The organism is Oscillatoria sp. CS-180 (assembly GCF_028330965.1).
Taxonomy (GTDB): domain Bacteria; phylum Cyanobacteriota; class Cyanobacteriia; order Phormidesmidales; family Phormidesmidaceae; genus Halomicronema.
This window is the reverse complement of sequence record NZ_JAQMUB010000101.1, coordinates 1-162,619: the sequence shown is the minus strand read 5'-3', so window position 1 is coordinate 162,619 and position 162,619 is coordinate 1. Positions and strand designations below refer to the sequence as shown.

Genomic DNA, 162,619 nt, shown 5'->3' with positions numbered 1-162,619 from the left:
GAGGTTACCTCGCCCCTACCTGCACCCAAAGGCAAGGTTACCTCGTTCCTACGGCCTCCAAAGTGCGTTTTCGCAAGGTTTATTAGCAGCAATATCGGTAACGTTGCTTAAGGTTGTCTTGGCAATATTATCCAGGGCTTCTTGAGTAAAAAAGGCTTGATGAGCAGTGACGACCACATTCGAGAAGGACTGTAGAAGCTGAAACGTGTCATCTTGAATAACGCGATCCGAATAGTCTTCAAAGAAAAGATCTTTCTCCTGTTCATAAACGTCCGCTCCAAAATAGCCGAGTTGCCCTGTTTTTAAGGCATCGATTACCGCACGAGTATCCACTAGCCCACCGCGACTAGTGTTGATCAGCATTGCTCCTGGTTTTAGGTGCTGAAGCGACGTGGCGTTAATAATGTGGTGGGTTGCAGGTATCAGCGGGCAGTGTAGCGAAACAATGTCAGAGCGGCTTAATAGGTCTGGTAAGTCCAGATACTCAGTTCCCAGCTTGAGCACCTCTGGATTCTCTTTCACGTCGTAGGCCACCAGCTGGGCTCCAAAGCCATGAATGATTTGAGCAAAACATTGCCCAATTTTACCGGTCCCAACCACGCCGACAGTTTTACCGTGAATATCAAAGCCCAATAGGCCATTCAGAGCAAAGTTGTCTTCGCGTACCCGATTGTAGGCGCGATAGAGTTTGCGATTGAGCATCAAGATGAGTCCCATCGCGTGTTCAGCAACAGCATAGGGAGAGTAAGCCGGGACCCTGACGACTTGGATTCCCAATTCTTGCGCAGTTTTCAAATCAACGTTATTGAAACCTGCACACCGCAGTGCGACCAGACGAGTCCCTGTTGCCGCGATCGCCCTCAGGGTTGTCTCATTGACATCATCGTTAATAAATACGCAGACTGCTGAAAAATTCTGGGCCAGCGTAGCTGTATCGGGAGTAAGGCGGGGTTCAAAGAAGACTAATTCGTGGTTGTAGATTTCGTTCGCAGCGCTAAATGAAGCTTTGTCGTAAGGCTTGGTGCTGAAGAACGCAATTTTCATAGCCAAAAAACCTCTGCAGATTGCATGACAATCAACGATCGCGTCGACAGATATAGCTTTAGCCATCTAGGCTAGGGCACTCAGTAGCATCCAGACGCCTAGCTCATAGCCCAGTGGCTTCTGTCTTGTTCTAACGGAACTGGCGACGGCCAATAAGCTGCCGTCAACTTTGAACTATCGCTGCAAACCGGAAGGAATATCTGTCGTTATCAGAACATGTTGTCAAAACAGACTGCTTTCTCCAAGTGCTTACCGAAAACTCGTGGGACATGTCAAGACTTTTTCCTGATTGAGAACGGTTTCTTTAGAAGACTGGATCAGTGAATTGAGTCTTCCAGGGGCTATGTAACGCCTTTGAATGAATCGTGGATCAATCTTCTCGACATAACTACCGTGCTAGCCCGCAGCACAGAGTTCCAGAGCAAGGATGATTGGGCGTTCCCTTGGCGTTGACGAGAGCCTTAATCCTCTAGTTGTGAGTGCATCCTGTGAATAATCTACTGAATCAAAGACGATGGTCTCCCTTAGCTGATTATGCTCTGCTGATTGGGTCGGGCGCGGGCGCGGTAGCGTCAATAGCCACTCAGAACGCAGCAGCAGCGACAGTCCCAATGACGGCGTTAGTAGCCATGGGGTTGCTGAATCGACGGCGTATTGATCGTTATTTGGAGCGCAGCGAGGAAAACCTGGCAATCCTTGAAGGGCAGGTCATTACTGAATTTTCGATTTTGAACGAGCAGATTTCTGCTTTACCAACCCCAGAATCGATCAACCAGATTCAGCGTTCTGCAATGGCTTACAGCGATCGCACCATCACTCAGTTTTCAGAGGTTCTCAACCAAACGCAAGTCGAGATGCGCCAGCGGCTCAGCGAACTAGAGAGTCCTGATCTTAGCAATCTGTATCAAGATGTAGCGCAGCTACAAGATCAGTACACCTATGCCTGCACCACGATCGCTAATCTCAGTAAACAGCTAGAGCGGCTGTCTCATTTACCCCGCGTAGAAGCTACTGAGGCAGATGTCTCGCAACTGAAAACAGAATTGATGCAGCTCCGGGTGAATCTAGAAAGTTTTGGCAGCGAAAGCAAAACTGCTCAAGCTACCTTGCAAGACGCAGTCCGACATTTAGATCGACGCCTGCGCCAAATTCCCAACAACACCGATCCCAACATGCTGAAGGGAGAAGTGAGAGAGTTAGTCAGAGCCGTGTCTGACCTGGTGCCTCGGCGCGAATTTGCCACGCTTTCCGAGAAGATGATCACTTTGCAAGAAGGACAGGAAAGTCTACGGCAAACCCTTGATCGTTTTCGTTCTGCTCAAGAAGCGGCTACTCACAATGGGCACGTCCCAACAGAGGAAGGTACCGACTTAGAAACGCTGCAAGCCGACCTGGTTTCCCTGTCAGAACATTTCACGCAGATGGAAGGTCGTTTGCAGGATCTCGCAGTTCCTTTCGATATCACCTCAGAAATTCGAGGAACGACCGCAACTTATTTGAGTGGTTTGCAGTGGCAGCTTTCTGCTTTGGAACAACAAACGCAAGAGCTGCAAGAGCGGCAAAAAATGCTGGTGGGTCCGCCAAACAATCCGCTTTTGAGCAATCTTTCCCCTGTTCAGGATGCTGTCAACAAAAGTGCTGACACTTCTTTGCAGTGGTTGATGGCATTGCGGGGCAGTACTGAAAGTGAAAACTGGTCGATGATTGACCGAGCGTTGTTTCAGGCGCTTGATGAAGTCTCCGAGCGGTTAGTTATTGTTTGGCCCTGGTCTTCTGCCGTGAGTCTCGATGAGCGGCTCGTTGAACGGTTTACTGAAATCCTATCAGGAGGATGTCGGCTTGAAATTGGTTGGTGCCATCCGGGCGATCGCCACGAAGGTCGTTTGCTCAAAACAATTTCCCGACAGTGGCACCTGACAACAGCCCAACGCCGGCTCTTGAAATCGACGCTCAACAAGCTCTTACCGCTGAAGCAAGAATATCCTGATCTGTTCTCCTTCAAGATATTGGGAACCGACGAACAGTTTTTGGTATGCGATCGCAAGTACGCTGTGGTTGGTCTAGAAGCCTTGCCTGCTGCTAGCAGTACTTTTCCAGAGCTAGATCTGCGCGTCAAAACGACTGAGAGTAGTGTCATTGAGCAGCTTCTGCATCGTTTTGATAACCCCGATGCGCTGCCTGAAGATGCGACGGCTTATTTCAACCGTGCCGTTACTCGTTATGATTTGCGCGACCCTGATGGAGCACTCTCTGATTTTGCTCAGGTTTTGCGCCTCAATCCCAAAGATGCTGTAGCGCTGAACAATCGCGGTCTGATCTGGGCTGAGAAGAAACAGTATCAGCACGCTTTAGATGACTTTGATCATGCTCTGAGTGTTGATGATCAGTTGTTTGCCGCTTACTGCAATCGGGGCTGGTTGTTAATGAGTCAAGGTAAAACCGATCAGGCCATTGCAGATTTTGATGCCGGCATTAACATAAACGATTCATCCGCAATTCCCCATTTTTATCGCGGGACGACTCGACAGCGGACTGGGGACATCATGGGCGCGATCGCAGACTTCACGCACGCCATTCAGAAAAATAATCAAATCGCTTTGCCCTACTGCTATCGCGGCGCTGCCTATCAGCGACAGGGAGATATCATTCGCGCCATCTCTGATCTGGAAACAGCCGCTTCTTTACTACATGCCCAAGGCGATCATCGATCCCTTACTCAAGTCACTCAGGTCCTGTCATCGCTGAAACAGGCAGACCTCCCCCATCCTTTAACCCTGCATTCTGCGTAGCCCATATTCGCTCTATTAAGGCGCTATACAAGCTCTCATCACAGCAGACCTTCATCCTTCAGACGAGGCTGGCACTGTTTCTGGGCGCGTATACCAATAAGCCCATGCAATCAGCACAAACTGAAACGGTAAGCGAATGGCTTGAAACCACCATGTGTTAGGTATGCCGGCTATTTCAATATGGTTGATTGCCATATTGAGGTTGGCTGGATAGACCGCGATGAAGAGAGCCACCAGGCCCCAGGCAGACACTTGCTGCAGAGGCGGAATCAGCAGACCAATCCCCAAGAAGACCTCAATGACCCCACTGATGTAAACCAGTGCGGCAGGCGCAGGCAGAAAGTCCGGCACAATGCGGATAAACGGCTCTGACTGGACAAAATGCAGTACTCCAGCGACAACCATGCAGACGGCTAGAATGCCACGCAGCGTATCTTTATTCTTTTCAAGGACAGACATCATGTGATTATGGGGATCAAGGTAGCGATCGCTTATAAAACAAACGCTTGTTGAGCATGGCACAGCTCGAAGGCCGTGCCTTCCCACCACCGAAAGAAACCTGAGTATTCACAGATATAGCTCTGTTCGCAGCTACCGACAGGTTCAAGGAATGTGTCTCTACTGAATGGTTTGTATGATTCTGCCTAATGCAGTAGGCTCCCTTGTCCCATCTTGGAGAGGATATTGAACGGTGTAGGTTGTTAGCGTCTCCAGTAATGATTACTGTCGTTCAACCTGGAGTTGATATGAAAGGTACACAAAGATTTGCGCTGATTGTGGGCATTCTGTATCTCGTCATCGGCATCTTAGGCTTTGTTCCAGCCTTAGTAAAGCAGCCGATTTCCGTTGATGCATTTGCAGAAAGACTAGAAGTGGTGTCGGGCTACGGCTACTTACTGGGACTCTTCCCAGTTAACACAGCCCACAACATCGTTCACATTGTGACAGGGCTGATTGGCATTTTTGCTTCGATTTCGCTGGATAGTTCTCGCTTTTTTTCGGGTCAACTTGGGATTTACTACACCCTTCTCGCAGTGCTGGGTCTCATTCCAGTAGCCAATACTTTCTTTGGACTCTTTCCTATATTTGGATTGGATGTTCCCTTGCACGGCATTACGGGACTGTTGGGAATTTACTTCGGCTTCCTAGTCACCCCTTCTCTGCTGACATTATTTAAGCGGGAGATCAAGGAAGATCCGGGAGCTGGCGGTGTTCTCTAGTTCCAAGTGAGGGTTGGGAGCTAACCATGGCTTACGTCGGTTGGCCTTAGTCAGAGCAAAACCAGATGGTTTCTATTGTTGTGTGGGTACCTATGCCTTTTGGGTGGTCAGTCCAGTGGGGTGATTGGCCACCCATCTTATGCCATTGGTTAGAGCTTCAGGAATTCCTCTTCAGTAGGCTTGAATTTTCTACCTAGGGCAGGACGGTGATGAGAAACATTCGGCGTTAGCCTGATCCCCAACCGTTGATGGGAAAGGCATCAGGATAATTTGCTCTTTCCTCTCAGTCAAACCTAGAGGAATTGCCCCCATGATTAAACTCAATTACACGATAGCGCTTGGTATTGGACTGGCGATCGCCAGCATCGGCCTACCGACCCTAGCTCAAAGTCAGCAGCCTCCTAGAGTCTTAGATCAGGAGGAGTTAGATGCGATTAGAGACGACACGTCACAGTCCAATACCGTTGATGACAACGTTACTCTTCCTGATGGCAACGAGGGGATCTTGGAAACGGATACGGCTATTAATGAACCGTCTGTTGATGATGTCATCATCCTAGTGATTGACGGCGTGGCAAACTATTATGTCCCCGTCAATATCGATGGAACTCAACTCGACGACTCGAATATTCCGACCTACACGTTAGACAGTCGATCGCCCAATGCCGAGACCGCTAGCCCCACAACGGTCAACTCCTCTGGCACACCGACCACCAACAGTCCGGCGACTGACAGCAGCGTTTCGGGTCAGGAGACCGATGAATTTGTGATCTACCCCCCTGCTGACAGCATTGAAGATCTGAGACCTGAGGATATTCTCGAATAGTTTACTCAGTCGAATTTAACCGCCTGCCCTAATCGCTCCTGTTCTATGGGATCAAAGCGTCTGCAATAATAAGCTTTAGCCCTCTAGGTTGGTGTACTAAGTAGCATTTGAGTGCCTAGTGCATCGCCAGATGGCTCGCCGTCGTGTCCTAACAAAACTGACAGCGGCTATATTGCCAGCTATTGCAGACGTGAATGCCCATGACCCCAACCAAAGCCCCCTCTATTCGTTGGTTGCGATCGCTCAAACCTAAGGGACAATCCGCTAACTTATCGGTTGTCTTTATGGTTGCAGGTCTTGTCATCACTGGACTATTCATTTTGGTGGCGCTAATGGCGCCCGCCCTGCAATCGTGGGGCATCTTGCAAGATCCAACTGCGGCACTTCAGAATCCCATTCACCAGCCCCCGTCAGCTGAGCACTGGCTAGGCACCACACGACAGGGATACGACGTGCTCGCGAGAGTCATCTTCGGGACGCGAGCGGCTTGGCAAGTGGTGCTGCTAGCCACGGTGATGAGCATTGTTGTAGGGGTTCCGCTAGGAATGCTAAGCGGCTATTTAGGGGGTCGTCTGGATCGGGTACTCCTCTTCTTCATGGACACGATTTACACGTTGCCGGGCCTACTTCTGTCCGTGACGTTAGCGTTTGTCGTGGGAAGAGGGGTGCTCAATGCTGCGATCGCTCTTAGCATCGCCTATGTGCCCCAGTACTATCGCGTTGTCCGCAACCACACCGTCAGCGTTAAAACTGAATTGTTTATCGAGGCGGCCCAAGCGATGGGTGCTTCAACCTGGACGGTGCTGAGCCGATATCTGTTTCTAAATGTCGTCCAGAGCATTCCAGTCTTGTTTACACTTAACGCCGCAGACGCCATTTTAATCTTGGGCGGGCTGGGATTTTTAGGTTTGGGCCTACCGGAACAAACCCCAGAATGGGGCGCTGATATTCGTCAGGCTTTAGACGCATTGCCGACGGGCATTTGGTGGACAGCTCTGTTTCCCGGCATGGCCCTAACGCTAATGGTCACCGGACTGTCTCTCGTGGGTGAAGGACTCAACGAGCTAGTCAATCCGCTACTGCGTCGAGAAAACTGGAAATAGACTGAAGACAAAAGGATGACATGGAATTTGCGCTTTCGGTAAACAAGTACACTCTGCTCCCTACTTCCCTATTCCCTACTCCCCTAAAACAGGACTTAAGCGACATGAGTAAAGCGACCTATCACGTCACCACACAGTTGCAGCTTCTCCTGATGCTAGGCGTTTAGAGAACCAGATATCAAAGCTCACCAAAGCCTTTCTTTTTCTTGCCTTTCTTCTTTTTCTTCTTGCCACTGCCCATGCCGGGATAGCCTCGGAAACCAGGTTGTGCGCCACCCATGCCAGGCATCCCGCCCATACCGGGGAAACCGCCACCGCCCATGCCAGGCATCCCGCCCATACCAGGAAAACCACCACCCATACCGGGAAAGCCCATTTGGCCTGATCCCATCTGCTGCATCATGCTACGCATTTTTTGGAAATCGCTGACCAACTTGCTAACGTCTTTATCCTGGTAGCCTGCACCCCTAGCAATGCGACGACGACGGCTAGGTGATCCCGAGAGGAGTTCAGGGTTCTTGCGCTCCTCTTTCGTCATCGAGTTGATCATGGCTTCAACTCGTCGAAGTTGGGTTTCACCCTGCTGAAGCTGGTCATCGGATAGCTTCCCTGCCATGCCTGGAATCATCTTCATGATGCCGCCCAGGGAGCCCATGTTCTTCATCAGGCGGGTCTGCTTCAGAAAGTCGTCGAAGTCAAACTTTGCTTCGAGTATTTTGGCTTGTAGCTTCTCGGCATCAGCAATATCAACGGATTCCTGAGCTTTTTCAACCAGTGTTAGCACGTCACCCATGCCCAAGATGCGGGAGGCCATGCGATCAGGATAAAACGGCTGCAATGCCTCAACTTTCTCGCCCACACCAATAAACTTGATCGGCTTGCCTGAAATCTGGCGTACCGAGAGAGCTGCCCCACCCCGAGCATCGCCATCCATCTTGGTGAGAATCGCTCCCGTAATCCCAATCTGTTCATGAAAGGTGCGAGTGAGGTTAGCGGCCTCTTGTCCGGTCATGGCATCGACCACCAGCAGCACTTCATCCGGGTCAATGACCTCTTTGATTTGCGCTAGCTCTGCCATCATCGTTGGGTCAATTTGTAAACGGCCCGCTGTATCGACAATGACCGTATCGACTTCCGCCTCTTTCGCTTTTTCAATACCCTGACGAGCAATCTCAACCGGATTAGCGTCAGTGCCCATGTCAAAGACTGGAACGTCAATCTGGTTGCCGAGGGTGATAAGCTGATCAACCGCAGCCGGACGGTAGACGTCAGTGGCGACCATCATAGTGGAGCGAGATTCTTTCCGCAGGTGCAGGGCTAGCTTTGCCGTTGCTGTGGTTTTACCGGTACCCTGCAAGCCTGCCATGAGAATTACAGTGGGAGCCGTCTCCGCCTTGGATAACGGGCTGTTAGTCTCTCCCATTAGCTTTGTCAACTCATCATTCACAATCTTGATGAACTGTTGACCTGGATTCACGCCTGAAATGACATCAGCACCCAGCGCTTTCTCCTGAACGTCGGCGACAAAAGTCTTAACAACCTGCAAGTTGACGTCGGCTTCTAAGAGGGCACGACGTACATCTCGCAGGGCTTCTTGGACATTAGCCTCGCTAATTTTGTCCTGACCTCGGAGTTTCTTCCAAGCTGATTCAAAGCGTTCAGAGAGGGCTTCAAACATAGATAAAGTTGGTGCGAACTGGCGGAGTTAACTAGATAAAGTTTGGCAAACTATAGGCAGCATTATTGCCGTTTTGTCAAATTTCAGAACCTTTATTGTAAAGGGTTACTGTCCATGACCGCAGGACTATTGATCGCAGGTCTCTGGAAAAAGGAAGCGATCGCGTGAAGTCCTAGAAGTTGTGAGTCTTTGGCGAAGAGGATCAAGGTGTATCAGGGTGTTCAACACAAAGAGCAAAGTGAGAAACTCTTAACGGGCGATCAGCAATTGTCAGCCTGCATCCATCAGAGGTATCTAGGGGACACCGTCATGACCTACGAGCCAGTTGACCAATCGGACTACACTAATATCAATGGGCAGTTACCTCCGTCTTCCCCTCAAAGCGATATTCCTAGCTGGTGGTCAGTCCTTGAGCGCCACAGCCGTTTATTAGTAGCGGCTGTTGATCTTCGGAGCCATCGGATTGAATGGACAAGCAAGCGTTTCCGACACTTGGTCGGCATGACGGATACGCCTCCTACCCTGGGTGATTCCGTTCTCCAGCGGTTGTCCTCAGATGATCAACTCTGGCTACGGGAACGGATTCGTCGGCATGTGTTGAACGCAATTATAGCCGAGCACTACGATCAAGAAGGACTACTGCCCTCACGCTGGCTGCACGAGCCGCTGATTATCTCAGTGAAGCCATTGGAGGGCGATCGCGCTCGATTTGTTGAATTCACGGTGAGCAGCGATCACATTCACTTGCTGTCGTTAGACCCTGCCGTAAAGTCTGCTTTTGACGACTGCTGGCAGGAGTTGCCCAACGCTAAAACCGTCATTCAGCAGCTCAATCATCCCCATGCACCGTTGCAAAGAGCGCTCCAACTGCTTAATCCACAAACCTATCAGGCTAGCGGCACCATTTTGCTAGAAGGGATGGATGTTAGCGATCGCGAAGTCACTCAGCGTCTCATCCACATTCTGCTAGATCGAGAATCTATTCTTCAACCCCAGCGGTTTCGGCAAGCTAACGAGTTGCTCAAGCGTTTGTTTCGAGCTACAGACAGCTTGATCCTAACTGCCGAAGGAGAGACGGCTGTCCTGTATACCGGACTGGGAGATGCAGAGTGGACGACCCATACCCTATCGTTTGAATCGCTGCAGGAGTCATCACTGTTTCGCTTAGCGGCTAAAGGATCCGTGGTCAATCTCAGGGATCTGAGTAATCAGTGTCCTTCGATTGTCCAAGCAGAACTGTGTCAGAAGCGAGGAGCGAAGTCGCTGTTAGTGCTACCCCTGGTGGCGACTTCCGCTCATCTCAAATCATCATCTCAATTACTGGGATTTGTAGGGCTTGTTAGCAATCAATATGATGCCTTTGGTGCCATTGATGAGCATCATGGCAAAACTCTGGCTCCGGCCTTAGCAATCGCCATGCGGCAGTCTGTCAACGAGCGGTTTACGCACATCCATGAATCCGTCCGCTGGCGTTTTGAGGAAGAAGCGGAGCGTCGCAGCTTAGGACTTCCCCCTGCGCCCATTACCTTCGGTGACGTGTACCCGCTCTATGGCATTTCGGATATTCGGGGATCCTCACAGGAGCGCAACCGAGCCATTCAACAAGACCTGCTAACCCAATTCCGCTTGGGTTTGAAGATTGGGGAGGCTGTTTGTCAATCTATCGGCACTGCCTTTGCGTGTCAGCTACGCGATGATTTACTCGAAAAGATTGAGCAGTTGCAGCAGGGGGTTACAGTCGATGCTGAGATCACCCTGTTGCGCTATCTCAGAGACAATCTAGAAAACCATTTCAGTTTTTTCAAAGCCTGTGGTGAAGCAGTGGAAGCGGCGATCGCAACCTATGAATCGGCTAAAGACCCCGATCAAGGATGCGTATATGCTGCTCGCGCCGTCTATGACCAAACCATCCAACACATCAATCTCACGCTAAAAAGCACTTGGCATCGCTGGCAACGCACGATGCAGGCAGTGTCGCCTCACTATTGCGATGTCGAGGCTACGGACGGTATCGACCATATGATTTACGCGGGTGGGGCGATCGACAAAAACTTTTCCCCCTTTCACCTGCGCAGTCTGCGGTATGAGCAACTGAGAGCCGTTTGTGATTGCGCTCGTACAGGATTCCGTCTCAAAGCCGAATACCAAACTGACATGGAGATTACTCATCTCGTGCTGGTGCAGGACTACACGGTTGATATCACCCATGACGAGAACACCGAACGTCTTTTTGAGGTGCGGGGGACTCGTGACACCCGTTACGAGATTGTGAAAAAACGCATTGACAAAGCGCTGGACGCCAAAACTCAGGATCGCATTACCCAACCCGGTTATTTGACGCTGGTTTACTCCACCCTTGAAGAATGGAAGGAGTATCAAGAATATTTGCGCTACTTACAGCGTGAGGGTTGGGTCGGTCACGACATCGAGACAGGACACGTTGAACCTCTACAAGGGGTAACCGGTCTCAAATTTGTTCGTGTTCAAGTACTAGATGCGTAGGGGTGTATTAACGCTAGATGTGACGAGCTTGAATTTCATGAGACTAAGGGCAGTTTGGTGGCGAATTTTCGCGCTAGGGCTAGCTGCGACAGCTTTTTACTGGGCTATTCTGATCGAGACAGGGATTATCGCGATCGCAGTCTTCTCCGATGGACTGTACACTCAATTTGATCTGTTTCAGCTTTCTCTCTTCAATATTCTCGTTTACAGCAGCCTTATCTTCTGCCTTAGTTTTCTGTTCATAGCCGTTTTTGCTCATAAACTCTTTGCCAAACGGCTGCTACTCCTCCTGTGCGCCCTTTATGTCTTGTCGCTAGCCACCACCATCGCCGTAGACTATAACGTCCTAGGCATAGACGATACCGAGTACATCACCAGACCCGAGCGGTAGGACTCAAAGGAACGGGAACTTACTTAAGTATTAACTTTGAGCTTTGGATTCGCTGATAACTCAATCATTCAAAACTCAAAACTGAGAACTTAAAATTCATTCATTCCAAAGTCAATTCCTGTGGCGCAGTCTGGTCAACTACGACACCGTTGTGTTGTTCATTGTGTAGCCAACAACAGACACACTATTGGCAACTTAATTAGGGTTTGCTACACAATATAGGTCAGGTTCGTCGCCATCAAGATGCGATCGCACACACCTTAGATACGATTGGCGCGAATAAGAAGATCTAGTCCGATTTAGGCCATTTGTCTTATCTTGCAAGCCTTGTTGAAATTGTTTTCATCCATAAGCCCTTTACCCAACTAATCAGGAGACTGTCGGAGTTGTTGCCTAGCCAAACCCCAAGCACCTTACCGTCCAAAACCACCCCTACGATCTCGTCTACTGCTCCTGCTACCCCGTTCAAACCATCATCGACTTCCTCGTTCAGCAGTTTTGTCTCACGACATATTGGACCTCGGCAAAACGAAGTTGAGGCCATGCTAGAGACGTTGGGCTACGCTTCGCCGGATGAGTTGATGGCCGCTACGGTGCCCGAAGATATTCGGTTAGCTCAGACCTTAGCGCTGGGCGAAGGATTGAGCGAGCAGGATGCTTTGGAACACTTGCGAGCGATCGCGGCTCAAAATCAAGTCTGGCGCTCTTTCATCGGTCTAGGGTATGCCAACACCATCACGCCACTGGTCATCCAGCGGAATGTTCTAGAAAATCCTGGCTGGTACACACAATACACGCCTTATCAACCAGAGATTGCCCAGGGACGACTGGAGGCGCTGCTGAATTTTCAGACAATGGTGACTGATCTAACGGGGTTAGAGATCGCCAATGCCTCTTTGTTAGACGAAGGGACTGCCGCTGCTGAAGCCATGACCCTCAGCTTCAATGTCCGCAAGCGTAAGGATGTCAAAACTTTTTGGGTGTCTGATGCGTGCCATCCCCAAACGATCGATGTCGTTAAGACACGCGCTCAACCATTAGGCATTCAGGTTGTTGTGGGCGATCACCGTAATTTTGATGTTGCAGTACCTATCTTTGGAGCGCTGCTACAGTACCCAGCTACCGATGGCGCAGTGTATGACTACCGCGATTTCATCGTTCAGGCCCATGAGCAGAAAGCCTTGGTCACTGTGGCGGCAGATTTATTGAGCCTGACTCTCTTAGCGCCTCCTGGTGAATTGGGTGCGGACATTGCTGTTGGCAGCACCCAGCGCTTTGGGGTTCCTCTGGGCTATGGAGGACCTCATGCCGCCTACTTTGCCACGCTAGATCGATATGCCCGTAAACTACCTGGTCGTTTGGTAGGAGTTTCCAAAGATAGCTATGAGAAACCTGCTCTAAGGCTGGCTTTGCAAACGCGCGAACAGCACATCCGTCGGGACTCTGCGACCAGCAATATTTGCACGGCTCAGGTCTTGCTGGCGATTATGGCCAGTATGTATGCGGTTTATCACGGACCAAAAGGGTTAAAGGCGATCGCCACTCGGATCCACCACCTCACCACAACTCTAGCAACTGCGCTGACGCAGGCTGGTTTCTCTGTAGGAACCACCCCCTATTTTGATACGCTGCGAGTGAACGTGGGAGATCGTCAGCCTGATATCGTATCACGGGCAGCTCAACAGCACATCAATCTTCGTATTCTTAATGCCGAGACAGTCGTAGTTGCCCTCGATGAAACGACTACCGAGCAAGATATTCAGGATCTGCTTGGGATTTTTACGGGGGCTCAATCTGAGCTGCCTCAAGCTGCGGCTTCCCCCCTGGCCCACCATTGCCCCCTGAGCCGCACGAGTGATTATTTGACCCATCCCGTTTTCAATACCTATCACTCTGAAACGGAGATGCTGCGGTATCTACAACGCTTGCAGTCAAAGGACCTGTCGTTGACGACAGCGATGATTCCGCTGGGGTCCTGCACTATGAAGCTCAACGCCACAGCTGAGATGGTCCCCATTACCTGGCCAGAGTTTGGACAGATTCACCCCTTTGTCCCCTCAGATCAAGTCCGTGGCTACCACAAACTTTTTCAGGAACTGGAAGAGTGGCTGTCAGAAATTACAGGTTTTGCAGGAGTTTCCTTGCAGCCTAATGCGGGAGCACAAGGGGAATACACAGGGCTACTTGTAATTCGTGAATATCACCGCCAGCGAGGAGAGACCCATCGGACAGTCTGCCTGATCCCGGAATCAGCTCATGGCACCAATCCAGCCAGTGCGGTCATGGCGGGAATGAAGGTAGTTGCTGTTGCTTGCGATGACAATGGCGACATCGATCTTCAAGACTTAACTGCAAAAGCCGACAAGCATGGGGATCAACTAGCGGCCCTCATGGTGACTTATCCTTCCACCCACGGCGTGTTTGAAACGGGCATCCGTCAAATCTGCGATGTCGTTCATGCTCATGGCGGACAAGTCTACATGGATGGGGCTAATATGAACGCCCAAGTCGGACTCTGCCGGCCAGCCGATTTTGGAGCCGATGTCTGTCACTTAAACTTGCACAAAACCTTCTGCATTCCCCACGGTGGTGGCGGCCCTGGCGTAGGTCCTATTGGAGTGCAAGACCATCTGAAACCGTTCTTGCCAGGTCATGGCTTAGTCTCCCATGTCGGTGGAGAAAAAGCCATTGGCGCTGTGACCTCTGCCCCCTGGGGTAGCGCCAGTATTTTGCCCATTTCTTGGATGTACATTGCCATGATGGGAGCGGCTGGATTGAAGCAGGCAACCGAAATCGCGATTCTCAACGCTAACTACATCGCCCACCAATTGAGAGGTCATTATGACATTCTCTACACCGGGAAGCATGGCCTCATTGCCCACGAATGCATTATCGATCTGCGTCCGTTTCGTAAGTCTGCGGGCATCACTGTGGAGGATGTGGCAAAACGCTTGATCGACTATGGTTTTCATCCACCAACGATGTCTTGGCCCGTAGCGGGTACGTTGATGATCGAGCCAACAGAGAGTGAATCCAAGGCCGAGCTAGATCGCTTTTGTGAAGCCATGATTGCGATTCGAGGCGAGATTGAAGCGATCGCCACCCATCAAATAGACGCCGACAATAATCCGCTTAAGCAGTCTCCTCACACGACTGAGGATTTGGTTTCTGATTGGGATCGTCCTTACGATCGCCAGCAAGCTGTTTTTCCTACTAACTGGACGCGGGACAACAAATTCTGGCCTGCTGTCAACCGAATTGATCAGGCCTTTGGCGATCGCAACTTAGCGTGTTCATGCCCACCCCTAACGGCTTATAAAAGTGAATCTTAGGCAGCAAGAAGCATCATCATTGTCTACCAAATGTTCACAGCGGTTTCATGCAAGATTCGAAAAAACACCGAGTAGTTTCTCTTTCAAGCTTTTTAGAGTAAGGGAAGAAGAAATCAAGATTCATAGCTGTAGCTATAGAGCTTAGGTCAATCAGAAACGCCATAAATCATTGTTCAAGAAAATGGTTTCTGACTTTTGCTATTTGCTGGACGCTACAGTTCTTCTGGTGCTTCTCATTTTTATTGAGGATATAGCTGCATGGACCATCCTCCTGCTAACCCTAATCAATCTTTGACGACTCAATCGGCTGAAATTCGAGTTCTCGGCCAGACAGGCCAAACAGTGGTGTATTTATTTCCAGATGGACGAGCGCTGGCTGATCGCGAAGAACCTGATTTTGATTCCGTCCAAAGTAGCTCATCTGAGTCGAAGATATCCGAAGAGCAAACACCTGCCAAGCCCATATCTGAAGAACAAATATTGAACGAGCTAGTCGCAGAAGGCAAAATCACGGACGCTCAAAAGTCAGTTGTTATTCACGACTACGAACGAACGAACATGACTATTTTGGAAATCATCACTGCTAGAGGCTGGCATCAACCATGAGCTAATTTTTAATTCCTGCACTATCGTCCTTAAATTACAAGAGATCAGCAAATCAAAAGACCAGAAAAAAGAGTCTAATGTCTGATAACTAGTGTTCCTGTAGAATCGATTCTGCCCTTCAACACAACTTTTAAGCACTATATATCTTTTCTTTTAATAGTTTTTGAGAAGAGCTTTATTAAGCAATTGATCTTAATTACTGTCTGATTCCTTGCATCTTTTGTTATGTCAGTAGGCAGATGTCGTAGTCAGCGTCCTATGAGAAATTAGGAAAGCTAAGACTAAGCTCAAGCAAGTCTTAGGAAGTAAAAAGCATAGCTCCTGGTTTGCCCGAACTTAACTGTGATGCTGCAACCACTGAGGCTATGTTATGGACGCTTAGAGGTATGGCATGACAATGCAATTTCATATTCCTACATTAGAGGATCAGCAGGCTGCACAAGATTTGAAAGAGCTAATCTTGACATCTGAATCGGGTGCTGACATTGAAATCGATACTCAATCCAAAGTCATCACTATCGAATCCAAGGCATCAGAAGAAACCTTTAGAGAATTGATTGTGGCAGCAGGCCATTCAATCAAGGAAGATTAGCGTCAGGCCGAGCGCAAATGCACGACCTCAAACGGATGCTGTGTAGTTGTTACCAGCATCCGTTTGAGTATTCAGCCTTTGTTCTAATAAAACTGTCGCTAGCCCCAACAGGACAAGAGGGCAGGCCGTCTCGCTACTCCTCTATTTTTGCGACTGGCAATGTTTAACAGAGTCCCATGAGTTAAACCGTATCAATGATCGGAGAAAGATCTATGATGGTTCAGGCTTGTGGACTAGATTTTTAGTTGCCCATTGCTTAGATTGCTAGCCTTGATTCTCTGGTTAGCCGATAGTCATCCGTTTCACCAGCAGATTTCACCAACAGAGAGGAATCCCCTGTGCAGCTTCAATATATGTACACCCGTCTCAACGTTGAGAACTTTAAGGCTTGCAAAGACTTTTATCAAAATGTGTTGGGGCTAACGACAAAATTCGAAGATGATATGGATGAATACGTCGAATTTGACACGGGTTCAGTCCTCATCACTTTGTTCAATCGAGAGAAGCTGACGGATTTTGTGACGCGCGACGATAACCTCAGCTACAACCCTCATAGTGCTCGGGTAGTACTCTCCTTTAAGGTGACTGATATGGAAGCTGCAACCCGGCATCTTCGTACTCATAACATCGAGATTTTGAATCCACCGACCAATTACCCAGATAGAGGTATTGTTTCAACCTGTTTTCGCGATCCAGACGGCAATCTCATTGAGTTTGAAGAGATAGTTGACGTTATGGTCACTTAAACCCGCTGTCAGCATCTTAGTGTCACGCTGAAGCAATCCTCTTGCAGTGGATGGGATATCTACTCCGCGCCTCACCTCATACGAGCGAAGGCACTGTCGCAGTTGCTGGATAGGCTTGTCAGCTTCTAAGTAAAACTCTTTTGCAAGCTCAAAAACTTGGTCTACGACTTTCCTAAGGCATTTTCAGTCCTCTCCATATCAAAATGACTGATACGACGTTGGAAACAGTCTTGCCTATCTCGATAGCGCATCCTTAAGTACCCGCTGAGAAACTTATTCTCGATTAGAAGAAACGGATACCGCACGATCGCTCAAATCAGGCCGTAGCTGCTGAGCATCCCTCAAATAAATATGACAAACCTCTTCATGCAGCACGGGAATTTGTGCGTGGATCAGTACACGAATGCAGCGAGGTAGGCTACCAGTTACATGCATATGCTGAACATCCAACAGCGATACAGCATCCCAACCAGGACGCTGACGGGCAGCCGCCGCAGGAAAAAGGGCATCCAAATCTTTGGTGACTGAAAAAGTGACGCTGATAATGTGTTCAGGACTCAGCCGATTTTCAGACTCAATGGCATCTAAAAGCTCATGGGTGGCTGCTGCAATCTGGTCGGCAACATTTTTTGACACGGTCGTTGCTCCGCGAATCGCTTGCATGCGCCATTCCACGCTGATTTCCTCCAATCCGGCTTACTTAAATGTGACCTGATACGGTTTCTAGGTCTCTGATCTAGAGTTCATCCTAACAGGACACCTACCCAAGAAATGTGATCAGTTGCCTATGGACGATAGAGCCACAGCGGTAAGCCAGAGGTGCTGATTTCAAATTCCAGCCAATTGGTCACCGTTTGTAAGTTTGAAGTTGCTTCAGGAAAAACTTGAGAGAGAAGCGATTGATTGCGACCTGGTAAGAATTTTTGAATACCGCTTTTCTTCGGCTCAATTTTCTGAACCTCTGCCTTTTCGGGATCAAGGTCCGCTAACTCAGCAGCCCACCGCCGGGCATCTTCTTCTGTTCCCAGGCGATCAACCACACCCAGTTCTAGTGCCTGCTCGCCCGTGAAGATGCGTCCGTCCGCAAAACTCCGCACCTGCTCTTCAGGTAAACCGCGTGCTTCGGCTACCGTTCTGACAAACTGACCGTAACTTACATCGATCAGCTCTTGCAGAATACTTTTTTCAGAGTCCGTTAGTTCGCGATCGAAGGCCAGAATATCTTTGTAGGGCCCTGATTTAATGACTTTGAAAGAAACACCTACTTTATCTAGCAGACGTTCAATATTATTGCCCCGCAGAATCACACCGATACTACCAGTGATGGTCCCGGGATTAGCCACAATGTGTTGAGCACCCATGCCGATGTAGACGCCTCCCGATGCCGAGATATTGCCAAAGCTGGCAACAATCGGGACTTTCTCTCGGAGTCTTAAAAGGGCATTGTAGATTTCTTGAGAATCACCGACTGTTCCGCCAGGACTGTCGATGCGAAGTAGCAGAGCTGGAAACTTTTTCTCCTCCACTCGCTCGATCGCTTCTAGGACCGCTTTACGGGTTGCTCCCGCGATCGCTCCCGAAACCTCGATACGCGCAATAGATTTTTGAGAGCGTGACTGAAAGGGCCAAACCATAACAGAGCATGTGAAGAACGAGGTTGACTACGTTTTCTAAGAAAAGCCTGCGATCAGGGATTTGCCAGCGTTTTACGACCAACCTAAGACTTCTCTTAAAAGACCGTATCGCCCATTGTACTCTTCTAGTTGCGGGATATGAGTTTGTCCAATTGTGCGATCGTCGTAGATCGGAACTTCAAGGTTCTTTATATTAAAGAGACTATCTCTCTTGCAAACGTGCGATCGCCCCCTTATGGAACTGCAATCCCCAACGACCAAGCCGCTACTCAGAGTGCCTTTGCTGATTGCCCCGTTCTTTCTTTGGGGCACAGCCATGGTTGCCATGAAGGGCGTCATTCCTGATACAGCTCCCTTTTTCCTGGCAACCATGCGTTTAGCGCCAGCAGGGGTTTTGGTTTTGTTAGCCGCATTGTTGATGAAACGAAGCTTTCAAATTACACGTCAGGGATGGTGGTGGATTAGTCTCTTTGCTCTAGTAGACGGCACTTTATTTCAAGGTTTTCTCGCTCAGGGATTAGTCCGCACAGGGGCAGGACTGGGATCCGTGATGATCGACTCTCAACCCCTTGCCGTAGCCCTCATGGCTCGATGGCTGTTTAAGGAGCAGGTTGGCCCCCTGGGTTGGCTAGGACTTTTAGTGGGTCTGTCAGGCATTAGCCTGCTGGGGCTACCAGACGAATGGTTCATTAGTCTATTTCAAGGCAACTTTACGCTGGCAGAAATTCCTGCGGATGGGATGGCTCTCCTACGCCTGCTATTTGATCAGGGAGAATGGCTCATGCTGATGGCAGCCCTGTCAATGGCAGTTGGAACAATTCTGATTCGCTACGTTGCTGAACATGCTGATCCCGTCGTCGCAACAGGATGGCACATGATTTTAGGAGGGTTGCCCCTCGCCGTCTTATCGCTCATGGGTGAAACCCACCCTTGGATCGGATTAGGGCTATCGGGTTGGGGTGCGATCGCCTACTCCACCATCCTAGGAAGTGCGTTGGCCTACGGCATCTTCTTTTACCTGGCCTCCAAAGGTAACTTGACCAGTCTCAGCGCGTTGACCTTCCTCACTCCGGTATTTGCACTCCTGTTCGGCAATCTCTTCTTGGGCGAAGTGCTGAGCTCAATTCAAACGGCAGGTGTGGCGCTCACGATTGTCAGCATTTACCTCATCAATCAAAGAGATGTCCTCATGGCCTTTTTGACGAAAAAGCTGGAATTGTTCAATGGCAGAACGGCTGAGTCTGAAAGCTAAACTATTCCAACAGCAATTTTGACCGAAAAATTAAATACTCTGTTGTTTTTGGACCAGGACACTACCGGTTGCGGAATAATTTTGGCTAGACTTATCTCATCTCAGTCACGGCTACAGATATCCGCTTTATCCGTGTTACTACTGAGTTTCGAGTTGACCCATCTTACAGTCTACGTAACACCTATCTGTAACTCCATATGACCCGCCCTGCTAATCCACGGACGTCAGCTTCAATAGAGTTTGTTAGAGGGGCGATCGCGACTTCTCTGCTAGCAACCGTTTCTGTCATCATGCCAGTTTTCATTCCCAATGCTGGCGCTACAGAACTGATGGAGGATAACCCGAAAGCAGTTTTGGACGAAGCGTGGCAGCTGGTCAATCGAGAATACGTCGATCCCACATTTAATCAAATGGACTGGCTGGCAGTGCGGCAGCGACTGTTGAGCCAAGAGTACAGTTCAACCGAAGCCGCCTATGATGCTCTTAGGGAAGAACTTCAGCGCCTCAACGATCCTTACACGCGGTTTTTAGACCCACGGGAGTATTCAGAACTGTCAGATCAGACCGCTGGCGAAGTTTCAGGCGTCGGCCTTGAGCTACAACGAGATGACGAGACGAGAAACATCTACGTCACTGCTGTTCTAGAAAATTCTCCGGCAGCAGCGAATGGCCTGAAAGCAGGCGATCGCATCCTGTTAGTTGACGGTCAATCGACTGAACGCATCAGCGTTGTTGGTGTGGCGCGCTTGCTGAGAGGTGAGGAAAGCTCTCAAGTCACCTTGACCTACTCACGCGGCAATAGTGAACCTCGAACCGTCATTCTGACTCGGGCACGGCTAGAACTGCCCACAGTTGCTCATCGCCTTAAACAGGTCAACGGCTATCGCATTGGCTATATCCGTCTGGATGAGTTCAACGGTCACGCGACTGAGCAGATGGTTGCGGCGATCGAGGCCCTGATGGAGCAAAATGCCGAAGCGTTTGTCCTAGACCTACGAAGCAACCCGGGTGGCTTGCTGTCTGCCAGCATCGAGATTAGTCGGCTATGGCTACAGCGGGGTCCCATCGTTCGGACACTTGACCGCAGCGGCGAGTCATCTGCTATCAGCGCGAACCGGACTGCCATTACTGACTTACCGATGGCTGTTCTGGTCAACAACCGCTCTGCTAGTTCAAGTGAAATCCTGACGGGTGCACTGCAAGACAACAACCGAGCAACTGTGGTAGGGACGACGACCTACGGAAAAGCCCTAGTGCAATCGCTCTACGGCTTATCTGATGGTTCTGGGTTAGTCGTTACCATAGCTCACTACTACACACCCAACGGCACAGATATCAACCAGAAGGGGATTACACCTGATATTGAAGTCGATCTCAGCAACCGACAGCAGCAAGAGCTGTTCAGCAACCCGGCTCGACTTGCGTCTGATCAAGACCTACAGTTCGTGCAAGCTGTCACTGCGCTTGAGTCCACCATACAAAGCAATCGGACTGATCCCAACGTTCCCAGTCAACTGGGGCGATCTCCTGATTGAGGCTGCTCTCAATTCCTGCTTTCTGTCATTCCATCTCTGTCATCCCATGACGACTTGCCGTAGCGCACCCATCGTCTCCTGACAGATTGCCGCCACCTGGTCAATTTCTGCTTGCGTATTGAATCGCCCGATGCCAAATCGAAGCGAGGCATGGGCGAGTTTATCACTGTGGCCTAAGGCTTTGAGGACATGGGAAGGAGCCGTACTAGCAGAACTACAGGCAGATCCCGAAGAAACGGCAACTTGGCTTCTTAGCCCCAGCAGTAACGCTTGCCCATCAACCCCATCGACGCTGATATTTAGGTTGCCTGCCAGTCTATGGGTGCGATGTCCGTTGAGGCTCACACCGGGAATGGCTTCGAGAGCTTGCCAGAGGCGATCGCGCAGTGCCCTAATTCGAGCTTGCTCATGAGTCTGATTCTGCCAGGCTAATTCTAAAGCCCGGCCCAGTCCCACAATTTGCGGAGTATAGAGCGTTCCCGACCGCAGACCTCGCTCATGCCCACCCCCATGAAGCTGTGGTGCAAGATTCACACGGGGATTGCGCCGTCGGACATAAAGCGCACCAATGCCTTTAGGACCATAGACCTTGTGGGCAGTCATGGACAATAAATCAATACATTGAGCCTGCACATCCAGGTCAATTTTCCCAATCGCCTGCGCTGCATCTGTGTGGAATAGAACACCGCGATCGCGACAGCGCTGGCCGATTTCAGCTAGCGGTTGCAACACACCAACCTCATTATTGGCAGCCATGATTGAGACGAGAACTGTATCGTCCCGCAGCGATCGCTCTAAGTCCTCTAAATCAATCAGGCCATCTGAACACACAGGCAGATAAGTGACTTCAAATCCTAACGTCTCTAAATAAGCGCATGGGTCGAGCACGGCACTATGTTCTGTTTGCAGGGTGACGATATGTCGGCCTTTACTGAAATAGGCTTCGGCAACCCCTTTAATGGCCAAATTATTCGCCTCAGTCGCACCGCTGGTAAAGACAATTTCCTCCGGCACCGCACGGATGCCTTGGGCAATGATTTCCCTAGACTGCTTGACGGCGGCTTCCGCCTCCCAGCCATACTGATGGGAAATACTGGAGGGATTCCCAAAATGATCAGTGAAGAAGGGCAGCATCGCTTCCACAACTTGGGGATCAACGGGAGTAGTGGCGTGGCAGTCTAAGTAGATGGGTCGCTTGTTCCGTGTCATAGGCCAGAAGAAATGAATACCCCTAGTCATAGCATTCTCAATCTAGCGATCTTAGGACGTGCTCAGCAGCCCATGATGACCTGGCCGATCTTGATGGGTAGCTGGCTGCCCGATGCAGCCCTGTTTGGCTTCTATGGCTGGGCTAAACTTGCGAACATTCCAGAAGCCACTATCTGGCGCGAGACTTACTACGAACCAATTTGGCAAGATATTTTTGCCGTTGGCAATTCAATTCCCCTTGCCTTGATTGGACTGGGTGTCTTTGCCTGGCAGCAGCGTCTCCGGATAGCGGTTATGTTCGCCAGTATGCTACTGCATCATCTTGAGGATTTGCCATTACACCATGACGATGCTCATCGCCATTTTTGGCCGCTGAGCGACTATCGATTCGTGAGTCCAATCTCCTATTGGGACAGCAACCACTGGGCAATTTATGGAGCGTTTGCCGAATTGGTTTTGACCCTCTTGGCAACTGCCATCCTGTTGCGCCGAGTACAATCGTCCTGGGGTAAAGGACTCCTGATCATTATTAACGTGATATATGTCTTCGGGTACTACAGCTTCTACCTACGCTCTAACCTTTGATTGAAAATTCAACACAATATTTGTTTCTCGTACCGCAGACTACAAACACGTCTTTTTTCGGCAACTACGCTATGGTGAAATCAAATCTTAATTTTTTGTAAGTTATAGCTCTAGTGGTACACTTCTATGCATCAAGCAGCAATTGATCTGTTTCAGTTACTTGTACAAGCAGGAGCAGTGCCAGGACAAGACTTTTCCTGTGATCCTGATCAGCAGGCTTATCATCTTAACGAACGATGCTATGACCTGCTACAGAGAGCCTATCCGGAGGTTGACTGGCACGATGTTCTTGGTGCTCCCTTTGCCGGCATCATGCAACGCATTGAAAAGCTACACCAGCAGTTAGGCTGCCCCTTCGTCACTAATATCGTCGCTTCGATGCAACATCGACTACCTCATCTGCCTGACGACTTAGCCGCAGGCTATATTCAAGCCATCCTCATTGGTGTTGAGAGCGCTACGGGTATCGCTCTCTATCCCTTTTTAATGGAAACATTTAGCCTGACAGAGCAAGCTCGTTTGGAGTGGTTGCTGCGTCAAGAAGCGATCGCGATTCCAGGTAGCGATTGCCTGATGGACCTCATTATGGCAGCAGGGGCGAACACAAGCGACTTTGCCGTTCAAAATGGTGAAACAGTCTTGACCGAAGCCGGATGGCAGCGTCTATCGGTCGTTTGGGATGGAGATTGCCTGCTACAGAGCGCGATCGCACCACGATGAAATACTTCACTACAGCCTATCGCTAGATAGGAGCGCCCTCTCTTGCCAGTTGCTAGTCTGAATCCATTGCTTGGTTTTTTCCCATCACCATGCTCCAAAAGGTCTACGACAATCTCTCTGTCTGGAGCCAAAAGCCCTATGGCGAACACATCCTGTTCTGGTTCGCTTTAGCAGAGTCCTGTATCATCCCTGTCCCTGCCGATCCGCTCTTGCTAGCGCTATGCACAGGGCATCCTCAGCGATCGCTACGGTTTGCCATCATCTGTGGCATGGGGTCTGTCCTAGGCGGTGTTCTGGGATATGCCATTGGTTACTATGCCTTCGAATCCATTGGAAGTGCCCTGTTGCAACTTTACGATCCTCAGATGGAGGTCTTTCATCGCGTGGAAGATATCTATACACAATGGGGCTTTTGGGGCGTTTTGATGGCAGCAGTTACCCCCATTCCCTACAAGGTGTTCACGCTGACCTCTGGGGTTTTCAACTTTAATTTTGGGCAATTCCTGCTAGCGTCTGTGATTGGACGCAACGTACGGTTCTTGTTCGTGGGCGGACTCATGGCTTTTGGGGGTGATCGCGTCCAGACTTTTATCGAATCTTCATCAGATCGCCTACTTTGGGTTTGTTTGATACTGGTTGTCGCTGGACTATTCGCCGTGAAGCTAATCTAAAGCCCATAATGGGGTGTTTATGGTTGCAAGCGTTAATCATGGCTCGTCTTTCAGCAGAACTCGAACGGTTTTTCTTTAGTAGCGATCGCGCTCACAAAGTAACGCTGGCGGATATTTTGAACCTTTCAGAGGAGCGGACCTTTGGTTTTCTGTTCGTCATCCTAGCGTTGCCATCAGCACTGCCAATTCCCGCACCAGGATACTCAACGCCTTTTGGCGTTGTCATGTTCTTGCTTGCGGTTCAACTAATGACCGGACGGCAGAAGCCTTGGTTTCCTAAAAGTTGGAAAGAGAAAGGCTTTGCTTTAGAGCAAATACAGAAGCTCATGAAAAAGGGAATTCCCTGGCTGAAACGGATTGAAGTCTTTTCTCGTCCCCGACTAACGCCCATCTGCACCAGTTATCCCGGTCGGGTGGTGATTGGAATTGCGATCGCTATGATGTCAGTTTGCATGATGATTCCGATTCCGGGCACCAACACATTTCCAGCGCTTTGCATCTTTGTAATTGGGTTTGGTTTTTTAGACGATGATGGCTTTATCAGCCTAGTGGGACTTACCTTATGTGCTCTGGCAGCTAGCGTTGTAGGCGTCATTGTTTTCGCCGGCGTTGAAGGAGGATCTGCCGCAATTCGGTTCATTCTTAATTCTTTTCCAGCACGCTAAATGTTCACGCTAGACAGTGATTAGAATTCTGTATCACGAACAACAGAAAATTTCTAACCGGCCTGAAAAATCAGCAACTTCCACAGTATGACTGGGCCAAAACCCTACTTTTTAAATGATCTCAGGTCTGGGATCAGCTGTTTCTAGCCTCATATCTATATCATCCACCTTAGGATAGATGCTGTTATCTTGAACTTTATGAATGCACGTTGGATAGCTTATTAAGGCTAAATAGTGAGCTTTGATGGACTTGAATAATGCCATTTGCAACAAAATATTGCAGGCAAAGAAGCATTCTTCAAGTAATTAGAAGAGTTTCCCAATGATCAAGATTGAAAACTTACAATGATCGTGTAAGCCTGCAATGCCTAGGAGGATTGTATGGACCGGTCCCTGTTGTTGCTCTTGATCATCAGCGGTGTATTAATCACAATATTGGCTCCACACGCCACACTGACGTTGACTGCCATTGTGTTTCTTTCTGTCCTCACGATCCGTTTTTTCTGGGCCATTTTTCAATCATTTGATGAAACGGCGATGGCACGCAGGATGCCTGATTAGGAATACATTTTGAGGGAGGCAGGCAAACATGAAAGAAACGGGCTGACTCCCAAAGGTATTAGAGGTTTGCATCCCGTCTTGAGTGAAGGTGAATTTTTGCGTTTGTTGGCTTGAAGCGGCATGGTTCTCCAATCCACTCTACAATCAGCTATGGGCAGGATGAGGGATACCCGTAGCATGACGGTGGTAGAGGACATCATCAAGACATGGTCAACGAAGTTGGCGGAAGAACTGTCTGGAGAGAGCGACAGTACTCGCCAAAGTATTCTAACTTGGTTGATAGGTCCTAATCCTGAACGCTTCAATGACGCCTCAGAGGACAATCAACAGATCTTAGTGCAGGCGCTGAACTATCGCTACCAAATCCTCCAGCAGCGCTATTGGGGAGTGTCTTCAGATCGTGCTTATCGGAATTTGATCAAGCGCCTCAGCAGTCTGTTTTTGGTGCGGAGTAAGGTTCGGACTTGGATCGCGCTGAGCCGCGATCGCCGTCGTACCGTTACAGATGTACTGCAAGAAGTAATTCAGGAGATGCTACGGGGCGATCGCTACCTCAAAGAGCAGGTCAGTTGGATTGGCGAATGTACGCCTCGCTCGCAAGTCCGCGATTTGCTCATGCTAGCCACTTTAGAAGAGTACTGCATGAGACCCATCCGCAATCAACCGCTTTTAGTCTATCGATTCGTCAATTATTTGCGGCGATCGCAACGGGGCGGCATGACCAATATTCCCTCTGGCGAGCTTATCCGTCTCATCTCCGAAGAAGTTGGCACCGACGAGGCCGAAACATCCCTAAGTCTGCTGGATGTTGAAGCAGTATCTCAGTACGAGGAACGGACACAAGCCGAAGAAGAGCAAATGCTGCGAGAGCAAGTCAAAAAGAGCTTTGCTACCTATTTATATGACAAGCTGGATAAAACGGCTGTTGAGTGGTTGGAATTGCATTTACAGGGGTTCACTCAGGATGCCATCTCGCAACGCCTTAATCTGTCCACCAAAGCAGCCTATCGTCTACGAGAAAAGATTCGGTATCATGCCATCTACGTCTTCACCTTGAAGGAACAACCTGATTTGGTTCTTGGCTGGCTCAAGACTTCTCTCAAAGAGCACAATTTAGGGCTGGTACCTGAACAGTGGGAAACTTTTCAAACATCATGCTCTCCCCTGCAGCAAAAGATTATGAATGACCTGAAAGCAGGTTGTAGCTTTGATGACATTGCTGAAGATACAAAACTGAAGCTGAAGCAGATTACTGGAGAGTGGGCCAACCTATACCTAGCAGCGCAAAATTTGCGGCAGGATGCACAAGAGTCTTGAAACACAGTGGTCTATTTATGCAACCGTTGCTGACGATTCGAGATTTAAGTAAGGCCTATGGGGACATTCGAGCTTGCGATCGCATCTCCTTCTCCCTCTATACCGGTCAGGTGCTCGGCATTATTGGCGAATCGGGATCGGGCAAAAGTACTTTACTCAGCTGTATTTCTGGTGATTTGACAGCGGATAATGGGGAGGTTGCGTATCGCGATCGCGCTGACACACTTATCAATCTAACCACTCTGCCCGAGTCACAACGCCGAAAGCTAATGAAAACAGAATGGGGCTTTGTTCGCCAAAATCCCCGCGATGGTCTGCGTATGGGCGTTACCGCAGGAGCCAATATCGGCGAACGGTTGCTAGATGTTGGTGAACGGCATTACGGCAACATTCGCAGTGAGGCGTTGAACTGGTTGACGCAGGTAGAGATTCCAGACCAGCGGATGGATGACTTGCCGCAGACTTTCTCTGGCGGTATGCAGCAGCGACTACAGCTCGCCAGGATTCTGGTAACGCGCCCTCGCATAGTCCTGATGGATGAACCAACAGGAGGATTGGACGTTTCGGTGCAGGCAAAGCTGCTGGATTTGATGCGATCGCTCGTCCGCACGCTCCACCTCAGCGTTATCCTAGTGACCCATGATATTGGGGTTGTCCGGCTTCTAGCAGATCGTCTAATCGTGATGCACCAAGGCCAAGTGGTCGAGACAGGACTGATGGATCAGGTTCTCGACGATCCACAACATCCTTACACCCAACAGCTCGTTAGCTCTACGCTAGTTCCTTGATTTCAGAAAACACCTGATATCTGGAGGGCCGCACGGCTACAGCACGAACCACTTGCTAATGCGAGCTTTCGGCCAGTTCAGGCTGCTTAGATAGTCGTCCATCCTCCATGTAGACAATTCGATCAGCGATATCAAGGATGCGGTTATCGTGAGTGACCAGCAAAATCGTACACTCTTGTTGTTTTGCTAAGTCATGCATAATGTCAACAACGTCTCGGCCCGATTTCTTATCGAGGGCAGCCGTCGGTTCATCGGCTAGGACAATTTTGGGTTTGCTGACGAGGGCACGGGCGATCGCAACCCGCTGTTTCTGTCCGCCTGATAAGTCTGCTGGATAATAATTGACCCTATCTCCTAGCCCCACGGTCTCTAATATTTCCGTAGCCTGCTCATGCCGCTCTGGCTTCGAGAACATCCCGTGGACTTCTAGTCCCATTTGTACATTCTCAAGGGCTGTAAGACTACCATGCAGGTTGTGAGCCTGAAAAATATATCCGTTGTGACGTCTCGCTTGCACCAATTCGTTTTCACTGGCTCCACAAATTTCATGCCCGACCACTTTCAAACTTCCTGACTGAGCTGAGCGTAGACCCCCAATCAGAGTCAGTAATGTGGTTTTGCCCGAGCCAGAAGGCCCGGTCATAATGACAATCTCACCAGCAGATATCTCCAGATTGATGTCAAACAAGGCTTGCTTTCTCAGGTTACCGGAACCAAAGAAATGATCAACGTGCTGCACAACGATGGATTTAGTAGGAGACATGGCGGCTAGAGGAACAGGAACGAGGAGGAAAAGGAAAGAAGACACAGCAATTGCAGCAAAGCCCAAAGATTAGAAAATATCTGCGGGATCGGCAGCTTGGAGGCGGCGGGTGGCGATCGCCCCAGACGCTCCGCACATGACGAAGGTAATCAGCAGGACAAAGACAGCTCGGCTAACCGGCATCATCAAAGGTAGAGCCGTGACCGCTGCGGTCAGTTGGTAAGCCCCTACGGCAATCACTAAGCCGGGCACAAAACCCAATATTGACAAAATGATGGCTTCCTCAACAACAATGCCCAGCAGATAAGCGTTGCGATAGCCCATCGCTCTAAAGGTGGCGTACTCTGCTAGATGACTGTTGACGTCAGTGGATAAGACTTGATAAACAATCACAACTCCAACAATGAATCCCATTGCCGAGCCAAGACCAAACACAAAACCAATGGGCGATTCTGACTGAATATCGTTGAGTTCAAAATCGACGTATCCTTCGCTAGTGAGCACTTGGACATCATCGGGTAGACGAGCAGTAACCGCCTGCTGCACCTGTTCGAGATCAGCTTCAGGGACGACACGAATGAGTCCCAAACTCACCGCTACAGCATCACGGCGAGGAAACAGCCGTAAAAAGTTTTGATCACTGGTGATGAGAGCACCATCATCGGCAAACGAGGCTCCCACTTCAAACAGCCCAGCAATCTCAACTGTGCGTAGACCAATCTCTGTCGTAACAGGCTCACCCCGCCTCACTCGGGCAATCATCTGGTCGTAATCTCCCCGAGAGGCTTGATCAAACAGAACCGTATCCGGTTGTCGAATCACATCAAGTTGCTGATTCACGACAGGGAGATTAAAAGCAGGACGAGCTGGATCTTGCCCAAGGATCAGCATTGATGTCCGCCGGCGGGTTTGAGGATTGCGCCACTCCACAGACCCCAGGTAAAGCGGATCAGCGGAAACGACACCCGGAACATCCAGCGCTTGATACAACCGTCGCCGTGCAAACGATTGCAACTGCCCAAAGTTCTTAGCTTGGGTGCTGATCAGCACAAGATCAGCTTGTAGTGCCCGAGGATACTGAGTGTTGCTTTTATACAAAGCATCTGCAAATCCCAACTGCATAAATATAAGAATGTCGGCAAAAGTAATGCCCGCGATCGCAGTCAACAGCCGTAGGGGGTCATGCTTGAGTTGCAAAAGTCCTAGAGGAGTGCGATCTTCAAGAACCTTGAACAGTTTGAGCGGATTTAGCATGGCGTCAGCTCCTGAGGGTGGGCTTGTAGGAATTTCGCAAGGTGAGCAGAAAGAATGGCGTGATGAGAGGAGGTAGTGTAGCAGTGCAGCAATTTCGCTGCCGAGAAGCATCGCAATCGAGAGCGCGGCCTCCTAGGGCAGCAATTTTCGGAGCAGAAGACTACTGGGTTTGAATCGTAGCGGTCACCTGAAGGTTTGTCAGGTCACTAACTTGTGCACTAGCTTCTGCATTCAAAACGATGTGAACCTCAATAACTTTGGCGTCAATATTGGCAGCAGGATTCTCGTCAACAACCTGCTGTGGTTCCACCTGTAAACCAATACGTTCGACTCTGCCTTGGAGGGTTTCAGAGAAAACCGTAGAGGTGATTTCGGCGCTCTGCCCCACCTCGATCTGATCGATATCGCCTTGGTAAACTTCTGCAATCACTTTCATCTGCTCAGTTTGCCCCAGTGTCGCAATCCCCTGATCGGCAACTCTTTCACCGGGGCGAGCATGAATTTTGAGAACCTGACCCGCAATGGGTGCCTTAACCGACGTCTGAGCCAGATTGGCTTCGGCTTCGGCAACAGCCGCGATCGCAGCCTCCACTTCTGCCTCAGCCGCTGCCACATCTACCGGACGGACTTCGGCTATCTGGTCGAGGGTGGCACGAGCTTGCTCAATTTGCTCTCGCCCAGCCGTTTGAATACGTTCCAGTTGCGCTTGGGCTTCTTGAAGCTGTCGCTGCGCTGTACTCAAAGTCAGCTCTCTAGCGTCTCGCTCGGAAGCTGAAACAGCGCCCTGTTGGTAAAGCGTTTCGTACCGCTGATATTCCACCCGGGCATTCTCGACTTCTGCTTCTAGCCGTGCGACGGCTGCCTGCTGAGCAGCAATGTCACTCGCTTGAGTGGCCTGCAATCGAGCAATCTCAGCTTGTTGAGCCGCGATTTCCCCTGACTTAGCTCCAGCTTGCACCTGCGCAAGTTGAGTACGGGCGATTTGCACTTGCTCCTCAGCTTGCTGGAGAACCGCCTGCAGGCGATCGCGATTGTCCAAAACGGCAATGACTTCGCCAGCCTCAACAGAATCTCCTTCTTCAACCAATAGCTGCTCTATTCGGTTCTCTTGAGTCGCAGTCGGTGCAATCAAATTGATAACCTCACCTTCTGGCTCTAGGCGTCCTAAGGCTGTCACTGTCGTGATACTCGGAGTCACTACCTCCGTTTGTGTTTCATCTACACGGGATTGCCAAACACGCCAAACAGCAATTCCGCCAACGGCCAGTACGACAGCACCTGCAATCGCCAACCAGCGACGAGACTGCATTGCTGAAAAAACAGAACGGTTCGAGAGATCCAGATGCATAACCCTCGCACAGGTAATTCAACAGGTCACAATCAGATCATACTAAACGGTATGGTTTTGTCAACTATACCGTTTAGTATAGTTTTCTTTGAGAAACGAGTTGCTCCTTTATGCTGGATGTATCTGTGCTGCAGGAATTGAAGCAATGACAACCCTTGATTCGCAATCTCAGGCATCCTTGTCAGAAATCCGATCTGAAAAGGCACAAGCTGTTTTGCAGGGTGCTCTACAAGTCTTTATGGTGCAGGGCTATGCCGCTGCCAGCATGGACCGTATCGCAGCGGCAGCAGGAGTTTCCAAGTCCACCTTATACAGCCACTTTCAAGATAAAGAGGGACTGTTTCTGGCCCTCATTCAAGAGCTGACCTTTTCTAGTCGTCAGGGTGTTTTTGCGCTGCTGTCCCAGTCAGATGTGGAGGCTGCACCGGAACAAGTCCTACGGCAAATTGCCACGCTGATGTTGAACAATTTCGATAAAAATAAGCCTTTGCTGACGCTAATGCGACTGGTTATTGGTGAATCAGAGCGCTTTCCGCAGGTAGCCAAAACGTTTGTACAGGAAATTAAAAAACCTCTACTGGAGCAGCTATCCCTCTATTTGTCCTCTCAAACGCAGCTCAACCTACCCGATCCGATAGTTGCAGCCAGAATATTTGCAGGCTCTCTGGTCCACTATTTGATTACCCAAAATGTGTTGCATGGTGATGAGGTGATGCCCATAGAGCGCGATCGCATGATTGACGGTCTCATTCAGCTCATTACCGCTCGGAAACAGTCAGATCAATCGGATTAATTTGAAGGTATTTCGTGAATTGACTTAGTTATTTAGAGGCTGGATTGTTAGCCTGCGATCGCCGTCTCCGACATCGTTCAGAACAGTACTTCACCTCATCCCAGCAGTCAGCCCACTTTTTGCGCCAGGTAAAGGGACGCTGACAGACAGGACAGACTTTCGTGGGTAAGTCAGATTTTGAGCGCTGACGAGCCATGAGCTTTATTCGGGGATCAGACTAAGTGAACAATAATCAATAGGTCAATGTGGTCTTACTGAGTTGTGCCTTGCATCCAGATTTCAACGGCATCGGCTAATGCGTCCGCCAGCTCCACCTGCGCGTCTGGATCGGTTATCCATTCGAATTCATAAGGATTGATCATAAAGCCAAGCTCAAGCAGAACGGCTGGGGCGACAGTGGGACGAGTGAGGGCTAGGTTGTTCCAATAAACCCCATAGGACGGACGATCCAGTTCGCGAACAAGATAGTCGTGTAGAAACTGTGACAGGGAGTAGGCTTGAGCGTTGTACCAGAACATGCCAATGCCAGCAGTGTTGAGCGCATCACCAGCATCGGGGAGGGCATTGTAGTGAATGCTGAGGGCCAAGGTAGGTTCAACATCGTTGATAATCTCTACGCGATCGCCAGGAAACAAATCATCATCCCCTTCACGAGTCATGATGACCGTTGCGCCCCGCGCTTCCAAAGCATCTCGCAGGAGCTTAGAGACGACCAGGTTGACATCTTTTTCAGGATAGCCGTTGGGACCACGAGCACCAAGGTCGTTTTCGCTGCCGTGTCCTGGATCAATCAGAATCCTACTGCCCGATAGCGAGCCAGGAGCCAGTTGGGGTGGATGTCGCAGGGAGAGAACTAGAGTTGTACCTTCGTAGTGGGTTTTGTAGCCCCACTGCTGAGCGGTTTTGAACTGAAAGCGATATTGTGCTTTGTCGGGCAGAACGGGTGACCAATCTAGGCGCTCAATCACAGGATCCTCGTCCAAATAAATTGTGTCGGTTTGAGGGGTCGTGTTGTGTAGGGTAAGGGTGAGGGTATCGGCGGTCTGGTCGATGGTAATGGGGACCGTTGCATTGAGTGGAAAGCGAACTTCGGTCCAACCAGGAACTTGCCGCGACGTAACGCTGCGAATAGTGGCTTGGGAAGGTGCTGAAGCAGTCGCTATCACCGTTTCTGATGCACGAATCCAACCACCATAATCAAGTCTTAGCCAATCTCCTTCAATGCCAGTAACGGCAGCACGTGTTCCCTGAGGGAGAGGCGTAATGCGGGAATAGTTGGTGCTGGGGCCTGTTCGAGCGACTCCAGATTCAGCGACGACCTCAGCAATTTGAAAGGGGACTCTTGGTAAACGGGAAACAGGTGCTGGTAGCGTATGTGTATTGACTTGACCGTCGATGGTAACGGTGTATGTGGGTTGACCCGGCGATCCGGTGGCTGGCATCGGTGCACAGCCCTCGTAGGTTGTTGCCGCCTGGGGCAAAGGTTCGTTATCAGAAACCAGAACCGCTGAATTGGGAGGTAGAGCAACCATTTGAGAGGCAGGCGTTAGGATAATGTCTTTCCCTGCCCAGTCAACAGAAATACTGGCATTCGGTCGGGCGATCGCGCTAAAGCAGATCAGTTCGCCTGCCGGTCTAGCAATGCTGACCTGAGGCGCTAGCGAATCCACAAGATAGCCCAATTCAGGAGACACGACTGGAGTCGCAGGAAGACGAGTAACAGTGACTTCGATCGTGTCTTCACCTTGGGATAGAGTCAGCGTATTAACGCCCATTTCTAAGGGCACGGTTGGTGCAAAGTGACCAGACTCGCTACGGTTGTCAATTATTTCGCCATTGACCAGGACAGATTGGGCAGGATCAGCGGTGCCAATCAGGAAAATACGATCGCTGGTCGTTTGGTGCTCCAAAGGCGGATAGGCCAGAAAGAGATCGGAGTTGGCGATCGCGGGAGCTGCAATAGCGATATTGCTTAACGTGCCAATACCGATACTTAAAAGATTTATCTTATGCATGCCAAAATGTTCGAGCCTGCCACCTCTCTTCAGTCTACGGGTTTTTGTGGTGCCTCAGAGAATAGTCTTCTGAATGCAGTGTTGTTGAGAGGGGGAACACACACTTTGAGGACAATGATCAGCACGGTCATCAAGAACAATTTATGCGTAATTGCCCGTACACCAAGACTCAACCTAGAGCAAGACTGTATGTGTCTCAGGATATGTCTCAGGTTTTAGAGAGCTTAGAGTAGCCCATCAGCATCAGCATCCACAAAGCAAAATTGGGATTACTAGGACAAAGGGGTCTCAAGATCTACTCGTATCCAATGTTCTTTCCCAGAAAAGCGTTTTGCTTCCCGGTGCTGTTAGGCTGTGCGTTCCTACTGAGTTCAGAGGTCGACAAAAGCTGTGATGTCTCAGGCCAATTAGATATCACTAAAGACACAAGAATCAGGGCAGAAAGTAGGATCAATCCTTGGACCCATCGAGATTCTAGTGTTCTTAACCGCTCCAGCTATAGTGGCTACAGCAATCTCTTGGGCAGGAAACAATTTCGGTACCCAACAACAGATCTCGGATTAACAACCACCACAAGCCTCGCCGCGATTGTTTCTCCTAGTGTCTTCACCCCACCCAGAACTGATCACACCACGAATGACTTGCCCGTAGCGACTGAAGGGAGCCGGAGCGCTAAGACGAATCTTGACACGGGGAAGACTTTGCAAGTAAGAGATTGGGGTCTGACGACCATAGCGCTAAGAGGTCATCCTGGAGATCAGATGCTATTAATGTCTGCTGTTATGTGTGGTGGGGTACTGATGGTCGCAACGGTTCTCTGGAACCGACAGTTGCAGGCCGAGAAAACGCGACGTCAGCAAGCAGAACAGCGACTTCAAAAAAGTGAAGAGCAGCTTCGCTTAGCCTTAGAACTTACCCATATCAGCCTATGGGATTGGCACATCGCCGATAATCATTTTGAATGGAACGAAAATCACTTTCGGTTGCTAGGTCTTGATCCCCATCAAACAGACCTCAGCTATCAGCTATGGCGCAAGGCAATTCACCCTAATGACATCGACCATGTTGAACACGCCGTTGAGACTGCGATCAGTGCTCAGACAGGCTATTGGGTAGAGTATCGGGTTGTGCATCCAGATGACAGCATTCACTGGATGCTAGAGCATGGATCAGCCCACTACAACGACGGCAAAGCCAATCGTATGCTGGGCGTCATGCTCGATATTACTGAGCGAAGGCATATCGAAGAAGCTTTGCGCCAAAGCGAGGCTGCTAAGCAACAGATTTTGGAAGCCATTCCTGACCTACTGATTTGGATGAGTGCCGATGGAATCTGTGAGGGCTTTGCTGGGGGCAGTAACATCGTCAAGCTATTCTCTCCCTTTGATGCCATCGGCATCAACCACTATGAAGTTCTGCCACATGACATCTCTCAGAAACGTAGGCAGGCTGTGGAAGCAGTACTCAGCACAGGCAAAATGCAACTCTATGAGCAGCAGCTTGAGTTTGAGGGAGAAATTCACTACGAAGAAGTTCGTGTAGTACCGATTCAAGCAGACAAGGTGCTCATCATTATTCGCAATATCAACAATCGCAAGCAGGCCGAAATTGCTTTGGCAGAAAGCGAACAACGCTATCGCATTGTGACGGAAAACATGACTGACTTGGTTTGCCTACACAAGCCTGACGGTCAATACGTCTATGTCACGCCGTCTTGTGAGTCTTTATTGGGATATTCCCGAGATGAATTGATCGGTCAAAATCCTGACGACTTGCTACATCCTGATGATGTCTCTCGTCTGCAACTAGCTCACAGTGATCCTCGTTCAAAGAATCCTTTGCCAATCACGTATCGCATTCGCCACAAATTAGGTGGCTACATTTGGCTGGAAACACTTATCAAGCCCATTTTGGATGAAACGGGTCATGTCCTGCATTTGCAGAGCACTTCTCGTGAAGTTGGCGATCGCGTCCTGATGGAGCAACGGCTGCGACACGACGCGCTACACGATGCTTTAACTCGTTTGCCCAATCGTCTGCTGTTGCTGCAGCGATTGGAACTGGCCATTAAACGCTCCAAACATCAAACAGGCTATTACTTCGCTGTTCTCTTTATCGATTTTGATCGTTTCAAGGTTATCAACGACAGTTTGGGGCATTCCATCGGAGATCAGCTCTTGACAACCGTTGCCCAAAAGTTCTGCAACTTTGTACGTAAAGACGATTTAGTGGCGCGCATCGGCGGCGACGAGTTTGTCGTTCTGCTAGAAGATATTAAAACGCCTGATCGAGCTAATCGGGTAGCCGAGCGTATTGTCGAGGATTTGCGAGCACCCCTATTGATTCAAGGACAAGAAATTTTTATCAGCGCCAGTATTGGCATCGTTGTCGATGCAGCCAATCACAACAGAGCAGAAGATCTCATCCGCAACGCTGATATTGCGATGTACCGGGCTAAGGCGAGCGGACGAGACAAATACGCTGTTTTTGATCCCCAAATGCATGCTCAAGTTTTGAAACGCATGCAGCTAGAGAATGATTTACGCAAGGCCGTCGATCATCACGAATTTGCTCTCGCTTATCAGCCGATTGTATCTTTGAAAAGCCTCAGGATTACTGGGTTCGAAGCACTGATTCGATGGCAACATCCAACGCTAGGCTTAGTGACCCCTGATAAGTTTATTGATGTCGTCGAAGAAACCGACCTGATCATTCCAGTGGGCGAATGGGTTTTGCTAACCGCTTGTCAGCAGGTAGCAGCGTGGCAATCTCAGGTTCCTAATTTTGAAGATTTGAAGTTGACGGTCAACCTTTCAGTCAAGCAGCTCCGAGAATCGGTCCTAATTCCTCAGCTCAATAAGGTCCTCACTCAGACACAAATTAAGCCGCACTGCCTCACGCTGGAAATTACCGAGAGCTTACTCGTCGAAAACATTGACGCCACCAGTTCTCTACTCAATCAGGTGCAATCAATGGGCTTTAAGATTAGCATTGACGACTTTGGTACAGGCTATTCTTCACTCAGCTATCTGCATCAGTTGCCCGTGGATTCCCTCAAAATCGACCGGACTTTTGTCAGCCCAGAAGAACCTACATTGAGAAACCAGACGATCGCGGAGTCCATCGTTGGATTAAGTAACTTGCTGGAGCTGAAGGCGATCGCCGAAGGTATTGAAACACCACAACAGCTGGAATGGTTGCAGACGCTGCATTGTGAATATGGACAGGGCTATCTCTTTTCTAAACCCATCATGTCTGACCAAGTCGAACACCTGTTGAAGAAAACCTATCAGTTTTGAAGATATAGCCTTAGCCCTCTAGGACACTACGACAGAAATAGGCTCACCATTCAAAATATTGGGAAAGCTTATCCACCTGAGTACAGACAATTCAATAGCCGTGTAGGGACGCAATATGCGACCCCACACAACAATCAGGTCTTAATAGGACAGCTTCAAGCCTAATTACCCGTTGGCTTCAATGCCATCACCATAGCGGTTAATCCCCAAAACACTTGGGCAGAAGACATCACCGTTAGCTCAGTCTATCAATTAGTTAGGCACTCTGATTTGACTTCTAAATGAATCGACGGCTGGCTGCCCTGCTGGCCCTTGAGAGAACGTTGCGGCATTGATCAGGGTCAGGGCAGCTGTCAACGCAGTCCGGCGATCAGGAATAAACTTCCCTGTAGTCAAAACATCACGCACACGAAATCGTCGTAAGCGTTCCTGGACCTTGCTACTGGCTCCCACAATAAAAATTCCGCCCTGCTGCCGACGCCGAGCCGCTTCAATTTCAGCTGCGATCGTCAGTGATGCCGTGACGCCGACTAATGGAACATCACTCAGGTCAAGAATCAAGGCATCGTAGTTTCGACCCATGTGATAGGCGATCGTTCTCGCTGCGCCATAGCTGATAGGACCACTCATTTGAATCAAGACGATGCGCCCCTGACCCTGATGCAGTAGATGCCGTTCCTCAGGAGTCAAAATAACCTTGGGATCATCATCTGGATGAGCGATCGCTCGAATCTGCTCAACTTGAATGCTGGTAAGACGGTGGATGGTAAGCATGTTAGCAACGAAGGCACCAACCACAACTGCTGTAATCAAGTCTACAAAAACGGTCAAAACGAGAACGCCATAGGTGACGATCGCAGCTCGCATCGAAACCTGGCAAACTCGCCACAAAAACCCCCAATCAATAATCTTGATCCCCACCTTAATCAAGATTCCTGCCAGCACCGCATGGGGAATTTGAGCGGTGATCCCACCTGCCCATAAAACAATGCACAACAAGACCAGAGCATGAAACATGCCTGAAAGGGCTGTCCGTCCACCTGCCTGCACATTAATGACGGTCCGCATCGTGGCTCCTGCGCCGGGTAGCCCACCAAACAATCCCGACATCAAGTTACCAATCCCCTGACCGATTAGTTCCTGTTCAGAATCGTGACGAGTGCGAGTAATATTGTCAGCAACTAGGGATGTCAGAAGCGAGTCGATCGCCCCCAAAGTTGCCAGCATTAATCCATAGCCCACGATATCCTTCACCTGATTGAGGTTGAGCTGTGGCCATTGCAATTCAGGAAACCCTTGAGGAATCTCACCAATGCGCGGAATAGTGCTATCAGGAAAAACTAAAGCTGAGATCGCAGTGCACACAATCAAGGCCACCAGTGGTGATGGTACGATTCGGGCCAATCTGCCAGACCAGCCGAATACAATAACTAGGGTCAAAATGCCTAATCCCGCAGCAGCTGGATTGGGATTAGCCAAAGCCTCAGGTAATTTTTGTAACCCCACAACGACATCACTCTGAGCAGGATGGCCTAGTAACGGAGCCAGTTGCAGATCGATAATGATGATCCCGATACCCGACATAAAGCCTGAGATTACGGTATAGGGCATCAAAGTAATGAACTGCCCCAGCCGCAGTAGGCCAAAGAGAATCTGAAAGACGCCACTCAGCATCACCGCTGTGAAAGCCATGGCCATACCACTTTCAGGATTTTCGGCAATCAGCTTGGCAAACACAGTCGCCATCACCACAGTCATCGGTCCAGTCGGGCCAGACACTTGAGAAGGCGTCCCCCCAAACAGCGCGGCAAAAAAGCCTGTAAAGATAGCCCCATAAAGCCCCGCGATCGCCCCAGCCCCTGAAGCGACGCCAAAGGCAAGGGCTAATGGCAGGGCAACAATGGCAGCTGTTAACCCCCCAAATAAGTCACCTCGCAAATTACTGCCAAACTTAACGCGGTTAATTAGTTGCATGTTGTCTCATTGACCCAAATTTGGTGAGCGTAACCGTCAACAAGCTCTACTGAGCTTTAGTCTGTAGGGATGGTCTGCCTGAGGGTTTGTCTAAATAGAATGCATAGCCGCCGTGAGTGCTATTAGGGCAGACAACAAGCTGCCCAGCACAGGGGGTGCTACTTAATGCGCTAGCTTAAACGATTAAAGCTATACCTTATACAAAATGTGAGCTCTGGTCCTCAAACGATTGGCTTGCCAATACCGAAAAACCTTGACACAGCATTCAACAACTTCACCAAAATCAAGACATATCGTGAAACGGTAGCCTGCGCTGACAGATGAAGAGTCTTCAAGGACACAGTATCTTTCCCAAACTCCAGCGTTGACAAGCCCCACTTAGCAGATCGAATTGGTATGCGGAGTTTGGCTACAAGGAATACAACAAAAAATTTAATTAACTTACCGTCTAAGCAATTCACTCAAGGCTGAAGGCTTTTGCACTTTGCCTCACGATATCGCCTACACCAGCAGCCATTGAGACGAACCAATGACTTAGCCGTCTTATCAAAACCGTCACAAGCAAAATACTGAGGCTAGTCCATGCATTTAGTGTGCTTAGTTACAAAGTTCTTTGTATAAGGACAAAACCGCATGGCTTCCATGTAGTTTTTACATCAAGCCCCTATTGAAAGGGATCTTCAAGAAAGAATTTACCGTGACCTTTAGAAATCAATGTTGTCAGGTGTTCGAGGAAACGGAATGACGTCTCGAATGTTTCCCATACCCGTCATGAATTGAATCAAGCGCTCAAATCCTAATCCAAAACCAGCATGGGGAACCGTTCCGTAGCGTCGTAAATCCAAATACCACCAATAGGCATCTCGTGGTAAACCAGCCTCATCAATTCGGGTTTCTAAGACGTCAAGTCGCTCTTCTCGTTGAGAGCCCCCAATAATTTCGCCAACCTTGGGAGCAAGGACATCCATTGCCGCCACAGTTTTTTGGTCGTCATTCAACCGCATGTAGAAGGCTTTAATAGCTGCTGGGTAGTCGCTAACAATGACTGGCTTCTTAAACAGGTCTTCCGCTAAATATCGCTCGTGCTCTGACTGTAAATCGATGCCCCATTCCACTGGAAACTCAAATTTCTTATCGGCTTTCAGCAGCAAGTCAACGGCTTCGGTGTAGGAAATTCTGGCAAATTCATTGTCGATAATGTTCTCTGCGGTTGCCAATACGGTGTCGTCAATGCGCTGATTAAAGAACGCCATATCGTCTTCGCACTGATCGAGAACCGCACGGAAAATATATTTGAGGAAATCTTCAGCCAGATCCATGTTGCCCATGAGATCACAGAAGGCCATCTCGGGTTCGATCATCCAAAACTCAGCCAGGTGACGAGAGGTATTGGAATTCTCAGCTCTAAAAGTGGGACCAAAGGTATAAACATTGGTGAAGGCCATTGCCATGATTTCGGCTTCAAGCTGACCGCTCACTGTCAGATAGGCTCGCTTTCCAAAAAAATCTTGTTCAGCATCGATCGCTTTGTCGTCAGAAAGCGGCGGCTGGTTCAAATTCAGACTAGTGACTGTAAACATTTCGCCAGCCCCCTCACAGTCGCTGGCAGTCAGAATGGGGGTGTGGACCCACAGAAAATTGCGATCGCGAAAAAACTGATGTACGGCTTGGGCACAAACGTTCCGCACACGAAAGACGGCTCCCAGCGTATTGGTGCGTGATCGCAGATGACCAATTGTTCTGAGAAACTCAAAACTATGGCGTTTCTTCTGCAATGGATACGTTTCGTCAGCATCACCAAAGATCGTGATCCCCGAAGCTTTCAACTCAATGCGTTGACCTTTCGCAGGTGACTCAACCAGGGTGCCTGTAATTTTCACAGATGACCCAGTTGTGATTTGGGCAACAACGGCATCATAGTCCTGAGTCTCTGCATCAGCGACCACCTGCAACCCACTCATACAAGAGCCATCATTGATATTGATAAAGCACAGCGCCTTTTGTGCTCTCTTGGTACGGACCCAACCCTGGATGGTCACCGAATCATCGGGTTGTCCTGTCTTGAGGAGGTCTGAAATGCGTGTTGTCGCCATGATTACGAAATTGCAGAAACGAATAAGCAGAAAACTGTTAAAGCTACGGTAACGCAGCTGAGGTTAAATCACTAACGACTGGCGATTCCTCTTAAAATCCAACCTAGAATGATCCCCAGTCCACCGAAACGCACTGCTTGCCAAAACGGCTCGCGCAGCGATCCCCAGTCAAAGAGCTGGCTTTCAAACTGCATCTCTAGCTCTTCTAGACGCTGCTTCAACTGCTGAATCTCGTCTGCCTTTAAATCAGAATTTTGGAGCTGCTGCTCAATCTCACGCTGCTGCTCCTGAGCTGCCCGCATTTGTTCAAAGCGCTGCCTTAGGATCTCTACTGAGGTCTCTAATTGGCTAAGATGGGCATCAAAAGTGGACCAGTCCTCATCCGGCGATGACGGACTAAACGCACCCAGAATCTGCTGATGATCCCCAATAGATTGAGAACGGCGAACTCGCAGGCGCCGCAATCGGCGATTCATAAGCACAATAGAGTAGAAGTAGCGCTCATCATAACGGCATTAGGATAGATCCCGCATGAATTCTCAAACTCCAGTCCCTATTGATACGTTGAGTGATGTTGAATTGGCTCAGGCGATCGCATCGCGACTAGCCATCAAGCCTCAAGATTGGCACCGACTTAATCGCAATCGCAACATCCGTGCCCAAGAGCAAGTGGCGGCTGCACTCGTTTATTTACTCAAAGACGAATCGCAAGAAGCTTTGGTTCGATTACAACAAGCTGTGGGCTGGCTAGATCGGAGTCTCACAGCCCCTCCTTGTCCAACCCACAGAAAATAGCAGCTGCCAGCAAGGCAATCTAGCATACCCTGGGAATTCCAAACCATCGATGAACTCGTTTACAGAGATGAAGCTCGCGCCCACCGCGTGCCCATTTCACTTCATCAAAAATTTGGTGCAAAATGAAGAGCCCACGGCCACAGTCGCGCGTAGAGTCATTGCTTTTATCTGTACAAGAATCACAGCAGTCATCGATATCGAAGCCATGACCCTCATCTTCAATAATCCACCAGTATTGATTCCCTGCGGTTTTGTAGCGAACAGAGATCACCTTATGGGGATCAAGATTGTTGCCATGTTTAACAGCATTGACCAGCGCTTCTTGTAAACCCAAACGCACTTCTGGTTGCCATCGTTCCGGTACTTGAGCCATCAATCGGTCAAGTACCGGGCAAAGATACAGCGTTGAAACAAAGCTCAAACTGCCCCAATGCTCTTTGATAGAGGACTGGAATAGAGCTACCACTGGATATCCTCCAGAGAATTAACAATAACTTACGGTTAAAGTCTTTAATTTTTTGTCGGCCAGGAGTCTATTGCTTTTGAAGTGAATTGAATATAGAGAACCAAAAAAGCAGAGATCCCTAGCAATGTTGATGCTTACACCCAAAATCTTGCGACGTAATTTCTCATCTCATATCTGATTATATCAAGAGAATCTCTCTGTAAAGCCTATATCACTGATAATTCCAGGTTACTTATTAATCAATAGGTTTTGATCAAAATCAGCTTTTCAGTACTTATACGGTTCTCTGAAACGAGTAACTTGAATAGCACCCTCTAACTGGACCAACACTATTAACAACAGGTCAATGAAAAATAGGTCTTGGCGACAACCTGTATAGCTTGGGCACTTTTTATTGAGGAAAACAGAGACGGTTTAGAGCTACTTATGTGTTTTTCTTAAATCTTCTATAAGTTATATTAAGGTCACTTTAACGCCTTTTCAGAGTTAGAAGATTGTCCGATAGAGCTGTTTATGAGCTGCGGCTTGTCTCATTAAACAGAGCGCAAATTTAGTCCTTACAGGGTATGAGGACTAAATTCTCGACTTTTTTTAGTCAACCCACTATTGCTATTTCGGACCTGTGAGGCGATTGATGCAAATCATGGCTTTTGGCTCTTAATCACAACAATGACAGTATTAGGAAATCCTTATATCTAAATATCCAAAGGTGAGCAAAACGCTTCAAGCGGGCGTGTCATGTTTGCCAGTCCTCTGCATGGCCCTGCTCTCTCCCAACCCTCTTTCCTCAAATTGAAGGACGAGAGAAGTAGGTTAAGACATGCCCCACTCTAAACGCTTGTCGATGTCCAAAGACGACGTGTTAGTAGCGCTGTACCCCCAACGCTAAGTTCCGATGCGGTATGAAATCTACTTATCAGTACCTCAGTTAACTGAAATATCCCAAGCACTATGGAATGTGCCGCTTGGCAGCATCAGCAACGGTTGCTGATGTATCCTGACTGAGCTTCTCTAGTGCTGCTTTCGCTTGAGGAGAATCAAACTGACCGAGCGCTTGCGTTACTCGATGGCGCACTTGCCAGTCATCAGCATCAACATAGGGCAAAAGTAAAGGGACCGCTCTGGGATCACCTAGTTCCCCAAGGGAACCAATTGCCGCAGTGGACACTAGGGTGATATCCGATTCAATTGCAGAAGCCAGCATGTCAAAAGCGCGAGCATCACCCATCTCACCTAAAGCAGCAATGATGCTGAACTTGAGTAGCCACTCCTCTGTCGTTTCGTAAACTGATCGCAAATCTTCAAACGCTTCGGTCATCTGCAATCCCCCCAACGCATCAGCAGCAGCAGATTGCACGTCGGCTTCGGGATCATTCAATAGAGCATCTCGTAAGAGGTCCAGCGTCTGTTGACGGTTGTGATTACCGATTGTGTCCATTTGACTCATGGCAGCATATCGTACCCGAGGGCTATCGTCCTTACAGGCCGTGACAATCAAACCAAAAGAATCGGCAGGATCTAAATCTCGCGCCTGGTTCACGCCTCGTAAACGCTCTCCTAAATCAGAAGATTCGATTAGCTGCTTAACCTGATTAGGTGTAGGACTCATAACGAAAGCCTCGGTCGTCAATAATTGTGAGGGCTGCGATCGCTTCTTCAAACAAAACAATCATTCCTTCATCCTGCCATGTCAGCGGAGATATCTTGATAACTTTCTGCCAGCGATCGCACAATATCGCCCTGGGTCAGAATCCCGACCAAAGTCCCAGAGGTGTCTAGAACAGGCAGTCTTGTCACCTTTTTTTGATGCATTAATTGAGCGGCTTCTTTGAGTGAAGCGTCTGGTTTGATTGTTGCAACCTGATCCCGGCTCATCACCTCTGACACCGTTTGGCCCAGCGCCTTGTGAACCTCCTCACTGTAGCGACTAGGATTTTCTAGATAAATCACACTGTCCAAAAGCATGATGTAGGCGGGCAGCGGTGCACCAGTCACTTGCCACATTAAATCAGCTTCAGACAAAATGCCGACTAGATCCCCGGCTTGCGTAACCACAGGCAAACCACTAATACGGTTTTTTGCAAGCAACTGAATCGCCTCTTGAAGGGAAGTTTCAGGATTCACCATCAGCAAATCCCGAGTCATGACGTCAGCAACTGTCTGGGCCATCTTCAGATCTCCGTATTGAAATGGATATGTCGGGAGAACAGGCAAAACTCAGAAAACGTCGCTCAATACCGTCTGATATCGGCAGACGTTTGAATTCGGAGCTAAACGCGAACTTTCGCTTTCTAGGATGATCTCCTCATCCCTCCATTTTAAAGACCTGCTGTCTACCCTACTGTCACGGCGTTATAGGTCGTTACAGTATTGTTCCAAAATATCGATGCAGTGAGCGATCGCTCCCAAATGAGCAATCTCATAGCCATGGGTATTGTCTGTCGGAAAACTCAGACAGGCCGCCTTTGGCACATGTCCGAAGGTCATTGCAATGGAGCCGTCACTACCAAATCCGGTAATCACGGCTTGTTGAACAGGAATCCCCTTAACCTGAGCTGCTTGCAAGAGCTGTTGATTGAGGGTTTCGTCATACAAACCATACTTATCTTGGGATAGCAAAACAGGTATCTCCCCAGCTTGAATGGCATACTCCTTGGATAGTGGGCAGATTTCTAAAGCAATTAAACTATCCAATTTTTGACGATTACTAAAGTACAAAGCACCGATAGCGCCGACCTCTTCTTTGGCTGAAAACACTAGATAAACGGTCTTTTGCGGTACCTTGAGTCGTTCTGCTAAGGCCAGCAAGATAGCAATAGACGCCTTATTGTCTAGCGTGTAACTAGCCATGTAATCTCCTAAACGACAAGGCTGTTTGCGTTGCTTCCCCACCACGATACGAGTCCCTGCACGAACTCCTGCCGCAACCAGAGATTTCAGGGGGCGTTTGGTCTCAACCCATGCGGATTCCCAGGTCACAGCCTTTCCTTCCTGCTGAATCTTTTGGGCCGACTCATGGGAAACGTGTCGCGATCCAAAGGACAAAACTCCAGGGATCGTTTCGTGATCCCCCAAAATATCAACAACGCCTTCACCATAAATCCAGGGAAACGACCCCCCTAAACGCCGCACCGCAAGCCGTCCGTTAGGTTCGATCGCTTTAACAATGCCGCCGATCTCATCTTTATGAGCGGTAATCGCGATCGCGCCCTCACCAGTCCCCGGAATTTTGGCAACTACGTTATCCGCTTCATCTAGCCAATGCTCCACTCCCAACGTTTTCAACCGTGCTACCAGATCAGCATTGATTGCCTGCTCCATGCCGCTCGGAGAATGACACATAACCAGCTCGCCAATCGTTTCGTAAAGAGCGTCATAGGATGTGTTAGCCATAACCGTCCAATCTTGATGACATGCCATTTCTTAAAGGATGCGCCATTCTGGAAAATTCCGGTCACGCTCGATTGGATCTAGGAAGGCGGGGGTGAGGGAGTTAAGGAGATGGGGAGTGGGGAGAAGGGAGGCAGGAGGCGGCAGTGGGGAGGAGGGTGTACTTGTCGAAGAGTTATCCATCTTGTCCTAATGGAACTGGCAACAGCTACAGTCCCTGATGTAAATAAAACCGGATCATGGAAAACGCTGCTAACAGGCAAGGAGTCTATTCCTCGATGTCCTGCCTTATGCCCTTCATCACCACAGGTATAGCGGGACAGGGAGCAGCATCTGCCAGGTTTTCGGGATTGCTCCAGCTGAAGGGAGCGGTCTGTGCCGCAGACATCCACAGCAGTCGCTTTGCGCGGGTCATGGCGACATAGAGCAGGCGAAACTCTTCAGCAGTTTTCAAATTCTTGGCCTGCTGCCAGGCGGTGAACAGGTCGGGGATCGGTGCAGGCTTATGTTCGGCGTGGGTTTCGGCACGAATTTGAGCACGAGCAACTTCTGGCAAGCCAAAATCGCCTAAAAACGTTTGCTGAGGGGGGATCCAAAGATTGCCTGGAATGGTGCGCTCGTGCAAAAAGGGCAAAAACACAGCATCCCAATCCAGTCCTTTGGCCTTATGCATGGTCATGATGGTGAGCTGACCACGCCGAGTGTAGCGATCATCTCGATCCTCTGTGTCAACGGCCTCGAATCGCTCTGAACCGACAATGTCTTGCAGTACTCGAATCATCATCTGCAGGGTATTTTCTTCCCGCGTTTGCTGAGCAAGCCGGGCAGCCAATTTATCAGCGGTCGCCAACTCGCTCTGGTTATATCCCAAGGTCAATCCTGCAAAAGGAATTAAGTGATAGGGCGGTAGTTCAAAGCGCGATCGCAATAGCCCGGTACACAGCCGCCGAGCCTGTTCTGCGGCGGCTGTTCCAAGGAGGGGATCCAACGGTCCTGGATAGAGGAACTGTTCAGGCTGCTTTGCCAAGACGTTGAGATCCTGAGTTGGAATACGCTGACGATCAACCAAGACCCGTAGGACCGACTTCATGCGATCAGGAGAGTGGGGTCGCTCAATGAATTGCAAAATAGTCAGCATTTCAGAGGGCACATGGGTCTGGCGATCCTGCTCGCCAACGTCGTAAATGCGGAGACCAGTACTTAGCAAATCGATGCCTAGAGTGTCTGGATCTTTCAACAATTGGCTGATAAACCGATTCTGGCGATTTTCTCTGACCAAAATCGCTTGGCTCAGGTTGGGATCGTCTGTGAACATGGCCAGTGATCGCTCAGCGATTTGCCGCACGCTGTCTGTCACAGTGTCAGGCCGATAGAACTCAACACCACCGCCAAGGGCAGGTGGATTGGCATTCAATTGCGGATCATCAGGCGGAACTGGATGAATCTGTTGCGGGCGAAACGGCACTATGTCACCGGCCAAACCGGATTGATTGACCCACCGCAAAAGAGTATTGGCAGCCATCATGATGACATCGCTGCTACGGCCTGCCTGATCCATCACAACCAAACGCTGCTGACGCTGGGCGCGATCGCAAAACTGATTAAAGAAAACGGGGTCTGCTGGCGTGAAGGTCGAGTTGATAGCTTGATTGGGATCGCCTACTCTGACTAAGTTCAGAGGCCGATGGGGATCGTCGGCAGCGGCTGCCAGGGTTTCTAACAATCGAGTTTGCAGAGGGGAAGAATCCTGAGCCTCATCTTCAAAAATGGCAAATACTCGTCCCTGCCAAAATTGTCTGGCTTCTTCCGACTCCAGAACTCGTAGTGCCGCCAAAATCATGTCGTCGTAGTCGATGAGCTGACGTTGCTCTAGCAGCGTTTGATACTGGTCATATAGCCCTGCGGCCATGTTGAGAACGTCGTAGTCCTGCACATCATCGGTTAAAGAACGAGTCACTGACTCCGCCAGAGTAGCGAGCGCTGGAGGCAGCATCCCAGAACTTTTGGCCTCATGAATAACAGTTGTTGCCAAATTCGGCAAAATTTCTGTTCTTAAGGTAGATTGGCGCCGTAAACGCTCAGTCTCTTCACCATCAAACTGACGACCTTCAATAAGCTGTTGATAAAGGGAGGAATTCTCAGCGATCCACCGTTCCACGCAGGTTCGAATCAAGCGATTGTTCTGAGTCGGTGTCAGCAGTGTCAGGGTATCTAAGCTGATCCCCGATAGGTCTGGATTGCGAGTAGCGATCGTCAACGCCAACCCGTGCAGCGTATAGACGACAAAACTGCTTAGGGGAAACTGTAGCTCTCTTAGGTATCGCTGAACTTTTGCCTTGAGATTGGCCGCCGCAGAGCGCGTAAAGGTCACAAGAATAAGCTGGTGCTTGGCGCTTAATCCATGCCGGACGATCGCGATGGCCGCTCCCGCAGCCATCCCCGTAGATTTGCCTGCTCCGGGCACAGCAGATACTGCTAATGGACCACCCGTCCAGTCTGCTAGGGCCTGCTGACCTTCCCGTAAACTGGCCCGAATGTCCGCTAGTATCGTCAAACGGTCAGATGCGATCGTCCCCTGCATTTTCCTAGCCTTGCTCATCCTTCAGCATCATTCTGCCAGACCCGTCTATATCTGAAGGTTGTTAGCTGAGCAGTCCACAAACCTGAAGTCTGAATGATCGCTAGGAAACTCATTCACAACACGAAGCTGAGACCTTAAAACTCCTCTCGTCACCAGATTCCAGCTAAGATCGCTCGCTGCCAAAGAGCATATCCTTCAGCATTCAAGTGCAGTCCGTCAGTGGTCAGTTCGGCCCGAAGGTTACCGTGTTCATCTTGAAAACGAGGATGAACGTTGCGAAATTCCACCCGGTTTTGTTGAGTCAGTCGGGAAATGCGGGCATTGAGCGATCGCACCCGCTCGTTGGCAATATCCGCGCGACGAGTTGGCAGCACTGAGTAGACAACAATTCGACTTTGGGGATGCTGTTGCCTCAATCGCTGCACAATTTGCTGAAGATTGCGGACAATATGCCCTTCCGGGACACCGTTCTTCAGATCATTAGCTCCGGCTAAGACATGGATAGTTGTGGGGCGAGTATTCGCAAAGGCAGACAGCCGTTGGACAATACCAGCGGTGGTGTCTCCTGAAATGCTTTGGTTGAGCCAAAGGCGATCGCGGGGCAACATCTCCGGCGGCAACCAAAGACCAAAAGAATCCCCCACAACCACCTCTAAGCGATTATTACCTTGACCACCGGCAATTGACCGAGCTTCCTGCACTAGCAATCGCTGCCATTCTTGATAGGTGGGCTGTCGAGTCGCGCGACTCCACTGTTCAACATACTCGTTAGGCAATAGTCGCGTGTAGGAGCGTCCAGATTGCAGAGCTAACTGCCGCTGACGATAAAGCTGCGGCCCTGAAGCAGGACCTTGTGGTCGAATTCTTGTGCCATACGGCCTAGAGGGTAGTGCAGCAACTTCAGCAGGGGCACTAAATTGAGGGGTGTGCAACGCAGGCATCGGCACAGAACGGGAAGGCCGAGGAACATCAAGCGTAACCGGAGTGGTGATGGATGCCGAGGTCGTTGAAGCGGCAGATTGGTTTTCCTGAGAAGGTCTTAATTCGACTTGAGTTGATACGGTGTCACGAGAGGACGCCATCGGACGAGAAGCGACCTGTCTGTTCTGACCTAGAGAGGAGGTTTCACAGCTTTGATCAGGTTGACTCTCCGCATGACGACAAAGCAGCCCAAATTGTGGTGCCTTTGCGGGATCAGCCGGGGCAATCGCCTCCGAGACAGTTGCCTCAACATCAAAATGATCGACTATCTTCTGAGCTTCAATGGGTGCAACAGGGCTCTCCACATTAGGAATAGGCGTATCGCATTCCCCCATCAGCGATTGCACCAGTAGTAAACACGCTTCGACAGCCATGGCAAATACCTTTGCAGCATGTTTTCTTTGACACGCCAATCGCTCCCTTGTCAGGAAGATTTGCGTCGAGTGCCGTCAAATCATTGATTTCGTCTACTGCACAGGTTGACAGCATTACTCTTTTTAGAACAAAATGAAGTTTCGTCTATAAATACGCTCGGACCAGGTTTTATAGCGGTCGTTAACTCTACCAGGACAAGACGATCAGTCCTCTGGCTAAAGCTATACTCAAAGCAGCGTTGCTGTGCCTGTACGGCGATCGCGAGGAAAGTAAATGACTTACGCAATTATCGAAGCTAGTGGAAAGCAGTTTCGAGTCGAGACTGGGCGATTTTATGACTTAGATCGTCTCCCAGTTGAAGAAGATAGCTCGGTGACTATCGACAAAGTTTTATTTGTCTCTCACGATGGCGAGTCCATGGTGGGTCAGCCTTTAGTCGAGGGAGCAACGGTTTCGGGCACCGTAATGCGTCATCTGAGAGGGCGCAAAATCATCGTTTATAAGATGAAGCCCAAGAAAAAAACCCGTAAGAAGCGGGGACATCGCCAAGAGCTAACACGCTTAATGATTGATGCTATTAGCGTCAACGGTGAAGTCTTGATGGGTGAGGCTAGCGATACGTCTTCGTCTTCTCAGGAAGCAACCGTTCCAGCAACAGCATCAGAGCAAGGCGCTGCCCCTGCTGATCAGACAGAAGAGACTAGCAGTGAAGTCACTTCCGAAGAAGAATAGACCGAACGTATCTGACAATTTCAGTAACAGGAGAACAGTATGGCTCACAAGAAAGGAACTGGTAGTACCCGAAACGGTCGCGACTCTAATGCTAAAAGATTAGGCGTTAAGCGTTACGGTGGCCAGGCAGTAACGGCTGGCAGCATTCTCGTTCGCCAGCGAGGAACCAAGTTCCATCCCGGCAATAACGTTGGTCGCGGTGGTGACGACACTCTGTTTGCAATGGTTGATGGTATTGTTACTTTCGAACGCAAAGGTAAAAGTCGTAAAAAGGTGAGCGTCTATCCCGTTCAGGCTTAGAGGCGTTTAGTTGAATAGCGTACCAATTCATCGAACCAAAAGAGGATGCTGACTAGTCAGCATCCTCTTTTGGTAATTCTTCAAAAATGGCAAGCAATCTAACCTGCGATCTCCATTACGCTGAATTTAGTCAAGATAGCCCATCAAAATAGAAGGGGTTGGATCAACGACGTCGTTCGATGCAATAGGACGATTACCCGGTAGGAAGTTGAGATCAGAAATAGGAAGGGTGCTGACTGCTACGGGACGATGTCCAGGTAGCAAATCAGTGGTCGCAACCTCAAACCCATTCGCCATGATGGGGCGATCGCCGGCCATATCCAAGCTACCGACAACCGTAAACTCGCTTAGAGCAATGGGGCGGTGGTTGGGCAGATACTCAGTTGGCGCAATACGAGTAGAATCGTCTAAAACGAATACAACTTCGCCGTTGTCCTTCTCATCTGCTTTAACAATGCTGTTCTTAGACTGAGTTGTCTTACTCGTCGTCGTTTTCTTGGTTGTTGACCCACTGCTGGACTTAGCGGTGGGTTGCTCGTTTGTTGCTTCGTTCTGAGTAGCCATGCGTCAACCTCTTCCTGCTTTGGCATCTAAACATCTTTAAGAGCAGCTAGCTCGGAACAGTAATCATGTTCCCCTAACAGCTAGTCTTAATCATCGGAGCTTGCTCAACTGTGCCTCAGAACTCCGGGCACTCAACCCAAATCGCTAAGAGATCTTTGGCAATCGTTAAGTAAACATTATAGGTAAGAATGAACACATTTGGGTTTGTGAAAGGTTATGGGTTCGATAATCCGAGATAAGCGATCGCCCGTTAAGCACTGATTCCACCTAACAGTGAGCATTTCCTTCGATATCGATCCAATTGTGTAGATCAGGAAAACCTCACCCAGTTTCGTCTTTGATACGCTAATCTAGAGATCAAACAAGGGGCCGTAACGGTTTCGACGTTTTGACGAAAGTCACTTTGTGATGCAGACCGAGAGGGAGTCTACTCTCGTAAATCCAGGCTCAAAACAAACGTAACTGCGAACAACATCGTTCCTTTTGCTCGTAAAGCTGCACCTGTTGCTGCTTAATCAAAACACTTGACGAGCGTCTGTGATTTGACTCCGTTAAGGATCATGGACAAACCCCAACGGATGCTCCTGAAGAATCTCTCTGGTGGTTCTTCAGGCTAAGACTCTACTAGAGAATCCCATCGCTAGGGATAATTAGCGATTCCCGCCTAGAGGGTGAGATAGGCTAAGTCTGTGAATGAATGGAGTGTTACTACTCGAAACGGACACGGGTTCGACTCCCGTCGGCTCCATTTTTATGAACTTTATTGTTCTTTATTGAAAATTACTTCATCTAGAGTTTGTTGGGCGAACTCTAGATTTTGGGCATGTTTATACTGAGATACACAGCGCTGTCGTTCATGGTCGATGCGGCAGTGATAAGGCCATTATCTCTACTGTAAAAATTGAGGTTTTCTATTTGTCATGAATCCTCGACATGACTCTCTAAAATTTCCGTTTTGGGCTTACCTAAAACAACCTGTTTTTAGCTCTCATTACAAAACCAGGCTTAATCCTTGGACATTTCAGCACTACCACCGTCTAGCACATTTAGAAAGATGTTGGACGAAGACTTATAAACCTGGTGAGCACTCTAATCCTTAATACCTGTTACAACTTCTATGCCAGCTTAAAGCTGGCTTTTTTGTTATCTTTCTAGTTTTCAATACTGTGGGCGCAGCACAAATCAAGCTCAAAAGCTCTTAAGATTATCTTTATACCTATAGAGAAACCTAATTCTAGATAAAGATTTGGGCAACCTTTGCTCAAGTTTAAGGCATCTATAATCTCTCTGATAGAAATCAGAAATTTCTATGAAAATTTCTCAAAAAGTTTCCTATGCCTTAGGAACAAAAGCACGAACAATCAGAACTAAGCTGGGTTTACCCATTAATCAAAAGCTGATTCGATTTTGCGGAATTCAGCGATCGGGTAATCATGCTGTTATTAACTGGATGATTGCCCAAGAGCATCGTAAAACGTGCTTTATCAACGGCGCTTTTCCAGGTACAAATCCATGGCATCAAAACTGGGGGATTGCTTATCCAAACTTTCCTTATTGGCCTAAGGAAAGAGATATCAAAGGTGCACTTGTCAGCAAGGAATTATTCATTTTTTCTTATGAGAATCAGCCCCTTTCTGATATCGAAGCGGATAAAAGCGCACTGGCTGACTACATCGGAAACAGCCGTGAAGACTACACCGTTGTGATTCTGCGGGACCCCTACAATACCTTCGCTAGCTGGATGAAGCGACATACCCCTGTCACACCAAGCGTTATCGAACTTTGGAAGCGCTACGCCTACGAGTTTGTCGGAAAAAGCAACTTGATCAACTCACCTAAGATCCTCGTTAGTTTCAATCAATGGTTTTCTGACCAGACTTATCGTCAAAACCTAGCTCACCAACTGGGACTCGAATTCACAGACCACGGTCTTCGTGAAGTCAGTCACCACGGTGGTGGAAGTTCTTTTGATGGCCAGGGGTTGCGCGGTCAGGCAACCCACATGAATGTGCTGACCCGCTTTCACCACTACGTGAGTAATCCTCAGTTTCAGGCAATATTTGAGGCTGATGCTGAGCTTAAGCAACTTTCTGATCAGATCTTTGGTGAACTGCCCAATGTAGAACAGACGTGAAAGCAGACAAGATTTGGGCGGTAGTGAGATAGAAAACTTTTGCTTTCGCTGAATGACATCCGTAATGATGGGTGTATGAATACTCGACTCACTCCCATCATTCAATGGTTTACGCAGCAAGGCTGGCATCCTCTCAGCTTTCAACAGCAGACATGGGAAGCTTATCTCTCGGGTCTCAGTGGTCTCATTCAGGTACCGACAGGCTCTGGTAAAACCTATGCTGCAGTCATGGGTCCCCTGGCAGAAATAGTAGAGACTCCTGGCGCAGGACTCCAGCTCCTTTACATCACGCCCTTACGAGCCTTGTCACGAGATATTGAGCAGTCGATTTGTCGTCCTATTCAGGACATGGATTGGGGCATTCGAGTGGAATCACGAACTGGTGATACCCGGTCATCCCAAAAAACTCGACAGCTAAAAAAAATGCCGGATGTGTTGATCACAACACCTGAGTCGTTATCGGTCTTGCTGTCTTACAAAGAGGGGAAAAAACGATTTCAGGCTTTGCGCTGTGTGGTGTTAGATGAATGGCATGAGCTGATGAGCTCTAAACGAGGCACCCAAGCAGAATTGTGTTTGTCACAATTGCGCCAATTCGCTCCTAACCTCCGCACTTGGGCTGTATCCGCGACGCTTGGCAACTTAGCTGAAGCCGCTCACACAGCCGTTGGCCTAGAGACAAAGCCCGTTATCGTACGGTCTAACCTGAAGCGCGAGACTGTGATTCAAAGCATCTTACCTGAGTCGGTAGATAGCTTTCCTTGGGCGGGCCATTTAGGACTACGGATGTTTGAAGAGTTGGTCAAAGCCCTGGATATTGACAAATCAACGCTGATCTTTACGAACACTCGCAATCAGGCAGAGCGATGGTTTCAAGCATTGCAGTTTGCTGTGCCAGAGCATGAGCATCAGATTGCTTTACATCATGGCTCAATTGATGTGAAGGAACGAGAAGCGATCGAGGCGGGTGTCAAGTCGGGGGACATCAAATGGGTTGTGTGTACCTCCTCTTTGGATTTAGGCGTTGATTTCCAACCTGTTGAGCGGGTTGTCCAAATTGGAAGTGCCAAGAATATTGCTCGATTGCTGCAGCGAGCTGGGCGATCAGCTCACGTTCCAGAGGGAACTTCAGAGGTTTTTTTCTTACCCACAAACGCACTAGAGTTACTGGAAATTTCTGCTTTCCGGCGGGGGTTAGAGGCAGGGGCGATCGAGACTCGACATCCCCGTAGCAAACCCTATGATGTCCTCGTGCAGCATTTAGTCACGATCGCTTGTGGGGACGGCTTTGATCCTCAAATCACCCTTGCAGCTGTCCGACAGACCGTAAGCTATCAACAACTGACGGACGAAGAATTTGGCTGGATCTTAGAATTTGTCGAAAAAGGTGGCAAATGTCTGGGCGCTTATCCTCGCTATCAAAAGCTGATATTTGAAGAAGGACAGTACCGCGTTTCAGATAGCAAGATCACGCGCATGCACCGTATGAGCATTGGCACGATTACAGGCAACCAGGCTGTCAAAATCGTCTACACCAATCGCCGTGAAATTGGAACGGTTGAGGAAAATTTTGTCTCTCGCCTCAAACCGGGAGACGTGTTTTTCTTCGCCGGGCGCCAGCTTGAATTTTTTCAAATGAAGGACATGGTGGTGTATGTCAAAAATACACGTCGCCAGTCCACGGTCACCCCCACTTGGGGAGGCGGACAGCTTGCTATTTCTGACACTCTCAGTACTCACCTTAGGCAAGAGGTTGAGCTGATTCGACAACCTGAGCATTGGAATCGTGAAGTCCAGTGCATTGCTCCCATCTTAGAAGCACAAGACCGTCTTTCTTATATTCCAACAGCGGATGAGCTGCTAGTGGAATGTTGTAAAACTCGCGAGGGTCAGCATTTTTATGTATTTCCCTTCGAGGGGCGTTTTGTCCATGAAGGGTTGGGTTTCTTATGGGGGTATCGTTTTGCCCGGCAGCAAAACACGACCTTTACAATTTCGGTAAATGACTATGGCTTCGAAATTCTCGCTCCTAAGGGTTATCCTTTTGAGGAACTTTTTGCCGATGAATTTTTCAGCTTAGAGAATTTAGAAGCAGATATTAAAGCCAGTCTCAACATATCAGAACTGACTCAGCGTAAATTTCGCGGGGTTGCTCAAGTAGCAGGATTAGTCTTCAAGGGGTATCCAGGATCTCGCAAAACATCCTCACAGTTACAGGTTAGTTCTTCACTGCTTTACGAAGTTTTTAGCAAGTATGAACCAGACAATTTATTGCTCAAGCAGGCTGAGCGAGAAGTTCTGCAAGAGCAACTGGAATCCCACCGTTTAGCTCAAACGTTAGAACGGTTGGGACAGCTGCAGGTGATATGGAAAGCAACGTCTCGTCCCTCTCCGATCGCATTCCCTCTTCTGGTTGAACGGCTAGGAACACGGATGTCTAACGAAAGCCTTATGGAACGGATTGAGCGCCTCAAGCGGCAGTGGGAGAAGAAGTAAGCCAACGAGGTATGTGCTAGCCCGACGCATTAATTAGGGACCGTTTCAGCCTATTCTGACTCTGAAGCCGGAGCGGGTTCTGAAACCGGAGCGGGGGCTGGAGCCGGAGCCGGAGCCGGAGCGGGTTCGGGGGCAGGGGCTGCTGGAGCAGGCGGCTCTTCAGCTACCGGTGCTGGAGTTGGCTCTGGAATAGGAGCCGGTTCGGAAACGGGTTCAGGTTCAGGCGCTGGGGAGGGTTCAGGTTCAGCAATGGGAGCAGGAGCTGGAGCCGCTTCCCGAGAACGCTGCACAGGTTCTGCGGAGTTCTCTGGAGCTGCCTCTGGAGCACTGCTGGCCGCTTCGACCGAACCACCGCTATCAGCAGAGCCGTCAGACTCTGCCTCCACACCTCTATCTTGACTGCTAGACGCCCTAGCTGCCGTTACTTTGCCAGGCTTGACTGGCTGGGCCTCAATGCTACCTTTGCGGCCTGCGAGTTGAGGTAAAGGCGGAAAATCTTCTTCAGGAATCTCGTCCGTCAATTTGGCAACAAAATCTCCCCAAGTAGCAGCTGCGGAACTACTCGCTCCCCAGGTGCGACTGTTGTCGTCATTGCCTAACCAGACACCAACCACAAGCTGTGGAATGTAGCCAACAAACCAAAGATCGCGATCGTTTTCAGAGGTGCCTGTTTTGCCTGCAACAGGCCGACCAACATAGGCCCTACGCCCTGTACCGCCTTCGACAACGCCTCTCAACATCCAAGTCATGATGGCAGCAGTCGTTTCGTCTACGGCTTGGGTTGGAGAGTTGTCGATTTCATAAATAACGTTGCCGGAGCTATCTAGAACACGACGAATGCCATGAACCGGATGATGCCGACCCTGTCTAGCCAGCGTGCCATAGGCACTGGTTAGCTCTAACAAAGTCACTTCCGATGCCCCCAGTGCCAAGGAGTAAGTGGGTAACAGCTCAGATTCAATGCCCATACGCTGAGCCATGGCAATCACAGGCTCAAAGCCAACATCTATCAAAACCTTGACAGCGACAATATTGACGGAGGACGTCAGCGCTTGACGCATGGAAACATCACCGCTGTAGGTTTCGCCGTAGTTCTTAGGTTCATATCCATCCACAACAAATTTGGCATCGGTATAGCTCTTGTAAGGAGAGAAGCCCGCTGCGATCGCAGTCGTGTAGACGAACGTCTTGAATGTTGAACCAGGCTGTCGCAGAGCTTGCGTCGCTCGGTTAAATTGACTGTCGTTAAAGTCGGTGCCCCCAATAATGGCCTTAATTTCACCATTGCGAGGATCGACCGCTACCAATGAAGCTTGACTAAATCTCTGGCGGCTGCCAACCGTTGCCACCGTTTCATTGATCGTTTCTTGAGCTTTGCGCTGCCAATCAGTATTCAGCGTTGTCTCAACCACTAAGCCACCGGATTCGATGACCTCAGGCTCCAAAATTTCGCTGAGCTGCTTTTGAATGTAAATCGTGAAATAGGGAAAGTTACTGTAGAGAAACTTGGGCTCATTGGGAGTAGTTGCAATTTCTGCCGACAGAGCCGTATTCGCCTCAGACTGGCTAATCTTGCCATTCTCTAACATGCGGCGAACCACAGTATCACGCTGCACCCTGGCGGCTTGAGGATCGACCAGAGGCGAATAAACGCTCGGCGCTGGAGCCATACCGGCAATGAGCGCTGCTTCAGATACGGTGAGATCGTCAACGGGTTTACCGAAATACACCCAGGCAGCATCGGCAACGCCATAAGCGCCTGCTCCCAAATACACCAAGTTGAGGTAGCGCTCAATAATTTCGGCTTTATTGTATTCCTCTTCAATTTTGAGGGCTAGCAAAGCTTCACGAGCTTTCCGCTGAAAACTCCGTTCCTGGTCGAGAAATGCAATTCTGGCGAGCTGTTGGGTAATGGTGCTAGCGCCTTCCACCACATCTCGCTGGCGGATGTTGGACAGCATGGCCCGAGCAATACCTTGCACATCTAAACCGCTGTGATCATAAAATCTTCGGTCTTCTGATGCAATGAAGGCCTCGACTAGCGTGTCTGGAATTTCTTCATACGTCAGCTTTTGCCGCGTTGCAGGACCGATTTTTTGCAACACCGCATTGTCAGCCGACCGAATTGTAATGGTGCCCTGACGTTCAAAGGTTTTCAGACTTGAAACAGGGGGTAGCTCAGCTTCAGTCGAATGCCAGACACGATAGCCCTTGCTGATACCCGCTGAACTCAACGCCCCAGCAGCTAATACAACCCAAAACAGAGGGCGATAGTATAAGGGTCGGCGGGGAGGAAGTTGACGACGAGTTGGCGATGAATGGTCCGATTCGGGCGAGTAGACTGCTCCGGCGGGTGTTGTGGAAGAGCCAGCCGCTAAATGGCTAGGTACTTGTAGCCGTCTTCGCTTTTTTCTTGAGTCGGTGAATAAATTCTTAAACCGTCTCACAAATGTATTAGCCACAACCGATACCTACTCCTCTTTGTTTTAGCTCGGTCAACGTTTTCACCACTTCAGCTAACTCTATACCAGAGACTAGGGTGATAGAAAGCTGTTTGCTGGACTTTTAATTGCAGACCTGTTTGATTCGTAGTGCTCACCTGATGTCTTCAAACGAGGGCAGACTGTCCCAATGCCAGTGCCGTCACTAACATGCCAAAAACCAGAAAAGGCTGAGCACTTGCCTGATATTTGACATCGTTTTCTAAAGGATTTCGCAGAAAATACATGTCCTGAAAGGTAATTTGCGGAATAATCAGCAAAACCAACAGCACCGCATAGAGGTTCTGATGGATCGCCATCAAGTAAGCCGCCACTCCGCCTTGAAAAACATCAATCATCAAGACGCAGATCCACGCAGCGGTTGTCACACCAAACATGACAGGTAATGACTTCAATCCTAATTGTCGATCGCCTTCCACGCTCTTGAAATCATTGACAATGGCGATGCCCAAACCTGCCAAGCTGTAGAACAGCGTCAATAACACGATGGTCAGGTTTAAATCACCAAACAGGGCGTGACCTGCCCACCAAGGCAAGGCAATGTAGCTAGCACCCAACGCATAGTTCCCCAACCAGCCGTTCTGCTTTAGCTTGAGGGGAGGAGCCGAGTAGATGTAGGACAGGAATGAGCCGCCAATGGCGATCGCAGTAATCGTCGGAAAATTATGCCCTGCCCATTGGTCTAACGCATAGGCAACGGCAACGCCAGACAACAAAAGAACCCCGATCTGGGTGACCACTTGAGGAATGGAAATGGCGCCCGAAGGAATGGGCCGATAGGGTTCGTTGATAGCGTCGATTTCGCGATCATAAAAATCGTTGAGGGTTTGAGTATAGCCTGTCAACAGAGGCCCGGACAGGAGCATGCAAGCCGCTGAGAGCAGCACATACTCTACGCTCCAGACGAAGTTGCCTGAGGAAGCCGCACCACAAACCACACCCCAGATGAGTGGAATCCAGGTGATCGGCTTCATGAGCTGGAGGCGAATTTTCCAAATAGACGTTTCGCCTGCCTCAGCCCCCTTCATCCCTAAAAGTTGACGAGTCTTACCACCTTTGGCAGCCTCAGAACCTTTATTAGGGGTCTCTGATACTGGATCAGCCATAACGTCTCCGATAATTAACCTAGTGACTTAAAGCATGAAAGCCGCTTCATTATGAAAGCTTCATTCCTGACAAGATGTCAGCCTGATAACGTTTTGAGTCAAAGCAGCTAGAAAGACAAGATGAGATAGTCATCTTGAAATTTAGCTCCCTGCACGGAACGATTTTTGAGGGCACTGGGCAGAAAAAGGTTGCGCCTCTGGTCTCCAGCCGTCACGGTCACTTCAGGACCATATTGTGTGAGGTTAACATCGGCTTTGGTGAAACCGGGTAGGAAGAGCTTAACTTGTTTCTCCAACTCGTTCACCACAACCGGAGCAGGTGCATTCTGCGTTGCTGCCGTTAGGGAAGGAACAGCATCTACCAGCGGTGTCCAATCGTCGCCACTTAGAGCAGGCATGGGGCTTAAGGGGAGAGGGCTAAAAGTCTGCTCCGACCAGTCGGCAGACGAAGGGCCGTAGGCGATCGCTCCTCCTACTGTTAGGCCAATCTGCTGAGAGCTGCCCCATAGATAGCGAGTCGTTTCAGCATCGGCAGGCCCATCAGTCGTCACCAGAAAACCCAGCAGATGATCGGCAGATTGCACAACCATTCGTCCAGCATCTAAGAAGCTTCTAGCCTGCTGGACGGGCTGATTAATCGATTCCTGACTCCCACTGATATTCAAGACTGCTCCGGCAACGGGTTGAATAAAGGGAGACAGTGTCCTTGCCAGTTCTGACTCTGCCAAAACCTTCTGAAAACGACGGACATACCAATCCATCTGCTCAGGTAAGCCCCACATTCGCAGGATTGCCTTGCCAGACAATCCGTCAAAGACGATACAGTCATACGCTTGGGAATCATAGAGCGTTCTAATGGCATCTAGGGTCAGAGCATCATCCATGCCGGGCAGAAGCACGAGTTCTTGGCCAAAGACCTGCTTCAATAAAGGATCTCTGAGATATTGCGCTTCCAGAGCTTTGACAATATCCCAACTCTTTTCCAGCAGAACGGCGGACTGCAGTTGCAGCACCGAAAGATTCGTTCCAACTGACTGTACTTCCGTTGACAATGAGTTGTTCCACAGCCTGTTAGGCAATGGTCCACTATCTTGAGTTACCCAAAGAACACGGGTTCCCTGCTGGGCAAGCTGACGGGCAAACGCGACAGATGCAACCGCGCAGGCGCTACGCGATTGCCCAAGAAAAGTCAAAATTTGAGGCACCAGTTTTCTCTCTATCTACCTACTGTGGAGACAGTTCGTCTTCAAAGAACCAGGTGGTGTAGTCATCATCGTCAAACGTAACAACAACGCCTACCCCACTTCCATCCACCATTTTAAATTGACGGACTACGCCCGATTTGCCCAGTCGCGAAACAAGATCCTTGGAAACGCGATCGCGTAAACGGCAAACTTTTACTTTCTGTCCGATTTCTAAGGCCATGCCCAACCTAACCACCTGAAATTTTGAACTGCTCAACAAAGAGTTATAGCCATCGTCAATTCCATTAGGGCAAGACGGCGAGCCACCTAACCACTACACTAAGCACCCGGATGCGACTGGGTGCACTAGCCTAGACGACTAAAGCTATAAATCCAAACCAATCCACAGTTTATCAGCGTCTTGCGCCATCCTGGTCTATGGTGAATAGCGAAAATGCAGATACTCGTCGTGGATCAACTGAAGGTGAGACGTTATGTTGGCGAAGCGAATTCTTCCCTGTCTGGATGTCAATGCAGGGCGCGTTGTCAAAGGGGTTAATTTTGTCGATTTGCGAGATGCTGGCGATCCGGTTGAACTAGCCCAGGCTTATAACGAAGCCGGTGCTGATGAGCTGGTCTTTCTAGACATCACGGCAACTCATGAAGACCGGAACATTCTCTTCGACGTGGTATATCGTACAGCTGACCAAGTTTTTATCCCCTTGACGGTAGGGGGCGGAATTCATTCCTTAGAGCAAATTAAACAGTTGTTAAGAGCTGGGGCCGACAAAGTGAGCATTAACTCAGCCGCAGTGCGACAGCCGGATTTGATTGATCGAGCTAGCGATCGCTTTGGCAATCAGTGCATCGTGGTCGCGATCGATGCTCGCAAGCGTCAGGATGCTGATTCTGTTGGGTGGGATGTGTATGTTCGAGGGGGTCGTCAAAACACAGGACTAGACGCCATAGACTGGGCTGTCGAGATGGCTCGCCGGGGAGCAGGAGAGCTGCTGATTACCAGCATGGATGCAGATGGAACTCAGGCTGGCTATGACTTGGAGTTGACCCGAGCGATCGCGGATCGGGTTTCAGTACCTGTTATCGCATCCGGCGGGGCGGGAAACTGTCAGCACATTTACGAAGCCCTGACGACAGGAGGCGCCGAAGCAGCTCTATTAGCCTCACTTTTGCACTATGGACAGCTAACCGTCGCCGAAGTCAAAACCTATTTAGCCGGACACAACATTCCTACTCGTCCTGCCTCTGAAACATAACGAAAGTATTAAAACTCTGTTACAGTACGTTACACTAAGGTTAACCTTATCTAGAAGTGACAGGCTTATTTATGTTGCTCTTGATAGTAATTGTTGTTGTCGCCTTGGTTGTTTGGGCTTTGCGCCTGATGGACCAGGCTGTCAAGAGCCAGGAATTTTCTTTTATGCTGGCTGGCTTTCTAGTCGCTTCTTCGGCTGTAGCGATGATGGCGGTCTACTTTTTGATGAACCATTACGTGGTTTACATGGACAGAGCAGTCAGTGTGGCGCAATCAGACCCGTATCGCTTCAACAGCGAAGATGTCTATGCCTATGTGCAAACCTTGCCAGAACCACAACAAGCGTTTGATAACTAAGGTTTTGTCTGCTTAGGCTTTACGATTTTATCCGGATCGTTATAGCATCGATGGCTATTGCTTTGATGAAATATTCGGGATTAAACCATAGTGGCCTATTTGGAGCTTGGACCGGACTTTCCTAGGGAAATCCGGTCCAAAAAGCTTTCTAGCCCCAGAAATCATGTCAGACGACTATACGTGAAATTTACAAAGCAAGGAAACTTACTCGCTTGCTAACACAACGTTAAAAGGTTAGGTCGTACTCATCCGGTGATAGATAAATCTGTAGCCCTCTTGTTCCGGAACTGGTGAAGGCTCTATGGCCCTACGTTGCAGGATAAGGACTGGGTTGAGTTTAAGTTTCTGCTTTAGAAACCCTTCAGACCTAAATTAGTAGGCTAACGTTTCCAAGGTTTCTCGCAGATAAAGACGGACTTGTGTATCCAGGGATAGAGTATCAGAGGAGCATTTCTTTTGCTGTTGCCAGCTCTCGAAACCTGAACTGTTGGCGATCGCTTCCCTGAGATTGGCCCAAATTTCGTTGTCTTCAGAGGCATCGCGTACTGGTATTGAAGTAAGTCTAGCCATATACGCTTCCATAAGTGAAAGAACAGAAGAATTTCTGAGAAACCATTGATATCAATGTTTACACAGTTAAACTTCTCAAAACAGTTCAAGGATAGCTCAGACACTTGTAACCCTGCTGTGCAAACAGCCACACTTTCGCTTGGTTTAGCGCTATCATTCAAGAATTTGCCAAGGTTTCTTTCTATTCAACTCATTGGCTTTCTACGCATGGTCGCACGAGTTTTCGCAAGTCTCCTGTGAGGTTGTGTCGGTTACTGAGGTTATTGCGTCTGTTCCTAAGGATGCAGGGGACTGCACCACAGATATACTTTCGGATTTTGAAGAACCTGCTTCTCCCCTTGCGACTGACTTAGTATCAGACAATTCGTGTTGCTGAGGAACTGCTTCGGCATGGTCAGGGGGGACTGGCATGGTAGCATCAGTGCTCTGATCCAACCCGTTTTGATGTAACTTTTCAGCCTCTGATGGTGTATCCGTCTCTGCGTCGTTTACGTGAGATGAAGTGCTCAGGGAATGTAGGCTTGGTAAGGAACGAGCGACTGCAACAGGGTCAGCACTGGGTTTCGCTACGGCTTGCTCAGAGGCTGCTAAAGGAGATTGAGTAAGGACAGCATCTGACGAGTGAGCTGGTATAGCTTCTGATCCGGTCGATGAAATACTTGGTCCGTCCTCGGCTCTCTTTGCAGCTGTTGCGGAAGGGCCTTCTGCTGCTACTGAAGTTATGGGCATCTCCTCTACCAAGTCTGTTAGAACCACCGCGTCTGGAGCTAACGAGGCCGCTTGGGAGACCTCATCAATAGCGGGCATCACATCATCGGCAACAGAGACATTCCAGTCAGGAAGGAGACGACCGACCCGTAGCCCTACGACCGTAAACCCGTTGAGAATGGCCGCAGCATCATATGGTGTAGTCGTTTCAATTGTCTCTGGAGCAGTCAGCAGCAGCGGAACCACGGTTGCTGGAACTTGGACAAACAAGTTGGCCAAGAAAAAGGCAACTGCGCAGATCAGCCATCCCGTCGTTCTGGATTGCTCAGCAAAGGGCGTCATGCTAGCGGCAATGGGCGCTAAGCGATAGAGCCAGAAAAGAATATAAAAAAGGGCGATCGCACTCAAGACAACCCACAGGCGCGTCACCCAAGTGCGCTGCAAAGACAGCAAACGACGACGGTCTTCGCCCAGCTTATCGGGACGCACTGCCAATCCTGGCACGCTGAAGACATAAAAAGGTCGCTGGAGCTGCATCCAGAGAATAGGGACGGTACCAAGCCATCCCAGCGTCGTTAGCTCCAGCCAAGGCGGGACCACCGGATCCCCCACCGCTAAACCTGCCAAACAGATGTCTAACCAGATAGGAACAGTCGCTAAACCAGCTAGATGTATCCATAGGTAAGGATCGCGGCGGGGAAGTTTCATGGTTTTAATTAAACAGGCGACAGCTTACGGCGTTGGGTAACCAGCTTGAAGGCTCGAATAATATCGCCTTCTTTCCAACCGTTGAAGTTGTCTACACCGATACCACATTCGAAGCCCGATGCCACCTCTTTGACATCGTCCTTCATGCGCTTAAGAGAATCTAAGTTGCCTTCATAAACAACTTCGCTGCCACGATTGACCCGAATACGGCAGTTACGAGTAACCTTACCCGACAGCACATAGCAACCCGCCACAGAGCCTCTTCGGACAGGGAAAACTGCTCGGACTTCGACTTCGCCAAGAGGCTCTTCGACTAGTTCGGGTTCCAGCAAACCTTCCATCGCCCCTTGAATGTCGTCTAACAGGTTATAGATGATGTCGTAGTCACGAACATCAACACCCTGACGATCAGCCGCCTGACGAGCACCTGGGGCCAGCGTGGTATTGAAACCAATGAGGACCGCCCCACTAGCAGCCGCCAAATCGACGTCAGTTTCGCTGATCTCTCCGGGAGCACCCAAAAGAACCCGAATTTGCACCTCATTTTGAGGCAGCTGTTGCAGTGCCGCCAAGATGGCCTCGACAGATCCCTGCACATCGGCCTTTAGGATAATGTTCAGCTCTTTGAGGTCACCCTCTTGCGCTTGAGCTGACAAGCTGCTCAGTGTCACTCGCCGAGAAGCCATAGCCTGCTGCAGACGAGAACGGCGCTGTTCATCAGAACGAGAATCGGCAATGCTACGGGCTGCACGCTCGTCCGCAAAGACTTCAAACTCATCTCCAGCAGCCGGAACATCATTGAGACCCAGCACCTCAACGGCAAAGGAAGGCGTTGCCTCGTTTACCCGATCGCCGCGATCGTCGATCATAGCCCGCACCTTACCAAAGACAGAACCTGCCACAATGCTGTCGCCGACTCGCAAGGTGCCGTTTTGAACCAGCAGCGAAGCCACTGGACCCCGAGATTTATCAAGGTTGGCCTCAATCACTGTGCCTCGGGCTAGACGGTCAGGGTTGGCGTTCAAGTCTTCAACTTCAGACACCAGCAGCAGCATCTCAAGCAGCGTATCGAGATTGTCGCCGTTGATGGCGCTAACCGGAACCATGATGGTTTCACCACCCCATTCCTCCGGAACTAGACCATGTTCCATCAGCTCTTGCTTGACGCGGTCAGGCTGGGCTGTTTCCTTATCAATTTTGTTCACCGCAACGACGATGGGCACTTCAGCCGCCTTAGCATGACTGATGGCCTCAATGGTTTGAGGTCGGACGCCATCATCGGCAGCGACTACGAGAATCGCAATGTCAGTTACCCTGGCACCCCTCGCGCGCATGGCCGTAAAGGCTTCGTGGCCCGGCGTATCAAGGAAGACAATTTGCTGGTTCTGGCCATCATGCTCAACATCAACGTGATACGCACCAATATGCTGCGTAATCCCTCCAGCTTCCCCTTGAGCAACTTTGGTTTTCCGAATCGAATCCAGCAGCGTGGTCTTACCGTGGTCAACGTGACCCATGATGGTCACAACAGGTGGACGCTGAGACAGATTTTCTAAGTCAGCTACGTCCAACATCTCAGTGACTTTCTTCGCCTCAGATTCCTCTTCGGCAGTTTCAACCAAAATTTCGAACTCTTCGGCCACCATCTTGGCAGTTTCTAGATCAAGCGTTTGGTTGATGTTGGTCGCAATTCCTTTGAAAAAGAGCAGCTTAATAATTTCAGTCTCAGGCACCATGATCAGGTTAGCCAGTTCATGCACTGATAAACCGCCCGTCAGGGTTATGATTTCAGGCCGCTCTTGCTCTTCTGGTTGATTGCGGCGATCGCGTCGCTGATTGCGACTGCTATCGCGCTGCTGTGGTTTCTGAGTCTTGGATGTACTCGGTGGCTTAGGACTCGCCTTAGACTTGGGTTTAGGGGGTCTAGCCAAAGACATACTGAGGGCAGCAGTGGCACTGCTGTCACTGCCATCTCCAGTGACTTCATCCAAATCCGCCAAGATATCTTCATCATCATCCTTCAGCAGATCATGACTGCGACGCTTGTTCTTGGATTTTGTTGTCTTCTGTTGCTCTTGCTCTTCCTCTTCACGCTCCTTATTTTTACGCTTCTGACGAGGAGGAGAGGGACGGCGTAGAATCGGCTCTTCAGTGACGCCGCCACTAGGAACAGCCGTCTCTTCGCTGTCTTGAGTATCATCACTTTCAACCGCATCAGAGCGTTTGGGGCGAGGGCGCCGCAACTCAGGCTTAGGCTTGAGCTGAGGAGTATTATCCTCATCTTCATCAATTTCTCGAATTTCAATACGAGGTTGACGAGGTGCGTCACTATCTCGTCTATCCGAATCGGCGCGATCGCGCTTTTTCAAGACAGGGCGCGTTGGCCTCTCTGGTTTAGATGGGCGAGCAGGCGGCTGAATCAGCTCCACACCCCCCTTATCTGAACTGTCTTCAACAACGGGACTGGTCGGTGAAGCAATCTCTGGGCTAGCGTCCGGCGACTGTAGCGCAGCAGACTCGGAAGGCTCAGGTGAGCCTGGTCGCTTCAGCTTCGGTTTCGGGAGTGGTGCCGAAGATCTGGACGCCTCAGGCCGACTCGGAGATGCTGCTAAGTCAGAAGGTGCTGGGGACTGTACATCAGCCGTGCTAGCAGTCTCCGACTTAGGAGGTATAGGCGCCTTCGCAGGCTTAGGACGATGCCTGCGGATTTCCAGAATCTGCTGCTTCTTAGCAGGACGAGGCGTTTCCTTGGCAGTGGCGTTTGGTTTGCGGGGGCGAGGCGGAGAAGGCTTAGATGGCTTATTCAACAATTTTCCAGACGTTTGTTTGACCTCGTTTCGAATTCGCAATGCGTCATCATCCGTAATTGTACTACTGTGGCTTTTCGCCGAAATCCCCAATCGTTCACAAACGGTCAGAATATCCTTATTTTCCAAACCGAGATCCTTCGATAATTCGTATATTCTGACTTTGCCGTTGTTCATCCAAATCTCCCTCGTCAATACTGCTATCTCATAAGACAAACCTGCTTTGCTAGACAAACCTACATTCACGTGTTGTAGCAGACTGCCACAATATCAAACCTTGAGCTATCAAAACCAGGCTTACAAGACCTAAAACCTCATTAAATTGGCTCTAGATCATTGCGTGCTTTTTAGGCGGAGCACTACTTTACCAAACCCTAACCATAGCGCAATCAGCCATGAGTCTGGTAGATATCGGGAATGTTTTAAGCTAGAGTCCCCTCATCTGCTGATCAGGGAGACTTTTTAGACTCCGTTGGCATGGTATCTAACCGCTGCCAGAGTTGCTCATACACACTTTCGTGTACAGGCGCTCTCAACGCTCGGCCCAATCGATTCTTCTTTTGAGCAGCTTTGAGACAATTGGCGTTTGGACATAAATAGGCCGAACGCCCCATCCCCTTATCTAATTGTACTGTCCGGCTCGGATAAACGCGGACAACCCGCCACAAAGCCTCTTTTGGGGCGATCGCTCGACAGCTGACACAGCGTCGAAAGTTAGGTTTCATGATGTTAACGTTTGAAAACTATTCCTCCTCTGAAAGGGCTTCAGCTTCAAGTTGATTCTCTAGGTCATCGCTCTCTTCAGGAACTTCAGTGAAGTCATTATCAGATGCGCTATTATCCGCTTCATCTACATCAGAGAGCGCTTCTTCATCGGCTAAAGGTTCAGCAGAGACCGAGTCAGAAGCAGCAGGTACTTCAGCTTCATCGGATGCTTCTAGTGCCTCCTCACCTAGTACTGCTGCCGCCTCTTCCTCATCTTCAAAGTCCTCTGCAATGGGATACTTCCGCTTGAGTTCTTCCATGAGAGCAGCTTCCGCCGCCAAGCGAGCCTCCTCTTCAGCGTGACGAGCTTCCTCTTCGGCTTGACGAGCCGCGATCTGATCGGCTATTTTGCGATCTTCCTCGGCATAGTCATACTTAGCGGTGTCTTTGATGTCAATCTTCCATCCGGTAAGTTTGGCTGCTAAGCGAACATTTTGCCCCTCTTTTCCAATGGCTAGGCTCAGCTGGTCCTCTGGAACAAGCACATGGGCCTGTCGCTCTTCAGGGTTCATAAGCCGAACCTCATCCACCCGTGCAGGACTGAGAGCATTAGCAATATAAGTTGCCGGATCTAGAGAATAGCGAATGACGTCTATTTTCTCCCCTCTTAGTTCGCTGACCACAGCTTGAATTCGCGATCCACGAGCACCAATGCAGGCGCCGACTGGATCGACATCTCGTTCAGCCGTGTCTACTGCAATTTTAGTACGGGGACCCACTGAGCGAGAAGGGGGATTTGCTTCCCTAGCGACGGCAACTATCCGAACAATTTCGTCTTCAATTTCAGGGACTTCGTTCGAGAAAAGCTCCACCACAAGCGCCGCATCAGCCCGAGAAACTAAGAGCTGAGGACCCCGATGAGAGCCTTCTGACACCTTCTTGAGAACAACTCGGAACTTAGAATTAGGACGATAGTTATCGTTAGGGAGTTGGTCACGCTTCAGCAATTCTGCTTCGACCTCGGGCTGTCCGGTTCCGCTACTGACTGTCATAATGACAGATTGACGCTCAAATCGCTGCACAGTAGACGTCAAAACGCTGCCTTCCAAATCCTGGAACTCTTCCTGAATTAGCTTCCGCTGTTGATCTCGCAGCTTTTGAGCTAGGACCTGCTTTGTCTGTATCGCGGCCATGCGTCCAAAGTCTTTTTGCTCTGGTGTCACATCCAAGACCACGGTGTCGCCAACCTGAGCTTCTGGAGCAACTTCCAAAACTTCTGCTAAAGCGATTTGATGGTCGGCGTTTTCAATTTCTTCAACAATGGTCTTTGTTGCTAACACCCGAAAGCCCTGATCATCTTCGTATTCGACATCTAATTCAATGTCAAAGTTATCAAAATAACCTTCATCAAAATGATTACCGTCTACCAGGCGTTGCGTTCGGCGAAAACGTTCATAACCCTTTAATAAAGCTTCTCTAAGGGCATTTTCAACGGCATATTTGGGCAAGTTGCGTTCTCGGCTGATGCTATCGATCAGTTCTTTTAAATTCGGTAGGTTAACTAAAGACATCGGTTGATTTGACTCCCTTTGAAAAAGGATTGCGATCGCAACAAATAAGACAATAAAAAGATAAATAAACGATTAGGGCGCTACTACTCGGGAGCGCGATCGCTCAGTTGAACAGTCTGGACCAACTCTCGTGGTAATTTTGTAGGCTTTCCTTTCTGGCTGAGATAAACATAGTCATCATCACGCTTTAAAAGCTGCCCTAGCCAGGTCTGACGGTTTTTGTAAGCCTCAGCTAGCTGTATCTCCACCATAAATCCCTTAAAAACCAGAAAATCGCGTTCAGATGTTAGCTCTGATGAAATACCAGGACTAGAAACCTCTAAGACATAGGCATCCGGAATCAAGTTTGTCTCGTCGAGAATGGTTTCCAGAGCTTGACTCATCTGTTCACAATCTTGAAGACTCGTATCTTCTGCCTGAGAGTTGCGCACATCAATTCGCAATATAGGTGGCGAATGATTAGTCTGAAAGACGGCATCCACCACATCCAGCCCAAGATGCTCCGCTACCGGAGCCGCCAAGTCTAAGACTTTCGGGATGAGAGGATGAACCATATAAAACTCCAATAAAAAAAGTGGGGTGTCATGCCCACTTCCTTAGAACGTTCAGAATCAGGAAGGAGCAGAAGCGGTCTCGATCTGCTCGGCTAACCATGTTAGCGCATATTGCGACAGACAGTCTGAGTAACGCTGGCGGACTCTTGACAATTACCGCTGGCGAACTTGAGTGATGTCGTAAAGCTTATAATTCTCTTCCCGCAGCCGATCAGCATCGGCTATTGAAAGCCGTTTGACATAGTTGATTTTGATCTCTTCTAATAAAGCCACAGTCCAATTTTCAAGGTTATCAACCGTCTGATTTTGCTGGATTTCAACCCGCAATTGCTCACCCATCTTTTCAATCAGCTGTTGGGTCAGCTCAGCAGCTTTCTCGTCCTCCAAAGACCCCGTTAGCACACTGTAGAGATTCTCTGAAGTTTGACTAACAATCTGCTGAGCAATTTGTTCCGGTAAATCGCCAATACCTGGAATACCACGAAAGCCCTGATAGCCAGGTGCCTGCTCGAAGGCTTTGACGATATTGTGCTGGAGCAGAGCATCAAGCTCCGGCTTAACGTTTGGCAACACTTTGTAAACCACTAAGGTTGTCAGGCTGTTAGTAATCGCCTCAATCTCATTAACACCATTGATATCGATGTATCGCTGACTAGTCGTCGTTTGCAAAAGCCACTCAGAAACACTCCCATCTTGAATCAGTCGTTGAATCTGATCGATGATCCGTAAAACAACAATTTCAGTCAGCTCAACAGCAAAGTTAGCAATGAAGATGCGATTGACTCGATTTCTGAGCGGCACTAAGTTGACTAGCTGAGACTGATTGAGGCGAATGGTCACGGGAATGATTCTGAGCCATCTCCAGAAGGGAAGAAAGAAGATGAGATCGTACCAGCGCAGCAAGACGGCATCCAGCCAAGTGTAGTTTTTATATCGGCGGCTGATATAGAAGGTTCGAGCTAGCAGTTCCAGCGCCATGAAGAGCACAAACCAAATGTCAAGCCGCCAAAAATCGTCCTGAGGTGAGCCATCTTCACTAATCCCCCGGAAATAGTTGGTTTCTAGCAGTGGAATAACCTCACCGCTAAAAAATTCAATCTCTTGAGACCATCCCGCCTGGGTCAGGTAGTCTTCACTCCAAAAGGTATTAAAGGCAGCTTTAGACGAATCAACACCAATGCGATCGCGCATCAAGTTTTTGATCCGCTCTAAGGTGCCGGACTTATCGGCAATTTGAAAGGGATTCTCGTCAATAATTGCCGTACTTTGTTCTCGCACCTCCTCCAGCAGGCTCTCGGCTTGAACCGATGAAAGCCCTGTCTGAGCCACTTGCTCTCTCAAGGTGTCGATGGTTTCTAAATAGTTTTCGGTTGTACGCTCAGGTTCAATCCCCTTAAATAGCTCACCGTATTGAGTGGTGAGTTCCGGGAAAAATCGCAGATAGAAATCACGAAATCGAATGTAGCTGACGTCAAATAGCACCAGGATGAGATTGAGCAGAGCGATGATTGCCACCATACGCTCAAACCAGAGGGAGGTAGTTCTTGTTAGAGGGCGACGTTTCTTAGGGCGAGAAAGCGCAGACATTAGCCTTGGGACTCACAGATTCGGGTTGGACAGTGCTGAACAACACTGTCTCTGTTGTGAGGATAGACTGCTAAGTACCTTTTCTTCAGCGATCGCAAGAGTTTGCAGCATATTAAACATCGATGCCTTTCCGTGATGCCTTGACGGCTGCTGATTCCGTCTCCAATCCCCTGCTCCTCATCCTGGCGTTTCTTTGGCTCTTCTACTTTTCATGTATCCATAGAGCCTGATAGGTCAGAAATGAGATCACCGCATTCGCTAAGATGTGTATAGTTTTCGTTACATTGCTGAATAAATTATGACGACAGCGATCGCATCTAGCATTCACAGCGTGGCGTCTCTCCCCGGCGAGTTTTGGGATTGGCAAGGCAACCCGATTTACTATGTCAAAGCGGGTGCAGCCAAAAGCGGTCGTCCACCTTTACTACTCATCCATGGATTTGGAGCGTCTACTGATCACTGGCGCAAGAACATTCACGGTCTGAAAGATGACTTTGAAGTTTGGGCGATCGATTTACTGGGGTTTGGTCGCTCTGCCAAACCAGACAGAATCTACAGCCCAAATCTGTGGCGAGATCAGCTGCACGATTTTATTCAAACGGTCATTGGTCAACCTGCTGTGCTAGCGGGCAATTCTCTAGGCGGGTACGCTAGTCTCTGCGTCGCAGCTGACTATCCTGACTCGGTTGCTGGCGTTATTTTACTAAACAGTGCAGGATCCTTTGAAGAAACACCCGCTTCTACACCTCAAACCAGTCCGTTTCAAAAAGCAATTCGCCAAACGATTCAAAATCTTTTACTACAGCCCCTTCCCAGCTGGCTCTTGTTTCAATATGTGCGTCAACCATCCAATATTCGGAGAACCTTAAAGCAGGTCTATGTCGACCAGACCGTCATTACCGATCAGCTCATCGAAGACATTCGTCGTCCTTCGAATGATCCTGGAGCGGCTAAGGTTTTTGCGTCTGTCTTTAGTTCACCCAAAGGCGATACCGTAGACCTTCTACTAGGTCGTATGCAGGCCCCTTTATTACTAATCTGGGGTGAAGGCGATCCTTGGATGGGTGCTCGCCAGCGCAATGAAAAGTTTCGTCAGTATTATCCCAACTTGACTGAGCACTTTTTGAATGCTGGACATTGTCCCCACGATGAAGTCCCCCAACAGGTCAATCTACTGATGCGAGAGTGGGTGTTGAACCTTTCCAAGCTTACCTAGCGAGATTGCCTTGCCGTTAATTGCATGATTTGTTCAAGATGCTCAAATACAGACATACTGTCCCAAAGAGCACATTCTAGATTGAGCCACTGTTCAATATCGTTGGCGGTCGCAGGCCGAATGATAACCCTGCAAAGTCCCTACACTCGTTAACCCAATGATGAGTGCTCATGATTGTATTGACTCTACAAAGTATTAGTCGATGCGTCTGACAGCTGGGACTGCAAAAGGTCAGTCGAGAGAGACGGCTCAGAAAACTGAGGCATCGCGGGTTCAGGACTTGTGTTCAGATGAGTATCTTCCAAGCTTGGTTGTTCATTCTGGAAGGGTAATGGCGTCACAGTGGACATTGTGGGGTGAGCTGTGACGTCAATATCCGTTCGGGGGAGCAGTGGCTCGTCAGTATTGAGTGAGATATTGCTAAATGGGGATGGTTCGGTCTCTTCAGGATTGGATGAACTTGGATTATTTTGTATCGAAGCCGCCGGAGGAACTGGAGAACGTTCTGCCAAAGAGTCTATCTCAGCAGCACCATCCGTAGGCACTTCTGAGGTCTCGGGCAAAGGCGGCGTTGTCTCAGCGGGAAGGGAATCAGGATGCGGCGGCAGGACAGCCGTACTGGACCGATTGGGGGCTATTTGCAAGCTAATGTTGCCAGTGGGCGGCGGCGGTGGCGCGACTATATGGGCAAGCTGCGATCGCTGAGTGGGATCTAGCTGCTGTGTACGGGATAATGAGGACAACGAACGAAATTCTCGTGTCCGAGTCGCATCGGAGCGGCCTAAGCGCGGCTGCCGTTCCTGTACTTCAGGTTGGAGAGAAGTCTCTGCCTGCGATGAGACAAAAGAAGCCAATTCCGTAGTGGAAGCTTCCGTTGGGGCAACTTCCTGTCCAGGATCAGGCTGGAGATCAACCGTTAGATCAGTAGCATCATGCTGAATGGCACCATAAGTAATGAGTGCAAAAATGCTACTAAAAGAAATATAGGCTAGAGCACGCATTGGGCTTGAACTCCCTTTTGCTATCTAAGGGGACTAACTTTTCCCTTACTAACATTGAACCCAAATCTGTGTGTAGACCGTAATAATGGCGTATAAAGAGTTTATGAATCTCAATTCAATTAAGTATTTATCCTTATCAATATCGCCTCATATTGATCCGTATTGACGAAAACAATAAGTAGCCGTTGCGTTCATTGCATTCAGATGTTTTCGTCAACCCACGGTTTTATGCGATCGCCCCTAGCGATTGGAGCGCTGCTATTTGCGCTGAAGTGACGCCTTGGATACCTGCAATTTGCGTCCCTTCATAGGGACCAGGAATCTTAAACGCCTTAGTCACCTTCCCTGTTTTGACTGAGCGCATCTGTACCGTTTGGCGATCAGTATTAGTCACGAAACCATCCCAATTAGGGTTGAGCGCTATAGCTCCCACAACCGTTGAGTAATCATTATGGGTATGCAAGCACTCCATCGTTTGCAAGTCCCACAGTTTAACGGAGCGACTGTAATCGCCCGTGATGAATCGCTTGCCATCAGGGGTGAAGCGGATACAGTGAAATCTCCTGCCATCGTCTCTGAGCACTGATCGCAACTCTCCAGTATCGACATCCCAAAAATGAACTGTGTCTTCAACCGTACCCGCCAGAATCACTCCATCAGGACTGAAAGCAACGTCAAACGCCTGGACGGTACTCTGAAATGTCTGGCAGCAAATCCGGCTTTGGATATCCCACAATTGAAAGGCGCCTGCCTCGTGACCGCTGACCAACGTTTGATTATCAGGGCTAAAGGCTAGCGACAAAATCCAACTGGGTTGTTCAGCAAAACATTTTAAGGTTGTTCCTTCAAGCAGATTCAGCAGGAAGATACGCCCCGTCTGGCTTCCTGCCGCAAGCCACTGACCATCAGGACTCACGGCCATACACCACAGATATTCTGATGTCGCAAAGGTTTTCAAACAGGCACCCGTTGCTCGATCCCAAAATTTCAAGGTGCCATCGCTGCTACAGCTAATAAGCTGTTCTCCATTGGGATGAAAAGCAACGTTCCAAACCAAATGTTGGTGACCGTGACACGTTTGTAGACACGCTGCGGATTTAACGTCCCAGAGCCTGACAACCCCGTTGTGTCCAGTCAGCAAAAAGTCGCCGCTGGTATCAAAGGCTATTCCCAGCGTGACGTGGTGATATCCCTGCCAGGTTCGCAAACAGTGCTGACTACTAACATCCCAAAGTTTAAGAAGTTGATGGTTGTGCCCACTGACTAAACGGTGGGTTGCAGGATGAAAACTGAGCGATTCGAATGGAGGCACAGCGGCTTGGAGCGTCCATAGACAAGTCTGAGTACCGAGATCCCAACAGCGGAGTGCCCCTGCAACGCCGATAAACAGGCGATCGCTAGTCGCATCCACGGCGATCGCCTGGGCTGGTTCTGCATAGGGTCCAAGCGTCCACAAACAGGCCCCTGTGTGAAGGCTCCAAACCTTGACGCAGCCGTCATCACTGCCACTGATGATGACATTATCACGCCCAAACAGAGCGGTTTTGACGGCAGCCTGGTGTCCTTCGAACGTCCGGAGACACTCTCCCGTTTCGATATCTAGCAGCAGCAGCGTTTTTGCTCCCCCCGCCAGCAAAGACTGACCATCCGGCGATATTGTCAACGACCACGTCCACCCGCGATGACTCTCCAGCTTCCGCTGACAGGTTTGAGTCGTCAAATCCCAGAAGCGGATGTAGCCATCATCATGACTGCTGATGAGCTGATGCCTCTCTGGTCCATCGACCGTTGCTGTGCAGGCAAGGAACCCGTCGTCTTGCAGCACCTTTTCGCACTGCCCTGTTTCCACGTTCCAAAATCGAATCGTTTTGTTAGCCCCCGTGCTGATAATCAAGCGATCGCTATCAACAAAGCGCAAACTCCATACCCACAAAGCACCTGCATTCAAGAAGATACGACGCAGCTGACCATCCTCAACTTGAAAAAGATGAATTTCATTATTCGAATGTGCCGTAGCCAGCCAATCGCCATTAGCACTAAAAGCTGTCGCAGTTGTATCGCCAAAGGCTTGCGTAAAAATAGCGTCATGAAAATGGCTAGCAGAGAAATCAACCTGAGTGAGCGTCATGCCTTGTAGATAGACATGACGCAGGGTTAACTGTGAACAATCGCAGGGATCAACTGTGGTATTCAACTGGCAGAGCACATTGAGTAGGTTGCCAGCGCCATACCCTGTCAGCGTGGGATGTTCGCGCAAGTCAGCAAACAGCTGATAAATCCGAGCTTTGATATGAGCGGCAGAGCCTAAGATTTCCAGAAGTTGATCGCACACGGCTTGCAGCATGAGCTGCCGTTGAGCGGCCTGAACATAGTCTTTTGCCGTCGTTGTCAAGAGTGCATAGTCATCAAGGGCTATGAGGTCGCCGTTGAGTAGGGCTGCGATCGCTTGCTGGACCCAACATTCAGTGACGTGTTCCAAGATTACGGGCTGTAGAGCAAAACGCTGGTGGGATTTGATCAATGACAAATGCTGATTGAGGGATTGTAACGTCATCGGCAAGACAGCCTGACGTTGACGGGACAAGATATCGCGTCTCATTTCCGCTAGGGACAGCGCCTCTCGATGAATCGCTAACCAATAGAGCAGCTCAGTTTCAGCATCAGATAGCCGCTGCATATGCCAATCCAGTAAGGTCTGGATATCCCCGAAAATAGGTTTGCCAGTGTTTAGAAAGGCAGCGACGTCACCAAAAAACACTGCTTCAATGTGTTTAGCCGCCAACTCCAATGCGAGGGGATGTCCTTGATAGAGCTGTACCAACGCCGTCCAGTCAGTCTCTTCAGCCGTGAAGAGGCCAAACGCCTGAACGATCTGCTGTCCAGAAGCAACTTTGAGTCCCGTCACTTCCAAACTGCGGACGGTTTTGTGGGGACCTTCTAACCGGGCGATCGCGGGTGGTTTTTCGCGACTGGTCAACATCAAACAGCTTTTGTGGGTTGTTTCGCCCAACCGTCGAAAAAGCTGATCGTAGTCCTCGTATCCAGACCGATAAGTGCCCGTAGGTCCAGCCGCTAACACCGTTTCTACATTGTCCAGAATCATCAAACAGCGATGCTGGCGCAGATACTTCAAGAGCATCAACAGTTGATCGTCAAAAGAGACCGGGATAGCTATCTCATCCTGTCCAGAAATCAATCCAATGAGAGCCTGTAGGACATCAGACAGCGGCGGCGCATTGAGGAGCGATCGCCAAATCACAAATTCAAACTGCTCTTGGATACGATGGCCGAGTTGAGCTGCCAATGCTGTTTTGCCAATGCCGCCGATCCCCGTCAGGGCAACAACTCGACAGCGATCCTGCACTATCCAATGCTCCAGTATTTGAAGTTCCGCTTGACGTCCTAAAAAGAGACTGACATCCGGCGCGTCAGCCCAATCGATAGACATCGCTCCAAACGTCAGGGACGGACTATCACTTGGCACTGCCAATTCTCGTGATAGAGACGACAGTGCGCTGTGGTTCAAGGCTTGCTCTATAGAACTCCGAAGCGTCCGCTTCGTAATTTTGAGATCCAAAACGACTGATAACCCCTTCCACAAATCAGCCGCCGTATCTTTAATGTGTCCCTCAGTTAGATAGAGTCGCTCCGATAAGCTAACGTAGCTTTCCTGATGCCAAGCCACTTCCAGGATGCTTCGTTCCAAAGACGTCAGCGATCGCCCATGCGCACTTTTCCAAAGCGTTTCCAGCATCTTTAAAGCTTCTTCAAAAGTCATAACCAACTTAGGGCGGTAGGTACACGGCCATCGTGGGCAGTCGCACAAGGAAACTCAAAAAAGAAAACAGTGCTGATAAAGTTTCGGTCGCTTGACAGCCATTCATCAACATTTGCACATCTGTCGCCAGATCTCATTATCATTTCCAGCCAGCTCATTTGTCTGGATTCTGCCAGGCCATAACAATTCTGAATTCACAGTTCGAATTGGCAACCTAGCAAACACCAGGAATCAAGATAATCCGACTTTTCATCCGACTTATCCGACTGACTTCTTTTTCATCAAAAAGTCATGATGCGACCCGAAGGCCAGGACATGACCTCTGTAATGCATAGGTTTGCCCCCGCCAATCAATTTGATGACTTAAGGAGACCTATCGTGGCCCAGGTTGAAGTGAATTTGGAAGACCTGAATGGTTCCAATGGATTTGGATTTACGGGCGTCACTCGTCAGGAATTAGTCGGAACCGCTGTTAGCATTCTCGCAGACATCAACGGTGATGGAATTGACGATGTTGCCTTCGGTGCACCCGCCTCAGTAGGCAGCAGCGCCGACCCGTCTGTTCAAATCGTGTTCGGTCAGAACGGCAGCGTTCCGAGCGCCTTATTACCATCCAACACCGATTTAGGAACGGACCGCCTGACAATCACGGGCGGCTCTGGCAGTATCAAGCTTGGTTTTTCAGTCAGCAGTGCAGGTGATATCAACGGCGACGGCATTAATGACTTGATCTTGGGAGACATTGCGGCCAACCCAGCAGGCGGTTTCAATCCCTCAGGACAAAGTTTTGTCGTATTTGGACGGCCCGGTAATCAGCCGTTTCTCAGGGTGCTGAACGTTGAGACTTTAGATGGCTCAACAGGGTTTGCACTGGACGGTGCGGAGGGCGATCGCTCAGGTTCATCCGTCAGCGGCGCGGGAGATGTGAATGGTGACGGCATCGATGACTATCTGGTAGGTGCCCCTGACAATAACCGTGTCTATCTGCTGTATGGTCAAGCGGGCATTCAACCTAGCCGTATTAACTTGGCTCAGTTAACGCCTGCCCAAGGCGTTGTTTTATCCGGGGTCACAGACGATTTTGCTGGCACCACCGTTCGGAATCTAGGCGATTTTAACGGCGATGGATTTGATGATTTTGCGATCGCGGCCCCAGATGCCCGTATTCAGGTCCCTATTGGGGGTTCAGATCCAGCCAGTATCGTTCTTGGAGGACGAGTGTACGTCGTATACGGAGGGGCAAATCTACCCTCGCAGTTCGACCTAACAACGCTGAACGGCAGCAACGGATTTGTTTTCGAAGCCAACAATTTGGCCAACAGCTCGCGAGTAGGGTCTTCCCTAGATGGCGCAGGTGATTTCAACAATGATGGTCTGATGGATTTGATTATCGGTGCTCGTAACGCCGACTTTGAAGATCGGTCAGGCGTAGGACAAGCCTATATTGTTTTTGGACAAAGCGGCAGTATGCCCGTGAGACTAACCCGCGATGATTTGAACGGCAGCAACGGATTGGTCATTTCAGGGGAAACGGGCCGAGAAGGACTGAACTTCTCCGCCGATGCGGCTGGTTCTGCGGTTAGCGGCATCGGTGATTTTAATCAGGATGGCATCGACGATGTGGCGATCGTTTCGCCCAGAGGAGACGCTGGAGACAAGGCCGACGTCGGTCGAACCTACGTCGTTTACGGACGGGCGGGCAACACGACGGCTAGCCTAGATCTCAGAAACTTAGCCGCTGCTGATGGTCTGGTGTTCAATGGCTTCGATGAATTTGACGGGGATGGTCTAGGAATTAGCCCGTTGATAGATGGTGCCAGCGGTCGCGTCGATGGCGGCGGCGATGTTAACGGTGATGGGGTTCCAGATATTGTGATTGGCAATCCAGCAGCGGAACTTCTGGGATTTGTGAGTGCTTCCGCTGGGGTAGCGTATGTCGTTTTTGGTTCATCTGACGGCGTTCCTAGCGCCGTCCCGGGACCCAATCCCCTTGTAGACATTCCAGTTGACACTGTTTTCGATTACCAACAGTTTTTGCGCTACCAAAATCCAGATGCCGTCATCCCCACCGATGAAGTGGACAGCTTGCCGCTCACGAAGTTCTTTGATGAGACGCTTTATCGGCTGCAATACCCTGATGTGGCGATCGCCATCTCCGGTGGCTTTTTCAGCTCTGGCTATCAGCACTTTATTGAGTTTGGGCTGCTGGAAGGGCGTCATCCTAGTCTGCTCTACAGCGAAGTCTTCTACTTGGAGAATAATCCAGATGTCATACAGGGCATTATCGACGGAGGCATTATCAGCGGCCTTCAGCATTTTCTCACCGTGGGCCATACAGAAGGCCGCAATCCTAGCAGCGATTTTAATCAAGCAGACTACCTGATCAATAATCCTGACGTTGCCGCTGCCATTGAAGCAGGCGCTTTCCAGAGTGCCTTTGAACATTACATCGAGCGCGGAACGCTAGAAAATCGACTATCCGCTCCTTTGCTGTATGACGAGGTGTTCTATCTGCAAAATAATCCTGATGTGGCAGCGGCAGTTGGCGGTGGCTTCATAAGCGACGGATTTGAACACTTTGTTCAGTTCGGACAGAATGAAGGAAGACCACCCAGCTCGCTGTACAACGAGGCCAGCTATCTAGCCTTGAATCCTGACGTGGATGCAGCCGTTCAAGCGGGACTCTTCACAAACGGTTTTCAGCACTACGTAAGTCAAGGGCGCTTTGAAGAGCGCGTTACGGTTTAGAATCTGAACCCAACATGGCTTCAGCCAACTAGTGCAGCGTCAAGCTCTCAGAGCAACGTATTGTCTGTCGCAACACTTGCAGGGATAGCTCACTCACAATTGCAAAATTGGCAGGCTACCAGGCTTATGCCCCAATAGCATTCGGGTGCTTGGCCCATAGCCAAATGGCTCGCCCTTTTGTCTGATGGAAACGTTAAATCCGGCTAGGGTCCCAGCCGGATTTAATTGTGTAAGGCCTGACCTATTTCCTGACTTATTTAATGAAGAGCATCTCTTGGTAAGTCGGCAGCGGCCAGAAGCTGTCAGCAATCTCACCTTCTAAAGCATCGGCAGACTCGCGTACTTCATCCATTAAAGGACGGAGGGTGGTTGCACAGTACATCATGTGAGCTTCAGTATCTGCAAAATCATGCTTTTCCAAAGCGGTACTCAGCTTACCTGTTGCTTCCATAACTGCATTTGCCAAGTTGACCACTGTCTCAGCGCTACCTTGATTGAGGGTGACACCCAGATTGGACAGACTGGCAATAGTCTCGGATAACTGTGACAGATAATCGATCGCGGCTGGATAAATCTGAGTTTTCGCCATATCAATCACAAGCTTGGCTTCGACCTCAATCGACAAGATGTATTGCTCAGCGTAAACCTCAAAGCGACTTTCCAGCTCAACTGAAGTGAGTACACCGGTTTTCTGAAAGAGGTCTTCAATGTATTCCTCTTTGAGAACAGGTAATGCGTCAGCAGTCGTCGGCAAATTTGCAAGGCCTCGTTCTTCAACCGCCATCTTGTGCCATTCTTCGGAATAGCCATTGCCGCCGAAGACAACAGCACCATGTTCTTGCATGACTTCCTTCAAAACAGTGAGGATGGCAGTGTTTAGGTCTGCCCCACCGGACAGTTCACCGTCCAGACGATTGCTCATCCAGTCCAAGGAATCGGCCAGCATAGTGTTGAGAACGATTAGCGGACCTGAAACCGACTGACTGGAACCAACGGCTCGGAATTCAAAGCGATTTCCTGTAAAGGCAAAAGGAGATGTGCGGTTGCGATCGCCCGCATCTTTCGTCAACGTGGGTAGCACATCCACACCCAAATCCATCACCCCTTTTTGCTTAGACTCGGTGACCGTCCCCGTCTTGATCTGCTCGAAGACTTCTTCAAGCTGGGTTCCCAAGTAGACCGACATAATGGCGGGAGGGGCTTCGTTCGCGCCGAGACGGTGATCGTTGCTGGCCGTAGCGATCGCAGCCCGCATGAGTGGCCCATACTTGTGAACGCCTCGAATAACAGCGCCACAGAATACCAAGAACTGCGCATTTTCATGAGGGGAGTCACCCGGATCCAGCAGATTACCTTGAGTCGAGTTGCCCACCGACCAGTTGACGTGTTTGCCAGAACCGTTAATTCCGGCAAACGGCTTCTCATGCAGCAAACAGACAAACCCATGCTTCTTAGCCTTATGCTTGAGCACGGTCATAATCATCTGCTGGTGATCACTCGCGACGTTAGCCGCTTCGAAATAAGGAGCAATCTCAAACTGTCCTGGAGCGACTTCGTTGTGACGTGTCTTAGCAGGAATGCCTAGCTTGTAGAGAGTATTCTCGACGTCCTGCATAAATACCTGAACGCGCTCAGGAATGGCGCCAAAGTAGTGATCGTCAAACTGTTGACCTTTAGCAGGGGCTTTGCCAAACAGGGTGCGCCCAGCCAGAAGCAAATCAGGCCGCTGACTAGCAAAATTAGCATCAATTAAAAAATACTCCTGCTCAGCCCCACAGCTAGAGTTGACGTGAGCAACGTCGTCATAACCCAACAGCTTCAAGACTTTAGTCGCAGCCTTATCCATCGCAGCAATGGAACGCAGAAGCGGCACTTTCTTATCTAGTGCTTCCCCTGTCCAAGAGACAAAAACAGTTGGGATGCAGAGGGTAGACCCATTGTCCGTTTCCATAATGTAGGCCGGACTTGTCACATCCCAAGCGGTGTAGCCCCGCGCTTCAAAAGTGTCCCGAATGCCACCATTGGGAAAAGAAGAGCCGTCAGGTTCTCCCTGCACCAAAACTTTCCCTGCAAACTCCGAAATGACGCTGCCATCGCCTTGAGGAGAAATAAACCCATCGTGTTTTTCTGCGGTGAGGTTTGTCATAGGGTAAAACACGTGAGCATAGTAAAGCGCCCCCTTGGCGATCGCCCAATCCCGCATAGCTGTAGCAACCGTGTCGGCAATCGATGGATCGAGTTTTTCGCCAGCCATGATGGTCTTCTTGATCGACTTGAAGACTGCCTTGGGCAAACTAGCCTGCATTGCGCTGAGATCAAAAACGTTCTCAGCCCAAATGTTTTCCAGACGTTCTACAGGTTCAACTGGCATTGGAGATCGATTTGTGATCTCATAGATTGCCTGTAACCTGGCGGAGTTGCTAGTCATAACTTCAATCCTATGGGGTTTGCCTGACTGATATTACTGAAACCAGTCCATCAAAACGGCTGGCAAATATACCAATTTTGTTTGAAAGCTGAGGCCAAAACAGTTGGACAAAGTGCAGTTCCCAACAAGATAAACAACTGAGCTGGGCCTGCATGCTTTAGCGTTGCTGATCAGCGGGATGATTAACGTCTCTTCACCGAGGGTCACGCCTACAGTCGTCTAGGCTAGGGAAATTAAAGGGGGTCATGCTGAGTTGACTGTCGAGACCGTTCAACCGTTTAATTCAGCCACGTACATTCTGTTAGGCAAAAATTTAGAGTGTTTGTGAAAAAATGGGCGTCACCAACTTCAAAGTTGCCCTCTCATGGAAACTCTACTGCTTCAAGAGCAGCCTCTTTCCAGAAGCGGACACTCAAACTGAAAGCTAGCAACGCCTAAGACAATTGGAGTAACTCAAGGTTTGGCTTGAATGAGGGTATATTGCAACAAAGAAACCTTGGTTACTGTACTCAGAACTACACAACAAGGGGATACTTGCAAAGATTATTTGTTTTCGTGGTTTTACAATCTTGACTCGGGCAAATCACGTCTTCCTCATCGATGGAGATTAACCCACGCGATCTTCAAGATGAACCATGAGTTTGCAACACCAGGCTATCGAGCAACGCATCATCATTTTTGTCATGGCTCCCTCGCTTTTGAGATAGGGTGATAGTTACCCATGCTCGTGCTGTTGAACTATGAGTGCTGCTTTTATTATTGGCGATCGCGTTCGTCTTGCTTCTCAGCCACCTTACTTTAAAACCGCTGACACCATGCCCATGTTGCGTCCAGGAGACCTGATTCCAGTCGGAGCTGAGGGAATCGTCATGGAACAAAAGCCAAGCAGCTACTGGACTATCAAGTTTGAGCAGGGTTCTTTTTTAGTCGATATTGCCTACCTGGAGCGGGTTCCTTTCGAAACGGATTCTTGAGTGCTTGCCACTGGTTGCTGTTGCAGACTGACCCCTAGCTCCAACAACAAAACGGCACCCACAACACAACAGGAAATGCAATCCAAACAGCTTAGAAGATTCTCAATCATAAAAATACCTGGCTATGGTGCATTACACTGTGCTAATGACACCATACTAACGGTCAATTCTTTCCTGAAGATCCCCTAAAGCTATATATGACAAAGATCCCTCGTGGACACAGGGAGATGTTGTGTGTCTACAAGGGATCTTTGCAACTTAGGAGGTCTTCTTTAGGCAGCTAGACGCTAGATAGACTAGTCATCTTCTCTTCAAACGCTATTCGGTTTGGCAAGACTTCAAAGACCCGATCCATGCTGGTCAGTTCAAACAGCATTCTCACCTGATCATTGATTGAGCAGAAATACATCTCTTTCTGAGCGGCTCGAACTTTTTTCAAAACCACCACCAGAATCCCTAAGCCCGAACTGTCAACAAACGTAACGTTCTTCAGATCGATGAGAACCATATCTGCACCGTCAGCGATGGCGTCATCAACCTCTTGACGAAAAGACTCACCTTGAGTGCCATCTAAGATACCGGAGGGTTCAATAATTCTGATATCAGATTTCATAAAGTCCTCATTAGTTGGTTGATTAGTCGAACAAAAATCTATGGATAACCGTTGCTGAGAGTAATTTCACCCCTCCTGCTGTTTGCCCTATCATCGTCAACTTGTCCTAGAAAAGAGCGATAGACACTCTAGTGACATCGAGACGGACACCGTTCTAGAGCTATGCTCTCTAGCGAACGGTGCGGTGTAACAAACATGCAGGTGGCGTATCCGGTACTCTACTGATCAAAAGATACCCATTTGTAGATTGCCCTTTTGCTTCTAAATACAAGTCTCGATATAGATACTAGGAAATTCTTATGAATTTTCCAGAAGCTTAATAGCAATACTCCCTTCCTGCAAAGATTGACTGCTGCCGTTTGCCTGAAAAACGATTGGCCCTAAATGAGACGTCAAGGGTTGCCCTGCTTGCTCAATTGCCCGTAGCCAAGCAAATTGCTTCAGCAAAGAGGGCGCTAAATCAGGCCAGTTGATATAAGTAAACGCGCCCTTGGACGGACCTAACTCCTCAATTAAACCGGTAAACGCTGGTTGATCAGAGAGCGCATCTCCATCAAGACTTTGCAAAATTTGCTGAAGACCTGAAAGCGATGTTGACAGGACTTCATAGCCATCGATAGTTGTGTGCACACCCACTAATTGCGTCATCAACTGCATTGGACTTTGAGGACTAGTGCGTGATATGGAAAAGCGTGTCCAGGTCGTCAGGTCTTGGTTGTCCAGCTGCACATGGTTCACATTAATTCCTTGCGCCTCGGCAAAGGTATCAATCGATGCAAAGGGCATCTCTTCCTGAGATTTCGAGACTAGTAACCAAGTCGTCGGCCTGTCTGGCAAAGTACCCAGCGCATATTCTCCTTGAAGCGAAGCTAACAGACTAGCTGAAGGGGCTGCGCCCGGTAAAGAGAAGGACGATAAAAGAGCCTGGAGCGATCGCTGCGTTATGCTATAGCCGCCAATATTCTCATCAATGTCTTCTAGCAGTTGAGAAAAGTTCGTTCCTGATGTAGCAAAGAGGGTTTCCTCAGGCAAAAGACTTAGGGCTGAAGTTGCCGTCTGAGTCGATGGACGATTGAATTCAAAGGTTTTGCCCGGAGCAGCAGCGATCGCCGTGTCTCCCAACAAACCTGATGAGAAAGCTCTGAGGGATACAAAGACAAAGTTAGCCCTTGGAGTCTCAGTCACAGCCCCATTGAACTGTCCAGCATCTTCCAATCCCAGCCAAGCCAGTAGGTTAGGAACGTTGGCATAGAGCCAGCCAATACGTTTAGACGGCAGCGTTTTAATCGATTCACGATAGTTTGAAGCCTTAGCCAAACTAATGTCAGGGGCCTGATAAGTCGTGATCGCCTGCCGTAGAACCTGCGGATCATTGGCTAATAGAACAGCACGATCGCCAACGATTGCAGACGCTAGAGACTGAAGCGCAGGATTCTCCAGATTTAGCGCTTCAACACCCCGATAGACGGCATCCGTAGGTTTCCGGTCATAGATTAGCGGAACACTAGAAACGGTTTCAAAAACTAAATTGCGGCCTGTTGCAGCCCGCTTTTGCCAAAGAACATGCAGGGCTTCACGTGCAGCCTCCACATCTCGACAGCTTAAAACAGCGAGATAGCCTGCTTGCAAACCATTCGTCTCATCTCGGTCTAAATCAGTTGTGGTTACAGCAAACGTTACCTCTTCATCCAGCCAAGGACGAAGATCCGTATCATAATCCCACCCTGTTGCTGACTCTAGGGCTTGCTCTAAAGACTGCCATTCCTCACGGGCAGCAAAGCGACGGTTGGAGGGAGTCAATACTTGCCTAAGCTGCCAAAGGCGATCAGGACGGGCTAGCAGCGAAATCATCGCCGGAGCCTGTCGTGGCACAAACTGAGCTGCTTCGGGAATTTCTTGACCACCTTTAGATAAGAGAGCACGAGGATTTTGCATCGTTAATCCCCAAAACCCGCCTATGCCGACAAAAATAAGCAGACCTGCGACTAGCGCGATCGCTGAATAAAAGGTACGAGATTTCATAAACTCCCTTTCACCTCGCACTGGCATCTCCCGATAGAGAACACTCAGCGCACTTTAGCCCGTGAATAGTGTATTACTCTAGGGTGTCTTTCTTGAGATTCCGTTAGGAAGTGGAACGGTTGCGAGGGATCAGGACTCAAGCAATATGCAGCAGCTTGGGATTCAAGAGAATTTAAGACTGTTAGCGCTACAGCGTTGCTGACGCCAGTATTTGCCAATATCTATAGGCACTCTGTACGGGGTCAGCAACCGGCTCCAGGCAGTAGCACAACATTCTTTAGTCCAGAAAATCACGCCAGACTCCAATCAACTTACCCTGAACTTGAACCTCTTCGGCAGGAAATTCCTGAACGGGATAGTTAGGGTTGGCAGGAGTCAACTTAATCAGATTGTCATCGCGATGAAAATACTTCAGCGTCATTCCATCCGGCACACGAGCTGCAATGATCGTGCCCTGGCGAATCTTTTGAGGGTCTTGGACAGGACGCATAATCACCATGTCTCCATCGCTGATCATGGCTTCAATCATGCTGTCTCCAGTTACCCGCAGCGCATAGTCACCCGATTTGATGGGCAATCCAGCAAAGTTTAAATGTTCTGTCTCTGCCGCTGATTGAGACGCAATATTGACATAACCAGCCGCGATTGTACCGTAGATAGGAACGCCTTGCGTGTCTTGCAAAATGCGAATGGTTCTGGCTTGGCCCTCAGTCCATTCGATATAGCCCTTCCGCCGTAGATGGTCAAGCCGACTTTGAATGGGGGCTGGTGACTTTAAAGACATTGCCCGCATCATTTGCCGAATTGAGGGGGAATGCTGATTCGTCCGGATGTAGTCAACGAGCCAATCATAAAGCTCTTGTTGGGCATCAGTAAGCGCTTCCATTGCCGCCTTCCTAGACTCAGCTTATAGGTAACAGAACAAGAGTACCAATAAAATCAAGGGTTTGTCCACCAATTCTGAAAAAAGTATTCACTTCAGACCCATTTGTACTCGCCATAGTCCAGCGTAGATTCCCTGTCGCTCAAGTAGGGCTTCGTGAGTGCCCCATTCCACTAGCTGCCCTTGATCCATGACGTAGATGCGATCAGCGTTACGAATTGTTGAGAGGCGATGGGCGATCGCGATTGTCGTGCGATTTTGCGTAATTTTTTCTAGCGATCGCTGAATAGCAGCTTCAGTTTCATTATCCACCGCAGAAGTCGCTTCATCCAGCACTAGGATGGGCGGATCCTTAAGAATGGCGCGGGCGATCGCTAGCCGTTGCCGCTGTCCACCCGACAGTTTTTGTCCTCGCTCGCCAACGATGGTGTCATAGCCCTGGGGCAGCTGAACGATGAAATCATGGGCTTCCGCAATCCGCGCTGCCTGCTCAATTGCCGCACCGTCATCCGTAAAGGTGCCGTAGGCGATGTTGTCAGTAACCGTGCCGTGGAAAAGAAAAACATCTTGGCTCACCAACCCAATTGCCCGCCGCAGATCTTGCGATGCTAGCTCTCTCACATCAATTCCATCCAGCGTGATGCGCCCCTGGTTGACTTCATAGAGGCGAAGCAGCAGCTTCACTAGCGTGCTTTTACCTGACCCAGTTGCCCCAACAACCGCGACAGTATTGCCGGGCGGAATTTTGAGCGTCAGGTGTTCGACAACTGGCGTATGACTGCTGTATGCAAATGTGACGTCTTCAAAAGCAACCTTGCCTCGAACATTGCTGACCGGGAGACGACGCTGACCCGGCTGTAGTGTAATGGGGGTATCCAATAAGTCCATCACGCGATGGGTGGAAGCCATCGCCCGCTGATATTGATCTAGGGTGTTGCCTAGTCGGGTTAGAGGCCACAACAGACGCTGGGTGAGGAAAACCAAGACGCTGTAAGTTCCTACAGCCAGTCGCCCTTCAACAGCCATGAAACCCCCTCCAATGAGTGTGGCCGTGAAGCCAATTAAAATCAGAATGCGAATAAGCGGAATGTACGCGGCACTGAGGGCGATCGCGTGACGATTGCTGAGACGGTAGGCTTCGCTTTCCTCTCGCACTCGTTCTGTCTCATAGGTCTCCGCAGTAAAGCTTTTGATGGTGAGGATCCCAGACAAATTATTCGATAAGCGACCATTGAGCACCCCAACCCGCTCACGAACCGTCACATAGCGGGGCGCTAGAAATTTTTGAAACGTGATCGCACCCCACACGATAAACGGCATTGGCAGGACCGCCATCCAAGCCACCGCCGGAGCGAGGATCCAGAAAGCACCACCAATCAAAAGAATGCTGGTTGCGACCTGCAAAACTTCGGTCGCCCCCACGTCTAAAAAACGCTCTAGCTGATTAATGTCATCATTCAACACAGACATCAGCTCTCCGCTGCTGCGGTCCTCAAAGTAAGCCAAGTCCAAATCTTGCAGGTGAGAATAGGCGTCCACCCGCAGATCCCGCTGCATCCTTTGCGCCAAGTTACGCCATAACACTGCGTAGGTATATTGAAAAGCCGACTCTAAGCCCCAAGTGACAATCGTCAGCGCCGTTAATACCAGGAGCTGACCTCGAATGCTGGTCACGCCCAAACTGGCAATCCATGAGGTTTCCTGCTGGACGACAACATCAACCGCCAGACCAATCAGTACTGGGGGGGCTAAATCAAAAACTCGATTGAGCACAGAGCAAAGGCTGGCCAACCACACATCACGGCGATATTTGCGACTGTAGTGCAGTAGGCGCTGAAGCGGATGAGAAGATGCCATGGGTAGAAAATACACCAATCTAGCGACGCGGTCCGTTGTAGCTGTCGTCAGTTCCGTGAGGAGAAAACGGCAAAAGCTATGCATCAAAGAGACCATAGCAATACGATATACCGTGACCATCACAGCGCAGGAGTGGGGTTACTCACGTCCGAATCAATGCACTGTAGACGATGGGGAACGGCGATCGCTAGGATAGGTCATGGCACGTCGTTACATAGACAAAACCATGAGCCTCAAAGATCGCATCAGTGAAGATATCAAAACCGCGATGAAAGCCAAAGATAAAGTTCGGCTGGAAACGGTTCGCAGCATCAAAAAAGTCATCCTTGAGGAAGAAAGTACTGCTCGTGGAAAAGGTCAGGACGGACTGACTGAAACGCAGGAGTTAGAAGTCCTTACTCGACTGGCAAAGCAGCGCAAAGATGCCATGACTCAATACACCGACGCTAACCGCGAAGATCTTGCGGACAAAGAAGCGGCTGAACTTGTAATCATTGAGGAGTATCTGCCGGCTCAGCTCTCCGATGCAGAAGTTGAAGCTGTGATTGATGATGTCATTGCCAAAACAGGCGCATCTTCAGCTAAAGATATGGGCAAGGTGATGGGACCGGCCATGAAAGAGCTGAAGGGAAAAGCAGATGGGGCTAAAGTTCAAGCCCTTGTGAAGTCCAAATTAGCTGGATAACGTCACCAGGGTAGAGACTCAGCGAACCATAAGCTCTACCCTGACTTGTCTGTCAAAGGTCAGTAAGCGTTCCCCCTACAACGGTGCATATCCAAAGGTGACATTAAACTCGCGGCACCAAATAGCAACGGCCTCATAATCATTAATATCAATATTGCTAGGGATCAGATACTCCTGACCGCCCTCAAAGCTCTGCAAGTCAGCCAGGACAGTGTAATCGGCTTCGTCAATACTGACAGGAACCTCATCAGCGTTGTAGAGAACTACTTGCACATCGGGGCCTGTCGCCGTGCTAAAGGCATCAGAAAAGACGATGTAATTTTGTCCGTTTTCAGTCACGATGTCAGCGGTACCTGTTGTTGCTTTGGCTTGATCAACAGTCACAAACTGTCCCGTTGCCCCAGCAAGCTGAACCGCGTTTTCGGTGGTGATGTTGTTGGTTAGGGAAGAAAATTCAACTGGTTTGAGAGCATTGGCACCCGTTGTAAGTGCGAGGCCCAAAGTAGCAGTCGTCAAGGTAGCCAGAACCAATCGTTTCATGGGGATATTTCCTTAAAGGGTGAACTCAACTGTTCATAGCTATCCTCACCGACGTTCTTGAAAATGCTTGTGCGATCGCCTGAAAGAACCCTGAGGAGGAGTCGATTTGTCTAAGGTTTGGCTGAGAAAGATGGGAGAAAGCAACTCTTCCGTTCATTTTCCAGTCCTCATTCTGTTGCCATATCGCCGTACTGACTGAGATAGGCGTAGATCGCGATCGCTGCTGCCACAGCAACATTCAGAGAATCAACCTGACCATATTGTGGAATTTCGACAACGGCATTGCATTGAGCGATCAGCGCTTCGGGTATTCCGGTCAGCTCTCGTCCCAATAGCAGCACGCTTCGTTTTGGGAACAAGAATTTAGGCAGCGGTATCGCTTGGTTATGACGACACAACGCAATAATCGACATTCCTTGGTGCTGCTGCTGCGACATCCAGTGCGACAGCTGATCGACCGAACATTCTGTCATGGGCTGCCACTGATGGGCCGATACCGCTAATTTACGGAATTCTTGATCTTCTGCCCATTTCAGCGACGGCAGAACCAACTGCTCAAGGCCAAAAACCTCCGCCGTGCGACACAGTGCTCCCAAGTTCATTGGATTTTGTACCAACGTGGCACATAGCTTTAACGGGTGACGTGCAGCAGGACATTGGTGCGATCGCATAAACGCCAATCCCTACGCCTACAAGCTATTTTTTGTAGCTAGGCACCAAAGTACTCAGGCTCGTTGCCAGGCGTCCATTTGATATTGCAGCCAATACTGGGCTTTTGATCAGGGCCAACCGACTTGCCTGCCAGCACTGTATCCAGCGCTACTCGGAGATCTTGACCCGTCACAGGAACATCGTTACCAGGACGACTGTCGTCAAGCTGACCGCGATAAACCAGCTTGCGATCGCCATCAAAAACAAAAAAGTCAGGCGTACAGGCGGCAGTGTAGGCTTTTGCAGTGTCTTGACTTTCGTCGTAGCAGTAGGGGAAGTTGAAACCCAGCTTTTGAGCCATACCCTTGAGCTGTTCAGGACCATCTTGAGGATGGGTTTGCACACTGTTAGCACTGATAGCCAGAACGCCGACATTCTTCGGAACGTAGTCTTTGCCGAGTTGGGCTAGCTCGTCTTGAACGTGCTTCACAAAAGGACAGTGCTCACAGATAAACATGATGAGCAGAGCTGATTTCCCATCAAACGTGCTCAGTGAAATCGTATTGCCTGAAACGACTTCAGGCAGCGAAAAATCTGGCGCAGCAGTGCCCAGCTCCAACATCGTCGAACTGACCATAACCATGATGGAAATCCCTCAATGCGTCTCTATGTAGGTACTGCTATCCTACCAAGTTCAACATCGACAGATGGATCAAAGCGGATGCAGTTAGGTATCTCAAAAGGGGGTTATTACGAGCGATCGCCCCGCTCAATGCATTCCATACAAATGTGGAATACGGCAATGATCAGTGCCACTTCAATACCAATTTGTAGACCGACAGGCGCAGAGATCAGACCTGCTAGCACCAGCACGGATCCAACAATTAGAGTCACGATGAGCAGGACCTCATCATCAAATAGCTTCAGTCCTGCCCACAGCGTCCCAAATCCGAGCATCCAAAAAATGAAATGGTTCATTGTTCTAAGCCATCAACGCTAAGGCAGAATTGGGTCGAAGACGCAGACAAAAGATACAGGAATAACGATTAGGGACATGCCTGAAAACACAAACCTTGGCTGTAGGCGTTGCGCTGCGTTAATGACACCCTACCAGCGGTCAATGCTGTCCTGGAAATCCCCTCAGGTCAGAAGAATGTCATGGGCAATTTTGATTATTTTGAGTACCGTCGGGCATTGTTGTTCGGCAGAAAATTGCTGATTCAAAGGTAGCTCTAGTGATTTTGGCGTCGGATAAATCAGCATCCGTAAGATTGGCACCATCTAAGTTGGCGCGGACAAGTCGAGCATTGGAAAGGTCTGCTCCTATTAAATTGGCGTTACTGAAGTTCGCACGAATGAGATAAGCACTTTCGAGATCAGCGGCTTCTAAGTTGGTCTGGTTGAGATTAGCGCGACCAAAATTGGCTTGCACCAAGCCGACTCCCGAGAGCGTTGCTCCGACTAAATTGGCTTCGGTAAATAGCGCGTCATGGGCGATCGCTTCGCTTAAATCAGCACCGCTTAGATCGGCTCTAATGAATGTGGCCCCAATTAAGCTAGCGCCCATTAATTGACTATCTTGCAGAATGGCATCGGTTAAGTCTGCTCTACCCAAAGAGGCATCTTCGAGATTGGCCTGAGTCAGGTCTACGCCTTGCAAAAAGGCATCAATTAGAACGACTTCTTGGAGGTCAGCCCCTTGCAGGTTAGATCTTTCCAAGGACGCACCCGAGAGGGACATGCCTGACAGCACAGAACCTTGCAAATCGCAGCCCGTACAGCGTCTTGAGATCAAGAACTCACGTAAATCGTTGGGGTTTTCGGCTAATCCACTGGTTGCTACAAGGAACCATAGGCCACACTGGCCGATCAATATTCCAGCGATCGCCCTGCTAATACGGTGTTTCATAGGTTCGAAAACTTACGCCTTGTCAACAAGTTGAAGACTTTGCACAACAGCCTGTGTAATTTTGAAAAGTACTCTACAATATCAGCACATTTTCAGACCTGACAGGATATTGCAGCGTTTAATTCATCCAATTCATTCAATTTCCACACCTGGAAAAGGAATGTTTCAGTTTTCCGGCCTGAGTTTATAGCCATCGCCGGTTCCGTTAGGACAAGACGGCGAGCCATTGGGTTATGGGCTAAGCACCTGGATACTATTGAGTGCACCAGCCTAGAGGGCTAAGGCTACACTTAAGCCGCCCTGAATTAGTACGCCAGCTCTATACTAGACGGTATCCGCGTTTCTACCTGTCTATGGCTCGATCATCTGCTACGCCAAACTCCTCTTCACTATCAGAGCGACCTCGCGTTAAGGTGCGGGTGCCGCTGGGTTGGTTTTGGCCGCTGTTTTGGAGCGGCCTGATGGTCGGGTCAGGTGTTATGGGTATCTGGGCCATGACTTGGTTGACCCGTATTCCGCCGCTTCCTGATTGCGAAGATGTTACCGTCTCCAGTTCTGATAGCAATCGCCTTATTTGCGCCCAAACGGCGATGCAGACCGGTAGTGCTAAAAAGCTAATTCATGCGATTCAGCTCACGACTCGATTTGCTGAATCGCATCCTCTCCATGTAGAAACCTACCCCGTTCTCGTAGAGTCTTCAGAGCGATTGCTCAAAAAAGCGACTGAGAAAATGCATGAGGGCGATTTGGCCACAGCAGTAGGTTGGGCTGGACAAATCCCGCTTGACACCCCCCTGCGACAGCAAGCTCAAGCCGCCATTTGGAATTGGCAACAGGAATGGAAGCAGGGACAAGCAATTGAAAACTCTGTTGAGCAGGCGATCGCTGCCCGCGATTGGGGCGTTGCTGAAGAGGGTTTACAGCAGCTCAAATTGCTATCAAGCGACTATTGGTTGAGCGATCGCCACAATGCACTGAAGCAGGCAAAACAACGAGAATCGACAGCTTGGGCACAAATTGAACAGGCACGGGGGCTGGCAAACACGGGCGATCCGGACAACATTGGTCAGGCTTTAGTAATTGCCCAGCGAGTCAACCTGACTAGCCGAGCGTGGAACGATGCCCAGGACGATATTGATCGTTGGAGCCAAAATCTTTTGCTCTACAGCTTTCAACGGTGGGAGTTGGGGGATGTTGAAGGGGCGATCGCCGCAGTCCAAAAAGTCCCCCCCGATCCCAACTTGGCTCCCGAAGCACAAGATTTGATTAAGTTCAGCCACGCCAATCGTTTAGCCACTGAAGCCCAGCAGGATCAACCCAGCTATCTACAGCTATTCAAGCTGATGGAAGCCATTCGGGCAGCAGAAAAGATTCCGGTCGAGAGCACTTTTTATGGGGCCGCTCAACAGTCGATGCAAGGCTGGAAAGCCGACTTAGAAGATTTACGTACGCTACAGTTCGCTTCAGGAGTTGCAAGTCTGCGACAGGGTTGGGCTTATGACTATGCTACTCAGCTTGCGTGGTCAGTCGATTTAGAACGCCCGCGTCGACTACAGGCTCAAACGCTGATTGCTCACTGGGAAAACGAAGTCGAGCGCATTGAAGATCGTCCCTTCTTAGCTCGGGCGAATGCCCTGGCTCGCAAGAGCACCATTCCAGCCTTACAAGCTGCCATTGCCGAAGCACGGAATGTGGCGTTGGGACGCGCTCTGAGAATTGAGGCACAAACGGCGATCGCGGATTGGCTCAACCAAATTGAAGTCATTCAAGATCAACCCATCCTAAATGAGGCGAATCAACTTGCCGCAGACGACAAACTCAGGGAAGCTGTGACCGTGGCGCAGCAAATTCAGGATGATCGGGCGCTCTATGAGCAAGCCCAAGCCATGATTCAAGACTGGACTCACACCATTCAGGTCGAAGAGGACAGCCCGATTTTGGAAGAAGCCAAATCGCTGGCCTATGAGGGATCACTGACGGCGGCAATCAATGTGGCTGCTCAAATTGCGCCAGGTCGGGCATTGTATAACGAGGCTCGCAATGCCATTGGTCTTTGGGAAGCCGAGAGAGCCTACATTTGGGCACAGGAGGCCGAGGCCGCTCGACAGCAAGAAGCCGTTCGACAGCCAGAAACTGATTCACCGCCCCCAGACGATACAGCTCCTCCCAGTTCTGAACCCATAAACCAACCGCCCCCTCCTACCTCCGATAATTTCCCGAGTGAATAATGACAATGGCATCTACTCTGAACTTGTTTTTAGTGGATGAAGATCCTGTCTTTCGCTTAGGGCTCCGCATTTGGCTAGAGCAGCGCCAGGAGTTCAACGTTATTGGAGAAGCATCTAGCAGTGAAGCAGCGCTGACTCAGCTCACTGATTTGCAGTCAGCAGCAACCGCAAGTGCAACCGATGCAGGCACTTCAGAGGTAGCGCCAACCGTTGATGTCGTCATCTTGGACTTGGGATTAGGGCAAGGCGATCCTAACCAGATGCCTGGATTACAGCTGTGCGCGACCATCAAACAACAATTTCCCAACTTAGCGGTGCTGGTCCTGAGCATCCAGGGTGATCCGGTCCTACGGGAAGCGGCCAAACAGATGGGGGCTGACCGTTTTGGCCTAAGAGGTCTGTCTGTCCGTGACCTAGCTCGTCTCATTCAGCAGACAGCTGTGAGTTCACCACCGAGCAGGGTCGGCAGCACTGAGGATATTGCGCTACCGGAACGGACCGAAGGCCCGGTCGCTTACCTGTATCGCACCTCTTTAGAACAAATCGATGAGGAAATGGCAGCTATTGAACAGCTTGCTTCCCGTCGTCGATTGCCCTATTGGTATCGGCTAGTGCTGGCAGGTAAATATCGAGAGTTGCGGGCTGCCCGCTGGTTGATTCAACAGATCTTGCCACTTCCCCAAGAGGGACAGAAGATACCTCAATCCGATGACGAATTCATCACGGCCACCAGCGCCCTAACGGCACCTGAGAGTATATCTGCCCGCACCGCAGCAGAATTACCGGCTACCGCAACTCGCACTGCCGGAGGAGCGATCGCCCGTCTCAGAACCCCCATGCCCGTTCCCGTCGGAGATGTGCGATCGCGAGTCTGTGAAGCAGTCTTTCGCAAGCTCCAGTTTCCCTTAGACAATCGCAGTAGCATCCCATTAGAAATTGACATTCTACGGTCTGACAAATCCCGTGAGCTGCTCTACACCGTCTTAAGTACTTTCGAGACATTACTCGATGATCTGCAACAGGCAGCCGTTTTACCCGGACAGTTGGACACCAAAACACCCATTTTTTTGCATGATCTATGGGAAGCCGTCATCGTCGATTTCTTTGGACGGTACTACACGCCACCTGTGGACGGGCTAGAGCGGCCTATGGCAGCAGTCTTACAGCAGGATGCTGCAACCGTTCAGGCAGAAATTTTGTTAGGTATTCCCGAAGTACCCAGCCTGCTGTCACATTTGCTGTTTCAGTCCCCTTTAGAAATTGAAGGAGCATCCTATCTCGCTACGACACCAGAAGCGCTTAGGCGCAGTCAGTTTTTGCTGGAAAATCTACTGATTCAAATTGCCTGCGCAGTCATACAGCCTGTCTTGAATCGATACCCCGATGTGGAAGCCTTGAAACGAAGCCTCTACCAGCGTCGTATCATCTCCACTCGCGATATTACTCGCTTTCGCAATGATCTCTCTTGGCGCTATCGCATGGATACTTTAGTGAATGAACCCAAAGCCATGTTTGAGAGTAACTATCGTCTCTTTGCGCTAACCCCCGAAGGCATTCGTACCCATACCATTTATGCCCCTCGGCAAGAGGAATTGGCCTCCCTGTCAGGCGTCCAATATGCAGTGACATTGGCATTAGAAGCCCGAGACGCGATCGCGCCACGTCTCCGTTCCACGATTTCCCTAGTCGGCAGCAGCGTTGTGTTTGTGCTGACAGAGGTGATTGGGCGCGGTATTGGTCTGGTGGGACGAGGCATTGTCAAAGGTGTTGGCAGCACCTGGCAGGAGATTCGTTTTCGCCAACGCCAGCGCGACGAAACATGATAGATGAAACATGCTGTTGCAGAACTTTGAGGCGATCGCGAAATCGCCACAGTTCTGTCCTGAAAGCAATAGGGGATCAGGAGAATTAAGATAGAGTTCTACCAATCGAGATCGCTGTGGTCATCGCTGCACCTGTGCTTCCTATCAATTCGCAAATTCTGCCTGGACACAATCAAGAGACCTATCGACAGCTCCAGGATGCGGTTCAGGCTATTCCGCCGCATCAAATTTGGCTGGCCACCTGTGACGACTTGCCCCTGCAGCGACAGCTTGCAGCCACATTGGAAGAGAGTCTACAAGGGGAAACTGCGATCGCCTCAACCCAACTCATCCTGGATGTCAAAAACCCCGACCTAGTTCGGCAAATTCGCGATTGGGCCCATCAGGCAGCGTCCACTGGGTCACCGCTGTTACAGATTCTAGGCATTGAGCGGCTGACCTACCAGGGATCAGACGCTCAATACCAATTTCTTCGTTCCCTTCACCATTTACTTCCCCTGTGGAAGCAGTTGGGATGCAGTTTACTCGTCTGGATATCACGGCCTTGGCTGAAGCAGATTCGGCGAGAGGTGCCGGAACTATGCCAAAACGTTTTTGAGTTCATGGGAGAACCCACGCCTATTTCAGCAATTGGGGATGAGCAGTCCTACCAAGCGGCGTTTTCTCCCGTTCGGCGTTGGCAGTTCTTGGGTAAACCTGCCCCCGAGGCACCGCCACCCCCCTCCACTGAACATCACACCGATTTGGCAACGGCCCCCAGAGGAACTGCGGTGCCTGCGATTCCAGGGGAAGGAGAACTAGAAACTGCCGATACACCTCCACAGTCTGACACAGGCGATACGCTTCCGGTCATGTCTGATGATTTGTGGCAGCGATTGCAAGCAGACTTGACGGAATTTGAAGCCACCGGAACTTCACCCCACTCGCCCTCATCCAGTGATGGCGCTACGGACTCTGGCTCAACGACGAATATCACCATTCCTGCTGCCGCTGCTGCCGTTGAGGAGTTTGGTGAAGAGCCGATTGACATCGAGGTTATCCCGCCTCCCCAGGACATCCCTTCGGAGGTGGCTTACCGACAGATTCAAGTGACGGATCAGGACGATTGGGCGATCGCCTATGAACTGCGCGATCGCGTGCAGGCGGGAGACCACAGCCCAGCTACCTTGGAAGCGGCCATCCAGCAATACGAGCAACTACAACCCCATCGACCCACTACGCCGCAGCGCACCGAGGTACTCAACGACCTGGGGAGCCTTTATTGGCTTTGGGCACAGCAAGCTAGGGATATTGAAAGCTATCTGCAGCGACTGTTGCAAAGTAGCGAACTGTATGAGGCCGCGATTTCTCCTATTCATCCAGGCACTGACGCAGGGGTCTTGAATCGTATCCACAGCAACTCAGGTAGCGTGTACAGCCTATTAGCCGGTCATCAGGACCCGGTGCTTTATCTAGGAAAAGCCGTTCGTGCATTCCATCGCGCCCTGCAATATGCCCCTGTAGAAGCTGTCCCAGACGAATACGCGACCTTACAGACTCATCTTGGAACAGCCTATTGGAGCTTGGCGCAGCATACTCAGGAAGCCAATCATTTACATCGGGCGATCGCAGCCTATCAGGAAGCGCTTCGACACTCCCATCCACAACAGTCGCCGCAGACCTACGCTCAGCTACAAAACAATTTGGGGATTGCACTCTGGAGCCTCTCCCGTCATGAGCGCCCCGTTTTCCTTCTAGAACAGGCCATTCAGGCTTATCGTACCGCTTTGGCGTATCGCACCCTAGACACTGACCCAGGGGGATGTGCCGCCACGCATAACAATCTCGGTACAGCCTATTGGGATTTAGGGGGTCATTGTGAAGAGCGGTCTACTGAGCAGCAGGCGGCTTGGCAACAGGCGATCGCAGCTTATGATGCAGCTATCCTCGCAGCAGATCGCGAACGGTCTGGACATCTCAGCTTCGATTTGTGGGCAACTCACCATAGTGTAGGCGTTGTGTATGATCAACTGGCGATCGCCCTGGCTCCTAATGCAGTTGCTCAAGAGCCTTTGCTCACCAATGCCACTCTCCACTACATCAGAGCACTAGTGGGCTGGCAGGCGACAGAAGCCGTGACGATGGAAACGGCTTTCCAAGCATTAGTGAGAAATCTACACCTACAAGCTCGTTATTTAGGAATTGAAGCACAGCAGCGCTCATTAAGTCAGGTGCCTGCTGCATGGCTTCCTGAAATTTGGCGGCAGCTATGAGACAGCTTTAGCCATTCATAGCGGCACGCACTGGCATCAATCCTATTCCCTGCTTCCTGAAAACACTGAGATGTACTTGACCAAGCTACATAGGGCTATATTGGGGACACTTAGCCAGATAATTTTCGGGAATGAAAAGGCTTTTTGAATCAGATTCCCAAAGAAAACCTGATTCAAAACTCAAATAGGATCGCTATATTACCGCATTCCTACAGCAAACCCAGCCGGCGTAGAGCATCCCGGGCTGCGGCTTTTTCAGCATCCTGTTTGCGTCGCCCTTTGCCCTGCCCATACATTGTCGTATCGATCCAAACTTCGGCAGTGAATTCTTTAGCGTGATCAGGGCCTGCTTCAGTCACGATGATATAGGTTGGAATGGGCAACACCTGGGCTAAAGCCCATTCCTGTAAGGCACTTTTTTCGTTAATGTTATGCGTTGGATCAGCGAGCAATTCAACCACGGATTCAAATAAAGGAAACACGACCTTTCTGACAGGGTCTATGCGCGATCGCTGATCTAAAAAGTAAGCACCAACCATCGCTTCAAAGGCACTACTCAGAAGGCGCGCGTTCTGACGCCCACCGCTGCCTTCCACCCCTCTACCTAATCGCAAATCTTTTTGCAGACAAAGCTGTTGAGCAAACTTACCCAGCTGTGTCGCATCTACTAAGGAAGCCCGGAGCGGAGTTAATTCACCTTCTGATTTTTCAGGATATCGGGCAAACAAGAATTCGCCACAGAGGAAAGTCAGTATGGCATCGCCTAAAAATTCCAGACGTTCATTGTCGCTGCCCGCATTAGGGTATTCCTTTGCATAGGACTTATGGGTCATGGCCTGCTGAAAGAGTTCAGGATTTTGAAAAGGCGGCGGCGTGTTCATAGATCAGACCCATGGCGAACGGTAGGAGAATAGCAAAAGACCGATCAAGACAGCCCGATGGGGGTCAAGCATCCGGATCGATGCCGAGCGATCGCAGCCTTGCAGCCAACTGATCTGCCCGCCGTTGAGCCTGTTCTTTAGCTTGCTGTTCAGCCCTGGCACGCTGTCCTTCCAGTTCAGCCTGCTGTTGGGCCTGTTCTTTGGCGATGCGCTCAGCTTCGGTGTCCGTCAGCAACCAGTCCCCTACAGCATCACACCACCGCAGCCACTCTCCGGGCACCCCTGCAAACTCTCCCTGCCAGACACCTAGACCAATCGACAAATCTTCTAACCAGATGCGAGGATTGGTCGCTGCCAACGCCTGCTCTTGATAAGCACCCTCAGTCAGCTTGAAGTACCGGAGTCGCTGAGTATAGCGGCTGTAGACAATGTAGTGCGGCACGCGCAGATACTGCTCGTAAACGTCTACTGTGCTCGGTGGTTGGTCTTGCACCTCAGGGACCTCAGGGCCTATCGGAAAACTGCTCGGCGGTTTCACCTGGTCACGCTCTTCATAAAACCGTCCTAGATCGTCCTGTTCTGTTCGGGGGGAGAGAAACTCCACCACCACCCTCGGGGTCTGCTGCTCTTGCCACACCACATAGCTCAGTCTTAAGTTCCCGTCGTAAAGACGCGGAACGTCAACCGCCAAAAACCAATCAGGTCGCTTGTGCCAAAGCGTATGCGCTTCGTCGTAATAGACGTTCAAGTCCGTGCCTGTGAACCAGTTGTCCCGAGAGTAGTTCGCCAAGGACAACGTGCGACTGAGTAACTGCGGCTGTAGGTCGTGAAACTCATCAGGCAAGCCAGGTTCCCCAGGAAATTCGCTGGGCAAATCATACATCGTCGGCAGCGTATTTCGGTGCGACGATACAGAAGCAGCAGCGTTGGACGAAACGAGAGGCTTGGAAAAACGGCTCATAGAACAGTATGGCCTGACAAGAGGGTTACTTTAATTGTAAGAGAGGCGATCGCGAATCCTGACCTCCAACTTTGCGAAACGCTCAGAACCACACTTCACCCTCGCAGCCTATTCTTAGCGACACTCGTCTTTCTGATCACGGGGGGGATGAATGGACTTCAGCATCAAAGTCACAATCGTCTCGATATAGCGCTCTTTGCTGAGTGGCATGATGTCGCGACCGTGAAGAATATGCTGCGTCAAACACATATAGACAGCAGATCCCAGAATAATTTGAGCGATCGCTTGAGAATCCGCAAAACCAAACTCAGGATGCTCTTTCAAATAGCACTGCATGAGTTCTAGACCCGGCTTGCTGAGGTAAGTAATAAACGTTCTCGCCAACTCTGGAAATCGACCCGACTCACCAATCACAAGCCGCACAAAGTCTTGATAGTCATCATCATCAGCGATCGTGTCTACCATTAAAGCCAACAAACGAGGCAAAGACTCCTCTGCAGACGTACCGAAAGACTCGGGCGTAAACTTCAACTGAAAGCGCTCTCGGGCAATTTTTTGAACTAGTGCCCGAAAAAGCCCTTCCTTGTCTTGAAAGTGGTTATAGACCGTAGGCTTTGATACACCTGCCGTAGCCGCAACCCGATCCATGCTGGTGCCGGCATAGCCTCGCGCCAAAAATTCTTGTAACGCACCGTCAAGGATTTGAGTAGCTTTATCGTTCTTGTTCAAAGCAGCGGTCATAGAAAAGTATGTAGACAGTCTAGATGTCTGCCTTGATTGTATTGTCTGGGTTGCCTGAGTGACCTGTTTCTACAGAATTTACATCATCACCTGAAAGCCAACGCTTTAGGACAACCATCCTAGAAACCACGCTAGCCTTCTTTGCTGATCTGCCACATCAAAAATTGTTGGGTTGGTTGAACAGCAACTCCCGAAATACCCTCGTGGGCAAACACGTAATCTTTATTCTGCCAGAGAGGAATGTAAGGTACATCCTCTTTTAGCAGGGTTTGCAAATCCTTGAATATCTGTTTACGAGCTTCGGGATCCTGCTCCGACTGCTGCGCCGCAACAAGTTCATTTGCTCGATCGCTGTAGTAAAAAGAGCCGTTTCCTTGACTTGCCCCTTGTTCACACAGTGTTGCTTCTGAACCTACTTCGCAGCTCAAGAAGGGCTGTACAAACGTATCAACATCGTAGTAGTCGGGATACCAGTTCGCTAGCACGGAGGGATAAACGCCCTTATCCACGTTGCCCCAAAGAGTTGCACTCTCAGCCGTTTGTACCGTGACGGTGACCAGTCCTGGTAATCCGGATTCGAAAGATTCTTTAAGGGTGTTGGCAACAATACTGCGAGTCGTTGATGCGGAGGGGTACCAGATTTCAAAGTTAAAGGGGTTGTCTTCCGAAAATCCGGCTTCTCTCAGCAGGCTCTCGGCTTGTTCAAAATTCCCATCGCCATAAGCTTGCTGAAGCACTGGTTCGTAGACATCAAAGCTGGTGGGAATCAGGCTGTAAAGGGGTTCTGCTTGCCCTTGAAAAACACGCTCGTTGACCAGTTCACGATCAATCATCGCGGCGATCGCCTGTCGCACCCGCACATCATTCAACGGCTCAATCTTCTGGTTCAGGCTCATATAGTTGACCACGGTTGTCCCCGCTTCAATAACCTGCCAGTTACCAGTATCAGCTTCTCGCTCCAAAGCTGCGATCTGATCAGGATCCAGCGTTTGATAAGCGACATCCACACCATTGGTCGTGAAGGTGTTGTAGAGGTTGGCCGGACTCGTGAAGATCTGGATATCAATACCACCATTGGCAGGCTTTTCACCCCAATAGTCCTCATTGACGTCTAATTTGATGGAGTCGCTGTTGAACTCAGCCAGCTTGTAAGGCCCAGTACCAATAAAGTTATCCGGAATAAAGCTGCCCTCAGCAATTTCGTAAACGTCTGGTGGGACCGGGGTGACTCCCCAAAACGTCATCAGCGCAGTAAAAGCCGCAAAAGGAGAATTGAGTGTGACAGTCAGTTCATATTCGCCTGTCGCTTCGACAGAGGCAATACGATCTGCCAGCAGGAAGGCAGGACGTCCACCGTTTTGCATGAAGCGCTCTAGGGAAAAGGCCATCACTTCTGCATTGAACGGGGTGCCATCATGGAAAACGACATCCTCACGTAGGGGAATCGTATACGTCAAATTATCTTCGCTGACGGTGGGCATTTCAGCCGCCAACTGAGGAATCAACTCCGTCGTGCCGGGTTCATAGGCGTAGAGCTGGTCGCCCAAATTATGTAAGAGGATACCGGGAAATATCTCATAGGCATCAGCAGGATCCAGAGTTCGCGCCGTTAACGTTGTGCCCATAGAGATGCGATCGCTCCCGGCCTCACTCGCTGTCTCTGCTGTCCCTTCTGTCTCAGAAGTCGGACTACTCGTGCAAGCCACGATGAAAGCAAAGCATAGACCCAACAGCGTGCCAAATCGGAACAGCGAGCGCCACTGTCGTCGAGCCAAGGCGTGACGAATCTGCAACAAACGAGACAAACCAGAGGACATCATAGAGTAACCCCAGGACTCAGAGAACCTAAATGTCGTCTATTAAGCCTTGGATTGGGGGTACCTGTCAATCAGACTTTATACAGCGGAGGGTTCTGAGGATGTGCTGTCACTGGTCGATTGGAAGAAGCGTTGAGCGATCGCGTCTGTCAAAAAGTGGCTCAAAAGACCCAAAGGTCCTGCAAAGAGACAGAAAGCTAATGAATGTCGAGTAAAAATGCCTTTCTCTTGTCCCTGCTGATAAATCCACCGCCCTACAAATAAATCCATCACCAGAAAGTGGGTCCATCCGGTTGCCATCACTTGGGAATTAGCAAACATTCCGGCCAAGCTGCTCAGCTCCAGCTGAGGATCAGAAAAAGCTTCGAGAATGCTGCCATCTAGCGTGGCAAATAGATACACGTACAAACTTGCTAGCGCCGCAAATGGAATGTAAGACTGCATAACGCGCTGAGTCAGCGACCAGTTTGGAAGCACTATCATCAGCGCCCAAAAGGGCAGTACAAACAAATTTGAAACTTGAAAGATCCGATCCAGATCATCAGGAGTTGGCATGAACATGGGCGATCGCGTTTATAGTACGCCTTTCAATATAAGCCCTGTGAAGCTTGGTGAAGTCCCTCTCAGTGTCTTAGGGAAATGGGGGATAGCGTAGGGAATGGGGTGCGCTTGATTCAAAGCATGCCGATATATAACTTTAGCCATCTAGACTTGTGTCCCCAACAGCATCTGGAGCTTAACGCACCCTGTCCCTCCCAACCTTTCTCAGTCTTCTCGCTGATAGCCCAACTCTGCTAATCGTGTGCGCGACTGCCGCCATTTGGGTTGCACCCTGACGAACAGCTCTAGGTACACCTTGCCGGTGATGAGTTTCTGCATTTGCTCACGAGCAGCAGTGCCGATGGTTTTCATCATGCTGCCTTTTTTACCGATGAGGATGCCTTTCTGAGAGTCTCGCTCAACATGGACTGTAGCCAGAATGCGGGTAATGGCGTCATCTTCCTCAACCCGATCAATGGCGATCGCAACCGAATGGGGAACTTCCTCACGGGTGTGATAGAGAATTTGTTCTCGGATCAGTTCGCCCATGATGAACCGTTCAGGCTGATCGGTAATCAAATCAGGAGGGTAGTAATAGGGACCCGGTTCAAGCCCTTGGATCAGGTGGTCTTGCAGGCTAGTCACTTGATCTCCCGTGATAGCGGAGAATTCAAGCAGGGGCCAATTCTGTTGTTCCGCCATCGCTCGATAGCTGTTGGCAACTTCGTCAGCTGTGTCGGGCGATCGCAGATCAATTTTGTTCATACCGAGATAGACCGGGGTTTGCTGCTGAGCTAGTAAATCGGCAATGAACTGATCCCCACGACCAGCAGGCACGGAACCATCCACCACAAAGAGCACGAGATCAACAGAGGCGATCGCCATGCGAGCGTTGTGAACCAAGACTTTGCCAAGTTCGTGGTGGGGTTTATGAATGCCTGGGGTATCCACAAAGATGATTTGAGCTGTCTCAGTCGTCAGAATGCCACGTAGCCGATTGCGAGTCGTTTGCGCCACCGGTGAGGTGATGGCTATCTTTTGCCCAATCAGATAGTTCATCAAGGTCGATTTACCGACATTAGGTCGCCCGACAATGCCGACAAACCCAGACCGAAAATTGGCGGGCGGGGTAGGGATGGTAGATGGCCCTAAGGTATCGATCATGTCTCTAGCCACCAATCACGTGAACAACCACTTCGCGATTGTGACCCCGCGATCGGTGCTCCCATAGGTAAATACCTTGCCAAGTACCCAGCGCTAACCGTCCATTCACAACGGGAATGGTTTCGGAGGTGCTCGTCAGCACAGAGCGGATATGAGCGGGCATATCGTCTGGGCCTTCCATGTTATGGACGTAGTGCATACCATCCGGTACCAGTTTTGATAAAAAAGTTTCCAAATCCACCAAGACATCCGGATCAGCATTCTCCTGAATGATGAGACTGGCAGAGGTATGACGAATGAAAACGGTGCAAAGTCCTGTGGTGATTCCCGATTCACTCACAACGTTCTGAACCTGAGACGTAAACCGCTGTAGCGACTTACCTCGGGTAGCAATATCCAGCACTTTTTGAAAATGGTGTGTGATGGTAGTCGCAGGCATAGTGAATAAAGAGCTTAGGAGTATTTATCCTACTATCCTCTACATCACAGCCCGGCAACTCCAACTTTAGAGAACTCATAAGCTTTAAGGAAAGAATAAACTTTGAACGGAAACATTTTCCATCCTTCAATATGAGAGCGTTTGAGAAATCGAGATTGCTGTCTATAAGGAAGGATTATGAACTATAAAGCGCTATATCCCGTCATCTACTATTAAAATCGGCAAAAGTGTTGTTACGATTTACATCGTGTATTTAAAGAATCCAACAGGCATCAAGCTAGCCTGTTTTTTTGGCGTTGCTGAAATGTCTGGATGGCGGTGGCCTGAGCTGCGAGAGGTGTTGCCTCTCAGTTCAATACACGTAATGTCCTTTTGAACTGCGGATACATGTCCCAACTCCCGGAACTTTCATCTCTGCAAGCTCTTTCTCGTCGTAGCGTTCTCAAACTGTTTGGATTTGGTACTCTTGCTGCTGGGGTAGGATATTCCCGCCTGAGTAAGCCGCAGCCCACTATTCATTCTCAAGACACGCTAACGTTGCCCCGACAGCCTCAGCGTGACCTCAAAGCGGTCGTTGTGGGAGGTGGTTTAGCCGGTTTAGCCGCTGCTTATGAGCTGAGCCAGCGAGGAGTGCAGGTTACGTTGCTGGAGCGATCGCCTCAGCTCGGCGGCAAGATTGCTAGCTGGCCGATTCAGGTTGGGGAAGACCGGTTCATGATGGAACATGGCTTTCATGGATTCTTCCCGCAGTACTACAATCTTTTCGGTTTGGTTGAAGAGCTCAACATCCGCGAGAATTTTAAGTCACTAGACTACTATTCTGTTGTCTACAAAAATGACTACAAGCCAGAGGTATTTCGCCCCAGTCACTCTGCTTTTCCTTGGAATGTCGTTGACCTGGCAATTAATTCTCCCAATCGTTTGAAGTGGGGCATTAATTTAGCTAAGCTTAAGCACTTAGAAGTGTTTCGAGAAATTACTGGGTTTCGAGCACCTCAAAGTTTTAATCGCCTAGATCAGCTTTCGGTCGCTGAATGGGTTAAAGAAGATTTTCCTCAAGGACTCTACGATCTATATTTTCTTCCCTTCGCGAAGTCCAGCCTCAATGCGCCAGATCTCATGAGTGCTGGGGAACTGATGCAGTTTTTCCACTTCTACTTTTTCGGTAATCCAGAGGGACTAGCGTTCAACGGCACATGTCAGGATATGGGACGCAGCCTAGTTGATCCCATTGTTGCCGCTATTCAAAATCAGGGCGGACAGGTAATCACCCAAGCAACAGTGAGTGGTCTCGATTGGCAGGATGGACAAATTAGTAGCGTTACTTATCAGAAGGGAGCCGTTTCAACGGATTCAGCACCTTTTTGGGTAGGGCGAAATCCTCTCCTCAGCAATGACGATATGGAGTATTTTGGAGCGGGCGATCGCGTCTTCAGCCACAAACCAGGTACCCAAGAAGCCCTGTCGTTGACCTGTACTCATCAGGGCTGCACAGTGCAAAAGACAGTGCAGGTTAGTGCATCCGGTGATGGCTATGCATGTCCCTGCCACGGTGCACTTTATGGCGAAGGCGGTGAGGTTCTGGCTGGACCAGCTCAAGATAATCTGACACGCTATAAAGTCCTGGCGCGGGCTGACGATCAGGTTCAGCTCGTGGCGATGACTACTTCAGGGGCAGCGGCGATCGCAGAAACTCTAGAAGCCGATTATTACGTCCTCGCGGCTGATATTCCTGGTATCAAGCACCTCATAGCCCTCTCCAAGGGGCAGGTTGAACCGGTTGTTGTGGCTCAGGTTGATCAGCTTCAAGTTGCCGATCCGTTTGCCGTAGGACGGTTCTGGTTTGACCGCGACTTTGATTGGGAACATAGCTGGTTTACATCGCTGTCAGGCTATCGACTCACGGACAGCATCACGCTCTATCACCGTATTCAAGAGGACTACATTGAGTGGGCCGAACGCACTGGAGGCAGCGTCGTCGAGCTTCATGCTTATTGCTATAAAGAGAAAGAATTTCCGACCCAGCAGGCATTATTAGAAACGTTTCAGTCGGAACTGTTTGAAATTGTGCCCTCTTTGCAAGAGGCTACCCTGTTGCATAAGCAGTTAGTGAATCAGAAGAACTTTGCTGGTTTCCCACCCGGCAGCTTTGCAGCTCGTCCTGAGACCACCACTAAGGCTACAAACCTGTTATTCGCAGGAGACTGGGTCAAAATGCCATTTCCTTGCGGACTGATGGAGCGAGCGGTCAGTAGCGGCTTGCTGGCAGCTAATGCTGTGTTGCAGAAGGAGGGCGCACAACGACGCCCAATTTTATCGGTCAATCCTGAAGGCATCCTGAAAATTTAATGGCAGCCTCTGCAACAAAAGCCTAAGCGGTAATATCGGTAAATAGTGACTGTTGTTCAACGCGGTGATACTCAACATGGTTGCGATTCCCCCTACACCTACGCCAGACACCCCAGTGGATTCGGCAGTAAGTAAGGATGTGCGATCGCTGGGAATTAACTCTAACCACTGGTATGTTGTGGCTCGTGCCGATGAGGTCACGGATAAACCGCTCGGGGTCATGCTTTGGGGTGAGGCGATCGTTCTATTCCGAGATACCAATGGGCACATCCAGGCGTTGGAAGACCGCTGCCCCCATCGCCAGGTCAAGTTGAGCCAAGGCGAAGTCGTTGATGGTGAACTAGAATGCGTCTATCACGGCTGGCGTTTTAATGCTGCTGGCAAATGCACAGAGATTCCTTACCTGGCAGACAATCAAAAATTGCCAGGCTGCACCATTCGACAGTTTCCAGTGCAGGAACTCGATGGGTTTATTTGGCTTTATCCGGGCGATCGCGATCAGCTCATTGCTGCGGACATTAAGCCCCTAGGATTACCTGAATGGGATCACCTCAACTACATCGCAACGGTTTCCATCATCGACGTCGAAGCGCACTACTCTTTCTTAATTGAAAACCTGATGGATATGTATCATGGGCGCTTGCATGATGACTATCAGGCTTGGGCAGACCCAGTGCTTGCCAATCTAGAGATGACCGACCAGCGGGTCGATGTTCTTTATGACGCCCAGAGCTATTACCGCATTGACAAAATTTGGTCAGTTTCGCAGCTCTTTTTTCCAGCACTGCGAAAGCTCCATCCTGAAGAACTGCGGGTGAGCTACATCTATCCTCATTGGGTTTCAACCCTGGGCCAAGACTTCAAGATTTGTTGTCTCTTTTGCCCCATTAGCCCAACCCACACCCGTGCCTATCTGGTCCACTTCACCTCGCTACAGGCATTCCATCGGCTGCACAAACTGCCTGTTCCTTTCCGCCGCTGGATCAAAAATAGCCTATTCGGATCTGCTCAAAAGATGTTGGACGGACTCGTCGCACAGGACGTTCTAATGTTGGAACAAGAGCAACAGTCCTACAACGAAAATCCTCTCTACAAAGGTCCTGAGTTTAACCGAGCAATGATTAGCGTTCAGAAGCTCATTCGCCAGCAGGCACAGAGTCGTGTTGCATCAATACACAACGGCACTTGAGTTTTGAACGCTGTCTTAGCAGTATCTAGGTCTTAACAGTATCCAGATTGTGGAAATCTCCAGGAGAAAATTTGCCGTTGGTAGGGTGTCATTACGATCGCCTCTGGCTGCTCAATCAGCGCTTGATTACCAACGACAATACCCCCAGAGTGGTCATCACCATGGACAATAACCAGTGAGCTTGTGACGTCAACGTTCATCTATCCATGCCGGAACAGGCGCAAATGTCTTCCCTTTGCTGAACGGGACCTCCATCACAGACGTACAGAAAATGTATCCATTGCCCTTCTGCGATGACCACAAGGCTACACTTCGGCTTTTTGGGACTGCTTAGCAAAGCGATACTGGGTAATCGTCAAACGGTTTCTATCATCCTGGCGTTCGTACGCAACTTGGTCAGCTGCTCGCCTTAAGAGAAACCAACCGTACCCACCGCCCTGAAGCAAGCTGCCGGGTTCAGGCTCATCTAGCTTGTCTGGATCAAAAGGGTCACCATGATCCCAAATATGAATATCAATGCGACTCTCTTTAAGCACGACATTGATAACAACAGGCGTTTCGGCAGGAAGCATTGCATGCGCATGGCGAACGGCATTCGTGAATCCTTCTGCTATGGCAATGTTTAGGCGATCGCAGTATTCTTCGACCCAATTAAGCTCAGGTTCTAAAGAATCGTACAGCGTTTGAAACCATTGCTGTACAGTCAATAGAGCCTCTAACCGACTATCGATGACTAGATGTTCACGTCTTAGCATGACTCTACTCAGCTTTCTGTTTTGCAAGCTAGCAGATGCTCCTACGTCTATTAAAACCAAACGTATAAAAAAAACAAGGCCGCCTGCGTAACTAACAGCAGACGACCTTGCAATTCACAACAGGTCAACTTAGAACAAACCGAGTGTCAAAGACTTATCGATTGGGAAAGTTGCACCAATACCTAGCCACAGAGTGACCAGCGTACCAAACATGAAAACAGTTGTCGCAACAGGGCGACGGAAAGGGTTCTGGAACTTGTTGACGTTTTCGACAAAAGGAACCAGCATCAAACCCAAAGGAATCGCTGTCATGCCAGCAATCCCCAAAAGCTTATTGGGAACGATACGGAGAATCTGGAAGGTGGGATATAGGTACCACTCAGGCAGAATTTCCAAAGGTGTTGCAAAAGGATTCGCAGGCTCACCGACCATTGCGGGATCGAGAATTGCCAGCGCGACACAGCATGCAATGCTGCCCAAAATTACAACGGGGAAAATATAGAGAAGGTCGTTAGGCCAAGCGGGCTCGCCGTAGTAGTTGTGGCCCATTCCCTGCTTGAGCTTCTCTCTCAACTTAGGATCACTCAGATCCGGTTTCTTGATGGTTGCCATAGTGCGTTGCTCGACTTCAAGACTTACAGTTTAAGGGGAAATTACCAACGAAAAGGTTCTCTCTCAACAGTCTTAAGGAATATAAACTTCCTTAGAGGGGACCAGAAATACCTTGCTTCCGAATCATCAGGAAGTGCAGCAGCATGAAGACTGCGATCGCCCAAGGCAGAACAAAGGTATGCAGGCTGTAGAAGCGGGTCAATGTTGCTTGACCAACGGCTTCACCACCGCGCATCAGTTCAACAATCGTGGAACCGACAACGGGGATAGCACCCGGAACACCCGACACAATCTTGACGGCCCAATAACCGACCTGATCCCAAGGCAGAGAGTAACCCGTTACCCCAAAGGTGACGGTGATGACTGCCAAGACGACACCAGTAATCCAAGTCAGCTCACGAGGCTTTTTGAAACCACCCGTGAGATAAACTCGGAAAACATGAAGAATCATCATCAGGACCATCATGCTGGCGGACCAGCGGTGGATGGAACGGATGAGCCAACCAAAGTTGACATCAGTCATCAAGTACTGAACAGAGGAGAATGCTTCAGTCACAGTTGGCTTGTAATAAAAAGTCATTGCAAAGCCAGTTGCAAACTGAATCAAGAAGCAGGTCAAAGTAATACCGCCAAGGCAGTAAAAGATGTTGACGTGGGGTGGAACGTACTTACTGGAGATATCATCGGCGAGTGCCTGAACTTCCAGCCGTTCGTTGAACCACTGATAAGCTTTTGAATCTGTAACTTGTTTGGTAAACATGAAGCGAAAGGCTGTTTATGTACGTAGTCCATTCCTTAGAAATTTAACATAGCTCAAACTTCCACAAGAGACATTCCCCCGAGAACGTTACAGAATTCAATCCAAAAAGACTGCAAATCCCTTTTCTATCAACCTTTTTGATAGTTTTTCACCGCTAGAATCCCGTGCAAGGTCCTTTACATATCTTTGCATATGTGTAGAAGGGTCGAGAACTGTAAAGCACAAGGCTGCTCTGATAGGATCCCTAATCTGGGATGTGGCTTCTACAATCAGAGGTAGGGGAATTGGGTTCTATGCGACACAAAATCTTAAGGATCACTGCGATATTCGCACTCACGCTCATATTCAGCTGGGGCATCTTCCAACCTGCTGCACTGGCACTCACCGATGAGCAAAGTTTGTTAGCCGAGGTTTGGCGGATTGTCAACAGGGCCTACTTGGATGAGACGTTCAACCATCAGAACTGGTGGTTTGTACGAGAAGGCTTTTTGAAGCGTGACTTAACCAGTCGAGAAGAGACCTACGATGCCATTCGCGAAATGCTGGGTTCCCTAGACGATCCTTACACTCGTCTGCTACCACCCGAACAATACCGTAGCTTACAAACCAGTACGGCAGGGGAGTTAACAGGGGTGGGTCTGCAAATTTCTAAAGACAATCAAAGTCAGTCACTACAAATCATTGCTCCCATTGAAGGCTCACCTGCTGCCACCGCCCATCTTCAGCCGCGCGATCGCATCATTGCTATTGATGGGCTGCCTACCGAAGATCTGACCCTTGACGAAGCCGCTAACCACATGCGCGGCCCCATTGGCACCAAGGTTGTGCTAACGATTGTGCGTGGCGAAGAAGCCCCCCAAGACATCCCATTAGTGCGCGATGTGGTCAACTTGAATCCTGTCTTCACCCGCTTAGCCCGTATCTCAGAGGACCTGACAGTGGGATACATCCGCTTGAGTCAGTTCAATGCGAACGCTGCTAGTGAAGTTAGCGATGCCATCAAGACCTTTGAGCAGCAAAATGTTAACGGCTATATCCTAGACCTCCGCAATAATCCCGGTGGGCTTCTCTCTGGGGGGATTGACATTGCTCGACAGTGGCTAGACGACGGCAAGATTGTGTATACCTTTGACCGCCGAGGTGTAGTAGACGACTTTGAAGCAACGGGGTCAGCTCTTACAGACGCGCCCTTGGTCATATTGGTGAACGAAGGTACTGCCAGCGCCAGCGAGATTTTGGCAGGTGCTCTCCAGGACAATCGTCGTGCTCAGCTTGTTGGTAGTAAAACGTTCGGCAAAGGATTAATTCAGTCTTTGTTTGATCTCTCCGACGGGTCAGGATTAATCGTTACAGTGGCGAAATACAAAACACCTGCCAACCACGACATCAACCGTTTAGGTATTCGGCCCAACCAAACGGTTCCGCTGGCAAACCTTGCCCGTGACCAAGTGGGAACTGAACAAGACACCCAATATCAGGCTGCAATCGATCTGCTAAGTCAGTCAATGGTAATGGCGAGTGCTCCGTAAACGAAGTCGCACATATCATGATCCCCTCCACGGGGCGATCGCACTGGACCGACACGAGCCAGTCGAACAGCTGCTGATCCGCTTGATTGATACTCCTGCTTTTCAGCGTCTACGCAGAGTGCGACAGCTCGGAGCCGCTAGCCTCACCTTTCACGGTGCCGAAAGTTCTCGCTTTACCCATGCTCTCGGCGTCATGGAGCTGACCCGTAAGGCCTTTGATCTATTAGCAAAACGCTATCCTAAGCTGGCACCTCACCGCGCTACGGTTTTATGTGCTGCTCTCCTACATGACATTGGTCATGGCCCGTTTAGTCACACCGCTGAAGACATTTTTAATACCCATCACGAATATTGGACTCAACGGATTATTCGTGAGTCGCCCGAGGTGCAAACGCTAATCACACAGCACGATTCGTCCCTAACTGCAAGCATTGAATCGGTTTACGTGCATCAGCACCCTGTTCCACTGGTCTGGCAACTCGTCTCCAGTCAATTAGACTGCGATCGCCTCGATTACCTCATGCGCGACAGCTACTTTACCGGCGCATCCTACGGAAATTTAGACCTGGACCGGATTGTGCGATCGATGGACATTGATCATGACACCAATTTGGTCGTTTCTCGCAAAGGGCAGACAGCAGTCGAGCACTATCTCCTCGTGCGCTACTTCATGTATGCCCAGGTCTATAACCATCCCAAAAATTTGGCCGCTACGTGGATTTTGACGAAAGCCTTTCAGCAGGCTCAGAAATGCTTTGCGCTGGGAGATTTAGAAACTGATAGGACGATGCAGGCTTGGCTCAACCATCCGCAGCTAACCCTAACGCTAGACGATTATTTAGCAGCCGATGATATCGTATTTACCTACCATCTCCAGCGCTGGCAGCACCACAGCGATCCACTGCTGTCTGATCTTTGCCAGCGATTCATCCATCGCAATTTACTGAAGGGACGAGACGTCTCGAATTGGGACGAAGGAGATCGTAATGATCTCCTCGCCAGAACCCGTACCCAAGTCTTTGAAGCAGGCTACGATCCCGACATTTACTGCGGCCTGAGCCAGAGTCAAAGTCGTGGATACACCCTCTATCAGCGAGGCATCAAAATTTGGGTCGGCGATCGCCCCGTAGACATCAAACAGCTTTCACCCCTGATTGCTCCCCTAACACACACCTATCACCGCACTTGGCTACTGCACCCTGCTGAAGTCACCCCGTGGCTGGATGAACAACTGAAATAAAGGTAAATGGGTCAACTATCTTAAAGCTCAGCGCCCAATGCCTCTAGGGTTTGCTGCTGGGCTTCCGTGAGCCCGATCACATCCCTGAGAATCATGCCTTCATAGAGACGGGGTGCTCGCAGCAGACCCATGCATTCACCCGTTTGACTATCCCACAGCCTGACTGACTGATCTTGTGAGCCGCTCGCGATCAGCCGTCCATCAGAACTGTAAGCAACCGAAGACACAACGTGCTCGTGACCAGTACAGCAGTGTAAGCACTGCCCTGTCTTGGTATCCCAGATGCGGACGGTGCGATCATGCGAGCCACTGGCAAAAACAGACCTGTCGGGGGCACAGGCGACGGCAAACACCCAATTGGTGTGCTGCTTGTAAGTCTGTAAACAAGTCCCTGTCTGCCACTGCCAGATTTTGAGCGTGCCATCAGAACTACTCGTAACTAAAATGTCGTCTTCCACGGCAGATGTTGCTTGGAAATCGACCCCGTAAACGCGGTTGTTGTGTCCTTGGAGGATCTGAAGACATTCGACTGTCTCCACATCCCAAACCCGGGCCGTGTGATCGGCCCCAGCACTGGCCAGAAGCCCTGTTTTGGAAAAGGCAACGTTCCATACTTGCCCCTGATGGCCTACCAGCGTTTCCAGGCATTCGCCTGTATGACAATCCCACAAACGAATTGTGCTGTCTGCTCCACCACTTGCCAATAGAGGAAATCCAGAAGGCGTTCTGAGGAGCGGGGAGAAAGCGACACTGTAGACCCAATCCGTATGCCCCCGCAGAATGCAGCAGCATTGACCCGTCTGCAAATCCCACAAACGAATCGTACGATCGCGGCTAGCACTGGCAATGAGATGATTGTCAGGGCACACCGCGATCGCACACACCTGATCGGAATGACCTACCAGCGTGAGGTGGCAGGTCTTGCCTGCTAACTCCCAAACGCGCACGCTGCTGTTATTGCTACCGCTGACCAGCGATCGCCCATCTGGACTAAAAGCCACCGGATACACCCAATCGGTATGACTGGTCCAAGTTCGCAAAGACTGGGCTGTTTGTACATTCCATAGACGCACCGTTTGGTCGAGACTCACAGCGGCTAGCATAGTTGCCGCCGCATCGAACGATAGCGAGCTGACTTGATTATGATGTCCGACGAAGGTTTTTAAGCACCGCCCAGTCGTGCTATTCCAGAGACGAATCGTATGGTCGCTACTACCACTTGCTAGCATCAGCTCCTGGGATAAAGAGAGATGAGGGGCAAACGTGACGGTGTAGACATCGTTCGTATGTCCCGACAATGTTCGTAGCAGCATCCCTGTATAGACATCCCAAAGCTTCACATCACAGCCACTACCGCCAGACGCTAACACTAGATTTTGGGAAAATTGCCCATTTGACGGAGAGTCTATTGGCTGCTCTGAGGCGATCGCAACAGATCGGACTCCGCCGGGGTGGGCCTCAAGCACTTGCAAGCATTGCCGGGTATGACTGTCCCATAAGCGAACAGTGCCATCGTCACTGCCGCTCGCTAACGTAATACTGCTGGGACAAAACGCAACCGTCCGCACACAGCCTTCGTGCGCTGCCAACACGTGCAGGCAGTTTCCAGAATGGCTGTCCCACAGGCGCACAGTGCAGTCGCTACTGCCGCTCGCAATCCATCGTCCATCAGGACTGAAAGCCACCGAGAAAACCTCGTTGCGATGTCCTTGACAGATTCTCAGGCACGCTCCACTTTCAAGGTCCCACAACCGCAGTGTGTGATCAGCGCCGCAGCTCACCAACACCTTGCCATCGGGACTAAAAGCGATCGCCCGCACCCAGTTGCTGTGTCCCTGAAAGATCCGTAGGAGTTTGCCGCTGGTGGTCTCCCAAAGGCGTACGGTGCAGTCTGTATCACAGGTTGCTAATACGTGTTCTCGAACACTGGGTGTCGCCGAGGGCTGTGGGCTATCCAGAGAAATCGCCACCGGACTGAAGGCAGCGGCTAGGATGTTGCCTAAATTCTCAGTGAACACCGTATGGTTGAAATGACAGCGAGCAAAATCAACCTGATGCAGAGGATAATCTTGCAGGTTCGTTTGCCAAACAGGAAGCCCCGAAAAGTCATAGCCAGTGAGATCCGTGGCTAGCACTTGAAACAAAGTCAGTAAATTACCAGGCGCATAGGACGGAAAGTAGGAGGGGACAGTTTGAATTTGCGGCAGCGTCTGAAGATGAGCCAGCCAGGTTTGCAAATGGGCTTCAGTTTGGGCAGAGGTGCCAAAGGTGTGATTGAGAGTTTGTACAATTGGCGCAATGATGAGACGAAGCTGACTGTCGCGAATATAGTCTTCGGAGCTCGCTTTGCTCAAGGCATGGGTCTCAAGCAGGGAGCGGACAGCATCTTTATGATGTGAGTCATGAGGTGTTGCGCCAGCATTACAGGCGATATTGCTACAGACCTGTTCGATAAGTCGCGCGGTGACATACTCCATGACGACGGGCTGCTGACTGAAGGTTTCTTGCTGCTTTTCAATCAGCGATCGCTGCTGTAGCAGCGCCAATGCTTGCAGCAGGTCCCGCATGGGAGGTGGATCGAGCAGATCAGCCTGCAGCAGTTTTATAGAAACTGGCACACGATTGATAGCTAGCCAGTACATAATGGACTGCTCCAGCGGCGGCAGTCGATCAAACTGACACGCAATCAAGTCGCGAATATCATCCAGCAGAAAGGCTTCTTGCTGAACAAAGTCTAGGAATTGATTGAGATCGCTATTAAAAAAGTCACGAATAGCAGAAGCAACGATTTTTAGGGCTAGAGGATTTCCGGCATAGCGATTGGTAAGGGCCTGCCACTGAGTCTCTGTCCCCAGAAAGCTGCCCTTATGGTGAAAAATCGCTTGACTCTCAGCCGTCATGAGACCCGAGAGCCGCAAGCAACGAACCGGCAAGTCACGACCTTCACGAGCAGTTAATCCCCGAGGCATTTCACGCGAAGTCAACATGACCACGCTGGGATGCTGAGTCTCCCCTAGCGATCGCAGTATTTGCCCATACCCTTCGTAACCAGCGCGATAGCTGCCAGACCGGCTGCCTTGCTGAAGAATGGCTTCTAAATTATCCAGAATTAGGAGACAGCGACAGGTGCGTAGTGCTTTCAAGAGCCAATTCACCAGACCGTCCATGTGGTTGGGCAGTTGCGAAACGGCCTGCGGCAGGATAGTCGAAATGCAGTCTTTGATAACGGTGTCGGGGGCAGGCGCATTGCGAAGCGATCGCCACACCACACAGTCAAAGGTGGCCTCGTGGAGATGAGCACTGTGAACCGAGAGCGTTGTTTTGCCAATGCCCCCCATTCCCAGCAGCACAACCATACGGCAGTTCTTATCTTCTAGCCATTGAGAGAGAGTGTGCAGCTCTTCCTCTCGACCGACAAACCCTGTCGTATCAGGCGCATCGCCCCAATCAGACGATCCGTCAGTTGAAGACGTGACAGTAGGTGGTGTGGCAATAGAAGGCGGGGAAATAGCCGATGTGAGTGGAGAGGGCGCAATACGGGTAGGGAAAACCTCATTGTTCTGAAGTGGAAGGGACTCGGCGATCGCCTGCCAGTCAACATTAACGGCATCACAGATAGCAATGAACGTTTCACTCCGAATCGATTTACGTCCCCAAAAGCGATTCAGAGTTGCGCGTGAGGTATAGGCAGCCGCACACCAAGCTTCTGCGGTTTTACGCCACCCCTTAGCCCGACGCGCTTGGTCGATATGTTGCAGACCAACAGTGGATGCTTTGAGTGAATCAGCCATAAGTCACCCGATTTCACTGCCGAATTCAGTCGATATGAGAAATACTTGAAAATCTCAGTGTTAGTGAGACAACTGAAACAGAAAATTGAGAACTTGTATCACGCATTTCATGTTAACGCGCGGAGAAAAGCGCGCTTTCCCTGCTTCGGCAATGACTGTCTGAGCCAAGCATAAACGAAATCTGAGAGTGCGATGAAGCGCCTCTAAATCTAACGGGAAATTGTCATTCTTGTGAAGTTGATCGACATCACCTCAGTTCACAGCGCACTTAAAAACTGAGTTATTGAGATGACATAAATCCGGCATCTTAATGAAAGACAAGGCAAGAGAGCGTGATTTCTCTTAGCCCGTCAGAGGTTCAAAATCCGGATTTTGGAATCTCCGCGTTTTCGACTCTTATCGACAACAAGGTAAATTCCAATGACTGACAACGTAATTTCTAGAAATGAAGTTCAGCAGGATGGCGTAGAGCTTCTCAACCCAGGAGAAAGTCTGCGCGTGGATGGTGTGCTTCAGGTCGAGCAGGAACCCGCTGTTCTCACTCAAAGTGTAGATAATTCTATTCTGGTGCGGGGAACGGTTCAATCAGACACCACGGCTATTCAGGTTGAAGGTATTGACACCGTAATCGAGAACCGGGGTCTCATTAGCGGCGACTTCAACGGTATCAACGTTGCGAATGGCGATTTTGCATCTGCATTGATTACAAACCAGCGTCGGGGTGTGATTACTAGTGAAAGCCGCGCTGTTAACATCGGTGGAATTGGTGCTGTCCTGAAAAATCGTGGATTGATAACCACGACAGCCGATCCTCGTAACGGCACAGTCTATGGGGATGTGACGGCAGATAACATTTCTATTTTCAACGAAGGCACAATTGACGTCGGTGAGGGCAACAACGGAGACGCCATTTCGTTAGAACTTGGACACCAAGTGTTTGGGCAAATTGTTAATTCCGGTAGAATTCATGGACGTGGCGAAGCGCTGGGTAGCAATCAGGCAGCGGCGATACGACTTTACTGGGTGCCCGCAGCAGGAGAGACCTCAACCTTCAATGGTGACATCATTAACGACGGCATTCTCACCGCAGAGAATGGTCCGGTCGTGGTCGTTGAAGAAAACACTATCTTGAATGGCGATCTGATCAACAACCGATTGATTGAGAACACTAACCCCGACAACGGTGTTGGTATTCGGGTGGAAGATGGCGGTGAAGTGACGGGTGTCATTCTCAACAACAGCACTATCATCGGCGATCGCACTGCAATTGATATTGCTAACGGCGGCACCGCAAACGCTACCATCATCAACGAGGGCAGAATTCTGAGTGATAGTCGTCCAGTCAATTTAGGCGGCGACACTAACATTCTGGTCAACAACAGCCGCATTCTATCAACAGCAGACCCTCGCAACGGCACGGTTTATGGTGATGTCACTGCACGCAATATAGTCATCGAGAACAACGGTTTTATTGACGTTGGCGAAGGGAACAACGGTGATGCAATTTCGCTAGAGCTAGGTGCAGTCGTTAATGGCGCAGTTGTTAATACAGGAACAATTCGGGGACGCGGAGAATCCCAAAGTGACAACACCGAAGCGGCTGCTATTCGTCTGTACTGGGTTGAATCAGCGGGCAGTCCTGTGTCAGTTTTCAACGGAGACATCATCAACGACGGAACCCTGCTGTCCGAAACAGGCGGTGCCGTCATCATTGACGATCGCGTTGTCCTCAATGGCACGATTGTGAACAATGGCTTGATCCGAGGCGGAGATGAGGAAACTTCTGCACGGGTTGCTGTAGATGCCGAGGAAGCTGCTAGCCCGATCGTTTTGGTCAACAACAACCGCATTATTGGGGATGTGAAGCTGAGCCAGAACGATGATGTCTACATTGGTTTGGCAGGGCAAACCCAAGGCGTTGTCTTTGGTAACGACGGCAATGATCAGCTGTTAGGAGGCGATCGCCGCGACATCTTGAGCGGCGGCAGCGGTAACGACTTCATCCTGGGCAATGGTCTCGTCGATATTTTGTCGGGAGGCAGTGGTAACGATTTCATTGACGGTGGATCTGGCAACGACGACATTTCTGGAGGTTCGGGCGTCAACTTTGTCATCACCGGAGCCGGACAGGACCGGGTCCTTTTATCAGACGAAGGCTTCGTAGCGATCGCGGATTTTACGGCGGGCGAAGATTCTTTAGCCCTAGGCGATTTGAACGCTAGTGACCTCAAAATCGAGAGCCTGTTTAACAGCACCATCATTACAGCAAAAACCACTGGCAAGGCGATCGCCTTCGTACCTTTTATCTCACCCGATCAGCTAGGCCGTTTTCGAGAGGTTAACGCAGACATTCTTCTTGAAGAGGAAACCCCTAACTTACCAACGCTCGGAAACCCTGAAGCCTCCGTTTTCTCAGATGGCAGCGAGAATGAAATTCTAATTGGCACTCCAGATTCTGACCTCCTGGATGGCCTGGGTGGCAATGACGTCATTAGCGGGTTGGCAGGTGCCGATTCTTTAGATGGCAATACTGGAAACGACGTCATCAATGGAGGTTCCGATAATGACATTCTCCTCGGCAGCAACGATAACGATGTTGTGAGTGGTGATGCTGGCGATGACTTAATTGACGGTGGCTCAGGCAATGACGTTCTTCTGGGTGGTATCGGAGCGGACACCTTTACTGTGACACCCACCTCAGGCGTAGACATCATTGTCGACTTTGAAGTCGGGGTTGATACGCTGCGGCTGGAGGGAGGGCTCACTTTAGGTCAAATCTCTCTCGTACAGTCTGACAGCAACACTCTAGTCCTAACTGAAACGGGTACACCGTTAGTCGGCTTGGCCAACGTGCAGGCTGACGATCTGGTTGATTCCGTTGTTGTGGGTTAAGTTGTTCAAAATCAGTTCGCCTTAGTCAAGGTAGTCAATCCAACTTCAGAGAAACGGTCACCTTGCCAAAAAGTGACCGTTTTTTACCTCTTTTGCCAAAACCATAGCCGTCGCTAGTTTCGCTAGGACAAGACGGCGAGTCATTGGGCTATACAGCTAAGTCCCTGAATGCTGTTAGGTGCACAAGCCTAGATGACTCAAGCTATATCTGATCGCTTCTCCTCGTTATTGCCTAGAGCCATTGGCTGCAACTTGGGTAATCTAAGCGCGCAGCGATCGCGGTCTCACCATCGATGGATATCACCGTCGTCATTCCCACCTATAACGGCGCACAACGTATCTCAGGGGTTTTGGAACGTCTGATAAAGCAGCAAGTCCCAGCAAACCTACAGTGGGAAGTTGTGGTCGTCAACAATAACAGCAACGATGCTCTGGGCAAAGTCGTCCAACGTTGGCAGCAAGCATGGCCGAAAACTATTCCCCTACGATATGTGCTCGAACCTAAACAGGGACTGGCGTTTGCCCGTCAATGTGGTGTTGAGCAGGCTGCAGGCGAACTCGTGGGTTTCTTGGATGACGATAATTTGCCAGCGGTGAATTGGGTTGCAGCAGCGTGTCAGTTCGCTCAGGGGCAGCCCTGCATTGGTGCCTTCGGTAGCCAAGTTGTGGGCCAGTTCGAAACTCCCCCTACACCAGAACTTCAGCCTATTTTGTTCTATCTGGCAATTAACCAGCGAGGCGATTCTCCCTTAAAATACAGCCCAGCCGAAAAGGGGGTTCCTCCCGGTGCAGGCTTAGTAGTCCGTCGTCAGGCTTGGCTCAATCATGTCCCTAAGTCACTCTTGCTTGTAGGGCGAGTGAATCAGTCGATGCTGTCTGGCGAAGATGCGGAAGCTCTGCTGCATCTTCATCGGGCAGGATGGGAGATTTGGTATAACCCAGCCATGAAGATTGACCACTGCATTCCGAGCGATCGCCTGCAATGGTCCTATCTGCGCCGCAATCTACACGGCATTGGACTTTCCCGGTATTACTTGCGAATGCTCGCCTTAAAACATACCTGGCAGCGTCCGATCATGACTTTGTTGTATGGCATGAGCGACAGCATCAAGCTATTGCGACATCTTCTGAAGCACAAAGGACAAGTGAGTACAGAAGGACTTGCCAATTGCGAATGGATGCTTCTTTTAGGCACCCTATTCAGCCCTCTTTATTTGTTATATGTTTGGCTCAAAAAACCTCGGATAGCAGTTCGATGAACGTCGTTTAATGCTTTTTCTAAATATTCTTTGAAGCGGCTCAATCAGCATAAGCGATCAGCTCTAAAAGACAATTTAAGTCTCGCATCTGATCAAAAAACTTTCGGTTTTCCAAGCTTAAACTGCCAGAATCATCAAAAATTCCTCATGAAAATCGCCTACGCCAGTACCTATGATGTTAATGACGATTCAACTTGGTCCAAGCATCAGCGTGGCACGTATGGTTCAAATCACTTTATTGCTAAAACCTTGGAAAACGAAGGATTTGAAATCGATTATGTTGCTCCTCTAAAGCAAAAATATCGCTGGTTGACGCGAATTAAATGGCTTTACTATCAACATATTGCTGAGCGCAAATATTACAGCTGGGCTGAACCGCTCGTCAATCAGCAATACGCCAAACAAATCAGACAGCGGCTTCAGCAGTCATCAGCAGACTTCATCTTGGCAACAGAAGGAACGTTTCATTTAGCCTATTTGAATTGCTCTCAACCGATTATTTTTTGGACAGATACCTGTGTTGCTGAGCTGATTGACTACTACCCCTATTTGCAAAACTTGTGTCAAGAAACCAAACAAAATATCTTGGCGTATGAAAAGCAAGGACTTGATCGCTGCTCTCTGATTGTATTGACATCAGACTGGGGCAGAGACCGGATTATTGAACACTACCATTTGCCGCCAGAAAAGGTCATTGTTCTCCCTAGGGGCGCCAATATCGAACTATCACCAAGGCGTACGTTGGCAGATATTGAACATCTCATTCATCAGCGTTCAACAACAGTCTGCCGTCTGTTGTTCTCAGGTGTATCGTGGGAGCGAAAAGGGGGGGATACTGCCGTTCAGGTTGCAGCTTGGCTAAACCAAAACGGTGTCCCAACCGAGTTGGTTGTCCTGGGGTGCCAGCCACCGTTGAACCCCATGCCGCCGTTTATCAAAGTTGTTGGCTATATCGACAAATCAACCGCCACGGGCCAACAAGAGCTGCTGGACTGGGTTGCAAGCGCTCACTTTTTAATTCTGCCAACACGGGGCGACTGCACGCCGAATGTTTTGATCGAAGCCAATGCATTTGGCGTTCCCTGTCTGACAACCAACATTACCGGCATCTCAACAGTCATTCGCAATGATGTCAACGGCAGAATGTTTCCACTCCACGCGGCAGCGGCGGCCTACGGTGAATACATTGCCCGCTATAGGAGCGATCGCGCGGCCTATCATCAACTCGCACTGAACGCCTTTGTCGAATATCAAACTCGTCTAAACTGGGAAGTGGTGGGTAAATCGGCAAAACAGCATTTTGAGAGCATTTTAGCCAAGTCGAAAATTTAGGCTTTGACGTGAGTTCCTTTAAGCTGAATAGAGAAGGATAAGGGGTACTCGTGATGAGCGACGTTCTACCCCATCAAGACATCGCTTTTTCCTTCATCTAACCGTTCTTTTGCCTTGACCAATGGCTCGTTCTGACGTCAACACAGTACTTCGCAGACTTCCGATCGCGACTGGGATTTTAGGAAGTTCTCTTTTAATTATCAATCGCTTCCTGACACCTGCCTTGACCGATTCTCAAGCTCGATCAGACGTCATGGGCATTATTCTCAGTGCCCTTTTGGTACTCACAGGATTGCTGTGGCAGCGGGTGCAGCCACGATCGCCTGATGTTGTAGAGCTATCAGGAGAAGAAGGCTTTGAGCTAAACGATGATTTGCCGGAGGCCGTTCAAGTAGAGTTAGCCTGGGCCTCCCATTTGTTGTTAACGAATACGGTGACGCGGTCACTCGTTGCCTATTACGACGGACGAGTTCTCATGCGGCGGGGTGTTTTGGGTCCCACAGGAGACGTCACCCAAGGGGTTATCCTGAAGCGAGTTCTGGAGAAGGGCAAGGCAGTCTATCTGGTTGATATGAAGCTCTATCCTGGACGAGTCGAGTTTGACTATTTGCCCGACAATACCCAAGGTCTGATCTGTCAGCCTATGGGAGAAAAGGGCGCACTGATCTTGGGAGCAAACGCACCTCGCAGCTATACCAAACAGGATGAGAACTGGATTGAAGGCATTGCTGATAAGTTAGGCAACACCTTGGATCAACACCGTTTAGAAGGTATTCAACCGGCCTAAAAGTGTTCCCAAAGGCATTTCGATTGGTTCAGCCAACGGAAACACTCTACAAATCAGCTGTAGCCGTCAGCGTTAGGACCGATGAGATAGCATAGCCGCCTTCACAACCCTGAAGCGTTTATTCATTCCCTTCGAAAAGCCACTGGCGCGTTTGCGGCCTTCTGGCTAGCTATCACCTAAAGTGTCCATCAGCTGCTGTTTCGCTGTCTGCAAAGCTTCCGGTAGTTTCGCTGCATCACGACCACCTGCCTGAGCCAAGTTTGGCCGCCCACCACCACCGCCGCCACATAGCTTCGCGATCGCCCCAATAAACTTGCCAGCCTGCAATTTCTTGTCGATAACTTGGGGACTGAAGGCAGCCACTAAGCTGACCTTACCCGCCTCTGGCACAGATCCCAAGACAACCGCTCCTTCTCCCAGCTTTTGCAAAAGTCGCTCAGCAGCCGTTTTGAGAGCATCGGGAGCGACGGCTTCCATTGCAGCCACCAAAACTTTGACGTTGCCAACCGCTTCAGCTTCGCTGACCAATTGATCAGATTTCAGAACAGCCAACTCCGATTTAAGTCCCTCCAGGTCTTTCTGAGCATTTCTAAGGTCGCCTTGCAGACTAGAGACCCGCTCAGGCACCTCCTCTGGCTTAACTTTGAAACGCTCAGAAAGCTCGCGCACAACCGCATCACGGACGTTGAGATAATCCAAGATTGCTGGCCCTGCAACAGCTTCAATTCGGCGGATACCAGCGGCTACACCTGTTTCTGAGATGATCTTGAAAACGCCAATTTCTGCGGTGTTATTGACGTGGGTGCCACCACAAAGCTCCATCGAAACACCGGGAAAGTCAATGACACGAACTTCTGCGCCATATTTTTCACCAAACATCGCGATCGCCCCTCGGTCTTTAGCCTCATCGATCGGCATGACCTCGACTTTGGCCTGATGCGCTTCTGAGATCCAGGTGTTCACTTGCTCCTCAACCTGCTGAATCTCGTCTGAGGTCAGTGAGCGAGAGCAATTGAAATCGAATCGCAAACGGTCAAACGAGACCAATGAACCGGCTTGAGAAATACTGTCATCAACAAGGGCTTTGAGGGCTGCCTGCAGCAGGTGAGTGGCCGTATGATTGGCCATTGTTCGGCGTCGATGAGCACGGTCAATTTGAGCCGTCACCGAGTCGCCAACTGTCACATCTCCTCGCTCGACTCGGCCAACATGGAGAAAGAAATCGCTTTCCTTCTGAACATCCTCAACCCGAACGACAAATGTTTCACCTAGGAGATAGCCGCGATCGCCAATTTGGCCCCCCGACTCGGCATAAAAAGGCGTCTGGTCCATCAAGATCTGGACTTCAGTGCCTGGGCCTGCCGTCGTTTCCGACTGACCAGACACTAAAATGCCCTCGACTCGACTAGCACTTGTCGAGTCGGTATATCCCAAAAAAGACGTTGATCGCAGTTTTTCAGTCAGCTGGTTTAGGCTATCTTGAGCAGTGAGATCGATGGTTTCATGGGCCTCCTTGGAGCGCTGCCGCTGCTTCTCCATTTCAACTTCGAAGCCATCGACATCAACCGTCAGGCCATTCTCCTCAGCAATCTCCTGTGTCAGCTCTAGTGGAAAGCCGTAGGTGTCATACAAGACGAACGCTTCTGCACCCGAGATTTGCTCAGCTTGCTGCTCCAGAATATCTACCAGCAGTTTTTCTCCACGTTCCAACGTTTCCAAGAAGCGGGCTTCTTCACGAGCCAGCTCTGCCATGATCACAGTTTCTCGCTCACGGACATTGGCATAGACGGTTTCAGCCAGGGCGATCGCCTTGGCAGCCACTAAATTGATGAAGGCGCCCTCAATACCAATCAACCGCCCATGCCGGACGACCCGCCGAATCAGCCGTCGCAGGATATAGCCTCGGCCTACATTGGACGCCGTAATGCCATCGGCAATCATATGTACAACAGCGCGGACATGATCACCAATCACCTTGAGAGACGTTTTGGTTGGCTCATCACACTGCTCATAAAGCAAACCAGGAATATCAGCAGCCGTTTGGATAATGGGGAAAATTAGATCCGTTTCATAGTTGTTGGGCTTTTTTTGTAAAATCTGGGCCATTCGTTCTAGCCCCAGCCCCGTGTCAATATTCTGGTTTTCTAGTGGCGTTAGCTTTTCATTGGCATCCCGGTTGTACTGCATGAACACCAGGTTATAAAACTCGATGAAACGAGTGTCGTCCTCTAGATCAATATCCTCATCCCCCAGTTCAGGATGGAAGTCATAGTAGATTTCAGAACACGGACCACAGGGACCGGTTGGACCCGAAGTCCAAAAATTATCCTCCTCATCCATACGAAGAATACGGTGAGGTGGGATACCAATTTGGTCTCGCCAAATCGCAAATGCTTCGTCATCTTCTCGAAAAACACTGACGACTAATCTCTCTTTAGGCAGTTGGAAAACTTCGGTAGAGAGTTCCCAAGCCCATGCAATTGCCTGCTCCTTGAAATAATCACCAAAGCTGAAATTCCCCAGCATTTCAAAGAAGGTATGATGACGCGCCGTACGTCCTACATTTTCAATATCATTGGTGCGAATACATTTTTGAGAAGTCGTTGCTCTGTCCACCTCGGCCTTACGCTGACCTAGAAAAATAGGTTTGAACTGTAGCATTCCCGCGATCGTCAATAAAACGGTCGGATCCTCGGGAACTAGGGAAGCACTAGGCAGAATCGTATGTCCTCGTTGGGCATAAAAGTCCAAAAAGGTTTTTCGAATATCGGCTCCACGAGTAACAGCAGGTTGAGACTGGGAATTAGGCATAGGATAATTTGGACGAGCTAGGCGTAAACGAGTTTGGCAGCTGCTTATCTATTGTGAGGGATGTTCGTTCATCCTGTGTCGAACTGAAGACAAATTCAAGACATTAATTTCGAACAAGGGCTATTGGCTTCATCATCGTAGTTATTTTTTTCTACCGTTAAAATTCTATCGACTTCTATAAACTCATGACATGCGCTGACAATTGCTATGCTGCTGATACTGATTGGCTCTACTCGAACGACTCAAAAGTTCTTCTGGGAACTCATATTTGAGTAGATTGCAAGATTTTCCGGGAATTATAGAAACTAAGTTGAATGGATAGTAGAAGCGCCTCTTTCAGGTCTCATATTGCCTGAAAGCAAAGTCCCTCTCCACAGATACTCTCAATCGAAAGAGGTTTTCCCTTTTGATGAGTCGCTCAGAGAGGAGTCTATGAAGTTAGGTGCTCAAGGGTTTCGAAATTGCCTCCCTACCTTAGTGCTTCCACAACAACTCTAATCCTGACGAGCGTCCATCAAAGCTCGAAGTAGACAGATTACTGTTCTATCTGCTCCTGCGTCTTGCTCACTCATCCGCCGTGGTTCTACTCATCCGCACAGGTTAATTTCTTTCCCTGACAATGAATGCATCGGTTTTGATCGTAGGAGATTCCTTGTTTTCCGCACGCCTTTCTGAACAAGTCAAAGGTCTCAATGCTTTGAACTGTCAGCAAGTCAATGGTGTAGAAGCAGCCCTCGAATTTCTAGAATCAGACAACCCCGAGATCCTATTACTACAGGCTAGTCAGCAAAGTAATTGGGAAATCTGTCGTTCCATCAAGCAGCACCGTCGCTTCCTCTGGTGCTATTGCATCCTATTGGATGAAAGAGACTGCCCACAGACCCACACCAACGAGGCAATCTTGCTGCGGCAAGCCGGAGTGTCAACAACGGCCCTAGAAATAGGGGCTGATGCGTACTTGTGGTTTCCCAATTTTTCCAAAAGCAAGAATGAAGACGCTCATGACCATCTTGACCGCTTAGTTCAAGCTCACATCAGAACTGCAATACGCCGAATTCAGGCCCACAACGAGCTATTACAAACCAATGATTTGCTGTCTTCGATCGCCCTTGTTGATCCCTTGACACAACTCGGAAACCGTCGTGCCTTTGATTGGGAGCTACCACGACAGCTGCAAGTATCGCGCGATCAAGAACAGTCCTTGAGTTTGCTAATACTGGACATCGACTTCTTTAAGAAGGTGAATGATGAGTATGGTCATCTCGTGGGTGACCAAGTGCTGCGTATGTTCGCCAGTCGTTTGCGCCATAATATGAGATTCTACGAGACGCCCTTTCGCTACGGCGGCGAAGAGTTCATTGTGATTCTTCAAAACACCTCTCTCCAGGAAGCTCAGAAGGTCGCCGAAAGACTTCGAAGGCTGATTAACGACGCTCCGTTCGTCATTAATAGGCATCTAGATTTACCGCTGACTGTGAGCATTGGTGTTGCTACGGTTGCGGCTGGAGACAATGAGCCAGCGGAACAGTTACTGGGCCGGGCCGACCAAAACCTTTTGAGGGCGAAGAGTACTGGTAGAAACCGAGTTATTACAAACTAGGGTAGGAGTAGACCCGTCTCGTACAATACCTAAATGCTGCGGTCGATTATCTCAAGAACGCTTCGCCTTTGATCCATGAAATCCACTATTACTGTTGATATTCCCCAGAATCCTTACGGTATTGTCATTGCCCCCGATTCTTTAGACCATCTTGGTGCCTGGCTAACAGATCACCAGAAACCACTGGTTAAACCAGGACAGAAACTCTTGGTTGTTTCTAATCCGGTTATTTTTCGCCACTATGGCGATCGCCTCATCCAGTCTCTGGAGACGGTTGGCTATCAGGTCAGTACCTGCATCTTGCCAGCGGGAGAACGCTATAAAACCCTACGGTCTATCCAAAAAATTCACGATGCGGCCTATGCCGCTAAGCTGGAACGAAAATCAGCCATGGTTGCCTTGGGGGGTGGCGTCATCGGCGATATGACAGGGTTCGCTGCTGCTACTTGGCTGCGGGGTATCGGCGTTGTGCAGGTTCCCACCTCTTTGCTAGCCATGGTTGATGCGTCTATTGGTGGGAAAACGGGCGTCAATCACCCTCAGGGCAAAAACTTAATCGGTGCTTTTCATCAGCCGCGTCTAGTCGTCATCGATCCAAAAGTCCTTAGCACGTTGCCTGCCCGCGAGTTCAGGGCTGGCATGGCGGAAGTGATTAAGTACGGTGTGATTTGGGATCTTGAGCTTTTCGAAGCTTTGGAACAAGCGTCACGGCTAGACCAATACCGTTATGTTGGCGAGAATTTGCTGCAAACCATTTTGACTCATTCCTGTCAGGCCAAGGCAGACGTTGTGGCGCAAGATGAAAAAGAGTCGGGCTTACGGGCTATTTTGAACTACGGGCATACGATTGGTCATGCAGTAGAAAGTGCTACTGGCTACCGCATTGTGAATCATGGCGAAGCGGTTGCCATTGGCATGACATCAGCAGGCAAACTGGCAACTGCCCTGAACTATTGGCCTCAAGCCGCTGAAGAACGCCAAACTGCTCTGATTGATAAGACCAAATTGCCTAGCGAAATTCCTCATAACACTGAGATTGAGACGCTACTCTCTTTGCTTAAAGGAGACAAGAAGGTTGAGGATGGTCGAGTGCGATTTATTTTGCCTCGGGCGATCGCAGACGTTTTCATCACTGACCAAATGACCGACGATGATATTCGCCCGGTGCTAGCTGCCATGATGGGTGGTTAATCGCAACAAGGAACTGCAATGCCTTTAAGCTAGTGATCAAACGCTAAGTCCAAATTTCGGCTTTGAGTCTAGTACACTACGGCAAAAATTATGATCATTCAAAACGCTAGGAACGCTTATCCGCCTTGGTTTTGAATTGTGAATTTCGAATTCCGCGTAGCGGTACTGACGTCTTTCCCTGTCACGCTCATTTCTTTAATTTTACAACTATGCAACTGCAAGATCGTACCCCGAGCACCCACACGCCATCGACATTTCCGACCCGGACAGCGACGGTTAGCCGCACAACAGGCGAAACGGATGTCCAAGTCACCATCAATCTGGATGGCACAGGAGAATGCGATGCTAAAACAGGGGTGCCGTTTCTCGATCACATGCTGCATCAAATCGCGTCCCATGGATTGTTTGACCTCACGGTTCACGCCAAAGGCGACTATGAGATTGACGACCACCACACGAATGAAGATGTAGGCATTACGTTAGGCATGACGCTGAAGCAGGCGCTGGGTGATCGCAAAGGCATTGTCCGATTTGGTCACTTTATCGCTCCCCTGGACGAGTCTTTGGTGCAAGTTGCCTTGGATTTCTCCGGTCGTCCTCATCTCAGCTACGGACTCGATATTCCCACCCAGCGTGTAGGAACCTACGACACTCAATTGGTGCGAGAGTTTTTTGTGGCGATCGTCAACCACAGCCAGATGACGCTCCACATCCGCCAGCTCGACGGCATCAATTCCCACCACATTATCGAAGCGACTTTCAAAGCCTTCGCCCGTTCTATGCGGATGGCAACAGAAATTGATCCTCGTCGCGCCAGCCAAATTCCTAGCTCCAAAGGGGTGCTGTAGATATTCGGCCCTCTCGCTGCTCGCTGTCTAACGGCCGACCAGTTCTCGGAACCAGTCGTCGTTACGTAAATCATTGAAAGCCTCTTCACTTTGAGCATCAGCTCTCAGGTTCGGATCCAATCTCACCGCCATTTGCAAGTTCTCAAGCGCGATATCGTATTCGCGTTGTAGGCTGTAGCAGGTTGCCTTGTGATACAGCGCTTTCGAATAATCCGGGTCAATGTCTAGCGCTTTGTCAAAGCTCGCTAGGGCTTCTTCATCCCGCCCCAGCTGCATCAAAGCAACCCCTTTGTTGTCCCACGCTTTGGGCACATTGGGATTAAAGCGAGCTGCTTTGTCGAACGAGGAGAGGGCCTCTTCATATCGATCCAGTTCAAGGGCAGCCAGACCTCGATTGAGCCAAGCAACAGCATCATTAGCCTGAATTTCAACGGCTTTGTCAAAGGATTGAAACGCTTCAGTGTGTTGCTGTAGCACACCAAACGAAACCCCTCGATTGACCCACGCTTCCTGATAGTCAGGCTTGATGGCCAGGGCCTTGTCGAAAGCCGCGATCGCTTCTTCCCGTCGTCGTAAACGCCCCAGCACCATACCCCGGTTGACCCAGGCTTTAGAGTTTTCAGACTCCAACATCAGCACTTTGTCAAAGGCTTCTAATGCTTGCTCATAGCGTTTACTCTCTCGGAGAGCCTGTCCGCGCTGAAAATGAGCATCGGCGTTCTCTGGCTCCAGCTCAATCACTTTGTCAAAGGCGGCAATCGCGGCCTCGGTCTGCTCTAAGCCCATGAGCGATCGCGCCTGACCTAGCCACATCTGTGCGTTGTCTGGCTGAATCTCAATGGCCTCAGTGTATTGCTCTAGGGCAGCGCTGTAATTGTTTTCAGCTAAAAAGCGATCAGCCGCTTCAACCCGTTCGTCGACAGACATGAACAAGGTAGGACGATTTTCTCGCAAGCGTTCCAGCAGACTGATCATATTCTCAAGCTGCTGCTGCGTTTCCGCCATAAAGCTGTTCGCGACGTATTCAGGAGCCACTTCCCCTAAACGACGCATGATCGATTCCTTCTCACCTTGCGCTTCGGCCTGTAAGGTAATAAGTCGCTCCTGTACAGTGCGTTTGACGTCTTCCAAGTCAGCAATGACATCTGTACGGCCTGAGGCAATATCCTTCTGTAGCTCAGTGAGTTGACTGGCAAAGTCGGCTTCTATCGTCTCTAAACGCTGCCGCGCCTGCTGTTGCCGTTCGGCAGCTTCATCCTCCAAAGCGCTAACGTGTTCGGTCAGGCGAGTATCGAACCCATCAAGTTTTTCCAGAACGCGATCGCGACGGTCAAACACCACATCACGAACCTCGTTGAATTGACGACCTAGCTCCTCTTCCAGACGCCCCAGCGTTTCCAGGGTCACTGCTGCCCGATCGCGACTCTCACCCTGCAGCTGCTGAATAGTTTTTGAGAACTCGGTCGCACTCTCTTGAACCGCTTCCCAAGTCACCGTTTTGCGATTCTCCAAATCGTCCATCATCTGGCTGAGGCGATCGCTGAAGCTGGTTGAGCTGTCTTGTAGTTCAGCAAATGCGGCTTGCTGACGGTCGTCCACATCACCCTGTAGCGTTTCAAATTGAGCCACAAATTCTGTGGCCGATCGTTGCATATCAGCCAAGATACGGGCCTTGCCCTCATCAATGTCTCCCTGATAGCCGCTGAATTGACTCAAAAAGTCATCCAAAGAGCGTCTGAGATCCGCCAGCATCGTGGCCCGCTGCGCCAGAACTTCATCCCGAATCTGCCGAAACTGCTCTTCGAAATCCTTTGTAGAGCGCTGCATTGTTTCCAATGCCAGATCACGATGCCCGAGCGCACTCGCTTGCACATCGTCAAGCTGCCGATCCACCGACTGTCGGTGATCGTTCATCGCATCCATGACTCGCTGTTGATGCTGCTCTAGCTGTGCCTCCAAGTTTTCTCGCAGGGTCTCAAAGTAAGGTGCAAAACCGTCTTGCAGTTTTTCCAAATCAGCCAAAGTGCGATCGCGGGTTTCCTCAACGGTCGCTGTCAGACTTCGTAGGCGATCAGCAAAATTGCTAGACGAGGCCTCCACCTCCTCTAAGGTCTGCTGCTTGGCCTCTTCGACTTGCCCTTCCATTGCCAGCAACATTTGCTGAAACGACTGAGCTGCTTCGCGCACAGATGCCAGAACTTCTGTAGTCTGAGCCGCGGCATCAGCATCAAAGGCCGTAGCGCGTTCCTGAACTCGATTTTCTAACTGGGCTACCTGCTCACCAAAGCTACTTTCCAAGTCATTCAGCGTTTTGTGTAAATGGGCAGCTTGGTCTTCCCAATCTTTAAGGGTTCGATTTTTAGAATTGCTGATGTCCTCCAGAGCATGCGCCAGCGCCCGCCTCTTTTCCGCTAAATCGTCCTTGAAGCCCTCTGCTTCCTGTTCAATATCATCGGCAATATCCTCAGCGTCTTTCAATACGCTACTCAACTCGCGAGTTGCTGTGCGAATCTTATGTTCCAAGTCAGTCATTTGGTTCAGCTGACTGCGGACCACCGTAGCGACTTCTTGAACGACTGAGCGACGCAGGAACCACAGCATAATGACGCCAAGCACAATCAGCAAGGCCAATGCTGCCAACAGAATTGAAACCAACGTTGTTGCTCGGGTAAAGGCTAGGTTAGCTTCCTGCTGCAGCCGCTCCAGTTCGTCTCGATCGTCTGCCGTAATGGACTGAGCAACAGGCATTGGCAGCGTCGGATCGGCTGAATAGGCGGGCAAAATAGCGCCTCCCAGCACATAAAACAGCAGCAGCAGGGTACTCCGGGATAATTGAGCAGTCGACATGAAGCAGCAGTGTCGCATCGGTATTGCGATCGCAGATAACAGATACAAGCAGGATAGGACTTTTTTGCAGAAAGCCATCGGCGCTTTAAGAATACGCCTAGCATACCTCGAAGCTTTGAATCTGTAGGGTTCAGGGAATTAGGTTTCACATCTAACCGTGACAGATCAAACCTTGGGTTTTGCCTACAACGATTCTTCCACGATGGGAACGTTGGGATCGTAGCGACGCCGAATCCAGGCAAAGTCAATCTCAACCAGATAATCAACGACCCAGTCGGCCCGCCGTTGAACCATCCGATAGGGATAGCAGTGCGCGACTCCGATTACGGGAATACTGGCATTCTGAGCTGCCTCAATTCCCGGATAAAACGCTTCCACTGCGACACACTCATCTGCTGTTAGCAGCAAATTAGGACGTTGTTCATTGAGTCGAGCGATCGCGATTTGATATCCCTTAGCAGACGGCTTTTCATCCTCTAAGGCGAGATCTTCAGCCGTCACAATAACTGAAAAAGAATCGGTCAAATTCATTTGTTGCAAGACCCATTCGACCTCCGTTTTCGCTGTACCCGTCACAATTCCTAGCAGCAGAGAGTCAGTTTTCGCTTTGTATAGCAGATCTTCAATCCCTGGATACAGCAGTCGCTTTTGATTTTGAGTGAGCCGCTGAATATAGTTCTGAGATTTCTGAGTTAGCAGCTTGTTGAGTAGTTCTGTTGTTGTTACTCGCCCACGACGGGTGAGGAGATCATTGAGGCAGGCGCGATCGCTGCGACCAGAACACACCTCAACATATTCATCAGGATTCGGACGTAAATTCTCAGCAATCAGAATCTCATCTATTAACTCCCTTCTCAAGGTTATATCTCTAGCAATAACGCCATTAAATTCTAGAAAAACGGCTTTAAGCACCATAGGACTGGACTAAACGAGCACAGGAGCAACAGTAGGGTGTTAGAGCAGTCTATCCCACTAGCATGATCGGTTGCTGCGGGTACAGCAACAGGAGGAGAAGAGGTAGAAGCGTACCTGGAAACGGACGCATTACAAAAGGGTGAAGCTGTTTTGATCAACACTTCACCCCAATAACAGTCTATTATCCTAATCATGCAGCCAGCCACTTGACTAACGGCGTCCCACCATCAAGAAGATGTAATACAGAATGTTCAAAAGAGCGTAGAACGCAGTGGCAACGTAAGTAAACGCCGCAGCTTGCAGCACTGCCCGAGCACCTTTGTTCTCCTCACCCTGAAGGATACCGAACTCATCTATTAGCCTCAAAGCTCGTTTGGAAGCATCGAACTCAACAGGCAGAGTGACGATATGAAACAGCAGCACAGAAGCAAAGAAAATAATCCCAAGCCAAGCTAAGCCCAAGAAGTTGAGGACTAATCCTGCAATGATCAGAATGGGTCCTAACCGAGACCCCAAATTGACTGCGGGAACTAGCGCAGCTCGGATATTCATCAGTTTGTAATCTTCAACGTCCTGGAGGACATGGCCGCATTCGTGAGCAGCAACAGCCGCTGCCGCTAGCGATGTCGAATTGTAGATGCCCTGAGACAAACGGACAGCTTTAGCGCTGGGATCGTAGTGATCGGTTAGTTCACCGGCAATTTGCTCAACTCGCACACCCCGCACACCCATTTTGCTCAAAATAGTTTGAGCGACTTGGGCTCCTGTCATACCCGTAGCGGAGCGAATTTGAGAGTAGCGACGATAAGTCCCCTTGACCTTGCTCTGCGCCCAAAACGTCAGCAAGATACCCGGCACCATCAACACCAGATACATTGGATCAAAGACCATAGCCTTCTTCTACATCAGTAACGATTAATACCCAAGCAGCCCTTCAGTAGAACAGCCGCCTGGGTACCAATCTAGCTCAATTTTTTAGGCGATCGCGTTTAATGACGGGTGATGATCGCCGAACTCCAAGCAGGCTCCTCATCTAACTTGAGGATGGACCATTCACGGACTGGGTTCAGCCACAAGCCACATTATGTAGCGCTCAATTAAGGAGCAATGTCTTCAATAATGGCAAGCGTTTTAAAGTACTCTTCCAATTGATCTTGCGCTCTAAAAAGCTGAGCTGCCGTCCATAGATCATTGACTCCTGCGTCTAGTTCTCCTTTCAGAGAAAGCGCCAGCCCTCGCCCACCATAGGCTGCCGCTAATTCTTCATCTAATCTAATTGCCGAACTGTAATCCTCGATCGCAGCTTCGTATTCCTCAAGCTTACCCCAGGCACCAGCACGAGCAGCGTAAGCTTGCGCTGATTCAGGATTCAGCTCTAGTGCATCCGTGTACAACGCGATCGCGGCTTCCAGATTACCTTTCTCGTACTGCAGAATGCCTTGCCGATAGAGCACATCCGCTTCTTGCAACTCAGCTGAAGAAGACAACATTGGTGTAGTGGGTGATGCATTGGCGCGTGAGAACACTGCTAATCCGCTGGTCAGCAGGCCAGACAACGCCAGTACAACAAGTGTCCGAGGATACATAAGATTAAGTTTGGGTTAAATTGACCTCAGCTTAGCTATTAACAATCGCGAGAGGGGAATTCGTAACGAACCGCAAGACTCTCGCGATGTCATGTTTGAGGTTACAAAAGATACCCCCAACTTTGATTACTGGGTTGCCTGGATACGTTCCAACGCCTCGGCAAAGAATTCAGCAGGCACTGCCCCCGGAATGAGAACGTCATTCATGACGAACGTTGGTGTGCTGCTGAGCTGAAGTTCAGAAGCTAGAGCCAAGTCACGAGCAACCGCTTTCATAGCGTCTTCACTAGCGCGATCGCGGTTGAACTGATCCATATCCAGCCCTAATTCTCTAGCCAGATCAACGTACAGCCTTTCGCCTAAGACTGCTTGACTTTCAAACAAAGCATCGTGATAGGGCCAGAACTGATCTTGTTGTCCGGCTGCCCAAGCCGCTTGAGCCGCTGGCAGTGCTTCTGGGTGAATGTTGGTCAGCGGAAAATTCTTGAAGACGAATAAAACGTCGTCTCCATATTCTGAAGTGAATTCTTCAATGTGCCCTGTTGCACGAGCGCAATAGGGACATTGAAAGTCAGAAAATTCCAGTAAAACAACATCTGCATCCGGGTTGCCTAATGTTGGGGAATCGCCTACTAAAACGTCTCGCTCAAGGTCATTGACGACTTGAGTTACCAGTTGCTGATGCTCCTCGGGCGTTGCCGGTGGCCGAGAAGCTTCAGGAGCGCTTGTGACAACCTCTGTCGTAGTCGTTTGCGAGGCTTTGTTGTCTCCCATCAGGTTCCAAACGGAAGCTAGCAGGCCGATACCAACTAAGCCAAAAAAGCCAGCACCCAGCAGCAATGGCAACTGATTGGATGAAGTTTTCTGTTTTGTAGAAGACTGCGATTGGGAAGATTCGGAAGGAGGATTGCTCATAACACTCTTAATGGAGAACTTATGCTTGCAGTTCGTTTTCATTGGCGTCACAAAAATACATGCAAATCCTGAGAATCCAATGAGAAATCCATTAGATCATGGTGATCTTATCGGGTTATATCCTTGCAATCCCTGGGCGATAGAGCCTTTCGTCAGTTTGTGCGGCAACAATCGAAAATTTAGCATTTCAACAGATAACTTAAAACTTTCCAGCTGTCTTGCTTGGAGGCGTTAAAGGCGTTGACTCAATCAATCCGTAATTAGATGTGCCAGAAAGTTTGAGCACAGGTATCATTCCTGAGGCAGGGTTACTTTGAGGTGAATATCAGCACATTGAGAGCAACTCTGCGGCGATCGCACTCTCGCATCTAAAAGCACAGCATGGTCTTAGAACTGCTCACCCAGATACTCGTATGGGCCGCCCTTGGGCTGATCGTCTGGTACTTGCTGGTCAGATTCATCCCTCGCAACTTTCTGGCCTGGTTTGGTGGGGCAATTATTCTAACGCTCGTTATTTTCTCCTTTCTCGATCCGAATGATGAGACGATCGGGGCTATCTGGAGAATTATTTCTTTACCGCTCACCCCTCTAGGATTCTCACTAGCCTTATTGCTGTTCTCGTTTAAGGAACTGCTCCCCTTTAAAGAAGGGTTCAAAGTCACCAATGGCCGCTACGTTGCGATCGCTTTTGTCATTCTGCTGGTTTGCAGTACGCCCATTGTGGCTCGTTTTTTCATCAACCAAGCAGAACAGGCGGTCCAGAGAGCTTATGATGCGCAACGCGGCATTTGTGATGATGTGTGTCCGGTCGAAATCCCGACCGAGGTGCCTCTGAGCCGAGTGGCCGCGATGGTCGTGATTGGTGAAAATGCTGATATTGTCTCTCCCCTAGACGAACTCCCCGATCAAGCGGACAGTCGCGAACGATTTGAACCCGTTTTGGTCTCGCGATTAACCAGTGCTGGGAGACTGTATGACCGTCTTATTCGTAGCGGCAGCAATCCGTTTGTGATCGTCACGGCTGGCCCTGTTGTGGCAGACGACGAAGAAGAAGTGGCGATAGAAGAAGATCTTCGTCAAGTTTTGATTCGGAATGGAGTGCCCCGAGACGCGATCATCATCGAAGATGCCGGCACAGATGTCCACAGGGCAATGGAGCAGACCAAGTCGTTTTTGGACGATCGAGGTCTGCTGAGTGATCCCGATACGCCGCAGCGATCAGCGAGTCGGGTTGCACTGGTAGCTCCGGCGGTGACTATGCGTCGTGCTGCCCTGACTTTTGAAGAAGCAGACATACAGGTCGTCGCTTGGCCAACAAACTTATACGGCAGTGGCGAACTCACCGGGGATACGCTGGCCCGGCTCTCCGATTTAGTACCCAGTGCAGAAGCGCTGCGGATTACAACCCGCTATTGGAATGAAGTGTTGACCTCTTTCTACTACTTCCTGCGGGGCTGGCTACCGGGTTTTGACGTTCGGTGGAACGAGATTGTTGAGTTGGTCCCCGTACCGGAATAATTCTGTTCCAGTTCGACTCAGCGTTCGTCATCGCCCCCGCGTTGAATCACAGTATCGAACCAACTGGATTGGCTTGATACGCGGTCTGCAAGTGCAATCAATACACTCTGTTCCCTATCCCCTGTTCCCTATGGATTGGATTTCAGCAACAGGAGTCAGGCGATGACAACGACGATTCGTATGGAATGCCTATGGATTCAGTGTTGAACGGAGTAAACCCAAACATCGTCTAGGATGAGGAGGGTTGGAGTTTGGGATAGATATGGCGCGTTCAAGCAGCCCTTCGCAGAAAAACAGGCATCTGAGACAACTGGGTCAATATCTCAAACCCCACTGGATACAGACCGCTTCAGGCATTCTGGCACTCTTATTGGTCAATCTCTTAGGCGCTCGCATTCCGCTCCTCATTCGAGATGGTATTGATGATCTGAGGACAACCTTCAGTTTTGATCAGATTGCCAACTATGCGATCGTCGTTTTGGTTCTCGCTTCGGTGATGTGGGTCATCCGCATGGCTTCCCGCATCCTTTTATTTGGCGTCGGTCGGCAGGTCGAATTCGACTTAAAACAACGGATTTTTGAGCATTTGCTGAGGATGGAACCGGCTTACTTTGCCACTAACACCATCGGAGAACTGATCAGCCGAGCTACTAGTGACGTTGACAACATCCGGCGACTCTTGGGCTTTGCCATCCTCAGCTTCGCGAACACGATATTTGCTTATGCCTTTACGGTTCCTGTCATGCTGTCGCTCAACGTGCGGCTGACCGTCGTAGCCTTAATGGTTTATCCCGTCATGCTGATTCTGGTCATGCTGTTCAGCGAACGGCTACGCGATGAGCAGCTCAAGGTGCAAGAGGCCACCTCGCGACTGAGCGAACTGATCCAAGAGGATCTAAGCGGCATTGCCCTCATCAAAATCTATGCTCAAGAGAATAATGAACGGCTAGCATTCGCTGACTTAAACAGCGATCTCCTAGAAGCTAACCTCAAACTTTCTCGTACCCGTAATACTCTATTCCCCCTGCTGGGGGGACTAGCCAGCATCAGCCTGCTGCTCATCCTAGCGACTGGAGCCGGAACCATCGCCAATGGTCTGCTGTCAGTCGGTGACTTTGTTGCCATGATCCTCTATGTAGAGCGACTAGTTTTTCCCACTGCACTATTGGGCTTTACGATCACGGCCTATCAGCGCGGCGAAGTCAGCATCGATCGCGTCGAGGCTATTCTCAGAAGTCAGCCCAAAATAGCCGATGCATCCACCGTTCAAGCTCTGCCTGACTATGGTGTGAAGGGTCAACTGGAAGCTAGAAATCTGAGCTTTAGCTATCCTGACAGCCCAGTTCCAGCACTCAATCAAGTCTCTTTCATCATCTATCCTGGCGAAACCGTAGCTATTGTGGGACCTATCGGATCGGGCAAATCCACACTGGCCAATGCTTTGCCGCGTTTACTCGATATTGCTCCAGGTCAAATTTTTCTAGACGGGCAAGATATTACGACGCTGCCCCTAGCCGATTTACGTCGCGCGATCGCCTATGTCCCCCAAGAAAGTTTTCTGTTCAGCACCACTATCAACAACAACATTCGCTATGGCGAACCACTAGCTGAGTTTACAGACATTCAACATGCTGCAAAGCTTGCTCAAATTGCTCCTGAGATTGACAATTTCCCGCGTCAGTACGAAACCATCGTGGGTGAGCGAGGAATTACTTTGTCCGGTGGACAGCGGCAGCGATCGGCCCTCGCCCGTGCTCTCATGATTGAAGCTCCGGTCGTGGTCTTAGATGACGCCCTCTCTAGCGTCGATAACCAAACCGCAACCAACATTCTGCAAAATTTAAAGACAGGCACTCAACACCAAACAGTCGTCTTTATCTCGCATCAGATGGGCGTTGCAGCACTGTCTGATCGCATCATCGTGATGGATCAAGGTCACGTTGCTCAAGTCGGTACTCATACAGAGCTGGTGCAAAAACCCGGTCTATATCAGCAACTATGGGAACAGCACAAATTGGAAGAGGTTCTGCGATAAAGCACCTCTCAAGTTATTCAAATCTTCCTGACGAGTACTGTCGTGAGAGTTAGATAAACTTCGCATCAACTAAAGCTGTTAACCTTCCAGCTTTGAAGTTGACTCGCATAAAGCGATCTACTAACAAGCTGTAAAGATATGTGAAATCTTCAGGAATGAATAGTGTGGAAAAACAGAACGCCGGTGTGGAAAACGGACCTCTAAATCGTGGACTTTTCACCCTCCTATGGGGAAAAGAATCTACCAACCGTGAGGGTTGTGGAGAACGCCTATTTTTGCCCCCTTGTTTTCCACAATCCTGGGGAAGTTGAATACCTTACAGACTAAGCGATCCCCAAATTATCCACACTTTCCGCAAGACTTACTATTACGTCTATAAGAAAAATTTGATCTAAATCCTTCTTTGCCTCTTTTCAAACATCGTGGAAAAGGCAGGGTGATACGATAAGCATCCGTTCAGTTCAGTGCGTTTGGCTTGGTCAACGCAAGCAGGTTTCAGCTCTTATTTTGATACTTCCCTAGATCAGCCCTATGAAATTCATTTGTCCTCAAAATGATCTAAACACTCACCTTTCATTAGTTGGTCGGGTCGTTCCTGCACGACCCAGTAGACCCATCCTCAGCAACGTGCTAGTTAAGGTGGATGAGGAAGCTCAATCCGTTACCCTGATCGGATTTGATGAAACGATGGGCATCCAAACTGCCTTTAAAGCAAGGGTTGAGGAACCGGGAGAACTGACGTTGCCAGCAAAACTGTTGGAAAGTATCGTTGCTCGTTTACCCCAAGAAGATATTGCCATTCAGGAAATTGCAGAAGATACGGCCATTACCATCACTAGCTCATCAGGAGAGTATCAGGTTCGAGGTCTCAGCGCAGAAGACTATCCCAACTTGCCCACTGTGGAAAACGGCCAAGCGGCTGAGCTTTCGGTAGAGTCTCTATTAGAAGGCATGCGGGGTGCTTTATTTGCCAGTAGTGGTGATGAGACAAAACAGGTATTGACGGGGGTACACCTGATGGCGGAACCCGAGATTTTGGAGTTTGCCGCAACTGATGGTCATCGCCTATCTGTGGTAAAAACCAGCGATGAATCAGGGACTGGAAAATCTGGTGAAGACGCCAAGATGGATGTCACTGTTCCAGCCAAAGCGCTGCGTGATTTAGAGCGGATGTTGCAGGGATATACGTCGTCGGAACCCATTTCTCTCAAGTTCGATCGCACTCAGGTTGTGTTTGAACTCGGTGAACAACAGCTCACCACCCGTCTCCTAGAAGGGCAGTATCCTAACTATCGTCAACTCATCCCCAAACAATTTGAGCGACAAGTCACCCTTGATCGCAAACAGTTAACCGATGCTTTGGAACGCATTGCGGTCCTTGCAGACCAAAAGAACAACATCGTCAAGCTTTCCTTGGACCCCGAGCAACAGTCTGTAGCGATATCGGTTGAAGCTCAGGAAGTCGGAAGTGGCCGCGAAGTCGTGGCGGCTCAGGTCACAGGAGAAGCCTTGGAAATTGCGTTTAACGTTCGCTATTTGTTAGACGGTTTGAAGGCGCTCAATACGAACGAGGTGCAGCTTCAATGCAATACGGCTACGAGTCCTTCGGTGATGATTCCTCTTGGCGAACTTCAGATGACCTACTTGGTGATGCCTGTGCAAATTCGCAGCTGATCATACACTTCGAAAAGTGAGGTGTTAATTTCAATCGCTACTGATGTGTGAATCCAATTTCATCTATCTATGTCATTAGATGCAAAAGATTGTGCACATCGTTGGAAAGTGCTAGTTTTCATGGAGCTATTGAGTCTTTGTATGGATTAATTATTTGAATCTGAGGTCTTTCATTAAATAAGAAAACATAAAGCTTCTTGGTACGAAGAAACTACCATAAGGAGTCCGCATTATGTTAACATCTAGCTTCAAATAATCACAAAGGAAGGAGATAAGAGTGATATTAGGAACTTCAACTGGTGGTTGATAGCTCGTTTGTATTATCAGCGTATTCTGATGCTACAAAAAATGTTGGCTCAATTGCAGGCTTTTAGCAAAGTTGCATTTGAATCTAGATTGGTGATTAGTGGAGAGGTGTAGCTAGTTAATAGTCATAAGTCAATGCTTCGAGTTTTAGCTTCTCCAGCGGTTTTTTCGTGGCATCAGATTCCAGCTAACGCCATAGTTATGCTGGAAAATTGGCTTATTGAATTCGAATGTTTCTCTTTCGTAGTTGATGCCGTCAGGCTCATCGTTTATTCGTTCTCGCCTTAAATTCCGCTCGGAAATATCTCTTTCAAGTAAATATTCTTTGTATGTGTAAATTCCGGCAGCTGGGCGGTCAGGATGAAAGTCTATAATAAATTTAATTTTGTCAACTAGGGTTGATGGCCTATACCATTGTGAATCCTCTTTTGCGTTTTCTAGTAGCCTTGTGATTTCTACCTGTGTCGTTTGACCAAAGTTAAGAATTTTGCTGAACTTCACGAAGATAGTTGAATCACTTGTGGTTTCCTCGTTAACGTATACGCAGCCTAGTGATAAATCCCAGTCTTGCTTGTTCACTGAAAATCTCAAATCGGCTGCTTCATTTCCTCTCCGTAGTTCTTTTGCGCTCACAACCTGATGTTTGCCGTTGTAAGAGACGGGAAATCGAATTCTTGAGTTGTTATTCTTTAAGCTTTTGAGGACAGAAGTCTCAACGTATTGTATTTTCTTTCCTGTTGCATCCAAAAAGCGAATTTCAATAGATTGCTCTAGAATATGCCACCGTAGATCAGGGGCAGCCCAAGCAACATAGAAGAGAATTCCAAATATCAATACAATTAATACGATAGAAGTAACGGTACCTTTGGCCTCGAAGAATGCGAAACCTAAGCCCGTGATCCCTATTATTAGACTGAGTGCTTCTGCTCGACGCTCTGCAAAAAGAATGTAAGCTGCATTTCTAATATCGATCCTTCTAAGCTTTTTCCAAGGAGACATCTACTACTCAGCCTGTCTAAACTCAAAATCAATATTGCATAAATAGGTTCAATAACTTGATTATATTTGTTTAAGAAATATATAACTGGAGATTCAAACGTTGGCGCAATCTGCGTTTTGAGGAGTTAGACCAAAATGGTTTCTAATAAATGACCAAGCAGGCTTTCGCTCACACTAAATCTACAGGACAGCTATTGAGTCAATTTGAATAATCAATAGATGCTGGTTCGTCCGTTTCAAGCCAATGATGCCGTTGCTGTTGTGACTCTGTGGGAACGTGTCGGATTACTTCGTTCTTGGAATAATCCCTACAGGGATATTCAACGCAAGCTGGCAATACAGCCTGAAGGATTTCTGATAGGTGTATTGGACGGCCAAGTCGTGGCAACGGTCATGGCTGGATATGATGGTCACCGTGGATGGATTAATTATCTAGCGATCGCTCCTGAATACCAACGGGCTGGCTATGGACGCGAGATGATGCATCAGGCTGAAGAATGGCTCTTGAAACTGGGGTGTCCCAAGATTAATCTCCAGATTCGCCGAGACAATTTGGATGCGATCGCCTTCTACGAAGCGATTGGATTCACTGAAGATGCTGTCGTCAGTGTGGGCAAGCGGTTGATTTCTGATCGTTAAACCCACCTCTACAGTTCACAGACGCACATCAGCTCCTTCGACAGCTGGAACCGAGTAGCATAGAGAGGTATTCCGTTAACTGGTCGATGCTAGCTTTAGAATTTTGCCAATTGGAGATTCCTGCAGGGCAGCGATTGCTGCTTCATAATGTCGGCTGGGCTAAGTTTGAGGCCATTTTAGAAGAGCTGGGAGAGCATCGTGGTACGCGATTTACCTACGATGAAGGTGTACTAGAAATCATGGCTCCGTCGCCAGAGCACGAATATTTCAGGCAAGCTATCAGCATCGCTATCGAGGACATTGCAGAAGTTCTGGAACGGGACTATGAGTGCTATGGTTCCACTATTTGGCGTCGTCAACTACTCCAAGCTGGGCTAGAGCCCGATAACTGCTTTTACTTCCAAAACGAAGCAAGAGTCCGTGGCAAACTAAAGTTTGATCTCAGCCAAGACCCTCCACCAGACTTGGCACTTGACATTGACATTACCAGCAAATCCCTTGACCGCTTCCCTATTTATGCCCGTCTAGGAATTCCAGAGATTTGGAGCTATAGCGACGGCATACTCACGATCTACTTACTTCAGCAAAATCACTATGTTGAGTCTGAGAGCAGTTGTGTGTTTCCGTCAGTGAAGATTCAGGACTTGCCACAAATCATCGAACAGTATCGCGATCGCGGTCGCTTACCATTACGCCGTGCTATCAAAGCCTGGGTAAAGCAACAGAATCAGTGACTGAGCAAAGAGATGGTGCATCGAATGGGCTAATGAGTCAGCCTATTGGTGATCTCTGTGAAATTACGGGAACTCTAAGATTAAACCCTGTACTGAATCTTGACTTTATCTACGCTTCGGAATATTCCCATGAGTTCTTTCGTAGATAAGCTATTGCACTTTGCCGTGGGGCTGGCTGTGGGTATCGCTTTTTGGTGGATATTGGAGCGCTATCTGCGATCAGCTGCTCGGGTGATCAACCCGATTCTCTTCCTGATCACGCTGGTGTGGGGGGCAAGCGGATTATTCTTTTTTCGCAAGCTGGGTATTCCTGGATTGAGCCATACGTTTTTCTACATGGCCTTTCCCGACTGGGATATTCCGTTGTACAAGGCGACTGGCCTCAAACTGCTGATTCATCGAAGCTGGCTGTTCCATTCGATCCTCATTCCGATGGCGCTGTTGGGAGTATGGCTTTGGCTTAGTCGCGTGCCGTCAATAGCTCACTGGCAGCGATCGCTCTTGACGTGGCTGCGAGACGGTGCGATCGGTCTCTCTGTTGGTGTCAGTGCTCATTTGCTCTGGGATGCACTACTGTCGTCTTTGCGTCGTGGCTTCTATATTCACGGTTTCAACAGTGCGGCGTCTCACGGGTGGCTGCTCATCAATCTGCTGGCGGGTATTGGTATACCTCTGCTGGTGGCTTCAGCACTTGGGCCGTCTCGCAATTCTAAGAATATTTAGCCAATAAGACGACTATCACTGGAACAATACTGTTTTTGGAGAGGTGCGTTATGAGATGGCTATACTTTTTTGCCGGTCTAGCTCTCATGTTGTTAGGCATTTACTTTTTGGGACAGAACATTCTCTTTACGACTCATGCTTACCCTTGGTGGCGAGGGATTGCTGCAGACCTTTCGGTCGTCTCTCTTTGCCTGGGTCTGTTTATGATTGTTTTTCTGAAAGGAGATGCCAGAACGTTGGGTTGGATAGCTGTAGGCTTCGGTATTGTGTGTGTCTTTGTGAGTAGCCGCGCCATTCTGAACACGACGAGTCTCTGGCAGTTTTTTCTGGCTTTCGGTGCGATGAGCTTTGGCTACAAAATGATGATGACTAGGAGAAGTCCTTTTTAGTTGCGGTATGGATATGGCGAAGGGCTGAGGTTTGTGGAGAGACCTGCCCGATCGCCGTCAAAACCGATACAGTAAAAGAAACGTTACAATTTCGAAAAGGGCGACACTATGCGCGTAATTTTGATGACCGGGAAGGGCGGAGTGGGAAAAACGTCCGTCGCCGCAGCAACGGGTCTACGGTGTGCTGAGGCAGGTCACAAAACGCTAGTCTTGAGTACTGATCCGGCTCATTCCCTGGCAGACAGCTTCGATATGGAGTTGGGTCATGCACCTCGTCAGGTTCGTCCCAACCTATGGGGAGCTGAGCTGGATGCCCTAATGGAATTGGAAGGCAACTGGGGGGCGGTAAAGCGCTACATCACTGAAGTTCTTCAGGCTCGGGGTTTGGAAGGAGTGGAGGCTGAGGAGCTGGCGATTCTGCCGGGTATGGATGAAATTTTCAGCTTGGTACGGATGAAGCGTCACTATGATGAGGGGGAATTCGATGTCCTCATTATCGATTCCGCGCCGACGGGGACAGCACTAAGGTTGCTCAGTTTGCCTGAAGTCGCGGGTTGGTATATGCGTCGCTTCTACAAACCGTTTGAGGCGGTTTCGGCAGCCTTGCGACCGCTCGTGGAGCCTCTATTTCGTCCGGTTGCTGGCTTTTCGTTGCCGACGAAAGAGGTGATGGACGCGCCCTATGAATTTTATGAGCAGCTAGTAGAGCTGGAGAAGGTTTTGACAGATACCAGTACGACGTCTGTGCGGCTGGTGACGAATCCTGAAAAGATGGTCATTAAGGAATCTCTCCGCGCTCATGCCTATCTCAGTTTGTACAACGTAGGGACTGACTTGGTCATTGCCAACCGGGTTATTCCTGACTCAGTACAAGATCCGTTCTTCCAGCGTTGGAAGGATCAGCAGCAGCAGTATCGCCAGGAAATCCATGAGAATTTTCATCCGTTACCTGTCCGTGAGATTCCTCTTTACTCTGAGGAGATGTGCGGTATTGCGGCGTTGGAGCGTTTGAAAGAGACGCTGTATGGTGATGAGGATCCGGCTCAGGTTTACTACAAAGAGAATACGCTGCGGGTTGTGCAGCAGGGCAATGATTATAGTCTGGAGGTCTATTTGCCGGGTGTTCCTAAGGATCAGGTGGAGTTAAGTAAGTCGGCGGATGAGCTAAATATCCGCATTGGCAATCATCGTCGTAATTTGGTGCTGCCTCAGGCGTTGGCGGCTTTGAGTCCTGCTGGGGCAAAGATGGAGGAAGATTATCTGAAAATTCGGTTTGCGGCGGCATAGGTGGGCATTCTGGTGCGCCGCTGGGATGGATGTCATCTTTCGTGTGTTGGTGCACAACAGAGCGCATCACTGCGTAACTGCACCCTACGTGGGTTGGGTTGCGAGAAGAGGAGCCGCACCTAGGAGAACTTTGGTGTAAGGGTGCTGGGGCTGATTGAAAATGGCTTCGGTGGACCCCATCTCTAGGATCTTGCCAGCCTGCATGACGGCAATGCGATCGCACAGGTACCGCGCCACCCATAAATCATGGGTAATAAACAGATAGGTCAGGTCAAAGTCCTCTTTGAGTGTCAGCATGAGGGAGAGGACTTGGGCTTGAATGCTGGCGTCCAGCATACTTACGGGTTCATCGCAGATGATAAGTTTGGGACGGGTGATGAGGGCGCGGGCGATCGCGACGCGCTGCTGCTGTCCTCCAGACAAATCGCCAGGAAAGCGATGGGCATAGTTTTCAATAGGCGTGAGGCCGACGCGATCCATCATGGCGTGAACTTGGTCTGCGATTTCAGCTGCCGTACCGAGCTGATGGATACGAAGGGGATCACCAATGCCCTGCTCAACCGTCATCATCGGGTTCAAGCAAGCGTGGGGATCCTGAAAAATCATCTGCATGTCGCGCCGCTGTCGTTGCAGGTTTTGGCGAGACAGGCGAGTAATGTCTTGGCCTAGAAATCGAATGTCACCTGAGGACGGAGGAATGATTTGCAGGATGGTGCGAGATAAGGTGCTTTTGCCACAGCCTGACTCGCCAACGAGACCCAAAATTTCTCCGTGGTAAAGATTAAAGGACACATCATCGACTGCTTTGATAACGCCACTGGTTTGCTGGCCCAGGAGACGAGCGAGTGGATTAACGGTCAAAACGTAGTGCTTTTGTAGATTGCGAACCTCCAGCAGGGGAGCTTCAGTTGGAACCCGTTCATCACGAATATCGGCCTGTTGCAGGTCGAGGGCCGACTGCAGGAGCGATCGCGTGTAGTCGTGCTGGGGCTGCCGCAAGACCTGCTGTGAGGTACCGAGTTCGACGAGCTTGCCTTGATACATGACAGCAACGCGATCGCAATATTCGGCGACCAGGGCTAAATCATGGGAGATCAGGATCAGCCCCATGTGGCGCTCTCGACACAGGCGGGTGAGTTCGTCCAGAATTTGGGCTGAGATGGTGACGTCCAGGCTGGTGGTCGGTTCGTCTGCGACGATGAGTTTGGGGTTGAGAACCAGGGCAAGGGCGATCGCCACCCGCTGCCGCATCCCACCGCTAAATTCATGGGGATATTGGCTCCAGCGATCAGCCGGAATGTTCACGGATTCTAGGGCTGCCAGCGATCGGGCTTTCGCTACTGGGCGGGAGAGTTTAGGTTCGTGGGCCAGCAGCGTTTCCAGGCAGTGATCGCCAATGGTCATCAGCGGATCAAGGCGAGTCATGGGGTCTTGAAAGACGAGGGATACGGCTTCGCCTCGAAAGTGCCGTAGGTCTCGGGCCGACATTGCCGGAATGGAGCGCTCCTCAAACCAAGCTTCGCCCTCAATCTGGGTGCCGCGTGGCAGGAGGCGCAGGGCTGCCCTCCCTAAGGTACTTTTGCCACAGCCCGATTCACCGACGAGGCCGAGAATGTCACCAGCGGCTAAATCAAGGGAGACCGCATCAACCGCGTACGTCGAGGTGTTGGGATAGATGACGGAAAAGTCTTTCAGGGTGAGGAGCATGGAAGGCAGAGAGTGAGAGGTTATTCGTCAAAGCGGCGCATCAGGTACGCAACGCCGAAGTCGCCATTGGGATGGTTTTCGAGGAGATCGGCGAGTTCAAAGATTTTGCTGGCGATGTCAGGGCCGAGTTTTTCGATGATGGCTTTCCGTTCACGGGCGACAAACTCTAGAGCTTTGACTTGGGTTTGCCAGGCATCTGAGAAGATGTAGTCGAGGTGTTTGTCGAGCTGGAGCTGCTGGAGAATGTCCCATTCGCCGCGATCGCACCAATACCCTTTGCAATTGGGGCAGCGCTCCACAAAAAACGAGGTGTCTTGAAGCTGCACGCGGCCTCGGGCGAGATAGTGCTGACAATCAGGGCACAGGGCGGCTCGATTATCCAACGAACTGGGTTGAAAAGTCGTTGGCAGCTGGCTAGGCACAACGGCAACCTGGATTTCCTGATCGGGGAGAACGCCTTGGCTAGCTTGCCATTCGGCGTAGTGCTCTGGTCGAATCCAAACGCCGTCACAGTCGGAACAGCACTGCCCAGTCAATTCACCCGGGAGCGTGCCGGGTTCTAAATCTACTTTTGGCTCTTTGGGACACTTAACCATCGCAAGATCAATACACAGAGCACATCTATTAAACCATTCCACTTTGTCGTTCTATGTTCATGTCGAGCGATGAAAGGTCAGAAAAACACAGAGATCCCGAGGCAAAATCAGCCCTTGTCTATAAGGTAGCAAACAACACTGCATCAAACTTTTTGATGCTTGCAGCAAGAGACTTAACTCTCAACGCTTCAAAAAAAATAGCTTAAACAAGATTGCCGCTCTAGCAATTTCAAGTCTGGTGACCAATGTTGTACAGTTTCTCTGGCAATAGAAAAGACAAGAGTTGATCAAGAAAACTATTACATCGCAGACATTTCTCAAACTGAGCTTAACGGTTTCTGAACCTGAATTTAAGGCTTTTTGGAATTCAAGTTTCTCCGTAATGGAAGAAATTCTTTTTCGACAGTTAATAAAAACACTCCGTAGATCTCTCCATTCATTAACGCTAACTAGACCCGCTCTTAAAGTTTCCATGGGAAGCTCTCTCTTTGGAAGGGGAAAGCCTCATGAATATTTCTTGATTTTGTCATTGCGAGAACACGGATATGAAACAGGTGCCTTCGCGTGTCAATGACAAGAAATTGCCCCTGTCAATACGTATCTTCCAAAGGAGACTCTTGGATTTATGGCTTCTGACACCAATCAGCCTGTTGTGGAACTAGTCGGGTTTGCTGCTCTACCTGCCGATACCTTTGCTGATGGTCCGCTGACGGGGGAAGGGATTGAAGCAAACGGGCGGACTGGACCTTTTGAAGGACCGCCTGTTCAGGGCTTTAGCGGCGTGCAATTTGCACCTGACAGCGAGGGTTCGACCTTCTGGTTCTTGTCTGATAATGGATTTGGTTCTCAGTCCAACAGTCCTGACTATCTGTTGCGTCTTTATCAAGTTGATCCGAGTTTTGCTGGGTCTGAAGCGGGTGATCGCAGTGTTGAAGTGCAGGGATTTGTGCAGCTCAGCGATCCCAATAACCTGATTCCCTTTGATATTGTCAATGAAGGACAGGCGGGTCGGTTGTTGACAGGCGGCGATTTCGATATTGAATCCTTTGTCCTTGATGAGACTGGCGATATCTGGATTGGCGAAGAATTCGGTCCCTTCATTCTGCACTTCAACGCTGAAGGGGTTCTGCAACAAGCGCCGATCGCAACACCGTCCCTCGTAGATCTGGATACGCTCAACGGGCAAGATCCGCTGGTGATTGGTCACCGGGGTGCCAGTGGTGATTTTCCAGAGCATACCCTGGAGGCTTATCGGGCGGCGATCGCAGCTGGAGCTGATTTTGTTGAGCCAGATCTCGTCATTACCAGCGACGGTGTGCTGATTGCTCGTCACGAGCCGATGCTGGATGACACTACTAACGTTTCAGAGGTCTTTGGTGAAGAGCGCAAATCTACCAAAATGCTGGATGGTGTCGAGGTAACTGCTTACTTTGCCGAAGATTTCACGCTGGCAGAAATCAAACAGTTGCGGGCCGTGCAGTCCCGTGACTTCCGCGATCCAGCATTTGATGGACTCTTTGAAATTCCCACCTTCCAAGAGGTGATCGAACTGGTTCAGGACGTGGAAGCGGAAACGGGCGTTCAGGTTGGTATTTATCCTGAAACCAAGCATCCCACTTTCTTTGATCAGCAAGGACTATCCCTGGAAGAGCCCCTAATCGAGACCTTGCAAGCAACAGGCTTCACCGATGCTGACCGCATCTTCATTCAGTCCTTTGAGTTCCAGAATTTGATTGAGCTACAGGGGCAGCTTGATGCTGAGGGCCTGGGTGATATTCCCCTCGTGCAGCTCTATGGCAATACGCTGCCAGATGCCCCCGTCGACTCCGGCTTCTCTGCACCCTTTGATATCCGCTTCAACGTTGCCGAAGGCAATGATTTGGAGGCCATCTATGGAGCCGATTTCCTGGCTGCTGTTGAAAATCCTTTGTCTGAAACGACGGTCTACAGCGACCTTGACAGTGCGGAATTTTTGCAGGTGATCAGCGACCTCTACGCCGAAGGAGCGGGGCCTTGGAAGAACAACATTCTGCTGCGTGAACTGATCGACACCCCGGTTGACGGTAACGGCGATGGTGAGGCTGAGATTACGACTCAACTGACGGGCGAAATCACATCATTGATTGAAGATGCCCATGACGCAGGCTTGCAGGTGCATCCCTATACACTGCGTGACGAAGAGCGCTTCCTGACGCTGAACCCCGATGGCACGCCCCAGTCGCCGGAGGAAGAATTCGAGCAGCTGGTAGAAATTGGTGCTGACGGCTTTTTCACCGACTTTCCTCGCACAGGGAACCCCATCGTTGATCGGCTGACGGCTGATGAGGTGCGATCGCCCCAAAATCCGGACTTCGATTTCAATACGTTCAACGGTCAGACGCCGTTGGTGATTGCTCATCGGGGGGCCAGTGGCGACTTCCCTGAGCACACCTTGGAAGCCTATCGCGCGGCGATTTATCAAGGGGCTGATTTTGTTGAGCCGGACTTGGCGATCACCAGTGATGGCGTGCTGATTGCTCGACACGAACCCACACTGGCTCAGGTTGAGCTAAACGAGGACGACACTATCCGGTTGGACGACGACGGTAATCCTGTTGTCAAACAGGACAGCACCCTCACCACTAACGTTGCTGATCTGCCTCAATTTGCCGATCGCGTCATGGTCAAAGACCTAGATGGTGCCCTCGTTGGCGGCTGGTTTGCTGAAGACTTCACCCTGGCAGAAATCAAGGAGATTCGAGCCGTTCAATCTCGCGATTTCCGCAATGATGCCTTTGATGGACTGTTTGAGATTCCAACGCTGACAGAAGTCATTGAGCTGGTTGAAGAACTCAGTCCCGTTGTGGGTAAAGACATCGGCATTTACCCCGAAACCAAGCATCCTACGTTCTTTGACCAGCAGGGACTGTCTCTAGAGGAACCCCTGGTGCAAACACTGCTCGATACAGGATTCACCGATGCTGATCGCATCTTCATTCAGTCCTTCGAGATTGCTAACCTGATTGAGTTGCAAGCGCTGCTGGATGAGGCAGGCATCGGCAATGTGCCTCTGGTCCAGCTTTTTGGGGATACTGAGGGATCCTTCATCAATGCGGGGGGCGGTGGCTTCTCCGTACCGTTTGACTTGGTTGCCAATGCAGACTTGTCCGCCGAGAAGAAGTTTGAGGTGTATGGCGATCTGCTGCCGTTCCTCAACTTTGAGAATCCGGGGTATGACGCGCTGGCGAATGCCGAGGCGATCGCCCAAATCAGCGCGAGCTACGCTGAGGGACTGGGCCCCTGGAAGAACAACATTCTGATTCGCGAAGGGATTGACACGCCAGTCGATGGTGACGGCGACGGCAATGCCGAAATCACCACTCAGCTGACAGGCGAGGTTTTTCCGCTGATTGACTTTGCCCACGATGCTGGTTTGCAGATTCACCCCTACACTTTGCGGGATGAAGAGCGCTTCCTCACCCTCAACGAAGACGGTACGCCCCAGTCCACGGGTGAAGAGTTCCAGCAGTTGATTGATCTGGGCGTCGATGGCTTCTTCACGGATTTCCCTGAAACGGGACGCATCGTCGTGGAGCAGTTTGAGACAGCCGAGGAATTCGCTAACCTGCGCGGTTCACGGGGTTATGAGGGCATGGGCTTCAGCCCTGATCGCCAAACCCTCTATCCCATGCTGGAAGGCACTGTCTTTGGCGACCCCGAAGCCTCTCTTCGCATCTACGAATTTGACGTTGACAGTGCGGCTTTTGAAGGGCTGGTCGGTCTGTATCAAATGGAGGCGGTCAGTCATGCGATCGGTGACCTCACTCCCGTCAATGACGATGAGTTCTTAGTGATCGAGCGAGATGGTCGGCAAGGGGAAACAGCAGCGTTCAAGCAGATCTTCAAGATTGACTTTTCAAACTTGGATGAGAACGGCTTTGTGAGCAAAGAGCTTGTGGTTGATCTGCTCCATATCGAAGATCCCAATGACCTGAACGGAGATGGCGAAACCACCTTCGACTTCCCGTTCGTCACCATTGAGGACGTGCTAGTGCTGGATGAAGAGACCATCCTCGTTGCTAACGATAACAACTATCCGTTCTCCGTCGGTCGCGGTCCCGATATCGACAACAACGAGATCATTGAGTTGAAGCTAGAAACGCCCCTTGATCTAGACGATCGCCTTGGCGTTGCGGGTCTCTCCAAAGCCGACCCTGTGGCCGAGTTGATTGATCTGACGGGTAGCGATGGCGACGTCAGCGTCAACGTTAGCTTGACCCGCGAAGCGGCCTACGACAATGTGCTGACGTTCTATGAAACGGACGCCAAAGGCAGCGTCAATGGCCTGCTACCGGGTGAAGAGGGATATGAAGCAGCCGTGGCGGCGAACCTGCTTGATGCTGAGTTGTTCATTGAGAACAACGCTTCTGGCGAGATGGATCTGACGCTGATGGGCGATGTCTACTATGCACCCGCTCTACTCATTGATGGCGACATCAACAACTTGGCAACGATTGGCGATGCTGCCAACGGCATGAACCGTATCCTGCGTGATGGCGCGACCTGGACCTTCGAAGACTTGACTGACAACGACTTCAATGACTTGGTTGTCACCCTCAACTCTATTGAGGCTGTTGCTAGCTAGTACCGCTATGCGGAATGCAAAATGCAAAATGCAAAACTGCCTCATAGTGGGACTTTTGAGCATTAGGAATGATGCACATACGTCCGCCGTCGAGTACTAAGCACCTGCAACCTCATAGACACAGGGTTTACGGAGAATATCTATAGGTCAGGTGGGCACTGCCCGCCTGACGCTAGCCATAGTATTGAGACGGCCTTCATCATTGTTATTACGGTAAAAACTCTTCGGACAAAATGTCTGTCAGGGTGAACGGAGACTCCTTGGGAAAAGTAGTGAGGGACAGTCCCGTTTCATCAGCGGCGTTAGCACGGGCAGTGCGATAACACTGGGGCAACACGGTTTCAGGGTAAGGCTTAAGGCTGGGACTTTCTTCCAGGCGTTCTGCCAAGGCAGTGCGAGCATTACGGATAGAACTTCGCCAGCTCCCGGAGCGCTTTTCCGGCTGATAGGTCCATGTCAGCAAATGCAGCAGCAGCACCCGCAGGTAAGACGCGATCGCCCGTTTTTGGCTTTTTCCCATCGCTTCAATTTCGTCCAGCAGATTGGGGACATCCATTTCAGACAGTCGCCCTTCTGACAGCAGATAGGCGGTTTCGCTGAGCCACTGATAGTAGTCGCGATCGTATAAAGTGCTATCCATGACGCTGACCTGCGGGGGTGAGTCTGCGAGTATGAAGACATCGCTATTTCTCTATTTTGGCAGAGAGATGCCTGATGATGGGATGGCAAGTTTGGCTGAAGGGTAGACACGAGGGGTAGGGTGGGCACCGCCCACGGATCGCATCCATCCGCTATTCTCCTGTTTGCAAATCGTCAGGAATAGCAGTGGTGGCTGTGGTTTGAGCGATCGCACTGACCAGCCCAATCGTGATTATTGATGCCTTCATGGAGCAATTTTCATGGGGTTAGTTGGCGATCGTAGAGCAGGCAGTGACGGGATAAAGGAGTTGCCGAAAACGCGAACAGAACAGTGACAGATGTCGTAACTCTCCAAATGCTGAGATACCCTGGAAGCAACTTAAGGCATGACGGTATGAGCAACATCACTATTTCTCTTCCTGACAACCTCAAAGCCTATGTGGATGAGCAAGTGACTCAAAGTGGTTACTCGTCTGCAGATGAGTACTTTCAGGCTTTAGTGCTTTTGGATCAACGATTACGTCAAGCCAAGTTTTCACTTGACAGTCAACTCGATGAGGGACTGAATAGTCTTGACCGTGGTGAAGGGATTGAAGTCACAGATGACTGGTGGAAGGAGGAACGGCAGGGCCTTAGCCCAGTGAATTGTGAACGTTAACCGCGATCGCTACCGTGCTGTTCCTGTGACCCAAATTTGGTGGATGACCTTCGACTTTATGGCAACTGCCTGCTTCACCATGCCCGATCTCAACAGCTTCTATGTCCAGCGTCTCAAACTCATTGCATCTCTCTAAATCTATGAAAGGTGAGTGTGGGCTAGCCTCAATTTCTAACTCAATATGCCTGGGCGTAACAGCCTGCAACTGATTGTTTGTCACGACTAGAAAGGCTGTGCCATAACAAGAACAATACTCCAATGAAATCCGTATTTTTTCGATGCCTCATTCTTCTGAAACGGATGGAAAATCACCCAGGTCACTGAAGCGACTGATTTCACGAGAGTCGTACATCAAAGATGTTGAGGAAGCTGTCGAAGGCTTAGGTCGCCATAACCGCAATATTTTGGTTTACTACGGGCCGCCTAGCATTACTTGGGACTTGGCGAAGAACGTGTACAGGTCTTTGAAAGCGCAAGGATATGCCTGTGCATTGCTGGACGGGGTTGGTCTCGAACGGTTTTCAACGCCCTCTTTGGAGGAAGGGCTGCAAGAGCTGCGACGGGAGTTGGGTGCCAGCGGCGTAGACTGTAGCTGCTATGACATTGCCTATTGGTGCTATTGGGCTGCTCGCCATCCCGGTTTAGCCGTCGATTCGACAGACTTTTCCCAAAGAATGCAGCGTGCTGATAACGCCAGTGCCTTTGCAGATTTAGTCGGTGCGGTGCAGGACCTCGATCTATCCAAGGTTCTGAAGCAGATGCAGTTGGCTGACATGACAGAGACAGCCCGTGCTCTGATTCCTCACATGATGACGGACATTGCCAGGTATTTAGAAGGGGCTATTCCTTTTGGTATTTTTCTGGCGAAGCTGAACTGGTTTTTTGTCGGGTTGGATGAGCAGCGCAGAATTTGGTGGAAAGAGCGAGGCAATCGAGATTTGCGGGAGCTGAAGGAGGACTGCGATGGCCCTCTAGATATCGCGCCTAAACTGCCTCTCTTCCTAGCTAGGGATTGAAAGCATTATCTAAGACGGTCAGATTTGCCTCAATCGAAGCAAGCCTCAATCATTTTCGTTGATGGCTATGATTGCTTGGTGGATGATGAGCGCTCTGGTCGGTGCACCTGGCTCGAACATCTGCTTAGCCCAGAAGAAGCCAGTCCTCATACACTCTGGGTCATCACATCAAAGGATCGTTTGGAGTGGATGGACGATGCTTTGCAAACGCCTGTCTCACCCATGAGTGATGCTGATGGCAATACTGTTCTACAAACTGGAGGCATTCAGAATAGTGACCTGCGGCAGGCAATTGTTCAGACAGCGGCAGGCAGCCCCCTTTATCTCGATATTGGGTTTGAGATGTGGCGAAAAATTCACCGAAAGCGTTTACCGCGTGTGGAAGATTTTGCTCAATCCATGTCTGAGACCTTGGCTAAAGCAGACGAGGTCTGGGATCCTGATGAGCTAAAACTGTTTGAAATTTTGTCGGTGCCTCGCTATTGGGACGAGGTACTTTTTCGCGCACTGGTGTCCCAGTTTGCCAATGACAGTGACGACTCAGACCGCTATCAGGATAATCTGAAGCTACTTGCCGAACACCCTTATATTCAATCATCGGGTAGTCAAGCCTGGCAGATACATCCAGAGATCCGGCAGCATTTCCTTAAAAGGCAGCCCCAGGCACAACAGCAGCCAGTTCATCATTGGCTGTTCGACTATTATCAAACCTTAAGCGCGGACCCCTCACAGGCAATCACGGCGCTGAAAGAGGCGCTGCACCATAGCACGACCTTATCAAAATCTGAGACAGCGATTGATTGGTGCCTCACGGCAATCAACCAGCAGATACGTCAGGCTCCCCATGCCGAAATTCCGATAATGTTGCAAGCGCTGCTGGAGTCTCACCAGGCTACTCCTCAGCAAACGGTTCTGGCTTGGATCTATTTAGGTCAGGCGCAAATAGCCTCATACGAATGGGAAGCTACCAAAGACACCTTCAAAGAGGCGCTGAGTCAGTTAGAACTCGACCAAGCGGATAGCCTCCTTGCGGCGGATGCTTGGTATGCCCTCGCTGAAGTCTATTTAGCGTTGGAAAACACGTTTGATGCGAAGAACGCCTGTCTGAGAGCAGTTCGGATTCGCACACACCATTGTGGAGCGGAGTCTCTTGCGGTGGCAGAGGCGCTCTGTCGTCAGGCGGAGGTGGTTGCTAGTCAAGGACGGCTCTCAGAAGCCACCAAGCTCAGTCAACAGGCCCTAGCCATTGTTGACAATCATCAACCTATTGAGCCATTACAACTGGCTCAATTCAAGTTATCGGCGGCTGTTGTGTTCTGTCATAAACATACCCTGGACTATGCTGAAGGGCTGTGCCAAAACGTGTTGAGCATGATGAAAACGGTTCCTGAGGGCGATCGCCATTTTCTCACCATCCATGGTCTTGGCCTCATGGGAGACATCTATCGTTTGATGGGACCTCATAAGGGGCAGCAATCCTTCGATTATTATCAGCAAGCAGTTCACCTAGCGGAGAAAGTGTTGGGGCCGGATACTCCCTGGACACAATGCCTCCTGGAGGCCCAAATGAGGCTTTGTCGAAAGCTAGGATGGCACGACCAGGCGGATGAACTGGCTAACCGACAGGAATTGAATGCTCAAATTGGCAGTTGCGAGGTTGATCTTGAGATGGCTGGCAGGTTGAATCGTGTAGGGCTAGCTTTATTCAAGAAAGGTCAATATGGCGAAGCAGAACCTTTACTCAAACGAGCCTTGGTCTTGAGTAAAGAGCTGTTGGGGGAGTCGCATCCCGATGTGGCGATGAGCCTGAATAATCTTGCTGGACTGTACGAATCGCAGGGGCGTTACAGCGAAGCGGAGCCTCTGTATAAAGAGGCGTTGGAGTTGCGGAAACAGCTTTTGGGAGAGGAACATCTTGATATCGCTACCAGCCTCAATGATCTTGCCCTGTTATACACCTTTCAAAGACGTTATAGTGAAGCAGAGCCACTGTATCGAGAGGCATTGCGGCAGTGGAAACGGCTTTTAGGTGAGAAGCATCATTATACAGCTACTACCCTTAACAATCTTGCCATGCTCTATGCTTCGCAGAAGCGTTATGACGAAGCGGAGCCACTCTATCAAAAGGCATTGGAGTTGCGGAAACAGTTGCTAGGCGAGAAGCACCCCGACGTGAGCCAGAGCCTTAACAATCTTGCCGATTTGTATTGTCGGCAGGGACGTTATGACAAAGCGGAATCGATCTCTCAAAAGGTCATAGGATTGCGAAAACAGCTCTTGGGGGAGGATCATCCTGATGTAGGCCAAGGCCTTAACAATCTTGCCTTTCTTTACACTTCGATGAAACGCTACGACACCGCTGAACCGTTGTACTTAGAAGCGATATCCATTTTGCTTAAGCAGCTTGGAGAAGACCATCCCACAACTCAAATAGCCAACAGTAACTTTGTGAGCTGCCTCCGAGCAGCTCTTGACGCGGGTCAAGGGGAACTGCTCTCCGAGCATCCTGTCACTCAAGCGCTCCTCGCTCAGCTTCGCAATGAGCCAGCATAGCGTGATTGATGGCTCAAGGCTGGATTCCTAACTCCAAACCCATTGTGAAGCTGGTCCGCAACCGGGTAGGTCAATCAAAGATTGTGAGAAACCCACCCCATTTCCCATCGCGCCCCTGTCACCACATTGCATTCGTATCTAGAACGGAATTCAGTGAGTAGCCGATGAAGGGGATCTAGTATTGGGGTGGCTGCGATCGCGGCTCCAATATCATTATTTAGTTATCGATGAGGTCTCCATCCATGGCGAGCACATCTGTCTTGCGTAAAATTATTGCTCCGGCGTTCCTGTTGTCTGCTCTGGTGTGTCTGCCGCTATCGTCTGCCCATGCTGCCACTCCCGTTGAAAAGGAGCATGAACCGGTATCTGACAGTTATTCAGAGGCATGGCTCCCTGTAGAGCGATCGACCAAACAAGCGGAAACTACTGAAACCGAAACTCAATCCACCGTACTGGTAGACGATGCCGATCCAGCGCTCTGCAACTTCATGCGCGATGGTTATGTGCGTGATGTCTGTAGCCGCTTTCGACTGACACGCATCGATGATCCTGAATTTTCCGCCTACCAGTTTGAATTTTGGTTCGAGAACGTGCGAGTCACCTATGGGGTGCTGAGTGACGCAACGGAAACGATTGATAGTGAGAACAAAACGTTTGACGTGTATCCTGTCATCGGTCGCATTTTGGAATCCCGTGATCAGGAGCCTCAGTTTTCTGATCAAGACGAGGGGGAATGCATTTCAACGGCGGACTTTACCGAACTAGCCTGCGGTTTGCCTGACTTTATCTATCAGTACACGCAGTAGTTGTTGTGGATTGTCCAGGGATCCTCCCGCCCCTCCACAAAGCGCGGTATACTCCGGGGCGAAGACTGGGATTAGCGGGAGAAAATTCATGGCATCCAAGCTGGCGGTTGTCGTGTTAGCAGCCGGAAAAGGGACGCGGATGAAGTCGTCATTGCCGAAGGTGCTGCATCCTTTAGGCGGGCGATCGCTGGTGGAATGTGTGCTTGATAGTCTCCGTGACGTGAGTCCGACCCACCGGCTAGTCGTCGTGGGCTACGAGGCCGAGAAAGTCAAAGCTGCCCTCAGCCATATTCCTGACCTCACTTTTGTGCCTCAAACCGAGCAGTTGGGCACCGGACATGCTGTGCAGCAGGTCATTCCTCACCTGGCTGACTTCGACGGTGATGTTCTCGTGCTCAACGGTGATGTTCCGCTATTGCGCCCATCCACCCTGCGCCATATGTTGGACATGCACCAGACGAAGCAAAACGAGGCCACGCTGTTGACCGCTCAGTTTATGGATCCGACAGGATACGGTCGGGTCTTCTGCAACGACGACAACGTGGTTACCGAAATCATTGAGCACCGCGACTGCACTGAAGCTCAGCGTCAAAATCGCCGCATTAATGCCGGCGTCTACTGCTTCCAGTGGTCCGCGCTCGGCAAAATCCTGCCTCACCTCAAATCTGAAAACGACCAGCAGGAATATTACCTCACCGATGTGGTAAAGGACCTGTCCCCTGTCCGCGCCGTGGATGTAGACGATGCTCAGGAAATTCAGGGCATCAACAATCGCATTCAATTAGCAGAAGCCTACAGTATTTTGCAAGACCGCATTAAAGACGAATGGATGACCGCAGGCGTGACCTTTATTGAGCCAGACTCCACCACGGTTGATACGACAGTCCGTATTGAGCCAGATGTGATTATTGAGCCGCAAACTCATCTGCGAGGTGCAACGGTCATCGGCAGCGGCAGCCGCATTGGTCCGGGCTGTCTGATTGAAAACACCACCATCGGTCGTGATGTCACGGTGCTGTACTCTACCCTGTCGGACAGTCAAGTGGGCGACAACGTTCGTGTTGGTCCCTATGCTCACCTGCGGGGCCAGGCCGTGGTGGGAGATAACTGCCGCATTGGGAATTTCGTTGAGATCAAGAAATCGACGCTGGGCAATCAGGTCAATGTGGCTCATCTCTCCTATTTGGGAGACGCCACCCTGGGCAATCAGGTCAACGTTGGCGCGGGCACCATCACGGCAAATTACGATGGTGTGAAAAAACATCCTACGGTGATTGGCGATCGCACTAAAACAGGCTCCAACAGCGTCTTCGTCGCTCCCGTCACCGTGGGTGAAGACGTTACGGTCGGTGCTGGCTCTGTCGTCACCAAAGACGTTGACGATGACTCCCTTGTTGTGGCCCGCGCCAAACAAACCACCTTTCCTGGCTGGCGCTCTAAACGCTACTCCACCACCGACGACAAGCCATCCCAATAATTGACAGGGCAAAACACTGTCCCAGATCTGGCGATCCTGACTGCCCCCACTTCCTCACTCCCTCACTCCTCACACTTATGCTTCAGGCCGTTATCTTCGACCTCGATGGCACCCTTGCCGATACTGACCCTGTGCACCTAGAAGTCTGGCGCGACATCCTTGAACCGCATGGGTATACCATCGATGAGACTTTCTTCAAGGAGAAAATCAGCGGACGACTGAATGAGCACTTGATCGAAGAACTGCTGCCTCAGCTTTCCCAAGCCGAAGGCGAACAGCTGGCCATTGATAAAGAAGCAAAGTTTCGATCACTGGCTGCTACTCGTCTTCAACGCATGCCCGGATTCAACCAGCTCTATGACTGGATCAAAGGTCAAGCTCTCAAAACTGCCGTGGTGACCAATGCTCCCCGAGCCAACGCTGAATTTGTCCTCAACGTTCTCGATCTGGAAACGGCCTTTGACTTGGTGCTGATTGCCGGAGAGCTGCCCCGCAGCAAGCCCGATCCGCTGCCCTATCAGACGGCCTTGGAGCAGCTAGGAATTGTGCCCGCAACCGCAGTGGTCTTTGAAGATTCGAAAACCGGCATTCAGTCCGCCGTGGCTGCCCAGATTCCCACGATTGGCGTCGCCTCCTCTCACAAGCCGGACGTTTTATACAGCTATGGCGCGAGTTTAGTCATTGACGAGTTTGCCGATGAGCGCCTAAAGCAGTTCGGTTTGTTCCAAAATTAGAGTGTGAAGTTCCAAGACTATGCCGCAATTTTCAAGTCTAAAATCGCGAATCAATTAAGGAGCACCCCATGGACGCAGATCCTGAACGCGAACAGCGTATTGATGGTGAAATCATCGTTGATGCCTACAGCTCAGAAGAAGTGGCTATGGGCTGGTACTACTATCTGGAAAAGACGCTTCAATTTCCTTTTTCAGCAATTTGGCTCACCTCAAATAGACGCGGTTCGCAGCGGGAGGGGCCGACGGTGCAAGTGGTCTGGACTTTGGACAATCAGGGTGACTGAAGAGCAGGAAAGTGGTAGAGGATTGGAAACTCTAAGCCCTACCACTGATGTCAACCTATCTTGAACCGCTGCGCCAATTTCGCCAAGCGATTTACGAAAGCTTTCCGTATCG

General features: G+C 49.9%; 126 protein-coding genes, 1 other RNA gene and 1 pseudogene. 63 read left to right on the top strand and 65 right to left on the bottom strand.

Annotation, left to right across the window (positions count from 1 at the left end):
- Window positions 1-48: 48 nt before the first annotated feature.
- A complete protein-coding gene (locus tag PN498_RS28225) occupies window positions 49-1,044 on the bottom strand; it encodes a 2-hydroxyacid dehydrogenase (protein ID WP_272066799.1) in 996 nt (331 codons plus the stop codon).
- Between the two features lie 488 nt (window positions 1,045-1,532).
- Between PN498_RS28225 and PN498_RS28220 the strand changes: the two genes are divergently transcribed.
- On the top strand, window positions 1,533-3,833 hold the full coding sequence (locus tag PN498_RS28220; RefSeq protein WP_272066798.1) for a tetratricopeptide repeat protein: 2,301 nt from the start codon (window positions 1,533-1,535) through the stop codon (window positions 3,831-3,833).
- Between the two features lie 51 nt (window positions 3,834-3,884).
- Here PN498_RS28220 and PN498_RS28215 read toward each other — a convergent pair whose 3' ends face one another.
- On the bottom strand, window positions 3,885-4,295 hold the full coding sequence (locus PN498_RS28215) for a DoxX family protein (RefSeq protein WP_334312301.1): 411 nt from the start codon (window positions 4,293-4,295) through the stop codon (window positions 3,885-3,887).
- A 254-nt stretch (window positions 4,296-4,549) separates the two neighbouring features.
- Here PN498_RS28215 and PN498_RS28210 point away from each other — a divergent pair, with 254 nt between their 5' ends.
- The 3 genes from PN498_RS28210 to PN498_RS28200 all read left to right on the top strand — a co-directional run bounded on the left by PN498_RS28210 (window position 4,550) and on the right by PN498_RS28200 (window position 6,982).
- On the top strand, window positions 4,550-5,053 hold the full coding sequence (locus PN498_RS28210; RefSeq protein ID WP_272066797.1) for a DUF4383 domain-containing protein: 504 nt from the start codon (window positions 4,550-4,552) through the stop codon (window positions 5,051-5,053).
- A 310-nt stretch (window positions 5,054-5,363) separates the two neighbouring features.
- The gene (locus tag PN498_RS28205) at window positions 5,364-5,879 is read left to right on the top strand and encodes a hypothetical protein (protein WP_272066796.1); all 516 of its coding nucleotides are present in this window, start codon (window positions 5,364-5,366) and stop codon (window positions 5,877-5,879) included.
- Between the two features lie 200 nt (window positions 5,880-6,079).
- Window positions 6,080-6,982 carry an ABC transporter permease gene (locus PN498_RS28200; RefSeq protein ID WP_442951456.1) on the top strand — a complete coding sequence of 301 codons (903 nt, stop codon included), beginning with the start codon at window positions 6,080-6,082 and terminating at the stop codon, window positions 6,980-6,982.
- 178 nt (window positions 6,983-7,160) lie between these two features.
- Here the strand turns inward: PN498_RS28200 and ffh are convergent, their stop codons facing one another.
- Window positions 7,161-8,660 carry a signal recognition particle protein gene (ffh, locus tag PN498_RS28195; protein ID WP_272066795.1) on the bottom strand — a complete coding sequence of 500 codons (1,500 nt, stop codon included), beginning with the start codon at window positions 8,658-8,660 and terminating at the stop codon, window positions 7,161-7,163.
- Window positions 8,661-8,969: 309 nt separating this feature from the next.
- Here ffh and PN498_RS28190 point away from each other — a divergent pair, with 309 nt between their 5' ends.
- The 6 genes from PN498_RS28190 to PN498_RS28165 all read left to right on the top strand — a co-directional run bounded on the left by PN498_RS28190 (window position 8,970) and on the right by PN498_RS28165 (window position 16,829).
- Window positions 8,970-11,162 carry a GAF domain-containing protein gene (locus tag PN498_RS28190; protein ID WP_272066794.1) on the top strand — a complete coding sequence of 731 codons (2,193 nt, stop codon included), beginning with the start codon at window positions 8,970-8,972 and terminating at the stop codon, window positions 11,160-11,162.
- A 37-nt stretch (window positions 11,163-11,199) separates the two neighbouring features.
- Window positions 11,200-11,553: a hypothetical protein gene (locus PN498_RS28185; protein WP_272066793.1), complete on the top strand. Its 354-nt coding sequence runs from the start codon at window positions 11,200-11,202 to the stop codon at window positions 11,551-11,553.
- Window positions 11,554-12,095: 542 nt separating this feature from the next.
- The gene (gene gcvP / locus PN498_RS28180; protein ID WP_442951455.1) at window positions 12,096-14,885 is read left to right on the top strand and encodes an aminomethyl-transferring glycine dehydrogenase; all 2,790 of its coding nucleotides are present in this window, start codon (window positions 12,096-12,098) and stop codon (window positions 14,883-14,885) included.
- A 258-nt stretch (window positions 14,886-15,143) separates the two neighbouring features.
- Window positions 15,144-15,491 carry a hypothetical protein gene (locus PN498_RS28175; protein WP_272066792.1) on the top strand — a complete coding sequence of 116 codons (348 nt, stop codon included), beginning with the start codon at window positions 15,144-15,146 and terminating at the stop codon, window positions 15,489-15,491.
- Between the two features lie 391 nt (window positions 15,492-15,882).
- The gene (locus PN498_RS28170; RefSeq protein ID WP_272066791.1) at window positions 15,883-16,083 is read left to right on the top strand and encodes a hypothetical protein; all 201 of its coding nucleotides are present in this window, start codon (window positions 15,883-15,885) and stop codon (window positions 16,081-16,083) included.
- Window positions 16,084-16,421: 338 nt separating this feature from the next.
- The gene (locus tag PN498_RS28165) at window positions 16,422-16,829 is read left to right on the top strand and encodes a VOC family protein (protein ID WP_272066790.1); all 408 of its coding nucleotides are present in this window, start codon (window positions 16,422-16,424) and stop codon (window positions 16,827-16,829) included.
- A 273-nt stretch (window positions 16,830-17,102) separates the two neighbouring features.
- On the opposite strand, the gene aroH is transcribed toward PN498_RS28165, so the two are convergent.
- Together aroH and sppA are read right to left on the bottom strand one after the other, a co-directional pair.
- Window positions 17,103-17,504 (bottom strand): chorismate mutase, encoded by a 402-nt coding sequence (gene aroH, locus PN498_RS28160; RefSeq protein ID WP_272066789.1) that lies wholly within the window; start codon window positions 17,502-17,504, stop codon window positions 17,103-17,105.
- 110 nt (window positions 17,505-17,614) lie between these two features.
- Window positions 17,615-18,463, bottom strand: coding sequence for a signal peptide peptidase SppA (gene sppA, locus PN498_RS28155; RefSeq protein ID WP_272066788.1), 849 nt, complete (start codon window positions 18,461-18,463; stop codon window positions 17,615-17,617).
- A 235-nt stretch (window positions 18,464-18,698) separates the two neighbouring features.
- Here sppA and PN498_RS28150 point away from each other — a divergent pair, with 235 nt between their 5' ends.
- A complete protein-coding gene (locus tag PN498_RS28150) occupies window positions 18,699-19,715 on the top strand; it encodes a DMT family transporter (protein WP_272066787.1) in 1,017 nt (338 codons plus the stop codon).
- A gap of 197 nt (window positions 19,716-19,912) precedes the next feature.
- Window positions 19,913-21,250 carry a S41 family peptidase gene (locus PN498_RS28145; RefSeq protein WP_272066786.1) on the top strand — a complete coding sequence of 446 codons (1,338 nt, stop codon included), beginning with the start codon at window positions 19,913-19,915 and terminating at the stop codon, window positions 21,248-21,250.
- Window positions 21,251-21,289: 39 nt separating this feature from the next.
- On the opposite strand, the gene PN498_RS28140 is transcribed toward PN498_RS28145, so the two are convergent.
- Entirely contained in the window at window positions 21,290-22,459 is a 1,170-nt protein-coding gene (locus PN498_RS28140; protein WP_272066785.1) for a cysteine desulfurase family protein, read from the bottom strand.
- A gap of 12 nt (window positions 22,460-22,471) precedes the next feature.
- On the opposite strand from PN498_RS28140, the gene PN498_RS28135 reads away from it, so the two are divergent.
- The 6 genes from PN498_RS28135 to phnK all read left to right on the top strand — a co-directional run bounded on the left by PN498_RS28135 (window position 22,472) and on the right by phnK (window position 27,766).
- On the top strand, window positions 22,472-23,044 hold the full coding sequence (locus PN498_RS28135) for a hypothetical protein (protein WP_272066784.1): 573 nt from the start codon (window positions 22,472-22,474) through the stop codon (window positions 23,042-23,044).
- Between the two features lie 126 nt (window positions 23,045-23,170).
- Window positions 23,171-23,764 (top strand): hypothetical protein, encoded by a 594-nt coding sequence (locus PN498_RS28130; protein ID WP_272066783.1) that lies wholly within the window; start codon window positions 23,171-23,173, stop codon window positions 23,762-23,764.
- 89 nt (window positions 23,765-23,853) lie between these two features.
- Entirely contained in the window at window positions 23,854-24,435 is a 582-nt protein-coding gene (locus PN498_RS28125; RefSeq protein WP_272066782.1) for a YqaA family protein, read from the top strand.
- 38 nt (window positions 24,436-24,473) lie between these two features.
- Window positions 24,474-25,100, top strand: coding sequence for an exopolysaccharide biosynthesis protein (locus PN498_RS28120; protein ID WP_272066781.1), 627 nt, complete (start codon window positions 24,474-24,476; stop codon window positions 25,098-25,100).
- A gap of 720 nt (window positions 25,101-25,820) precedes the next feature.
- The gene (locus PN498_RS28115; RefSeq protein WP_272066780.1) at window positions 25,821-26,978 is read left to right on the top strand and encodes a HetZ-related protein 2; all 1,158 of its coding nucleotides are present in this window, start codon (window positions 25,821-25,823) and stop codon (window positions 26,976-26,978) included.
- Between the two features lie 17 nt (window positions 26,979-26,995).
- On the top strand, window positions 26,996-27,766 hold the full coding sequence (gene phnK, locus PN498_RS28110; protein ID WP_272066779.1) for a phosphonate C-P lyase system protein PhnK: 771 nt from the start codon (window positions 26,996-26,998) through the stop codon (window positions 27,764-27,766).
- A gap of 55 nt (window positions 27,767-27,821) precedes the next feature.
- Here phnK and PN498_RS28105 read toward each other — a convergent pair whose 3' ends face one another.
- From PN498_RS28105 to PN498_RS28095, 3 genes are all read right to left on the bottom strand, one after another.
- Window positions 27,822-28,529 carry a DevA family ABC transporter ATP-binding protein gene (locus PN498_RS28105; RefSeq protein WP_272066803.1) on the bottom strand — a complete coding sequence of 236 codons (708 nt, stop codon included), beginning with the start codon at window positions 28,527-28,529 and terminating at the stop codon, window positions 27,822-27,824.
- Between the two features lie 69 nt (window positions 28,530-28,598).
- Window positions 28,599-29,783, bottom strand: a complete 1,185-nt coding sequence (gene devC / locus PN498_RS28100) for an ABC transporter permease DevC (protein ID WP_272066778.1) — start codon at window positions 29,781-29,783, stop codon at window positions 28,599-28,601.
- Window positions 29,784-29,943: 160 nt separating this feature from the next.
- A complete protein-coding gene (locus PN498_RS28095) occupies window positions 29,944-31,092 on the bottom strand; it encodes an HlyD family efflux transporter periplasmic adaptor subunit (protein ID WP_272066777.1) in 1,149 nt (382 codons plus the stop codon).
- 184 nt (window positions 31,093-31,276) lie between these two features.
- On the opposite strand from PN498_RS28095, the gene PN498_RS28090 reads away from it, so the two are divergent.
- Complete coding sequence (locus PN498_RS28090) at window positions 31,277-31,924, top strand: TetR/AcrR family transcriptional regulator (protein ID WP_272066776.1); 648 nt, start codon at window positions 31,277-31,279, stop codon at window positions 31,922-31,924.
- 28 nt (window positions 31,925-31,952) lie between these two features.
- Here the strand turns inward: PN498_RS28090 and PN498_RS28085 are convergent, their stop codons facing one another.
- Both PN498_RS28085 and PN498_RS28080 read right to left on the bottom strand, forming a co-directional pair.
- Entirely contained in the window at window positions 31,953-32,120 is a 168-nt protein-coding gene (locus PN498_RS28085) for a DUF2256 domain-containing protein (protein WP_272066775.1), read from the bottom strand.
- 55 nt (window positions 32,121-32,175) lie between these two features.
- Window positions 32,176-33,939 carry an N-acetylmuramoyl-L-alanine amidase gene (locus tag PN498_RS28080; protein ID WP_272066774.1) on the bottom strand — a complete coding sequence of 588 codons (1,764 nt, stop codon included), beginning with the start codon at window positions 33,937-33,939 and terminating at the stop codon, window positions 32,176-32,178.
- 770 nt (window positions 33,940-34,709) lie between these two features.
- On the opposite strand from PN498_RS28080, the gene PN498_RS28075 reads away from it, so the two are divergent.
- Complete coding sequence (locus PN498_RS28075; protein ID WP_272066773.1) at window positions 34,710-37,238, top strand: sensor domain-containing protein; 2,529 nt, start codon at window positions 34,710-34,712, stop codon at window positions 37,236-37,238.
- A gap of 252 nt (window positions 37,239-37,490) precedes the next feature.
- On the opposite strand, the gene PN498_RS28070 is transcribed toward PN498_RS28075, so the two are convergent.
- From PN498_RS28070 to PN498_RS28060, 3 genes are all read right to left on the bottom strand, one after another.
- A complete protein-coding gene (locus tag PN498_RS28070; RefSeq protein WP_272066772.1) occupies window positions 37,491-39,212 on the bottom strand; it encodes a SulP family inorganic anion transporter in 1,722 nt (573 codons plus the stop codon).
- A 704-nt stretch (window positions 39,213-39,916) separates the two neighbouring features.
- Window positions 39,917-41,305 carry an asparagine--tRNA ligase gene (asnS, locus tag PN498_RS28065; RefSeq protein ID WP_272066771.1) on the bottom strand — a complete coding sequence of 463 codons (1,389 nt, stop codon included), beginning with the start codon at window positions 41,303-41,305 and terminating at the stop codon, window positions 39,917-39,919.
- Window positions 41,306-41,376: 71 nt separating this feature from the next.
- Window positions 41,377-41,781 carry a DUF2203 domain-containing protein gene (locus tag PN498_RS28060; RefSeq protein WP_272066770.1) on the bottom strand — a complete coding sequence of 135 codons (405 nt, stop codon included), beginning with the start codon at window positions 41,779-41,781 and terminating at the stop codon, window positions 41,377-41,379.
- A gap of 55 nt (window positions 41,782-41,836) precedes the next feature.
- On the opposite strand from PN498_RS28060, the gene PN498_RS28055 reads away from it, so the two are divergent.
- Complete coding sequence (locus tag PN498_RS28055; RefSeq protein ID WP_272066769.1) at window positions 41,837-42,100, top strand: DUF6439 family protein; 264 nt, start codon at window positions 41,837-41,839, stop codon at window positions 42,098-42,100.
- A 19-nt stretch (window positions 42,101-42,119) separates the two neighbouring features.
- On the opposite strand, the gene PN498_RS28050 is transcribed toward PN498_RS28055, so the two are convergent.
- The 6 genes from PN498_RS28050 to PN498_RS28025 form a co-directional block, all read right to left on the bottom strand.
- Entirely contained in the window at window positions 42,120-42,566 is a 447-nt protein-coding gene (locus tag PN498_RS28050; RefSeq protein ID WP_272066768.1) for an ATP-binding protein, read from the bottom strand.
- 949 nt (window positions 42,567-43,515) lie between these two features.
- A complete protein-coding gene (nblB, locus tag PN498_RS28045) occupies window positions 43,516-44,175 on the bottom strand; it encodes a phycobilisome degradation protein NblB (RefSeq protein WP_272066767.1) in 660 nt (219 codons plus the stop codon).
- Between the two features lie 68 nt (window positions 44,176-44,243).
- Complete coding sequence (locus PN498_RS28040) at window positions 44,244-44,735, bottom strand: CBS domain-containing protein (RefSeq protein ID WP_272066766.1); 492 nt, start codon at window positions 44,733-44,735, stop codon at window positions 44,244-44,246.
- Window positions 44,736-44,918: 183 nt separating this feature from the next.
- Window positions 44,919-45,959 carry a M42 family metallopeptidase gene (locus tag PN498_RS28035; protein WP_272066765.1) on the bottom strand — a complete coding sequence of 347 codons (1,041 nt, stop codon included), beginning with the start codon at window positions 45,957-45,959 and terminating at the stop codon, window positions 44,919-44,921.
- A gap of 265 nt (window positions 45,960-46,224) precedes the next feature.
- Entirely contained in the window at window positions 46,225-48,555 is a 2,331-nt protein-coding gene (locus tag PN498_RS28030; protein WP_334312300.1) for an ATP-dependent helicase, read from the bottom strand.
- 131 nt (window positions 48,556-48,686) lie between these two features.
- Complete coding sequence (locus PN498_RS28025; protein WP_272066764.1) at window positions 48,687-49,892, bottom strand: GDSL-type esterase/lipase family protein; 1,206 nt, start codon at window positions 49,890-49,892, stop codon at window positions 48,687-48,689.
- Between the two features lie 274 nt (window positions 49,893-50,166).
- On the opposite strand from PN498_RS28025, the gene rplU reads away from it, so the two are divergent.
- On the top strand, window positions 50,167-50,625 hold the full coding sequence (gene rplU / locus PN498_RS28020; protein WP_272066763.1) for a 50S ribosomal protein L21: 459 nt from the start codon (window positions 50,167-50,169) through the stop codon (window positions 50,623-50,625).
- A 39-nt stretch (window positions 50,626-50,664) separates the two neighbouring features.
- A complete protein-coding gene (rpmA, locus tag PN498_RS28015; protein WP_272066762.1) occupies window positions 50,665-50,925 on the top strand; it encodes a 50S ribosomal protein L27 in 261 nt (86 codons plus the stop codon).
- Between the two features lie 126 nt (window positions 50,926-51,051).
- Here rpmA and PN498_RS28010 read toward each other — a convergent pair whose 3' ends face one another.
- Window positions 51,052-51,489 (bottom strand): hypothetical protein, encoded by a 438-nt coding sequence (locus PN498_RS28010; protein ID WP_272066761.1) that lies wholly within the window; start codon window positions 51,487-51,489, stop codon window positions 51,052-51,054.
- A 365-nt stretch (window positions 51,490-51,854) separates the two neighbouring features.
- On the opposite strand from PN498_RS28010, the gene ssrA reads away from it, so the two are divergent.
- The 3 genes from ssrA to PN498_RS27995 all read left to right on the top strand — a co-directional run bounded on the left by ssrA (window position 51,855) and on the right by PN498_RS27995 (window position 56,119).
- Window positions 51,855-52,240, top strand: a transfer-messenger RNA (tmRNA) gene (gene ssrA, locus PN498_RS28005).
- A gap of 558 nt (window positions 52,241-52,798) precedes the next feature.
- Window positions 52,799-53,623 (top strand): hypothetical protein, encoded by an 825-nt coding sequence (locus tag PN498_RS28000; protein ID WP_272066760.1) that lies wholly within the window; start codon window positions 52,799-52,801, stop codon window positions 53,621-53,623.
- A 75-nt stretch (window positions 53,624-53,698) separates the two neighbouring features.
- Complete coding sequence (locus PN498_RS27995; RefSeq protein WP_272066759.1) at window positions 53,699-56,119, top strand: ligase-associated DNA damage response DEXH box helicase; 2,421 nt, start codon at window positions 53,699-53,701, stop codon at window positions 56,117-56,119.
- A 50-nt stretch (window positions 56,120-56,169) separates the two neighbouring features.
- On the opposite strand, the gene PN498_RS27990 is transcribed toward PN498_RS27995, so the two are convergent.
- The 4 genes from PN498_RS27990 to petP form a co-directional block, all read right to left on the bottom strand.
- Window positions 56,170-58,581: a transglycosylase domain-containing protein gene (locus PN498_RS27990; RefSeq protein ID WP_272066758.1), complete on the bottom strand. Its 2,412-nt coding sequence runs from the start codon at window positions 58,579-58,581 to the stop codon at window positions 56,170-56,172.
- Between the two features lie 146 nt (window positions 58,582-58,727).
- Window positions 58,728-59,726 carry a chlorophyll synthase ChlG gene (gene chlG, locus PN498_RS27985; protein WP_272066757.1) on the bottom strand — a complete coding sequence of 333 codons (999 nt, stop codon included), beginning with the start codon at window positions 59,724-59,726 and terminating at the stop codon, window positions 58,728-58,730.
- A 107-nt stretch (window positions 59,727-59,833) separates the two neighbouring features.
- The gene (locus PN498_RS27980; RefSeq protein ID WP_272066756.1) at window positions 59,834-60,931 is read right to left on the bottom strand and encodes a Get3/ArsA fold putative tail anchor-mediating ATPase NosAFP; all 1,098 of its coding nucleotides are present in this window, start codon (window positions 60,929-60,931) and stop codon (window positions 59,834-59,836) included.
- A gap of 19 nt (window positions 60,932-60,950) precedes the next feature.
- Entirely contained in the window at window positions 60,951-61,151 is a 201-nt protein-coding gene (gene petP, locus PN498_RS27975; protein WP_272066755.1) for a cytochrome b6f subunit PetP, read from the bottom strand.
- Between the two features lie 253 nt (window positions 61,152-61,404).
- Between petP and hisF the strand changes: the two genes are divergently transcribed.
- Both hisF and PN498_RS27965 read left to right on the top strand, forming a co-directional pair.
- The gene (hisF, locus tag PN498_RS27970) at window positions 61,405-62,184 is read left to right on the top strand and encodes an imidazole glycerol phosphate synthase subunit HisF (RefSeq protein WP_272066754.1); all 780 of its coding nucleotides are present in this window, start codon (window positions 61,405-61,407) and stop codon (window positions 62,182-62,184) included.
- Between the two features lie 71 nt (window positions 62,185-62,255).
- Window positions 62,256-62,540: a hypothetical protein gene (locus tag PN498_RS27965; protein ID WP_272066807.1), complete on the top strand. Its 285-nt coding sequence runs from the start codon at window positions 62,256-62,258 to the stop codon at window positions 62,538-62,540.
- Between the two features lie 372 nt (window positions 62,541-62,912).
- On the opposite strand, the gene PN498_RS27960 is transcribed toward PN498_RS27965, so the two are convergent.
- From PN498_RS27960 to PN498_RS27930, 7 genes and pseudogenes are all read right to left on the bottom strand, one after another.
- Window positions 62,913-63,110: a hypothetical protein gene (locus tag PN498_RS27960; protein WP_272066753.1), complete on the bottom strand. Its 198-nt coding sequence runs from the start codon at window positions 63,108-63,110 to the stop codon at window positions 62,913-62,915.
- Between the two features lie 201 nt (window positions 63,111-63,311).
- Entirely contained in the window at window positions 63,312-64,526 is a 1,215-nt protein-coding gene (locus PN498_RS27955; protein ID WP_272066752.1) for a low-complexity tail membrane protein, read from the bottom strand.
- 8 nt (window positions 64,527-64,534) lie between these two features.
- The gene (gene infB, locus PN498_RS27950; RefSeq protein WP_272066751.1) at window positions 64,535-67,510 is read right to left on the bottom strand and encodes a translation initiation factor IF-2; all 2,976 of its coding nucleotides are present in this window, start codon (window positions 67,508-67,510) and stop codon (window positions 64,535-64,537) included.
- 272 nt (window positions 67,511-67,782) lie between these two features.
- Window positions 67,783-68,058 carry a YlxR family protein gene (locus PN498_RS27945; RefSeq protein WP_272066750.1) on the bottom strand — a complete coding sequence of 92 codons (276 nt, stop codon included), beginning with the start codon at window positions 68,056-68,058 and terminating at the stop codon, window positions 67,783-67,785.
- Between the two features lie 393 nt (window positions 68,059-68,451).
- Window positions 68,452-69,609 (bottom strand): annotated as a pseudogene (gene nusA / locus PN498_RS27940) (transcription termination factor NusA); the annotation flags it as partial.
- An 83-nt stretch (window positions 69,610-69,692) separates the two neighbouring features.
- Entirely contained in the window at window positions 69,693-70,163 is a 471-nt protein-coding gene (gene rimP / locus PN498_RS27935) for a ribosome maturation factor RimP (protein ID WP_272066749.1), read from the bottom strand.
- A 153-nt stretch (window positions 70,164-70,316) separates the two neighbouring features.
- Entirely contained in the window at window positions 70,317-71,750 is a 1,434-nt protein-coding gene (locus PN498_RS27930) for a hypothetical protein (RefSeq protein ID WP_272066748.1), read from the bottom strand.
- 298 nt (window positions 71,751-72,048) lie between these two features.
- Between PN498_RS27930 and PN498_RS27925 the strand changes: the two genes are divergently transcribed.
- Window positions 72,049-72,966: an alpha/beta fold hydrolase gene (locus PN498_RS27925; RefSeq protein WP_272066747.1), complete on the top strand. Its 918-nt coding sequence runs from the start codon at window positions 72,049-72,051 to the stop codon at window positions 72,964-72,966.
- Window positions 72,967-73,151: 185 nt separating this feature from the next.
- On the opposite strand, the gene PN498_RS27920 is transcribed toward PN498_RS27925, so the two are convergent.
- Complete coding sequence (locus tag PN498_RS27920; RefSeq protein WP_272066746.1) at window positions 73,152-73,967, bottom strand: hypothetical protein; 816 nt, start codon at window positions 73,965-73,967, stop codon at window positions 73,152-73,154.
- A 226-nt stretch (window positions 73,968-74,193) separates the two neighbouring features.
- Entirely contained in the window at window positions 74,194-77,745 is a 3,552-nt protein-coding gene (locus tag PN498_RS27915) for an NB-ARC domain-containing protein (RefSeq protein ID WP_272066745.1), read from the bottom strand.
- Window positions 77,746-78,060: 315 nt separating this feature from the next.
- On the opposite strand from PN498_RS27915, the gene PN498_RS27910 reads away from it, so the two are divergent.
- On the top strand, window positions 78,061-80,493 hold the full coding sequence (locus PN498_RS27910; protein WP_272066744.1) for an integrin alpha: 2,433 nt from the start codon (window positions 78,061-78,063) through the stop codon (window positions 80,491-80,493).
- A gap of 253 nt (window positions 80,494-80,746) precedes the next feature.
- Here the strand turns inward: PN498_RS27910 and PN498_RS27905 are convergent, their stop codons facing one another.
- Window positions 80,747-82,864: a glutamine synthetase III family protein gene (locus PN498_RS27905; RefSeq protein WP_272066743.1), complete on the bottom strand. Its 2,118-nt coding sequence runs from the start codon at window positions 82,862-82,864 to the stop codon at window positions 80,747-80,749.
- A 797-nt stretch (window positions 82,865-83,661) separates the two neighbouring features.
- Between PN498_RS27905 and sipA the strand changes: the two genes are divergently transcribed.
- On the top strand, window positions 83,662-83,895 hold the full coding sequence (gene sipA / locus PN498_RS27900) for a regulatory protein SipA (protein WP_272066742.1): 234 nt from the start codon (window positions 83,662-83,664) through the stop codon (window positions 83,893-83,895).
- 280 nt (window positions 83,896-84,175) lie between these two features.
- On the opposite strand, the gene PN498_RS27895 is transcribed toward sipA, so the two are convergent.
- From PN498_RS27895 to PN498_RS27880, 4 genes are all read right to left on the bottom strand, one after another.
- The gene (locus PN498_RS27895) at window positions 84,176-84,508 is read right to left on the bottom strand and encodes an STAS domain-containing protein (protein ID WP_272066741.1); all 333 of its coding nucleotides are present in this window, start codon (window positions 84,506-84,508) and stop codon (window positions 84,176-84,178) included.
- A gap of 297 nt (window positions 84,509-84,805) precedes the next feature.
- Complete coding sequence (locus tag PN498_RS27890; protein ID WP_272066740.1) at window positions 84,806-86,530, bottom strand: DUF3352 domain-containing protein; 1,725 nt, start codon at window positions 86,528-86,530, stop codon at window positions 84,806-84,808.
- A 277-nt stretch (window positions 86,531-86,807) separates the two neighbouring features.
- Complete coding sequence (gene lexA, locus PN498_RS27885) at window positions 86,808-87,416, bottom strand: transcriptional repressor LexA (RefSeq protein WP_272066739.1); 609 nt, start codon at window positions 87,414-87,416, stop codon at window positions 86,808-86,810.
- An 87-nt stretch (window positions 87,417-87,503) separates the two neighbouring features.
- Window positions 87,504-89,270: an ABC transporter ATP-binding protein gene (locus tag PN498_RS27880; RefSeq protein WP_272066801.1), complete on the bottom strand. Its 1,767-nt coding sequence runs from the start codon at window positions 89,268-89,270 to the stop codon at window positions 87,504-87,506.
- 226 nt (window positions 89,271-89,496) lie between these two features.
- Here PN498_RS27880 and PN498_RS27875 point away from each other — a divergent pair, with 226 nt between their 5' ends.
- The gene (locus PN498_RS27875; protein ID WP_272066800.1) at window positions 89,497-89,955 is read left to right on the top strand and encodes a GatB/YqeY domain-containing protein; all 459 of its coding nucleotides are present in this window, start codon (window positions 89,497-89,499) and stop codon (window positions 89,953-89,955) included.
- Window positions 89,956-90,030: 75 nt separating this feature from the next.
- Here the strand turns inward: PN498_RS27875 and PN498_RS27870 are convergent, their stop codons facing one another.
- The 5 genes from PN498_RS27870 to PN498_RS27850 form a co-directional block, all read right to left on the bottom strand.
- The gene (locus PN498_RS27870) at window positions 90,031-90,495 is read right to left on the bottom strand and encodes a DM13 domain-containing protein (protein ID WP_272066738.1); all 465 of its coding nucleotides are present in this window, start codon (window positions 90,493-90,495) and stop codon (window positions 90,031-90,033) included.
- A gap of 167 nt (window positions 90,496-90,662) precedes the next feature.
- On the bottom strand, window positions 90,663-91,166 hold the full coding sequence (locus PN498_RS27865) for a TrmH family RNA methyltransferase (protein ID WP_272066737.1): 504 nt from the start codon (window positions 91,164-91,166) through the stop codon (window positions 90,663-90,665).
- A 38-nt stretch (window positions 91,167-91,204) separates the two neighbouring features.
- The gene (locus PN498_RS27860; protein WP_272066736.1) at window positions 91,205-91,789 is read right to left on the bottom strand and encodes a thioredoxin family protein; all 585 of its coding nucleotides are present in this window, start codon (window positions 91,787-91,789) and stop codon (window positions 91,205-91,207) included.
- A gap of 107 nt (window positions 91,790-91,896) precedes the next feature.
- A complete protein-coding gene (locus tag PN498_RS27855) occupies window positions 91,897-92,124 on the bottom strand; it encodes a hypothetical protein (RefSeq protein ID WP_272066735.1) in 228 nt (75 codons plus the stop codon).
- Between the two features lie 178 nt (window positions 92,125-92,302).
- Window positions 92,303-93,055, bottom strand: a complete 753-nt coding sequence (locus PN498_RS27850) for a pentapeptide repeat-containing protein (protein WP_272066734.1) — start codon at window positions 93,053-93,055, stop codon at window positions 92,303-92,305.
- Window positions 93,056-93,408: 353 nt separating this feature from the next.
- On the opposite strand from PN498_RS27850, the gene PN498_RS27845 reads away from it, so the two are divergent.
- The 3 genes from PN498_RS27845 (at window position 93,409) to PN498_RS27835 (ending at window position 99,358) form a co-directional block, all read left to right on the top strand.
- Window positions 93,409-95,283: a hypothetical protein gene (locus tag PN498_RS27845; protein ID WP_272066733.1), complete on the top strand. Its 1,875-nt coding sequence runs from the start codon at window positions 93,409-93,411 to the stop codon at window positions 95,281-95,283.
- 5 nt (window positions 95,284-95,288) lie between these two features.
- Entirely contained in the window at window positions 95,289-97,106 is a 1,818-nt protein-coding gene (locus tag PN498_RS27840; protein WP_272066732.1) for a DUF3685 domain-containing protein, read from the top strand.
- A 116-nt stretch (window positions 97,107-97,222) separates the two neighbouring features.
- A complete protein-coding gene (locus tag PN498_RS27835; protein WP_272066731.1) occupies window positions 97,223-99,358 on the top strand; it encodes a tetratricopeptide repeat protein in 2,136 nt (711 codons plus the stop codon).
- A 209-nt stretch (window positions 99,359-99,567) separates the two neighbouring features.
- Here PN498_RS27835 and rnc read toward each other — a convergent pair whose 3' ends face one another.
- From rnc to PN498_RS27800, 7 genes are all read right to left on the bottom strand, one after another.
- Window positions 99,568-100,239, bottom strand: coding sequence for a ribonuclease III (gene rnc, locus PN498_RS27830; protein ID WP_272066730.1), 672 nt, complete (start codon window positions 100,237-100,239; stop codon window positions 99,568-99,570).
- Window positions 100,240-100,303: 64 nt separating this feature from the next.
- Window positions 100,304-101,200, bottom strand: a complete 897-nt coding sequence (locus PN498_RS27825; protein WP_272066729.1) for a Uma2 family endonuclease — start codon at window positions 101,198-101,200, stop codon at window positions 100,304-100,306.
- A 114-nt stretch (window positions 101,201-101,314) separates the two neighbouring features.
- Window positions 101,315-101,941, bottom strand: coding sequence for a TetR/AcrR family transcriptional regulator (locus PN498_RS27820; protein WP_272066728.1), 627 nt, complete (start codon window positions 101,939-101,941; stop codon window positions 101,315-101,317).
- Between the two features lie 131 nt (window positions 101,942-102,072).
- On the bottom strand, window positions 102,073-103,761 hold the full coding sequence (locus PN498_RS27815; protein ID WP_272066727.1) for an ABC transporter substrate-binding protein: 1,689 nt from the start codon (window positions 103,759-103,761) through the stop codon (window positions 102,073-102,075).
- Window positions 103,762-103,836: 75 nt separating this feature from the next.
- Window positions 103,837-104,319 carry an ABA4-like family protein gene (locus PN498_RS27810; protein WP_272066726.1) on the bottom strand — a complete coding sequence of 161 codons (483 nt, stop codon included), beginning with the start codon at window positions 104,317-104,319 and terminating at the stop codon, window positions 103,837-103,839.
- Window positions 104,320-104,523: 204 nt separating this feature from the next.
- Window positions 104,524-105,462, bottom strand: a complete 939-nt coding sequence (gene era / locus PN498_RS27805) for a GTPase Era (protein ID WP_272066725.1) — start codon at window positions 105,460-105,462, stop codon at window positions 104,524-104,526.
- Between the two features lie 4 nt (window positions 105,463-105,466).
- The gene (locus tag PN498_RS27800; RefSeq protein ID WP_272066724.1) at window positions 105,467-105,901 is read right to left on the bottom strand and encodes a secondary thiamine-phosphate synthase enzyme YjbQ; all 435 of its coding nucleotides are present in this window, start codon (window positions 105,899-105,901) and stop codon (window positions 105,467-105,469) included.
- A 387-nt stretch (window positions 105,902-106,288) separates the two neighbouring features.
- Here PN498_RS27800 and PN498_RS27795 point away from each other — a divergent pair, with 387 nt between their 5' ends.
- Together PN498_RS27795 and PN498_RS27790 are read left to right on the top strand one after the other, a co-directional pair.
- Entirely contained in the window at window positions 106,289-108,250 is a 1,962-nt protein-coding gene (locus PN498_RS27795; protein WP_272066723.1) for an FAD-dependent oxidoreductase, read from the top strand.
- Between the two features lie 76 nt (window positions 108,251-108,326).
- Window positions 108,327-109,439, top strand: a complete 1,113-nt coding sequence (locus tag PN498_RS27790) for an aromatic ring-hydroxylating dioxygenase subunit alpha (RefSeq protein WP_272066722.1) — start codon at window positions 108,327-108,329, stop codon at window positions 109,437-109,439.
- Window positions 109,440-109,744: 305 nt separating this feature from the next.
- Here the strand turns inward: PN498_RS27790 and PN498_RS27785 are convergent, their stop codons facing one another.
- The 3 genes from PN498_RS27785 to petB all read right to left on the bottom strand — a co-directional run bounded on the left by PN498_RS27785 (window position 109,745) and on the right by petB (window position 111,566).
- The gene (locus tag PN498_RS27785) at window positions 109,745-110,194 is read right to left on the bottom strand and encodes an ATP-binding protein (RefSeq protein WP_272066721.1); all 450 of its coding nucleotides are present in this window, start codon (window positions 110,192-110,194) and stop codon (window positions 109,745-109,747) included.
- 129 nt (window positions 110,195-110,323) lie between these two features.
- Window positions 110,324-110,806, bottom strand: a complete 483-nt coding sequence (petD, locus tag PN498_RS27780) for a cytochrome b6-f complex subunit IV (RefSeq protein WP_272066720.1) — start codon at window positions 110,804-110,806, stop codon at window positions 110,324-110,326.
- A 91-nt stretch (window positions 110,807-110,897) separates the two neighbouring features.
- Window positions 110,898-111,566: a cytochrome b6 gene (gene petB / locus PN498_RS27775; protein WP_272066719.1), complete on the bottom strand. Its 669-nt coding sequence runs from the start codon at window positions 111,564-111,566 to the stop codon at window positions 110,898-110,900.
- 293 nt (window positions 111,567-111,859) lie between these two features.
- Here petB and ctpA point away from each other — a divergent pair, with 293 nt between their 5' ends.
- A complete protein-coding gene (gene ctpA / locus PN498_RS27770) occupies window positions 111,860-113,095 on the top strand; it encodes a carboxyl-terminal processing protease CtpA (protein WP_272066718.1) in 1,236 nt (411 codons plus the stop codon).
- The gene (locus PN498_RS27765) at window positions 113,085-114,335 is read left to right on the top strand and encodes an HD domain-containing protein (protein WP_272066717.1); all 1,251 of its coding nucleotides are present in this window, start codon (window positions 113,085-113,087) and stop codon (window positions 114,333-114,335) included. The genes ctpA and PN498_RS27765 overlap by 11 nt, the downstream gene beginning before the upstream one ends.
- A 20-nt stretch (window positions 114,336-114,355) precedes the next feature.
- Here the strand turns inward: PN498_RS27765 and PN498_RS27760 are convergent, their stop codons facing one another.
- Entirely contained in the window at window positions 114,356-118,126 is a 3,771-nt protein-coding gene (locus PN498_RS27760; RefSeq protein ID WP_272066716.1) for an NB-ARC domain-containing protein, read from the bottom strand.
- Between the two features lie 420 nt (window positions 118,127-118,546).
- On the opposite strand from PN498_RS27760, the gene PN498_RS27755 reads away from it, so the two are divergent.
- From PN498_RS27755 to PN498_RS27740, 4 genes are all read left to right on the top strand, one after another.
- Complete coding sequence (locus PN498_RS27755; RefSeq protein ID WP_272066715.1) at window positions 118,547-121,018, top strand: calcium-binding protein; 2,472 nt, start codon at window positions 118,547-118,549, stop codon at window positions 121,016-121,018.
- Window positions 121,019-121,311: 293 nt separating this feature from the next.
- Window positions 121,312-122,277 (top strand): hormogonium polysaccharide biosynthesis glycosyltransferase HpsE, encoded by a 966-nt coding sequence (hpsE, locus tag PN498_RS27750; protein ID WP_272066714.1) that lies wholly within the window; start codon window positions 121,312-121,314, stop codon window positions 122,275-122,277.
- A 147-nt stretch (window positions 122,278-122,424) separates the two neighbouring features.
- The gene (locus PN498_RS27745) at window positions 122,425-123,609 is read left to right on the top strand and encodes a glycosyltransferase family 4 protein (protein WP_272066713.1); all 1,185 of its coding nucleotides are present in this window, start codon (window positions 122,425-122,427) and stop codon (window positions 123,607-123,609) included.
- 121 nt (window positions 123,610-123,730) lie between these two features.
- Window positions 123,731-124,396 carry a cofactor assembly of complex C subunit B gene (locus PN498_RS27740; RefSeq protein ID WP_272066712.1) on the top strand — a complete coding sequence of 222 codons (666 nt, stop codon included), beginning with the start codon at window positions 123,731-123,733 and terminating at the stop codon, window positions 124,394-124,396.
- 165 nt (window positions 124,397-124,561) lie between these two features.
- On the opposite strand, the gene alaS is transcribed toward PN498_RS27740, so the two are convergent.
- A complete protein-coding gene (gene alaS / locus PN498_RS27735) occupies window positions 124,562-127,207 on the bottom strand; it encodes an alanine--tRNA ligase (protein WP_272066711.1) in 2,646 nt (881 codons plus the stop codon).
- A gap of 652 nt (window positions 127,208-127,859) precedes the next feature.
- Here alaS and PN498_RS27730 point away from each other — a divergent pair.
- The 3 genes from PN498_RS27730 (at window position 127,860) to hisB (ending at window position 130,846) form a co-directional block, all read left to right on the top strand.
- Window positions 127,860-128,807, top strand: a complete 948-nt coding sequence (locus PN498_RS27730; RefSeq protein ID WP_272066710.1) for a GGDEF domain-containing protein — start codon at window positions 127,860-127,862, stop codon at window positions 128,805-128,807.
- Window positions 128,808-128,882: 75 nt separating this feature from the next.
- Window positions 128,883-129,998 carry a 3-dehydroquinate synthase gene (aroB, locus tag PN498_RS27725; protein WP_272066709.1) on the top strand — a complete coding sequence of 372 codons (1,116 nt, stop codon included), beginning with the start codon at window positions 128,883-128,885 and terminating at the stop codon, window positions 129,996-129,998.
- Window positions 129,999-130,207: 209 nt separating this feature from the next.
- Window positions 130,208-130,846 carry an imidazoleglycerol-phosphate dehydratase HisB gene (hisB, locus tag PN498_RS27720; protein WP_272066708.1) on the top strand — a complete coding sequence of 213 codons (639 nt, stop codon included), beginning with the start codon at window positions 130,208-130,210 and terminating at the stop codon, window positions 130,844-130,846.
- Window positions 130,847-130,873: 27 nt separating this feature from the next.
- Here the strand turns inward: hisB and PN498_RS27715 are convergent, their stop codons facing one another.
- From PN498_RS27715 to PN498_RS27695, 5 genes are all read right to left on the bottom strand, one after another.
- A complete protein-coding gene (locus tag PN498_RS27715; RefSeq protein WP_272066707.1) occupies window positions 130,874-133,693 on the bottom strand; it encodes a tetratricopeptide repeat protein in 2,820 nt (939 codons plus the stop codon).
- 183 nt (window positions 133,694-133,876) lie between these two features.
- Window positions 133,877-134,608, bottom strand: coding sequence for an HAD family hydrolase (locus tag PN498_RS27710; protein WP_272066706.1), 732 nt, complete (start codon window positions 134,606-134,608; stop codon window positions 133,877-133,879).
- Window positions 134,609-134,818: 210 nt separating this feature from the next.
- Window positions 134,819-135,499, bottom strand: a complete 681-nt coding sequence (locus PN498_RS27705) for a zinc metallopeptidase (RefSeq protein WP_272066705.1) — start codon at window positions 135,497-135,499, stop codon at window positions 134,819-134,821.
- A gap of 206 nt (window positions 135,500-135,705) precedes the next feature.
- Entirely contained in the window at window positions 135,706-136,194 is a 489-nt protein-coding gene (locus PN498_RS27700) for a tetratricopeptide repeat protein (RefSeq protein WP_272066704.1), read from the bottom strand.
- A gap of 126 nt (window positions 136,195-136,320) precedes the next feature.
- Window positions 136,321-137,109, bottom strand: a complete 789-nt coding sequence (locus PN498_RS27695) for a DsbA family protein (RefSeq protein ID WP_272066703.1) — start codon at window positions 137,107-137,109, stop codon at window positions 136,321-136,323.
- 381 nt (window positions 137,110-137,490) lie between these two features.
- Here PN498_RS27695 and PN498_RS27690 point away from each other — a divergent pair, with 381 nt between their 5' ends.
- From PN498_RS27690 to dnaN, 3 genes are all read left to right on the top strand, one after another.
- Window positions 137,491-138,627 carry a YdcF family protein gene (locus PN498_RS27690; RefSeq protein WP_272066702.1) on the top strand — a complete coding sequence of 379 codons (1,137 nt, stop codon included), beginning with the start codon at window positions 137,491-137,493 and terminating at the stop codon, window positions 138,625-138,627.
- A 262-nt stretch (window positions 138,628-138,889) separates the two neighbouring features.
- Entirely contained in the window at window positions 138,890-140,662 is a 1,773-nt protein-coding gene (locus PN498_RS27685) for an ABC transporter ATP-binding protein (protein ID WP_272066701.1), read from the top strand.
- Window positions 140,663-141,193: 531 nt separating this feature from the next.
- Window positions 141,194-142,336, top strand: coding sequence for a DNA polymerase III subunit beta (dnaN, locus tag PN498_RS27680; RefSeq protein ID WP_272066700.1), 1,143 nt, complete (start codon window positions 141,194-141,196; stop codon window positions 142,334-142,336).
- A 453-nt stretch (window positions 142,337-142,789) separates the two neighbouring features.
- Here dnaN and PN498_RS27675 read toward each other — a convergent pair whose 3' ends face one another.
- A complete protein-coding gene (locus tag PN498_RS27675) occupies window positions 142,790-143,641 on the bottom strand; it encodes a hypothetical protein (RefSeq protein ID WP_272066699.1) in 852 nt (283 codons plus the stop codon).
- A 219-nt stretch (window positions 143,642-143,860) separates the two neighbouring features.
- Between PN498_RS27675 and PN498_RS27670 the strand changes: the two genes are divergently transcribed.
- From PN498_RS27670 to PN498_RS27650, 5 genes are all read left to right on the top strand, one after another.
- Window positions 143,861-144,280, top strand: coding sequence for a GNAT family acetyltransferase (locus PN498_RS27670; protein WP_272066698.1), 420 nt, complete (start codon window positions 143,861-143,863; stop codon window positions 144,278-144,280).
- A gap of 86 nt (window positions 144,281-144,366) precedes the next feature.
- On the top strand, window positions 144,367-145,014 hold the full coding sequence (locus PN498_RS27665; RefSeq protein WP_272066697.1) for a Uma2 family endonuclease: 648 nt from the start codon (window positions 144,367-144,369) through the stop codon (window positions 145,012-145,014).
- 129 nt (window positions 145,015-145,143) lie between these two features.
- Window positions 145,144-145,737, top strand: a complete 594-nt coding sequence (locus tag PN498_RS27660) for a hypothetical protein (RefSeq protein ID WP_272066696.1) — start codon at window positions 145,144-145,146, stop codon at window positions 145,735-145,737.
- Window positions 145,738-145,787: 50 nt separating this feature from the next.
- Entirely contained in the window at window positions 145,788-146,126 is a 339-nt protein-coding gene (locus PN498_RS27655) for a hypothetical protein (protein WP_272066695.1), read from the top strand.
- A 108-nt stretch (window positions 146,127-146,234) separates the two neighbouring features.
- Window positions 146,235-147,413 (top strand): TRC40/GET3/ArsA family transport-energizing ATPase, encoded by a 1,179-nt coding sequence (locus PN498_RS27650; protein WP_272066694.1) that lies wholly within the window; start codon window positions 146,235-146,237, stop codon window positions 147,411-147,413.
- An 84-nt stretch (window positions 147,414-147,497) separates the two neighbouring features.
- On the opposite strand, the gene PN498_RS27645 is transcribed toward PN498_RS27650, so the two are convergent.
- Window positions 147,498-149,120: a dipeptide ABC transporter ATP-binding protein gene (locus PN498_RS27645; RefSeq protein ID WP_272066693.1), complete on the bottom strand. Its 1,623-nt coding sequence runs from the start codon at window positions 149,118-149,120 to the stop codon at window positions 147,498-147,500.
- Window positions 149,121-149,140: 20 nt separating this feature from the next.
- Complete coding sequence (locus PN498_RS27640; protein WP_272066692.1) at window positions 149,141-149,716, bottom strand: zf-TFIIB domain-containing protein; 576 nt, start codon at window positions 149,714-149,716, stop codon at window positions 149,141-149,143.
- 625 nt (window positions 149,717-150,341) lie between these two features.
- Between PN498_RS27640 and PN498_RS27635 the strand changes: the two genes are divergently transcribed.
- Window positions 150,342-154,340 carry a glycerophosphodiester phosphodiesterase family protein gene (locus PN498_RS27635; protein WP_272066691.1) on the top strand — a complete coding sequence of 1,333 codons (3,999 nt, stop codon included), beginning with the start codon at window positions 150,342-150,344 and terminating at the stop codon, window positions 154,338-154,340.
- Between the two features lie 208 nt (window positions 154,341-154,548).
- Here the strand turns inward: PN498_RS27635 and PN498_RS27630 are convergent, their stop codons facing one another.
- Complete coding sequence (locus PN498_RS27630; protein WP_272066690.1) at window positions 154,549-154,980, bottom strand: DUF29 domain-containing protein; 432 nt, start codon at window positions 154,978-154,980, stop codon at window positions 154,549-154,551.
- 393 nt (window positions 154,981-155,373) lie between these two features.
- Here PN498_RS27630 and PN498_RS27625 point away from each other — a divergent pair, with 393 nt between their 5' ends.
- The 8 genes from PN498_RS27625 (at window position 155,374) to PN498_RS27590 (ending at window position 162,507) form a co-directional block, all read left to right on the top strand.
- On the top strand, window positions 155,374-155,637 hold the full coding sequence (locus tag PN498_RS27625) for a ribbon-helix-helix domain-containing protein (protein ID WP_272066689.1): 264 nt from the start codon (window positions 155,374-155,376) through the stop codon (window positions 155,635-155,637).
- Complete coding sequence (locus tag PN498_RS27620; protein ID WP_272066688.1) at window positions 155,627-155,773, top strand: hypothetical protein; 147 nt, start codon at window positions 155,627-155,629, stop codon at window positions 155,771-155,773. The genes PN498_RS27625 and PN498_RS27620 overlap by 11 nt, the downstream gene beginning before the upstream one ends.
- Before the next feature lie 142 nt (window positions 155,774-155,915).
- Window positions 155,916-156,653: a hypothetical protein gene (locus tag PN498_RS27615; RefSeq protein WP_272066687.1), complete on the top strand. Its 738-nt coding sequence runs from the start codon at window positions 155,916-155,918 to the stop codon at window positions 156,651-156,653.
- Between the two features lie 24 nt (window positions 156,654-156,677).
- Window positions 156,678-159,206 carry a tetratricopeptide repeat protein gene (locus PN498_RS27610; RefSeq protein WP_272066686.1) on the top strand — a complete coding sequence of 843 codons (2,529 nt, stop codon included), beginning with the start codon at window positions 156,678-156,680 and terminating at the stop codon, window positions 159,204-159,206.
- Window positions 159,207-159,448: 242 nt separating this feature from the next.
- Window positions 159,449-160,012, top strand: coding sequence for a hypothetical protein (locus tag PN498_RS27605; RefSeq protein ID WP_272066685.1), 564 nt, complete (start codon window positions 159,449-159,451; stop codon window positions 160,010-160,012).
- A gap of 88 nt (window positions 160,013-160,100) precedes the next feature.
- Window positions 160,101-161,489, top strand: coding sequence for a bifunctional UDP-N-acetylglucosamine diphosphorylase/glucosamine-1-phosphate N-acetyltransferase GlmU (gene glmU / locus PN498_RS27600; protein WP_272066684.1), 1,389 nt, complete (start codon window positions 160,101-160,103; stop codon window positions 161,487-161,489).
- Between the two features lie 77 nt (window positions 161,490-161,566).
- Window positions 161,567-162,223, top strand: coding sequence for an HAD family hydrolase (locus tag PN498_RS27595; protein ID WP_272066683.1), 657 nt, complete (start codon window positions 161,567-161,569; stop codon window positions 162,221-162,223).
- A gap of 68 nt (window positions 162,224-162,291) precedes the next feature.
- The gene (locus tag PN498_RS27590) at window positions 162,292-162,507 is read left to right on the top strand and encodes a calcium-binding protein (RefSeq protein ID WP_272066682.1); all 216 of its coding nucleotides are present in this window, start codon (window positions 162,292-162,294) and stop codon (window positions 162,505-162,507) included.
- The last annotated feature ends 112 nt before the right edge of the window (window positions 162,508-162,619 follow it).

Coding starts and splice junctions, on each gene's coding strand:
- PN498_RS28225 (WP_272066799.1), bottom strand. CDS start 1,044: ATGAAAATTGCGTTCTTCAGCACCAAGCCTTACGACAAAGCTTCATTT.
- PN498_RS28215 (WP_334312301.1), bottom strand. CDS start 4,295: ATGATGTCTGTCCTTGAAAAGAATAAAGATACGCTGCGTGGCATTCTA.
- PN498_RS28210 (WP_272066797.1), top strand. CDS start 4,550: ATGATTACTGTCGTTCAACCTGGAGTTGATATGAAAGGTACACAAAGA.
- PN498_RS28205 (WP_272066796.1), top strand. CDS start 5,364: ATGATTAAACTCAATTACACGATAGCGCTTGGTATTGGACTGGCGATC.
- PN498_RS28200 (WP_442951456.1), top strand. CDS start 6,080: ATGACCCCAACCAAAGCCCCCTCTATTCGTTGGTTGCGATCGCTCAAA.
- ffh (WP_272066795.1), bottom strand. CDS start 8,660: ATGTTTGAAGCCCTCTCTGAACGCTTTGAATCAGCTTGGAAGAAACTC.
- PN498_RS28190 (WP_272066794.1), top strand. CDS start 8,970: ATGACCTACGAGCCAGTTGACCAATCGGACTACACTAATATCAATGGG.
- PN498_RS28185 (WP_272066793.1), top strand. CDS start 11,200: ATGAGACTAAGGGCAGTTTGGTGGCGAATTTTCGCGCTAGGGCTAGCT.
- gcvP (WP_442951455.1), top strand. CDS start 12,096: ATGCTAGAGACGTTGGGCTACGCTTCGCCGGATGAGTTGATGGCCGCT.
- PN498_RS28175 (WP_272066792.1), top strand. CDS start 15,144: ATGGACCATCCTCCTGCTAACCCTAATCAATCTTTGACGACTCAATCG.
- PN498_RS28170 (WP_272066791.1), top strand. CDS start 15,883: ATGACAATGCAATTTCATATTCCTACATTAGAGGATCAGCAGGCTGCA.
- sppA (WP_272066788.1), bottom strand. CDS start 18,463: ATGGTTTGGCCCTTTCAGTCACGCTCTCAAAAATCTATTGCGCGTATC.
- PN498_RS28150 (WP_272066787.1), top strand. CDS start 18,699: ATGGAACTGCAATCCCCAACGACCAAGCCGCTACTCAGAGTGCCTTTG.
- PN498_RS28145 (WP_272066786.1), top strand. CDS start 19,913: ATGACCCGCCCTGCTAATCCACGGACGTCAGCTTCAATAGAGTTTGTT.
- PN498_RS28140 (WP_272066785.1), bottom strand. CDS start 22,459: ATGACACGGAACAAGCGACCCATCTACTTAGACTGCCACGCCACTACT.
- PN498_RS28135 (WP_272066784.1), top strand. CDS start 22,472: ATGAATACCCCTAGTCATAGCATTCTCAATCTAGCGATCTTAGGACGT.
- PN498_RS28130 (WP_272066783.1), top strand. CDS start 23,171: ATGCATCAAGCAGCAATTGATCTGTTTCAGTTACTTGTACAAGCAGGA.
- PN498_RS28125 (WP_272066782.1), top strand. CDS start 23,854: ATGCTCCAAAAGGTCTACGACAATCTCTCTGTCTGGAGCCAAAAGCCC.
- PN498_RS28120 (WP_272066781.1), top strand. CDS start 24,474: ATGGCTCGTCTTTCAGCAGAACTCGAACGGTTTTTCTTTAGTAGCGAT.
- PN498_RS28115 (WP_272066780.1), top strand. CDS start 25,821: ATGAGGGATACCCGTAGCATGACGGTGGTAGAGGACATCATCAAGACA.
- phnK (WP_272066779.1), top strand. CDS start 26,996: ATGCAACCGTTGCTGACGATTCGAGATTTAAGTAAGGCCTATGGGGAC.
- PN498_RS28105 (WP_272066803.1), bottom strand. CDS start 28,529: ATGTCTCCTACTAAATCCATCGTTGTGCAGCACGTTGATCATTTCTTT.
- devC (WP_272066778.1), bottom strand. CDS start 29,783: ATGCTAAATCCGCTCAAACTGTTCAAGGTTCTTGAAGATCGCACTCCT.
- PN498_RS28095 (WP_272066777.1), bottom strand. CDS start 31,092: ATGCAGTCTCGTCGCTGGTTGGCGATTGCAGGTGCTGTCGTACTGGCC.
- PN498_RS28090 (WP_272066776.1), top strand. CDS start 31,277: ATGACAACCCTTGATTCGCAATCTCAGGCATCCTTGTCAGAAATCCGA.
- PN498_RS28085 (WP_272066775.1), bottom strand. CDS start 32,120: ATGGCTCGTCAGCGCTCAAAATCTGACTTACCCACGAAAGTCTGTCCT.
- PN498_RS28080 (WP_272066774.1), bottom strand. CDS start 33,939: ATGCATAAGATAAATCTTTTAAGTATCGGTATTGGCACGTTAAGCAAT.
- PN498_RS28075 (WP_272066773.1), top strand. CDS start 34,710: ATGTCTGCTGTTATGTGTGGTGGGGTACTGATGGTCGCAACGGTTCTC.
- PN498_RS28070 (WP_272066772.1), bottom strand. CDS start 39,212: ATGCAACTAATTAACCGCGTTAAGTTTGGCAGTAATTTGCGAGGTGAC.
- asnS (WP_272066771.1), bottom strand. CDS start 41,305: ATGGCGACAACACGCATTTCAGACCTCCTCAAGACAGGACAACCCGAT.
- PN498_RS28060 (WP_272066770.1), bottom strand. CDS start 41,781: ATGAATCGCCGATTGCGGCGCCTGCGAGTTCGCCGTTCTCAATCTATT.
- PN498_RS28055 (WP_272066769.1), top strand. CDS start 41,837: ATGAATTCTCAAACTCCAGTCCCTATTGATACGTTGAGTGATGTTGAA.
- nblB (WP_272066767.1), bottom strand. CDS start 44,175: ATGAGTCCTACACCTAATCAGGTTAAGCAGCTAATCGAATCTTCTGAT.
- PN498_RS28040 (WP_272066766.1), bottom strand. CDS start 44,735: ATGGCCCAGACAGTTGCTGACGTCATGACTCGGGATTTGCTGATGGTG.
- PN498_RS28035 (WP_272066765.1), bottom strand. CDS start 45,959: ATGGCTAACACATCCTATGACGCTCTTTACGAAACGATTGGCGAGCTG.
- PN498_RS28030 (WP_334312300.1), bottom strand. CDS start 48,555: ATGAGCAAGGCTAGGAAAATGCAGGGGACGATCGCATCTGACCGTTTG.
- PN498_RS28025 (WP_272066764.1), bottom strand. CDS start 49,892: ATGGCTGTCGAAGCGTGTTTACTACTGGTGCAATCGCTGATGGGGGAA.
- rplU (WP_272066763.1), top strand. CDS start 50,167: ATGACTTACGCAATTATCGAAGCTAGTGGAAAGCAGTTTCGAGTCGAG.
- rpmA (WP_272066762.1), top strand. CDS start 50,665: ATGGCTCACAAGAAAGGAACTGGTAGTACCCGAAACGGTCGCGACTCT.
- PN498_RS28010 (WP_272066761.1), bottom strand. CDS start 51,489: ATGGCTACTCAGAACGAAGCAACAAACGAGCAACCCACCGCTAAGTCC.
- PN498_RS28000 (WP_272066760.1), top strand. CDS start 52,799: ATGAAAATTTCTCAAAAAGTTTCCTATGCCTTAGGAACAAAAGCACGA.
- PN498_RS27995 (WP_272066759.1), top strand. CDS start 53,699: ATGAATACTCGACTCACTCCCATCATTCAATGGTTTACGCAGCAAGGC.
- chlG (WP_272066757.1), bottom strand. CDS start 59,726: ATGGCTGATCCAGTATCAGAGACCCCTAATAAAGGTTCTGAGGCTGCC.
- petP (WP_272066755.1), bottom strand. CDS start 61,151: ATGGCCTTAGAAATCGGACAGAAAGTAAAAGTTTGCCGTTTACGCGAT.
- hisF (WP_272066754.1), top strand. CDS start 61,405: ATGTTGGCGAAGCGAATTCTTCCCTGTCTGGATGTCAATGCAGGGCGC.
- PN498_RS27965 (WP_272066807.1), top strand. CDS start 62,256: ATGTTGCTCTTGATAGTAATTGTTGTTGTCGCCTTGGTTGTTTGGGCT.
- PN498_RS27960 (WP_272066753.1), bottom strand. CDS start 63,110: ATGGCTAGACTTACTTCAATACCAGTACGCGATGCCTCTGAAGACAAC.
- PN498_RS27955 (WP_272066752.1), bottom strand. CDS start 64,526: ATGAAACTTCCCCGCCGCGATCCTTACCTATGGATACATCTAGCTGGT.
- infB (WP_272066751.1), bottom strand. CDS start 67,510: ATGAACAACGGCAAAGTCAGAATATACGAATTATCGAAGGATCTCGGT.
- PN498_RS27945 (WP_272066750.1), bottom strand. CDS start 68,058: ATGAAACCTAACTTTCGACGCTGTGTCAGCTGTCGAGCGATCGCCCCA.
- rimP (WP_272066749.1), bottom strand. CDS start 70,163: ATGGTTCATCCTCTCATCCCGAAAGTCTTAGACTTGGCGGCTCCGGTA.
- PN498_RS27930 (WP_272066748.1), bottom strand. CDS start 71,750: ATGTCTGCGCTTTCTCGCCCTAAGAAACGTCGCCCTCTAACAAGAACT.
- PN498_RS27925 (WP_272066747.1), top strand. CDS start 72,049: ATGACGACAGCGATCGCATCTAGCATTCACAGCGTGGCGTCTCTCCCC.
- PN498_RS27920 (WP_272066746.1), bottom strand. CDS start 73,967: ATGCGTGCTCTAGCCTATATTTCTTTTAGTAGCATTTTTGCACTCATT.
- PN498_RS27915 (WP_272066745.1), bottom strand. CDS start 77,745: ATGACTTTTGAAGAAGCTTTAAAGATGCTGGAAACGCTTTGGAAAAGT.
- PN498_RS27910 (WP_272066744.1), top strand. CDS start 78,061: ATGACCTCTGTAATGCATAGGTTTGCCCCCGCCAATCAATTTGATGAC.
- PN498_RS27905 (WP_272066743.1), bottom strand. CDS start 82,864: ATGCCAGTTGAACCTGTAGAACGTCTGGAAAACATTTGGGCTGAGAAC.
- sipA (WP_272066742.1), top strand. CDS start 83,662: ATGAGTGCTGCTTTTATTATTGGCGATCGCGTTCGTCTTGCTTCTCAG.
- PN498_RS27895 (WP_272066741.1), bottom strand. CDS start 84,508: ATGAAATCTGATATCAGAATTATTGAACCCTCCGGTATCTTAGATGGC.
- PN498_RS27890 (WP_272066740.1), bottom strand. CDS start 86,530: ATGAAATCTCGTACCTTTTATTCAGCGATCGCGCTAGTCGCAGGTCTG.
- lexA (WP_272066739.1), bottom strand. CDS start 87,416: ATGGAAGCGCTTACTGATGCCCAACAAGAGCTTTATGATTGGCTCGTT.
- PN498_RS27880 (WP_272066801.1), bottom strand. CDS start 89,270: ATGGCATCTTCTCATCCGCTTCAGCGCCTACTGCACTACAGTCGCAAA.
- PN498_RS27875 (WP_272066800.1), top strand. CDS start 89,497: ATGAGCCTCAAAGATCGCATCAGTGAAGATATCAAAACCGCGATGAAA.
- PN498_RS27870 (WP_272066738.1), bottom strand. CDS start 90,495: ATGAAACGATTGGTTCTGGCTACCTTGACGACTGCTACTTTGGGCCTC.
- PN498_RS27865 (WP_272066737.1), bottom strand. CDS start 91,166: ATGCGATCGCACCAATGTCCTGCTGCACGTCACCCGTTAAAGCTATGT.
- PN498_RS27860 (WP_272066736.1), bottom strand. CDS start 91,789: ATGGTTATGGTCAGTTCGACGATGTTGGAGCTGGGCACTGCTGCGCCA.
- PN498_RS27855 (WP_272066735.1), bottom strand. CDS start 92,124: ATGAACCATTTCATTTTTTGGATGCTCGGATTTGGGACGCTGTGGGCA.
- PN498_RS27850 (WP_272066734.1), bottom strand. CDS start 93,055: ATGAAACACCGTATTAGCAGGGCGATCGCTGGAATATTGATCGGCCAG.
- PN498_RS27845 (WP_272066733.1), top strand. CDS start 93,409: ATGGCTCGATCATCTGCTACGCCAAACTCCTCTTCACTATCAGAGCGA.
- PN498_RS27840 (WP_272066732.1), top strand. CDS start 95,289: ATGGCATCTACTCTGAACTTGTTTTTAGTGGATGAAGATCCTGTCTTT.
- rnc (WP_272066730.1), bottom strand. CDS start 100,239: ATGAACACGCCGCCGCCTTTTCAAAATCCTGAACTCTTTCAGCAGGCC.
- PN498_RS27825 (WP_272066729.1), bottom strand. CDS start 101,200: ATGAGCCGTTTTTCCAAGCCTCTCGTTTCGTCCAACGCTGCTGCTTCT.
- PN498_RS27820 (WP_272066728.1), bottom strand. CDS start 101,941: ATGACCGCTGCTTTGAACAAGAACGATAAAGCTACTCAAATCCTTGAC.
- PN498_RS27815 (WP_272066727.1), bottom strand. CDS start 103,761: ATGATGTCCTCTGGTTTGTCTCGTTTGTTGCAGATTCGTCACGCCTTG.
- PN498_RS27810 (WP_272066726.1), bottom strand. CDS start 104,319: ATGTTCATGCCAACTCCTGATGATCTGGATCGGATCTTTCAAGTTTCA.
- era (WP_272066725.1), bottom strand. CDS start 105,462: ATGATCGATACCTTAGGGCCATCTACCATCCCTACCCCGCCCGCCAAT.
- PN498_RS27800 (WP_272066724.1), bottom strand. CDS start 105,901: ATGCCTGCGACTACCATCACACACCATTTTCAAAAAGTGCTGGATATT.
- PN498_RS27795 (WP_272066723.1), top strand. CDS start 106,289: ATGTCCCAACTCCCGGAACTTTCATCTCTGCAAGCTCTTTCTCGTCGT.
- PN498_RS27790 (WP_272066722.1), top strand. CDS start 108,327: ATGGTTGCGATTCCCCCTACACCTACGCCAGACACCCCAGTGGATTCG.
- PN498_RS27785 (WP_272066721.1), bottom strand. CDS start 110,194: ATGCTAAGACGTGAACATCTAGTCATCGATAGTCGGTTAGAGGCTCTA.
- petD (WP_272066720.1), bottom strand. CDS start 110,806: ATGGCAACCATCAAGAAACCGGATCTGAGTGATCCTAAGTTGAGAGAG.
- petB (WP_272066719.1), bottom strand. CDS start 111,566: ATGTTTACCAAACAAGTTACAGATTCAAAAGCTTATCAGTGGTTCAAC.
- ctpA (WP_272066718.1), top strand. CDS start 111,860: ATGCGACACAAAATCTTAAGGATCACTGCGATATTCGCACTCACGCTC.
- PN498_RS27760 (WP_272066716.1), bottom strand. CDS start 118,126: ATGGCTGATTCACTCAAAGCATCCACTGTTGGTCTGCAACATATCGAC.
- PN498_RS27755 (WP_272066715.1), top strand. CDS start 118,547: ATGACTGACAACGTAATTTCTAGAAATGAAGTTCAGCAGGATGGCGTA.
- hpsE (WP_272066714.1), top strand. CDS start 121,312: ATGGATATCACCGTCGTCATTCCCACCTATAACGGCGCACAACGTATC.
- PN498_RS27745 (WP_272066713.1), top strand. CDS start 122,425: ATGAAAATCGCCTACGCCAGTACCTATGATGTTAATGACGATTCAACT.
- PN498_RS27740 (WP_272066712.1), top strand. CDS start 123,731: ATGGCTCGTTCTGACGTCAACACAGTACTTCGCAGACTTCCGATCGCG.
- alaS (WP_272066711.1), bottom strand. CDS start 127,207: ATGCCTAATTCCCAGTCTCAACCTGCTGTTACTCGTGGAGCCGATATT.
- aroB (WP_272066709.1), top strand. CDS start 128,883: ATGAAATCCACTATTACTGTTGATATTCCCCAGAATCCTTACGGTATT.
- hisB (WP_272066708.1), top strand. CDS start 130,208: ATGCAACTGCAAGATCGTACCCCGAGCACCCACACGCCATCGACATTT.
- PN498_RS27715 (WP_272066707.1), bottom strand. CDS start 133,693: ATGTCGACTGCTCAATTATCCCGGAGTACCCTGCTGCTGCTGTTTTAT.
- PN498_RS27710 (WP_272066706.1), bottom strand. CDS start 134,608: ATGGTGCTTAAAGCCGTTTTTCTAGAATTTAATGGCGTTATTGCTAGA.
- PN498_RS27705 (WP_272066705.1), bottom strand. CDS start 135,499: ATGGTCTTTGATCCAATGTATCTGGTGTTGATGGTGCCGGGTATCTTG.
- PN498_RS27700 (WP_272066704.1), bottom strand. CDS start 136,194: ATGTATCCTCGGACACTTGTTGTACTGGCGTTGTCTGGCCTGCTGACC.
- PN498_RS27695 (WP_272066703.1), bottom strand. CDS start 137,109: ATGAGCAATCCTCCTTCCGAATCTTCCCAATCGCAGTCTTCTACAAAA.
- PN498_RS27690 (WP_272066702.1), top strand. CDS start 137,491: ATGGTCTTAGAACTGCTCACCCAGATACTCGTATGGGCCGCCCTTGGG.
- PN498_RS27685 (WP_272066701.1), top strand. CDS start 138,890: ATGGCGCGTTCAAGCAGCCCTTCGCAGAAAAACAGGCATCTGAGACAA.
- dnaN (WP_272066700.1), top strand. CDS start 141,194: ATGAAATTCATTTGTCCTCAAAATGATCTAAACACTCACCTTTCATTA.
- PN498_RS27675 (WP_272066699.1), bottom strand. CDS start 143,641: ATGTCTCCTTGGAAAAAGCTTAGAAGGATCGATATTAGAAATGCAGCT.
- PN498_RS27670 (WP_272066698.1), top strand. CDS start 143,861: ATGCTGGTTCGTCCGTTTCAAGCCAATGATGCCGTTGCTGTTGTGACT.
- PN498_RS27665 (WP_272066697.1), top strand. CDS start 144,367: ATGCTAGCTTTAGAATTTTGCCAATTGGAGATTCCTGCAGGGCAGCGA.
- PN498_RS27660 (WP_272066696.1), top strand. CDS start 145,144: ATGAGTTCTTTCGTAGATAAGCTATTGCACTTTGCCGTGGGGCTGGCT.
- PN498_RS27655 (WP_272066695.1), top strand. CDS start 145,788: ATGAGATGGCTATACTTTTTTGCCGGTCTAGCTCTCATGTTGTTAGGC.
- PN498_RS27650 (WP_272066694.1), top strand. CDS start 146,235: ATGCGCGTAATTTTGATGACCGGGAAGGGCGGAGTGGGAAAAACGTCC.
- PN498_RS27645 (WP_272066693.1), bottom strand. CDS start 149,120: ATGCTCCTCACCCTGAAAGACTTTTCCGTCATCTATCCCAACACCTCG.
- PN498_RS27640 (WP_272066692.1), bottom strand. CDS start 149,716: ATGGTTAAGTGTCCCAAAGAGCCAAAAGTAGATTTAGAACCCGGCACG.
- PN498_RS27635 (WP_272066691.1), top strand. CDS start 150,342: ATGGCTTCTGACACCAATCAGCCTGTTGTGGAACTAGTCGGGTTTGCT.
- PN498_RS27630 (WP_272066690.1), bottom strand. CDS start 154,980: ATGGATAGCACTTTATACGATCGCGACTACTATCAGTGGCTCAGCGAA.
- PN498_RS27625 (WP_272066689.1), top strand. CDS start 155,374: ATGAGCAACATCACTATTTCTCTTCCTGACAACCTCAAAGCCTATGTG.
- PN498_RS27615 (WP_272066687.1), top strand. CDS start 155,916: ATGCCTCATTCTTCTGAAACGGATGGAAAATCACCCAGGTCACTGAAG.
- PN498_RS27605 (WP_272066685.1), top strand. CDS start 159,449: ATGGCGAGCACATCTGTCTTGCGTAAAATTATTGCTCCGGCGTTCCTG.
- glmU (WP_272066684.1), top strand. CDS start 160,101: ATGGCATCCAAGCTGGCGGTTGTCGTGTTAGCAGCCGGAAAAGGGACG.
- PN498_RS27595 (WP_272066683.1), top strand. CDS start 161,567: ATGCTTCAGGCCGTTATCTTCGACCTCGATGGCACCCTTGCCGATACT.
- PN498_RS27590 (WP_272066682.1), top strand. CDS start 162,292: ATGGACGCAGATCCTGAACGCGAACAGCGTATTGATGGTGAAATCATC.